Below are 224411 nucleotides of genomic sequence, written 5' to 3' on the forward strand. Positions count from 1 at the left end.
AGCTCGCCCTCCTCCAGCTTCGGCTCGGGCAATGGGCGAACCGAAGTGACGATCTCCACGCCTTGCTCGTAGAGCCGCCGGTAAACACCCTGCCGCACGATCAGGGATTCATCGCTTGCGATGCGCTCACGCGGGGTGAGAATGGTCAGCTTTTCGAACCGGGTGAGCAGGAACTCAGCCGCGTCATACGTGAATGCCGAGTGATCTTCATCCCAGATCACCGCCCTGCCTTCGGTAACGCTGGCATATGGCTGCAACAGGGCCACAGCCTGGCGAATATCGGGCACCAGACCATCCTCGCGCCATTCCTCAGGCAGGAAATCCGGCCAGGTGCCATATGCCCCGGTGGCAAGCACAACCACATCGGGGGCGAGGGCGAGAATCTCATCCACACCGGCCTGCATGCCCATATGCATGGTCACGCCGTATCGCCGGGCAGCGAGCTGCTGATAATCGTAGATGCTGCTCAGCCCTTCGCCTCCGGGCAAGTCAGCATGCAGGCGGGTTTTCCCGCCCGGCTCATCCGATCTGCCCAACACATGGACTTCGTGGCCGCGAGCGGCGGCGACCCAGGCCGCTTCCATTCCGGCTATTCCGCTACCGACTATAACCACGCGCCTGGGCTCCGCAGCCGGTTCTGGCCGCCAATCCGCTTCGTCAAGCGCACCGACGCGGGGGTTATTGTCGCACCGGAGCCCACGCCCGGAGGTAATCATGTGCCAGCAGGTGTTGCACGACACGCAATATCGAATTTCCGCCTCGCGGCCGTCCCGCGCCTTCACCGGCCATGCCGGGTCCGTCACCAGCGGGCGAGCGAGCATCACAAGATCCGCCATTCCGTCGCGAACCAGCCGCTCCCCTTCGTTGGGATCGGTAATCAGGCCCAGGGCACCGAGAGGGACATCGGGCGCAGCACCGCGCCCCAGCCGATGGATCGTGTCGACATACGGCATACGCGGCCCGTGGTTGTCGGGCAGATGGGTATAAAGGGTATCGGAGTGGCTACCCCAGCAATACGTCAGATAATCCATCATACCGGTGGCATGGAGGATCGTGGTGATCGCTTCCGCTTCGGCAAAGTCAATTCCATCCGGCATCCCGTCCCAGGCCGGGAGCTTGAGGCCGATCAGGAAGCCCGCCCCGCACTCCGACCGGATGCCGGACATCAGTTCTCGCAACAGCAAGGTCCGTCCGCCAAGATCGCCACCGAATTCATCCTCGCGGCGGTTGGAACGCCGCGCGAGAAACTGGTGAAACAGATGCCCATGTCCGGCCGAAATCTCCACACCGGCAAAACCCGCATCAGACAGCATGCGGCAGGATGTAACGAATTCATCGATCATCCGGCGAACCGCATTGGTTTCCATCGCATGAGGCACGGTCCAGCTCAGGTCATCCGGCAGTGCCGAAGCCCCCTGCGCCTCCAGGTTGCGATGTCCTGCCCTGAAACCCCGGCCATTGTCCTGAACTTGCCCCAGCATCAGCCCGCCTGCGCGCTGCACAGCCTCTGCCCAATGCGCCAGCGCATCGGCATTGATTCCGGACAGGACATGAGGACGAGTGGGAAGGACCTGGCTGCGGAGCATGGCCATCGGTTCACTGACCAGGAGCGACGCCCCGCCCTTAGCCCGATTGACGTAATAGCTGATAAGGCGTTCAGTCACTCGCCCGCGATCGGCAAAATGCGTCGAAGTCGATGCATGGACGATCCGGTTCTGCAACTGATGCGGCCCGACTTGGACCGGCGAAAACAGATTGGGATAGGAAGTCACACGTCCCGCGTTTCGTGCAGCCGCATGACGCGGCGAATAAAGCTGGCGTTCCAGGCCGATCGTTCGGCCTCGACTTCGGGCGTGGGCTGGAAATTTTCGATGTCGTCGCGGCTCACGCTGCCCTTTTGATCCAGCACGCGCTCGATCGTGTCCATACGTTCACGCAACGCGGCCGTTTCCGCCATCACTTCAAGCAGGCACGTCATCAACTGGTCGACAGCAGGATCCTGATAGAATTGCGATCGCTTGCCCTTGCTGATCCGGGGCAGCTTCACACCGTCATTTTCACCTGCCGCCATGCTTCACCTCAATTCAAATAATAGGCGGGCCAATAATAAGCGGGGGGCCGAAGCCCCCCGCTCGCCATGCTACGGCCCAATCAGAAATCGTAGCGTGCGCGTACCATCCACGTACCGGGAGCATTGAGGTACGGGTAGATCAGATACGACGTCCGATAGGTCTTGTCGAAGCAGTTGCTGCATTCGGCCCCGATGGACCACCCGCTATCCGACTTCAGAGTGATACCGCCGTTAAACAGGCTGTAGCCCTTCTGATAGCCACGCACGTCATTGGACGTCGAAACCCACGTCTCACTGGTATAGCGCCAGTTGACCGACGGGGTCAGCGTGAAGCCGCCGCCCAGTTCCGCTTCGTAGCTTGCGCCAAGAGTGGACGTGAAATCGGGCGCACGGGTCGGTGTGGCGATCTGGCCGTCCGGTGTCACGATACCGGCATTGCAGTTGTTCACCGTCACACCGTTCAGGCAGTTGTCGATCTGATCGAGGGTCGCCTGGTTGGGGTTCTTGTACTGGGCATGCTGCAGGCCGAAGCTCCAGTAGATGTTCAAACCCCGGGTCGGACGAACCGTGATTTCGGCTTCAAGACCATAGTTCTCGAGATCGGCCACATTGCGGGTGAGATAAGTGATCGTGTTCGTCAAAGGATTCAGACCACCGCCCGGAAGCTGCTGATCGTAATCCATGAAATAAAACCCGGTCAGGTTTACCCGGAGCTTGCGATCGAACCATTCGGAACGGATACCGCCTTCGTAGGACCAGATCGTTTCCGGATAGAACGCCACTGCGCCCTCGGCATAGTAAGCACGCGCATTCCAGCCGCCCGACTTGAAGCCGCGCGTCGCCGACGCGAAGATGTTCAGGTCCGGCGTGAATTCATACTGCAACGCGAAACGCGGCGTCCATTTCTTGGCATTCAGTTCCACCGGGATGCCGGCGTCGATCAGGTCCTGCGTATCAAACGGCTGGTTGATTGCCGAAGAACGCGGGAGCGGGTTGTCGTTCGGCTTGAAGCCGATCGTCTTGTGTTCGTCGGTATAGCGAATACCCGCCGTAAACGTCAGCTTGTCGGTGATGTGGAAATCGCCCTGCACATAACCTGCATAGGCTTCGGTATCGTTCGACATCACGCGATCGCCGCTGACGCTGGCCGGACCGCTTACCGGCAGCGAGATATTCGCGAAGTTCGATTTATTGGTCTCATTGATGTAGTAGAAACCACCGACATAATCGAGAAAACCATTGAACGCGGAACCGGTGATCTTGATTTCCTGGCTGAACTGCTTGTGCCAGCTATCGTTGACCAGCGGAGTGGAAGTGCCGCGCGACGACGAAACATATTCAAGCCCGTCGAGCACCAGCGAAGAACTGCTCACACCGGCGAAGCTGTCCGTCATGTATTCCTGATAGAGGTGACGATAGCCGGTGATGAAATTGATCGTCGCATTGTCGAGACGCACCTCGAAATTGGAACTGATCGAATAGCTGTCAGCCGTATTGCCCAGTTCGTTATCGGCAAGCTGTTCGGACACCAGGTCGCTGCCGATCGGTGTATCGGTACGCAGCGGGGTGAAGCTGATGCGCTTGTCCCCATCCTTGAAGTTGGGGAAGTTCGCGACCGAGGAACTCACGTAGTCGGCCGAAACATCCCAGGTCACATCCGGGCTGATCAGCGCACGAACCGCACCGCGCAGCCCCCAGCTTTTCTCGCCATTGAGCTTCTGGCCGGTCGTCAGGTTGTCAACATAACCGTCCGCATTGACATAGTAGCCGGAAATCTTGGTCAGAATTGACGAATTGATGGGAAGGTCGACCGACCCGCGCAGTTGCACGCGATTGTACCGGCCATAACCGGCGTCGAGATAGCCGGTGACTTCATCCGACGGCTTTTTCAGAATGACGTTGACTGCGCCACCGGTCGTGTTCCGACCGAACAGAGTGCCCTGCGGCCCGCGCAATACTTCGACGCGTTCGACATCGAAGAACGAGAAGTTGTTCGCACCCTGACGCGAAATGTAGATGTCATCGACGTAAGTCCCGACAGGCGGGTCGAAGGTCGAGATGGATTCCGTGTTCGCCAGACCACGCAGAGCGTAGGCGTTGGCCGTACCGACGGATGTATTGTTATGCCCGATCAGGTTCGGAACATAGTTCACCAGATCCAGCATGCTGTTGACCTGGCGGGTGGCCAGATCGTCCGCGCTCATCGCGCTGACCGCGATGGGAACATCCTGAAGACGTTCAGCACGACGCTGCGCAGTCACAATGATTTCACCCACCTGACCGGCATTCGTGGAAGCGCCATTCTGCGCCTGGGCAGATGCAGCAGTCTGCGCATGTGCCGCTGTCGACGACAGCAGGACCGCCCCGACAAAATAGGAAAACTTACGTGTGTAGCTCATCATAATGCGCCCCTTTTCCCTCACCTGGAAGACCTCGGAAATGTTCGTGTGATCGCGACGGATCGCGGCCACCTCCTGCACCGTTCGGTATGTCTCGCCCGACTCTTAATTGTCATATAGTTATATCATAATGAGCCGCTGTCCATAGATTTCTGCAACTTTTGCATTGCTGCTCGAAATCTTTTTTCTTTTATTTATCAATTATATATGGGTTGATAGCGTGATTTTTCGCATAGTGTGTGATTTAGGTTACGCTGACCAATGGACCTCGTACCGCCGCCCACCATTCGTCGATTCGATCCAGCACCATGCCCGGCCCGCCGGGCAACTCCGCGTAGGCCCAATCCTGACGGTGCTCGGCCAGCTTCCTGACAAACGGGAATACGGGATCCGTCCTGCTGGCAATGACCATGCCGGGGCATGAAATCCGGGGTACGTCACGTTCGAAATCGTAAAGCGGGATCACGCCGTGGCCGTGTTCCTTCCACGGTCCGTGCAGGAAATATGTGATCACCGAGATATGGACCGTCTCGTCACTCCAGTCCGGATCGCCTTTTTCACGGACCCATGCCCAGCGATCGGTGATATGGCTGCCATCGGGCGCAATATCCTGACGATCGGGAAACTTGCCGATCCGCGCCTGCCTGTCTGCCACCGTATAGAGCGGGGCATTGTCCAGGATAAGGAACTTCACCAGTTCAGGCTCCTCCGCCGCCAGTCTTCCGGCAACCAGACCGCCACCGCGATGGCCGATCACGATAGCCGGCGTGGCATTCAGTTCGCGCAGCAGGGCGGCCAGACAATCAGCATAACATTCAATGCTGGGCTGCCGTGGCGGATCGGACATACCGTGCCCCGGCAGGTCGACCGCAATCGCCCTGAAGCCGGCGTCGGCAATGCGGGGCAATGCGTGACGAAACTGAAGCGATGACCAGGGGGCCTGATGGATCAGCAGGACCGGTACACCCTCCCCAAAACTGCGGTAATGCAGCTGGCCTTCCGGTCCGTCGACATAGCCGCGCCTTTCACCCGGCAGCGCCGTCATGATCGGTAAAATCATGCAGGTTCTCCGACTGGAACAAGCGACTGGCCGAGCAACCGGCCAAATGTCATGGCAGGCGTCACCATCATCCCTCCGCATGCAGCCTTGCCCATCGTCTGACTCGATCCGAGCACTTCGCCCGCTGCATAGAGGTTGGTGATGGGCGATCCGTCTTCGCGGACAACTCTCAGCCGATCATCGACCGCCAGCCCGATGGAGCTGGAAATCGCGCTGGCCTGCATGCGGATCGCGTAGAATGGTCCTTGGGCAATCGCCCGCGGCAGGTGCTGCCGACCGAAAAAATCGTTCCCGGTCTGAACCCCGTAGTTGTATCCGGATACCGCCGAAATGAGCCCGTTTTCGTCGATTCCCGCCTTTTGGGCGAGACCCTCCAGAGTATCGGCAGTAAGGAAGGCCGGGCCCGCGCGTTCGAACGCCTCGATCATCTGTTCGCGCGTCCAGCCGACCACGATTGGCGGTGCATTTTGCAGGATCGCTTCGTCGAAGACGATCCAGTAGCGGTAGTCCGGCTGGTGCAGCAGGGCCATTTCCCGCGCATCGACGCTTTCTATATCCTCGCGGACGAAGCGCTTGCCGTGCACATTGACGTAGATTTCCCAAGGTTTGCGCCGTTCGGGAAAATGTTCGATCCGGCCCGTGATCATTGCCGGAAAAGTGTCGGTATCGAACAGCGAACCGAAATTGACGAAGACATTTTCCTGCCCCCGCGCATACCCTCCTACCGACAGGCCGAGCTTCAGCCCGTCACCGCGTGACCAGGGATAGGGGGCAGCATTGTATTGCGGGTAACCGTTGAGGCGTTCGAACATCTCGGGATTGCCGGCATAGCCACCGCAAGCCAGGATTACCGCGCCAGCATGATAGGTATGCTCGATCCCGTCAGGCCCGTTTGCGGCCAGCCCGATGATCCCACCTTCATCGTCGGTCAGCAGCCGGGTTACATCGTGCCCGAGAGCAATCGTGATCAGGCCTTCGTCAGCCAGCTTCTCGACAATCGGGACCAGCACGTTCTTGACAGAAAGGCCCCCTTCAGCCCCCCAGTAGTAACGCTTTTCCCGATAGGGTTCATGGCCAAACCCCTTTACCGGGTGATCCGGCAACGGTTCAAAACCTGCGTCCATCAGCCAGTCGAAGGTGTCGGCAGCATTGTCCACCGCCAGACGCACCAGACCGGGATTGGCCGTTCCCCGGCTGATCCGCATCACGTCCTTGAAATGCAGATCGGGCGTATCGACGACGCCATGCTCGCGCTGCAAACGGGTGCCCGCGGCGCTCATCTGTCCTGTTGCGACCCACAACGACCCGCCAAGCTGTTGCGCATGGTCAAGAAGCAGTACCCTGGCCCCACGTCGGGCTGCGAAAATGGCCGCAGGCAGGCCTGCCGACCCCGCCCCCACCACAGCGATATCCCAGACCGTGGCCGTGCCCGATGCGGCCTGCGGCCGGTCGGTCCCATCCTGTGCTGCAGTCTTGTCCAGCATCGCACCGCCACTCGCAACGTCCATTCAACCTCTGCTTCTCTATATGTACTATATTTATATCAAATCAGCAGTACTCGTGGAAATCAAGAGGCATTCGCGATTGCCTGGCCAAAACAGCAGAAACTGCGACACATTGCCCGCAAAGGCAGGCGCCGGATTATCCGCCAGGCCGCTTTTCCTGCGCGGCAGCTCTTCCCCATGCACAGTGTGGGGGCGGAGAGACTCGCCAAGCTCTCCGCCCCCACGTGCGACCCTTCAGGGCTGATTGGACGAGGAATGAATCAGGCCGTTGCCGGGGTGGTCTGCATGGCCACATCACCCTGTTCGGCACGGGCCCGCGTGATTGCCGCCATGTCTTCCACCAGCGCGCGATAGTGGCGGAAGCCCAGCGCCATGAAGATCGCGGTCGGCAGACCGATCAGCAGAACGAAACCGCACAGGACGTATCCGATCGACGCCGGGTTACCCGACCAGTCGGTCGCCGCACCGATCAGCGGCGGCCCAAGCAAAGGCCCCACCAGAGTTATCACAGTGTTGAATATGGCCACCGACCGGCTCCGCATTTCGCCCGGAGTGATCATCTGCAGCGCAGCCGGACCACCGGCAGTCGCCGCCGACTTGCCGATGAAGGCAATGAACATCGCCACGATGGCAATTTCTGCCGTGGGCATCACAGGATACAACGCACTGGCCGGCACGGTAATGCAAAGGCCGAGGATCAGCGTGTACATGCCACCCAGTTCATTGCCGTGTCCGAACCGCTTGCTGGCCCAGAAAGCCAGGGCAGTGCCGAGCGGCCCCGCCGTGAAATAGAAAATGCCGGTGACCGCGCCGATGGTCAGTACGTCCCAGCCCCACACTCTCTGGAAGAGAGGCACATTCCAGAACGTCAAAGTGCTCATCGCGAAATTGCAGGTCGAACCGAGGAAGAGAACACCGAAGCCTTTCCAACGCTTCAGCATGTAGGCAACCGCGCTCATTTTCGCTTCATCGGCCGCATTGGCGCTGATCTTGTCAGTCTGCGGGGGTTCTTTGACTGTCAGCATCAGCAATGCGAGCAATGCGCCCGGCAAACCCACCAGCAGGAACGTCGTCTGCCACGGCGCGAAGGAGCGGCCGAGAATGTCGACATGGCCGACATCGTGCAGTGCCGAAACAAGCAGACCGCCGCCTAGGAACGCCAGCCCGGCGCCGAGATAGGGGCCCGCCATGTAGATGCTGATCGCCCGAGCCCGCCCCTCGCGCTTGAAATAGTCGCTGATGATCGAAACCGAACAGGGGCTCACCACCGCTTCACCGAGGCCGAGACCCAGCCTGAAAATCAGGAGAGGCAGGAACGACATGGCGAAGCCGCTCATCACGGTCATCGTGCACCAGATGAAAATACCCGCGATCAGCAGCCATTTTCGGTTGGTCTTGTCGGCCAATAATCCCAGCGGGATACTGACGGCCACATGGAACAGCGAGAACGCCGGGCCAAGCAACAATCCGATCTGGAAATCGCTGAGGCCCATCGACTGCTTTATCGGATCGACGATCAGCGACAGGATATATCTGTCGAAGTATGACAGGATGAAAACCAGCAGCAGCAGGACGACGACATACCAACGATAGGCCGCACTGTCGGTGTCAATCTTCACATATTTTCCCCGTCAAGCCGGCCACGGCCGGAAATGTCCAATTCTGCACACTGGCTTCACTCTGCCAGACTGCTCCCGAATACGTACCAGCCACCCTTGCCGTGGCGCGGGCGCCCCGGCTCATCCCATGCGAAGGCGTCCCTGCGATCGGGATATGCGCCAAGATCCGGCAGGATATGGGCAAAGCTGCGATCCGCGGTGAAACCGGCTTCCGCCATCAATTCAATCGGATCCTGTGCCCGAAACGCCGTATAAAACGGTTCGTTGTTGTGCTCCGTATCCCAGTTCCAGAAGAAATCTTCCCAGGCATCGACCAAATGGGTTGCCGGCAATTCCAGATGCACCATCAAGCCGCCAGGACGCAGCAACCGGCGGCATTCGCGCAAGGCGTTGCGCGTCGCCTTCACGGGAATTTCATGGAAGAAGAAACTGGAAACGATCATATCGAAATGCCCATCGGGGAAATCCATCGCCTCGGCATTCTGCTGACTGAAGTGAATCGGGGCCCCCTGATGTTCGGCAAGGGCATGACCATAGCGTAACAGCGGCGCGCCAATGTCGACCCCATGCGCTTCCACATCCGGAAACACCTCCAGATAGGGAAGCAGATTCTTGCCGGAGGACGTGCCGAGATCCAGCATCCGCTGCGGCTGAAAATCTGGATAGGCATGCCTGATCCAGCGGCTCATCACGCGTGCCGCGCCACCCCAGCTGCGGTGGCTCATGCTGGCGGTGAAGACTCTTGCCCCAAGACTGACAACTGCGCCTTGCGCCACGTCGTCAGCCACCCATTCGTTATGGAAACAGCCGGGGGTGAGATGCACGTCCAGCGCATCGAGGTAACGGGGGATCTCCAGCTCCGGGTCGAGCCGTAGCGAACCGCCCGCCGGATTCCGTTCGGCCGCATCACGCGCGACATCGATCATGTCAGGCAAGACCCGCTCAACCTCGTCCTGCACGGACAGGAAGCACATTTCCTGCGCGTTGTAGCGTAGACTGCTGTAGAGCTGGTAGATCGGCTCATCTTCCAAGGCGTGTTCGATTGCCCGCGCCGTGTCGAATTGCGTGCCGCGTGCCTCGCCGGCAGGTTTGACCCGTTGCTCGAAATCGCGGCGAACGGCTTCCGGCATATCCTGGATCGCAAAACGCCTGAGCGCACTGCAGAAGCGTTGCCGCCCCCGCTCGTCCAGCGTCGGGTGAGCGAGCGCTTCGATATCGGGGATCGCCGAATTCTTCCTGTCGTCGGTCGCATTCGCAGCCATGGATAACCTCCTTGGGCAAATTGCCCCAGCAGCCGTTCCGGCAAAATTTTTCCCTTGACCTGATGGGCCGTGAAAGGATTTACGCCAGACGAATAGTCTTATATCTAATACAAATCGCAACACAAGGGGTCACGTGTGCCAAATAGCCTGAAACCAGTCGTTATCGCAGGCGCAGGGCCGGTTGGCCTGACTGCCGCCCGCCTGCTGCAAGAGCGTGGGATCCCGTTTCTCGTCCTCGAATCGGAAGCCGAACTGCCGGACGACCTGCGCGCTTCCACTTTCCATCCGCCGACGCTGGACATGCTGGAAACACTCGGGGCAGCGGCTCCGCTCATTGCCAAAGGGCTAATCAGCCCCACCTGGCAGATTCGCATGCATCCCTCGGGGGACCGCGCGGTATTCGACCTTGCGGCGATCGCGAACGACACGGCCCACCCCTACCGACTCCAATGCACGCAATCGACATTGTGCCGCATTCTGCTGGCCCAGGTCGTCGAGCGCGGCGGCACAGTGCACATGGGCACCAAAGTCGAAGCGGTCGAACAGAGCGATGACGGAGTCCGGGTCACTGCCACAACCGCGGATGGCGAAACCGAAGTGTTCGAGGGCAGCTTTCTGATCGGGGCGGACGGATCGCGCAGCGTGATCCGCGATACCGTGGCATCCTCTTTCGACGGCAAGACATACCCCGAAACGACGATTCTGGCGACGACCCGCTTCCCGTTCGAGGAACACCTGCCTGGCCTGTCCAATGTGAATTATGTCTGGAAGGAAGGCGGCACGTTCAGCCTGCTGCGTCTGCCGGACCTGTGGCGGTGCAGTCTCTACCCCGACGGCGACGAAACCATCGAAGACGCCACGCAGCCCGCCAGCATTGCCCGCAAGCTGCAGGAAATCGCCCCCAGCAACGAACCGCATGTGGTCGAGGAAATCCGCCCCTACCGCATTCACATGCGGATCGTGGATAATTACCGCAAAGGCCGCATCGTGCTGGCAGGCGATGCCGCGCATCTCAATTCGCCGTCCGGCGGCATGGGTATGAACGGCGGCATCCACGATGCCTTCGAACTCGTTGCCACTCTGGCGGAAATCCTCGACGGTGCGCCTATAGAACTTCTGGACCGATATACCCGCCGCCGCCGCCGTATCGCGGAACAGGAAATTCTGACGCAGGCGGATCGCAATCGCGCACGGATGCAGGAACGCGCCCCGGAACGCCGCCGCGAAATGCTCACGGAATTGCAGAGGATCGCAGACGACCCCGCAAAAATGCGTGAACACCTGCTGCGCACGTCGATGATCACGGGTCTGCGCCAGGCAGGAGAAATCGCATGAACACGTCAGGTTACGATTATGGACGCAGAGGCATCCTGGGCATTGGCACTCCGCAGGCCAATCCCACAGTGGAAGCCGAAATGCACATCCTCTTTCCACCGACAGTCGCACTCGCCGCTGTCCGGCACACCAGCGTCGCGAAGGAACCACTCGACCGCCTGCGCGATTACCTGTGGGGTCTCCCTCAGGCCCTCACACAGTTCGACAGCCTGCAACCTGCCGTTTTCGGGTTCGCATGCACTGGCCCGTCCTATCTCGTCTCGACCGAGACGCAGGCCACGCTTGTCGCCAGCCTTGAGCAACGCTTCGGCTATCCCATCGTAACGGCAACTGACGCGATCACATGGCAGCTGAACCGGATCGGCGCCAAACGCATTGCGCTTGCCTCGCCCTATCCCGCGGCGCTGTCCGAGGCCGCGCATGCCTTCTGGCAGGCTGCCGGATTCGAAGTCGCGGAAGTCCGGCGCATCGACACCGGGATAGCCGACACGCGCGGGATTTATACGCTGGGCAGCGCCGATGCCCGCGCCACGGCCGAGGAAATGCGGGCCCTGCCTGTCGATGCCGTACTGCTCAGCGGTACGGGCATGCCCTCATTGACACTGATTGCCGAAGCGGACCGCACAGCCGGGCCGCCGCTCATCTCCTCCAATCTCTGCATCGCAATGCGCATGTGCGACGTGGCGGGCATTGCCATGCCCCCCGTGTCAGAATGGAGCGAACGCCTTGCCCAAGCCACCGCCAAGCCAACCGGGAACATCTCATGACCACGACACCCACCGCAATTATCGACTCCGAATCCCTCACCGGAACGGGCCGCCCCGTTCCCGTCGTCGATCCGGCGAATGAGGAACTTGTCACTGAGATACCCGAGGCAGACGACGCCCTGGTCGATCAGGCCGTCGCATCCGCCCGTGCCACTTTCGAGCGCGGCGACTGGCGCCTGATGAGTGTTGCTGACCGGCAAAAGGTGCTGCGCGCCTGTGCCGACGCGATCGACGCTGCGGCTGACGAAATCGCGGATATCGAATGCTCGAACACCGGCATCCCCTATGCCCAGATCCGCAATGGCCAGGCGCTTCGGTCTGCCGACAACTTCCGGTTCTTCGCCGATTATATCGGCCAGATGACCTCCGAACTCTACGAGCAGGAAAAAGACTATCTCACTTTCGTGCGGCGGGAACCGGTTGGCGTCGCAGGACTGATTTCTCCCTGGAATTCTCCACTGGCGCTCGGGTCGATGAAAGTCGCCTCCGCCATCGCGTTCGGCAACAGCTGCGTCCTGAAGCCCGCCGAGCAGGCCCCGCTGGGCCTTACGCGCCTGGTAGAGGTCATTCAGGGTGCCGGGTTGCCCCCCGGCGTCGTAAACCTCGTCAACGGCTTCGGCGCCAGCACCGGCGATCGCCTGGTGCGCCATCCCGACATTGCGTGCGTGTCCTTCACCGGCGGCACGCGCACCGGCAGGATCATCATGACCGCTGCGGGCGAAAACCTGAAACCTTCGATCATGGAACTGGGCGGCAAGTCCGCGAACATCATCTTCGACGATGCCGATTTCGAACAGGCTCTGGACGGAGCCCTGATCGGGATCTTCAGCAACAATGGCCAACAGTGCCTCGCCGGATCGCGCATTCTGGTCCAACGGGGTATTGCCAAGGATTTTATCGAGGCTTTGGTCGAGCGCACGCGCAAGGTTCGCGTCGGCGATCCGCGCGATCCGGCAACCGAAATCGGCCCACTCGCCAACCGCAACCACTACGATCACGTCATGAGCTTCGTTCCCGGTGCGAACGACAGCGGCGCCCGTATCCTCGCCGGTGGGGGTCGCGCCGACGGTTTCGACAAGGGTTTCTACTTCAAGCCAACGGTCGCGGCAGTCGATTCCAACAGCCACCGGCTATGCCAGGACGAGATTTTCGGTCCATTCGCCTCCCTGATGGTCTTCGATACCGATGAGGAGGCCTATCGCATCGCCAACGAATCGCGTTTCGGCCTGGTGGGTTATGCCTGGTCCCAGAGCATCGACCGCATCATGACCGCGCAGGATCGCATTTCTGCCGGCACGATCTGGTGCAACACGCCCATGATGCGCGACCTGCATGCTCCCTTCGGAGGCTTCCGCGAATCCGGTGTCGGGGCCGAGGGCGGACGTGCGGCGGAAATGTTCTTCACCCATCAGAAGACGGTGAGCATTCCGCGCAACCGCCTGAACCTCCGCAAACTGGGAGCCTGACCGATGACAAGCCAACTCCATCAGGAATTGTCGGAATTTCTCGATGCCTATTTCGCGGCATGGAACCGCTATGACGTAGCTGCCATGCGCGCCTTGTGGGACGAGGATGAAGAGCAGGCGATCTACCTCGCCGAAGAATGCGAACCGCATCATGGCTGGGAACAGATCCTCGGCTACTGGAACGTGGACCGTTCGAAATCGGAACGCCTGCTGACCTGGCGCGATCTTACTGCCGTACAGGCGGGACCAGACGTCGCCATCGCTTTCTACCACGCGAACTGGAGCACATATATTCCCGGGAACCGCCTGTATCCCAAGCCGTTCGGCGGGCCGGTGCGTATTTCCATGGTGCTGCGCCGCAAGCCGGACGGCTGGCGGGCAATCCACTACATCGAAGCTCCCCTCGCCTCCATCGTCCAGCTGCGTGAAGCGCACGAAGCGGCCGTCGAGCCGGCACTACATGAACGCCTCGCCGCCAAGGGCATCACTTACTAGGCCATCAACGCATCGCTCGCATGCAAATCAAGGAAAGCAACATTGGTACCGATATCCAGTCCATTCCGCTCACCACCATCGACGGCAAGGAGGCCAGCCTGAGCGACTACGCAGGCAAGGTCGTACTTGTCGTCAATGTCGCCTCCAAATGCGGCCTGACACCGCAATACGAAGGGCTCGAAAAGCTCTATCGCGAAAAGAAGGACGAGGGCTTTGTCATTCTCGGCTTCCCGGCGAACAATTTCCTCGCCCAGGAGCCGGGCACTGACGAGGAGATCGCCAGCTTCTGTTCGTTGACCTACGACGTGACCTTCCCGATGTTTTCCAAGATCAGCGTCGCGGGCGAAGATCGCCACCCTCTCTACGCCGCACTCACCGCCGCGCAGCCGGAAGCGGCGAGCCCCAATGGAGAGGCGATGCGCGAACGGTTGGCGAGCAAGGATATTCCGATCTGGCCGAAACCCGAAGTGCTGTGGAATTTCGAAAAGTTCCTGATCGGCAAGGATGGCACCGTAGTCACCCGCTTCGCACCCGACACGCCGCCTGATGATGCCGCGCTGAATACCGCCATCGACGAAGCGCTGGCCTGACGACAAACCCTGAACCGCTGAAAACCGCCGCCGGCCTTGGACAAGGCAATGCCGACGGCGGTTTCATCACAAGTGCCCTGTGCTTGCCCCGATATTCCGCCGATAGTAAACCGGCGATATAAACAGGCCTTCGAAGGCCGTGGGAGAGAGCCGATGCACACCGACATGATCGAGGCGATACTCGATGCGCCCCTGGCGGATCGCCCATGGTCCCCCCTGTTCCCCGCACTGAACCGCCTGGCCGGCGGCATGCGTTGCATGATCCGGTTCGCACCATCGCGCATGCCCCAGCACGATTTGATCCTGACCAACGAAGACGATTCCCCCAGCGGCCTGGTGCAGATGTACCGCGAGGAATACTGCCACAAGGATCCCGTTTCGTACGAGGGACTGGTTCCGGGGAACCTTTATGGCTTCGATGACCTGATCGACCGGAGCACGCTGTCGCGCTCGGAATTCTATCAGGATTTCTGCAAGCCATTCGGAATGCACCATGCGTTCTTTTCCTATCTCGGCCGCTTCGATGGTGTCGATGCCTGGCTCAACGGAGTGCGGGACCGACCATTTCAGCCCCGCGAATGGGGCGATCTGAAAGCAGCCCAGCCTTTCGTATCCACCGCCGCACGCTATTTTGTGCGCATGCAGGGTCTTGGCCGCGTGGCGAATGCGCTCGGGCAGGCGTGCGACCATCTTGGCGCCGGTGTCGTCCTTGTCGACTCGCGCGGCAGGATCGTCGATTGCAATGTCGAAGCCCGCGACATTCTGATCGACGCCGGGATTGGCGTGGCGCATGGTGGGCCGCTCAGGCTCCCATCGGAAGGGGCAGGTTTCCTGAGCGACGTGCTCGATAACGGAAATGCTCATGCCGCGAAGCGGATCACCGCCTTCGAGTGTCTCGGCCATCCTGTCCATGTCGTGGCGCGCCGGGTTGAACAATCCGCGTTGCGACTGGCGACGGAACCAGCCGCAGTGATCCACTTGCGCCGCGAACAACACGATATTCCCGCTGACGCCATTGAACGGATTGCCGCCCATTTCAGCCTCAGTCAGTCGGAGGCGCGCCTCTGTCTGCTATTGGCCAATGGCCTGTCGCTCGTCGAAAGCGCTGACCAGATGGGTCTGACGGTCGAAACGGCACGAACATACTGCAAACGCGCATTTGCCAAGACCGATACGACACGGCAGTCGGAACTCATCCGGCTGATCCTGAACAATATGCCGCTGCTCACGAAAACCCAGCACTGACGGGCGGACGGCTACCGCGCGAACCAATGCGCGGCGATCAGGCCCCGGCCACCGGCTTTCGCGCGTTCACCACATCCGCGAACGCCTGGTCGAGATCCCCCCGCCGATAACCCAGCAGAGCCGCTTCCCCAGCATCCGGCATATAGAAAGCCGCATTTCCACGCCCTGCGTAAAGCGACCAGTCCGGCAACAGGGGATGCTCCTCGTCCCGTAAAGGAATGTCCTGCGGCAGCCCGGCTGCCTTGCGATATCTGTTCAGATATTCCTGAAACGTCAGGTTCTCGTCGCCAACGAGGTAGGCCTTGCCATTCTCACCATGGCGAAGGGCCCCGGCGATCGCATCAATCAACGCCTCGACCGACATGAAGTTCACGCCGCCCGGCGGCGCGGAAAGCGGCACCTCGGGCATCCCACCAGTCGCATATCGGGCGTGAGCGCCCAGCCATCCGGTATCGAGATGCTCGATATCGCCGATGATATAAGGCGGGTTCACACTGCATATTGAGAAATCGTCTGCTGCAAGCGCGCGGGCACCCTGGTCAGCCAGCAGGCGCGAGCGGACATAGGGGCTGCGTTCGATCGCATCTGGGACGACCTGGGGATAGAAGCTGCCGACATAGACGGCCCGCTTCACCCCGGCATCGCGCGCGGCGCGGAAGAAGCGCGGAACGCCTTCGATATTGGCACGCAGCAGGTGTTCCGCCTCGCTTTCATCCGGTTTGCGCTGGCGCGCATCGTTAGCCGCCGCGTGTATCACCGCGTCGAAACCGGCCAATTCCTCCACACCGAAATCACCAGCAACGTAATCACCTCGTATGAAGGGAAGCCCGGACAACGCCGTATGCCGGGCCGGGGGCCGGCGGGACGCAATCGTCACATCTTCCCCCTCCTGCCTCAGGCGCAGCGCCGTACCGCCGCCGATGAAACCCGAACCACCGATAATCAGTACCTTCATGCCGCGGCTCCCGCGTTGAATAGCGCAATGTCGAACACGGATTATTTCCCGCGTAGCGGTCTCAGGAAATCGCGGAGATCGCCAACCACGTCCGCAGGTCGTTCAACCGGTGCGAAATGGCCGCCGCCGTCGTGAATGCGCCATTGCCGCAAATCGGCCTGCCGCTCAATCAGCGCGCGCGGCACCAGATTGATTTCCTTCGGGAATATCCCGAAGGCTGTTGGCGCGGCGATAATCGGCTGCTTGTCATGCGCGAGCGGAATCGACAGCGCCGATACGAACTGTTCCGCGTAAATCCGAAACGATGTTCCGATGGTGCCGGTCAACCAGTACACTGATGCCAGCGTGCATAGTGCGTCGCGATCAAAGACGGACAGGACATCCCCGCCACAATCGCTCCACGCCCGGCGCCGTTCCCATAGCCATGCAGCCGTTCCGACCGGGGAATCGGCCATTGCATAGGCGAGAGTTTGCGGGTCGCGTTTCTGGACAGTGATATGGCTGTCGACAAGCGGCCAGGACTCGATGTTGCGTTCGAGCATCCATGCCTCGTCTGCGGCGTAGTCGCCGGGCCTGATCTCGGCCGGCCCCAGACCGGGCAGCATCGGCAACGTGCAATAGATGCCTGTCAGCGCCTCGGGATAGGCATGGCCCAGATATGCCGTAACCGCAGCGCCCCAGTCACCACCGGCAGCGGCAAACCGGTCATGCCCAAGCACATCCTGCATGAGCTTGCACCACAGGTCCGCAACCTCCGGCACAGCAATGCCGGTTCGCGCCAGCGGGGAAAACCCGAACCCTGGCAGCGAGGGAATTACCAGCTCGAACGCATCCGCCGGATCGCCACCATAGGCGGCAGGATCGGTCAACCGGCCGATGACATCGCGATAGTCCCAGAATGTCCACGGCCAGCCATGTGTCAGAATCAGCGGCATGCCCTTCCCGGTCTTTGCCGGAATATGCAGGAAGTGAATCGGATTACCGTCAATTTCCACCCGATAGTGCGGGTACCGGTTCATCTCGGCTTCCTGCGCACGCCAATCGAACCCGTCCCGCCAATATTCGACCATGCCTTTCATCCAGTCGCCATCGACACCGAATCGCCAGTTCTCGTTGCCGGGATCGGCCGGCCAACGCACGTTCTCCAGCCGTCGTTGCAGATCATCGAGATCGGACTGCGGAATTGCGATTTGAAAGGCTTCAGGCTTCACTTCATTTCTCTCCATAGGGCCACACCCAGAGGTCGCGCGGTCCCCGCAACACTCCGCTGACGAATTCGACCGGGCGCCCCGGCACCAGCGCCATTTGCGGAAACCGTTCGAGCACCACCTGCAAAGCGATTTCCAGTTCCCGCTTGGCAAGATGCAGGCCAAGGCAGAAATGCGGCCCCCGGCCAAAGGTAATCGTATCGCGATTGTTCCGCGACGGATCGAACCGCCGGGGATCTGGGAATTTCTTCGGATCGGAATTGGCGGCGGTTATGCCGAACAGCATCCAGTCGCCGCGACGGATCGGCTTGCCCGCAAAATCGACGTCGGCAGACGCCATACGCGGCAACAAGGCTGTGGGCGGCTGCCAGCGCAGCGCCTCCGCCACCACGGCCTCCCGCCCTGCCTTGCCGGACAGCGCAACGTCCCGCACCGCGGGGTCCGAAAGAACGGCGGCGAACATGCTGCCTGCGACTTTGAATGTCGTATCCGAGCCAGCGGGAAACAGCAGCCGCAGGAATGTGAGCACCTGTTCATTGTCCAGCCGTCTGCCTTCCGATTCAGCCTGCGTCAGCGCCGAAAGCATATCCTCGCCCGGTGCGGCGCGGCGTTCTTCGATGATCGGCACCATATAGCTGTCGAACTGGGCCTTGGCGCGCATGGCCCCTTGCGGATCCCAGGGAAAATCGAACAGCTTGACCGCCCATTCGAGGAACCGTTCTTCATCGCGAACGGGAATGCCCAGCATTCGGGTAATGATCGAAAACGGGTAGGGCCGCGTGAATGCAGCGACGAGATCGACTTCGCGTTCAGCGGCAATCCTGTCGGAAATTTCCATGGCCACCGGCTCGATCAGCGGTTCGATGTGCGACCGGATCACGCCGGGCTGAAATGGTGCCGTGACAATGTTGCGATGGAGGCGATGTTCGGCACCGGACATTGTCATGATATTGCGGCCCAGCGGCTCCTCGACCATCTGGCGATAGCCTTCGCCCATGTCGAAATGGTCCTGATCGAGAAACGCCTGCTGCAATTCCTCATAGCCCAGAATCAGCCAGACCGGGGCACCGTGGTAGTTGACCGAAACCACCGGCCCTTCACGGCGCAGATCCTCCAGCACGTCATGAAGATCAGGCAAGTCGTCACGAGCGAAATCGATCTCTGGAAGCAATGGGTTGGTTGCAGACATGATCCTCACCAGGGACTGTTGACGCGGCAAATCTAACGCGCTGCCTGCGCACGCCTATTCCCATATGGAGACTGACTTGTCGTAAAACCCACCGTATTCTCGACTCCCATAATTCGCCGGACGATCCGGTGCCGTGTCAGGCGCCGGATCGAACAAGGACGGAAAGAGAGGATGCCGATGCCCGATGCAGACCTGCTGATGCCTGATGTGGATTTCGCCTACGACGACGTTCCCGACCTTCACGAGCGCATTGTCCAGCTGCGGCAGAACGGCCCGGTGGTTCCCGTCCGCTATCATGGCGACAGGACCTGGCTTATCCTCGATCACGAGCTGGTGAAGCAGGCATTCGAGGATTACGATCATTTCGACCCTGCCCCCGGCTATCAGCAGATCGCCGCCCCCTCGATGGGCCAGACCATCCAGACGATGAGCGGAGACGAACATCGCATCAGCAGGGGATTGGTGACCGCCCCCTTTCTGCCGTCGAAAATTCGCAGTCTGGTCGAAGACCTGATCGAGCCGATCGCCAACGAATTGCTGGATCGCGTCGCAGGCAAAGAGGTCGTTGATCTGGTCAGCACTTTCACCAGACCGTATCCCTTCATGGTCATAACACGCCTGCTGGGCATTCCGGTCGAGGATGAGGAGCGGATGCTGGAATGGGCGATCAAGATGATCGACTTCCCATGGGACCCGGACGGCGCAGTCCGGGCGAAAGAGCAGTTCCAGGCCTATATGCAGACGATCATCGACGACCGCCGGGCCAATCCCACCGGGGACTTCATGTCGATGCTGGTGCAGGCGGAATACGAAGGGGAGCGCCTGAGCGACGAGCGTATTCTCGGGTTCGTCGGGCTGCTGTTTCCCGCCGGTTCCGACACGACCTACAAAAATGCAGGCAGCCTGTTCGCCTGCGTTCTGGCCGACCCTGCCCTGCGCGAACGGGCGCTGCGATCGCCCCGGGATCGCGAACTGATCGTGACGGAATCTCTGCGCTGGCAGCCGCCAACCGCATTCCTGCCCCGCATGGCGAGCAACGATGTTGAACTCGGCAACGTGCAGATTCGCAAGGGCGAATGGACGCTGTTCGGCATTACCGCCGCCAATGCGGATCCCAAGGTTTATCCTGATCCGCACAGGTTCGATCCGGACCGGGACAATCGAGACATCCTGACATTCGGCCGGAGCAAGCATTTCTGTCTGGGGATGCATCTCGCCCGGCGCGAACTGGAAACGGCCCTTCGCCTGGTATTCGAGCGTTTCCCCCATATGGTGTTGGAAAAGGGCGAACCGGTCGAATTTGTCGGTGCGGTATTGCGGGGACCGCGCGCCCTCCACGTCCGTCCCTATGGGCAAAGAGAGGATCAGAACTGATGCGCGTGACGTTTTTCGACATCAACGGCGCCGCACAGCATGTCGAAGGCAGGGCCGGCGAGAATGCGATGGAATGCGCCAAGCGCAATGCCATCGATGGAATCATAGGCGAATGCGGCGGCGCCATGGCTTGCGCGACTTGCCACGCCTATGTCGACCCCAGGTGGATCGCTCGGCTCGACCCCCCGGAGCATCAGGAACGGGACATGATCGACGGCTGTATCGACGTGCGACCGGAAAGCAGACTGACCTGTCAGGTGATACTGGAGGATGCTCTCGACGGAATCGTTTTCACCGTGCCGGATTCCCAAGTCTGAATAGCATGGCAAGCTCGCCTTGCGGCAATTGCCGTGCTGCCAGACCCGTTCAGCGCGCCCGTCTGCGTTGGCTGGCACTCTGCACAAGGCCAACGGCATGCAATGCACTTGCTTTGCCCCCGATATGCGGCATGAACGGCGCCATGCGGACGCTTGGGATATTGCTCGTTGCCTGCACCTGCCTTGTGACGGGATGTGCGGCACATCCGACCGTGCATGCTTTCGCAGTCCCTCCGGGCATCGCTGAAGGAGCGGCGAAAACATTCGCGACAATTCCACCGGAAGATGAGGGAAGCCAGGCAGCTATGCCCTTCGTTGAGCAGCGCCTGCTCGAACTGGGGTATAGCCGGGACACTTCACCGGAATTCCTGGTCCAGGTGACCGCGACCCGGCGACCGCAGCGGACCGGTGCTTTCATTCCAGGGCCGGACGCCCCTGTAACCTGGGCAGAGAAACCCAGGAAAACATGGCTCGCCCCGGGACGAAATGTGATGGCCCTGCGGATCCATCTTCTTGACGCCCACACCGGCGCGCCGGTTTATGTTACGACTGCAGAGCTATCCTCTGCCAAAGCGTCTTTCGCGGAAGTGGCCAGTCCGTTGGCCAGGGCAGCTTTGGATGAGGAACCTCAGGCGGCCAGTTTCGCAGTGCAAACCACCCCCTGAACCTTCGGCCGCTTTCCCTATCTCGGCAGAACGATTTCGAAACAGGTCCCCTCACCCACCGTGCTCTTGCAGGTAATCGTGCCGTAGTGCCGCCTGAGCACGGAACGAACAAAGGCAAGGCCCAGCCCCGCCCCTTGCACCGCATTCTCCTCCACCCGCCGAAAGGGATCGAACAGATTGGCAATCTGATCTTCCGCAATACCCGGTCCCGTGTCGCAGATGGAGAGCACAACCTTCGACGGACTGGCGACGAGCTCGCACGCGATGGTGGATTCCGGCGGACTGTACTTTATCGCATTATCGATCAGGTTGATAACCGCGCGCGTAATCAGTTGCCGGTCGCAGCGCACGACCTGTTCCTGCTCGCAGCCGCGCACATCTACATCGATGTGCTTTGCGGTCGCCTGTGGCCACAAGTTATCGACCGCATCCAGCACGATATCCGGGAAGTTGACCTCCTCCAGATTCAACGCGCTCGCTTCGGCACGGGCAAGCTGGACAAACCCATCGGCCAGCGAGAGGGTCCTGTGGGCGTAGCCCCTTATCCTGCGCGCGGCCTCTTCGCCCACCTCCCCGGCAGACTGTTCCAGCGTCGTCAGAATGGATATCTGCGGTGCACGCATGTCATGGGTGAGCAACTGCAGAGCTTCTTCACGCTGGCGCGTGGTGAGCCGGATCTCCGTCACGTCCGCCAACCGCAATACCCATGCCACGAGTTGCCCTGCTCCATCGTGGATCCGGGACCAGCGGACATCGAACACCCTGCCGTCAGTTCCGGTGATGTCGGCGGGTAAGGCCTGCTCCCCCGGTATTGCGGTTTCGTCGGCGACCGCCTGCCCACCCGTCAACAGCAGCAGAATGACAGAGAAATGCCTGCGCTCCACGTCACCCAGCAGTGCCCGCGCCTGGGTATTCAGCATCCGGATAAAACCGTCCGGTTCAATGACCAGAGATGAATCGGGCAATCCATTCAGCGTATCGTTGAGAAAGCCGCTAAAATTGCGCGACTGCGCAATCGCCCAGCGCAATTGATCCATATCGCTGTCCGCGAAATCCAGACCGACGAACCCTGCGTGCTCGCGCGTCGCCGCATCCCGGCGAAAACGCTCGAGTTCCTCCCGCATGAACGATGTCGCCACCTGGAAGCGGCGGCCGACCCACAAGGGGTAGGTAATACCGATCCCCGCCAGCGCGGCGACCGGTGAAAGCCAGATGCCACTTCCCCACAGCAAGACACTCGTCCCACCAATCACACAGCACAGAACAACTGCTGAACAGAGTATCAGGAAGGGGCGGGCGATCAGGAAACTGCCGAGCAGGAGCCAGACAGGTATGAGCGCAAATGCATATTGCAGCCAATTCGGGGCGGGGACGATCCTGTTTCCCGAGAGCAAGGCCTGGATGGCATTGGCGTTGATTTCCACCCCCGGCGTCAGTTGATGTACCGATGCAAGCGGCGTGGCAAAGGTATCGCCCGAACTCGGGGATGTCATGCCAACCAGAACAATCCGGTCGCGAAAGAAAGAAGCCGGGACGCTGCCTTCCAGAACGGCTGAAAACGGTACTCTCCTGAAACGAGCCTTCCCATCCGTAAACGGGATCAGGAAGGGCGCTGCTCTTGTCAGCCCGTCCCGTTGGGTACGTCTCGCCTGAATGCAGGCCACGCCTTGCGCACGGCAAGCCACGAGAGCCGCGACATGGGGCCAGAGCAAGCCGTCCGCGCCTTCCAGTAGATGGATGCTGCGAACGATCCCGTCCTTGTCCGTATACAAGTTGGCCTGGCCGACCTCCACCCCCTGTGGCCTGAAGATGGACAAGGGTTCGATTACCGAAACTTCCTTGCCGTTTCGGCCAGGCACTTCGATATAGAGTGGGATGATGGGATGCGTCGCGCTCATGGCCTTGGCCAGCGCCGCATCGTCCTGTCCAGCATCGACGAACAGGAAGTCGTAGAGGATGACTTTCGCCCCCGCCTTGTGCAGTTCATCCAGTAACTGCGCATGCACGCGACGAGGCCAGGGGAAGGTTCCCAGCTGTGAAAAGCTTTCATCATCGACGGCAACAATTACGATATCGTCGCTGGGAGCCTCCGGTCGCCAAGTGATCAATTCGTCATAGAGATCATTGTCCAGCCTCCACAGGCCACCGGACATCACCAAAATCACGACAAGCGCAGTCGCCAGAAGCGAGGCAAAGCACCAATCTCGCAAAAGCAGGCGCCTGCTAGCGGACACTGGAGCCTGTTTTCATCGTGCGGGCGTCACATGCAATTTCTGGTATTCGGTCCAACGCGCAAAGGTATCTTTCCCCTCTCCGCCAATGCTCTGCACGCGCCAGTAATATACTCCGGCGGGCAGATCGGTAATCACGATCTCCTCGACGGACATGTTCATTTCGTCAATGACGGGAACCCCACCCGGAGCCGAAGTGATCTGGAAACGGAAATGGCGATCACCCTGCCCTTCCGGCCGCCAACGGAAACGCAGACAACGCCGTCCGGGGCAATCGTCAAGGTTATCGACTGTCGCCGTCACGTCATTGCGGCGGCGTTCGACGGCATAGGTTGAGGGCAGCCCCTCAAGCCCACCGGCAGACAGCGCAGTGAAGCGCACGAAGAAATTGCCGTCGGGAATATCCGGAAGGCTGAAAGCAGGTTCATCCGATGTGCTTTCGGTGAAAATGTCGATAAAACCGGCATCTGTAGCAAGTTGGGTGCGGTAGCCCCCTGCGCCTTCGATTGGTTCGAGGCGGAACTCGACCATTTCTCCGTCCTGAAAGATCTCGGGATTGAGCAAGGATGGCGCGGCAAGCAAACGTACCGGCTGCTTCATCCCGCTCTTGGCCACGACAACCCCTTCTCCGGCGTCGAGCAGACGGCTGCTCTGCTTTCCTTCCACCGCGACACGGCCTTCCAGAACGCCCGTGCCTGCGGAACCGGAAGCCTCGGAAAACGCAACTCTGAAACTGGTTCCACGAACGCCTGCCACCGAAATCGGCGTTTTTACTTCGAAGCGATCGCCCGCATCGTGCAGCGATTTCACATTCGCTTCGACGCGCCCGTCATCAAGCTCAAACCGCTTGATCACCGAATTCGTGAGCAGAATCTTATGCAGATCGACTATCTTGAGCCGGGAATCCGACGGGATGGTCAATCGCGAACTGTCGGGAAGTTCCAGCGTCAGGAACGCACCGCTACGCGTACGGACCTCTCCGCCCGCACCAATTTCCATTCCCTGGCTGGCGCCATCGCCATTCACTGTCACCGTACCACGGAAAGCCACGACCCGTGCAGCAAGAGGCTGCAAGCGCAGTAGCCGCCGCGGGACTCGCAAGACGGAACCCGCCAGCAGCTTGCGTGGGTCCTCTATCCGATTGCGCGCCTGAACGATCCGGTAATCCTGCAGGTTGGTGAGCCCTTTGCCAGCCAGGTCGAACAACGTATCGCCACGTTTGACCTGATACCTCAGATCCCCGCCCTCACCCGCATGGGCAGTGAATATTTCACCAGACGCCAGAACAAGAAATATCGCGACAACGTAACGGATCATTTCGCTTCCTTCGAATTCGCGAAGGGCACCATTTCGAGGCGATAGCCGAAACTGTGTACCGGCAGCAGGCGATAGCCGAGGTAAGGTCTCAAGCCCAGGCGAGCGCGAATTTTCGAAACATGCACATCGAGCGTACGCGTGGGAAGATCGGGATTTCTTCCCCAAACCGTCTCAAGCAGATGAACCCGGCTCAGAGGGCGACCCATATTGCGGAACAAGGTCAATGCGAGGCCGAATTCCTTGGCGGTAAGCGCAACCTCCCGGCCTCTGATGTCCACCACATTCCTGCCGTGATCGAATGTCATCCCCCACAGGTCTTCCCGGGCATCGACGATCGTCGGGGCTGGATACGTGCGCCGGAGCACTGCCCCGATGCGTGCGACCAGCACGTCGCGTTCCAACGGCTTGACCATATAGTCATCTGCCCCGGCCTCCAGAGCCTTCACGATGTCTTCGGAGTCCATGCGGCTGGTAATCATGATCGCCGGCGGACACGGGTCGAGCATCTCCTGCGCCCAATGCAGAATATCAAGCCCCGAAGCATCGGGGACATTCCAATCAAGCAGTAGCAAATCGAAGGATTCTTGCCGCAATGCCACTTTGAAGGCCTTCGCCGTCGCATATCCATGACAAGTATGCCCGGCCTCGCTCGTCACAGCTTCAATTTCCTGCCGCGTGGCCAGATCATCCTCAAGCAATCCCAGACGCAAAGGTCATTTCCCTTTCTGTTTCCATTGTTGCGCGAGTGAATCTGCTTTCATCTCCTCAACCTGCCTGGCCATCTCTTTCCCGGTCTCGCGCCCGCCATTTCCTCCTGAAATCAGCGATAGGGCGGCATGGCTGAGTATGCAGATTACGTTCTCCAATCTTGTGCCTCAACGAAAATTCCCCCCTCGCCATAATGGGTGAAAGAAAATTTCAGTGCTGTGCACTTTTTGGAGAGCCACTGTTTTAAGAAGGCAACCCTCGCCGTTTACGGACGAGAGCTGCCTTCCCATCTGGGAGCAGAAGAAAGTTCGGGGCCACAAACTCTGCTCCCTTCCTCGCACAGGCTGTAAGCCAACCTTATATTTCCGATCCTGATCCATATGTGATTTTGCCATGGCGGCTTTGCGCTTCACGAACGCCGCCCTTGCCATGAACGTGATTGGCACTCCGGCTGGCGATCCAGTCAGCGGGGAGGCCAGGCCCCGTTTGACAGGGCCGCTTCGTGCCGCGGCAACCTGCCCCGATTCCCTCCAGCCGAGGATCCGCCATTGCTGCACACGCTCTACCCGCGCTGGCCGAAGCCACATCAAAAGGCACGGCCAGCGTTGCGCATTTCCGTCGAAATCTCGAACGATCGCAGGCTAGGACGCGCGCTTGGCGAAAGGAATTACAAGGCAATTGAGCAACAACGTACATCATTTCGTCCTCCGGCCCACAACAACAGAAGAGCCGCAAGCGAAGGCGGAACAGTGCCGGGGAACCACGCCCCGCTCGGTTGAAACGCGAACACCCAGCCGCAACCATGCTCATTGCGAACAACAGCCGGCAGCTCACCGTTTCAGCGCAAGCCTATACGTCATTTGCTTTTATATAATAACATAATAATATTGAATTTACACTTCTTTACAAGTGATTATGTTTAGTTAAGATTGCAAAATATTTGGTGCAATTTCAATATCAACTTTGTATATTTTTTATTAATATTTATTGAGTGTCGTATTTTTAATTTACTTATTAGTCTATCGGCAATAATTATCTCAACGCTGTCAAGCCGTATTCCGTGCACCAAACCGGCAGGCCACCCATCGCCTATCACAGGCGACACTGTGCAACCCCTGTTACGAATGCCTGATTGTCCCATCAAGGCATGCCGCTGACAGGAAAATTCTATTTCTGAGCCGGCTTTCGGTAGCTTCTGCTCAATTGAGCCCGGCAAGATCGGGAGAATTGAGGTCCAGTTGAATCTGGTATTTATCCGGTCGGACCTGAACGAGAATGTGCTGTGGCAGGGCGTGCACGGTGATGGACATTGCCGCCGACGCGGGAGTCTGGGGCACGCGTTCGGATACCCCGGACAGCCAGCAGAACATCAAGATACCCAGCCGCCGGTCCAAAAGGTCATCGATTACGTCAACAGCGGCAACTGACGATCAAGGACGCCGTCGTCATATTTTCCGCGCAGGAAACGGAAGCCACGCATACATCTCGCCATGCCAGAGATTGCCTATGACGCATGCAGCATGGCGAGCCCGTCGCACTGCGGCCAGCGACCAGCATACCCGTTCGCGGTTACCGCGCTTCCGCAATCCATTGCGCTGCCCTTTCGGCCACCATCATGACAGGAACATTCGTATTCCCGCTTGGCACGGTCGGCATGATCGAGGCGTCGATCACTCTTAGCCCTTCCACGCCATGCACGGCCAAGCGTTCGTCGACCACCGCGAGGCGGTCCTGGCCCATCCTGCAACTTCCAACCCCATGGAAATCGGGCTCCGCTGTCCACCGGAGGAAGCGGTCGAGTGCGGAATTGCTGGTTGCTTCGCCTCCCGGGGCCAGTTCTTCGCCGCGCACGTCATCAAACGCCCTTTGGGCAATGATCTCCCTGGCGATCCGAATACCCGCTCGTGTGCGTAAAACGTCAACCTCCTCTGCCAGGTAACGCGCGTCGATCGAAGGGTGGTCGTCAGGCCGGGAAGAACGCAGGCGGATGGATCCGCGACTGACCGGCCTGGTCATGCAAATCCGAGTCATGAAACCATGCCCCCGCACGACCCCTTCCGCGGGCCGAACCATGATTGGAATGAACGAGAATTTGAGATCGGGCCCAATCCCGGGCGCTTCTCCGGATTCGAATACGCCCACAGCCTCCACCGGAGGTTGCGCGAGCATGCCCCGCCGCCCGAACACATATTGCAATCCGGTACGGAAAGCGTTGAACGGAGAGAAATGGCGATAGGCTGAGTCCCGTCCCCGGACAGTCGTCAAGACCGACACCCCGACATGGTCGTGATAATTCTGCCCCACGCCCGGCAAATCGACCAGAGGGTCGATGCCCAGAGAGCGCAAATGATCCGCCGGCCCAATTCCCGACAGCATGAGGAGCTGAGGCGACTGTATGGCGCCTGCTGAAAGCAGGACCTCGCCATCGCACAACGCATGATGCATTTGCCCGCGCCAGCGATAACGCACCCCGCGCGCCTGGCCACGGTGCATGGTTATGTCCGTCGCCATGGCGCCTGTCCTGATAGTCAGGTTCGGTCGGCGGCGCGCTGCGGCAAGGAAAGCAACAGCCGCACTCATTCGCCTGCCGTGGGCGCAAGTCCAGTCTGTCGGCCCCACTCCCAGCCGTTGCGCCCCGCTGATATCGGGATTGAAGGGAAAGCCGGCCTGCTGTGCAGCGTCCAGCCAACGCCTGGCCAGTGGATTGCGCACCTCTGCCCGGCTTACTTGCAAGGGCCCGTTCCGGCCATGGAACGGGCCTTCATCGGAAAGGTGCGCTTCCGATAATAGGAAGTACGGCAGGACTTCGGCATAGGACCATCCCGGCGCACCGCCCGCAGCCCACCCGTCATAATCCGCCGCCTCTCCCCGACAATAGAGCATGCCGTTGATGGCACTGGTCCCGCCCAACGTGCGTCCGCGGACCTCGGTGAGCACCCGTCCATCCAAACCGTCCTGGGCTTCGGTCTGATAGGTCCAATTCGCCCGCGCCCCACCGAACAGGAGATAGGCCGCCGCCGGGATATGAATCAACGGGCTGCGATCCGGTCCGCCAGCCTCCAGCAGGAGCACGCGGGTATCCTGCCGCTCGCTCAGCCTTGCGGCCAGCACACAGCCCGCCGACCCGCCACCGACGATCACGTAGTCGTAATCGTCCCGTTGATCGTCCATCTGCCCACCCCGTGCCGCAGGTCAATCAGCATCGTCCATGCCCATGGCCTGTCGCCACTGCTTGCGAATTTCCAGATAGGCGGCGGGGCTGTAGATATCCTCTTCAAAGCAGAATTTGCCGTTCCCCGCGTAAATGCACATCGTGATGCAGGGAAACTGGAAGCGATAGTCCGCGATCGGGCCGGGATTGCGCCATTCGTCATAGGGAACCGCACTGCCTTCGGGGTTGGGCCAGCGATTCCAGTTATAGTTGATGACCATGTTCCCGTGGATCACATGCCAGCCTGGAATGAAGCGCATTTCCGGCTGCGTCTGCATCAGGGGGACCATCCATTCGGAAAGTTCTTTCGGGCTGCGAACCGTTCCGAAATGGTGGTCTATGTAAATGCAGGGGTCGGTAAACAGATCGGAATAATATTCCCAATCGTCGATGTTGGCCCGGTGGACGTAATCTTCGAACGCCGCCTCGACTTCCTCACGCGGGAAGATCGGGCTGGACCGCAGGTTCTCCTCCCAGGCTTTCGCCGCGGCAGTCGCTCCGGCATAGGCAATCTTGCCCAGAATGTTGTCTTCGCTCACGAGATGCTCCTTTCCCGGCAGTCGGTATCCGATCCGCCCGACTGCGATTGAGCAACTCTATTGCGCGCCCCGTTTTCGATGGAGGGCGGGAATGGAGAAAGATCACGTCAAATCCGGAGCAGCGAAAGCGCCTCCACATTGCCTGCCGCCAGCTCGCGCCGAAACGCGCTGGGGGATCGCCCCGCCCATTGCTGAAAGGCACGGCGAAACGCATTGGCATCACTGAAATTCGAAATCTCGGCAATGCGATCGATGGTCAGTTCAGGGCGCCGCAACAGATCGGTGGCGAGGTTGAACTGGCAGCGTCTGCGAATCTCCGAAAAACCGGTTCCTTCCTCTGCCAGCCGGCGGCGGAGGGTCCAGCCCGACACGCCGAAAATCCGCGCCACTTCCTCCGCCGAGGGCAGCTGGCGTTCACACGCGTGAACATTGACCATGATCGCATAGATCTGCTCCGCCAGGGCTTTCTCGCGATTGCGACCCAGCATGAGATCATAAGGAAATGTTTCAAGCAGGCCGCGCATGTCCAGTGCCGAACGCACCACCGGAGCCTCCAGATAGGCAGCATCGAAGGCCATGATATTGTAGGGGCGATCGAAGAGGACAGGGCAACTGAACAACCCCACACCGAAACCCGTTCGCACATTTGCGGGATAGGCGAATTCCACCCGCTCAAGCACCAGCGATCGCCCGATCAGCCACCCGAACAGAAGCTGCAGAACCGCAGTGCCAAACGCATCGATCATGAACGACGCATCGGTTGGCCCATCACGCCTCGGCTCGATGAACAGCGTTACTCCCTCCGGTCCGAACATCGGGCGGAATGTCCCCAGCGCCCCACCGAACATGTCGAAGAAACTGGAAGTCGTAACGATGACTTCGCGCAAGTCCGCACAACCGATAAGGCAACGGCACAGCAGCACAAACTGCTCCTCCGTCATCTGCGGCCCCTGCGAGTGGAGGAGGAATTCCCGCAACCGCGCATTGCATGCGCGATTGGCCGCAATGAAGGAATCCAACCCGATATCCTGCACCCGCCCTTCCTTGAGCGCAGTGAAGCTGTAGCCGACACCCGCATCGCGGAGGAGCTTGTCCGGTTCACCGGAGATCTCTGACACGCAATCCAGCATGGCCACGATCATGCTTGTCGGGCCGTTCCCGCTGCAAACATTGACGACGTGCTTGTGTCGCGACATCCCCTTCTCCCGGACGGAATGCTCCGTTCTTCCTCACCGATCATAAGTCGGTATCGGGTGGCGAAGCAATATTATGCATTCGTCCCACCCGATCCCGCTCAGAAGCGAATACCCATCGTCGCGCCGAACGTGCGCGGATCGGGGAAGAAGGCCAGAGTCATTCCCCCGAAGCTGGGCCCAAAGTCGATGAAGTTGGACGGATCATCCTGTTTGAAGAGATTGCGGACCCACAGCGAGAGTTCGCCCTTCACCCCGCCCAGAGGAAGCTCGGATACGACACCGCGCAGGTTCACAACCGTCCGAGAAGGCGCGCGGGTATTGCCAGCGATCTGCGCCGTGGAAGGCGCCGCCGACAAGGCGTAGGGATAGGTATAGTACCGATCCACATAGCTGACATCGCCGATCACATTGAACTTGCCCCAATCACCTGCGGCCACACACCAGTCAACCGACGCAGACGCCGAATAGCGGGGAGCATGCGGGAACGCCCGATTGCCGGAGACATCCACTCCTGCGTCGAGGAAGCGCTTGTATTTGGCGTCGAGCCACGCGGCCGATCCGCTGATCGTGAGAGTAGAGATCGGTTGCGCGACGAATTCCACTTCCACGCCACGTATTCTTGACGATGCGGCGTTCAGTACGGAGAGCGAGAGCGCGCCGCTGCCGCGAAACACGGATAGCTGGATATCCTTGTGCTCGTCCCAGAATGCAGCGACATTGAGTTGCAGACGTCTGTCCAGCAGTGTGCTCTTGAAACCGACTTCGTAGCTGTCGACCTTTTCCGGACGATAGGGCTGGCACAGTTCGATAGCTCCCGACGGGCAGGCAGCCGTCGGAGCGACCAGTTCGGTGGTCTCCCCATTGAAGCCACCGGATTTGAAACCTCTGGCATAACGTGCGTAGACGTTGACTGAGCGGGTCAGATCGTAACGGATGGCAAAGGACGGGCTCAGGCTGTTGTAAACGGCGTCCGGCACATCGCCATAGCCGATATCCATCAATGTAAGCGCCCCTGGGGTGGCCGGGCCGGAAACGAGCAGGCGACTGACATCCTTGCGTTCGTGGTTGTAACGGAGGCCGCCGCTAAACAGCAGGCCTTCGCTCACTGCGAAATCGAGCTGGGCGTAGAGCGCCTCCGCCCGGGTATGCTGCCCATAGTCCGCCTGAAAACTGGTCGCGCCGGCGAAGAACGACTGCGGCCCCAGCGTTTCGCCCTTGTCGCGGAAGTAGAAGCCGCCCACGACATATTTCAGGCGATCGCCGAACAGGGCTCCCGTCAGCTGGAGTTCCTGACTGAAAGAGCGGTAGTGGGTATCGCGCTGTGTCGCCCCGACCGGGAGCGGCGAGCCGTCGAGATCCAGCGCATCCTCGAAACGCATCTTGCGAAATGCCGTGATCGACTTCAGCGTAGCTCCGCCCAGATCGAGTTCTGCCGTCAGGGAATGGCCGCGCGTGCGCAGTTTCTCATACAACAGATCGGCATCGAGGCTGGCCGTGCTCTGGCGCATGGTCCGGGCATAGAGATCGAGCGGGAAGAACGCACCGGCCGTGGGATAGCTCGGTGAATTGGGATCAAAGATATCCTGCGGCAACCCGTTGCGATTGAAACCATAGAGCTGGGCGAAGTCGGGCCGTTGTTTGTAACGGCTATAATCGAAGGCATAGTCGATCGTCAGCGTGTCGCTGGGACGGATGCGAACCTGCGCCAGCAAGCTGTGGGAATTCAGGTCACTCGTATCGTCGACTGATGACGGGCGCGCCAGAAATGCCTGAGGATACGGATTGTCGACTATGTCGATGAAGCCGTCGCGCTTCTGCACCTGCCCTGAAATCTTGACGGACACGATGCCGAACGCCGGCAGGTCTATAGTGCCCTTGATCCGCCGGAAATCGTAATTGCCGTAGGTCGCTTCGACAGAGCCGCCCAGTTCGCCGGATGGCTTCTTCGTCACGAGATTGATCGCGCCCGCCAGCGTATTGCGCCCGTACAATGTGCCCTGCGGACCACGCAGAACTTCCACACGTTCGAGATCGGCAATATCGAAGATCGAACCCTGCGCCTTGGCAATATAGACGCCATCGACATAGAGGCCCACCGCCGGTTCGAACAGAACCGAAGGGTTGACCGTAACGGAACCGCGCATGGCTATCTGGGATACGGTCTTGTTGGTAGGCGCCCGCTCAATCTTCACATTGGGCGCGATAGTACCCAGCGCATCGATAGAACTGATATCGCGCGCCTTGAGATAATCCGATCCGATAGCGGAAATTGCAATCGGCACATCCTGCAAACGTTCTTCGCGTTTCTGGGCCGTGACAACGATTTCGGAGAGGCCTGGCTCCGTCGCACTCTTGCCGTTCTCCTCCTGGGCGGCAGCCAGCGACGGAGCCCCCCAAACCATACTCAGTGCAGCGCCTGCCACGTAAACAAGATGCTTTCGTTTCGCCATGTGCCCTCTCCAGCGAAGCCATCCGGCCGAACTGACGCCGACGATACAGATGCCTCAAATTTGAAGGCTGAACTTATCGGTACATCCAAAGATGGGGCACGACGCGAATGGTCCAAAAACCGGGCGAAAATTGGCACTCACAATTGCGATGCCGGATTTGCGCTGAAGCCGGGTGGCGCGGCTTGCCGGCAGAAGTCGATCACGTGGTCTTGTCCTGCTTTCCGGAAATATGGAACGCCATCGTCAGACGTCCTCTCCACTGCACGGACCCCCTAAGGTCAAATGGAGACGATCCGCCAACGCATGACAGAGGATAGAACGGAGTGGGCACGGTCAAAATCTCCCGGCACGAAATCGTGGCCAACATGCTTGCAAGTGCCCAGCGCGATGAAACCGGGCACGAGGCCGGGAACGTCCTGTGGCATAGTTGGGGTGAAGGCCCTCCTCTTGTCCTGCTCCACGGGTCGCATGGCGGGTGGATGCACTGGATCCGCAACATTGGCGAACTGTCACAAACCCGCCGCGTGATCGTTCCCGATCTGCCCGGTTTTGGCGAATCCGATCCGCCTGCCGATCTCGACAGCCCGATCGACCATGCCGCTCCTATCGCCGATGGCCTTATCCAGTTGCAATATGGAAACGAGCCAATCGACTTCGCCTGCTTCTCGCTAGGGGCCCTCCTGGGGTGCTTCGTTTCGATACTGCAGCCCGAACTGGTCCGAAGACTGATACTGGTCGATGCGGGCGGCCTCGGAACTCCAGTGCAATCAGCAGACTTTCGCCCTATGCGGGGAACGTCACCCGACGAGCGGCGGGAAGTAAACCGCCATAACCTGGGTGCCATGATGCTGCACGATCCGGCAAGGATCGACGACCTGGCCCTCGACATTTCCATGCTTTACGGACCGCGAGTTCGCACGAAAGTGCAGTATCACGTGATCCCCGATAATCTCCTGTCCGCAGTCCGTCGCGTAACCGCTCCGATCGACCTCATCTGGGGGGAGCACGATTTTCCGCATCCCGGCCCGGAAATGAACGCCGATGCCTTGCGCGCGATCCAGCCCGGATGCCAGCTACACATAGTGGAAGATGCCGGGCACTGGTCAATGTACGAGCAACCGGAACGGTTCAACGCCGCGCTGCTCGACCTGTTGCGCCAGCCGCCCCGGCAGGGCTGAACCCACCTCGCAGTCGCGCGCCGTCTGCGCAGCCGGGTTACGCATTTCCGGAAAACTCCGATCATCAGACGTGCGGGATAACGCACCCGTGCAACACTTTGCCTGGGTGAGAAGGAAGCTGCGGGAGGCATTGCCATGAGCAAGGCACTAAGCTGGACTATCGGAAACGTCGAAGTAATCCGGATCGCGGAAAGCTGCGATCCGTTCCCTCCCGAAATGCTGCTCCATCAGGCGTCGGCCGAAGCGCTCGCGCCGCATCTTCCCTGGTTGCAGCCACACTTCGTGGACAGCGCCGGAAAGATGCTGATTTCAGTTCATGGTCTGGTTGTGAAGAGCCGGAACAGGACGATCATGGTAGACACCTGCATAGGACCCCACGTGGTCGAGGAAAGCGGGCAACTGCCCACCAACGCCTTTTTCGAAAATCTTCTGGCCGCAGGCCTGACTCCCGAAGGAATCGACACCGTACTGTGCACGCACATGCATTTCGATCACGTCGGCTGGAACACCATGATGAAAGATGGGGCGTGGGTCCCGTCCTTCCCCAACGCCCGGTATCTCTTTTCCCGCAAGGAGTGGGAGCATTGGCATGCCGCAAAGGAGAAGGGGTATGCCATGACTCTGAACGAATGCGTCCAGCCGATCGTCGACGGAGGTCTCGCCGACCTGGTGGACATGGACCACATCATCACGGACGAGGTCCGGCTGGTGCCCACCCCCGGCCATACGCCCGGCCATGTCTCTGTAGCCATCGAATCGTGTGGTGAAAGGGCATTCATAACCGGTGACCTCTTCTTCCATCCGATCCAGTGGGCGGAAATCGAATGGGGCTCCGATGCCGATGACGATGCCGAGGCAGCAGAGGCCATGCGGCGCCATGTCAGGGATGTCTATGGAACGCAGGACAATCTCATCATCGGCACCCACTTCGCACCACCAACCGCAGGGCACGTCATGCGCGACGCGGACAACTGGTGGTTCCGCGCGCTTGCCGACGAAGGCTCCAAAGCAAATTGAACCAAGTCACAACGGGTAGAACGACGTGTACGATCTCGTAATTCTGAATGGCTTCGTCATCGACGGAACGGGCGTTTCGCGCAGGCAAGCCGATGTCGCGATCAGGGATGGACGCATTGTCGGCATTGGCCGTTTCGCCCGATCCGAAGCACGGCGGTCCATCGATGCCGAAGGACACGTAGTGGCGCCCGGCATCATTGATGCGCACACGCATTATGATCCGCAACTCACATTCGAGCCCTACGGCACTTCGTCATGCTTTCATGGCGTAACCAGCGTCGTCACCGGCAATTGCGGTTTTGCCATGTCCCCGACCCGGGCCGCCGACCGCAAGTACATGAGTTCCATCTTCACCAGAGTGGAGGAGATTGGCGCGAATGCCATGGCGGCCATTGCCTGGGATTTTGAGACCTTTCCGGAATACCTTGCCGCTCGCACGGGAAAGATCGGCATCAATGCCGCATTCTATATCGGGCATTCGAATATCAGACGCTGGGTGCTGGGCGATGAGAGCAATCAGCGCGCCGCGACCGATGATGAAGTGGCGGAAATGCGCATGATCGTGCGCGATGCGATGGCAGCCGGGGCCGCAGGCCTTTCTTCCTCGCACTCGCCCACCGACCTCGACATGGAGGATCGCCCCGTACCAAGCCGCCTTTCATCACGTCAGGAATTACTGGCTCTTGCAGACGAAGTGGGGCGGGCGAACAAAGGGACGATAGGCTACCTTCCCTTGAGCGCCATGGGCGGTCTTTCGGCCGAGGACGGGGAACTGCTGGTGGAAATGGCACTCGCCAGCCGACGGCCGATTATCATCCAGGGACTGGGTGCGCGCAGCAAGGTCGAAGCTCCAACCGCAACCTGGCCTGAATCGGAAAAATACCTAGAGAGTTGCCGCCAGCGGGGGGCTGCGGTCTATTCGCTGCTGATCTCTCGCCCGTTCAATCGCCCCGTCTGCCTGGCCAGAAATACCAGCATGTACGAAGGTGTCCCCGCATTTCACCGCCTGTTCAAGACAGACAGTCTTGCAGAACGGATGGCAATGCTGCGCGATCCTGCCTACCGCGATGAAATCCGGTACGCCGTCGAAAACCCGAATTCCGATCCGGCCAAGGGTTCCAACACTCCGCCCCCGGCATTCAACCTCATGCTGGTGGGCAAGACCAGGCGTCCGGACAACGCCGTACTTGAGGGTCGGCGCTTGACGGAAATTGCGGAAGAACGCGGTTGCGCTCCGATGGACGTCATGGCGGACCTTGCCCTGTCCGAAGATCTCGAGACAGAATTCATCTGGAACACCGAAACCGACGAGTGGCGGGAGGGCACTTTCCTCGCGTCCCGCCATCCGCAAATGATTATCGGAACATCGGACGGCGGCGCGCACCTTGGCCGCGACGACAATGCCGAATTCACATCCTATTTCTTCAAGTACTGGGTGCGCGAATGGGGCAAATGGAGCTTGGAAGAGGCCATTCGCGAGTTCACGATGTTGCCCGCCAAGATACTCGGTTTCAATGATCGCGGGATCATTGCCGAAGGCTATGCCGCCGATATCATGATTTTCGATCCCGAGACCATCGGCCCCGACATCAAGGTTATCGCCCATGATCTGCCGGGCGGCGATTCACGATGGACGAGCCGCCCCAAAGGCGTGAAGGCAACGATCGTCAACGGTGTACCCATCGTGCTGGACGGCCGGTTGCTGGACGATTGCGGATTACCGGGACACGTGCTGCGGCCCGGGGTGTCGCTATAATCGGCGGAGGCGCCAACGCGCCCAGGCAGGGCGAATGCGGGCTGACAGCAAAATCAGCAGGCCTCGCCGCACTCTCTCAACAAACGCACCGCCTCCTCCTCCACTGCAAGCGCGGCAGGCGAAGGCCTGCGATTGCGGCGGCGGACGATACCGACTTCGATATCGCGGACAGGAAAATCCGCAATTGCGAGTTCCGCCAACCGTCCTTCCCGCAGTTCCTGCGCGACAAAAGCCCTCGACGTGCAGGTATAGGAGTCACTCGACAGAACGACATCTCGCAGCACATGGTGATTTTCACAGGCGAAAACGCCCGAATCCCCTCCCAGGCCTGGCAAGTGAATCACTTGCGCCGCAGCCGGCCAGGGCGCCAGGTCGGCAATGGTGAGGCCATCTCGACCGGCCAGGGGATGACCGCCCCGAACGACTACCGACATCGGTAAGTTGGCTATGCCGCGGACATCGAAATCGATGAGAATGTCCGGCTCTCCCGAGTTTGCCAGCAAGAGTTCGAGTTTGTCTTCGGCCAGGTCCGTCAGCAGCGCGCTGCGCGTCTTGATCGTGGTGCGCAATTTCAATGTCGGGCGCGTGGCGAGCATTCGCTGCCCCAGCAGCGGCAGGATGAGACTGGCCAGGAGCGGTCCCACCCCGATCACGACTTCACCTGCGTCGCCGACCGCGTGGGAAACGAGACTTTCTTCAAGCTCGCGGGTCGAAGCGATAATGGCCTGCGCCCGTTCGACCACCATCCGGCCCGCCGGCGTCGGCACAACGCCGCGCCGGCGTCTTTCGAACAGCCGCACGCCATGCCGGGCTTCGAATGCCGCAATGCTGCGGCTGAGCGCAGGTTGCGTCAGGAAAACCTCTTCAGCAGCACGGGAAAAGCTGCCTGTGCGTGCGACTGCGACGATGTGGTGGAGGCGTGAAAACTCCATAGACATTACCTGCTGTAATAGTTTCGAACAACAATATGCATTAGACGTCAGCAATGCACCAGGTAATGTTCGTTGTCACTAGGTGAGTGAATACAGGGGCCGGAAAAGATTCGGGTGCGAATTTCTCGTGTCTGAAAAAATTCTATCTGAATAAATTTACTCAATAGAATCAATTCACAAGATTAAATTATAACAATCGAATAAGTTTGGGAGAAATTTTCATGAGAACGAGAGTTTATCCGCTCTTCGGCATTGCCATGCTTACTTTGGCCAGCGGCGCTCATGCTCAAACGGATAATGGGCCGGAACAGAATTCCGCCACATCCACCAAGGGGCTTGAGGACATCATCGTCACTGCCCGCCGTACATCTGAATCCATGCAGAACGTGCCTGTCGCCGTTACCGCTCTCTCCGGCGACTTCCTTGATCGCCAGAACATTGTCGACAGCACGTCCCTCACCCAACTTGCCCCCTCGCTGACCGTTCTGCCGACGCCGAACAGTCAGTCCGCCGGGACAGTCTATATCCGCGGGATGGGCAACCACGAGCCTTCGTCGGTATCGGAACAGGGCGTGGGGATCTATCTCGACGGGGTTTATCTTGCCCGCTCGTCTGGTGCGCTATTCGACCTCGTCAGCCTCGAACGCGTCGAGGTGCTGCGCGGACCGCAGGGCACTCTGTTTGGCCGCAACACCATTGGCGGCGCGCTTGTCCTGACATCGAAGAAGCCGGCAGACGAAATGGGCGGCGAAGTCAAACTCGGCTATGGCCGTTACAACGACTGGTTCGTGCGCGGCAAAATCGACACCGGATACATCGGCAATTCCAATATCAAGGCTTCGATCAGCGCCCAGCACAGGCAGAACGACGGGTGGGTCAACAATACCCTGACTGGCGGATCCAAGGATTTCGGCTCGCTCAAGGCCAATTCCGTCTTCGCCTCGGTGGAAGGAGACTTCGGTCCGCTGACGGCGACTTACAATTTCGACTTCGATTACCGCAGCGGCACACCGACTTATTTCCAGATCACGACCGCGACCGATGACGTCATCAATTACTATAGCCAATCGCCCGACTTTGGCGGCGCACCATTCCTGTATGGTCCCGATCGGCTTCAGGATGTCCAGGGCACCGGGTTCGTCGATCAGAACGGCAAGACACGCTTCAATTCCTACTCGCGAATTTCAGGCCACTCGCTGACGCTCAATTATGAAGCAAGCGATGCGCTGACGATCAAGTCGATCACCAGCTACCGCCGTTTCCTCCAGAATACGATTGCCGACCTCAGCGGCAATGGCGAACTGCTGGGCGTAACGCTCGACCCTGTCACATACGATGTGGACGGCATCAATGTCGTAGTGCCGTACAAAGGGAACCTCGCCCCGCAACGCCAGCATCAGTTCAGTCAGGAACTGCAGTTCCTCGGATCGTCCGGCGATCTCAAATACCTGGGCGGCCTCTATTATTTCCACGAGAAGTCGTTTGAATCCAACCGCCAGGCGCTCACTTTCGTACTCGAAGGCGGCGATGCGGGGCTGAACCTCTATCCTCTCCAGGCGTTTGGCGGCACATCGGAATCGAAGGCAGTCTTCGGCCAGGTCAGCTGGACTCCATCCTCTCTCGATCAGAAGCTCGAACTCACATTGGGCGGACGCTACACGGAGGACAAGAAGACCATCCGGCTGACTGGCGATGTCAGTCCCGAACTGCGCGGCAAAGTGAAATTCGACAACTTCTCCTGGCTCGCATCGCTTTCATACAAATTCACGCCGGGGGTCATGGCCTACATGCGGTTCTCTACCGGCTACCGTTCCGGCGGGTTCAATCCTCGCACATCCACGCTCAACCCGTTCGAACCGGAAAAGGCCAAGGTCTATGAAGCAGGCCTCAAGTCCGAATTCCTCGACCGGCGCCTGCGCTTCAACCTGGCCGCCTATATTACCGACTATGACAATCTGCAGGTTCAGCAATTCGCTGCAGGCTCGGGCGGCGCGACATCCCTGACTGTCAATGCAGGCAAAGTGCAGCTGAAGGGGTTCGAAGCGGAAATGACCGTGACTCCGATCCCCGGCCTGATATTCGACGGGTCGGTCGGTTACACCGATACGAAGTACAAACAGTTCCTGTTCCGCGATCCCGCGACGGATACCGTAAGCGATGTCGCAGATCAGGCAAAGCCGGTCTATACTCCCAAATGGACCCTGCATCTGGGCGGCGAATATTCCCAGCCCATCGGCGATGCGACCATGCGAATGCGGGTCGATTATTCACACCGGACGCAAGTCTATTTCAACGCTCTCAATATCACCGCGCCGTTCAATGAAGAGATCAGGTCGCCGGCCGATGATAACGTGAAAGCACGCCTGTCAGTCGAAGGAATCGACCTGGGCGGGTCGAAGCTCGATGTCGGCATCTGGGGAGACAACCTGACCAATCAGAAGAACATCCTTTACGGTATCGACTTCGGATCGCTCGGCTTTGCCGGGGCAACTTTCAAGAAGCCCCGTACCTACGGTATCGACGCCAAGGTGAGCTTCTGACGGCGCATCGCAGGGGTCTTTCCACGTCCTGAGGGGAACCCCTGCCACAAGGGCCGGATCGGGAATTGTCCGGCCCGTTCTAGATGACCGGAAGCCTGACCGATGTCGTTGCAACACGACAGGCGGCCAAACACGTTGGACATTGCTGCCCGACCGCAGCCAAATGAATACCGATTGGGAGATGTCATGCATCCGCGCATTTCGATCAACACGATCAGCACGCTGACGTGGCCGTTGGCCGACGATCTCGCGATGCTGCGCCGCCTTGGAGCAAAGCGGATCGGCTTCCCGCTGATGAAGATCGAAAACGATATTGCCGGCGGCATTGCCGCGATCCGGCAGGCAGGCCTCGAAGTCACTTGCGTGGCCGCCTTGGATGCAACGGCGAGCCTGCTCGGTGAAGGGGAAGCCATGACGGTACTCGCCCCCTCGATCGACGCTACCGCACAGGCGGGCTGTTCGCTGTGTTATTTCACATCGGGGCGGACTCCGCCGCGCATGTCGACCGACGCCGCATGCACAGCACTCACCTCCGTACTTCCGGAAGTCGCGGCCTACGCTGAACGGCAAGGGGTGCGTCTGGCCGTCGAAAACAATTCGATCACCAACCGCAATATCGGCTTCGTTCATACGCTGCCCGATGCGTTCAGGCTATGCGGGGAGGCCGGCATCAGCCTCTGCCTCGAGTTGCAGAACTGCTGGTACGAGCGCGATCTGCCGCGGCTGTTTCGCGAAAACATGCATCACATCGCGCAAGTTCAGGTGAGTGATTTCATGGTCGGTGAGGAACTGAGGCTCAATCGCCGCGCACTGGGCGACGGTACGATGCCGTTGGCCTGGCTGATCACGGAACTGCTCGAGGCGGGATATGCGGGTGTGTTCGATATCGAGATCATCGGGCCCAGCGTCGACGCGGAAGGTCCGGAAATAGCACTTCAGCGCAGCATCGACTGGCTGAACAACCTGCTGATGGAGCGAGGCGCATGACTGTCGAATATCCTTCCGCCAAAGAACTCATGGACCGGGCCAGCGAACAGACCGGTCTGGATGATTTCGGTGAACCGACTTTCCTCGAAGGGCTGGACGTCATGCGCGAAAGCCTTGCGGCCGACGTGCCATATGGCCCTGCCGACCGGGAAAAGGCGATCAACCTGATTGTCCGCCGCCTTGCCAATCGCTTGCAGATCGAAGCCTGGTTTGCCGCACATCCCGGGGCGGAAAACGCGCCGATCGAAAATCCGATTTCCATCGTCGGATTGCCACGCACCGGTACGACGGCACTGGGCAACATGCTTTCGCTCGAACCCCAATTCCGATCCTTGCGCGCGTGGGAGCAGGAACAGCCTTGTCCGCCGCCACGACTGGAGGATGAAGAGCGTGATCCGCGGCGGGTAGCCTATGTGACAATGGTGGAGAACCTCCTGCGCGACGATCCGGAACAGGCGGCAATGCATTTGTGGGACGCAGATGCTTCGGTCGAGGATACCGAAGTGCTCGGCCTCGAATTCCGGTCACAGCAGATGACAATGCCGATCTGGCGCTATCACGACTGGTGGCGGAAAGGGGACATGCGGCCCACCTTCGCCTACCATGCGCGCGTTGCCCGGCTGCTGCAATCCAGCCGCCCGCCCAATCGCTGGCTGTTCAAGGCACCGCACCACAAGTTCCATCTGGACCATATGGTCGACGCCTATCCCGATATCCGGTTCGTCTTCACCCACCGCGACCCGGTGAAGTCGGTGCCGTCCTACGCCAGCTTCGTGGCGTCGCTCTATCCCCCTGAAGTGGTGGCCAAGATAGGCAAGGAGAAAATCGGCCGGGAGATTCATAGCCATCTCCTTACGGGAATGCACCAGGCCATGGCCGCCCGTGAAAAGCTCGGGCCCGATCGCTTCCTCGACGTGCATCATGCCGACTTCGTTGCCCGCCCGATGGAAGAGCTGGAGCGTATCTACGACTGGCTCGGCATGGAGCTGACCAATGCCATGCGGCAGCGGTTTGAAACCTGGCGCGAGGAAAACCACTCGGGCGCACACGGCGCCCATCGTTACACCGCCGAGGAATACGGCATGTCGCCCGAGCAACTGCGCGAAGATTTCGATTTCTATATCCGCGCCCTCGACATTCCTTCCCGCCGATTAGGAGCACATGCATGATTGAAGGACGCAAGATCCTGATTACCGGGCCTGCCGGGCAGATTGCCTTCCCAATGGCTCGCGAACTGGCAAAGCACAACGAGGTATGGGGTATTGCCCGCTTCAGCGATCCCGCCAGCCGGCAGGAAGTGGAAGCCGCGGGAATCCGGACACTGGCGATCGACATCGCTGATCCCGATTTCTCCGAATTGCCCAAGGATTTCACGCATCTCCTGCATCTTGCCGCCGTCGTCCAGGGCGACGATTATGAAGCAGCGATGCGGATCAACGCGGAAGGCACGGGGCTGCTGCTGTCGCACTGCCGCAATGTCGAGGCAGCGCTCGTGATGTCGACGGTTTCGGTTTATAAACCGCACCCCGATCCCTGGCATCTGTTTCACGAAGACGATCCACTGGGCGATATCATGCTGCCCATGGCGCCAGCCTATTCGATCGGGAAAATCGGCGAAGAAGCCGTAGCCCGCTTCTGCGCCCGTGAGTTCAATATTCCCATCACCATTGCGCGCATGGGGGCATCCTATGGCCCCCGTGGCGGCCTTCCGGTGTTCGTTATGCAGGCCTTGGCCACAGGGAAGCCCGTGACGACACGCTGGGATCCGTGCCCCTACAGCCCGATCCACGACGATGACATGCTGGCGCACGTCGGCCCTCTGCTGGAAGCAGCAAGCGTTCCGGCCACGATCGTCAACTGGGCGGGCGACGAAGCCGTCAGCATACAGCAGATCGTGGAATACGGCGCAGAACTGCTAGGGCTCGAACCTCGTATAGAAGTGGTCGAAGTACCCGGTGCTTCGATCGGTTCTGCCGTTGACGCGACCAGACGATTGGCGATCACCGGCCCATGCAAGGTCCAGTGGAAAGAGGGAATATATCGCACCCTCAAGGAGCTCTACCCCGATCGCATAAAGCCTGAACATGGCAGGCAGGAAGAGGAAACCCAACATGACTGACAGCAAACTGCGCATGCCCGAATGGGATGCGATGCTAAAGAATATCGCGCCTGTCGGCGACCAGCTTGTGAACCGCTGGGGCCGCGAGAATCCTGACGCCGACGACCGGCGGGAATTGTTCCTTCTCGCCCTTTCGGCGGTTGCCAACGGCTATCTCGATCACGTTTCGTTCGATCCGCGCAAGCCGACCTGGACGCCATGCTGGAATATCGCGATGAACATGGGCGGGCCGTGCCCCGACTACACTTACAACTCGACCGAAGTCGACCCGAAGGGCACATATCGCCTTTCCGGATTCCGCGGGACCAATCGCTTCGTCGAAGTCGGACAGCAAAGCTATGAACTGCTCGGTCACGAAGGCCCGACTTCGCATCCCCCCGTTCAGAATGCGCTCGACGAACTGACACTGGGAAAAGACGGCTGGTTCAGCGTGATCTTGAGTGCGGAGCGCCCTGCCGGTTACGATGGCGACTGGTGGAAGCTGGAGCCATGGACTGCCCGCCTTTTGATGCGCCAATGTTCAGTCGACTGGATCAACGAAGTCGATGCCCGGATGGCGATCGAACGGCTTGACGACGGCCCCGAAACATCGGCTGCCGAAAAGGACCGCCGGATCGGCAATCTCGGCCCATGGGCCGAGGGGATGGTACGCTTCGACATCGACCTCGCCCGCTGGTATCGGGAAAACCACGGCGTCAACGTGCTTACACGTTCGAAAAAGATCGAAAGCATCGGGGGCATGCCCAACCAGGTCTATTATGACGGGGCCTACGAAATCGAAGATGACGAAGCTCTGGTGATCGAAACGGCCCTGCCGCAGTCGTGCCTTTATTGGTCCCTGCTGGTGGCCGACGACCGGTTCAGCACGATCGACTGGGCCAATCGGCAAACCAGCCTTAACGAATCCCAGGCCCGCATCGATTCCGACGGCAAGCTACGCGTCGTGATCTCGAAGCAGGATCCGGGCGTGCAAAACTGGATGGACAAGGCGGACAATCCCTGGGGCATCATACAGATGCGGTGGAAAGTCCCCAGCGATGCACCCGACGCGACGGTGACACGGTGCAAGGTCGCCGACGTGCGGCAGCATCTGCCCGCGGACACGCCCATCTACACCGCTGAAGAACGGGCCGAAGCGATCCACAAACGCCGTGTCGGTTATCAATTGCGCAAACACTGGTAAGCCACCGTCAGTGGCGGATAGCGCACTGGCTGGCACATGATGGCAGGGCCACTCTCCAGAGAGTGGCCCTGTGTCTTTCAGTAGACAAATACCCCGCGAGCGAGCTTTCCTGACTGCAGATCGTCGAAGGCTTGCGCGAAATCGTCGAGCGCATAACGCTGACTGACCAGCTCATCGAGCTTGAGAATGCCGTTCTCGTACATCGAGAGGTACGTGTTGATATCACGGTTCGGCTGCGAAGTGCCGTAACGGACCCCCATGATTCCGCGATCAATGATCAACAGGGGCTGGATCGGTATTTGCAGCTCCGCGCCCGGCTTCGCATTGCCGATGACGACGCAGGTCCCGCCCCAGGCCAGTGCCTCGACCGCACCGCGCAGGGATTGACTGTTCCCCGTGCATTCGAACACCCAGTCGACACCACTGGCGGCGGCGTTCTTCGGGTCGGCGAACATTTCCTTCAACCGGCTGGTGGTATCCTCTCTGGAAGCATCGATAAAATCCGTTGCGCCGAAATCGCGCGCCATTTCCTCCCGGCTTGCCAGGAGATCGACAGCCACGATGCGGGATGCACCGGCTACGCGAAGCCCCTGGACCACATTCAGACCGATCCCGCCAACGCCGATTACCGCTGCCGCCTCACCCGGCTCCACCTGAGCGCGGTGGAGAACGGCCCCCATACCGGTCATGACACCACAACCGATGACACAGGCAAGATCGAGAGGAATCGATGGATCAATCTTCACTACCTGCTGGCGTTTGACCACAGTCAGTTCGGCGAATGTCGAAGTGGCCGCGAAGTTCGAAACCGCCATGTCACCGAGACGGAACGGTTCGCTGCGATTGCCCAGTGTCGAGCGGCAACGGGTCGGCTTGCCGGCAACGCATTGCGAACAGTAGCCGCAATGGGTCAGAGTGTGCAGCGCGACATGGTCGCCCGGCTTGACGTGCGTAACCTCGGACCCGACACATTCGACGATGCCGGCGCCTTCGTGGCCGAGCACTGCCGGTGCCGGCCATTCGATCGTACCATCCAGCACTGCAATATCGCTGCGACAGATTCCACTGGCGGCGATACGCACCAGCACTTCGTCGGGCGCAGGGTCACGCACTGTCAGTTCTTCGGTATAGCTGACCTTATTCGGCCCTTCGTAAATCAATGCTCGCACCGTATTTTCTCCCAGGTCGCAGAGCATCCTCCCGCCCCGTCAGGACGAGGGAAGCTCTGTCGTTGATAATGCTGGCTCGCGCACCGTTCAGGTCAGCTGGAGGTCATCCCATTCGACTTCCGTGCACATGCGATGGAAATCGTGGCTCAACCACGGAGCGTTGACCTGGATGCGTCCATGTTCGGCATTGACGAAGTAATTCTTGTCCATGCCGCCTTCCTTGGTCATCTGGACCAGCTTGGCGCTCTCCGCATCCAGCCTGGCGTTATATCGTTCGAAGGCCTCGGGCTTCACATCGACGCGCGATTTGCCCTGCCGCAACATCTCCATCACGCATCGCGCGGCATAAGACGCCCAAACGACATACCACGAGGGCATCGGAGTTCCCCCGGTCACAAGCTGTGCATTGGGTCCATGGAGCATGAACATGTTGGGAAAACCCGGCATCATCATGCCCAGATACGCCCGGGGCCCATCGCGCGATTCCCAAGTCTCGTGCAGGTCCTGACCTTCATGGCCGACATATTTCGTGGGCCACAGGTATTTGACGACTTCGAAACCAGTGGCTGCAACGATAACGTCGACCTCAAGCTCCTCGCCATTTTCCGCGACGAACCCGTTCTCGGTTAACCGGGTGATACCACAGGCGACCAGTTCGACATTGTCGCGGGTCAGAGCCTGGTACCAGCCGTTGTCGACCACCGGCCTGCGCGAGAACGGCGCGTAATCGGGCGTAACCTTTTCGATCAGATCCTTGCGCCCACCGGTCTGTTCATGAATGTAGCCGGTCAGAAACTTGCGCAGTTCGTCATTGCGGGGATTCACGTGCCCGCCCTGAGCCTGCCATTCCGGATCTGTAATCTGGAGTTCGTGAATGTCGAACAGCGCCGCTGTCGCCATGTATCGCCACCAGTTTCGATAACCGGGAAAATGCGCAATCACCCATGCTAGTTCGGGAGTGATCGGCTGGCCGTATCCTTCCCTCGGGCTGATCCATTGCGGAGTGCGCTGGACCACGTAAACCTGTTCGGCCACCTCGGCGATATTCTTCAGGATTTGCACCCCGGTCGAACCGTTTCCAACGATCGCAACGCGTTTACCGCGCAGCTCGACATCCTCGTCCGGCCATCGCGCAGTGTGCACGATACGCCCCCTGAACGCCTCCATCCCTTCGAATGAAGGCAGCTTGGCGTTTGCGAACAACCCGACCGCAGTGATCACCACATTGGCTTCCACTATTCCTGGGCCGTCCGAAGTATCCATTTCCAGTACCCAGACATCGCGTGCCTCGTCGAAAGTGGCGTTATTCACTTCACAGCCGAAGCGGGTGTTGCTCTCGATGCCGTACCGTTCCGTAATATGCTGCAAGTAAGAACGAACGCTGGCCCCCTTGCAGAAATGTTCGTCCCAATCGTAGCTGTCTTCGAAACTGTATTCGTAACTGATCGAAGGTGTATCGACCCGCACACCTGGATAGCGGTTGATCTGCCATGTGCCGCCGGGACGCTGCTGCCGTTCAAGGACGACATAGGGAATGCCCAGCAGACGGCACTGCATCGCTGCGGCAATCCCTGCGACCCCACTGCCGATGATGGCGACGGAAAACCCCTCGGGAATTGTCACCTTTTCCCCTTCCCAATCGACGGCGAACGGGAACGGGCGAAAACCGGGAACGTCCCGGCGCGCAGTAAATTCGAGATCGCTCATGGGCTGCCCGGTAGCCATTTCCATCAGGCGGCGGAGTTCCGGCAACTCGGGTTCGGGCATAGCCGTGCGTGTCCCGTTCTCCTGCAGCCAGGCCACGACCCTGGCGATCAGGAGGTCGCGTTGCTGCGGCGCAAGCTGCGCAGCGACCGGCAGCGCCGCAATCTCATTGTCGTGGGTCTGTTGGTAGAGCGCCACCCGCACAGCATCCAGGTTCGCTTGCTCCAGCCCACGGCGGATAAATCCGGCATCCACTTGTGCGTCGAGTTCGGCCACGCTCATCCAATCCCACTCCTCAATTCTGTTGTTCCAGAGCCGGGGTCGCCGGCTTCTCATCAATCCCGGAAATGTGGCGCACAGCCTCGGTCCGAACACCGCGTTGAGCGTCGGCCATGGCAATCGACGCCACTTTTCACCGTTGTCCGTTCCCGATTATCGCAACCCTGCGACAGCTCGTATCGACGAAGCCCGCAATGAGGCGGCCTCCCGTCGCCCTCCGGGAACCAAGCCAATATGATCCGGCGTTGACCTGCCGTCCAATGCATATTGTGACTGAACAAGATGCAGGTGAGTAATAATAAAACGCATCCATCGCCACATATGGCAAGCGGCAGGAATCAACGGCTACTCCGACCGGAAAGCGCGAAAGCAACTATGTAATCGCCCGGTGGTGTATCCAGCATGGGATGCCCCCCAGCCGCCACAACGACGATCTGTCGCCCACTTTTGGGGGCGCTGTAAGTCATAGGTGTCGCATTGGCGGAAGCCGGCAGACGAGCGGACCAGAGCATCTTGCCTGTCGCCCCGTCGAACGCGCGAAAGCGATTGTCGCCCGATGCTCCCATGAAAACCAGGCCACTGCCGGTTGCAAGGCTGCCACCCAGCACCGGCACACCCATCTCGAGCGGGAACGGAACCCGCACACCGGCCACGCGACTCTCCGATGCCAGCCCGACACGGCGGGTCCAGAGAAGTTTGCGATTGGTGAGATCAATCGCTGAGAGCCGCCCATATGGCGGTGCATTACAGGGAATGCCCAATATCGGCGAAACGAAGGGGGCAACCGTGGATGCAAATGGCGTTCCTGACTGCGCAACCACGCCACCGATAAAGCCCCCGGGCTTTATCGGTGCGATCCCATCCGCATCGGCTTCGCTACGCGGCACCAGCCGATTGCGGAGAAGCAATCGATTCCAGGGAACATAAGCAATGCCGCGCTGCGGATCGATAGTTGCCCCGCCCCAATTCACACCGCCCAGCGCGCTGGGCATCTGTAGATAGAAGCGGTCGGATGGCGGGGTCATCGGCCCATCCCAAATCGCCTGACGAAAGCGTATCCGACACCACAACGCGTCGTAAGGTGTCAGGCCCCACATATCGCTTTCCGATACCGGAAGGCCATCGAGAGCGGGCATACCGACCGAAAAGGGTTGCGTGGGTGACAAGCGTTCACCCGGCACGCCGCCCTGCGGCACGGGTTTTTCAACCACTTTCGCCAGCGGCTTGCCCGTCTGCCGATCGAGGAGGAACATCTGTCCCCGCTTGGTCGGCTGGAAAAGTGCCCGCACACGCTTTCCATCCACTTTCAGATCCACCAGCCCCGGCTGGGACGCCACATCGAAATCCCACAAGTCGTGATGCACCGTCTGAAACACCCAGCGGACCTTGCCGGTGGCAGCGTCGAGCGCGACAACGGCACTTCCGTATCGATCGTCGAGAGCGGTGCGATGTCCTCCCCAGTAATCCGGTGTCGCGACCCCGGTCGGCACAAAGACAAGCCCGAGTTCTTCATCCGCACTCATCGGTGCCCAGCTGTTCGGAGTTCCGCGCACGAAGTGCCTGCCATTGGCGGGAAAGCTGTGGTCGTCCGGATTGCCGGGATCGAATGCCCAGGATGCGGCACCGCTGACGGCATCGTAGGCCCTGATGGCGCCCCCAGGCTCACCGACGAATTGTCCGTCCGCGACCCGGCTGTTGACCACCACTTTGCCGCCAATCACGACGGGAGGGGAACTGGTCGATACGTAGGACGGGATAACATCGCCCAGACCTTTGGTCAGATCGACCTCTCCTCCGTCCCCGAATGCAGGACATAAGGTCCCGGTCCGGGCATCCACTGCCACGAGACGCGAGTCGACCGTTGCCTCGAAAATACGTTCAGCGCATTGCGCCCCCGGCTTTGCATCGGGTTGCCTGAAATAGGTAACCCCACGGCATGCGGAAGAAGGCTCGACCACGGCAAGATCCACCTTGGGATCGAACACCCAGCGTTCAGCCCCGCTTTCCGCATCGAGCGCGATAATCTTGCTGCGACCGGAACAAAGGTACAGACTGTCACCGATCTTTATCGGCGTCACTTCCAGCCTGCGCAACGGACCTTGCCCGGGCGGATAATCACCGGTGCGATAGGTCCAGGCAACTTTCAGCCCCGATACGTTGTCACGATCGATCCGCGACAGCGGCGAATAACGCGTGCCCCCCGGATCATTGCCATAATTTATCCAGTCGCCCCCGTTGTCGTATCCGCTGTTCACCAGTATCGGGCTCGCCCGGGTGCCAGCCGCCGTGGCAAAGGGATCCCCGGCAAACCATCCGGCCACTGCAGTCGCACCGATCAGCACGAGCGTGCAGGCCATGGCCCAACGCACACCTTGCGGAGCTTGCGGGCCGTGGACCAACCCCTTGCGAACGGGCTTCAGAAGATACCCTGCCCCAAGCAAAAGCGGAAAACCCAACCGCGACAGCAAGATCCAGAAATCGAAAGCCCCGTCGGCCAGCGCCCAGACCCACGTGCAGAACAGCAAGGTCGCGTAACCGACCGCGCTCCACCCCGATCCCCGCCATGCCAGTATTCCCGAGACCAAGACGGCAAGGCCGCACAGGAAGTAATATGCGCTACCGCCTAGCGAGAGCAGCCAGAGGCCCCCTGCCATGATCGGCAGCCCTGCCAGAAGCAGGATCGCGGCGTAAATCCTGTGCCACCGGCCTAGGCGAACCACGCCCTCCTGGTCCCTTGCCATCACAGGCTTGCCTCAGTCGCGCATGCACATGAGCTCGATACGGGCGCCATCGGGATCGAGGCAGTGGAGGAAAGTGCCCTGTTCGCTTTCCAGCAGCGTTTCCCTGATGAGTTGTCCGCCATATGCTTCTATCTTCTTCGCCACCGGTTCGATCGCATCGACCAGCAAACCGATATTGACGATCCCGACACGATAGACCGGCCGCTGCCCCGCAGGAACTTCGGGTTCGGGATACTGCAGCAAGGCAATGTGAAGATCGTCCAGTGTCACAAACTGGCAGACGAGAGGCAGGGGTGGAAAATCGTCATTGTCCGCCTTGAAATCCGCCCCCAGCTCGTGGCGCGCACCCACCTGGAAATCCAGCGCACTGGTATAGAACTCAAGCGAACGATCCGCGTCGGTAACGCTCAAACCCACATGCGAAAAACCGGTGACACCCATTTCGAAACTCCCACTTCGTCAGTTGTTGTTTTTCAGCCGGACTGGCCCACTCCGCCTAGACCGTCGCAATGGGCGTGAGCGGCGATCCGACACTGCCCGGCAGGCGCAGAGGGGGGGCCGTCAAAAGAAACACGTGCCGCCGCCTTTCGAGCAGCCATGCAGCCAATTGCTCCAGATACCAGAGCTCCCCCAGGAAAATGCCCTGGCGAAACAGGCACAGATCGTGGATCGGCAGCCGGATCGGCGGGGGCTCCGGCGACAGGATCAGATCAAGCGCTTCGATGGCCACATTGTCCGAACAGATCGCGACAATCCCACTATCGATAATCCACTGATGCAGGGCTTCATCCTTGCCATCGAGCGCACAGCACATGGTGTGGATTGGCGCGCTGTCTCCTCGCGCCTCTCTTTCCAGCAGCAGCTTGTCGAAACCGGTGTATAGAACCAGAAAGTCGCCGGGCAGCACTTCCACGCCCTGTTCATCCATCACTCGCAGCAAATCGTCCCGCGTGACCGCCCGGCCTTCGTTGCCGAAAGCCGCCTCGAGATTCACCATGACCCCGCGGCCCTGCACCCCGGCCATGGCAAGCGTTTCGATACCGAGGGCATGTGCATGCGTTTCATGCGTAGCGCCTAGCGGGCCCGCCACATCCTCGTTCGCGCGAAAACCGTTATAATAAACCAGTTCTGCAACACCGTCGCCGTCTGCATCGAACGCCCGGCCACGGTGAGCGAGCGAATCCCACTGGGTCGAATGCTGCGTATGCAACGTCACCCGATCATCGCAGGTCAGTTCCTCGCCTCCCTCATCGACGCGGTTGAAAACGCTGCCCTGTTCGTCTTGCGCGGCATAGAGCGAAGGCGGTTGCCGGGATGGCGAGAGGGGAATAGTCGGCAAATTGAGCGGCAGGCTCAGCGTAAAGGTGATGCCCTCTCGCGCTTCAGCCAGCGCAACGCGCCGCCTTTCAGGCGTCAACAGATTCATTCGGCCGAGCTGGTCGTCCTCACCGAAATCACCCCAGTTCGATCCTTCGGGTCTGTTCACCCAGCGTGGCATGATGACTTTCCTACTCTTTCCGGTGCTGAACGGTTGTCGGCATGTGTTTGTCGTAACGCCTTCGCGGCGGCTGGATCGGGCATGCGTTGTGCGACCGTTAGGCCAGCCTGGCATTCAGGGTGCGCCGCCTGCCCATCCCGATCGCCAGCAAAAACAGCGCGCCCACTGCCGCATAGATCAGGCCGAAAACTGTTGTCGCAAAGGCTACCCCATCAGCAGCCACCAGCGGATAAACGACGATTGGATTCAGGAACTGCCCCAGGAACAGGGTGGAAATCGCAGTGCCCGCCGCACGATCGTGCAGACGCTCGGGAATCTCATGCAAGGCGCGCGAGATGATCGTCGGCTCAAGCGAACCGGCGCCGAAGCCGAGAACCACGGTTCCAATAAAAAAGGGCAGAAGACCGTTGGATTTCGCACAAATGAGCAGGCCTGCCGCGAATGCCATGGATATGAGAACGAACATTCCCTTCACATCCAGAAATCTCCGTATGGTTCCGTAAAGCAGCGCAACGCACATGGCCGAAACGGATGTCGTGGCAACGAGCAGGCCAATCATCGACGCGTTGGATATGCCCTTGGCTGCCGCAATGAAGGGAACCTGGATGACTGACATATAGACGCCGATCGCAAAGCCGATCTGGAGCAGCCACAGAGGCCAGAGACGGAGAATTGGCATCCACCCGAGAGGGGCATCGTCCGTCTTGGGAACAGTGCCCTTGTACATGGAGAAAAATGCAAAGGGGATGATCACAATGCCGAGCAGATAGAGGGCGAAGACGCTTCGCCATCCCAGCGCATCGACCATTACCCCTGAAATATTGAGCAGAACGAGCGCTGCGAACGCCCCGGCCCCGCCGCAAAAGCCGAGAATCCTGTTGCGTGCGTCCCCGATGAAATGCTCACCGACGACGGCATAGCTGGTGGCCAGCATTGCCCCCGATGCGACCCCGGTCAAAGCTCGGCTTGCAATCAGCAGATTCAGATCTGTCAGGACCAGTCCGGCACAACCGGCGACCAGAAAAATGACTGCTCCGGCCAGTATGACCAGACGACGGCCAAGCCACTCGCTCACATATCCGGCAAATGCAGCACCCACGATCATGCCAATCGCGGAAATCGTCTGGATCATTTGCGCGACAAAGGATCCATCGGCCCCTCCGCCCAACTCATTCGCAATTGCGGGCAAAGCCGGTGATAACGGAGCAGTTGCGGTTGCATTCAATACGCCTGCCCAAAGGCATACGAATGCGATACCGGGGCGACCTGCAATAGTCGTATTCGGCATGGTCCGTTGCGCAGACTGGGGACCGCTTCCAATATTCACGCAACACTCTCCCCGGTTCAGGATCTATAGTCCTGGCAGCGGGAGATATAGTAACGGGCACACACCCGTCGTCTAATGCATATCTATGCCTGTAAATATGACGTGTAGTAATGGAGAGGCGATACGACTCTAAAGCGGATATGCCGCGATAGCGGCAAGCTGCTGACGACCAGCGCGTAGAGGAAGCCAGGAAAACCCCACCCCAATCTGAATATTTGAACAAGGGCCAGGTTCTGGCGGTGCTGTCAGTCGGATGACAACTTGTCTCCGTTTGACAAATGTTGGTCTTTGAGAGCGCGTACTCAAGCCATCAGCTTTTGCCACTCAGCGAAGGCAGCTGAGCGGCGGGCATTGTATGTCTGTCGACGAGATGACCTTCTACAACCACCAGCGCCCTCACTCGGCCCTCGGGGCAAGCCACCGGCGCTGGTCTACTGGCAGAGAAATGATATCAACCAACCCGATCAGCAGGTGCAACGAGTAGCTTAAATTACGCCAGATCCTGCCCAAAAGACGGGGAGTAGCTCAATGGCCACACCCTAACGAGGTCACATCTCCCATCAGGCTCTTTTGCTCTGACAATGCCTCATCAGGTAATCGACCAGCACCGATGATATCGACAAAGTGATGTGCCCCCGTGGTCATGCTCATTGGGAGCCACATCTTTTCCTGAAATCGAAAGGGATTTTCCACCCATACGATCGGGTTTGAATACCGTGTGCATGGCAATTCAAGAGGATCGATGGGGAGCAAAAAAATGAGAGTGAGCCGAAGCAAGGTTTCCGTCCGCTGCCTTTGCGGCACTGCAGCATTGGCTGTTACGTCTCCAGTGTTCGCTCAGGAAGGCCGGAGCGAACCAAGTATTTCAGCGGGCGAAATCATCGTCAACGCGCAACGCCGTGAAGAACGGGCACAGGATGTGCCAGTGGTGATCACCGCGATTTCCAGCCAAAAACTGGAGCAGCTCGATATCAATGAGCCCCAGGACCTCTATGGCATGGCCCCATCGCTGGTTGTGGGTAATCAGGGGCAGGCCACGCGTGATGTGCAATCGTTCTCGATCCGCGGTCAGTCCACCGGCTTCCTGTCTTCGCCCGCCGTGGCGCAATATCTATCCGAGGTGCCGCTGGTCGCATCGGTCTCGCTCAATCTGCAGGGCGCGCCGGGACTATTCTCTGATGTTGAGAACGTCCAGATCCTGGCCGGCGCGCAAGGCACTCTGTTCGGGCGGAACACCACTGGCGGGGCAGTCCTGTTCATGCCCCGCAAGCCGGTCAACCAGGTTGAAGGCTATATTCAGGGCTCTGTCGGTAATCTCAACCTGCGCGGCGTGGAAGGCGCGATCAATATTCCGATCATCGACGACAAATTGATGATCCGGGCCGCAGGCGCCTTCATGGATCGTGACGGCTTCACCCGCGACCTCAGCTTCAACAAGAATCGCGACGACGTTCATTGGTATTCCGGCAAGTTGGGCATTCTTGTTCGGCCGACTGAGAGTATCGAGAACTATACGCTCATCTTCGGCTCCAAATCATCAAACAACGGTTCGGGCTTCATCCACAAGGGCTTCAACATGGCCGCCCTGCGCGCTTATGGCTTCTGTTCCGACACTCCGAATTTCCAAGACCCGGCCAACCTTGCGACGTACTGTTCCGCCTACACCGATATCAGTGCGCGTGCCGCAGCCGAGGGACCCCGCAAAACACGCTTGAGTGTCGACGCTTACAGCAAAATCGAACTGTGGGGCGTCATCAACTCCACCGATATCGAGCTGGGCGATAACCTGAAACTGCGCAATATCATCAGCTATCAGCGATTGAAGGACGATTATGCCGCCGATCAGGATGGCACGCCACTGCAACAGTACGAACTGAACCAGAACGCCGGATTTCCCACTGTAACCGACCCGCTTCTCGCCGGATATGGAATTCCCCTGGCCGGATACAATCCCATCGCACCGACATGGAATTACCCGCGTGATGAGATCGGCCAGTTTACCGAAGAGTTCCAGATTCAGGGCAACGCGCTGGACAGCAAGCTGCAATTCACTGCCGGCTATTTTCACTTCAACGCGAAGCCGGAAAGCGAATGGGGCACTGTGCAGCTCACATATTGCCCCGCACTCTACACCGGGCTTTGCTCCGCTACCCTTTCGAACGAAGGGGTGAGCAACAAGTCCGACGCCTTTTATGGGCAGACGACCCTTGATCTCGGCGCATTCTCTCCAGCACTCGACAGTCTGCGCCTGACTGCAGGCTACCGCTATACCTGGGATACCATCAAGGGCTTCGTGTCCCGCTGGACCCCAGATCCGCTAACGGAAACCTCATCCTGCCTGATTGGAGGCAATACACTGGGAGACGTCCCAACCGCCAACGCGCGTGAACTCTGTGAATTCAGCGATACCCTGAAGAGCAAGGCACCGACATGGACTTTCGGGGTCGACTACAAGCCCATCAAGGACATCCTGATTTATGCCAAAGTCAGCCGCGGTTACAAAGCGGGAGGCTTCAACACCTACGCTGTCCGCGAAGAAACCCGCACTTTCGCACCTGAAAAGCTGACGACATACGAAGCTGGTTTCAAGTCGGACTTCCAACTTGGTCGCATGCCGGTGCGGCTCAACGTCACGTATTACCATTCGAATTACCTCAACATTCAACGCCCGCAAGGCGATTATAATCCCGAAACCGGGGCGAGCGGCGCGCAAGTCCTTGCCGCGACAGCACGTATCCGAGGCGTGGAAATCGAAGGGTCGATCCGTCCTCTGCCGGGCCTCGAACTGGGTGGCACCTTCAGTCGCACCAACGCCGATTACCGGGACTTCAAGGCTGTGGTGTTCAGCCCCACGCAGGCCTGCAATGGGTTGAAGCAATACGGTGAGGTCGCGGACTTCAGCTGCTATCCATTCCAGTTCGTGACGCCAACGATGTACAGCGTCTACGGTTCTTACGACATGACACTGGGACAAGACCTGGGCGATCTGTCACTCTATGTCAGCTATTTCCACGTCGCGTCGCAAAACGTGATGCCATCCGGGGACAGTTCGACGGAGCCAGGCGCCGAGCTTGAGCCATATGGCCTGCTCAATGCCTCGGCATCGCTGCGCAATATCGGTGGCACTGGGCTGGATCTGACGGTGTTTGCCAACAACCTGACCAACAAGCTGTACCGGACAATGAATTCCAACAGCTTCAACAACCTGCTCGCAAGCACAACCCTTTTTGGGGAGCCGAGAACGTATGGCTTGAAGGTCAAGTACAGCTTCTGACTCACGCACTCGACCAATGGAAAGCATACTCTGGTTAAGGGGCGTCCTTTCCATCTTGGCTGCGCCTCCCGCTGGCTAAAGCGAATGCCGCAATTCCCTGCGGTATTCGCGGGGCGACATGCCAGCGCGCAGGCGGAAGGCAGTTGAAAACACAGACTGGTTCGCAAACCCCAGATCGTAAGCAATTGCCTTGAGCGGCATGTCGGTTTCAGCAAGGAGCTTGCGCGCCAGATCCATGCGCCGACTGCCCATCCAGTCTTTCACTGTCTGGCCCGTGGCCGCCTTGAACAAGGTTGTGAAGCGCCTGGGACCAATTCCACATTCGCGCGCCAGATCGGTGATCGTGGGCGCTCGGCCCCTTACTCCCTCCACAAAGTGTTCGAGCCGCCGCAATTGTGCGGGACTGAGTTGCCCACGTACGGGGCCTGCATCACGTTCATCACCATTCAAGTGCCGCGAAAGGTGCGCCAGTGCCGACAATCCCAGACCTTCGATCAGCGTTTCGGAGGCAAACCCCGGCGCTTCCACTTCACGGACCATTTGCCTCAGAAGGAAATCGATCCGTGCCCCCTCGTGACCGGCGATATCAAACGTCTTCATCAGCAGGCCTTCCGACCACACATCGGGCGTTCGGGTAACTTTTTTGAAGATCGCCGGATCGAAATAGCAGCGAAATGCAAAGCTGCGGCTATTGCTTCCAGAGAACCGGCAGTCGGCACCGGGCGGGGTAAGGACGATGTTGCCGATATCGAAAAAAGCAGCCCCAAGTTCGGTATAGCAGGCTTTCCTTCGGTGGGGGTATGGCGGCAGCGAGAGGCCCAGGATTGCCCGTCTTCCATTCGTATAATCGGTCACTGATTGTGTTGGTGTAAAGCTGCACAACTCGACCTCGACGACACCGGCAGTCCAGTTGCGGATTGTCGTGCTCTCCAGTTGGGCCATGCTTTGGCTCCTCTCAAAACCGGACGTTCCGACCGCAGTTTCCTGTGGTGGTCTGATCGTCTCTCCCGCGGCAACAACAATCAAATTATACGGTCCAGCCCGTCCCGGCAACGCATACCCGGACCGGATCAGCAATGCGGGCAAAGCAATTGCCGGAATGGGAAAGTCATAACCCTTCCGAAGAAGTCTTCATCACCCATAGAACCCTTCTGAACCACACAGATTATCAAAATTCCATTCGGAGTTGCGGAGACAATGGCTGGCCTTGCTGACCCACTGCGTTCCATCACACAGGACGAAATCGATATGTTCTGGCGCGATGGCTTTGTCTGCCTGCGCGGAATCATTCCGCGGGATTGGATCGAGCGAATGCAGCTCGCCGTCGATCGCTGGCTACAATCGCCAGAGTGTTTCGATTACACCGAATACGGAACCGATGTCGCCCAGGCAGCCGGGGCCGAAGTTCTGCTGGATTCCGGTGAACAGCGCGGTCGGTTTTACAGCAGCCAGGATCACTGGCAGCACCTGCCCGATTTTCGGGAGTTTGCGTTGCATTCTCCCCTTGCCAAGATCTGTGCCGCTCTTCTCAAGGCCACGCGGCTTAACTTGTACGAAGACAGCGTTCTCGTGAAGGAACCCGGTGCCCTGGAGAAAACCGCCTTTCATCAGGACATTTCCTATTTCCACGTCGAAGGACATCAGATCTGCACGACGTGGGTGCCGCTCGATCCGGTCCGGGCTGACACCGGATCACTGAAATTCGTGCCTGGCAGTCACTTGTGGAAGAAAAAATATCGGCCCAACTTCTTTATTACCGACTTGTTGATGCCAGGGACCGAGGGCGAAGCGGTTCCGAACTTCCACAAGGATAACCGTAGCAAAGAAATCATCAGCTTCGACATGGAACCGGGCGATATGACCGTTCATCATGCACGGACCATCCACGGTGCGGACGGTAACACATCGAAGGATACCCGTCGGCGAGCGATTTCGGTGCGTTACTGCGGTGATGATGCCCGATACCACTTCCGCAAGGGCGTTCCGCTCAAGTCCCATCACCAGTCAGTCAAAGAAGAAGATATCCTCGATCATCCTGATTGCCCTGTAGTATGGCCCACACAGGCTACTGGCGCCCGGAATGAGTGAGAAGAACGCAGGCCGCCAGGAGGAGCTGTTAATCGGTATTTCTGACTTTGGGATCATGCATACGGTTCCGGGTGAATTTCCGATCGACCAGCGTTTTCGTATGGTTCAAGATGCCAACGTATTCGATTATATCGACAAAACTCCTGAACCGCATGAGATTACGGACTATCGCGATGCCGTGCAACGGCATGGCATTCCTCTGACGGCAGGCGGGTACTATTACGTCCTTGGAAAGGACGAGCAGCTTCTCAGACAGCATTTGGAGCTTGGGCGGGAGTTTGGCGCGCGTGTTCATAATGTTCAGGTACTTTCCCGGGACAGCCAAGGGGAACTCGTCACGGACGAACAGATCGCCGAAATCTATCTGGATGCGATGGAATGGGGTAGTACATCAGCAACCATCCCTTGCTTCGAAGTCCACGTTGGCATGTGGTCCGAGCAATTTTCCCGTGTTCAACGCGTGGCAGAATTGGTTGAGCGGCGAGGTCTGAAATTCAACATTACTCTCGACCACAGCCATATCGTTTTTGCGATCCGCAACAGGGACGCGCAGGAGACCATGGGAATCCGCTCTGAGGTGGAGGCCGGCGCGATCACGCTCGACCCGTTTTCGAACGGTAACATATGCCGGAACTGGATCGAAGCTGGCCTTGTCCGCCACGCACATGCTCGCTCCGCGGTCCCGAACGGTCCGCGCAATCAGTGGATGGCCGGTCTGGATGGAAGGCCCGGCCTCGCCCTCCAGTATCCCTTCATCCGGCCGAATGCGGGGCAATGGCATTCGGAATGGGACGAGAGCTTGCTGGAAACGTGGAAATTCGCGATCAGCAAATTATTGCAGCATCACGCAAACACGCCGGGAAGCAGGCTTGGAACCATCTCTACCGAGTTCATTCCCTTCGCGGACTACGGAGGTGGAGCGAAGTATTCTCTTTTCGAAAACAACATCGCATGCGCGACATGGATCAGGGCAGAATGGGAACGCCTGAGCCGCAATGAACTAACACCCCCAGCGACAAACGGGAGCAGTTCGCAAAAAACTTCGATGCCAAAAAAGGTGCGGGCGGCAGATAGCCTGCCTTAGCGATCAAAGCCAGACAAATGGCCCAGATTAGCCATTTATATCGTTCATGGTGAGTCGAATGAATAGGCTAAAGATCAGATATCTGGCGATGGATGGAAGTAGCGGTAAGGATTTTTGGCTGCGCTCATCCACCTCGACTAGCAACCTCGCCGCAGGTCGCGCCATCCCTCTGACAAGGCAGTCCAGCATCATGCAAATTTGCTGCGTCCGCCTGCTATGCAAATGGATTTCGTAAAACACAATAAGGCACCCACTCCTGGCGGAAGATGAAAGCCTGCCATGATCTATCCACGGCCATGGAAACGTCATCGTCCCGCCCCATCCGTGAATGCCGTTCCACGGCGTGCGAAAATGGTGGCGGATTTCCCCGGCAGTCTACGTTGATCCCTGCATGCGGTGTTTTGCGCCGGTCATCACAAGGGAGACGCCAGCATGGCTTTTCGGTTATTCGTCCGTCACAAACATATTATCGCAGCAGGTGCGGTACTGGCCGCCATTGGCATCGTGCCCAGCCAGGCGTCGGCGCAGGGGCTGTTCGGCCAGATCACGAAGACAGTGAAGCGGGCCGCCGAATCGGAAGTTGCCAGGAAGGCGGAAAAAGAAACGCGCAAAGCCACTCGCTGCGTTTTGGGGGAGGCCGAGTGTGCCGCCCAACAGGGCGATAATGGATCAGCGAGTGGCGGCAAGGCTTCGGCAGACCTCACCTCAGGCCCAAGCGCCCTCATTTCACCCTATCCCGGCTCCGTAGAGCAGAGCCGCAACTATCAGGACTATACAGACTATCCGCGCGTGATTGGCATGGACAGGACGCGTCACGCCGAAATCCAGATGCTCGAAGGGGCGTTGACCCGGCTGGTTTACAATAATCCCCGGGGGCGCTCGACGCTGGAATTGATCCGCAATTATCGCAATGCGCTTGATGCGCGAGGGTTTAAGGTCGATTACGAAGTGCCCAATGCCAAGAGCTGGATCCTAAACATCCGCGACGCGAATGGTATGATCGCCTATGGTACGGACGTGCGCTATTTTACCGGCAAGCTGCGTTATAATGACGGCACCGCCTATGTCTCGATCCTGGTTTACCGCGAAGGCAGTGGCTTTGGCCGGACAAATATCCACATCCTGCAGACCAACGAAATGGATGCCGACATGGTGAGCGTCGATCCCTCGGCCATGGCCGCCGAACTGGAACGCAGCGGGGAGGTCAATCTCAAGGGCGTGTTCTTCGACACCGGACGTTACACGCTGCGCCCTGAATCGGGCCCGCAACTGGACGTCGTGGCATCGCTGATGGCCTCGGAGCCCCAACTGACGATGGATATCGTAGGCCATACCGACAGCACGGGCAGCGTGGCGAACAACCAGGCTCTCTCCCTTCGGCGCGCCGGAGCGGTGCGTGATGCACTCATTGCGCGTGGCGTGAATGGACAGCGACTGCGCGCCATCGGCAAGGGCAGCAGTGATCCGATCGCCAGTAATTCGACCGATGAAGGAAGAGCGAAAAACCGCCGGGTCATGCTCGTCCGACGGTGACGATTATCAGGATCTCGTCCAGCAGTCGGGAATCATCGCACTTAGCTAATAAATTTCAATTCCATTAATTACAGAATATCTTCTAATTATTTTATAGAAAGCGCGGTAGTATTTTAATTATTTGATTAACATAGTATATTGCCTAATTAATATAAAATTGCCTTGTTTATTATTGTAAATATGCTGGATGTGAGGGATTTTTGGGCTATCGTGCTTGGGCAAAAAAGTTAGCGCTGACATATATTTCTTGAAACAAAAGCAAATCAAGCAATAGAGAATAGGGCGATGACCAGCCGCCCAAACTCTTTTCAGGAAACGGATAGCGAGCTCAGCCTCTCGGAGGAACTGCTCGCCGAGACCTATGATGCGTTGCGGAGGATCGCATCGCGCCAGTTGTCTCGGCAATCCTCGACACCCTCGCTCAACACGACTTTGATCGTTCACGAAGCATGGCTGAAACTGGCGGGGGATAAAGAGCGGCGGTTCAACGACCGCAATCATTACCTTGCCACGGCCGCTCGGGCGATGCGGCAGATCCTGGTGGATCACGCACGGCGCAAGGCAGCTGACAAGCGCGGGGCCGGAGCGGTGCACCTCAATATTGACGAGTGCCTGGTGTCCGAGACGACATCGATGAATGCGCTGCTCACCATGGATGAGGCTCTGGAGGTGCTGTCAGTGCATGCACCCGAACTGGAGCCGGTAGTCGAATGCCGCTTTTTCGGGGGATTGACCACTCAGGAAACCGCCGACGCGCTTGGGCGCTCGGTGCGCACGGTCGAGCGACAATGGGCGCGCGCGCGCGCCTATCTCAGCGAAGAATTCCAGCCTTAAGGAATAGCGATTTCCGAAATATCGTCCGACATCAGAAATCGACGGTGGCACTCAGTTTGAAAGAGCGGCCAATAATCCCGTCGAAATAGGTTACCACTCCACCGGCGGCCGGTACCGGATATGGGGCCTTAGCGTTGAATAGATTGTTGACGACCAAGCGCAGGCTCAGGTTGTCGGCGATCCGCGCGCCAAGCGATGTCCTGAAGATTACCGTGTCATCGATTCTGAAATGGTCATAGGTCGCCTCATCCGCGTCGGGATCGACCACCGCTGCGCCGATATATCGACCTTGCAGATATAAGTCGATCGGGCCGTTCTGATACAGAATCGAAGCAAGCGCCTGATTCTTGGAATAACCGATTCCACCTCGCAGCGTGGTGAGATCACCTTTGCCAATGCGCTGTTCAAGCTGATCGATATACTGGTAGCTGGCTTGCAGCGTTATTCGGCTATCTTGACCAAGAAATGGCGTGTTGATCCGATAAAACAAATCCGCAATCAGCCCCCGATAATCATAAGAGGCGGCGTTTAGATACCCCGTCCTGATGAACTCGATCTGTCCGGAAGCATCGCGATCGATCTTATCGCAAGCCATATTGCGGAAAGTGGACGCATCATAGCATGCTTCAAGCGTCTGTTCCGGGTCGACCGAGAGAATCGCGCCTTTGAGCGAGATATCGACCCAATCGACCGACAGACTGAAACCCGACGCGAAGCGCGGCCGGAGAACCACACCGATCGTCCAGCTATCGGCTTTTTCGTTGGCAAGGTCAGTGTTGCCGGAAAGCGATCCCCTGGTCGCCACATCTACGATGTTTGAAGTAAAGTTGGCAGGCAGGCCGTCAGCCGTGCAGTTCTTCTTGCGGACCGCAGGAGCGGGGCCGCCATTGATGAAGCGGGCATCGCACGGATCGGGCGCGCGCGCGAAAATCGAACTGGTCGGATTGAACAATTCGGTGATCGCGGGCGACCGAATAGAGCGAGTGAAATTGCCGCGGATCGACACGTCTTCGATCGGTTGCCAATGTCCACCGGCGGTCCAACTCAGGTCGTCGCCTGTCAGCGAATGATCGATATAGCGAACCGCGCCGCTGAATCCGAGCGCGTGAACCAGTGGAATGTCCATCCCCGGTGAGACGAGCGGGATCAGGGCCTCACCCGAAAATTCGTAAGTGTTGAATTTTCCTGAAACCGGATCAATCGGGACCGATCTGCCATATCGCAGTCTGCTCCCGGTTGGGTCGGCGGGGTCGACCGAACCATAGAAAAAGGTGGCTGGGTCAAAGCTGGCCGATTCAGCGCGATGCTCATAACCGACGGATATCTGGACATCACCGCTCCATATGGCGAATGGACTACCCGTGACATTGGCGCTGATCACCAGTTGATCGTTGACCTCCTTGGGACGGGCAATCGTCGTGACGTAATCTTTCACGGCCTGACCGTTCTGGTTGCCGAACGGATTAAATGGCACGCAAACGCTGCTGATCGTGGCGATAGGCGAATTCGCGGCGTTCTCCGGGCATCCTGCCAACGCGTTCAGAAAATTCTGCTGCACGAGTTCACGGCTCGCCCCGACAGTTTTTGAACGACCGTAATTGGCGGAAACATTCCAGTGGAACGCCCGATCCTTGGTTCCCAACTCACCCTCGAAACCGCCCACAACCCGATAAAGCTCGACCGTCGCCGTACCGCGGCCTGAAAGCAGATCGGGACTGGCGCGCGCCATATAAAAGAAATCCTGATCAACCACCCCGTCCTCATCGAAATCCAGATTTTCGGAGATCGTCGCGCGCGCAGTGTCGGTGAGGAAACGGTTGCTCAGCGGAATGATCAGATTACCGTCCAGATCGCCCGCTGAACCGAACAGCCAGCTGTTATAGGCGGGCTGTTCACGAAGCTGCGTACCCTTCGAGCGGGCATAATTGAAATCGATGAACGCGGTGAGCTCATTGCTGAGCTCGTAATTGGCACGAACCGTCCCAACATAGCGTTCAACCGAACTCAACAGGTTGGTGACGGGCACCAGGCTGAAACCATTGCCGCCTGATGAGTTGACGAGGCCGTGTCTGTCCCCGAAATCGATTGGTACAAGCTCGCCCTCGGCGTTGAATGCGAGAGCGTTACCAGCCGCATCCTTGATACTCCGATTGGTGCCCGGACGGCCGATCAGTCCAAGATCGCCGGGGACAATATCGTTAGTAAGTGGCATTCCGAACGGGCTGATCAGTGAAATCCGGCGATCTTCAATCAGCTGATTATCGTAGGGATAATCAGGATCGTTCGGCGAAACGAAATACAGACCGCGCGCCGTGCGCTTGCGATCCGCATCAGTGAGGCCATTGGAATGGTTATATTCGAATGAAGCCAGAATGTTTCCGCGATCATTGCTAAAGGTCGTGCCGACGAGGCCCGCGAGCCGATATTCCGCTGCGTCGCCCTTTTCGGTGATGCCATATCGTGTATCGAGCTTGATGCCCTCGAAGTGATCCTTGAGAATAATGTTCACGGTGCCGGCGATCGCGTCTGAACCGTAAACAGGAGCGCCGCCTACGGCGATTGTCTCGATTCGATCGATCATCAGCATAGGAATCGTATTGAGATCGACCTGCGAGCCTGCTTCGGCGGGTCCGAAAATGGTGGCCGTGTTCGAGCTCACGAAACGATGTCCATCGACAAGGGTAAGCGTGCGCTGAGAACCAAGCCCAAGGAAGTCGACAAAGCTGTGACCGGAACCGAAGCTGCCCTTCTGTTCGCCGGCCGCGCTGCTCGACGGGGGGCCGAACCCAGGGATCATGTTGAGTGCATCGCCGACATTGGTGATGCCAAGTGCATCCACGTCTTCCGAACGGACCACGATCGCAGGAACAGGTGTATCGATACCGTCCCGGCGAATGCGGGAACCGGTGACGATAATGGTTGGGTCCAACAAATCCGCCGAATGATTGGGCATGATCTTCGTTTCATCGTCGCCGACCTGAGCGCAAGCGGGAAATGCGAACAAGACAGCAGACAGAAATACTGGCCCGGCAGCACCAAACATATGTATTTTAGTGCAGATTTTCAGCCTCCTGGCTAATGGAGCAACTGCTATGCCCTTGAACTCACCCAAGCAGGCAAAATATCGCTCGTAACGATATTCTTGCCTTCAACTAAAGGCCTAGGATCGTCAATATGGCCAAGGGCGTGTTCTGTATTTTAAGTCGGAGATGGGCGAACGAGCCTGAGACCCGGGCATCGCCGCCACCCGCTAATCATGACAATTGAAATCAAAGGTCGTGGCTTCGGACCACATGGAAAGCACACAGATACGCTCTCCAACAAACCGCAGCCTGTCTTCGGATCGCCTCTTGCGAGGGACCGAGCACGTAAAGGTCCATATGTTTGCCCTGCGGCAGGAGGGGGTTTGGAGCCCTACTTGTGACGCGGTGCCCTTCGCCTCCTGGTTCCAGCGAATAATTCTGCATGGCCCGATTGGCGGGAACCGCCACGGAGCTGCGTTCTCCTTTGCATGACACCACTCCTCAGGGGCCGGCCAGCGGCGCATGTCGGCGCTGTCGGCCGTCAAGTTCCATCACCCCATCAGCAATAGAAGGACTTCAATAATGGCGAAATGCGACCTTTTTCTTCGCTCGCAGGCCATGCTTGCGATAACCCTCTCAGGCAGCGTGCTCTCATTGCTTCTCGCCAGCCCGGCCCATGCCGATAACACTCCCGAATGCAATGTCGGTGCCGGAGTGAACTCAACCGAATGCGGCGCCGACAGCGTTGCCAGCGGTGGCGGTTCAACCGCCATCGGCGGATTCGCCAGGGCCGAAGCCGACAAGTCAACTGCGGTCGGCGTGGCAGCTGTCGCCGGCTTCGGCGGCTCGACCGCCGTCGGGCAGACCGCCACGGCCGGTGCCATCGAGACCACCGCAGTCGGCAGATCAGCGACGGTCACGTCCAGCCACGGCAGCGCTCTTGGTGCCGCTTCTGCTGTTCTGGCCACCAATTCGGTGGCGCTCGGCTATGGTTCGCAGGCGCTCGAGAGCAATACTGTTTCTATCGGCACCGTTGGCGGAGAACGCCGGCTGGTCAATGTCGCCGACGGTATCAATGGCACCGATGGCGTCAATGTAAGCCAGCTCGCTAGCGAGGCGGACCAGCGCGCAGCAACAGATGTCCTGTTGCAGAGCAATATCAGCAGCAACAGGTCCGGTATTGCCGCTAATACAGCGGCGATCGCAAGAAACTCGGCGGATATTATCGCCGATACGATGGCCACCGCCGTCAACACGGCAGGTATTGCCGCCAATACGGCGGCGATCGCAAACAACACAGCGGGGATCGCGGCCAATACGGCAGGAATCAACGATCTCTATGCTGTCACGGACCGCGACCGGCGTCAGGCCCAACGCGGGACCGCCGTCGCGGTGGCGCTGACGGCAGCACCGATGCCCTCCCAGGCTGGCAGGACAAGCTATACCTTCAATCTGGCGACCTATCGTGGGGCCCAGGCCGGTGGATTGTCCCTTGCTCACCGTCTGGCCAGCGAGACCCCGTTCGCGATAACCGTCGGGGCATCGGTTGCCGGGAAGAGTGATATCGCAGGGCGGATAGGTGTCGCCGGGGAATTCTGAACTATCGCCGGAGGGACCTTCGGCTTGCCAAGCGCGTCGCCCTGTTGCCCCTGCCCGGTCTCCGGGGAAAGGTGAACAGACACGACGAGGGGCAATGGACAACATCGCACGGTTGTCCAAGCGAGGACATGCTTTCGCGCAGGAGTGCGGAGCGCTCACGCTTGCCACGCGTTCGACCGCAAGCACGACGAGGAAGGTGCGGTCCTGAGCCGCCGACCGGCGAGCCAGCGCTGAGCAGTCGGCGAACAACCGCGGTCTGATCCTGCGGCGGATATTGGCCCTGGCCGAGGAATAAATTACCCGCGGAAAAGTCACGCCGTGAAGCTCTGTCAAACCGCCCCTGCTGCGAAAGGGCCGGGACACGCGCCAGTCCGCCATGCGATGATCTACGATGCTTGGGGCATGGGCGAAGCTAACGCGACATCTCGGCGGAGCGAAGAACACCCTCTCATTTGCTATGCCGCCAAATGTGGCGGGAACACGCGCGGTCCGACGTTGAAAAGGGAGGACTCGCTTGGCCGACGTCCGAATTTCGGCCACGATTGCGTGCCGGGGCGCGTGCCTCGTCGAAAGCGGGAGAATGACTTCGGTAATGCCGGACAATTTGGGGCCTCAGTCGGGTGTGGAAGCCCGTCAACGCGTCGATAGCGCGTTCGAGGTCGTGCTCGAAATGCCCGATGGCGCACGCGCCGAATGGATCGACCGGCATTTCGCCGATGCACCCCAACTGGCTCTCCGCACCCACAGACTGATCGCGGCCGAAAGGCGCAGTCGCAAGCTGTTCGACGCGTTGCAAAGCCAACGGGACCGCGTGCTTGGAGCCGCGGTCCCCGAAATTTCGCGCGCGCGCGATGAGGATCCGCGGATCGGTCGCCATTATGGCCCCTGGCGCGTGATGCGGCATCTGGGCTCGGGCGGCCTTTCCGAAGTCTATGCTGTGGTGCGCGACGATGGCCGGTACGAGCAGGATGCCGCGCTGAAGATCTTGCGCAGCGGACATCTCGGGGCCGAGGCCAAGGCGCTGTTCCTGCGCGAGCGTCGCATGCTCGCGAGCCTCAGCCATCCGGCGCTGGTACGGATCATCGATGGCGGGGAAACCGCCACCGGCTCCCCCTGGCTGGTGATGGAACAGATCGAAGGCGGGCCGATCACAACCTATGCCACGGATCATTCACTCTCGCAGGAGTCCCGGCTCGACCTTGTGGCGCAATGCGCCGATGCACTGCAGGCGGCCCATGAACGCGGTATCCTGCACGGCGACATCAAGCCCGATCACCTGCTCGTGCAGGCCGATGGCAAGGTGCGCCTGCTCGACTTCGGCATTGCGCAATTGCTGGACGAGGACGGCGCCGCCGGGGAAGCTGCCGCGCTAACCCCGGCCAGTGCCTCGCCTGAGCAATATGACGGGCAGCGGCTCACCACCGCGAGCGATATCTTTCAGCTCGGCAAGGTGCTTGAGGAATTGACCGCACAGGAAGCGCCCGGGCCCGATCTGGCCGCGATCATCGCGCACTCGACCGCGCCCGATCCCGCCGCGCGCTATCGCTCCGCCGCGGCGCTGGCGACCGATTTGCGCCGCCTGCGGCAAGGTCTGGCCACCGAGGCCCGGCCCGACAGCGCGCCGCGCGCCGTGCTGCGGCTCATGCGGCAAAACCGGCTTGCCGCCGCGCTTGCGGTGTTGGTGCTGGTCTCGCTCGCCGGATGGGGCGTAACGGCGACCATCGGCGCATGGCGCATCGATCGTGCACGGCAGGCAGCCCTGCTCGCCGCCGACCGGGCCGAGCGCGGGCGGCAGGCGCTGCTCGACCTGTTCCGCCGGGCCGATCCACTGGAGCTGGACGCCACTGGTCCGGTCTCCCCGCAAAGCCTTGCCATCATTGATGAAGCGCTTGCCGACGCGAAGCAGCGTCTGGCCGACGATCCGGCGCTGTTGAGCGAACTCAGCGGCTGGGCGGCCCGGCTGCACCGACGCGCGGAACAGAGCGACCGGGCAGCACAACTAGCCGACGACGCCGAAGCATATGCCAAAGCGGCCTATGGCGCGGACAGCAGCGACTATGCCGCCGCGCTCGCCTTTCGGGCTCGTCTGGCGATGGAAAGAGGCGATGCCGACCGGGGAAGCGCGGACATGGCGCGAGCCCTGGCCATCATCGATAACGCGGGTGCGGAGGACAAGCCGGCGCTGGAAACGCTATTGCTCGCCGCCTGGTCGCAGGAGGGGGACTGGCAGGCCCAGCTTGCGCTGTTCCGCCGCATCGCCGAACTAGCGGAAGCGCTGGATATCGACAATGCGCGGATCGAGGCCGGATCGGGCATCGGCCGGGCGCTGGACGGGCTTGGCCGGCGGGGCGAGGCCGAAAAGCAGGTGAAATCGGTGCTGGCACTGGCGGAGAAGCGCTATGGTCCCGATCATCCGCGCCTCACTTTGCCGCTATCCGATCTGGGGCGCATCGCCGAACATGCCGGGAAAGCGGGCGAAGCGGCACGCTGGCATCGCCGCGCGCGCGACATCGCGATCGCCGCGTATGGGCCAAATTCCCCCGAAGTGCTTTCGCACCGCAACAACCTGGCATTGGCGCTGCAATCGGCGGGGGATCTTCCCGGCGCGGCGCGCGAAATGCGGGCCGTCTATCATATAGTCGCAAGCGGTGATGGTCCCGACGCTATCACCACCGGCGAGGTCGCGCAGAATCTGGGTGCCATATTGGTTCGCATGGGACAGTTCAACGAAGCAGAAGAGATGCTCGACATTGCCGAGCACAGCTTCGCCCGCAATCTTCCAACTGGCCATCCGCGGCGGGCGTTCCCTGCTTTGACGCATTCGCAAATGCGTCTGGCCCAGCAGCGCTGGCCGGAAGCAGAGGCCGAAGCGGGCAAGGCGCTAGAGATCCTGCATACCGCGCTGCCCGCGGGCCATTATGCGATTGCCACCGCGCAATGCCGCATCGCTATGGCGCGGCTGGAACAGGGGGACCGGGCAGCGGGGGCGCTACTGCGGGAAGCAGTGGCAGCGATGGATACCGCCGGATCGTCGGTGCCGGAGATCTACGCCGCGCCCTGCCGCGCCGCTCTCCTCCGCCTTTCCCGCTAGCATTTGTGCATATCGGGGCGGTGGGCTGGCGGACTTTGCCGACCCTTCTCGTGTTGGATGATATGGGGCGCAAGGGAGGGCATGATTGCCATCCATCGGCCCCGCCATATGCCATCGGGCAAGCCCGTTGGCGTCAGACAGTTGCGAGGGGCCTGCCAAAATGACCAATGGGATTTCGATACGGCAACGATCAGCCATGCGCCGCACCCTCAGCGCTGCCGCGCTGCTGCCGCTGTTCGCGTCCGCCTGCAGCACCGTGCCCGCTGCCCCCTCGCCAGACCTGTCATCCGGCACGCCCTATTGCGCCAACATGGCCGTGTGGGAACTGCCCGGCTATCCGGCTTCTTTGCCGGCTCCGTCGGGTACGATTGAGATGGAACGCGGTTTGGGTGCGGAAGGCTCCATCGACGTGACACTCAAGACGCTGGGCGCCCCGCAAGAAATTGCCGCCTTCTACGCCTGCGCCCTGCCCTACGTTGGCTATGACGAAGTGGCTGCCTTACCGGGCGATGCGCTCGGCTTCAGCTATTCCGGCCCTGAGGGGGTAAGAGGCAAGGTCGTGCTGACTGTGTACGACCTGCCCTTTCCCGACGATGGCTGGGACACGATCATCAGGATCGTCCAGACACCCTAAAGCACGATCACAGCTGTCCGGCGTAGGCGATCACGATCTGCGTATAGCCATCCTTGGCGAGCACTTGCAGCGTGGCCGGGGAACCGTCCGCACCATCGAAGCCGACCACCAAGTCATACCTGCTGTCTCGCTCGGGCTTGAGACCTTTTGCCTCGGCCCAATCGTAGAAGGCGCGGGCATAGGACACCGGTTCAACGAACGAATTTGCTTGCAGCATGAACATGTCCGGCTCGTCGTCGCGGCGGATGTGCGTCGCCAGATAGATATGCGCGTCGTTGGGAAACGGCATGCCTGCGGGAAACCAGTCTGGCCGGGGAAGGTTGACGCGTCCCAGAAGCCCCTCATCGCCGCGACTACCGTCAATCTGGTTGCCAGCGGGAGCCTCGCCGGACGCTTGCGAATCGCTTGCTCCGTCGCCGCATCCGGCGATTGACAGTGCGAGGATGAACGCCAGGGCGCCTCTCACCGTAGCGTAGACCGACATCATTGCCTCTCTTTCGTATAGGTGAGCATGAAATGTCGCTCCCCGCCATCGTCGCGGACCCGAATATTGCCGCCTTCAACACTTTTGCCTTCAAAGTAGAGTTCAAGCGGATCGATGGTCTGGCTGCGGTCCGCCAGCACATAGCCGGCGTCGGCCAGGCGGCTTGCAAAGCCTTCGATGATAGTCTCAGCGCTTTGCTCACTGCGCCCTTCGATAAAGACATCCCCCGGAACGGGTGTGCTTGCGAGAACCAGCCGGGCATCTTCCGGCAACACGATATCGGCGGGAAAATCAGCCGGCAACGCGATGGTCCTCTCCTGCCCTTGCGTCTCCGAGTTGGCTGGCGAGCTGTCCGAGGGCGAGCCGCAGGCTGACAACGTGCAGACGCCCACGAGGCCGACAAGAATCGTATATCTTCGCATTTGCAATCCCCGGTGCTGATCGTCTCAAAATGGAAAACGGGAAATGCGCGGGGTTTCCGCCAGTCCGGCGTATTGGCCTGAGCAGGAGCAGTGTGCATCTGCACGCGATGATATTTTGAGTCTCGGCTACGCTCAGGGCCATGTCCCCGAGCCCCGCTTAGCAACCTCGCCGCAGGTCGCGCCATCCCTTTGACAATGCCGACTGGCCAAGCCGCTTGACGTGTTTGATTGTGGGCATTGGCATGGACCGAGGCAAAAAAGTCTGTAGCGACTTCATCTGTCGAAATCGCAGCATCGCGCGTTCTCGTCGCCGGAACGGCAAATGTTTGTTCGCAATCCTGTTATTGGCATACAGGCCGACCTCCTGCTTCTATTCGCAGCCAAGGTCCTTCATCGCAGCTTTGTACTGGGTCTTCGTGACGCAATTCTCCAGGATCTCACCTGCTCAAGCCGATACGCGGTCGCTTCACCAGTCGTGATTTGCTCGGAACCCGGATTGTCGAAGTTCTGGTCACTGCGAGACCAATAGAAAGTTCGCAAGAGATTGGTAATCGACGCCATGCTGCGCAACGGATCAACGCGTGGTGATCATTCTCACAAGCCATGGTTCGCATCGCGCGCAAAGCTTACTCAGAATAGCTTGAGCACATTGAATTCCATACCATCTCCTTCCAAGGTATATGGGGCGGCATTCGTGACAGGAGCCAAAGAGTTGCTCACTTTACCCGCGCTTCCGCAATTGCTTGCTCAGTCTATATGGTCGGCGGAGCCAAGCGAGGCTATGATCGCCGCTTCATTACTGCTCGTTTGATTATTCTATCGCAGCTCTTTCCAGGTGGGAAAATATTATGAATTCACCGGATGACAGTTTGGATGTTGCTGCTTTCTGCGATGTGATGGAAGAGGCCATTGATTTTAATGGCCGTTGGGATGGTTTGACTAAGTACCTTGGTCGTTATGGCGCGGATCAGGTCAACTATGGGGTTCTTGATAATATTTCATTCAATATGAATGAGGCCCCCGTTACTTTTATCTCAACGATGAACCCGGAATGGATCACATACTATGGCGAACAGCGGCTTGATCTTCATGATCCGCATGTAGGCTTCGTGCGTGAAGGACGGCTTGCACCATATAGATGGAGCGAAGAGGTCTTGCCCCATGTCGATGGATTTCTTGAGCGAGATGTTGTTGCGCAAACCGTTGACGCAGGCCTGCGTGCGCAGATCAACGTCATCGCCCCAGATCCATTGGGAATCACAGGCCCTATTGCGGGAGTGACAATCGGATCTTCATTGCAGTCACGCGAATTCTTCGGATGTGTAGGCAAAAAGGATCTGATCCTCGCGACAGCAGCCACGATATTCCATCATCACGTTATTGGCGAGGTGCGACGAAGCCAGGTTGGAGCAAAACCACTGACGGGCCGTGAACGCGATTGTATGGCCTATATCGCGACAGGGCTACGAACCACCAGAATTGCTGAAAAGTTAAGGCTGAGCGAAGTCACTGTAGAAATGCACTTGCGGAATGCACGGATGAAACTGCGAGCCAGCACGACACCGCAAGCCGTCGCGCGTGCCATGATTTTCGGCGATATTGCTCTCTGATAAAACCGCGCCAACCCAACTCTACTTATATGGATTAATCGCTCTAAGTTGCAGAGCGATTGCCACCGCTTCCGGAAGCGTCGAAGCGCCCAATTTGATGCGGGCGTTTTTCAGATGCAGTTCCACAGTGACTGGCGCAAGCGCGAGCGCTTCAGAAATAGCTTGAACCCGCTTTCCGCGCGCAATTTCTTCAAGGCATTGCTGCTCTCTGGAGGAAAGACTTGGTTTGTCCAACATGTTGGCTTCGCGCGAGTTCCAAGAAATAGGGAGTGTTATATTTGCAGCAGAGAAGTTTGCCAAAATAGCCTATGCAGTGATTGATCAGTCTCTGCTACCTATGGATTTCCATAGATTGCTCTCTGCACTCCGCCTCCACTAGTTCCGCTAAGTTCAAATTATCAGTGCATGCGCTGAAAAACGCGATTTAGGGGGAATCATGAAGCGGATTCGTAATAAAGCACGCCAGGCGATTTTGGCCGGGATTAGTATTTATGCCATATCTGTTTCCCAATTCGCGCTGGCCCAGTCAGCTTGTGGAGATGGAAGTTCAGGGCCCATCTGCACTATCGATAATACCGGAAATACCGGGGCGATCGTTGGAACGTCCGGAAATGTAACTATCGTTACAAATAGCGGCACAATCACCGGAGCTCCAGCTATCAGCCAGGGCGGCTCTTTGGCGCTTTATGTCACCAATCAAGCTGGCGGCACGGTTGAAAGTAACATCGAAGGAAACTCCACGCTTTTGTTCGGTGTGCGCAACGCTGGCGAAATCGACGGCTACGTATTCGTAAACGATACAGTGCCTCGGCTGTTCACAGGGTCCAGCATCTATTATGTCGATGAAGGTGGCACGGCAGGCAGCGTGCAACTCGGTACCACTGGCTATTCAACTGCGAACTATATCTTGCGCGCGTCTGAACCTGGTACGGATACCATCACCGCAGGTAATGGGCTCGACATTTACACGAAGAGCTATGGCGCCACGCAGTCAGTTGCCCTTGGTCAATATGACCTACCCGAAACGTTCGAACTCGAAGGTTACGAAGTTATCGGCGAAAATACGACACTCACACTTACTGGCACGGGCGAAACCATCATTCTCATGGGTGACGGGAATGTCGTGAATGAGGCGGAGATCAATCTGATCGACACGACTACTGCCTATCCGGTGGAAGTGATCCCGACAGCGGTCTCGACCTACAACATGCAGTTTGCCACCTATCAGCGGCAGAACCCACAACTCGGTCAGCCATCAATTTATACTATACCAATTGGCAACGAATTGGCGAGTTTCGTCAATAACGGCGCAATCAATGGTGATGTTCGCATTGCGACGGCAACATTCGTAAATAATGGCGAGATAAACATTGCCAGTCACGCCTCTGGAACCGTCATTCGCGGCGCAGCGGACAAAGACTTCCTGTTCCGCAACACCGGCACCATTGTGATGACAGCAAACGGGCCTCGTCCTGCGAGCTTCGAACCGGAGTTTGAGGATGGAACCACTGCTGCGGTTCGCCTTACAACCGCAGTGGATGCGACCGGCTTGAACGCGGTCACAATTGAAAATGGCGAAGATGGTCTGATATCGGGGGGGCTATCCCTGACCGGCGTGGCTTCCAATTTCACGTTCACAAATGATGGTGAAATCGAGCGCGGCGATAATCCGTTCGATATTGATCGTGCGGTCGAGATCAATCTTGGCAATTTCGAAATCGCGCAGACCGCTGCTCTACGCGAGGATGCGGTTAGCGACAATGTGACGATCATCAACAACGGTACATTGGATGGTGGGATCGAAGCGGAAGTTACTAGCCGTATCTTGAGCTTCACCAACAGCAGTTCGGGATACATCAACGCCGATACGAGCGACGACTACGCCGCGGCAGTCGAACTTTCAAATGACGATTGGGCCGACACGCCAGAAGGCGAAGATATCAACGACGGGGAAACTTTCACCTTTCTCAATCAAGGAACCATTGTCGGAACAGTGGACCTCGATGCCAATTCCAGCCTGACCTCGTTTACGAACAGCGGTTCGATAACCCAGGCTCTGCGCGGTGATCATGGCGCAGTCGTAAATCCGGAGGCAAGCGAGACGGTTCGCATCCGCCAGGAAACAACGTTGGATGCCGCTCTTGTATTCAATAACACTGGCACGATCAGCAATGCGGACTATGCCAGCGGCGCGGTCTTCATCGAACTCGAAGCAGGAGAACTGAGCTCGGGCCTGCCGGCTGCAGCGGACGCAGAAGCCTTGGTTACAATCGGGAACAGCGGTTCCATCGTCGCATCGGGCGGCAACTACCTCTCGTTCCCTCCGACAGCAGGCTTGTCCCAGGGTCAGATTGGCCTGGACTATTCCGTGGCGCTGGCCGTCATCGCCGATGGGGAAGGCAACGGCAGTGTTTCGATCACCAATGAGGCGGGCGGATTGATCGACGCACGCGGCACGGCACATATGTGGACTGGCAGCATTGAGGTTGTACCGAACCAGCCCAGCGATACCGGAGGCATGGCTATCGCTGTTTCGGCCGACAGTGCCGTCACGATCTTGAACCATGGCACAATTCGTGGCGGTCCTGGTGGATCGTTGACGACGCCAAATGGGGTTCTCGTGCCCATAAATTCCGGCAATGTTGATTTTGAGGGCATCTGGGGCGGGGCAATTGATACGTTCGGCGATAGCGCTGATTCTGTCATCAATAGCTCAACCGGATTGATCGAAGGGGGCATCGCTCTTCGTGGCGGCAATGATCGGTTTGAGAATTACGGCATAGTCGATGGCGACCTCTATCTGGGCGATGGAGACGATACCTTCATCCAGGCGTGGGACGCAACATTCACCGGAATTGCCGATGGCGGAGCGGGGACAGACACGTTCGTGCTTGATCTCAACGGCAGCACGGCAAACGATACGGTGGATCTCGCCATCTACGACCAGCTTCTCAATTTCGAGGTATTGGAAACCCAGGGCACCGGCGGTGGAGTTTCAGGTGGCTCGGGTAACGACAACGTCAATAACACCGGCACACTTAATGGCCCTGTCGACCTGGGAGAGGGAGACAACACATTCACCAACTCCTCCGGTGGCACGATCAACAATGATGTGACGGCCGGCTCCGGCAGTGATGTCGTCCAGAACCAGGGGGCAATCAACGGATCCGTAAATCTGGGAGGTGGAGACAATACATTCACCAACGCGCCTGGGGGAACGGTCGCCGGGAACGTGCAGACAGGGGTTGGAAATGACAACATTCAGAACCAGGGCACTATAGACGGGGATGTCGTGCTCGATGGTGAAACTGCTCCGTCACTTGCTCCAGCCTTTGTACAGACCGCAGTATCGCCAATGGCCACCATCGTACCCACTGGTGGCGACGATGTGCTTTCGAATGATGGGACGGTTACCGGCAGCATCTTTGCGGGTGCTGGTAATGATAAACTCACTAACAGTGGTATCATTGGGGGCGATATCGACCTTGGCGACGGTAACGATGAACTGGTACTGGAAAGTGGCTGGAGCATTGGCGGAGCGGTCGATGGCGGCGTTGGCACTGACGGTCTGCAGGTCACTTTCGGTTCGACCTCAGACGAAAATCCGCAAATTCTCGACTTCAGCCGGTTCACCAATTTCGAGAAGCTGGCTGTCAATGGTGGGGTCGGAAAGGTTGAGGGCAGCGCAAATTTCGATCAGATCGACATCGACAATGGCCGCCTAATTGGCGCGATGGGTTCCACGATTACTGGAGACGTCAATGTCGGAAGCGCTGGCACCTTCGGCAGTGCCGGGACAGTAATAGGCAATGTTGCCGTCGCGTCGGGCGGCACCTTGTCGCCGGGCGCTTCCCCCGCCGTGATGACGGTGATCGGCGACGTCTCGCTGGCCGGCGGTTCCATAACGACATTCGAATTCGTGCCCGCTCCCGGTCAGAGCGACCAATTGCTGATCGACGGTAATCTCTCGATTGCCCCGGGCGCCGTGTTGAACCTGACCGGAGACCGCCCACTGACCCCCGGCACGCCATACGACATGATCGTTGCGGACAGCATCGACGGAGAATTCACGGTTGGGGACTGGAACAAGTCAGCCGTTCAGGGCTTCCTGCGGTATGTCGATGGTACGACCAGCGACCAGCTACAGTTGGTCGGCACCTTCGTTGCTCCTTCGGGAACAGGACCGCAAGCGATCGCAGCGGTAAACTATGTCAATGGACTGCTCATCTCCGGCGATGTCAGCTCCGCTTTGCTCGATGCCATTCCGGTTCTGCTGGATGCTGATGGCTATGCCAGCAGCTCAGCATTCGGCCTGTTGAGCCCCGAACCCTATGCAACTGCCTCCCAGCTTGGAGTCGAACATGGGCTAAGCCTATCAAAAGCAATGCGGTCTGGCGTCGCTTTGCCGTCCCATGACGAAGCCCGGCTCTTCGCCTTCGTCAGCGGCTTCGGAAACTGGCGTTCGCTCAAATCCAATACGACGCTCGGCACCTCCCGTGCGAAAAGCGACGGATACGGCCTGTTGGGCGGACTCGGTTTCGGTAACCGGAACGGCTCGGTGGCGGCATTTGTTGGCTACGTCGATAGCCAGCAACGCATCAAGGCATTGGACTCGAGAACCGACGCCGACGGGATGGTTGCAGGCCTGTACGGGCAATTGACAGCGGGTGGCTTCAACATGGCTGCGACCATTGCCTATGACTGGAGCGATGCACAGACTGATCGCTCCGTTCCCGGTGGCGGCATGGTTTCTTCGTCCGACTATGAACTGAACAGCCTCGTTCTGGACGCGACGATTAGCTATTCCCTGCCCGTTGGCGCCAATTGGATATTGCAGCCGCAGGCAGGGCTGACCCACGTTTCAACGAAGCGCGGCGCGACGAGTGAGATCGGTAGTGCGGCATTCGCTCTCGATGTCGAAAGGAAGCGGACAAATGCTACCTTCGCAGATGCCACTGTCGTTCTGCGTGGCGGCCAGAATGCGGAGGCGACATTCGAGCCGTGGATTCAGGCAGGTGTGCGTCAGCAATTGGATGGAAAGCATGTTACGGCAACGGCAGGTTTTACCGGCATGACCGAGACTTTCACTGTCTTTGGTGCCCCACGCAAGGCCACCGTGATGACTGCAGGCGCCGGTTTCAGCGCCAGACTTGCCGATGGCATCAAGATCTTCGCTTCTTATCAGGGCGAGTTCGGGAGTGGTACCGGCACACAATTTGATGGCGGAATACAGATCAAGTTCTGAAGATATCGAGGAGGTGCTGTTAATATTAACGATGCCTCCTCGCCCCCCACGCTGTCACACATTTAGCACGAACGGGAGGGCTGTCGTCGGCTATCACGATTTTCGCGCTGGTTTTTGCACGTCTCCTAAGAGAGCGGACATCGGGTGAACGTTCGACAGCTTTCGAGGCTCATGGTGGCAACCCGATGGCCGTATTCTTTCGGGAATGTTGTCGTGGTAATAGTTGGCGGCAGCCTACCTCAGTGACCTCGATGCAGTGGCAAGGCCAGATGCCATCGAATGGCAATTCCGCGCAGTGCAAACCCAAAGACAAAGCCGATCGCGGAAGGCCATGGTGCGCCAAGCCCCGCGGTCGTCAAAGTCACAAAGATGATTGCTGCCAGCAGTGATGCCGTCACGTAGATCTCGTTACGCATCAGTGTCGATAGAACACCGCTGATGATATCACGAATGACGCCGCCGATGCACGCCGTAGTCACGCCTGCGGCAATTGCGGGGATCGGACCAATGCCATAGTCAGGCGGCCGGTTCGTCTGCCTGGCTCAGGCTGGCGATATCTGGGCCTACGCCACTCCCATCTTGCACGCCTCTGAAGCTGCTGGTGTCTCTGGACACCGTCGCGTTTTGCGGGTGGACTACTCCGCAGATCTGCTCTCCGGCGGCTTGGAGTGGCTCGGCGTCTGACGCCGCCGACAAAGTGGCCGTTGGGGGCCTCGAATACGGTTCCTGAAACCGGACATTCGAGATTTCAATCTGATGCAAGCCTTGCTTTGAGCCGAGGGGTCGCAAAGTCGGCGAAAGCCCTGAGCTTCAGTGGCATGATCGCCTGCCCGGTATGGACGAGATGCACCGGCAGCGGTTCGGGTTCAAAATCCCGCAGCAGCACGATCAGGCGTTTGTCGGCAATGGCGTCGTCGGCCTGATAGGAGAGGATGCGTGCGATACCCGCACCCGCAAGTGCGGCATCGATCGCACCGTTGGCGGTGTTGACGGCGAAGCGTGGACGAAAGGGAACGGCGACGGTTTCGCTGCCTTTGCGAAAAGTCCAGACATCGGTGGTGTACAGCCGCTCGAACGCGATGCAGTCATGCGCGGCGAGATCATCTAGCGTTCGGGGCACACCACGTTCTGCAAGATAGGCTGGGTTGGCACAGGTTATCCAGCGGACTGCACCCAGCCTTGTTGCCACTAGGCTGCTGTCGAGCAATGGCCCGATCCGTAGTGCCAGATCGACATGGTTTTCGATCATGTCGACGACATGATCGGCGAGGACCAACCGTATATTGATGTCCGGATAGGCGTTGAGGAAGTCGAGCACGACGGGTTCGACGTGCATCCGTCCAAACATGATGGGGGCTGTGATTAGCATATCTCCACGCGGGGTTAGATATTCCCCTGTGGCAGCCCGCTCTGCTTCGTCCAGTTCATCGAGGATGCGCCGACAGGTGGCAACATAGGCTCGCCCGGCATCGGTCAGTTGCAGCTTGCGGCTGGTGCGGATCACCAATTGCGCGCGCAGATGTGCTTCAAGGTCCGAAACACGGCGGCTGACGGTAGGCAGTGGGACGCCGAGAGTGCGCGACGCGGCGGACAGGCTGCCGCCGTCGATGGCGGCAACCAGTGTGCGCATGGCTTCAAATCGATCCATCACATGTTCCGTAAAGTGGAAGGAAGAGTTTCCATATTGATGGATACTGCAACATTTCACAACCTTGTAGGAACTGGCGACCGGCCAATCCCGGCCGTCACAAACGAAGGATTTGCACCATGTCCCGCATCCCACAACCCGCCGCCATCGCCGACGCGCCGGAAAAATCCTGGCCGCTGCTCGAAGCCGTCGCAAAGCAGCTTGGCTCCGTGCCCAACCTGTTCCGCCTGGTCGCCACCAGCCCGCAGGCGCTGGAGGGCTATCTCGGCCTGTCCGGCGCGCTCGGTAAAGGCGCCTTGCCCGCCGCCACGCGCGAGCGGATCGCCCTTGCGGTGGCCGAAGTGAATGGTTGCGATTATTGCCTTTCCGCGCACAGCTATCTCGGCAAGAACCTCGCCAAGCTTGATGATGCAGAGATCACTGCCAATCGTAGCGGCGCATCGAACGACCCGAAAGCGGATGCCGCCGTACGCTTCGCTGCCAAGGTGGCGCAGACCCGCGGCCATATTGCCGACGGCGATTTCGCAGCGGTCAGGCTTGCGGGCTATAGCGATGCGCAGATCATCGAGATCGTGCAGCATGTCGCGCTCAATGTCTGGACCAATTACTTCAACACCGTGTTCCAGACCGAAATTGACTTCCCGGTCGTCACCGCTCGCAAAGCTGCGTGACCTGAGGACGGGGGCGGGCGTTGTCATCCCCCAACAGCGCCCGCCTATCCTGATAACATCAAGAGGAGAGACCATGGCACCCTCCAGCGACATTGCCTTCACGCCCACGGTCAAGACGTTGCAGACGCAACGCGGTTCGCGTGCAAACTACGCGCGGATGGAGGAGCGCGGCGGCTTCCGCACCCGGATTACCAAGGATCTGATCGCCTTCCTCGCCACGGTCGACACCGCCTATCTCGCTACCGCCAATACCGATGGGCAGCCCTATGCCCAGCATCGCGGCGGGCCGAAAGGCTTCATCCGTGTCATTGGCGAGACCACACTCGCCTTCGCCGATTATACCGGTAACAGGCAGTATATCTCGACCGGGAATCTGACAGAGAACAGCAAGGCCTTCCTGTTCCTGATGGATTACGGCCATCGTCGCCGGATCAAGATCTGGGGCCGTGCACATGTGGTCACCAATGATCCAGCACTGATCAGCGAGTTGATGCCGGAAACCTATCGTGCCAGCCCCGAACAGGCGATCCTGTTCGAGGTGGAGGCGTGGGACATCAACTGCCCGCAGCATATTCCGCAGAAGATCGACGCGGCCGATGTGAAGGCGGCGATGAACCAACTGGAAACGCGCATTGCAACGCTTGAAGCAGACAATGCCGCGCTCAAGGAAGAACTCGAAAGGAAACACCCATGAGCCGTCCTCCACTCCCACCATTCACCGATGACACCGCAGCGCAAAAGGCCCGTTTGGCCGAGGACGCATGGAACAGTCGCGATCCCGCGCATGTCGCGCTCGCCTATACCCCGGACAGCCGGTGGCGGAACCGCGCCGAGTTCATAACCGGGCGCGATGCAATCGAAGCCTTCCTCGCCCGCAAATGGGCGCGAGAGTTGGATTACCGCCTGATCAAGGAAGTCTGGACCCATGCCGGAAACCGCATAGCGGTGCGCTTCGCTTATGAATATCGTGACGACAGCGGCAACTGGTTCCGCGCCTATGGAAATGAGAACTGGCAATTCGATGCTGACGGCCTGATGGAGCGCCGCATCGCCAGCATCAACGAGCATCCCATTACCGAAACGGAACGTAAGTTCCGCTGGCCGCTTGGTCGCCGACCGGAAGATCATCCGGGACTGTCCGAACTCGACCTCTGATCTCGAAACTAATCTTAAGCCTGACCAACCCCGCCGCCATAACGGACGCTCGCGCCCTCGTCAGTACACTTCAAAACCGACGTTCATTCAGGCCGGGTTCGCTGTGTGAGGGGCAGCTGCTGGGCGCTGCCCGGACGGTCTGGTTGAGTTTCTTCATCACTGCAGGCCAGATTAGCGATTACACGGGCGCTGCTGCTCTGCTCGATGATCTGCCAAAGGCGCAGCGAATGCAGGCCGATCGGGGCTACGATGCGAAATAGTTCCGGGACGCGCTTGAGAAAAAGTGCATCAAACCTTGCATTCCGGGCCGAAACTCCCGCTCTTTGCCGGTCAAATACGATAAGCGCCGATACAAACGCCGCAACCGCATCGAGATCATGTTCGGCCGGCTGAAGGATTGGCGGCGCTTCGCAACCCTCTACGACCGCTGCCCAACCGTCTCCTTCTCTGCCCTCGCTCTCGCAGCCTTCTGGATCAGCATCGGCATCGTCGCGGCCTTCATCGTCTGCTTCAGCGGCACCGCCCCCTGCGCAGTCATATCTGGTCGACTTGAGCAGTTCGGTCCACGACGCCCCCCACTGCTTCATTCATGCTCATGCTCATGCTCGCCTCGATCGCCCGCGCCCACATGCCCAGCTTGCCCGACTTCACGATCCGATCCATCAGATTGGAACGCACCATCCGCTGCGGGATCCCATCTGTCCGCACCTGTCTTCTCGACACCGCAGCAGCCTTGTTCGCTGCCACCATCTGTGCCCGAACGGGCATGTTCCGAGGCCTAGGCGGCCCGCCTGTCGCCCCGCGGATCGCCCTTGAACACCGTTGCACGCATGTCATTCGGGTCGAGCCGGGCGATCAACTCAAGCTGTTGCGCGGTCGGTGCAGGTGTCTGCGGAATCGCATTGGCTATCCTGGCCAACGGAAATCCGGTGTTGTCCTGCACCTCTTCGAAGGTCACGCCTGGGTGCAGCGACACCACGCGGATCCGGCGATCCGGGCCGCCGAAATCCATCACGCACAGATTCGTGACAATGATCCGCAGGTCGAGCCCTTCAGGCGGCTTGCCGTTGACGTAGCGATCCGGGTTGTAACCCGCCATGCAGACAAAATCGACCTCGCCATCCACAAACGCCCGGGTGTTGTGGTTCGCAAAGAAGAAGCTGTTGGGATGGCTGACCGAATTTCCCGGGAAGCCGCGCGCGCCCAGCATCGCCACCTTGGGGCGATCATGATCGCCGATCACGCTGATGTTGGCCTGTCCGAAGCGATCCATTTGCACCGGTCCGACCAGCGCGTGCCGCTTGCCGCTCCACAGCGCAGAAAAGACACGGTCGTAGTTGGCAAGCCCTTCCAGTTCCGGCTCGGTGGCGCGCTTGCCGGGGGGAACCGGCTCCGAAGTGTACCAGCATTCCCCGTCAGTCGTCTGGAGCACCGGGTTGAATGTCATCTTGGCGAGCCCAGCCCCCAGGCGGGGGAGCGGGCCGATGCCCGTGGCCAGGACTTCTCCGTCATTGCGCCATGCCTCGGCACAGGCGACGATCACGAGTTCGGCAAGCGAATAGATTTGATCGGTCATATTCGCTCTCCTCAATAGACCGGTTTCGGCAGTGCAGCGATCGTGACAGCGCCACCCACCGACGCCAGGTAGGCTTCCTCATCCCCATCGAGATAGCCGGTGCGATAGGCGTTCCACGCATCGTCGGAAGCAGCACTGTCGACGTATGCCTTGACGTGCTTCAGATCGATTTCGTAGTCCGGCGCCGCGCTGGTCGGGTGAGCCCCGTAAGGAGCTTCGACCACCCCGGTGATCAACGGACGCTCGACAAGATTGAAGCGCGCGTTCCTGGCCATGTCGAGTTGGGCGGTCGGAACGATCTTCTCCACCGATACGAAGGTTTTCTCGGCGGCGCGCACGTAGAGTTCGTCGAACAGGGGATCGTTGCTGAGCGTCAGAATATTGCCGCGTTCGTCCGAACGATGCGCATGGATCAACGCCACATCCAACCGGATGGCTGGCATGGCGACCAGTTCCTCGCCATCCTCGAAAGGGCTCCTGACCATCTTGAAACCCGGTTGCGTGATGATGTCGGTACCGATCCCTGCCCGTGTCGGCAGGAACGGAAGCTTCATGGCCGCGGCGCGCAGCCCCCAATGGAACATGCCCTCGTCCAGTTCCCACACTTCGATGCTACCGGCCTGGCGAGCATTACGGAAATGCGGCTCCAACGGAAAATGATCGAGCGTCGCGAAGGCGAAGATAAGCTTCTTCACCTTGCCCGCGGCGCACAGCATGCCGATTTCCGGACCGCCGTAACCCGCTACGAGCGTAAGGTCCTTGAGGTCTGAACGGACGATCTCGCGCACAAGGGCCATAGGCTTGCGCCGCGTAGCCCAGCCGCCGATCCCGATGCGCATGCCATCCTGCAATTGCGCGACGACGTCCGCCGCGCTCATCCGCTTGTCCAACATTTCGTCTCCAGCTTGAAACAGGTCTTGTCTCTTCCGAACCGTGCCGGGAGGTGCCTATCGCGGCCGAGGCTAGACGCAAGATGTGTGACTATCTATTTCGAAATATGAACGTTACATTTCAGAAAAACTGACACTATGCCCAGTGGGGTCTTTTCCCGGAACGTGAACGATGCGCATTACCCTGAGACAACTGGCCGCCCTCGAAGCTGTCACCCGCGAAGGCGGAATCGTCAAAGCGGCGGCCAATCTGGGCCTCAGCCACTCCGCAATCAGCATGTCGCTGAAGGACCTCGAAGGGCATCTGGGCGTCGATCTCTTCCTGAAATCGGGAAGAAATCTGAAGCTCACCGACATGGGGAAACGCGTGCTGGAGAAAGCGCGTACCATCCTGGCGCAAGCCGCCGACCTGGAGACTCTCACCATCCCGGAGCAGATCCATGGACGGCTGAGGATCGGAGCCGCCGCGCCGATCGGAAACTATCTCCTGCCGTCGATCTGCGCCGCGTTCATCGAGCGTTACCCCGATGTGAGAATAGAGCTTCGGGTCATGCCGTCGCAGTTCGCGATCGAAGGTATCTACAAATCTGCGCTGGACATCGCATTTGTCGGAGCGCCGGTTAACAGCAAGCACATCGAGGCGACGCCGTGGCTGCGGGACCCCCTCGTGGTCTGTTCCGGCCCGCCCCACCCTCTGTCGCAGAAGCGCGCGTCCGATTTCTCGCTTGAGGATCTCGCGCACGAGAAATGGATCATGGAGAAAACGCATTCGAGCGAGCGGACTTCGTTCACTCTCGAGGCATTGAAGTACGTGAATTCGCTCAACATCATCCTGGAGTCGGACAGCGTCGAAGCCATAAAACGGGCGGTGCAGAGTGGAACGGGCCTTGCCTGCCTGTCCCGATTGATCGTCAATCAAGAGATCGAGCGGGGGGAACTCGTTCCCCTAAAGGTGAAGGAACTGAACTTCACCCGCATATTCAGCCTGATCGTCCGCCGAAAGAATTACGAGACGCAAGCCCTGCACGCCTTTCGCCGCTTTGCATTGGATGCCCGCCCTCGATAGGACAGGATCAAGGGTTTCTCTTGGCAATCGAGCCGTTTTCTCGGATCGAGACGATCATTTTCCAATGACCTGAAGCTTGCTCACAATTCCTGAGAAGGCTCCATCACCCTTGTATTCATCCGTTACCGTCGTGCTGGAATCGAACCCAACATCGAACGTGTCGGTCAGTTCCGTCGTCATGACGATAGGTTGCTCAATCCGGCCTTCCCCGATCTGGCGCCCATTTACGCTGATGTGCATTGCGCCGCCGGTTCCCGGCTTCGGTCCATCCGCGCGGAAATCGAAAACGATCTGGGCCTTGCCGGGCGGCACGCGTTCCACAGCGGCTACGCGGAAGGTGCGCCTGGCCTGCGTCGACCCGGCCATCGTCACTATCGGATAGCCATCCTTCAAATAGAAGCTCCAGCCGCCGAAATGCCCGCCGAGAGCAGCCAGCACCCCATCTGCCGTCCCGGGCGCAGTCTGGATGTCGGCGGTCAGGCTGAAGCTGCCTGTCAGCCGGGGGCCATGGCCAGCAGGCACGCTGACGCCTGCACCCCAGTAGGTATAGCTGTCCCGGGGCTTGGCCGCCTGCATCACCGCCGCCGAACGCTTGTCCACCTGATCGTCGATCGGGAACACCTGATTGCGCGCAGCTTCCTGGGCGAACAGCGCCTTCATCTCCGCCAGCTTTTCGGGATACTTGGCCGCCAGATTGGTTGCCTGCGAGAAGTCCTTCTCGAGATCGTAGAGTTCCCAAGGCCATTGCATAAGGTCGGTGCCCTTGCGCTCGTAGCCGATGTTCTGCGGGGTGGTGCCGGCCCACCATCCGTCATGGTAGATGCCGCGGTTGCCGATCAGCTCGAAATACTGGGTATGCCGTCGTCCCACCGCCTTGGGATCAACGAAACTGTAAGTCATGCTCACGCCATCTATCCGCTGCTGACGTGCGCCATTGACCACTGCCGGTTGCGGCAACCCTGCCGCCTCCAGAATGGTCGGCGCTATGTCAATCACGTGATGGAACTGGGTACGCAGGCCGCTGGTCCTGATCCGCTCCGGCCATGAGATCACGAGGCCGTTACGGACACCGCCGAGATGCGAGGCATAGGTCTTGGTCCACTGAAACGGCGCGCCAATGGCCCAGGCCCAACCCGCAGGATAGTTCTGGTTCGAACGCGGGCCGCCCAACTCGTCCAGGCGCGCCATGAGTTCGTCCGCCGTCTCGTTCGCGCCGTTGAAGAACGAGCCCAGCGTGTTCACGTTGCCATCGACGCCGGATTCCGCCGAACCGCCGTTGTCCCCTTCGATGAAGATAACGAGCGTATTCTCCAGCTTCCCCATGCGCTGCAATTCGTCGACCAGGCGTCCGAATTGTGCATCCTGATAGGCGAGCATCCCCGCATAGACTTCCATCATCCGTGCACTGATCTGCTTGCGTTCGGGCGTGAGCGAGGACCACGCGGGGATATAGTTCGGACGTGGCGTCAGTGCCGTGGCGGCTGGAACCACACCCAGATTCTTCTCCCGCGCCAGGCTTTCCTCACGCACCTTGTCCCAGCCCTGGTCGAACTTGCCCCGGAACCGGGCGATCCATTCGGCAGGTGCCTGTTGCGGCGCATGTGCCGTTCCCGGCGCGAAATAAACGAAGAACGGCTTGTCTGGATCGGCCGCCTGCTGATTGTGGAGCCACAAGATCGCATCGTCGGCCAATGCCTGATCCAGCATCTTGCCATCCGGCCCAGCCACCGGAGTCACCCCCCGGTAGAGGGCAGGTGTGTACTGGTTGGTCTCCGCCCCGACGAAGCCGTAGAAATATTCGAAGCCAAGCCCAGTGGGCCACTGATCGAACGGCCCGGCGGCAGAGGTCGCACCCGGCTGCACGTTGTGATGCTTGCCGAACATCGCAGTGTTGTAGCCGTTCAGCCGCAGAACTTCCGCCACGGTTGCCGCGCTTTTCGGGATGATCCCGTCGTAGCCTGGGAAACCCATGGCGAAATCGGTAATCGCGCCGTTACCCATCATGTGATGATTGCGGCCGGTCAACAGCGCCGCACGCGTAGGCGAGCACATGGCAGTGGTGTGGAAGCGGTTATATTTCAGCCCATGCGCCGCCAGCCGGTCGAGATTGGGCGTGGGGATCGCCCCACCGAAAGTCGACGCCGCAGCGAAGCCGACATCGTCGGTCATCACCAACAGCACGTTGGGCGCACCCGCCGGTGCGCGGACGGGTTGCGGAAAATCTGGCACGGACTGGGCATAAGTCGAGCCGACCTTGCCCGTGAAAACCGGTGCCTTCGGCAGGATGACTTCACCGCTCGGTGACGCCTCCTCCGCCTGGGCATCGGCAGGCATCGCCATGGCCACCGCGGCGACACCGAATGCGCTGGCCAGCAGGCGCAGTGCACCACCCTGCCTCTTCAATCGGTTCGCTTTCATTTACCCGCTCCCTTGAGGCTGTAGGCGATCACGTAATCACCCATGGTCGTATTCATGAACCCGTGCCCGCCTGAGGCGATGACGACGTATTGCTTGCCGGTGCGGGGGGAAACGTAAGTCATCGGCAGGGCCTGGCCGCCAGCTGGAAGACGGCCCTTCCACACTTCCTTCCCGGTCCTGAGATCGAAAGCGCGGAGATAGTCGTCGAGCGTCGCCCCGATGAAGACAAGGCCGCCTTGCGTCGCAATTGCCCCGCCTTGGTTGAACACGCCCGGGACCGGGATACCCAGCGGCGCATGGTCCGCCGTCGTCCCCAGCGGCCGCTGCCAGAGGATCTGGCGGGTAGCCAGGTCGATGGCGGTCAGTTGGCCCCACGGCGGGGCGTTGCAGGGCACCCCCAGCGGCGAGACGAACGGGCGTTCGGTCCGCACGGCATAAGGTGTGCCTTTCATCGGCGAAATCGCTGCCCGCCCGTCCAGCACAATCCGGTCCGTCGCCGGCGCCTGTTCCCTGGGGATGAGCTGCAAAGTCAGCGGCATGTAGGATGTCGGCACGATCAGGATGCCGCGTGCCTGGTCCACCGCCACACTGCCCCAGTTCATGATGCCGTTGTTGCCGGGGAAGATCAGGCTGTTGTCCAGCGACGGCGGTGTGAAGCGGCCGAGATAGCGCAGCTTGCGGAACGCGATGCGGCACCAGAGCTGATCCAGCGGCGTTGCCCCCCACATATCCGCCTCCCTCAACACCGGAGGCACCAAGCTTGGCAACGCGTGGGAAACCGGCTGCGTGGGCGCATAGCGCTCACCCGGAATGCTGCCGCGCGGAACGGAGCGTTCCTCCACCGGCCCCAGCGGACGGCCATCCCTCCGGTCGAGCAGGAATATCTCCCCTTGCTTGGTCGCCTGGATCAGCGCTGGGACGAGCTTTCCATCCATCGGCAGGTCCGCCAGCACCGGCTGCGATGCGACGTCGTAGTCCCACAAGTCGTGATGCACCGTCTGGAACGACCAGCGGACCTTGCCCGTCGCAACGTCGAGCGCCACCACCGAACTGCCGTAGCGGTCCATGTCCGGGCTGCGCTTTCCGCCGAAATGATCCGGTGAGGGATTGCCCGTGGGGATATAGACCAACCCGAGCTTTTCGTCGGCGCTGAACAGGCTCCAGGCGTTGGGCGATCCGCGTGTGTAGGTCTCGCCCGGCTGCAAGGCCGCGCCGGTATCGTGCCGCCCGGCATCCCAGCTCCAGAGCTGCCTGCCGCTCACCACATCGAACGCGCGGACCACACCGGACGGCTCGTCGGTGGCCATGTTGTCGAGCACGAAGCTCCCCACCACGGCAGTGTTCCCCGCAACGATCGCGGGCGAGGTCACGAACTGGAAACCGCCTTCGACCGGGCCCAGCCCGGTGCGCAGCGAAATCTCTCCCTTGTTGCCGAAGCCCTGGCACGGCCGGCCATCGGCCGCGTCCAGCGCGATCATCCGGCCATCGATAGTCGAGATCAGGATGCGTTCCGCGCAACTGCCTACCGCCGACGGATCGCTCGATCGGTGATACGAGACACCCCGGCAAGCGATGGTGAAGACGCCTGTCGCGTCCACCTTCGGATCGTAGCGCCACCGTTCCTTGCCGCTATCGGCATCGAGCGCGATCACGATGTCGTGCGGGGTGCAGAGGTAGAGCGCGTCACCGATTTGCAGCGGCGTCGCCTCGAACATCTGCGGCGCAGCGCCCGGAAGGTCGCCCGTCCGATATATCCAGGCGACTTGCAGCCCGGCTACGTTCGCCGGGGTGATCTGCGATGCGGAGGAAAACCGCGTGCCGGCCTTGTTTCCTGCGTAGTCGGACCAGTTGGTCGCGGCCTGCATTTGCCCCGAAGCGACCGACTGCGCAGGTTCTTCTCCCTTCCACAGCCAAAAACCCAGCACCACGGCCAGGGCAGCCACTGCCGCGATCAGGACAGGCCGCCGTCCAAGACGCAGCTTCGGTGCCTCGCCGGTGTCATCAGGCACACTGCGCAGCAGGCCCAGATGCTGGCGTACCCATGGCGTAAACATATAGAGCAGCACGACCAATGGCCCACCGACACGCGGGAGCAGGAGCCAGAAATGCGGGCCGACCTCGATCAGGGCCCAGACCAGCGTCACCGCGAAAACCACGCAATAGAGCCAGACGCCGAGCGCCTTGCCCCGACAGATGAGGATACCCGCGACCAGGCAGGCAAGACCAGTGGGAAGGTAATAGAGCGATCCGCCCAAGCTTGCCAACCAAGCGCCGCCTATGGCCAGCAAGGCACCAACGATGGCCAGAAAGCCGCCTAGCGACCACAATACGGCTCTCTTGAACATCATTATCGATCCTTCCCCCAACGATCCCGCCATCCCAATCGAGCAAGGACTGCGCGGCTTCATCCGTTCTTCATTCAATCGCCGCTTCCGGGCGTATCTCATTCATTCTATCGTCGCGTCGATGCATGCAACCCGCGATGATAGGCCGCCGTCCACCGGCAGTACGGTCCCGTTGACATAGGCGCTGTCGTCCGAAGCCAGGAACAGCACCGCCGCCGCGATCTCTTCGGGAGAACCGCAGCGCGAATAGGCCTCGATAGCGGCGCGTGTCTTGCGCCCGCTTTCCGTGGCGTCGAACCATGCTGTAAGCGATTTGGTCGCAGCATTGGGCAGCACGCAGTTGACCCGCACGCCGCTCTTGAAGTTCTCTACGGCCGCCGTCTGGGTGAGGCTAACGACCCCGGCCTTCGCCGCACCGTAAGCGCCGAGGCCGGGCGCCCCGCCGATGCCCGCGGCCGAGCTGATATTGATGATCGAACCGCTTTTCTGCTCCCGCATCGGCTTGAGCGCAGCGCGAATTCCGTAGAATGTCGAGGACAAGCACCCGTTCAAAACATGGTGCCAAGCCTCATCCCCCAGGTCCCGAAGGAACCCCGGCACCGTGAAACCGACGTTGTTCACAAGGATGTCTAGACGGCCGAACATGGGGACGACACCCGCCACCATGGCTTCTACCTGATCCGAACGGCTGACATCGCACGCCCAGGGAGTGGCATTCGGACCAAGGGCACCGGCGACGGCCTGGGCCTTCTCCTCGTCGATATCGCAGACGACGACCTTGGCCCCTTCCGACACGAAGCGGCGGGCAATGGCCTCCCCGATACCGCCTGCACCACCGGACCCGGTGACGATTGCAATCTGGTTTTCCAAACGCACAGTATTCCCCTCTCCCTCAGGGCATGTAGACGCCGCCGCTGACCGAAATGAGCTGGCCGGTGATGTAGCTGGACGCATCCGAGGCCAGGAACATGGCAAGGTCGGCCATGTCTTCCGGACGCCCCAGCCGCTTGAGCGGAAGATTGCTCATGTTGAAGAGCGAACCGTCGTCCATCGCCTGCTGCATGCCTTCGGGTGTGCCCATGTCCAGCCGGTTCCAGAAACTGCCAGCGGCGACATCCTCGTTCCGGTGCGGCACGATCCACCCCGGCGCGATCGTGTTGACCCGCACTCCCTTTGGCCCCCATTCGTAGGCGAGCAGCTTGGTGAAGCTGTTCACGAAGCCTTTGACAGCACCATAGTGCACGATGTTCTGCGCCGCCTCGCCGAGCAGCGAAGAATTGGACGATATGTTGATGACGCTACCGGTCCCGCGCGACAGCATGTCCTGCGCGACGGCCTGCGTGCAGTTGACTACCCCATCGATGTTGAGCGCGATTTCCCAACGCCGGGTTTCATGATCGAGGTCCTCGAACGCACAAGTCCGGCCGACCCCGCCCGCATTGTTGATGAGCACGTCGACCGGCCCGAACCTTTCGTGCGCCGCCGCAACCATGGCCACCACGCTATCCGGATCGGTGACATCCGTGCCGACAGGATGAATCGTCCCCAGGCAGCCTTGCTTCCTTGCTCGAGCGGCCAGCTTCTCCCCGGTCGCGACATCGCGCGACGCGGAGATGACGTTGGCCCCTTCGCGGGCGAATTCGACGACCAGCCCGTGGCCGATACCGCCGCTGCCGCCCGTGACGATGACGGTCTTGCCTGTCAGTCCCAGATCCATCCTGTCCGCCTTTCTTCAGAATTCCATGCTCAGATCGACGCCCCAGCTACGCGGTTCGCCAAGCTGGGCGACGGGAACGTCCCCGACCGCGAAGTGGGTCAGATAGTACTTCGCATTGGTGATGTTGCGCCCCCACAGGGCAACGCGCAGTCCTTCCACACCAGCCAGATCGGACAGACCAAACCGCCCATTCAGCAAGCCGTTTGCGCGGGTTACTACTTCAGGGTTATTCGCCAGTGCGAAATATTTATCCTGCCAAGCGTAATTTACATTCATCTCCACAACACCAAGAGGAGTTACAGGAGACTTGTAGTCCGCCGACAGGGTAAAGCTGTTTTTTGGAGCAAAAGTGAACTTGAATAGATCGGTCACGTCGTTTCCGCCGAGATCGACGACCTTCTTGAACTTCGGATCGACGTAGCCGTAGCTGCCGCTGATCGTCATCCCGTCGAACAGCAGCGCGGTCAGGTCGGCCTCGAACCCCTGGGTGACCGCCTTGCCCGCATTGATGACATCGAACAGGCGCGGATTGAACGGATCAAAGACATTGGTCTGGATGTCCTTGTATTTGCTGTAATAGGCAGACACATTGAAGCGGATACGCCGGTCGAACAGTTCCGACTTCAGGCCGGCTTCATAGGACACGAGCGTTTCCGGCCCGAATCCGGCCACGAAACGGGCCGGCGTGGTCGCTGTGGGATTGAACCCGCCGGTCTTGTAGCCTTTGGAAATCTTCGCATAGATGTTGACGTCGTCGCTGATATCGAACTGGATCGTCCCGGTGGGACTAAAATCGCTGAAGCTCCGGCTGCCTTCGGCATCGAGCAGGACGACCGTGGCCCCGCCCGGCGGCGTGCGGGTGGAAAAGACGTCCGCCTTGCGCTTATCCTTCGACCAGCGCGCGCCCACGGTGATGTGGAGCCGTTCGTCGAGGAACTGCGGGGTCCAAGTCGCCTGCCCGAACACGGCATAGGCCTTGTTGTTCCACTCGGTCTCCCGCGGACTGAGCCCGGAAGGCATGTTCGACAGATCGAGCCCATCCCCGGACTCGCTGAAGTAGTAAAGGCCGCCGATGTATTTCAGCCCGCCATCCAGAGCATCGCCGATAAGCTGGAATTCCTGGCTGAACTGCTTCTGGTTGGTGGTGTTCACATTGTTGAACGGCAGGAAAGCCCGCACCGGGCCGGGATTGTAGACCTGGTTGGTTTCGTCGCGCAGCTTCCGGTATCCGGTGATCGACTTCAGCGTCAGATTGTCGTTCAGGTCATAGGTCAACGTCAGGTTGTGCCCCTGGACCCGGGAATCGCCCGGCCGCAACACCGCGCTGCCCGAACTGCCCGAGCGCGCCCTGACTTCGTCGGGATAAAGTGGCACGGCCTGATTGAACGGCGAAGTGTCCTCGATCCATGAGGAATCGTACGTGTAGCGAGCTTCGAAATTATCACTCGGCCGCCACAGCAAGGCGCCTCTCACCGCCTGACGATCCGTATCGCCGAAGCGCTTGGAACCCGCCCCCAGATTGCGGACAAAACCATGCTTCTTCACCCGAACATAGGTCAGTTCGGCCGCGAGCGTCTCGCCGATCGGAACGTTCACGGACGTGCGCGAGCGGAATTCGCTGCGGCTGCCAAAAGTGAGGCTCTGCTTCCCCTTCCATTCGCCCAGTTCCGGCGGGCGGGTGATGAAGTTGATCGCCCCGGCGGTGGCGTTGCGACCGTAAAGCGTACCTTGCGGGCCGCGCAGCACTTCCACCCGCTCCAGCTCCGCCAGTTCGTTGGCCAGGCCCTGACCCTTGGCGACGTAGACGCCATCAACATAGACCGCCACCGGCGCATCGCGCGTCTGGGTCGCGGACGGTTCGCCGATGCCCCGGATCGTGACGCGCAGGGTTGTACCAGTATTCGGGTGGGGTGAAACCTGCATGTTCGGCACGGCAGATGACAGATCGGCCAGCGAAACGACGCGCTTGGCTTCAAGCGCGTCGGAATCGAGCGCCGAGATGGAGATCGGCGTATCCTGCAGCGATTCCGACCGCTTCTGCGCAGTCACGACGATTTCCGACAAGCCACCGCCTGTCGATTCCGTGTCCTGCGCAAACGCGGGGGCTGCCAGCCCGAGCAGTCCCAAAGCGATGGCATAGCGCGATATGAGATTATCCATTTTCGTCCTCCCCTTCCTCTGTACGATATTGTATCGTACTATTTTGATGTCATGCCTGTATGCGTGCTGTTGAGTATGGAGTTGGGTGTGGGATTCCGGTGCCGCTTGCCCACCTGCACCAGGTGTTCAGGCGCTCATGCACGCCGGGTCCGCGCACGTCATCGCGGCAGGGTTCACCCCCGAGACCACAACGCGAACCGCAGGCCCGGCGGTCAGCCTGACCTACGCGAATGCTCTAGGGGTTTTCGCCAGCCGGAAACCGATATGTTCATCATATCCCTCGCCCACTCTTTTGTGTGCGCCTCGTGCCGTTGGGTGAAACGACTGAGGCGTGCCTGTGTTCGGCATGAGAGCAGGCTAGGATTGGGGGGCGTGTCCTAGCATCCCTCATTCGGAGTATGCGTGCGAGCGCCGGATAGATTAGAAATGCACAAGAAAATCGGCCAATTCCCTTAGCTTGACGAATACTCGCAAAATTTGAAGCGCCACCCTTGCGCAGCGAGTTATAAATATCAGGCAGGGAGAAAAAACAGAGGCCGGACACAAAGAGGAAGCGTGATGGAGCGAATCATCAGCATCGGCGAAAGCGACCGCAGCCTGCTCAAGGAACTGGCCCTCTCGGCCCGCACGCATAGCTATGCGCAACGGTGCAACATCATTCTCGCCTCGGCGGTTCCGGGCACATCCGCTGCGGATATTTCACGGCAACTCGGTATTTCGCAGGCAACCGTCCGCCGTTGGCAAAAGCAGTTCGCCGAACATGGCGTCGCCGGCCTCGCCGATGCGCAGCGCACCGGGGCACCGCGCCAAATCGGTGAGCAGACGTACGCCGCCATCTTCGATCTCCATGCACAAGGCCTGGACACCCGGCGTATCGCGACCCGGACGGGGGTCAGCCAGAGTTCGGTATCGAGGATTATCCGCAAAGCTCAACCCATCCAACCGCCCGATACGGCTTCATGCCCACAAGTGGACAAGGTCGTCGAACAACTGACGGTAGAATTGTTCGAAAGCCTTGCAGACGATATACCGCTGAGCCGCTTCCTCACAAAAGTGCAGGAAGCAACCGGATCCGATTATGGGATCGTCCTGGCATTGTCTCAGGGCAAGAAGAAGCCCACCCTCGTACTGTCGGACGGGCGTTCGCTCGAAGGAACACTTCCATACCTGGAAAAACACTATCACAGGGAACTGCTTGCAGACCTTTCCGAAGGGGTCGTCACCCTCGTCAGCGATCTTTTTTCACCAGAAGAGCTGAGACAAACGGATTACTACAAGGAATATCTGTCGCATTACGGGATCGGCCACATCCTCGGTGTGGATATTGGCACCGTGCGCGGCATTTCCGGCAAGTTCCGACTGGCGCGCCTGGAAACGAGGATGGACTTCGGAGCACGGGAACGGGCGATCTGCCGGGGTCTAGTCCCCTATCTTCGCGCAGCGCTCAATCTTTTTGTACAGAGGATCGATACCGAAGCAGAAAAGGATGCCCTGTCCCTCACCGTGTCCGGCATGTCCGTTGGCAGCATCATGGTCGATCCCGACGCCCACGTCCTCGAAGCCAATCCCCCCGCGCTGGCGATATTAGGCGAGGCCGATGGCATCATCACGACAGCGGGCAGGATCGCATTGCAGAACCCCAGCCAGTCCCGGCAGTTGCACGAACTGATCCGCCGAAACGCCGAAGCATCGATCGATCAATCGGTATCGGGGCTGACCCGCGCCATGCTGGTGGACCGGCCGTCGGGGAAGGAAAGCATCAGCCTGCTTGTCCGCCCGGCGACCCGCTATAACCGCCGCCAACTGACCATACGGCCCACGGCGCTGATCCACGTTGTCGATCCTGCCCAGCCGCGCGTGACCGTAATCAACGCCTTGACCGAACTGTTCGGCCTGACCCAGGCGGAAGCGAAAGTCGCCCTGTCACTATCCAACGGGTTTACGATCAACGACACCGCCCGCCTGGGCGCCACCACCAAGAACACCGTGCGTTCGCAAGTCCGCTCGATCTTCTCCAAGATGGGCATAAACCGCCAGTCCCAACTTATCCGAACCACATTGATCAGCGTCGCATTATTTTCCCTCAAGCATGAGTAATGCGTTCGCCCGCCCCAAGCCGGTGCGGATCACTTTCCGTTTGCCGCGCGGACAGGCAAGATGGCGGCGGCCGCGAACGCCAAGACCAACAGGAACTGTTCGAAGGCGGGCGTATAGCTTCCGGTGGCATCAAAAGCGGAACCGACGATGTGCAGCCCCAGCAAGTTGAGCGGAAGCATTACGGCGGACATGAGCCCCATCGCCCCACCCAGCGCCAGCACCCCGAACCGCCTGCCGACGATCATCGCCCAAAGCGGCATGACACCGCCGACCGCAGGGCCCGAGAAGATCACGGCCGCCAGCAAGAACGGATAGGCAGGCATGGCGATCAGCGCCGCGAACAAGCAAATATTGAGCGCGACCACCGCCAGAAACAACCATCGCGGATCGATCCGGTCGGCCAGAGCGCCCAGTCCGAGTTTGCCCGCCACAGCCGTCCCGGAGATGGCCGACACCAAAGCCGTGCCTTGCGCCAGGCTGAAACCGCGATCCGTTGCATAGGCAATCAGGCAGGACAGCAAGGCACCGTTCGTCGCCATGACTGCGCCGATCGCGAAAGCGATCAGCCAGAAATCCTTTTGCACCAGCACACTGCTGAACCGTCTGGAGGCAGGCACCGCATCTGCTTCACTCGTCGGCGTGCGGACATCGGCGGGCAACAAGATCCAAACGAGGCCGAAGATCACAGCGGAGGTCGTTACGGCAAAACTCGTCATCGCATACCGCCAGCCCGCTGCGTCGATCAGGATCGCCAGGATAGGCACCACGACCACCCCTCCGGTCGACATTGCGACGGATGCGATGCCGATCGCCAGCCCGCGCTTGCGGGTGAACCAGCGGGACACGAGTGTCGAAGCCGTAATCGGGCCAAGCGCGGCCGCACCAGGGGCGAGGAGAAAGAACGCGGCGAGCAGCGCCGTCATCACCTGATTGCTGGCGGCAATCGTCACCCAGCCTGCAGCGAACAGCAGCGCGCCACAGCTCACCACGAGCCGGCCTGACACGCGGTCGAGAGTCCGTCCGACAAGCGGCCCGAAGACCGCCATACCGATCAGCAAGGTCATGAGGCCGAGATTGACCGTCGCACGTGGCAGGCCGAAATCGAGTGACAGCGGCTTCAGAAGCACCGCAAAACCATAGGAAATACTGCCGATCGCAACCATCTGCGCGAAGAAGAGCAATCCCAACGCCTGCCAGCGTTGCGCCTCGCGAACCGACTCGGTAACGGCCATCGGCTCCACGCTGCTTTCCGCGGGGAGCATCTTCACATGCCGCCAGTCGGGCCGACCGGGCAGTCGCCGACAACCGTGACCCGTTCGAGATGGCGAGAACCGACGTAGTCGGCAACACCGTAGTGCTGGGTGGAGCGGTTATCCCAGAAAGCGATGGAGCCGACCTCCCAGCGGAAACGCACTTGATATTCCGGCCGCTTCACCTCGTCGAACAAGCGCGTCAGCAGCGCGTCGCTTTCCTCCTCGGAGACATCCAGAATTCGGGTGGTGAAGCCACTGTTGACGTAGAGCAACCGCTCGCCCGTTTCGGGATGGATGCGCACGACGGGATGGCTCTGCGGGGGATGACGTTCCAAAAACGCAGCGCGCTTTTCCTCGGTATCGAGGTGATGGCCAAAGGCGGCAAGGCCGGTATGAACGGCGTTGAGCGTCTCGATGCGCGCCTTCAGTTCATCGTCGAGACCGGCATAAACCGCCGCCGCGTTGCACCAAAGGGTATCGCCCCCCAAGGGCGGGATCTTGTAGGCCAGCAGGACGGAGGAAGCCGAAGGCGTATCCCGAAAGGTCGTATCGCTATGCCAGAAATCGGCAGCGGGCGCGTGCCGCCCTTCCTTCAATCCCCCTATGGAATCGAGCACGAGCATTTCCGGATGATCGGCATGTGCCGAGAGCGGATGCACCTCGAGTTCGCCGAAGCGCCGACCGAAGGCGACATGTTGCGTTCGAGTCAGGGATTGGTTGCGGAAGAAAACGACCTTGTAGCGCAGCAGCGCCTTGTGGATCAGGTCGATCTCGGCATCGCCCGCATCCGCGATATCGATGCCCCCGATCTCTGCACCGATCAAGGGCTGAACCTGTCTCACCGTTACGCCGGGTATTTTCGGCACGATCCCACCATCCAGCATATGGTCAACTCCCATTCTCATTCTCAAGAATTCTATCGTATCGTTCAGGATACGGTGTACCTGCGAAATCTCCTGAAGCCACCATCATAGCTGGAGAGGGATCATTCCGGTTATGTCGATTTCAATCAGGTTCGGACCCGCCGCCGCCATAGCCTCGGCGAAAGCTTCCTCGAACGCTGCCACCGTGGACACCCGTCGGGACGGCAGCCCCATGGCTTTCCCGAGCATTTCAAAATCGGGCGTGTGCAAGTCGACAGCGACATGAGGAGTGCCTGCCAGCGATTGCAGGTATTTCAGGCTGCCATAGCCCTTGTTGTTGAAGACCAGCACCGTCACATTCGTGCCGGCCTCCACGGCGGTTGCCAGTTCGCCGAGGTTGAGCATGACCCCTCCATCCCCGTGGAGCACAATCGTACGTCGACCCGAACCGATCGCCGCCCCGATCCCGATGGGCAGCGCAGGCCCGATGGCTAGGCTGGCGATATATGTGAATTGACGCGGCTGACGCACGGGCAGCCGCAGGCTTCCCCATGTGGTGCCTGTCATGGTGGCATCGCAGACCACATTCCTGTCGACCGGGGCCAGCCGGTCGATCACATCGCAGATACGTGCATGATGCGAGCCGATGCGTTTTTCCGTTTCCAGCGCCAAAGATTTCCTGACGCGTGCCGCCAGAGCAAGGTAGCCGTCATCGATTGCGATAGCCCCGAGGCGACTGGCGAGCGCTCCGGCGCAAAGCCCAGAATCTCCCACGATCCCGATCTCCGGGTGGTAATTGCGCCCCAGAACCGTCGCATCGATATCGATATGGATCAGACGAGGCGGCAGCCGCAAAGACCAGAACCAGGTCGCCACCGTCTGAAAGCGCGTACCGATAGCCAGCACGGTATCAGCCTGCTCAAGCAATTCGCGAAAGGCCGGATAATGGGTCTGGCTGCCCACGAACAGCGGATCGTGTGTCGGGATAACCCCCCGGCCATTCAAGGAACTGACGATCGGTGCACCCAGCCGCACGGCGAGGTCACGTAGGTCCTGCGTCGCGCGCGCGCTGACGCACCCCCCGCCGAGCCATAGCAGCGGACGCTTTGCCTCACCCAGCAGGTCCGCCGCTTTGTCCAGCAAGGCTTCGTCGGGTACCGGGGCGGGCGGTTGTATGAAGCACGCATCCGCTTCACCGACATGAGCAGACAGCAGGTCGGTCGGTATTTCCACCGCGCCGGGCTGGGGTCGGCCCGAACAGATATCCGCCACGACCGAAAGGATGGTGTCGGTAATCCGCTCCGCATACATTACGCATTCGCTTCGCCGCGTAACGCTGCGCAGCATCGGAAGCTGCCCTTCCGCGTCATGGATGAAGCCTTTGCCCCTGCCCAGATGTACGCGATCGACCTGAGTGGTGATGAGCAGCACGGGGGATGATGCGAAACCTGCCTCGTACAGGCCGTTCACCGCGTTGGCGGTTCCCGGACCGGTGCTGACGATCGCCACCCCAAGTTCGCCCGTGGCCCGCGCATATCCATCGGCCGCGTGCACTGCCCCCGCTTCGTGGCGTGCCCCGATCAGGCGAATATGCTCTCTTCGCGCCAAGGCATCGTAGAGTGCAAGGTTATGTTGGCCCGGAACGCCGAATACCGTGCGAACCCCCAAGGCCTCCAGCGCATCGCAAACCGCATCACCCCCTGTCCGGGCGGCGGCGACAGAAGTGACGGAGTTCATGCCTTTCCTCCCGCAATCGCGGGGCTCGCACCGCGAACGGGCCGTCGGGGGGACTGACCGGTGGGCGTGCCTTCCCGCTGGATCGAAACGCCGCTCACGATTGTCGCGGCATAGCCGTCCGCGCCTTGCGTCAGGCGTCGCCCGCCAGCGGGCAGATCGTGCCGCACACCGTGCTTGTGGAGCTTGAGCCGATCCAGATCGATCACGTTGAGATCGGCCTTGAGGCCTTCGGCCAATACCCTCCGATCATGAAAGCCCGCCGCACGTACGGGCTTCCGACTCAGCGCATTGATGACCCATTGCAGCGGAAGTCGGCCGTTCGCCCCGTCGCGCACCCAATGGGCGAGCATGAATGTCGGGAAGCTGGCATCGCAGACCAACCCTCCCCGAATAACGAGATCCAAGTCAGACATTACCTCTCCTCACTTTATGGGCTGAATTTGAGGCAATGTGGGAAAATCATCATCCCACTATTGGATGAGAGACAGAAAAGCGAATTCGGCCCTGTTTTCCGAAATTTCCTTGCCGTTCCATGACTGATAGAAGACCCTGAACCATTAATTTATTCCATGGAAGCTCACCTAGGCGGCGAAAAGGATCGGACGGGTGAATGCGAACTGCTCTTCCCGTCTTGGAGCGTCCCTGGTCAGACCATAAGATCTGCCGCCCGGCTATTTTCCCGGATCGTTCCCTTGGACCCGCGGCGCGCAACCTGGGCCGACGCTTTGAAATCGGCGTGTATCTTGCTGCTGATGGCTTGAAATAGCGCTTTAGTGTCTATTGTGGTTTCCGCAAAGATAGAGCCAGCATTGCTCGCCAGCCTATCTTATTCGGGCTCAAACGGGAACGTCACGTTTGCGAACTAGGGTTGCTTCTCGTCCCGTTGCGGCGGCTCGCAGCCGCTGCCACGGGCGAGCGCGGTCTTGCTCCTTCCTTCACAGCAGGGAGTCCGGCACCGGAAGCGGTACGGACCCTGCCATATCCGCATCCTCGCCGGGGTCGGCATCCTCCTCTTCCGATCCATCGCGGCCATCTACCAGAGCCAAGGGGTCTGCATCGTCGTCCTGATCGGCCGCGATAGCATTAATCGCCGCAACGATCTCTTCCCCTCCGGCGTGCTGCCGTGCCTGTGCCTGCTCGATCGCATCGCGCTTGGCCTGCCGCCGCCTCCGATCCATCTGGTTGATGATCCTCCCTCATCTCGTCGGCCAGCATCTGTTCGAGCAAGCGCAGGTGTCCTACATCCTGGCGGTTCATCCCACTCAGCATTCCGGCAAACACCCCATGGTCGAGAAAGCTCTTCTGCCACGGAGCGATAAAGCCATCGTCCGCAAATACCTTGCCCCAACTGCGGGCTGTCTCCTTATCCTCCTCCTGGTCCAGCTCGTCATCCAGGACCCAGGCATCGGGCTCCACCAGATCTCCATAGGCCTTTTTAATCACGAGCATCCTGAACCCCGCGATCCGGGCCCGGATCACTTCAATGGCCACCATGCAATAGGCGATATCGGCGATCCAGATCATCTCAACCGGGCCATCAGGGATGAAGTAGTCGCTGAGCTCTGCGCGCAGGTTGGCTTCGCGACTGTGGCTCTGTCCCGGCAGCGGCGGCCGGGGCCCGGCCAGCAGGTTTGCTTTTCTGGTCTGTATCCCTTTGAGGTTCATGAGTGATCTTGTCCGGATCCAAATTTGCAGGTCACGTATCAGGCTGGTGTCACGACCTTGGGAACGCAAAATTCGGAAGGGATGAAATCCATTATATTACACAATATCAATTGCTTAATATTATAGCTGTCCTCCTTCGTGCCACGTGTCACGACCTCTCCCTGTCAAGTCCGGCGGATCGCAAGAAGAGAACATATCCACCACAACAGGCATAGTGGAGGGACGGGCGCGGCCTTCAGGCGCACGGCAAAAAGTGCAAGACGAACCTGGGGTGATCGGGCAGAGCGAGCGATCTCCGTTCCTCGTTCGACGGCGGCAGGGTTGTGACGGCACATTGAGGCAGGTGATTCGCAGGCATGGTAGTGCCTGCGCATTGGGAGGCTCACGAGGATGAGAACCGCTCGAGCAGCGCTTTCCCCCGCAACAGCGCATGCTGCGCTGCAACCAATCGGAGCACAGGACGGGCCTCGGTTATCACCTTTTTTGGGCGTGATGGGGCTAGGTGATCGGGGGCGGACAACCCGCCCCGAAACCGACCATTAGGGGGGACCGGATTCTCCGTTTTTGATCGACCCTCCCGCGCAAGGCATTCTTGCGCGACTCCGTACTACGGATTGAACCACAAAAACCCCAGAATACTGGGGTTTTTGGGACACATCGAAACGAAGTTTTTGCTGTCTGACTGGCGGAGCGGGAGGGATTCGAACCCTCGATACGGGGTTACCGTATACACACTTTCCAGGCGTGCGCCTTCGACCACTCGGCCACCGCTCCGCTTGCCTGACAATTCACGCGCCCTAGCCGCGACTTGCGGCTTTCGCAAGGCACCCAATGCTGGCAAATTTCATTCCATGGATTCATTCTCATCCCGCGCGCCCGTCAGCAATGCCGAACGTGTCGCGTGCCGGACCCGCTTGTGGCGCTGGACGGCTGGCAATTCCGGCGCCTGGTTCTTCCTCACCATTTCAGGAGAAGCCGCAGAGCAGATTGCCGGCCATGCGCTGATGCGCCGTCTCGAATTGGGTAAAACACGCGGTTTCGGCGCAGTGAAAGTCAGCGTGCGGATAGGTTCGAGTTGCTGGGATACATCGGTTTTTCCCAGTGCGGACAACACCTGGATCTTGCCGGTGAAAGCTGCAATCCGCCGCGCGGAAAATCTGACGGAAGGCAGCTACGCCGATGTCGAGCTTGTATTGCTCTAGATCCGCTCTGCCTCGGCCACGGCATCGCTCGCACGCAAGGCACTGACGATTCGCGTCAGATGCGCGAGATCCTGCACCTCAAGATCGACCTCATAGGTTCCAAAGGGACCATCGCGCTGAATCATCTGCAAATTGGTGACATTGGCGTGATTCTTGGCGAAAATAGCGGTCACTTCGGCGAGCGTGCCCGTGCGGTTATACAGCACTGTGCGAAGACGCCCCACGGCACCCCGCGAACGCTCGCCCCAGGACAAATCAATCCAGTCGGCATCGATGCCATTCGCCAGTTCGAGGCAATCGATAGCATGCACTTCGACACCCTGGCCCGGCTTCTTCAACCCGACGATGCGATCGCCCGGAACCGGGTGGCAGCATTCTGCCAGACTGAAGCCCGCCCCCGGTGTCAGCCCCTTGATGGAAACCGCACGTTCCTGTTTGGGCCAGGCATTCAATTCCGAGAGTTCCCGCGCACTGCCCGGAACCAACGCCTCCATGACTTCGCGGTCGTCGAGCTTCGCCGTGCCGATCGCGACCATCATGTCGTCCTCACGCTCGAACCCCAGGCGTTTCACCGCTTCGCGGATAGCCTTCTTGCCGATCTTGGTCGGGAGTCGGTCGCAGATTTCCTCGAACAGCTTCGTGCCGATGGCAGCGATCTCCGCCCGTTCCTTCTGCCGTACCGCACGACGAATGGCCGCGCGGGCCTTGCCTGTCACGACAAAGCTGAGCCAGGACAATTCCGGGCCCGAATTCTCACTCTTGATGATTTCGACAACGTCGCCGTTATTAAGCTGCGTTCGCAACGGCACATGCCGGCCATTGATCTTGGCCCCTACGGCCTGGGCCCCGAGATCGGTGTGCACGGCAAAGGCGAAATCGACAGGCGTGGCCCCCTTGGGCAACTGGAACAGGGTTCCCTTCGGAGTAAAGGCGAAGATCCGGTCATGGTAGATCGCCAGCCTCGTATGTTCGAGCAGTTCCTCGGCATCGTGGCTGGCATCGACGATTTCGATCAAATCGCGCAGCCACCCGACCTGCCCGTCCGGCCGATCCCCCTGCTTGTACGCCCAGTGCGCCGCCAGACCGAATTCGTTGGTGCGATGCATGTCCCGCGTGCGAACCTGCACCTCCATGCGCATCGAATTTTCATAGATCAGCGAGGTATGGAGCGAACGGTAGCCATTCGACTTCGGCGTGGAAATGAAATCCTTGAACCGGCCGGGAATCATTTGCCACGTTGTGTGCAGCACGCCCAATGCGCGGTAGCAATCCTCCACAGTGTCGGCGATAACCCGGAAGGCCATGATGTCGGTAATCTGTTCGAAGCTGACATGACGTTCGGCCATCTTCTTCCAGATCGAATAGGGATGCTTTTCGCGCCCTGAAACTTCCACGCGCACACCGGCCTCGGCCAGCGCCTGCTTGATCGCCAGAGCAATGGCATCGACATGCCCGCCTTCCTGACTGCGAATCTGGTCGAGGCGCCCGGTAATAGTGGCATAGGCTTCCGGTTCCAGTTGCTCGAAAGACAGCAACTGCATCTCGCGCATGTACTCGTACATGCCCACGCGCTCTGCCAGGGGGGCATAGATATCCATCGTCTCTTTCGCGATGCGGCGGCGCTTCTCCTCGCTGCGAATGAAGTGCAGCGTTCGCATGTTGTGGAGACGATCGGCCAGCTTGACGAGCAGAACCCGCAGGTCCTCGCTCATGGCGAGGAAGAACTTGCGCAGATTCTCCGCCGCCCGTTCATTCTCCGTCATTGCCTCGATCTTGGAGAGCTTCGTCACCCCGTCGACCAAGCGGGCAACGTCCTTGCCGAAAAGCCTTTCGATCTCGTCAGGCGTGGCGAGAGTGTCTTCGACCGTATCGTGCAACAGCGCAGTAACGATAGTTTCCTGATCGAGCTTCAACTCGGTCATCAGGCCGGCGACTTCTATCGGATGGCTGAAATAGGGATCGCCGCTGGCACGTTTTTGCGCCCCATGTTTCTGCACCGTGTAGACATAGGCGCGATTGAGCAACGCCTCATCCGCTTCGGGGGCGTATTCCTTTACACGTTCGACAAGTTCGTACTGGCGCAGCATTGCAGTCATGATGTGAGGATTTCCTGTTGCAATGCAATGGCAAAGCGCATGCAGTGAAGCATTGCGGTATCAAAGAAAAACCGCCCTTCGCACCACTGCATCGTCAATGAAATTCTTTGTATTCCAGACAACTGGGGCAGACGCGCCCGCAGATCAGGCCAAGGTGCACCGGACATTCACACTCGAAATCCGCGTTCTGTCAGCGAATGTCAGGTCCATACGGCTTCCGGCGGCAGACTCATCAGGATTGCGTCGATGTTCCCACCGGTCTTCAAACCGAACAGCGTCCCCCGGTCATAGACGAGGTTGAATTCCGCATACCGGCCCCGCCATTCCAGTTGCCGGAGTTTGTCTTCGCTGCTGAATCCCATATTCATCCGGCGGCGCACCAATGCCGGAAAAACGGACAGAAAGGCGGAACCGACATCGCGAGTGAAGGCAAAGTTGCGTTCCCATTCCGCTTCGTCCGCGCATTCCACATGATCGTAGAAAATGCCTCCGACGCCGCGATGGACCCGGCGATGGGGAATGAAGAAATAATCGTCCGCCCATTGCTTGAAGCGCGGATAGTGCTCCGGATCGTGTGCGTCACACGCTTGCCGCATGGCGGCATGGAATTCCCGCGTATCGTCTTCGTACGGGATCGGCGGATTGAGATCAGCGCCACCACCGAACCAAGCCTTGCTGGTGGTAAGGAAACGCGTGTTCATGTGCACAGCGGGAACATGCGGGTTTGCCATGTGGGCGACCAGACTGATCCCGGTAGCAGTAAAACCCGGATTGTCCGCACCGGCCCCGTGCATGGTCTTGGCAAATTCCGGCGCAAACTCGCCTTCCACGGTCGAAACATTGACTCCGACCTTTTCAAACACCTTGCCTTTCATCACACCGCGCACACCCCCGCCGCCATCGGAGCTGTCGGGAGTTTCGCGATCCCAGCGAACATACTCGAATTGCGCATCGCTGCCCATCTCGCGCTCGATCGCCTCGAATGCGGCGCAGATATTGTCGCGCAGGCTTTCGAACCAGTCCTTCGCGCGGGCGGTGTAAGGTGTCCAGTCAGTCATGGAGAGGCCTTGCCAAGTTGCGCCGCATACGGCAAGCACCAGTGATGGTTCCCCTTTCGTTCGCAGGCGAGGATTGGTTGCTGATGCGGTCCGGCGCCCTGTTCCGGCCGCGTCAGAAATGTCTGCTTGTCTCTGACCTTCATCTCGAAAAGGCAAGCTATTTCGCCAGTCACGGACAAATGCTGCCGCCCTATGACAGCCGGGAGACCCTGGCGCGTGTCGCCGATGCCATTCGCGAAACTGGCGCAAGACGCGTCTATTGCCTGGGGGACAGTTTCCACGACGACCAGGCGCTGTCGCGGATGGAGCCCTATGCGGCCGGGATGCTGGCAAGCCTGACCCGCTCGACCGACTGGGTGTGGATCGCCGGCAATCATGACGCGGATTGCAACTCTTCGGATCTCGGCACAGTCGTAGAAGAGGTTGAAGATGCCGGTGTCGTCCTGCGCCATCGCGCCCTGCCCGGAGAAACGCGGCCCGAGCTATCCGGGCACTTCCACCCCCGTCTGCGCGTAACCGTCCGCGATCGCCGCATCAGGCGTGCCTGCGCGGTCATTGCTGCGGGAGGCAATGGCCCGATGCGCATGATTCTGCCCTCTTTCGGTGCGCTGACCGGGGGCATGGATGCGGGCGATCCGGCGATTGTCGAGGCCATGCAGCCGGCCCGGACGATAGATGCCGCCCTGGCGGCCGGCGGGCGGCTGGCAACCTTCCCACTCTGGCGTGCGACAGCCTGAACGAGGAAAAGCTTGATCCGCTTACTTGCCGACCCCCTTTTACAAGTGCGCGAATCGCTTTAAGAGGCGCAATCTAAGTAAATCCAAGGAGAACCTGCTATACCTCGTCCACCCCGGCGCATGATGGCGCCGCCCGTCAAAAGCGGGCCCCGCTACGACAATTTCATTCTCGTCGATAAAGTTCGCGTCATTGACGAAAACGGCGAGAATATCGGCGTGATGTACACGCGCGAAGCGATTGAGCAGGCCGCAGAAGTGGGCCTCAATCTCGTAGAAGTTTCGCCCAATGCGGACCCGCCGGTCTGCAAGTTCCTCGATGTCGGCAAGTATCGCTACGAAGCGCAGAAGAAAGCCAATGCTGCGCGCAAGACGCAAAAGACCCAGGATATCAAGGAGGTCAAAATGCGTCCCAATATCGATACACACGATTACGACGTGAAGATGCGGAACGTCCATCGCTTCATCGAGGATGGTGACAAGGTCAAGGTTACTCTCCGCTTCCGCGGACGGGAAATGAGCCACCAGCAACTCGGCATGGACCTGCTGCGTCGCGTTCAGGATGACGTGGCCGAAATCGCCAAAGTCGAAGCCTATCCGCGACTCGAAGGCCGTCAGATGTTGATGGTGCTGGCTCCGAAATAGGCGGCACCTGACGGGCCGACTCCGGAATAGCCGGAGGGGCCCTCCAAAGGGAGGGGAAACCGCGCATGACCGCACGCCGTATCGGCTTCTGGCTCGGTTTGACCGGTTTTTTCACCACAATCCTGTTCCCCGCACCCGGTGCCATGCCCGATCAGGCATGGCCTGTGGCGGGGCTGGTGATCTGGATGGCAGCGTGGTGGATGACGGAGGCGATACCGCTGACGGCAACCGCGCTCCTCCCCTTTCTGGTTCTGCCCATGGCCGGGATTTCCTCGGCCCGGGAAACGGCGTCGAGTTACTATTCCCCCATCCTGTTCCTGATTCTGGGCGGCGCGTTCATCGCGCTCGCCATCGAGCGGACGGGACTGCACCGGCGCCTGGCCCTCCTGTTGCTCAAACAGCTCGGCACAGGCGGTGGCGCGACACGGCTGTTGCTGGCCTTCATGCTGTCGGCCGCCATCCTGTCGATGATCATTTCCAACACTTCGACCGCCCTCATCATGATGCCGATGGCCCTGGCCGTGCTGGCGGGCGGCGGCGTGCGGGAAGGAGAACAGAGTGGGCTGGCCGGGGCCTTGCCGATGGGCATCGCCTTCGCCGCCTCCATCGGCGGGCTGGGAACAATCGTCGGTTCACCCACCAATGCGATTGCCGTGGGTCTGTTCGACAAGTTGCTGGGCCTCAAGATATCGTTCGCCGTATGGAGCCTGTATGGCCTGCCGATCGTCCTGGCTGGCGTGCCCCTGGCCGCGTGGATCATCGCGAAAGTCCAACGGGTCTCCAGCCACCCTTTCGACATTGCCGCAGCGCGCAGGGCAGTCGGCAGCCATGAACCCCTTGGCCTGCCGGAACGACGGCTGATCCCGCTGGTCGCTCTTGCCGTTACCCTCTGGATGGCCCGCCCGATCCTCGAACCGTTCTTTCCTCAAGGCGCGCTTACCGATGGGACGGTCGCAATCGCCGTTGGCTTGCTGCTGTTCATTCTGCCTGATGGAACGGGCCGTCCCCTGCTTGTCTGGGCGGAGGCAGATCGCGCGCCGTGGGGCGTCATCATGATGTTCGGTGGCGGATTGGCCCTGGCCAGCGGAATGACCGCGTCCGGGCTGGCCGACTGGCTGGGTCAGGCATTGCTGCCGCTGTCCGCCGTCCCGCTGCTGTTGGTCGCATTGGCAACAGTGGCACTGGTCATCGTGATCACCGAGTTCGCCAGCAACGTCGCCACGGCCAGCGGCATCGTGCCAGTGGTGGCGAGTCTGGCCGCCGCACTAGGGGTGGATCCCATGTTCCTCGCTATGCCCGCAGCCCTCGCCGCGAGTTGGGGTTTCATGCTTCCCGCCGGCACCGGGCCCAATGCCATCGCCTGGGCGACCGGGCATATTCGCCTGCCGCGCATGGTGGCGGCCGGACTGGTCCTCGATATTGCGGGGGCGTTTCTGATTGTCGGAATAGTCTGGGCCGTGGCCCGCATCACCGGGATTTAAGCCGCTCGGCGCTATTCTTCGGTGGGACCGTACCAGACGCGACGTTCTTCCGCCTGCCGCAGAATTTCGTAGGCAAGCTGGAGCTTGTGAAACTCCTTCGCCGCATCCTCGTCGCCAGGCTTGACGTCGGGGTGAACTTCCTTCGCCTTCGTCCGCCACGCCTTCTTTATGGCATCGAAATCGGCGTCAGCCTCCAGCCCAAGCACATCCAGCGCCCGCATTTCATCCGCGCTGCGGCTGCCATCGCCCGAACCTGTCCAGCCGTAATAGGCGGATTCCGCAAAACCTGAAGTGTCGCGCCGCTCCGCCTTGGCCCGTTCTGCGGCTTCGGCTTCGTCCAGGCCCGCAAAATAGTCCCACTTGGAATTGTATTCCGCAGCATGGCGTTGGCAGAAATACCATCGTTCCGGGCTGTTGGGTGCTTTCGGCGCAGGGCAGTCCCCCGGTTCCTCGCAGCCGTGGCGATCGCACAGGCGCACCTGTGCGGCCTCGCGCGCGGACCCGTAACCACGCCAACGGGGGAAGCCCCAATCGTCGCTGCGGCGGGGACGTGCCATCAGAATTGTCTCGAATGCATCCTGTTAGAATAAGGAAAGCCGGCCCGCGTTTCCAGCGGCAACCGGCCCCTTATCGAAAATTAGCGCAGATCAGTCGATCGTGATCGTCACCGCACGGCGATTCTTGGCCCAGGCGGCTTCGTTGGAGCCGAGCGCAACCGGCCGTTCCTTGCCATATGACACCGTCGAGAGGCGCACGGCATCGATTCCCAGGCTGACCAGATAGTTCTTGGCCGCGTTGGCGCGTCGTTCACCCAGGGCAAGATTGTAGTCGCGTGTGCCGCGTTCGTCACAATGGCCTTCGATCGTGGCCCGCTTGTTGGGATATTGCAGGAGCCATTGTGCCTGTGTCTGCAATGCCGCCGCATCGACGGAGTCGATATTGTAGCGGTCCGTGTCGAAATAGATAACCTGCCGTCCGCCCATCTGCGCCATGAAATCGGCCTGACTGCCCGGTACAGGGCCGGTCTCAGGCGGCGGCGTGGAGGAGGCAGGCTGTGGCGGCAAGGCGTCCGGAGCTTTGCTCTGACATGCGGCCAGTGTAATAGCACTCGCAAGGGCGACGGTGATGGCAAGCTGGCGTCTCATGCTTCTTCTCCTCTTCAATCGGCCGCATCATAGCGAAATTCGGCCGGCAAATCGCTTCTTACAACGCACTTACGGTAATACGGGTCCCCAGGCGGGGTCCGAAGCATCCACCGGCGTGCGCAAACGCCTCAAATTGCGTCCCGTCAGATCCACTTGCCAGAGCGAGGTCCGGCCGGAATTCTTCTCGGTCCGGAAGAACTGCACAATGCGTCCGTTCGGCGCCCAGGTCGGCGCTTCATCCTGCCAGCTGTTGGTCAGATGACGCAAGTTGCCGCCCGTGGGGCTCATCAACGCAATGCGGAAATTTCCGGCTATATGCGTGAAGGCGATCTGATCCCCGCGCGGGCTCCATTCGGGCGTTGCCGCGCGACCGCCGAAGAAGCTGATCCGGCGCTGATTGCTGCCATCGGCATCCATGACGTAAATCTGCTGACTGCCGGAACGATCGCTTTCGAACACGATCCTGCTGCCATCGGGCGAATAGCTGCCGCCGACATCGATTCCCGGCGCATCAGTCAATCGCGTGCTGGGGCCGCCGTTGACGGAGACACGGTAAATGTCGGTATTCCCGTTCACTGCCATGGAATAGAGAATGTAGCGGCCATCCGGCGACCAGCGCGGAGCGAACGTCGGGTTCGTACTTTGCGTAACCAGCCTCTGCGAACCGGCGGCGATGTCATAGATGTAGATCCGCGGATTGCCGTTCAGATAACTGAGATAGACGATCGACCGGTAATCCGGCGAATAGCGCGGCGTCAGAGCCGTTGCCTTGCCAGTCGTGATGAAGCGGTGGTTCGCCCCATCCGAATCCATGATGGCCAGTTGCTTGGTTCGGTTATCCTTCGGCCCCGTTTCCGCGATATAGGCGATCTTGCTATCGAAGAACGGGCTCTCGCCAGAGAGGCGTGAATAGACCAGATCGGCGCACTTATGAGCGCCCCGCCGCCAGTCGGCGGGGGCAAGTTGCCAGCCCTTGCGCACCAGTTCCTGTTGCAGGGCCACGTCATAGAGATAGCAACCGACAGTCAGGTTTCCGTCCGCCCCGGCCGAAACATAGCCCTGCACGAGCATATCGGCATTTCGCCCGGTCCACACACCCCATGACGGTGCAGGAATCTCGGGGTAGCCAGGCCGCGGCAGAACGTCCGGTCCGACCGGCAGGAACAGGCCGTTATTCCGAAGATCCGCGGTTATGACACGGGCGACCTCCACGCCGAGTGCAGCGGTCCCCTGCGCGTTGGCGGGTGTCGGTACATTGTTGTCAGTAGCGAATGCGGGAATGGCGATCCCCAGATCCTGCCAGGCCTTGTCGTCCGAGACACTGCCCGTCAGCCCGCCATCGTCCGCAGTGGCGACGGCCTCCTCCGCTCCCGGACCAGACGGTGCCGGAGCGTCCTGAGCCATGAGCGGCGTGGCGAAAAGCAGGCTGAAGAGAACAAGGGCTTTTTTCACTGCGACAACTTCCTGTCGAAACGGAACGCGGACACGCGTTTCCAAGCGTTGTAGTATTTAACCGGCAAATCGAACGGCGCGGCAAGCTGTACTGCACGGATTGCCAATTCTGCATGCCTCCCTGCCTGTGCCCGATTGGCATCTGTAATGCCATTCTGACTCACAACGCGCGGAACGCCCGAAAGGCTCCCGTCTCGATTGAGATCGAATGCCAGCACTGTAACCAGCAATTCTGCATCGGCCCCCTGGGGGCTCGACCAATGCGGCTTTAACTGCCGCGCGATAGCCTGCCCGAGCGAAGCCTTTACCTGAGATCCGATTTGCGATGCGGGAACCGCGGCATCCGCATCTGCTTCACCCACATCGGCACCTTTCAGGAAATCGCTGCCCAGCTTGCTGCCTCCACCCGTTTTCGGGGCTGGCTTGGACGGCGTCGGCTTGGACGGGGCCGCAGCCTTGGGCTGGGCGGTCGGCTTCGGTTTCGGACTGGGCGAAGGCGCGGCCTTGGGCGTTGCAGCCGGCTTTGGTTCGGGCTGCGGCGCGGGTTGTTCCTGCGGCTGATCGGGTGGGGCGATTTCATCCGCAATCGTGGGCGCGACCGCAGCCTGCATATCCTGCGACAATACCGGTCCGGTATCTTCCAGCCCGACATCATCGACCAGATTCACCGCCATCCGTTCGGGCATTTCGAAATTGCTGGCATGTCCCGGCTGCAGCAACAAGGCAGCCACAAGCGCCACGTGCAACAGCACCGCTACGGCAAGGCCGGTGCGTTCTTCAGGACGGAGCGCTGCGAAACTCATGAAGCGTGGCTATGGTGCGCTAACTGAACTGTTGGTGACCAGCGAGATGGCATTGAACCCCGCATGGTTCAGCTCGCCCATCACCGCCATGACCAGTCCGTAATCCAGGGCCTTGTCCGCACGCAGAGTGACGAGCGGGGGCTTGCCGGAGGCATCGATCGGCATGGCTGCCAGGCGATCGGCCAAAGTGCCCAACGCTACGGGATCGTTATCTATGTAGATACTTCCGTCCGCGCGGATCGACAGTGTTATCTGGTCCGGCTCCTGATCCATGGCGCTCGCCCGGCTGTCAGGCAGGTCGACCGGCACCGCGGAAGTCAGCAGCGGTGCTGTGACCATGAAAATGATCAACAGCACCAGCATAACGTCGACCAGCGGCGTGACATTGATTTCCGCCATCGGCGCACGGCGCGAACCGCGCCTGCCCCGCCTTCCACCAGTGCTGATTCCCATCGCCATCAGCGGGCATCCATTTCGCGGCCGAGCATCGCGTGAACCTTGTCGGCCAAGCGTTGCAAGCGGGCTTCCAGCGCATTCACCTGCTGGGAGAAGCGGTTATAGGCGATAACGGCTGGAATGGCTGCGAACAGCCCGATGGCCGTGGCGAACAACGCCTCTGAAATGCCCGGCGCGACAACTGCCAGCGAACTGTTCTGCTGGCTGCCGATCTGGAAAAAGCTGTTCATAATGCCCCACACGGTCCCGAACAGGCCGACAAAGGGCGCGACCGACCCGACAGTGGCAAGAAAATTGAGCCGCTCGGCAAGACTGTCGGCCTCGAATGCGACCTGGCTTTCCATAGCACCGGCGATGCGCTGCCGCGCCCCGGCCGGGTCGCGACCGCCTGCCTCACCCGACAGACGCCACTCTTCCAGCCCGGCGGCGACGACGCGCGCGGCGGCACTTTCGGACTTGGGCTTCAGTTCTCCGGCGGAGCGGTTGTCGACCTTTGCCCACAAGTCTTTCTCATAGGCGGCGCAACGGCGGCGAACACCGCCCATCCGCAATGAGAACGACACGATGATCATCCAGACCCAGATACTCGCCAGCAGCAGTCCGGCCATTACGAGCTGGACCACGATGTCCGCATCCATGAACAGTTTTGCCGGATTGAGCCGCGTGGGCGCTGCGCCGGCGACAGTGGCGGAAAGGGTGGCGAGGTCGGTCATGCTGCTCCTTTGGGGGCAAGAACTGTCTGCAATTTATCGTACCAGCCGGCAGGATGCCGGGCGGGGCGGCCATCCGGCGCGACGAAACCGATACGGATCGCCGCGTCCGCCAGCAGAATATCGCCCCGCAACGCTTTTTGTTCCACGCGCCAGCTCGCAGCGCGCAAATCCATTATTCGGCTTTCTATCGTCACGGCATCACCGAGCCGGGCCGGCCGCAGATAGCGGATCGCGATTTCCGTCACCGCATAGGCCCCCAGTCCCCCGGTGATCGCAGCGGGCTGATCAATGCCCACACTGCGAATCAGGTCGGAACGGCTGCGTTCGAACCAGCGAAGATAGTTGGCGTGATAAACCACACCGCCCGCGTCGGTATCGTCGAAATAGACGCGCAGCATGGCGCGATAGGTCGAGCCATCGAACAGGCCTGCTGACATGTTTGGCAATTCCGGCATCCAGAGCAGGCTTGTAGCCTTACTGCGACTCGCCCCGCAAGCGGGCGTGATCGGCATGACGCGAAAACCCCTCAGGCGGGCGCTATCGCGCGTATCCGTACCCTATTCGGGAATCATTCGGCCCAACGGTCGCCCACCGCAGATGTGGACATGCAAATGCGGGACGATCTGCCCTGAATCCGGGCCGATATTGGCAATCGCGCGATAACCGGGTTCGACCAGCCCCTTGTCCCGCGCAATAGTGCCGATCGCCCGGACGAAACCGGCGATTTCCTCCGCACTTGCCCGCATGCTGAAATCGTCCCAGCTCACATAGGCTCCCCTGGGCAGCACGAGAATATGTTCCGGCGCCTGCGGATTGATATCGAGAAAGGCAAAGGCCCAGTCATCTTCGTAAACCTTCGTACAGGGCAATTCCCCCCGCAGGATTTTCGCGAAGATGTTCTGATCGTCATAGGGTTGGGTCGGATCGACAGGAGTCATGCGTTCCTCGAAGCTTTTTCCACAATGCCCGACACGCCTTCGCGCCGGTCCAGTTCCACCAGCACGTCGGCCAGCGCAATGTCCTTCGCCCCAAGCAGAACCATGAGATGGAAAATCACGTCTGCCGCCTCTCCCACCAGTTCTTCCCGGCTGCCTGCAAGCGCCGCGATCGCCGCCTCGACCGCCTCTTCACCCAGCTTGCGCGCCATGACCGGGACCCCACGGGCGTTGAGCTGTGCGACGTAGCTTTCCTCGGGCGCGGCAGTCCGGCGGCTGGCAATGGTCTGTTCAAGACGTGCCAGGGTATCTGGTGAGCTGTTCATGCACATCCAATGGAATGCGCAGGCGCGACGGTCAAGGACACATGGCCGGCAAGACCGCTTCGCGCAGCCTTACTTGCCGTCGCCATCCTTGCGGCTACGGCGAAAACCATGCCGGCCAATGATCACGCCCAGAAGACCAAGCGAAAACAGCGCAAGATCGGATGGCTCGGGCACCTGGTTGTTCCACGAAGCGGCAGCTGGCGCCGCCTGCAGGAGCAAAAGCGGGACGAGCGCAAGAAGGAGAAAGCGGGCCATCGAAAATAGTTAAAGCAAAGCTTGTGCCATGGGTCACAATCCCCCGTATTCCGCGAGTAATTAGGTTAACGATGGGGTGAAGGCGTTTGTGTTTGTCAAGAAATCCGACAGTTTCAGCCCCTCGCGGGCAAACCTGCCGCGCGTAATGCCGCATGCGCTTCGGCGATAGTGTAAGTGCCGAAATGGAAAATCGAGGCGGCCAGAACCGCGCTCGCATGCCCTTTGGTCACACCGTCCACAAGATGTTCCAGAGTGCCCACACCGCCGCTGGCGATTACCGGTATGCCGACCATATCGGCAATCGTGCGGGTCAGATCCAGATCATAGCCTGCCTGCGTGCCGTCGCCATCCATTGACGTCACCAGCAGTTCGCCGGCCCCGAGTTCGGCCAGCCGTACCGCATGTTCGACCGCATCAATGCCGGTCGGCTTGCGCCCGCCATGAGTGAAGATTTCCCAGTGCCCGTCCTGCCGCCGCGCATCGACCGAAGCGACGATACACTGGCTGCCGAACTTGTCGGCTATCTCGGCCACGACTTCGGGTCGCGAAACAGCGGCTGAATTGACGGCAACCTTGTCCGCGCCGGCAAGCAGCAAGGCACGAGCATCGTCCGTGCTGCGAACACCCCCGCCGACCGTCAACGGCATGAAGCAGACTTCCGCCGTGCGACGGACAATATCGAGCAACGTGCCGCGGCCTTCGTGACTGGCGGAAATATCGAGGAAACACAGTTCATCCGCCCCGGCCTCATCATAGGCGCGGGCCTGTTCCACAGGATCGCCAGCGTCCTTGAGATCGACGAAATTGACCCCTTTGACCACCCGGCCATCTGCCACATCGAGACACGGAATGACACGAACGCGGACAGTCATGGGATCAAGCCTTCTCCGCCATGGCAATGGCTGCGGCGAGATCGAGACGGCCGTCATAAAGAGCACGACCGGTAATCACGCCTTCGATCCCTTCGCTGGCGTGGATCGACAGCATGCGAATATCGTCGAGGCCCTTGACCCCGCCGCTGGCGATGACGGGCAGGTCAGTGCGACGGGCAAGATCCACTGTCGCTTCCACATTGCACCCTTTGAGCAAGCCATCCCGGCCGATGTCCGTGAACAACAGACTGGCAACCCCGGCATCCTCGAACCGATAGGCCATGTCCGCTACCGGCACGTCGGACACTTCCGCCCATCCTTCGGTCGCGACCATGCCATCACGCGCATCGACGGCGACCACAATGCCGTTTTCCCATTCGCGCGCCATGTCCTTGACGAATTGCGGGTCCTTGAGCGCGGCGGAACCGATCACGATCCGGCTGACACCGAGATTGAACCAGCCTTCGACAGCCTGCGGGTTGCGAATCCCGCCGCCCAACTGGACATGGCCGGGAAACGCCTGGAGGATTGCTTCCACCGCCTCGCGATTCCGGCTTTCGCCGGCAAAGGCGCCGTCGAGATCCACCACATGGAGGAAACCGGCCCCTGCCTCGGAAAAGGCAAGCGCCTGAGCCGCCGGATCATCGCCATAGATGGTGGCACGGTCCATGTCGCCTTCGGCAAGACGCACAACCTGCCCCTGTTTGAGGTCGATGGCGGGAAATACGATCATATCAGGGTTTCCAGTCGAGGAAGCGTGCCAGCAGCTCCAGCCCATAGGCCTGGCTCTTTTCAGGATGAAACTGGACGCCCAGCAGATTGTCATGCGCAACGGCCGCCACCAGCCCGCCGCCATGGTCGGTCATGGCCGCGACATGGTGCCCGTCATCGGGCTGAAAGTGGTAGGAATGGAGGAAATAGGCTTCGCCCGGTGCGATCAGCTCCGCCCCGTCATGATGATGGGTCGGAATGACATCGTTCCAACCCATGTGCGGCACCTTGATCGCGGGATCCGTCCGCTCGATCAGGCGCACTTCACCAGGAACCCATCCGAGCCCCTGCGTCACGCCGTGTTCCAGCCCGCGATCCGCCAGCAGCTGCATGCCGACGCAAATGCCAAGAAATGGCGCGCCGCCGATCTGTACGCGCTCTTCCATCGCCTCAACCAGGCCGGAGATCGCCCGCAGTCCCGCTGCGCAGGCGCCGAATGCCCCCACTCCCGGCAGAACGATACGATCCGCCGCGCGAACCACATCCGGATCGGCAGTGACTGTCACACCTTGGGCACCGGCCGCCTTCAGCGCATTATGCACCGAATGGAGGTTGCCCGCGCCGTAGTCGACGAGAGCGACGACCTCAGCCACCCAATTGTCCTTTCGTCGAAGGCACTGCCCCGCCCTTGCGCGGATCCAGTTCGACTGCCTGGCGCATGGCCCGGGCAAAGCCCTTGTAAATGCCTTCAATGATGTGGTGGTTATTCTGCCCGTAAAGCAGTTCGATATGCAGCGTGATCCCCACGGCCTGCGCGATCGAATGGAACCAGTGTTCAAACAGCTCGGTATCCATTTCGCCCAGGCGAGGCTGGCTGAAGCCCGCCTTCCACACGAGATAGGGACGACCGGAAATGTCGAGCGCGATGCGCGCCAGCGCTTCGTCCATAGGGGAATAGGCTGCGCCGTAACGGCCGATACCCGCCTTGTCGCCCAGTGCCTGCGAAATCGCCTGGCCCAGCGCAATGGCCGAATCCTCGGTCGTGTGATGCTGATCCACGTGCAGGTCGCCCGACACCTTGAGCTTTACGTCAATCAGCGAATGGCGGGAAAACTGTTCCACCATATGATCGAGGAAACCGATTCCGGTCGAAACGTCATAAGCGCCCGTCCCGTCGAGGTTCACCTCGACGGCGATTTCGGTCTCGCTAGTCTTGCGGGTTATCGTGCCTGTGCGCATAGGCTCCGCCTATAGGCCGATGGCGGATAAGCGCAATATCCGCGTACGGGCGCGGACGCTTCGCATCCTATCTGGGCCCCCATATCTCGGTGCCGATGCGCTTTGCGCTTGACCGGCCCATCGGGCAAGGCCACTTTCAGGGGCATGACTGACGAAACGCCTGACAGCCTGATACCTTACGACGAAATCGTGCAAGAGGCGCTGCGCGCGGTTGTCGGCCGCGTTCTCGGACAGATCGAAGGATCGGGAGGCACGCTGCCCGGCAACCATCATTTCTATATCACGTTCAAGACCGGCGCACCCGGCGTTTCGATTCCCGCACACTTGCGCGAACGTTTCCCGGACGAGATGACTATCGTGCTGCAGAACAAGTTCTGGGACCTTTCGGTCGGGGAAGACGTGTTCTCGATAGGGCTCAGCTTCAACCAGGTTCCGGCCAAGCTGACGATTCCGTTCGCGGCAATCACCGCCTTCGTCGATCCGGCAGTCGATTTCGGCCTGCAGTTCCAGGCTTCCGTGCCGGACATGGCGCCTGAACCGCATGACGACGCCCAGAACGATTCGCCCAACGGCACTCCCACACCGGAAGCTGATGACGGCTCCAACGTGGTGACAGTGGATTTCGGACGCAAGAAGTAACGGCCCCACACGCCACGGATGGCCGGGCCAAAGGACGGCAATGGCAAGGATAACCAAACGCAAAGGCAAAGCGGCGATACCTCGCGTGCCCGATGCGACCAGAGGCCCCAGCCCCGATCCGACCACCAACCTGCTGATTGGCGACATTCTCATGCGCGGCGGAACCACGCTCGCGCGGCTGGCGATTGAAAAGGCGCTGGTCCGTTCCCGCTACAATCCGCAGGCAGCCAAGCAGATTTTGGCCAGTCAAACTCTGGGGAGGCGGATTTTCTCCGCCAACGCCAGCAGGCTGGCCACCCGCTCGCTGCCAGGTGCGCTTCTGATCGGGACCGGATTAATGGCCAAGGCCCTGCTCGACCGGGCAAGGGCCAGACGCCGCGCGAAGGAAGCGCCTGCAAGTCCGTCACCAGCGCAAGGCAAGAAGCCCGACGTATCCTGAACGAAACCCGCGCGATCATTGCCGAGCTGACAGATGGGCTTGATTCCCGCACGGCCTCGCGCCAATTGCGGGCATGGCCAATACGGAAAGCCTCAATCGCCGCGGACTGATGTTCGTCCTTTCCTCACCCTCCGGTGCGGGCAAGACCACCATTTCACGCATGCTCCTCGCCGCCGAGGAGAATCTTCATATGTCGGTTTCCGTCACGACCCGGCCGCAGCGCCCCGGCGAAACCGACGGTACGGATTACATCTTCGCCCGGCGCCCGGAATTCGACCGGATGGTTGCCGAAGACGCCTTCCTCGAATGGGCGGAGGTATTCGGCAATTGCTATGGCACGCCAAAGGCGGAAATCGACGCGGGCCTGCGCAATGGCAAGGACTACCTGTTCGATATCGACTGGCAGGGAACCCAGCAGCTTTACCAAAGGGCAGGACCGGACGTCGTGCGCGTCTTCCTGCTGCCGCCCAGCATTGCTGAACTGGAACATCGCCTGTCCTCCCGCGGGACCGACAGTGCCGCAGTCATCGCGGGGCGCATGGAACGCGCGCGATCGGAAATCAGCCACTGGGACGGCTACGACTATGTCGTGGTCAATGATGACGTCGACACCTGTTTCGCCAAAGTCCGGACCATTCTGGCGGCCGAGCGGTTGCGCCGCACGCGGCAAACCGGCCTGGTCGATTTCGTGCGCGAACTGATGCGCTGAATCTCACCCGGCTGTCAGAAATTCGTACTCCAGCGCAAGGCCACGCCCTTGTCATCGGGAAGCGCGGCGTAATGACCGGGGTCCTTGCGATAGAACAGGCTGGCCGCGAGGTGGCCTGACAGCAATGGCCCGCTCCAGCCGAGTTCCGCCATCAGCTCCCTGCCCTTCGGTGTCAGGTTGAGCTTGCGCAGGGCAAAGCCGGGCGTCTCCGTCGCATAATCGTAGCTGACGGGCAGATCGAGATTGAGGCCGCCCTTCTCAACCCGGAGCGGCTGCGCCAACCGGAAGGCGATCCGGTCAGACCTGCCGAAGATGGCGTCCCGGCTGACGTCCAGCGACCATGCCCGGCTGCGGAGCAGCGAGCCACCCGCGACAACACCTGCGTTGCGCGCCATTGTCCAGCCTTCGCGCCACGCGGCCCCGACATGCAAGGAGCGCCCGACACTCCAGCTTGCGCGCCCATCGAGAAACACGCTGTCAGCGCCTTTGGCGCCAAATCCATCATGCAGACGGGCGCCCAGTATCGTGCGATCCTCTGCCAGCCAGTTCACGCCAAACGCCACGGCAAGACCGCCCCAGTGCCGGTCAACCGCCACGCCGAAGCGTGTCATGCCATCGTCTGCACGCGACGGACGCAACGCATCATCGAACAGCACGGGCGCACCGGAAAGGATATGGGCGCTTTCTCCGCTGGCAGTCAGCCCCCATCGACCGAATTGCCGCCGCATGGCCAGCGACACCTTGTCCCCGGCCATGAACCCGTCCTCGCTGCCCGCATCGCGCGCAATGAAGAAAGCCGGTTGCCGCGCGCCCTGCAATTGCGCGACCAGTTCATCGGCACTATCCGCAAAGGCAAAGCCAAGCTGGGTATCCGGTGAAAGCCGCAAGGCAATTCTGGCCGCCAGAATCTTCGCTTCGTGCGCATCGGCCTGTGAAAGGCGCAAGGCGGCAGGCCAGGCTTCCATTGCCGAGCCTGCCCGGGCGTCGATCGTGAAAGCAAAACTCGCCTTTTCGTTCGCTCCCCCGAGGAAACGCTGTTCGCCGGCCAGCGCATTGGTCAACCGAGGCACGAGCGAGGCGCTGCGCATTGCAACGGCAAGATCACGCACATAGGCCCGGTCATAGCCATCGAGGACTACCGCCCCGAGCGAAGCGCCTGTCAACGCATCGCCCATTGCCGTCGATGTCGCCCCGGTGCTGTCTCCGAGAGAGAGCGGTGTTTGCGATCCGGCAAGACTGGTGGTCCCGATCGGCTGAAATGCAGCGGCGATATCCAGAATGCCCCGGCCATAGATCGAATCTACCCCGGCGCTGCCCGCATCGAAGGCTGAAGAAAGCAGGATGTCGACGATTTCCGAGCCGGTAAGCGAGGGAAATGCCTGGGCCAGCAAAGCGGCAGCCCCGGCGATCTGCGGGGCCGAGAAACTGGTCCCGGAAATGAGCACCGGACCGCCCGCCTCGATATAGATTCTCTCGCCCAGAGCCGCGAGATAATAATTCTGGCTGTTTCCCGTCCCGGCCCTGTTGCTGAAGCTGGAAAGATTGCCTGAGGAATCGATCGAGCCGGCAATGATGAGATGGCCATCGGCCGCACTCAACATACCGGTCGCGAATGAATCCGGCCGGGATGCCTGATCGTTTCCGGCGGAGACGATCACCACGACACCTGCCGCTGCGGCATTGGCAATCGCAGTGGTCACATCCCTGCTCGGCAACCCGCCTCCCAGCGACAGGTTGATGACCCTCGCGCCATTGTTCACCGCATGATCGATTGCGGCCGCGATTGCGGGATCTTCGAAGGAGCAATCGTCCGGGCATGAGCCGGGAGTGTCGGCCCGCAAGGCCATGATCGTTGCATTGTAAGCGATCCCCACAGTGCCGCTGTCATTGCGCGCGGCGGCCGCCACCAAGGCAACCCAGGTGCCATGCATCCCGACGGCTTCGATTGTTCCGTTGCCTGCAAAATCGGCCGATGCGGAAGAAATGCGCCCGGTGAATTCGCTGTTGGCCGTTTCAATCCCGCTATCGACGATGCCGATGGCCACACCTGCTCCCGTCGCGCCATCCTGCCACGCGGCAACGGCATTGTGCAGGCCGGGCCCATCGCTGCGGCGAAATTCCGCCGTATCGAATGCCGCCGGAACCGGTGTGAGAGTCGGCAGGGTCTGGGTGGGAGTGGGAGTGGGAGTGGGAGTGGGCGTCGGTGTGGGGGTCGGACTAGGTGTAGGTCTAGGTGTAGGTGTCGGAGCCGGCGCAGGACTTGGAGCAGGGGCTGGAGCTGGTGCGGGGGCTGGCGCAGGAGCCGGTGTGCTCGAGACTCCGCCACCGCCGCCACAGGCAGTCACCAGTACCAATCCGGACAATACCATTCCGTAACGCAGCATCTGCCTGCAAGCTTTCGCTGATCGCACCGGCCTCTCCTCCCCTGACTGAAAGGCCATTTTCGCAGACTTGGTTAAAAATTTTGCATACGATCGGCGCACACCATGCCGTCCCGGTCTTGAGCGCCCTTGCCCCCCATGCCGCAAAGCGTTAGGCGCCACGCCCGGTCCCGAATACCCTGTGGAGGAGAATGCCACCCATGTCCGCTCAACTCGCCGCCGCCATCGAAGCCGCCTGGGAGGCACGCGATACCGTCACGCCAGCAAGCGCGGACGTGCGCGAACATGTCGAAGCCGCACTGGCCCTGCTCGACAGTGGGGAAGGCCGCGTCGCCGAACCGGACGGTCAGGGTGGCTGGAAAGTCAACCAATGGCTGAAGAAGGCCGTGCTGTTGTCGTTCCGCCTCAATGACAATGTGCCGATCGAGGCCGGTTCGGGCGGAGCCCCCGCATTCGACAAGGTGCCCAGCAAATTCACCGGTTGGGACGATGCCCGTTTCCGCGCGGCAGGTTTCCGCGTGGTGCCCGGCGCGGTCGCACGCCAGGGCAGCCATATCGGCAAGGGCGTGGTGCTGATGCCCAGCTTCGTCAATATCGGCGCTTATGTCGGCGATGGCACCATGGTCGATACCTGGGCGACCGTCGGCAGCTGTGCGCAGATCGGCAAGAACGTCCACATTTCCGGCGGCGCCGGAATCGGCGGCGTGCTCGAACCATTGCAGGCCGGCCCCGTCATCATCGAAGACAACTGCTTCATCGGCGCCCGTTCGGAAGTGGCCGAAGGCGTCATCGTAGGCGAAGGCGCCGTCCTCTCGATGGGCGTTTTCCTCGGCGCTTCGACCAAGATCGTCGACCGCAGCACAGGCGAAGTGCACATCGGCAAAGTGCCGCCCTATTCGGTGGTTGTCCCCGGCTCGATGCCCGGCAAGCCCTTGCCTGACGGCACGCCCGGCCCCTCCCTCTATTGCGCCGTGATCGTGAAGACGGTGGATGCGCAGACCCGTTCCAAGACCGGGATCAACGAACTGCTGCGCGACTGATCCGGCTGCCGCCTGCCGGAACATCAGCCATTGCAAACCGTTGTTGTGTGGGGACCGCGATTGTCCCCGGCAACAACGGGAGTGCAAGCCATGGAAAGCCAAGGCGAAGAAGTCCACGTCGACACCGACAAGGCACGCGGAGGATCAACCCCGCATATCGTTCGCTGGGTACTGGCCATCAGCCTGTTCCTCGCGATCGCCCTGCTGTCCGCCACCTGGATCACGGGAGCTCTGGCATCCGGATAAGTCTGTTTGCCAAATGCCTGCCCGGTGAGCGATAACGATCTCGGTCGCTTTGTTTCCGCGCAGGACCGTCACGGCATTTACGCCCGTGCGCTGGAGGAATTGAAGGCAGGCCGCAAACAGAGCCACTGGATGTGGTTCGTGTTCCCTCAGATCGCCGGACTGGGCCAGAGCGAAACCGCGCGGTTTTACGCCATTGAAAATCTGGCCGAAGCCCCCGCTTTCCTCGCCCATCCGACGTTGGGCGGGCGATTACAGGAATGTACAGGCGTCGTGTCCGCCTGGGCGGGACAGCGCAGCGCGACAGACATTTTCGGCCCGCTCGATGCGCAAAAATTCCACAGTTGCATGACGTTATTCGATGTTGCGGGCAGCTTGCCCTGCTTCGCCGAGGCAATGGAGCTGTTTTATTGCGGCAAACGGGACGAACGGACACTGGCGCTGCTCGCCGGATAATTGCAAATAGGGGGCATGCAACCGCACCTCTTCACCCAGTTTGTGGTTTCTTCGATCATGCTGGTCATCTGCGTGGCGATCCACGGGCTCGGTCTGTTCAGCCTCAATCGCGCGCTGCATAGCGAAGCCTCGATAGAACGGCTCGAACATACCGACCCACTTTCACGGCGCGGAGCGATCTTCACCCTCTCCATAGTCGTCGCGTTGATCGCGCTGCACGGGATCGAGATCTGGCTGTTTGCCGTATTCTATCTGGTGGTGGGCGCGGTCGCCAATCTTGAACAGGCGCTCTATTTCTCGACGATCAGTTATTCGACTGTCGGATACAGCGACATGCATATCGCCATCGAATGGCGCCTGACCGGCGCATTCGAAAGCATCATGGGCGTCATCCTGCTGGGCTGGTCGACCGCGTTCTTCTTCCGGATGCTGTCACGGATCGATTCGCACTGATCCCTACCTCAGTCCGGTACCGGCGTCTCGATCGGAGGATCAGCGCGATGCGCCGCCGCATAGGCTTCCGCTGCTCGCATGACACGCAGGATATTGCGGCTGGCGATTTTCTCCAGGTCAGCTTGCGAATAGCCGCGCCGGGCCAGTTCCTCGAACAGTGCCGGATAGCCTGACACGTCCTCCATTCCGACCGGCCCCGTGGCCATGCCGTCATAGTCGCCACCGATGCCGATGTGGTCGATCCCGGCCACCTGCCTCAGATGATCGATATGGTCGGCCATGTCGGACACGGTCGTGGCCGGTTCAGGGTGCGCCTTGTCCCATGCCGCCAACCCGGCGATGACCTGATCCGGCTGTCCCTGCCAGAGCGACTGCAACCGGGCTTCCTCGCCCTTGCGGTCCGCCAGCCATTGCCGCGCGGCTTCGCTGACATATCCCGGCAAGGCCACTGCCATCACGATACCGCCGTTGTCCCGCACTTTCGCCAGGACATTGTCCGGCACATTGCGGGCATGACCATTGACCGCACGTGCGCCCGAATGGCTGAAGATCACTGGCGCCCGCGCCACTTCCAGCGCATCGAGCATGGTTTCCTCACTGACATGGCTGAGATCGACCAGCATGCCCAGCCGGTTCATCTCGCGCACAACCTCCCGGCCAAAATCGGTCAGCCCGTCATGTTCAGGCACATCCGTCGCGCTGTCCGCCCATGGGGTGTTCTTCGAATGAGTAAGCGTCATGTACCGCACGCCCAGTGCGTACATCTGGCGCAACACGCCCAGGCTGGAACCGATCGAATGCCCGCCTTCCATTCCGAGCAGGGACGCGACCCTGCCCCGCTTCATGTCCCGCTCGACATCAGCGGCGGTCAGGGCCAACTGCATTTCCGCAGGGTAGCGGGCAACCAGCCGCTTGGTCACGTCGATCTGTTCCAGAGTCGCCTGCACGGCTGCCGCTTCATCGAGTTCGGCCGATACGTAAACCGACCAGAATTGCGCCCCCACGTGTCCCTTGCGCAGACGCGCAAGGTCGGTGTGCATGGTCCGGCCTTTCCATGTGCCGACAGCATCGGGGCTTCCGGTGGTGGACGTATCGGCAAAGTCGAAATCGCCGATCACGTCATGGTAACGGCCGCGCAACTGGATCGGGGTATCGTTGTGCCCATCGAACACCGGCGCGACGCGAAGCGCGGCTTCCGCCACCTGCTCGGGCGTTCGGGCAGACAAGGGCCCTGCCCCCAGCAGCAGTATCCCCCCGGCCACGGCCCCCATCCAACGCATCGCACATCTCCTCCGGCAAATATCCGCAAACCAGCTAGCCAGCCCCGGCGCATCAGGGCAAGCTGCAATCATGGACGGCCTGAATGCAAGAGCGCTGATTGAGCGGCTGGAACTCGCGCCTCACCCCGAAGGGGGATGGTATCGGGAAACGTGGCGAGCGCCGTCTGTCGCGGGGGAACGGGTTGCCAGCACTGCCATCCTGTTCCTGCTCGAAGCGCACCAGCGGTCCCACTGGCACAGGGTCGACGCGGACGAGATCTGGTTATGGCATGCAGGCGATCCATTGCGCCTTGCCATCGCCCCGCATGAAACCGGCCCCATCGCTACCACGATCCTCGGCCCCGGCCTGCTGTCGGACCATCGGCTCCAGCAGGTCGTGCCTGCCGGCCATTGGCAGGCGGCGGACCCGGCCCCCGGCGGCGGGGCCGGCTATGTCCTCGTTTCCTGTGTGGTTGCGCCGGGTTTCGAATTTTCCGGCTTCACTCTGGCAGAACCCGGCTGGGTTCCGGGCAAGCAGGACGAGGCTTAAGCTTCGTCCTCGCCATCGTCCCAGCTTTCGTCATCCTCGTCCGTGCGGGCATACATCGCCGTCAGGATCGCTGCGCCGACGACGTGCCCTTCCATCGCAGCGAACAGTTCGTCGCGCGACGCGCCGGGCATCAGTGTCAACGGCAGGTCGAGCGCGAACAGCTGAAAGACATAAGCATGCGCATCATCGTCATGCGGCGGTTCGGGCAGCAACCATTCGCTGTTGCGATGGGCATTCTTGCCTACGCGCGGCGGCACTTCGCCTTCGAGCAATTGCCCCTTCTGCCCGGCGAGACCCCAGACCAGCCAATGGCAGGCAGGTTCGTCACCCGGCGCATCGGGGTCTTCCACCACCAGCGCCAGTTCCATCGCGCCTGGAGGCGGAGCGGTCCATTCCAGGGGCGGTGCGACGGCATCCTCTTCGTCGGCAGTGAAGCACGGATCCAATTCCTCCCCATCCTCGAACGCTGCCGAACGCAGGGAAAAACCCGCCTTTCCCAGCAATTCCGGGCTGGCGAGCCGGGCCACGGCCAGCTTTGCATGTCCTGCGCCCTTGGTCATCTGCATTCCTTTCAGATCTGGGAATTGGTTTGCGAGGGCCTCCTTAGGCGCGCCCTTACCGGCAGGACAAGGGGGGCATTCGCAAATTTGCCGTCGCCCCCATGCAATGTTCGATCCTGCCAGCCGCAACCCCGTGTTCGGGCGCCGGAACGCTTCAGGCGAACCGGTATCCAGACAAGGCACTGCCCAGCATGTTTTCGGAATAGTCCACTGTTCCCGGCGCGTCGGACGCACCGGCAGCCACCATCAACGGCAGCAGGTGTTCTTCCCGCGGATGGCTGTGGCGCGCATTGGGGGCCGCTGCCCATTGCGCCAGCAAGGCCCCGCGCTCGTCTGCGTCCATTTGCGCCGCATGGCCCAGCCAATGATCGAAATCGGTCGAATAGGCGGCCAGCCCCGGATTGCGCATCACCTGCATGTTGTGGAAGCTCATGCCCGATCCGATCACCAGCACGCCTTCATCCCGCAAGGGTGCCAGCGCCCGACCGGCGGCAAGGTGCAACGCGGGGTCAAGGCTCGCGTCGAGCGACATTTCCACCACCGGAATATCGGCATCGGGAAAGGCGACTTTCAACGGAATGAACATGCCGTGGTCGAAACCGTGATCCGGATCGACCGCAGCTTCCAGCCCGTTGCCGCGCAGCAGGCCCGCCGCCCGTTCCGCCAGCCACGGAGCGCCGGGCGCGGGATAGGTCAGTTCGTACGTGTGCGGCGGAAAACCATAGTAATCGTAGATCAATCCCGGATGCTCCGCCCCGGTAAAGGCAAAGCCGCGCGTCTCCCAATGAGCGGACACCAGCAGGATGGCCCGCGGGCGTTCCGGCAGGCTGGCGGGAATGGAACGCAAATAGCCTTCCATCCTGCTCCACATCCCGGTGGGGTCGGGCATGAAGAAGCACGGCCCCCCGCCGTGGGGGATGAACAGGGCCGGCTGGCGGGCATGAGGCGTCGCTTGTGTCATGCCGTTCATATGGGGATGCCCTCAGGGATTTTCAGGTCCCGTGAACGGCCGCGATGCCGTCCATGCGCAGCCGGTGCGCAATTCGCCCGTCCCCTGCGGACCGATCCGCAAAGTCACGGTGAACGGATAAGTCCGGTCGGACATGCCGTCGCTGCATTCTCCCGGTGTCACGGCCATGCCGAACGGCTTGTCGCCCAGCTTGCCGGTGAACGAGATGCCATTGCGCCCGGCGAAGCGCGCGATGCGGATAACCTCCCCATCCGGGTTTTCAGGCGTAGTGTAGGTCAGCATACCCCCCTCGGCCTGGCCGCCCCAGAAGGGTTCCGTCCCGGTAAAGTGAACCGCCTCGCCCGGGGCGATCCCTTCGTAGGGATGGCGGTCTTCGGGATCGCCGGGTGCATTGGTTTCGCCCGGACTGCTGGGATTGCAGGCGGCAAGGGCAGGAGCGATAAGGATGAGAGAAGCTGTGCGGTACATCGTGCCGCCGACATTGCAGCGGATCGGCGGCGCCCGCAAGATCCCCGTGCACCCTTGCGATGCGGCGCGCTTGTGGCAGGGCCTCCGGCCTGACATAGGGCCCCATCCACCAACAGGGACAACCATGATGAGCGGCGACGACGAAGAGTACGTATACGACGAGGAAAGCGGCGAATGGATGCCTGCATCCGAATTGGCCGCCAAGCAGGCAGCCGCCGACACGGTGGAAGTCCGCGACGCGGTGGGCAACCTGCTGGCCGATGGCGACCAGGTCACACTGATCAAGGATCTGGAAGTCAAGGGCGCGGGCCAGACGTTGAAGCAGGGCACGCTGATCAAGTCGATCCGGCTGACCGGCGACGCACAGGAAATCGACTGCAAGTATCCCGGCATCAAGGGCCTCGTCCTGCGGGCGGAGTTCGTGAAGAAGCGCTGATCCGGATACCGGCCGGTGCGTGCGTGACACGAAACGCGCTGAATGTGCGCCCGGTCCAGCGGGCCAGCAGCGTTCATCCGTAGCGCCCCCGCAATGCCCGGTCATATGTGGAAAGCAGGCGCAAAAGCGCGGAATTGCTGGGTTTCCGCAAGGTTCCGGTAAACCGGCCGCGCCGCATTCGCACAGTGAACGGCCCCTCCAGTGCGCAGGCCCACAGTTCGCCGGGTGTGACCTTCCGCCGGGGCACCCCGTTACCGGCACGCAGCGCCAGCACCGCGTCCCATGCCGCGACGAAACTTTCCGCGCCCGGCCTGCGCCGCAACCGATAGGCAGTCTCTCGCGAGCATCCCACCCGCGCTGCCGCTTTGGAAACGGAACCGGTCTGCGCGAGCCAGCCGATGAACCGGGCCTGCCGCAAGGGCGTCCAGCCGTCGCGCCGGGCGCGCAGCGGCACGGGAACGAAGGGCGGGACCCGCCGGTATGCGGGCCATGATCGGGAAGGCTTGCGGGTGGAGCGTCGTGTCATCCCGCAGCATAAGGCAGGTTTCGCGCGTGTAGGAAAGGCCGCACGGCCACCCGCCCGCCATCACAGCATCCGCAGCGAATCCAGCAAGGTTTCCAGATGCGCGCGGCCCAGCTTGCTCCACACGTTGTACAGGCATTGCTGCCCGCCGATCCGCAGATAGGCGAGCGACTGGCTGCCCACGCCGTCAGGCGCATCGGCGGGATAGGCACGCGCACCCTCCAGCCCGTATCCGGCAAAGGCCGGTTGCGGCAGGTCAGGCAAGCGGCGGAAATGCGGCCACTGCGCCTTCAGCCGCCGCTCCTGCGCTGCCGGATCGTCACGATCGTCAGGCAATAGCCCGGTGCCCGCGATGCCGAAGGCGCTGCGTGTTCCGGGCAAATCGAATGCAACCGCCCAGCCGCCGGAAAATTCCGCCCGCCGCGCATTGAACGCGATCCCGCCGGCATCCGTGAATGTCACCGGCGCACAGGCGGCGCGATTTTCCGCGTTGCTCCATTCCAGCCGGACCAGTTCCGCTGCCAGCGGATAGGCCTGCAACACGGGCTTGTCCGGGTCCGCATGGGGCGGCGGCACGGATGCATCCGGTTGCGGGGCGGAGTGTACGGGGCCATCGGGCTGGCACGCGCTCAGCGCCAGCGCCCCGACCATAAGCGAGCCGAGAGCGAGCGGGGCGAAGCGGTTCATTCGGCCTCTCCATCGGCCCGATCCAGCAGATCGTCCGTCACTTCCATCAACAACAGCGGCTCGTCCGCAGTATCCGCAATCGCATCGGTAAACGCGCGGCGCGTGCCGGGATCGTCATAGACCATCTTCGCATCGAATGCCGTCTGCCATGTCGCCCGGTCCGGCCATTCCGCCACCCCGACGAAGCGCCCGTCGCCCTGGCCCAGATCCTCGTAATGCAGACGCGAACCGAGCGAGCCGTATTTTTCCCGGATCAGCCGGGTTCCCCGCCGCCACGCGGCGCGAAACTGGTCTTCCTTGCCCGGATGCACTTTCCACCAATAGGCTGCGACGAACATGCACTGCTCCTTTCATCCGACCAACGCCGGAACACCGCGTTGGGTCCGGAATCCACGGCCGCACCGGTGCCGAATTACCGCGCCATGGCCCGAATAAGGGCGTAAGGCCATCCGGGGCATTCCGCCCCGATTGGAACCGGCATGGCCAAAGGCCAGAAGAAATCGAACAGGGAAATCCGCAAACCCAAGGCGGAAAAACCGAAGAAGCAGAATGCATCCAACCCCTCGCTCAAACCCGGCGCGATCCGAGGGCTGGAGAATATGAAGAACACATAATCCGGAACGGCGCGGCAGGCTGGCATGGGGCGGCCCATTGCCTCTCACGGCCGACCTGTCCGCGCGTGCCTGCCCTCTCAGCGAGAGGGCGCACGGGGGTGACGCAAAGGGGCGATCAGGCCCCCTTCTTCGCCTTGTGCGCAGCGATCAGCTCGTCCAGTTCGGCAATACGCCTGCGTTCGGTCGTGTCCCTCGGCAGCCCTTTCAGGCGGCAGGTGGCCCATAGGGCTTTGCGCTCCGATTCCAGCGCCTTGAGATAAAGATCGGCCATTGGGGGCTCCTGTAAGTGAGCCGGGCCTATAGGGGCGGATGGCGCGGGAAGACAGCAAATTGCCGTATCCCCGCGCCGCTCTTCATTCCGGGATCAGTCAGGCGCGCCTTCGCCGCCGATACCTTCCGGTGCCTCACCGGGGGTCAGCAGCACTTTCCAGATCAGCCCGCCGATCACCGCGCCAACCAGCGGAGCGAGCCAGAACAGCCAGAGCTGATCCAGCGCATGGGTTTCCGCGAACAGCGCCACGCCCGTGGAACGGGCCGGATTGACCGACGTGTTCGTGACCGGGATCGAGATCAGGTGGATCAACGTCAACGCCAGACCGATCGCCAGCGGCGCAAAGCCCGAAGGTGCGGCTTTCGAAGTGGAGCCGAGAATGACGATCAGGAAGCCGGCCGTCAGGATGATCTCGATCATCAGCGCGGCCTGCATCGAATAGCCGCCGGGCGACAGATCGCCATATCCGTTGGACGCAAACCCGCCCGGTGCGAAACCGGCCTTGCCCGATGCGATGGCATAAAGCGCCGCCGCGGCAACGATCGCCCCCAGGATCTGCGCAATCCAGTACGGCACCAGTTCCTTCCAGGAAAAGCGGTTGGCCACGGCGAGGCCCAGCGATACCGCAGGGTTGAAATGCCCGCCGGAAATCCCGCCCACGGCGTAGGCCATCGTGACCACGGTCAGGCCGAACGCCAGCGCGACACCGGCGAAACCGATCCCCAGTTCGGGAAAGGCCGCGGCGAGCACTGCCGACCCGCAACCGCCGAACACCAGCCAGAACGTACCGAAAAACTCCGCCATCAAATGCCGTATCATCTGTCCCTCCTCTCCGAATGGCTCGGAACGGCGGACGATACGCCAATCGCACCCCCCGGCAATGTAAAAGCTTGTAACCTGCCGCCGCCTCCCGAACCTTGCCCTGAGCCCCCGATCCGCTAGGCCTGCGCGGTATGACCAGCCCGCACATCATGATCGACGCCGATGCCTGCCCGGTGAAAGAGGAAATCTACAAGGTGGCCCTGCGCCACCGGGTGCCGGTCAGCGTGGTCAGCAACGCGATCTTCCGTATTCCGGACAGCGCATTGGTCAGCCGCGTGGTGGTGGACGACGGCTTCGATGCGGCGGATGACTGGATCGCCGAACGGGCGACGCCCGCCAGCGTGGTGATTACCGGCGATATCCTGCTGGCCGACCGCTGCCTGAAAGCCGGGGCGACCGTGCTGGCGCACAATGGCAAGCCGTTCACCACCAGCTCCATCGGCTCGGCCATCGCCACGCGCGCGATCATGGCCGACCTGCGCGCCGGGGCCGACGGTATAACCGGCGGCCCGCCCCCGTTCAGCAAGGCGGACCGCTCACGCTTTCTGCAAGCACTGGATCAGGTGCTGGTGAAACTGGCGCGGGGCTAGAGAGAGGCGGGCAAGCCCGCCCTCACCCTTCTCCGGTCTTCAAATAGACTTCCCCGCCTTCCTCGCGGAATTTCTCGGCCATCTCCTCCATGCCCTTTTCCGCCGCCTTTTCATCAGAAGCGGCGATAAAGCCGGTGCTGTCCTGGTTTTGCTTTGCCGCGAAGTCGCGCACTTCCTGCGTGATCTTCATCGAGCAGAATTTCGGGCCGCACATGGAGCAGAAGTGCGCGGTTTTCGCGCCTTCGGCCGGGAGAGTCTGGTCGTGGTATTGCTCTGCCGTATCGGGATCGAGGCTGAGATTGAACTGGTCGCGCCAACGAAATTCGAAGCGCGCCTTCGACAGCGCATCGTCACGAACCTGAGCCGCCGGGTGGCCCTTGGCGAGGTCCGCGGCATGGGCGGCGAGCTTGTACGTCACCACGCCGACTTTCACATCGTCGCGGTCAGGCAGACCAAGGTGTTCCTTGGGCGTGACGTAGCAAAGCATCGCCGTGCCGTACCAGCCGATCTGCGCCGCGCCGATGCCGCTGGTGATGTGATCGTATCCCGGCGCAATGTCGGTAACGAGCGGCCCGAGGGTATAGAACGGGGCTTCGCCGCACGCCTCCAGCTGCTTGGTCATGTTTTCCTTGATCTTGTGCATGGGCACATGGCCCGGCCCTTCGATCATCACCTGCACGTCCTGTTCCCAGGCGCGCTTGGTCAGTTCGCCCAGCGTATAGAGTTCCGCGAACTGCGCCTCGTCATTGGCGTCCGCGATACTGCCGGGGCGCAGGCCATCGCCCAGCGAATAGGCGATGTCATAAGCCTTCATGATCTCCGTGATCTCGTCGAAGTGCTCGTACAGGAAACTCTCCTTGTGATGCGCGAGACACCACTTGGCCATGATCGAGCCCCCGCGGCTGACGATCCCGGTGACGCGCTTGGCCGTCAGCGGGATGTAGGGCAGGCGCACGCCGGCGTGGATCGTGAAGTAATCGACGCCCTGTTCGGCCTGTTCGATCAGAGTGTCACGGAAGATGTCCCAGGTCAGGTCTTCGGCAATGCCGCCGACCTTTTCCAGCGCCTGATAGATCGGCACCGTGCCGATCGGTACCGGGCTGTTGCGGACGATCCATTCGCGCGTGTCGTGAATGTTGCGGCCGGTGGACAGGTCCATCACCGTGTCCGCGCCCCAGCGGATCGACCAGACCATCTTGTCCACTTCGCTCGCCACGTCCGACGCGACGGCGGAATTGCCGATATTGGCATTGATCTTGACCAGGAAGTTGCGGCCGATCGCCATCGGTTCGCATTCGGGATGGTTGACGTTGCTGGGAATGATCGCCCGGCCGCGCGCCACTTCGTCGCGCACGAATTCGGGCGTCACGTAATCGGGAATTTCCGCGCCCCAGCTTTCGCCGTCGCGGAGCTGGTCCTTGAGCATCTCACGCCCGAGATTCTCGCGAATCGCCACATATTCCATTTCCGGCGTGACGATCCCCTGCCGGGCATAGTGCATTTGCGAGATGTTCCCGCCCGCCTTTGCCCGCAGCGGGCGGCGCAGCGCCGTCGGGAACGGGGGAACCCCGCCCGAACGGTCTGGCCCGAGCTGGCCATTGTCTTCCGGCCTCACTTCGCGCGGGGTGTATTCCTCCACATCGCCCCGGCCCAGTTGCCATTCGCGCCGCAGGGCGGGCAGGCCCGCCGCGATGTCGATAGTGGCATCGGGGTCGGTATAGGGGCCGGACGTGTCATAGACCCGCACCGGCGGCTCCCCGCTCGACGGTTCGAGCGCAATCTCGCGCATCGCCACGCGCACTGCCGGATTCCCCGGCGCGGGCACGTGGATCTTGCGGCTGCCCCGGATCGGCCCGGTGGTGACGCCTATTTCGATGTGCGAGTTGATATCGGCCATGAAGGAGGTCTTTCGTCTTGGATTGAATCAGGTGAAGCGGAACAGCCCGGCCACGGTCAGGCCGAATCCGCACAGGAACGTCACGATTGCCCAGCCGCGATGCATGAAGCTGAGATTGCGGAGCCAGAACTGGAAATAGATGTCGGAAAAGCCGAGCACAGCCAGCGCTTCCAGCATCATCAGCCCTGCCAGCGCCTTCATCACGCAGGCCAGCAGATCAGAAGGCACCCACGGATTGGCGAGATAGATCACCGCGCCGACCAGCATTTCCAGCCCGCCGCTGATCAGTTGCAGGGCCGGCGATTTCTCGATCTCGTCGACCAGCGTCTGCCATATGCCGGGCTTGCGCAAGGCGCCGACCGCCGCGAACAGCGTAAACAGACCGAGCAATGTGGCCGACCATGTGGTCGGGTCGAACGTCTCGTGCATTGAACATCCTCCTCCGTCGTATTGGTTGGAAAGAGGATGGCGCAGCAAACGGATTTGTCCAGTCTGCAAATACCCTCCCTCCGCCCGTGCTAACGGGTTCAGGTTCGACGGGTCGTGGGACGCGACTCCCACCTCTCAGCCACAGACCTTCGGCAGAAGGGCTTCGCATGGCTCCCCGGGGAAGGCCCATGATAGGGCCTATGTCCCGGCATGGGAAGGGTGCGGCGTGGAAAAACCGGCAAGGCCCGCCGCCGGGCCGTTGCCGCGCCATGCCGCGCCGTTATGGTAATGGCGAGAGGAACCAGCCGAAAGATTGCTATGTCCCGTCCGCTTGCCCTGATCCCCACCGCTGCCCTGGCCCTGATTGCACTGTCCGGCACGGCCATGGCCCGGCCGATGACGACGGAGGACGTCGCCCGGCTGGAGCGTGTGGGGCGGATCGCGGTGGCGCCCGACGGATCGCGCATCGCCTATACCCGCGCGCGGCTGCCCGATGTCACGCGCGGGGAAGCGAATGCGCGGACGCAGGACCAGCTCGAACTGGCATGGGGACCGGAACAAGAGCGCGAATATCTGCCCGCCGACATGGATGTGGCCGCGGTGCGGTTCTCTCCCGACGGGCGGACAATCGGCTTCATCTGGGCCGCGAAGGGAGAGAAAGACGCGGTCTGGGGCATTCCGGTCGACGGCGGCGGCCACCGCAAGCTGGCCGAAGTGGAAGGTGCCGCAGTGATCGACTACGCCTGGGCACCCGATGGCGAAACGATCTACCTGCTGGCCGCCCCCGCCAGGGACACCCGGCGCGATAGCGAGGACAAGGCCGGGTTCAACGCCACCGTCTACGAGGAAGAGTGGGGCTACAACCGCCTGTTCGCCGCGAAGGCAGGCAAGAGTGCGGACAAGGCCCCGCGCCAGATTCCCGTGTCGGGTCAGGTCACTGCCCTGCAAGTGACGCCGGATGGGCGGCAGGCCGTGGTGCTGACCGCCCCGACACCCAGCGTCGACGACAGCTATACCCGCCAGCGGGCGGCGCTGATCGACCTCGCGACCGGGCAGGCCGTTCGCACGATCGAGACGCCCGGCAAGATCGCCGATCCGGAGCTGTCGCCCGATGGAAAGCGTCTGGCCCTGCTCGCCGCCGTGGACGAACACGACCCGTCACCGACCACGCTGCATATCGTCGATCTGGCGACCGGGGCGCAGCGCGCGCTCAACGCGGGGGCATCCGAAGCCGCAATCGACGCGGAATGGCTGCCTGACGGGAGGCTGGCCGCCGTGATCCACATCGGCGCGCAAAGCCGCCTGCGGATCTATGCCGCCGATGGAGAGACTTTCACCGAAGTCGACCCCGGTTCGTTGATCCTGACCGGACTGGATGCGGCTGGCGGAATGGTCGCGGCCAGAGCCAACAGCCCCACCCATCCCGACGAACTCTTCGTGCTGGCCGACGGTACGTTCCGCCGCTGGACCTCCCACAATCCATGGCTGGGCGAAATCGACTTCGGTGCCCAGCGCACCGTGACCTTTACCGCGCGTGACGGGCAGGCCATCGAAGGCGTACTGATCGAACCGGCCAGCGGCGTCCCGTCAGGCGGCGCGCCCACCATTCTCGATGTCCATGGCGGCCCGGAATCGCACGAATCCAATGGCTGGGTCACCGGCTATGGCGCGCCGGGGCAAGTCGCCGCAGGCAGAGGCTATGCCGTGTTCCTGCCCAATTACCGGGGCTCCACCGCCTATGGCACAGCCTTTTCCAAGCAGCATCAGGGCGATTATGCAGGGAAGGAATTCGACGATCTCGTCGATGCCAAGCGCGCCCTGGTAACGCTGGGCGTGGCCGATACCGACCGGGTCGGCATGACGGGCGGCTCTTACGGCGGGTTCGCCACTGCCTGGGCTTCCACGGCACAGAGCGAGGAATTTGCCGCAGGCGTGATGTTCGTCGGCATTTCCGACCTCATCAGCAAGTTCGGCACTACCGACATCCCGCAGGAAATGCGGCTCGTCCACGAACTCAAGTATCCATGGGAGGAATGGCAGCACCTGCTGGAACGCAGCCCGATCTATCATGTCGACAAGGCCCGCACCCCGTTGCTGATCCTGCACGGCGGTTCCGACCCCCGCGTCAGCCCGACGCAGAGCATGGAACTGTACCGCAACATCAAGGTGCGCCAGCCGGACACTCCTGTGCGGCTGGTGTTCTATCCCGGCGAAGGACATGGCAACCGCATGGCCGCGGCGCGCTATGACTATAACCTGCGGATGATCGAGTGGTTCGACACCTATCTCAAGCCCGGCAAACGCACCGCCCCCAAACCGCCCCAGCGCCCCACACTGCCGAAGGAAGCGCTGGCCAAGTGAGGCCGGCACGGTGGATGGATGTCGAGAGTGCGGTGGGGGGTGCTACGACATTACCGCCACCGGGCTGTCAAATCGTGAATCCCGAAAGCTGTCGAACGTTCACCTGACGTCCGCTTTCTGACATTGTCGCTGAATCAGTGCCTTTCCCGACACGACAACGATCTGGTCTGCAACTATGCGCCACACCGCACTGCGCCGGACATGCAGGCGCAGTGCGGAAGGGGCGCTTATACCGTGGGCTTTTGTCAGTCTGGCATCGAAACGGTGTCGGTAACGTGGATTACACCATTCGACTGAATGAGATCGGCTTGGGTGACAGTTGCCATTCCGCCCTTGCTATCCACCAGCACGACGTTGCCTCCGTCGAGCCGAGCGGTCAGGTCGCTGCCTTCCACTGTCGTGAGCGTGGCGGCTCCACCGTTGTCGTTGATCAAGCCAATGAGCTCGCTTGCCGTAACCATACCAGGAACGACATGATAGGTGAGTATTTTTGTAAGCGTGTCGCGGTTTTCCGCTTTGAGGAGTGTTTCCACGGTCCCCTCAGGTAGCTTGGCGAAAGCGCTGTTTGTCGGCGCAAAGACGGTGAAGGGTCCTTGCCCCGCGAGCGTATCCGCAAGCCCGGCTGCCTTGACCGCAGCAACGAGTGTCGAGTGGTCTGCCGAGGCAGCAGCAGCGTCAAGGATTGTGCCGGAATGATGATGTGTGTCGGCATGACTCTGCATATGGCCGCCAGCCACAGCGGGAACGGCAGTGAACATCGTCGTGGAAAAGGCTCCCGCGGCGACAATTGCGACAAGCTTGGACAGTCTATGCATCGGGTCATTCTCCTTGGTGCAATTATTCTTGGTTGCACTGGTAGGTACGTGTCCGATGCAAGATTGGATCATCCTGCCTGCAGCATTTTTTCCGAATCACTTTAATTGCTTTGGCGACACGAGAGCCGCAGGCAGGCAGAATGAACCAATGGCGGCCCACTTTGGGCCCCACGAAGATATTCCAACCACTCAGGAGACTCTGGCGGAATCTCGATAGCGGTCAGCGGCCCGGGTCGGGTTCTCCTCGCGGCCTAGAACGTGTAGCCTAGGCCGATCGCGCCAAACAGCTGGTCGGCATCGCCCCGCACCGATGTGAAAGGCGTATCCTTCGCATCGCCCAGCATTCGGGAATATCCGGCCCCGAACACCAGCGCCAGGCCACCGTCCAGCAGATTGCCGTTCAGGTCGATCCCGCCGATCAATGTCACGCCTGCCTTCGTGAATCCCTTCCCGGCATCGAAGGCCGGCAATCCGCTGGCCACGCTCTGCGCCGGTGTGACGGAATAATAATAGTCCGCGAATTTCCCGTCGGCATATTCGGTGTTGAAACTGAGCGCGACCGCCACACCGCGATTGAGCGGCGTGAAATAGGTCAGCGACGGCGCGATCACCATGCCCTTGTGCGCCCCGGCCACGTCCCAGCGCACGTCCGCGCCGAACGACAGGCTGTCGTATTCGTGGAAGACCTTTGAAACGCTGATCCCGACATGCGGCCCCACTTCGACCGCATGGTCGAGCTTGCCCAGCGAACGGACCACAGGGTCCTCGATCTGGCGGGCGCGGTTGGAACGCATGCGGACGGAAGGGCCCAGATCGAAACCGATCCCCGAGTCCGGATCGGGCAGGAAATCGAGCGAGAAACCGCCGGGCTGCGGGGCAATCCCGATCCCGCCCAGATTCCCCTGCACCACCGGCATCACATAGGCGACGTAATCGTCCGACCCGTCATAGGACGGGCCGTAGCCGACCCCGGCGCCAATGCTCAGCCAGTCACCATCATAGACTGAAGATTCACTGTCAGCCTCCTGACCCATGGCAGGTGCGGCAAGAGCCACGAATGCGGTCGCGGCAGCGGCAGTGAATCCTTTCCTCATATCCCGTTGCCGCCTCAATGTGCCAGCAACAGCGGAAGCGGCGTGCCGATCAGCATGTCGCGTGACACACCGCCCAGCAGGCTTTCCTGCCAGCGCGACTGGCCATAGGCACCCATGGCGAGAAACGCCGCCTTGCGGTCGGTCGCCGCCGTGCGCAGCACTTCCGCCACGGAACGGCCATCGGCAGGGACTTCCACGATCTCGCTCGACACGCCGTGGCGAGAAAGGAACGTCGATGCCTGCAGCGGGGGCAGGTCATAACGGTCCGCCTCCTGCACAGCGACCAGCGTGACCGATTTCGCGCGCTGGAGCAGCGGCAGTGCGGCACGCACCGCCTGGCACGCTTCGGGCGAACCGTTCCACGCGATGATCGCCGGGCCTTCGCAATCGAAACCGCTCGCACCTTCCGGCACCACCAGCACCGGCGCCCGCGCATGGACCGCGACTTGCGCGGCAACCGGCGGCGTGCCCAGCCGGGCGGCCCAGTCGGCGGGCGGCGCGCTGACGACGACAAGATCGGCCAGCCAGCTATGGCTCGTCAGCAGGCGGGCGGTCGATCCGGCATGGGAATGCCAGTCCCAGCTCAGCCCTTCGACTTTCAACCGTTCTTCCATCCGGGTGCGGTCATCCTGTTCCGCCTTGCGCATCCGTTCGAAGGAATCGCCGATAAAGGCCCCGCCGCCGAATGGATCGACCGGCAGGTAGGCATCGACCGGAGTCGACGTCTGCACGCAGGTGAGATGGCCTTCGAAAGCGCGAACGACATCGACCGCGACCTGATAACGAGCTTCCTGTTCACCATCGAGACCGATATGTACGACAACAGATTTCATGCTCTATCCTCCATCTCCGGGATCATCCCATAGCCTGCCACTGTCTGACCGATTCCAGCGGCCATAGTAACATCAACACGTTAAGTGTTAAGTTGTCCCTGATCAGAATCAAAGTCAGCCCTTCCAGAACCAGTGCCAGCAGCACGCTGGCCCGGACGGGCAAACGGCCCGCCAGCAGGAAGCCCACGATCATCCAGCCGATGTCCGACATCGAATTGACAATGCTGTCCCCGGCATAGCCCCAGCTTACCGTGACTTCGCGATAGCGGTCGATGATGAATGGCGTGTTTTCAAAGATTTCCCACGCCCCTTCGACAGCCACCGCCACCGGCAAGGCATAACGGGCAAGCGGACGCCGCAGCAATTTCAGGCGAATCCACAGGAACCAGGCCACAAAATAGAACAGCAACCCGTGGATCAGGTGGCTCGGGCTGTACCAGTCGGTGATGTGCTGGCTGTTTTCCGCCGACTGCACCACGCCATGCCACAATTTGACCGTGCCGCAGGCGCAGATCGGCGGCCTCCCCATGGCGAACAGGATCGCCAGCACCAGCAGAAGCAGGGCGATTGTCGCCACCAGGGCACGGGCATGAGGGCGCAAGGGAGCACGCAAGGTTCGCATATCGGACCTTGTTGCCGTTCCGTTAAGGACAGGCAAGCGTTGCGCATGCGGGTGCATCCGCTAAACCCTTGGCCCGATGACGGGTCGCAACTTCGATATCGCCATTGCTGGTGGCGGGCTTTCCGGCGGGCTGATCGCAGCCGCGCTGGCCCGGTATCGGCCCGAATTGCGCATCGTGCTGGTCGAGGCGGGTGAAACGCTGGGCGGCAACGGCTGCTGGACGTGGTTCGCCAGCGACCTTTCCCCTGTGGGAGCAGACCTGCTCCATCCTTTCCGCAAGACGGAATGGGCCAGCGGCTACGACGTCCGCTTCCCCGGATTCACCCGCACGCTGACCACGCCTTGCAGTTCGCTGTCGTCCGATGAATTCGACGCGGCCCTGCGTCGTCAGTTGCCCGACGAATCGATCCGTACACAGCGCACTGTCGCCGCACTGGATGCCTCGGGCCTGACACTGGCCGACGGGGAACGGATCGGGGCCCGGGCCGTGATCGATTGCCGGGGCTTTACCCCCTCACCCCATCTGAAAGGCGGCTGGAAAGTCTCCCTGGGCCGCCACTTGCGGACGAAGCAGCCGCACGGCATCGCCCGGCCGATCGTCATGGATGCGACTGTCGAACAGCACGGCGGATGCCGCTTCGCCCATGTCCAGCCGCTCGGCGCGCATGACCTGCTGGTGACCGATACTTGTTATGGCGACAGTCCCGAGCTTGACCGCAGCGCACTGTCACGCCGGATCGACGCCTATTGCACGGCACATGGCTGGCATGGCGAGATTCTCGGCAGGCAGACGGACGTCACGCCGATCATCACGGGCGGGAATTTCACCGCCCATCAATCTGCCCAGAGGATAGAGGATGTCGCCATTGCCGGTGTCCGCGGCGGGTTCGCCCATCCGTTGACCGGCAACAGCCTGCCGCAAGCGGTCGAAACCGCATTGCTGATCGCATCGGACGCGGACCTGCCCGGATCGCAGCTTGCCGCACTGCTGGAGGCACGGGCCCGGCTGCATTGGGGCAGGACCCGCTTTTACCGCAGGCTCGGCCGCCTGCTGTTCGGGCATACCCCGCCTGACCAGAGATGGCGCGTATTCGCTCGGTTCTACAACCTTCCGCAAGGGCTGGTGGAACGTTTCCATGCCGCCCGCTCGACACGTATGGACCGTATCCGTATCCTGTGCGGCAAGCCGCCGGCGCAAACGATGCGGGCCATGGCGGCATTGACCGGCGGCGGCGGGCCGCTGGCAGAAAGGGTAGCGGCATGAACCCCGGTCAGGGGAAGTATCACGGCAAGCACGCCTGCGTGATCGGTGCCGGCTTTGGCGGCCTTGCACTGGCCATCCGATTGCAGGCGGCAGGCGTTGCCACCACGATTGTCGAAGCGCGCGACAAGCCGGGGGGCTGTGCCTATTTCTGGCAGAAAGACGGGTTTACGTTCGATGCCGGTCCAACCGTCCTGACGGCACCCGCATGCCTGGAAGAATTGTGGGAACTGACCGATCACGACATGGCCGACGATGTCGAGCTGATGCGTGTGTCCCCTTTCTACCGGCTCAACTGGCCGGACGGCACCAATTTCGACTATTCCGACGATCAGGCCGCCTTGCATCGGCAAATCGCGCGACTCGCCCCGGCGGACCTCCCCGGCTTCGAGGAATTCCAGCACTATTCGACGCAGCTCTATCGCGAAGGATACCAGCGGCTGGGCAGTGCCGCATTCCCGAGTTTCGCCAGCATGGTGAAGGCCGCCCCCGGCCTTGCGCGTTATCAGGTCTGGCGCTCCGTCTATTCCATGGCCGGCAAGTTCGTGCAGTCGGAGAAGCTGCGCGAGGCGTTGAGCTTCCAGAGCCTGCTCACGGGCGGCAACCCGATGACGGCCAGCGCGGTTTACGCTCTGGTTCACAAGCTGGAACAGGAAACCGGGATCTGGTGGCCGCGCGGGGGCACCAACCGGCTGGTGGCCGCGATGGCCCGCCAGTTCGAACGCCTCGGCGGCACGATCCGCCTGCACGACCCGGTGGTAAAGGTCGAAACACTCGGCAACCGCGCCACTGGCGTCAGAACGCAGAGCGGCTGGCACGAACGGTTCGATGCCGTCGCCAGCAACGCCGACATCATCCATTCCTATCGCGACCTGCTGGGCGACGCACCACGCGGCAAGGCCCATGCCCGGTCGCTGGCCCGCAAACGCTTTTCACCCGGTCTGTTCGCCGTTCATTTCGGAATCGAGGGGACCTGGCCCGGCATTCCCCACCATACGGTCCTGTTCGGGCCACGGTACAAGGGGCTGCTGGACGACATCTACGATTATGGCGTGCTGCCCCGCGATTTCGCGATCTATCTGCATCATCCGACCGTCACCGATCCGTCCGTCGCGCCACCGGGCAAGAGCACGTTCTGCGCACTGGTGCCCGTTGCCCATATGGGCAAACTGACAGTCGATTGGGAACAGATTGCTCCGGTGCTGGAAAAACGCGTGCTCGACGAAGTCGGCCGTCGGCTGATTCCCGATATCCATGACCGGGTCGTGACCAGTTTCCATTACAGTCCGCGTGACTTCGCACTCGACCTTAACGCCCATCTGGGCAGCGCATTCAGTCTCGAACCCATTCTGACGCAAAGCGCCTGGTTCCGCGCTCACAATCGCGACGACACGATCGGCAACTTCTATCTGGTGGGCGCGGGCACGCATCCCGGCGCGGGGATTCCTGCCGTCGCCGGCAGTGCGAAAGCGACCGCTGCGTTGATGCTGGAGGATTTCACCCAATGATCTGCCCGATCGGGAAGCTTGCGGTCTTCTGCGGTTCTGCAACGCCGGAAGACCCACGGTACATGACACTCGCCCGCGATGTCGGGGGCGAACTGGCCCGGCGCGGAATCGGTGTCGTCTATGGCGGTGGCAAGCTGGGCCTGATGGGGGCCCTGGCGGAAGGGGCACTGGCAGAAGGCGGCGAAGTGATCGGCGTCATTCCCGAAGCGATGGTCAATCGCGAAGTGGCCAATCAGAACTGCACGGAGCTGCGCGTGGTTTCCACCATGCATCAGCGCAAGGCGCAGTTCACCGAACTGGCCGACGGGTTCCTCACTCTGCCCGGTGGGGTCGGTACGATGGACGAACTGTGGGAAGCGATCAGCTGGGCGCAGCTCGGCTATCATTCCAAGCCGGTCGGATTGCTCAACGCCTTCGATTTCTACAACGGACTGCTCGCTTTCACCCGCCATATGGTCGACACCGGTTTCATCCGCCCCGTGCATGAGCGGATACTGATCGCCGAACATGAACTCGACCTGCTGCTGGAACGGATGGAAGCCTACGAGCCGCACCAGCCGATTTTCCGGATGAAGCCCGGAGAACTCTAGGCGCGGCTCATGCCCGCATGAAGGCCGCAAGCGCCGCCTGTTCAGCAGCGGTCATATGCAGGCCCAGCTTGCTGCGCCGCCAGAGCACATCGTCCGCCGTCCGCGCCCATTCCTGCTGTCGCAGATAATCGACTTCCGCCTCGCTCAGCCCTGCGCCGAAATTCCGCCCGAGGTCGTCATACCCGCGCGCCTGGCCAAGCCAGCACGCGGCCCGCGTGCCATATGCCCGCGCGATACGCGTAGCCTGTGCATCGTCGAGGAAGGCATAGTCGGCCTGAAGCGTCTCGATCAGGTCATCCTGGGCATCGGCGGGAAAATCGCCGCCCGGCAGTGATGCATGGGCTGTCCACGGCTTCCCGGACAATTGCGGCAACCTGCCTGCCAGCCGGTCCACCGCCGCTTCCGACAAGTGGCGATAGGACGTTATCTTGCCGCCATAGACGCCCAGCAATGGCGCACCTTCCTCCGGATCGGACAGCGGAACACGGTAACCGCGCGTGGCCGCTTCCGGGCGACCCGAACCATCATCGACCAGCGCCCGTACCCCGGCATAAGTCCACACCACATCGGCATCGGTAACGGGCCTGCGGAAATAACGGCTCACCGCCGCGCACAGATAAGCGACTTCATCCTGCGCCGCGGCCACATCCACCAGCGAGCCGGTGTGATCCCGGTCTGTCGTCCCGATCAGAGTGAAATCCCGTTCATAGGGAATGGCGAAACAGATCCGCGTATCGGGCAACTGGAAGATATAGGCGAAAGGGTGATCGAACAGCTTGCGGGTCACGATGTGCGATCCGCGTACCCGGCGAATGCCGTAGCGCGGCGGCCGCCCCGTCAGCCGTGCGACATCGTCCGCCCCCGGCCCACCGGCATTGACCAGCGCCCGGCCACGGAAAGTGCCAGCCGCCGTCTCCACTGCCCATATGTCGCCTTCCCGCCGTGCGGCAGTGACAGGTGTCCGCGTACGAACATCGGCCCCGCGTTCGGCTGCGTCCATCGCATTCAGAACCACCAGCCGCGCATCGTCCACCCAGCCGTCCGAATATTCGAACCCACGGCTCAGTGCGGGATCGAGCGCGGCACCCGCCGGATGCCGGGCCAGACGGATCGCCCTGGCCCCTTCCCATTGCCGCCGCCCGCCGAGATGATCGTAAAGCCAAAGCCCCGCGCGCAGCATCCAGCGCGGGCGGAGCCCCGGCGTATGGGGCAGGACGAAACGCATCGGCCGCACCAGATGCGGTGCGATCCGCCACAAGGTTTCCCGTTCCTGCAACGCTTCGCGCACCAGCGCGAATTCCCGGTATTCAAGATAACGCAAGCCGCCATGGACCAGCTTGGTCGAAGCACTGGACGTACCGCTGGCAAGATCGCGCGCTTCCAGCAGCAGGACCTTGCCGCCACGTCCGGCAGCATCACGAGCGATCCCCGCGCCGTTGACCCCGCCGCCAATTACGATGAGGTCATACAACGTATCCATCAGCAGACCCGCTGCGTCCCCGGCGGAATAAGGCGGCGGAACAGCTTGCCCCGTTCGCTGTAAAGGACCAGCAGCAGAGCCGAAACGCTGCATGCCAGCAGAGCGAAGGCGAACGGTTTGGCCGTCCCGTCATAGGATTGCCCGATCGCCATGCCGACCAGCGAAGCCCCGAACATGCGAACGAAGGCATGCATCGAAGCCGCAGCCCCGGCGATTTCCCCGAACGGCTGCAACGCGATCGAACTGAAGTTCGCACCCAGAAAACCGAGCAGGCCCAGATTGAGCGCAAGCAGGGGCATGAACCACGCCAGGCTGTCGCTGCGGTAAAACGCCGCCCAGACCTGCGCCAGGCTGACCACGATGAATACCAGGGCACCGCTGTGCGATACCCGCCGCGCGCCGAACCGTTCGACGATGCGCGAATTGACGATATTGGTCACGGCCATGGTCGACGCCACCGCCCCGAAAATCACCGGGAACATCGCCCCGACGGCGAAGTGTTCGCCCAGCAATTGTTGCGCGGAATTGATGTAGCCGAACACCGCCCCCATCAGCAGCGGCGCGCCGAGCACATAACCGATCGATTCCCGTCGCGAGAGAGACTTCAGCATGTTGCGCACGATGACCGGAACATTGACCTTCTGCCTGTGCGCCGGATCGAGGGATTCGGGCAGACGGGTCCAGACCCAGACCATCACCAACGCGGCGAGCACTGCCGACAGATCGAAGATTGTCCGCCATCCCGCGAACAGCAGAACGACCTGCCCGATGCTGGGCGCAATCACCGGCACGATGATGAACACTGCGGCAATCATGGAAAGCAACCGCGCCATCCTGTCGCCGTCATAGCGGTCACGCACGATCGCGCTGGGCACGACGGTCAGGCCGGCACAGGCCAGCCCCTGCAATCCGCGCAACACGACCATCACGGCGAAATTGTCGATCAGGGCCAGAATCAGTGACAGCACCGTGTAAGCAGCCAGCGCGAAAATCAGCATTGGCCGCCTGCCGAAACGATCGGCGAAAGCACCCGGAACAAGACATCCGATTCCGCTGCCGATCAGGTAGAGGCTGACTATAAGTTGTCGCTCATTCCCCTCAGCCGCGCCGAGATCGCGCGCCATATCGTCCAGCGCGGGCAGCATGGCATCGATCGCGAACGCGTGGAGCGACATGGCCAGCGCCACCATCGGCACCAGTTCCCGTTCGCTGATCGTCGTCCTTTTTGTGGGGCCGAAATGGAATCTCATCGGCTTGCCATGCCCGTTCGCGCCAGCGAGGGGAAGCGAAAATACCGGACCGTTTCCGACACTTCCCCCGGCGCGCGACTACGCCTAGGTTGCGTGTCATGGCGACTTCCGCATCCTTGCCGCAGGACGTCGAGCCCGCAAGCCAGGGGCTGCGCAAGATCATCCATATCGACATGGACGCCTTCTACGCCAGCGTGGAACAGCGTGACGATCCCGCACTGAGAGGCCGCCCGGTGGCCGTCGGCGGCATGGGCCCACGCGGTGTCGTGGCCACCGCCAGTTACGAGGCGCGAAAGTTCGGCGTGCGTTCCGCGATGCCCTCCGCCCGAGCCAGACGGCAGTGCCCGGACCTGGTCTTTGTCAGGCCCCGCTTCGACATCTACCGGGCAGTATCGCAGCGCATACGCGCGATCTTCCTCGACTATAGCCCGCTGGTGGAACCGCTCAGCCTCGACGAGGCCTATCTCGACGTCACGTCGGATCTCAGAGGCATCGGTTCAGCCACCCGTATCGCACAACTGATCCGCCGCCGCATACGCGAAGAGCTCCACCTCACGGCCAGCGCCGGTGTGTCCTACAACAAGTTTCTCGCCAAGATTGCCAGCGACCAGAACAAGCCGGACGGGCTCTGCGTGATCCGCCCGGGTGAAGGGATGGCGTTTGTAGCGGATCTGCCCGTGCGCCGATTCCACGGCGTCGGCCCTCGCGGGGCGGAAAAGATGGCGAAGCTGGGCATCGAAACCGGGGCCGATCTGGCGGCGAAGGACATTGCCTTCCTGAAACAGCATTTCGGCAGCTTTGCAGATTACCTCTATCGCGCGGCGCGCGGGATCGACCTGCGCCCGGTACAACCCGATCGACCGCGCAAATCCGTGGGCGGAGAACGCACTTTCGCTCACGACATTTCCACCGGGTCCGCATTGCGTGAAACGCTGGACACCATTGCCGACATCGTATGGGAACGGATCGAACGGACCGAAGCCCGTGGACGAACAGTGACTCTGAAACTGCGTTACACCGATTTTTCCCTCGTCACCCGTGCCCGCTCGGTCACCCATGCCGTCGCGGACAAGGAGGAATTCCGTGCGCTTGGCCAGGCCCTGCTGGAAGAAATGCTGCCATTGCCGCAGCCGATCCGATTGATGGGGCTGACGCTTTCATCGCTGGAAGGGGGGCAGCAGGAACGGGAAAAGGATACCGTGCAGCTTTCGCTGCTCTAGGCCGCAAACTCGTCAGCGGCCTGGAAAATCAGGTCCAGCCTCTCATCCACAATGCGGCTGCGCCTGACCGGCAAGGCATCGCGCGCGAAAAAGCCGATCTCGGCAATTTCCCGCCCATCGGCCACCGGATCGCCCACGACCACTCCGGTATAGAGATGGACCGTGTTGCGGGCGCCGTGCAGGTCATGATCCACCACGGCCACGGCGCGCAGGCTGGCCAGCAAGCAGCCGATCTCTTCCGTCCATTCCCGCTGCGCCGCCAGTGCGGGGTCCTCGCCTCGATGCAGCGCCCCGCCAGGAAGCGACCATATCCCCGAGCCATAACTGTGTCTGACCAGCAGCACGCGCCCCGCCTCGTCCGTGCCGACGACACAGCATCCCGTAAGATCGGGCCGGGCCAGACGCCACCAGCGCTTGCGCAATTCGTGCGCCAGCCGGAGCGCTGCCCGGTGAAGCGGGGCCGGGATCAGGTGAAGCATGTAACCGGTTGCCTTGCGGCATGCAGCAACCGCGCCACCGGCAGATCGTTTTCCCCGGCCGCGGCGGCATCGAAGATGGCGCGCTTGTCCTCACCACGGATCACGAACAATATTTCGTCACTGTCCAGCAAGGCCGGAATGGTCAGGCTGATCCGGTCGAACGGCGCTTCGGGTGGCAAGGGGTCTGGCGTCAGCCGCCGGACAGGCAAGGGATCGTCCACCTTCGGAGCGGTGTTGGGGAAAAGCGAGGCGATATGCCCGTCTGCCCCCATCCCCAACCAGGCCAGCGCGAAGTGAGGCGGACGGGATTCGGCACTCAAGGGCATGACATGCGCGCCCGCAGGTTCCAGCAGATCACGAATCTTGCCCGTGTTGCTCGCCGGATGGGCTTCCGGCACGATGCGATCGTCGCCCGGCCAGACTGACAAGCGCTGCCAATCGAGCGGCATTTCCACCAGTCGTCGCAGGATCGGGAAAGGAGTCGATCCGCCCGGAACGCTGATCGCCACGCAACCGCTCGCCCGATCCAGCGCCACGGTCAGCCGGTCATGCAACCAGGCCGCAATCGCTTCGTCGTCAGCGCCTTCGACAAATGCCGGATTGCTCATCCATGCCCCTCTGGCAGACCGGCCGCCGCGGCAAAGTGCCACAGCGGCCGGCTGTTATTGAAATTCGCGAGGAATTTACTTCAGCGTCTGGCTAAGAAACCACACCCGCTGTTCGGCCTGATCGGTCCAGTCATCAACGGAACCTTCCGTCACCGTGTCACCCGCATCGCCGGCAAGGGTCTTGAGGTTCTTGAGCCGCGCGACCAGCGCCACGTTATCGTCGCGCAATTCGGCAACCATCGCATCGGCCGAAAGGGTCGTATCGTTCTGATCCTTTACCGCGGTGCGCGCCGCGATCGAACCGATCGAGGTCAACGTGTCCGCATCGTTCTTGCGCACACGCTCCGCAATGAGATCAACGACACTGAAGAGTTCGGTCGCATGCTCGTCAAACAGCAAGTGTAGGTCGTGAAACCGTGGACCAGCCACGTGCCAGTGAAAATTCTTGGTCTTCAGATAGAGGGCGAGATAATCGGCCAGAGTACCGTTCATCTCATCTACCAGAGCCTTTTTTGCATTGTCGCCCGCCTGGGCCATAATCAATCTCCTTTCACGATTTGATTATACACCTGAATCTCACAGAGTTTTAGCGGAATACCTCGCTATCGTGATCGAATGAATCGATCAACCGATGATGCCTCGCGCTGACAAGCCGATCACGACACCTGCCACGAGGAGTAACCCGGCAACCGCATAACGCAATGGCCTGAGCGGCAAGGCCCTGTCCAGTTCCGGCCCCATCGCCCAGCCCATCGTAAGCATCGCGCCGCTGCCAATCGCTCCGCCCACTCCCGCAAAAATAGGGTCGCCGGTCACGACGGCAATGGCAAGGATAAGCAAGCGTGCCCCGTCTCCAATCTGCAGGGAACAGAGGACGATCAGAATCGCCGGAGCCGAACGCGTCGGCTCTTCCGCCTTGCGCAGGCGCCAGGGCCACGCGAGTTCGATCCCACCGAGCAACAGGGCAAACGCCACCAGCATATGCTTGGCCGCAGGCGGGAGGATCAGCGCAACACCGGCACCCGCCGCCGCGGCAAGCCCCCCCGTCACGATGGCTGACAGCCACGCAACCGTCAGCAACGAACGCCCGGCCGACAACCGACCGGACAGATGGGACACAAGCCTCTGGTCCCGCCCCCCGAAGGACGCGAGCGCTGCAGTCAGCAAGGCAAGGAAAAAGGCAGGCACGGCCGATCAGTCCCCATTCCGGCGACATGGCCAGATACGGGGCGATCATAGGCCCTGCGGAGAGGGCGTCCAGTGGGTGAAGGGATATGGAGCGGGTGAAGGGCGAGCGGGCGGCGATGCGCTCGAAGCAGTCCGCCGTATTCGAGAAGAGCGCCCGATGGAGCTGACCGAGAATACGGTCCTGGGCCACTAGAACCGCTTCATTGCCCGAAGCATCGCCAGCTTGCAGTCGCAACGACAGTTCTTTCTCTCCATTATGTCGTTTCCTCCAGATATGCCGATCAAGCGCTGGCGTTCACCAGCCAGGCCTTGGCACCCATGCGAACACCGTTGTCGTCACGGTTGCGCTCGAACAGCTCGACAAGATCCCGCTGAATGGCATTGCGCACCTCGGCGCCGCTCGGCCGAACGAGATCGCCAATGTGCATCCCGTCGAGCACGAAGCGCGCGGCGCTCTCGGGATCGTTGCCGGGTCCGCCGATGCGCTGGTCGCCGGTCCAGGCATCGAACTTGATGTCGGAAAAACCTGCGCTTTGGAGAAGGTCGACCATATAGTCCTGTTCGCCCCCAGCGCGAATGGCCCCGACGCGCGCGGTTGCGACGTCAGCAGGTTAATATGCTCGTCGATAATGTCCATGATGCTGCGCTGCCAAGGATTGGCGGCGATTGGTGCCTATACCGCGATGCCGAGCCGCCCACCTTCGCGCAGCATCCGGCGCAGATTGGGGAAGGCAGGATAGGGCTGGGGAGAAAAAACAAGCCGAAGCGAGAGAACAGCCGATCGAACGGCGCTTTCTCCGGCATGACCGCCGCGGTGTCGCCTTGTACCAAGCGGATATTGGCGAAGCCCGTGCGCATCGCCCGGTCGCTCGCCGCCGCCACGAGGTCGGCTGATATATCGAGGCCAAGCCCGAATCTTGTTGCCCCGACCGCCGTAGCGATCTGCCGAGTCATCCAGCCTCCGCCGCAGCCGACATCGACCAACGTCTCGCTGGCGTTGTAGGCGGCCTAGGCGAGCAGCGCCTTGCCGATCGGCTCGATCATATTCTCGAAACGGTAGAGATGGGCAAGCCAGCGCATACCTGTCTGACATGCCCAATCGTTCATCGCAAATTCTTCCAGATACTCGCCGACGTCGTCCATTCATGGCCCTCCCCTTGTATTTGGTCACCGACAGCCGGAAGATAAAGCCTGCCGCTTTCAAGCCGGTGGTGTTTACGGAAAGAACCGTTCCCGGCTTTCCAATGTCGCCGGTGCGACAAACCTTTTACGAGGTCGAAATTCCCCGTGTGCCGAGGTGACCGTAGCGCTCAGGCGGAGGTTCCAGCGATTAGGTTTTTCGCGCGCATTAAACATCTGCCCACGAATCTAGAGAAGTTCATCCGCATCCATACCGTCCCGCTCGATCAGAGTGGAACGAGCGGTCCATGTCCTGCCAATTCGGCCCCATCGATAAGAATATCCGTGCCGGAGATAAAAGGAGATTCATCGCTGGCAAGAAACACAACGAGCTTCGCGACTTCTCGAGGATCGGCTTTGCGGTTCATGGGATTAAAGCCGCTCACATCGAGGCCTTCGTTCATTGGCGTGGCGATCGTACCAGGACATATGGTATTTGCCCGCACGCCTCGGCCGGCAAGCTCGATCGCGATGCAACGGGTGAGACCGCGCACGGCAAATTTCGATGCGGTATAGCCATGAAGCCCGGCGATGCCTTCGATACCTTGGGTCGAGGACACGTTGATGATCGACGCGGGGGCCGACTGCACCAACGCGGGTGTGGCCGCCCGAATTCCGAGAAACTGGCCAGTCAAATTGATGTTGATGATACGGTTCCAGTCATCGAGCGTAAAATTCTCGATGGACCCCATCGTGCATATCCCGGCGTTATTCACGAGCACATTGAGGCAACCGAACTCAGCGACGGCGAGAGCGACCGCGTCCGCCCAGTCGCGCTCGCTTGTAACGTCGAGATGGATGAACCGCGCCCGATCCCCAATCTCTTGCGCCAGTGCCTTGCCTTCATCGTCCAGCACGTCGCCGATGACAACGCTACCGCCTTCGTTGACGATCTCCCTGGCGTGAGCGGCACCCATGCCGCGGGCGCCTCCGCTGATGAGAGCAACCTTTCCTGCAAGTCTTCCCATATCATCCTCCATAAAAACAATGTTGATCAAGGAACGCGATCGACCGCGATCATGTTGGGCAGCTCCCGATCATGACGGCCCATCACTGCCGGATCGATAACTGCTCGAGTGGTGGAGCAGGCGAAAGCGCTGCGGCGCTCCTGAGCTGCCGGGCTATGGACAGCGGCAGGGCCGGAAGAGCGTGCTCACCCTCGCCAACCTGGCGGTCCAGCAGGCCTCGCGCTTTCACCTGCGGATCAATCAGGACTTCATCCAACCGTGCGACGATCGAGCAACACACGTCCTGGTCGCGCATCTTATGTTTTATTTCTGCTGCCGAAATTTCTCGACGCATTTCGCGACCTCAACCTTCACCACCTCGCTCTGGACATTTTCAGCTCGAAAACCTACGTCGAGACCAATCATGGCGCAAAAGTTTCGCCAGAATTTCTCTTCGACGGCAGCCACCGTCAAATGGCGACTATCGGCGGTTCTGTACAATTGATATCGTGGGGCCTCGCCAGTGACCAGATTCTGTCCCTGTTCAGGCAAGATGCCCGTTTTCAATGCGGGAATAAGCGTATTGTAGTGAAATGGCATCATCCCGTCGAAGATTGCCATGTCCGGATAGCAGCCTTCGTCGGTGATGCTCCTTCGAATATAGGCTAGGAGGATGTTGATCACCGCTGGGTAAACACCTCCGGCAACATCAGCGGCGGGCAAAGCCGGCTTGCCTTTACCGTCGACAATTTTGTCGAGGTGCCCACTTTCGGCCATAAAGTTGAGATCGTTGGCGGAACGCTGCGCCTTCGGGCCGTTATGTCCCCAGCCGCTGATCGAGCAGTAGATTATGCTCGGATTGATCGACCTGACACGAGCGTAATCCAACCCGTGACGTTTCATCACACCTGGCCTGAATTGCTCGATCAGGGTATTTGCCCGCATGAGAAGTGGCTCGAGGATCTCGGTGCTTGCTTCATCCGTCAGGTCGATGAAGATGCTTTTCTTGCCGCGGTTCAGCGTATGATACTGAACGCTCGTTCCATGAATTTGAGGCTCGTAGCCTCTCATCAACTTGTCATCCGTTCCCGGCCAGGGCGAGGTGGCGACCATTACCAGAACTGCTCAGTCTTCGGGGGCGATCTCAACCACCATCCCGTCATGGGCATCGGCCAAGGTTATCTGGCACGAAAGCCGAGAAGTATTCGACCGGTACTCCGAGGAAACGAGCAAATCGTTTTCGTCACCTTCTGATGCGGGTGTCAGATTTTCCGGGCCTTGCCTGATGAAGACGTGACAGGTCGCGCAAGAGCAGCAACCGCCACAGAGCGCCAGCAATTGATCGAAACCATTGTCGCGAATGGCTTCCATAAGAGAAAGCCCGGTGGGCGTGGAAACTGCCTTCTCGTTGCCATCCCGATCAACGACATTAATCACGATCATTTGAGCACCCTTATAATCATGTTCTGCCAGCGCTCGCGGCGGCTGGATAAATCCATCCGATGTCTTGAATTCCATGGCTCTTGACCGCGAACATGGAACAACGGGTGGGCGGGATACTCCGCCCACCATCCATCGAACTTAGAACCTGAAGGTGACTTCCGCGCCGAACGTCTGCGGTTCGCCCCAGATCGCGGTGTTGAAGCCGCCGCTCGCGCCTTCGACATAACCCGAATTGTAGTAGAGCTTGTCGAACAGGTTCTTGGCATAGACGGCAGCCGAGAAGCCACTGCCGCTGATGTTGTCCCAGCTCAGCCGCATGTCGACCGTCACATAGCCCGGCAATTGGGTACGAGGCGTGATCGAGCCCTCGTTGTTGGAGAAATAGGTCTTGGTCTGTCCGAAGACGTCGGTGCGCAGCTTGACCTCACCCAGACTCTCGGGGATCGGCAATCCGATTACCGTATAGACCGAACCGGCCCATTTCGGGGCGTCGGTGTAGGTATCGAACGGGATCGTAAAACCCGGAACGCCCGTAGCCGCCGAGAGATCCACCACATTCTTGGTGAACTTGGCGTCGGTATACGCACCCGAGAACCCGAATTCGAACCATGTGGCAGGTTTGAAGTTGCCGTCAAACTCGACACCCTGGATCCGCTTCTCCGGCACGTTGACGGTGAAGGCGGCAGGATTGCCGGCCACCAGCGCGTAGATCGAATGCTGGGCGTTCTTCACGATCTGACGATAAGCGGCAATATTAAACCGCGTCGGCACGTCTCCGAGACGGCCGGCGAACTTGTAGCCCAACTCGAAGTCGTAGGTCGTCTCGTTGTCGAAGAAGTTGGTATTGTTGAACGGCACGACCGCGCCGTTGAAACCGCCCGCACGGAAGCTGCCCCGCTGCGAGAAATAGACCATGTTCGACGAATCGATCTGATACTGAAGATTGAAGGTCCAGCTCGGATCGTGGAGCTTGGCCTTCTGCTTCAGCGGCGTCGCGCCGTCGAGGTTGAACAGGCTTCCAGCGATCTGATCGAGGCCCGCGGTCTCCCAGGTATAGCGACCGCCGGCGGTGGCCTTGAGCTTGTCGGTCAACTCGTAGCTGAGCTGCGCGAACACGGCCTTCGATTCCGACCGTTGGTGATAATAATAGGCGATGTCGGCCAGAGGTGTCGGCAGTTCGTCACCGACGATGACGGGGATGTACTCCTTCTTCTTGGTGTTCGAATAGAAGGCGCCGACAATATATTCGAGCGCGCCCGACTTGCCCTGCAACTGCAGTTCGTTCGAGACCGCCCTGGTCGAGAACTCCTCGCCGCCGGGGCGACCGTTACCCAGGCCGGCGCGGTTGTACAGGTTGAGTGACCCAAAAGGCGAACCCGATAGGATGCCCGGCGTACGGGCGAAGGCATCGGCCCAATTGAAGATGTTCTTCAGCGTGAGGTCGTCGCCAAGCTCAATCTCGGTGGTGTTAGTGACGAAGGCGGCATGCGCCTTGTGCGGCAAGTCGTAGCTCAGCCAGACCTCGTAGGGGTGCTGCTTTTGCCAGGCGAGATAGCCGGGGACGGCGCCGGGCCAGGTGCCTTCGCCCATCGGACCGTCACCGAGCGTCGGCGCGAAGGGGCTGTTCATCCCGTATACGCAGTCGAGCGTCGCGGTCAGCGTGTAGCCGTTATTGGTCTCGCCGCAGGTGTGATATGAATAAAGGCCGCCCGCTCCTTCGGTACCGCCGAAATCGCTATACTGCGCGACGATCGTGTTCTTAAACGAAGAAGATGGCTCGAACACAACGGTGATGCGCCCCGACAGGGCGTCGGTGTCGCCCAGCGTACTGCCGGTATTGGCGTTGCGGATATAGCCGTCCTGCTTGCTATAGTCGCCCGCGAGGCGGATCTTCAGCGAATCCGAAACGGGAATGTCGATTGCGCCTTGGGCCTGGATATAATTGCGTTCACCTCCCTTGATCGTCAGATATCCGCCATAGACATCGCCGGGCTTGGTGGTTTCGTAGAGGATCGCACCGCCGGTCGCATTGCGTCCGAACAGGGTGCCTTGGGGGCCCTTCAGAACCTGGACGGAGCTGAAATCGAAGAAGGCCGTCGATGTGTTGCCCGCGCTCTGGGGTGCTTCGTTGATATAGGTCAGCACGGCGGGGCTGGAGCCGGAGAAGGGATCGAGCGTCTGGCCGCGAAGTGTGAAGCTAATCTGGTTCGAGTTCTGCCCGCTCTTCACGATCAGGCCGGGCACCAGGGCCGCCAGATCCTGTTCGCTGGACACGTTGCGATCCTGCAACATCTCGGCGTTGAATGCGGAAACCGAGATCGGGACTTTCGACAACGCTTCCGAGCGGCGCTGGGCCGTGACGATGATCTCGCCTGCATCGGGCGTATTGGCCGATGCGTTGTCATTCCCTTGTTCGGCGGCGCTTTGCGCAAACGCCGGCATACCGGCCACGAGCCCACTCAGCGCGATCCCGCAAGCCAGATACTTTTTGATTCTGAGCGCCATTTTCACTCCTCCCCTTCAGCTTCAGCCCCTTGCTGGAGCCATATCGTAGAGCGATAGACTAATATTAATTAGGTGAATGTCAATGCCATTTAGACAAGCGCGACGAGGAAAGGTTTGTTGGCGATCTCAACGCGGTTCGCAGGGACAGATTCTTATTTATTCGTTATATTTCAATAGATAAATGGCTGATGATACGCAGATGGGCAGGGCCATCCCAAGCTGGTGAGTCCATGGTGGCGTTAGGCGCGCTCCCTCTATTCCTGCCTCATTAGACAAATATAAATTAGGGCTTTTTGCACGAGGCTTGGGACATCGTCGACATATCTGCGCCTGACGGCCGTCAGGCCGCCCATCGCCTGCGCTGTGCGACGCCCGCCCGGCTCATTCGGGATTGAGGTGGAGGGGGGACACGGGATTTTCCTCGCGTAGCTCGAGGCGACCTGTCACCGTCAGGCCGAAGCCCTCCAGTGCCGCCAGTTTGGCCTTGCTGGACGTCAGCAGAGTCATCTGTCCGACACCGAGATCGAGAAGGATTTGAGCGCCGATCCCATAATCACGGCTTGCATTTGTTTCATGATAAAGGCGTCGACCACCCCCGATCCGTCGCGATATAGAGGTTGGGCTTGGATCGCGCACAAACACCGCGGCTGCCGACCCCTGGTGCTGCGAGATCTCCTTGAGCGCACGTGGCACGTAATTGTGATGCGCGGCCGTCCAGCCCAGAAGATCGGCGGTCAAATCGACCTGGTGAACGCGAACCAGCGTGTCCGAGTGGGGCTGGATATGGCCTTTGACGATAGCCACATGCTCGCCGCCATCGACCAGATCCCGATAGACGTGGATGGTGAGTGGAGCTGCGGAATAATGGCTCTCGAAGGGTGCGCTTACCACGCATTCGATAAGGCGCTCGGACCGGCGCCTGTAGGCGATGAGGTCGGCAATCGTCCCGACTTTCAGACCGTGAATATCGGCAAAGCGCAGCAGATCGGGCAAGCGGGCCATCGTCCCGTCTTCATTCATGACTTCGCAGATCACGCCGGCGGGCGCGAGCCCTGCGAGGCGCGAGATGTCAACTGCGGCTTCGGTGTGACCGGCCCGAACGAGAACGCCGCCGTCACGGGCGGTCAAAGGAAAAACATGCCCAGGCGTCGCCAGATCCTCGGGGCCTTTCGAAGGATCAATGGCGACGGCAATGGTATGAGCCCGGTCGGAGGCCGATATACCCGTCGTCACGCCCTCGCGCGCCTCGATCGATACGGTGAAAGCAGTGCCATGGCCGGATTCATTATGGTCGGTCATCGGCCGCAACTTCAGCTCGTCCGCGCGGGAGCGCGTTATGGCCAGGCAGATCAGCCCGCGGGCGTAACGGGCCATGAAATTGATCTGGGCCGGCGTCGCGAACTGCGCGGGAATGATGACATCGCCCTCATTTTCCCGATCGTCTGCATCCACGAGAATATACGGCCGCCCCTCGATCGCGTCCTGAATGATGTCTTCGATGGGCGATACGCGATTTTCCGGCATGAGCGGGCTCTTTTCAGGAGTCTGTTGAAACGGATTTGCCGGCTTCCACCAGGGCCAGCGCTTGCTCGCGCAGGCGAGCCTTCTGGACCTTGCCGGTGCCCGTCTTGGGAAGCGCGTCATCGGTAGTGAACCAGATATCGCGCGGCATTTTGTAGGCGGCGACGCGGCTGCGAAGATACGTCTTGATCTCGCTTTCTGTCATGACGCTGCCTTCCGCGCGAACGACCCATGCGCATCCGCACTCGCCATAGCGATCGTCCGGCATGCCGATGAAGAATGCCTGGGCTATGCCTTCATGCGCGGTCAGGATCTGTTCGAGTTCCTTGGGCGACACCAGTTCGCCCCGGCTCTTGTACAGTTCCTTGGAACGGCCGGTGAGGAACAGGTTGCTGTCCTCGCGGAACTGTCCCAGATCTCCCATCCTGATCCAGCCGCCGGGCAGGAAAAGCTCCGCGGTTGCCTGGGGATTGCGGAAATAGCCCTTGCTGTTCATTGGGCTGCGGCAGCACAGTTCGCCTGGATTACCCCATGGCAGGTCCGCGCCGGTTTCGGGATCGATCGTCTTGAATTGGGCGATCCTGCCATCCTGATCGGGAAGGCCGGCGATACCCGCTTCAACGATGCGTCCCTGGGTTTGCGAAACGACCTCGATTGAGTCGCCCGGGACCGTGCAGATGACGGTGGCGGTGACTTCCGTCTGTCCATAGCTGGTGATGATATCTTCGCAGCCGAACGTCTTCTGGACATCCGCCCAGACCCAGCTCGGCGTCGGCGCCGCTGCACTGTGGATCGCAGTCAGCGAGGAAAGGTCGTACTGACCGCCCTTGGCCTGTTCCAGCAGCGCGATGGTCATGGTCGGGACGCCCATGAGATAGTTCGCCCGATGACGGCCGATCGCGGTCAGGATCGCGTCCGGATCAAAGCGAAGGAGTGGTATGATCGCGCCGCCGACTATCATGCCGGAAAGCAGTCCCACGACCAGACCGAAGCCATGATAGAGCGGCAGCGAAAAGACCGCGCGCCGGCCATCTTCGAAAGCCTGATGGTATGCGCCCGCGTAAGAGGCGCGCAGAAGATTGTCGTGCGTGATATCCACGCCCTTGGGCGAGCCCGTGGTGCCGGACGTGAACATGATGACAGCGGAATCTCCGCCATGCACAACGCCTTCGGCCAGGACGGGTCCCGACCTCGCTAGATCATCCACAAATTGCTGAGGATCTGTGCGATCGAAAATCAAACCGCCGCGCAGTTCGGGCAGGCCCGGACACTGGCCGTCCCGCCAGCCCGGCAACGCCTCATCAAGCTCGACGGATATATCCCGCGAGCCGAAGCTGCTCATCGCGATCAGCAGTGCGCATCCGGCTTCGCGAACGGCGAACTCGATTTCATCAGGGCGATAGAGTGTGTTGAGGGGCACCGCGATGGCGCCGGCGCGCCAGATCGCGAAAAGCAAGGGCACGATTGCGGGATCATTGGCCATGACGAGGCCCACGCGGTCACCTTTGACTACCCCTCGTTCCGCCAGACCAGCCGCCAAACGACGCGAGACGGCCGCGACCTCCTTATATGTGAGCACCACGTCATCGGTGATCACAAGGGGGCGATCGCCAAAATCATTGAGACTCCAGTCGAGATATTCGTGAAGACTGGACCATTGCCACCGCGGATGCCGCCCTGCGATGACGTTTCTGCGATGCGTTATGGCCTTTTCCTTCATGTCCTCTCCTCTCGACCAATTGTGTGTCGATTGCCTGTGTCAGCGCCCCTTGCGGGCTGTTTTAGGACAGATGCCGGCGTTGTAGGCATCAAACCAGGTTCTGCCACTAGATCACGGCCGGCCTGCGCAATGCGCGGCAAAATTGTCGATTGGCTGACATCCTGGACAAGTGCACAAAGCGCTCCGGTGCCCTGTCATGGCGCACCGGAGCAAAGGCAGGGTCCCGCTAAAGCTGATCAGGCGACTTCCGTTGTCGTGCCGGCGGGAAGCTTGACGCGAGGGGCCACTTCCTTGGCAATGAGTTCAAGCGAATGGAACCAGGGCGCCGGATCATCATAATAGTCGTGTGCCTCAACCTGCAGCGTACCCCAGCCACCCGTCTTTTCGAACAGGGCGTTGAGCTTCTCAACCACGGTGTCGGGCGAGCCCACGACGAACACCTTGTCGACCAGGAATTCGAGATCGGCCTTGTCGGGATCGATGCCGGCATCCTTGGCGAAACCATCCATCATGCCGAAGCGGCGCCAGATCGGGATCAGGTAACGGTTGAAGCAGTAGCCGATCGGCCCTTCCATAACCTCGCGCTTAGCTTCGGCATCGGTATCCCCGACGAAGACGGTCTGCGAAACGGCATGGCGCTGACGATCCGGCGTAAATCCTGCCTTGATGTTCGCCTCGGAATAGGTCTCCCAGTGCTTCTTGAGGGCATCGATCCCCGAGAAGATCGATACCGGCTTGAAATTGCGTTCGCCCGCCAGTTTCATCGAGGGCGAGTTGTAGCTGAAGCCAGTGACTGCAAATTCAGGGAAATCTCCACCGAAGGGGGAATAGTTGGCGAGCTTGTGCTGCTCATCCTCTTCCGTGACAGCCACTTCCTCTTCGGGAAAACCGGCCGACCAGAATTTCCCTTCATAGAAGAAGGGCTCACGCCTCCAGATCTTTTCCATAATGAAAAGCGACTCACGCACCATCTCATTGAGAAAAGCGGTGTCCTGACCGTTCTTGATGCCATGCATGTAGGAGGCGAGCGGGTAGGCGCCCGCGCCGATACCCATGAAGTAGCGCCCTTCCAGAATCTGCGAGAGCCAGCCGACGGTCATCGCCAGCTTGGCTGGATGCTGATGCGGCAGAATATGGGCCATCGGTGCGAAGCTGATGTTCTTGGTCTGCAGGGCCGCGGCTGCCATGATCAGTTCGGGGTTGGGAATATTCTCCCAGATCTGCGAGGCATGCTCGGAGATCATCATCGTCGTGAAGCCGATCTTGTCGCAGTGCACCGCGCTCTGCACGCCCCATTCGAATGTTTGTCGCGCGGTCCGCCCGGGGCGCATGTACGGGTGGAAAATCAGGCCGGTCTGCATAGACATCATCGCTCTCCATAGCTGTGTTGCGGGAAATGGATTCGGCTCCACTCTCCCTAACGAATCTTAGGCTGGGGCAATTTAAGCCACTTGTAAATAGAAATTTGACCAAGAGACCCTCCTGGAACGGGCCAGAACTCGGTGCGGGTGAGACATGGTTGCATCTTGGACGGACTGCACGGGCGATCCAGCCAAGTTGCAACAGTGCCATAAATCAATGTTATTTAATAATATTTTATCCTACTGGCTCTTGAATGGAGTTAGAATGATGGACAAGTCGGCCAACCAAGCCTACACCTTGATCGAACGAGGCGTGAAACAATTGACTTAGAACGATCGGCTTTGCGATGAACCGGATCAAAAGGGCGAACGGGAATGCGGGGGGCGGCGGCCTTGGCAGGCGAGTGCGACAATCTTGATGCAAAGACCAAGTTGATCCTGACTGCGGAACGTCTTTTCGCGCAGTCCGGCATCAACGGCGTGTCACTGCGCAACATCGCGCAGAAGGCCAAGCTGGGCAATCATTTCGCCGTGCAATATCATTTCGGCTCGCGCGAAGGGCTGGTGCAGGCAATATTCGACCATCGCATGGCGCAGATGGAAGAGGCGCGCGGCGCCATGCTGGAGGATCTGCACCGGCGCGGACTTACCAAGGATGCACGCTCGATCCTCGAGGTGGTGTTTCTTCCGCAGCTTCAGCTCAACGGAGACGAACACGCTTCATACGGCAATTTTCTGGCGCAATATCTGCTCAGGAACGACTGGAGAGACTTCGGCGTCTTTGGCCATGAAGCGCCACCCAATCTGCAGAAGACTTTCGATCTCCTGCGGGAGAGGGTTGATTATCTCCCCTCCGCAGTGGCTCAGCGCCGCTTAGTGAATGTCAGCCTCATGTTCCTTTACCTCCTTGTGCGGCACAGCGGACAGGGGGCTGGACAGCAGGAAGCTTTCGACAGCGCACTTGCAGATACGATGGAGCAGATTGTTACGGCGATGTGTCTTCCGTTCCGGGTTTGACGCGCCCGGCGCGGCCGGCAGGAGAGTAGAAAGGCGAGGATAATGATTCAGGCAATAGACGGAATCCGGCTTGAGCCGGGCGAGGCGATCGACTGGATCGTGCTGGACCGTCCGGAGGCGGCAAACGCTTTCTCCGGCAAGATGCTCGAGCGTTTTTCCACGGTGCTCGCGGAGCGGAGCGGCGCCGGTGCGCCGGTGCTGGGTATTCGCGGCGCTGGCAAGGGCTTTGGCGCCGGGATGGATCTTGGCGAATATAATGCGAACGGGTCCGCCATGGACGATGTGATGCGGCTTTCCTCCTGCGTCGAGCGATGGACGGCAATATGGCGGCATCCCAAGCCGGTTGTCATCGCAGTGCATGGATATTGCATAGGCGTTGCCGCTCAACTCGCCACTTTTGCCGACATCCTGATCGTTTCAGAAACCGCGACGATCAGCGAGCCGACCATCCCCTTAGGAGGCGGCTTCATCGCACCGATATGGGCGGCGCAGGTGGGAGGGCGCAGGGCCAAGGAGTTCGCCTTCCTGCCCGGCAACCGGATCGATGGCAGGACCGCGGTGGAATGGGGCTGGGCCAATGCGGCCGTGCCCGAGGACCAGCTGGTGGCCTGCGCCGAAGCTCTCGCCCGCCGCATGGCCCAAGTTCCCGCATCGGTGCTTACGATGAAGAAGCGCTCGGTCAACCGGGCGATGGAAGCGGCCGGTTTTGCCACCAGCCTGGGTGCGGTCGCCGAGAGCGACGCGATACTGCATCTGGAGCCGGAAGTACGGGCGATCAGGGACCGGTTGCGCACAGACGGCCTCAAGCCGGTGGTCGAGTCCTTCTCGGGGCCTAGCTCGCAAGACATATTCCGGCACTATGGCAGCGCGGCGGCGATCGCGCCGTGAGAGCCCGCGCCCGCGATCCATTTTCGGCCAATCCCTAAGAAATATTTGTTCGTATGGTGCCGAATTATACCGGCGGAAACAGGGCTCCGGCGTAAAACCGCCAAGCCAGCCGGTGGTGTCCCGATAACGCCAACATCTCCATGAAGTCCAGTATATCAGTATGTTGAGCGACTATCGCGCGCGTAGGCAGAGGTGAGGAGCCTTTCCGTCAGGCTGGGAAGCCGCGAATTCGATTGCAAAGATTACCTAATTACGATTAGTCTGCTGGGAGAGAATCTCAGGAGACACGCAATGGAAGTAGGCTTGGGTCTGACGTTTCAGAACCTGAACGAGAAGGTCACCGACAAGGAAGTCTTCGGGCACGAACTCTCGCTTGCGGCACGGGCAGAGGATCAGGGATTCGATTCGCTCTGGACGCCGGAGCATCATTTCACCGGCTACATGATGACGCCGAATGTGCCGCAGTTCCTGTCCTGGGTCGCGGGGCAGACCAAGCGCATCAAGCTGGGCACGACCGTAACGGTCCTCCCGTGGCAGAATCCGGTACGCATCGCCGAAAGCTTCATCCTTCTCGATCATTACTCGGAAGGGCGCGCGATCCTCGGTATCGGCCGGGGTCTGGGCAAAGAGGAGTTTGACGGTTTCGGCGTGCCGATGGGCGAAGCGCGCAAGCGCTTTCGCGAATATGCCGAGGCCTTGCTGGCGGCGCTGGAAACGGGCGTCATGGAATATGACGGAACCTACCTCAAGCAGCCGCGCGTGGAACTGCGCCCGCGTCCCTATGCCAGCTATCGCGGCCGCGTGTTCGCCTCGGCCGTTTCGCCGGAATCGGTCAAGCTGATGGCCAATCTCGATGTGGGGCTGATGATCATCGCTCAGAAACCGTGGGATCGGGTCGAGGAAGATATCACAAGCTACCGCGAACGCTTCTTCGCGATGCAGGGGCGGCCCGCGCCCAAGCCGGTCGTGGTGGCCTTTGTGGCTGTCAACGAAGATGCCGCGAAAGCGCAGGAGATGCGCGATAAATATCTGGTGGAATATGCCAGGTCCACATCGTCCTTCTACCAGTTCTCCAACAAGGACTTCGCTTCCATCGAGGGCTACGAATATTATGGCGCCCTTGCCAAAAGTGTCGAGAAACACGGAATCGAGAAGTTCAATAATTTCCTCGCGGATCTCCAGATATGGGGACGTCCGGAGGAGGTCGTCGAAAAATTAAAGTCGATGGTGGACCGCTTCGACGTGGGCAGCTTCATCATCTACACACAGTTTGGCGACATGCCGTTCGAGGTCGGGCGGGATAATTTTGAAGTTTTCGCACGCAAGGTTCTGCCGCACCTCAAGGATATCGATATTTCAGCTCCCGCTATCGCGCCTGCGGTGGCTTCTTTGGCATAAGTCAGGCACCCGCTTTCCGAATGGCGGATCAGTTGCGGGCCTAAGGCCGAAACGGCAAATTCAAGGATAGGGTGAGGATGATGGAAGGTGAGGGTTGGCGGTGCCTCTGGGATGCCAGGGCCATTCTGGGCGAAAGCACGATCTGGGACGATCGCGACGGCCGCATCTACTGGGTCGATATCGAAGCGCCGAGCATCAATTGGTATCGCCTTTGCGATGGTGAGCGCGGGACGTGGTCTACGCCTGCCTGGGTGAGCGCGCTCGCCCCACGCGCCAGCGGCGGCTTCATCGGGTCGGCGGCAGACGGCTTCGTTCATCTCGATCCCACGCACCAGATTTATCAGCCTATCGTCCATCCCATTCCCAATCCGGGGGTTGCGCGACTGAATGACGGGGTGACCGATCGCAAGGGCCGCTATTGGTCCGGCTCGTGCGATTCCAGCCAATGGGATGAAAGCACCACGGCCGAAGACAAGGAAAGCACCCTCGGCAATCTCGATGTGCGCAACACCGGCGAACTCTACCGACTCGATGGCGACGGCACCGTCTCCACTCAGGAGCGCAACATCGTCACGGCGAACGGCCCGGCTTTCAGCCCGGATGGCAAATTGGCCTATGTGAACGATTCGATGCCTCTGGTGAGCTGGGTCTATGATGTCGCGGACGACGGCACGCTCGGCAACCGGCGGGATTTCCTACGGTTCAAGCCCGAGGATGGCTACCCCGACGGCATGGCTGTCGATACAGAGGGCTGCATCTGGATGGCCTTCTATGAGAGCTGGTATCTGCGGCGTTTCGCTCCAGACGGCCGCCTGCTGGAAGAGCGGCGTCTGCCGGTGATGCGCGGCTTGCGGCCCGCTTTTGGCGGCGCGGATTATTCCCGTCTTTTCCTGATCACCGGATCGCAGGGGTATACGGCCGAGAGATTCGCAAGCGAGCCGTTGGCGGGCAGTCTGTTCGAGATACTCGATCCGCCCGCGCCCGGCGTGCCGAACACGCCTTTTGCCGGGTGAGGAGGCCGGCCAAGGGGAAAGCTGACATCTCAAACATTTCCGGTTAAAGGGCGGACATGGTACAAATAGAAAACGGTCGAACACGCATTCTGGATTCGGCCGCCGCGGTCCTTTGCAAAAGAGGGTTGGCTGGCGCGAAGCTCAGCGACATTGCCCGCATGGCCGGGATGCTCGCGCCCAGCATATATCATCACTTTCCATCAAAGGATCATTTGGTGGAGGAAGTGATGATGGAGGGAATCTATCGCAATAGCCGCCATATCGTTACAAAGGTCGAGGTATTAGGCGCAGAGGCGCCACCTCTGGTCCGGCTTCGCGCCGCCATCCAAGCGCATATCAACTTCCTGTTGACGGGGGACAACTACTCCTCTGCGGTGGCGCGCGTATTCGACGATCTCCCGTCGGAAATGAAGGGGCGGGTTCTGGCGGCTTACTCTAGCTTCGACAATTACTGGCGGGACCTTATCGTCGCTGCCCAGGCTGCTGGGGGGGTTAACCGATCGCTCGATGCGACGGTGGTCCGTAAATTCCTGATCGCGATGCTGGACTCGTCGCCCTCCTGGTATCGGCCCGGCAAACTGGGGCCAGCGCAGATCGCCGAGCAGGCGGCGGATTTCGTCCTGTACGGCTTCGTGGGAAGGGAAGCCTGAGCGAATAGGAGCCCGTAGGGCGAGATAGCTCCCGCCCTCGGTTCATGGCCGGGACAATGGCGTGACGGTTCCATAGGCCCCTTTGTGAAACAGCAAAGGGGTTCCCGGATGATGGATGTCGAGCCCGTGAACCTCTCCCAGAGCGATATAGTGATCGCCTGCTTCATGGATCGCATGGAATGAGCAATCGATCCATGCAAGGGCGCCTTCGATCACCGGGGCTCCGCGCGGGGACAGGCCGTGCGGCACGCCATCGAACTTGTCGGGGTTCTTTGACGCAAGCACGCGGCAAAGCTCCTCCTGATCATCGGCGAGCACATTGACGCAGAACCCGTCGCAAGCCCGGATCTTTGGCCAACTTGATGAGGCCTTGTCCGGAAAGAAAGCCACGAGTGGCGGGGCCAGCGAAACTGACGTGAACGAGCCGACGATCATCGCAACCGGCTTCCCGTCTGAGTGCATGCCGGTAATGGCGCAAACACCCGTCGGATAATGACCCATAATCCGACGGAAGGCGACGGCGTCTGTTACGAAAGTCATGCCGGTTTTTTGCTTTCCCACACCAGAGGGACATTTTCGACGGCCGCGACGATGCCGGAATGGTAGATTTGTTTCGACCCTTCCTTCAAGGAAAAGTGCGGAATCCGTGCCAGCCATTCCTGCAGCATGACGATCACTTCCATGCGCGCCAGGTGCATTCCCGCGCAGCGATGCGGTCCCTGTGCGAACGTCGAATGCGCGAGGTTGCGGCGCGAGAAGTCGACCTTCATCGGGCACTCGTGGATCGTGTCGTCGAGACCATGCAATGCCGTCGGCAGGAAGATCAGGTCTCCCTCCTTGAGCTGCGTTCCGAAGAACTCCATGTCGTGCGTCACATAGCGGGCATCGGACACGACCGCGAAACGGCGGAACAGTTCCTCGGCGCCGCGCTGGAGCTTTATCGGATCGGACCGCAGTTCGTCCACGGTTTCGGGATGCCGCGCCAGGTAGATCATCATGAAACTGAGAAAATTGACTACGGTGTCCAGCCCGCCGAGCAACAGCAGCGATACCAAGCCAAGCTCCCTGTCATGGGGCATGGGCTCACCGTTGATCTCGCTGTTGATCATCCGGGTGATGAGGTCTGTGCCCGATCCGCCACGGCGCTGCTCGATGATGGGGGCGACATAGGCGAAGAAACCCTTGTTGGCGGCGTCAAGCGAGCGGCCTTGTTCTTGCGGGGTGTTGCCGGATGGCCGCGTCATTTCATTCGCCAGCGGGGCCAGTTTCACTGCGTCCTCGATCGGCAGGTCCGCCAGCGCGAGGAAAACCTTGACCGGGAAGATTCCGGCGAAGTCCTTCGCGAAATCGCACTGCCCGCGAGGCGCGAGATCCTCGATCAACTCGATCGCGATGGCACGGATATCGTTCTCGATCTTTCTGATCTCGCCGAGGTTGAGCGCCTTGTCGAGCGCCTTGCGGTACGGCGTATGCTCCGGCGGATCAAGTTTGGTGGGGACCATATCGTAGGCTTCGCCCGCCTCGCGCGGCACCCAGATGACCCGGCTGGAGAAACGGTCCGGGTTGCGATAGACCTCATCGATCACGGCGCCGCGGGTCGCAATCCAGTGCCCACCCGTGAAAGGAGTCCAGATCAGCGGAGGCGTATCGGGTTGCTGCACGCGCTTCCAAGCCTCCTGCACCCCTTCTTCGATACCATCGAGAGCATAGGCATCGACCTCGCGCACCAGCGCTGCCGGGACATAATCCGGGACCGGCACACGGGGCTTGCTGACGGGGGGCGGCAAGGTGTCACTGTTCATTTCGGCATCCTCTCTTAGTTCATGGATGGAACGATGGCCGCCTTTGTGGCCATATCGGTTTGAGAAATTGGAATGGCCTCGGTATTATTCGGTGATACCGCGCCGATGGCTTGCGAGCTTTTCGGCTGAATATCGCCACTGACCCATACAGCGGACGGGTCGGCGGCATATCCGCCAACCGGATTTCCGGACCATTCACCTCAACGAGCATCGCCGGCTCGCCGTAGCCCTCCTCATGCGCGATTCAGACTAATATAAATTAGCCTGACGATCGAGAAATGACAAGGTCGAATTGGGCATCACCTTCCAGTTGGCCGCGAACGCCTTACGGGTAATGTCGCATCATTTCAAACTACTGAATCTCTTATAGATATTTCAATGACGATCGTTCTAGCGCTGCAGTTTTGCATCGCCTTGATAAATGACTGGCATCTCGATAAAGTCCACCCAGCATAATCATAATTAGGCAATATCCGATGAGTCTGAAGAGAGGAAGCTGACATGGGCCGTCTCAATGGAAAAGTAGCCATCATCACCGGGGCCGCGCGCGGCATGGGAGCCTCGCACGCCCGCGTTTTCGCGCGAGAAGGCGCAAGGCTGGTCCTGACCGACGTCAACGAGGAAGCGGGTTCGGCCTTGGCGCGGGAACTGGGGGATTGCGCGATCTTCCTGCCCCATGATGTCACGAAGCCGGAGGCATGGAACGCGATCGTCGCCAAGGCGGTGGAGCACTTCGGCACGATCGACATTCTCGTCAACAATGCCGGCATTCTAGGGCCGATGGCTACCACCGCGGACCTGACCGATGAAGGCTATGATCTCGTCTGCGCGATCAACCAGGATTCCGTGTTCTATGGCATGCGCGCCGTGCTACCGGTGATGGTTCAGGCCGGGCGTGGGTCGATCGTGAATATTTCGTCGATCGCGGGCATGGCCGCGAATTATGGCTTCCCGAGCCTTGCCTATGTAGCCAGCAAATTCGCCGTGCGAGGCATGACGAAGGCGGCTGCGATGGAATATGGCAAGCACAATATCAGGGTCAATTCGGTCCATCCAGGCTTCATCCAGACGCCGATGATGGTGGAAGCTACCGATGAGGTTGGCGGGGAAGCGCTGGCCCAAATTCCCCTGGGCAGGATTGCCGATCCCTCGGAAGTCTCGAACCTCGTCCTTTTCCTGGCGTCGGACGAATCCTCCTACATTACCGGCTCCGAGCATCTCGTCGATGCGGGCATGCTGGCGCACTGATCTGCGTTCGGCGGGGCTATCCCATGGCATCCATCAAACTGAGCGTGCGGGGGCATGTCGCGGAAGTCCTGCTCAACCGCCCCGGTGCGCTCAACGCCATCGACGACGAGATGGACCGGGCGCTGGCCGCCGCGTGGGAGCGGATCGACGGCGATCCGGACATCTGGGTCGCCGTCCTCCGCGGGGCGGGCGAGCGGGCTTTCTGCGCTGGCGGAGACATTGCCGTTCCGCCCACAGGGCACGATGGCCTTTCCTTTGGCGGAGGGCTGACCGGCATTGGCGGGCGCCTGCGACGCCTCCGAAAGCCGCTGGTTTGCGCGGTTCACGGCCATGTGCTGGGACTCGGCTTCGAACTGGCCATGTGCGCCGACATCATCGTAGCGGCCGACAATACGCGTTTCGGCCTTCCGGAAGCGCGGGCGGGAATCATCGACCACTGCGGAGTTGTCCATCGCGCCGTCCGGCAATTGCCGCATCATGTCGCGATGGCGATGATTGTGGCCAGCGAAACGCTCGATGCGACGCGAGCTGGCCAATATGGGCTGGTCAACGAGGTCGTGCCGTTCGAAAGCCTGGATACCGCCGTTCAGGCTTGGATCGACAAGATCCTCCGCTGCGCGCCATTGGTGTCCCAGGCCGCGAAACAGGCGACGCTTGACGGGCTGAACACCAGTTTGGAGGGTGCTTTGGCTGCGCGATACCAGCTTATCGATCTCTATTCCCGAACCCAAGATTGTCAGGAAGCGATGCGCGCCTGGAAAGAGCGCCGGACTCCGGAATGGAAGGGACGATAGACGTCATTATTCCTAATTTAACTTAGGTTAAATCAAGGTTCCCGATCCTCTGTCGGGGCACGGAATCGTCAAGAAGGCTCCGGTAAACTGCGCGGCGCCACGCACGCATTCACGAAAAATTGTCGGAATAACAAGCATTTTTCCGCTGGTTCGCGGACGCCAGCGCAGAAGACTTGTCCAACCACGCCGCACTATCCATCGCGCGCAATCGCTATTGCATATTGGCCTAATTATAATTAGGTTTATGCTCAAAGCAGACATAGACTCGCTACTCGCTGTGGGGGGCTGCAAATCGTTCAGACACGCCACGGGTCTGGTCGGGATTGGGATGGAGACGGATTTATGACCCTGAGCCAGAAGAAAATCATCGTGACCGGTTGCGCGCAGGGCATCGGCGCGGCCGCGCTACGCGCCTTCGTTGCGGAAGGCGCCGAAGTTTTCGCTATGGACATTGATCCCCGAGGTGGCGATGCCGCGGTGGACAGGGCCAATGCCGCTGGCCCCGGCAAGGCCCATTTCATCGCCTGCGACGTTGGCGATCGCACCGCCGTCGATGCCGCCTTCGATGCGGCCGTGGCGCAAATGGGCCGGCTCGATGTCCTCGCGCATATCGCGGGCGTTCACCGTCACGCACCCACCCATGACGTGCCCGACGACACGCTGGAATGGATTTTCAATATCAATGTCAATGGCACCATCTACACAAATGGCGCAGCCTACCGGCATATGCCCAATGGCGGGGCGATCATAAATTTCGGCTCCGAATCCGGCCTCACCGCCGAAATCAACAACGCCGTCTATGGTGCGTCCAAAGCCGCAGTCCATACGTGGACGCGCAGCATTGCCCGTGAGTGGGGAAAGCGCGGTATCCGCGTCAATGCGGTGCTGCCTTATATCGTGACGCCCATGTACGAGCGGTTTCGCGAAGCCCTGTCGCCCGCGGATCTGGCCGTTCATGACAAGGCGACCGGCGAACAGATCCCGCTCGGCGGCAAATTTGGCAATGCCGACACCGATCTGGCGCCGGTTTTAGTGTTTCTCGCGGGCGAAGGATCACGCTTCATCACCGGCCAGCTCATTCCCGTCGATGGCGGGCTGATATCGGTGCGGTGAGCGGGCTCGGCGCAACGCGCCCGACGATTACGGGGATCGTCCCGTTCTCAACCTGTCCATCCGCACCAGACCGTCGGCACGCAACATGCCGGGATCAACATTAAATTCGCTTGGGGGCCATTTCCCCCACGTATTTCGAGAGGCTGACCGAAATGAACCAAAAACAAACGCCTGATTGTGACGCAGTAGTGATCGGTGGCGGGGTAACCGGCATATATCAGGCCTATCTCCTCGATCAGGCCGGCATGCGTGTCCTTGGCATCGAGACAGCCCCCGATGTCGGGGGCACTTGGTACTGGAACCGCTATCCGGGATGCCGGCTGGATACGGAAAGCTATGCCTATGGCTATTTCGCATTGAGGGGTATTCTCCCTGACTGGGAGTGGAGCGAGCGTTTCGCCTCTCAACCAGAGATGCTGCGTTACATGAACGCGGCTGCTGACAAAATGGACGTCAGAAGACTCTACAAATTCAACACGAACGTCGTTTCCGCACGATATGATGCAGGCAATAATATCTGGAGGCTGCGGCTCGATGATGGCGAGGACATTTCCTGCCGTTACCTGATTTCGGCAACAGGTCCGCTGTCGGCGACGAAGATGCCGGACTACAAGGGGATCGACAGTTTCCGCGGAGAGGCATTCCATTCTTCACGCTGGCCGACGGATGCCGAGGGCAAACCCGTGAATGTGGATTTCACCGGGAAAAAGGTCGGCGTGATCGGTACGGGCGCCACGGGTGTTCAGATCATCCCGATCGTGGCCGAGACAGCCAAGGACCTTTTCGTGTTCCAGCGTACGCCCAACTGGTGCACGCCGCTCGGTAATTCTCCGCTGAGCAAGGAGGATATGGATCTCATCCGCAAGCGGTATCCCACGATCCTGGAATATGTGAAGACTACCCCGACAGCCTTTCCCTATCATCGCGACACGCGCAAGGCATCAGAAGTCACGGCAGAGGAGCGGGCAGAATTCTTCGAAGAGCTTTACGATCAACCCGGTTATGGCATCTGGCTGAGCGGCTTTCGCGACCTGCTGCTGAGCAAGGAATCCAACAAGTTCCTCGCGGATTTCGTGGCCAGCAAGATCCGGCAGCGCGTGAGAAACCAGGACGTCGCTGAAAAGCTCATCCCAACGGATCATCCCTTCGGCGCGAAGCGTGTCCCGATGGAAACCAATTACTACGAAACCTACAACAAGGATCATGTCCATCTGGTCGACATAAAGACCGATCCGATATCGGAATTCGTTCCCGAAGGGATCAAGACCGTAGACAAGCTCTACGAACTGGACGTCGTGATCTTTGCGACCGGCTTCGACGGCGTGACGGGGTCGCTCGACCGCATCGACATCCGCGGGAAGGACGACCGGAAGCTGATCGACGCATGGGCGGACGGTCCTTCGACCTATCTCGGGCTTCAGGCGCGCGGCTTCCCGAATTTCTTCACCCTGGTTGGTCCGCACAACGGCTCGGCATTTTGCAACGTCGGTGTTTGCGGGGCTCTCCAGGCCGAGTGGGTGACACGAATGCTCACCTATATGGGAGATCGCGGCCTGACCTGTTCCGAGCCTGCGCAGACCGCCGAGGATCGGTGGACGCAAGCGGTTTACGCCGATTTTGCCCGGACGCTCATGGCGGACACCAACGCATGGTGGATCAAGGTCACCCACAAGCCTGACGGCAGCGTCGTTCGGCGCACCCTCGTCTATGTCGGCGGGGGACCGGACTATCGGCGGCGCTGCGAGGAAGTCGCCTATAATGACTATGAGGGCTTTGAACTCTCCTAGCGCGGACATGCACCTGTCTATTTACGTGCACAATTACGTGGCCGATTTTTGGGCCGCGTCCAGAGAGTAGGGACGGTGCAATACAAATGATCTTCTTATGCGGCGGCATTTGGATACGCCGTCGATCAACATCTGGAGAAAGTACGAGGCGGTATGCAACTCTCAAATATTCCCGCTGTAGTGACCGGTGGTGCATCTGGACTGGGGGAGGCGACCGCTCGCGCCCTCGCGGCGGCGGGAGCGAAGGTCGCGATCTTCGACCTCAATGCCGAGCACGGGGAAGCGGTGGCGGCGGAAATCGGCGGAACCTTGTGTGTGGTCGACGTCACCGACGAGGCGTCGCTCGACGCGGGCTTCGCAAAGGCGCGCGCGGCCCATGGGCAGGAGCGCGTGCTGGTCAACTGCGCGGGCATCGCGAGCGGCGAAAAGACCGCCAGCCGCGACAAGGCGACGGGCGCAACGGTCGCGCACCGCATCGCCGCCTTCGCACGCACGGTGAACATCAACCTCATCGGCACCTTCGCCTGCACCGCCAAATCGGCAGCAGGCATGCTGACGCTCGATCCGCTGGAAGATGGCGAGCGCGGCGTCATCATCAACACCGCGTCGGTCGCGGCGGAGGAAGGGCAGATCGGCCAGGTCGCCTACGCCGCCTCGAAGGCTGGGGTGAAGGGCATGACGCTGCCTATCGCCCGCGACCTGATGGGCGAAGGCGTGCGCTGCAACGTCATCCTGCCCGGCATATTGGGCACGCCAATGCTGATGGACCTGCCGCAGAACGTGCAGGAATCGCTTGGCGCGACGGTGCCCTTCCCCAAGCGCTTGGGCAAGCCGCAGGAATATGCCGACACGGCGCTCTTCCTGATTACCAACGGCTACATGAACGGCGCATCGGTGCGGCTTGACGGCGCGCTCCGCATGGCGCCGCGCTGAGGAGTTCGAGATGAATCCGATCTACATTATATCAGGCGTTCGCACCGCGATTGGAGACTTCGGTGGGAGCCTCAAGGACATTCCGCCCGCGAAGCTCGGGACGCTTGTGATTGCCGAGGCTGTCAAGCGCGCGGGGCTCGCGCCCGACGCGGTGCAGCATGTCGTCTTGGGCAATGTCATCCTGAGCGAGCCAATGGACGCCTATCTCGCGCGTGTGGCGGCGATCGAGGCAGGGGTTCCGATCGAAGCGCCGGCACTCACCCTCAACCGCCTGTGCGGCTCGGCGGTGCAGGCGATCGTTTCCGCCGCGCAGATGATCGCGCTGGGAGAATGTGGCATCGCGGTCGCGGGGGGCGCGGAGTCGATGACGCGTGCGCCCCATCATGTGACGGCGGCGCGGTTGGGCCAGAAGATGGGCGACGTCCAGATGATCGACGCGCTGCTCGCCGTACTGTCCGATCCCTTCGAGGGTATGCACATGGGCGTGACGGCCGAGAATGTGGCTGCCGACCATGGGATCACGCGGGCAATGCAGGACGAACTGGCGGTAGAGAGCCATCGCCGCGCCGCCCGCGCGCAGGCGGAGGGGCGTTTCCGCGAGCAGATCCTGCCGATCGAGGTGAAAGACCGCAAGGGCACGCGCCTATTCGACACGGACGAGCATGTCCGCGCTGACGCCAGCCTCGAGGATATGGCGAAGCTGAAGGCGGTGTTCAAAAAGGACGGCACGGTGACGGCGGGCAATGCGTCGGGCATCAATGACGGCGCGGCGGCTGTGGTGCTGGCCTCGGCCGAGGCGGTCGAACAGCGGGGCCTAAAGCCGATGGCTCGCATCCTGGGCTGGGGGCACGCCGGCGTTCAACCCGACCGGATGGGCATCGGTCCCATCAAGGCGGTGCCGATCGCGCTGGAGCGATCGAGCCTCATGCTGGAACACATCGATGTGATCGAAGCGAACGAGGCATTTGCCGCCCAGGCTTGTGCGGTCGCTCAGACGCTGGGTTTCGATCCTGACAAGGTCAATCCGAATGGTTCAGGCATCTCGCTGGGACATCCCGTGGGTGCGACCGGCGCCATCCTGACCGTCAAGGCGCTCTACGAACTCGAGCGGATCGGTGGTCGCTATGGCCTCATCACCATGTGCATCGGTGGCGGGCAGGGCATCGCCATGGTCATCGAGCGACTGGGAGTGTCGGCGTGAACAAGCTATTTCCCGCTGCGTCAGTAGCGCTTGAGGGTTTGCTGTTTGATGGGATGACGATAGCCGCGGGGGGCTTCGGGCTGTGCGGCATTCCCGAACGGCTTATCGATGCGATTCTGGCGTCGGGCGCAAAGGGTCTGACGGTGGCGTCGAACAATGCCGGGATCGACGGCGAGGGACTCGGCAAGCTGCTCCGCTCGCGCCAGATCGCGAAGATGATCAGCTCCTATGTCGGGGAGAACAAGGAGTTCGAGCGGCAGTATCTGGCGGGCGAGCTTGAGGTGGAGTTCTGCCCGCAGGGCACGCTGGCCGAGCGGATGCGCGCGGGAGGCGCGGGCATTCCCGGCTTCTATACGAAGACCGGGGTTGGCACGCTGGTCGCCGAGGGCAAGGAGGTTAAGGTCTTCGACGGCGAGACCTACGTCCTTGAACGCGGCATCCGCGCCGACCTGTCGATCGTCAAGGGCTGGAAGGCGGACGAGGCGGGAAATCTGATGTTCCGCAAGACCGCGCGCAACTTCAATCAGCCGGCCGCCACCTGCGGCAAGCTGTGCGTCGCCGAGGTGGAGGAGGTCGTGCCCGTGGGCAGCCTTGATCCCGATGCCATCCATCTTCCAGGCATCTATGTCCAGCGCCTGATCCTGGGCGCGCCCTATGACAAGAAGATCGAGTTCCGCACCGTGCGGCAGAGAGAGGATGCCTGATGCCCTGGAGCAGAGACGAGATGGCCGCGCGCGCGGCGAAGGAGCTGCAGGACGGCTTCTATGTGAACTTGGGCATCGGTATTCCGACGCTCGTCGCCAACCATATCCCTCCGGGCGTGGAGGTGACGCTTCAGTCCGAAAACGGCATGCTCGGCATCGGTCCCTTTCCCTATGAGGGGGACGAGGACGCGGACCTGATCAACGCCGGCAAGCAGACGATCAGCGAACTGCCGAGCTCCAGCTACTTCTCCAGCGCCGACAGCTTCGCGATGATCCGGGGCGGACATATCGACCTCACCGTGCTCGGCGCGATGGAGGTGGCGGAGAATGGCGACATCGCCAACTGGATGATCCCGGGCAAAATGATCAAGGGCATGGGCGGCGCGATGGATCTGGTCGCCGGCGTCAAGAAGATCATCGTGGTGATGGAGCATAATTCGAAGGCCGGCGACCCTAAGTTCATCCCAGCATGCACTCTGCCGCTGACTGGGCAGAACGTGGTGGACATGATCATCACTGACCTCGCCGTCTTCCAGCGCCCGGACCATGGAAGCCCGTTCCGCCTGATCGAACTCGCCCCGGGCGTCACGACCCAGGATGTCGCAGCCAAAACCGCCGCACATTACGTGGACTGAAATCGAATCTCCGTTGCGGTCTTCAGACAGCTCCCCCGGCTGTACTTTGATGATTTTGGGGAACGAGATCGTCGTTGACCTCGCGCACGAGATGGTGGGCTGAGAAGTCGATCGTCGGTTCGTGCTCGGCAAAGGCAAGCAGCACATTGGGCCGCAGGAAGACGGGATCGGGGAGCACCATCTGGCTTACAAGGAAGTCGATCATCCCGCGCGGGCTTTGAGCGCGGCGGAGGGACTGAAGATCTTCTTCTGCTCGAGACCGGCGTGACCGTGAGCAAGGCCCTCCTCGACCACTCCGGCACTGACCCGGTGATAATCGAGCTGGCGAAGGGCGAGCGGGCGGCCGGGATGGCGGCGATGCGCTCGAAGCAGTCCACCGTATTCGAGAAGAGCGCACAATGGACCTGACCGAGGAGACGGTCCTGGACCACTATATGACCCGCTTCGACGAGCGGACCCGGAGGGCGCACACCGTAGCGTTCTCCGCCGCCATCGCCACGGTGAAGGACCGCTGGCCCACCCTCGAGCTCGTCCGGGGCGTCTCGAACATCTACGGCGTGGCAGTCGAGGAGCTCTCTGCGTTCTTTGGGCTTATCCGCTAGCGGAGAGAGTGGGAGGTCTGGGTGGACGTGTTCCGCTCGCCCGATAACCAGCATCTCGTCCGCGACACGATGAACGCGGGCCAGCGCCGGGCCTACGGGACGATGCTGGCGATGCTCGAGGTCTCGTGAGCAACGCGGGCCTGACCCATCTGGGGCGCAAGCGCCGGGACGTGCATGGCGAGCCCTTGCCGATCGAAACCCGGCCTTGCCTCCGATGCCGCAAGCCCTTCGAGAGCGAGGGTGCCCACCATCGGCTGCGCCTACCCTGCGCCAACAAGGCGGGGGAGACGAGCCCCTTTGCGGTGTGAAATGGATGCTCTTACTCTGGGTACTCTAGCGAGCCAGCCATAGAGGCTTGTTCAAATATTTTCGCCAGCACTGAGGGAGTGACGCGCTTTCGCGCCTTCTTGCTTGGGTCGTAGAACTCGACATTGGCGTTCCAGAGATCGGCGAAAAAGTCGTGCTGTGTGATGAAGTCGGCGCTCTGCGCCTTTGGCCACCAACCTTTCCGGGTCGCTTCATAGGCGATCAGCCACATTTCTGACTTCAACCCCGCTTCTGACGCGAAGCCCTGCCAGAAGGAGAAATCCAGAGCGCCATTGATTAGGCTCTTGTGCCAAAGGTCGAGCGTTATCAAACCAACGGTTGAGCTCCGCAATTTCATCACGTTATCCATCGCCGAAGCGGGAATGATGAGGCCTATCTCCCTTGCCCAAAATAGCAGCCAAGCGAGTTCATTCGTGTGCCCCGAAGCGGCTTTGATAGGTATCTGTTGTAGAATGTATGCGTGTATCTCGTCGTCGGGGAGAGGTGTCGATCCGTTGATCGCTGCAAGATGTTCGGCCACGAAGGCGAGGCAGGTTGCGGAACGACGCGCGCAATAGAGGAGCCATCGGACAAGATGCTCGACATTGTTGCCTTTGATGTTGAAACTAGCAGCTCGCTTGACCGCAAAGAGCAGCGCATTGTCTCTCTTGTTCTGGTCTGCCAGATAAATCGCGTGTTCAAAGAATGAGTCGAGATCATCACGCTGTTGCCCGGCCTTAGTCGTGAGAACGAAGGTTCGGACAAAATGAATCCATTCAGGGGTGTGCTCGCAGCCCAACCCGAAGGTTCCCGTCTTTTCGGCATTCAACTCAAGTTGGTACTCGTAGAGCGCAAGCGATAGCCCTGACAGGACTGCCGAGGAAGTTTCGCTTTCGGGAAGGCCGATAAGCATGTCATCCACATAACGCACACCACGCGCCTCAAAATCGGGGATATGCGTCTTGGCAATTTCCTCAACCTCTACGGCAATCAGTTCAGCCAAAATTCGGGAGGTGTCAGGACCTATCGGGATGCCAATTGTCTGGCCTTCTTGCCCGGAGCCGACAGCCTTATCCAAGTAATTGGCGAAGTGCCTCTTGAACGCAAGAGTATGGTGATTCGCCTTTACATGGGCCTTGCCGAGGATCGCCCATGCAATGGAGTGGGTGTATATTGATGGGTAGAAGCGGGTGATGTCGGTTTTTACATACCGACCATAGGCGGAAAGCAAGCGGGCGCGGCGTCTCGCAACACCGTCAAAATCCACGCCGGTAATCGCACGGCCGTTAAGGCTGCTCGAAAACTCAGGCTTAAATTCGGTGATCTTCGACCTAGACAACCGGGCTTTGATATCAGCCCAGTTCGCAGCAATCAGATGGGCTATGTGCAGCTGGTTGATTGGATTGACGAGCGCGAGCTTGCGGCGGGCATCCCCGTATCGAGGGATGCTATATGATTCCGGCGTCGTCCAAAATTTGCGTATCTTCCCCGCGTCCCATTTTGCCGCGAATGCCACAGCAGAAGCCGCAAATGTTTCAGACGTAAACGGGGGCGGCAATTCGGCAGGCAGATAGCCCCGACGCAGCAGTTTCCTTAGCCACATCTCAGCGGCACGCTTCTGAATAGCAGCCTGATTCATCCCGGCTTTGTATCGGCGTTGTGAGTTCGGCGCCATCGCAAGTAGCGACATCGCACGCCTATCGCGCTCGGTAACCTAAAGGGTCGCTGACTGCGACCCTAAACCACGAGAATGTTGGAAAAACTGGAGCGGGCGAAGGGATTCGAACCCTCGACCCCAACCTTGGCAAAGTTGGATAAGCACTATTCCAAGATACGCTACGCCTCGCCATTCCACGATTAAAGGCATGATTTTACGTTTCTTTTTTATCTATCTACGCTATACACAACCGAGAGGAAGCCCACGATTTCCTTCTGGCGTTGTAGCCCAGTTGTAGCCTGAGAAATGGCGAAAGCCCACAGAAAGACCAAGAAAAATGGCAAAGCAGTCTGAAATCAAGATCACAAAAAAGGTGGTGGACGCCGCTGAGCCAGGCGCAAAGCGTTATGTGCTGTGGGATAGCGATACCAAGGGCTTTGGCGTTCGCATCGGAGTGAGCGGGGTCAAAACCTTCGTGGTCAAGTATCTCGCCGAAGGCGGCGGTCGGAGTGCGCCGCAACGCTTCTTCACGATCGGACAATTCGGCCCGCTCACAGTCGAGCTGGCGCGTAAGCGCGCGAGGGAGATCGTGGCTTCCGTACTGATGGGCAAAGATCCCCATTCGGAGCGTAATGCCAAGCGCAAGGAAATACGGGTGAGCGCGCTGATTGACCTGTATGAAGCCGAGGGTTGCTTCATCCAGCGGGGCAAGCGCCAGGGCCAGCCGATGAAGCCGTTGACCAAGAAATACACCATCGCCCGGCTGCGCCATCATGTCGTTCCGCTGCTTGGCCGGAAGCGCGTGACGGAGATTGGCGCCGCCGACATCGAGCGATTCTTCCGCGATGTTGAATCTGGTAAGACGGCGAAAAATGAGAAGACGAAACCGCGCACGCGGATCATCGTCAAGGGTGGCGCTGGTGCGGCGCGCAAAGTGTTCCGCGATTTGTCGGCCGTGTTCAGCTTCGCCAAGCGGCATGAGATCGTCGCAGCCAATCCCTGCGAAAAGGCCGTGGTGAACAAGTCCGACAATAGTCGCACACGCTTCTTGACGCTTGAGGAGGTTGCGCGCCTCGGTGCGGCCTGTGACGCATTGGAAGCCGAGGGCGTCAACAGCAAGGCGCTCAACATCACCCGGCTATGGGTGCTTACCGGCTGCCGCCGCAATGAAATCGCGGAGGTGAAATGGGATGAGGTCGATCTGGAAAACGGCCTGCTTGTTCTCGACGACAGCAAGACCGGCAAGTCGATCCGTCCGCTCTGCCTTGCGGCGGCGACCCTGCTCAAAGGCGTCGAGAAGGTGGACGGCACGGACTATGTGTTCCCCGCCGACGAAGGTGACAGCTATTTCCAAGGCACCAAGAACATCTGGCCGAAGATCGTGAAGAAGGCCGATCTGCCCGGCGTCACCCCGCATACGCTGCGTCATACGGTCGGTGCTACAGCCACCTCGCACGGGGAGGCGCTGGCGTTGACCGGCGCGATTCTCGGCCATGCCAATCTGCGCTCGACGATGATCTATGCCCATGTGCAGCATGATCCATCGGTGAAGGCTGCCAATCGCGTAGGACGCCGGATCGCCTCGGCGCTGGCTGGCGAAGTCAAGCCTGCTCCCCGCAAGCGCCGCAAGGCGGCCGAACCCATACCAATCAAGGAAGTGGCCCCCACCCGCAACGGCTTGCTGCCTAGCGCCGAATGGGAAACATTGACCGAACTTGCTGCGTTGCCCGCCGGAGACAAGGGCTTTCTGGCTTCGGCCAGCGATCCGGCACTCGTCATGCTTGCCAAGCGGGGCTTCGCGGTTACTGAGGCCGGTCCGAGCGATTTGCTCGCATGGTGGCAAATCAGCGCGGTCGGCAAGGCATTGATCGATGGACAGGTCGAACTGCCCACAGCCGCATAAAGGCTTCTTGACCACCAGGCGCGCACATTAACGGACAGCGACTGGAATGAATTGCTACCAAGTTGCGCACCCGTCGCCCCGCCCAATCGCATCAATCGCACGCTAGAGCATTTTGCAGCGGGCGGCGACGCCGAGCCAGTCCTGCTCGGCGGCTCGCAGGGCTTTTATGGAATGGCCCGCCCCACCTCTCCGAAATCTGATACGATGGAGGCGCTAGACAGAGAGGGACGAGCCATGACCATTGTGATGATCGGCATCGACTTAGGCAAGAACAGGTGCAGCGTGGCGGCGCTCGGTGAGCGCAGCGCGGTTGTGCTGCGTCGGCGGACGCGGGCGGGAAGCATCGTTGAGTTTGCAGCGCAGCATGCGCCTTGCATGGTTGCGATGGAGGCGTGCTGCGGGGCCCACCACCTCGGGCGTCGGCTGATCGAGCAGGGGCACACGGTCAAGCTGATGCCGCCAGAATATGTCCGTCTGTCCTTACGTCAAGGCGTAGAAGAATGACGACCGGGATGCCGAAGCGATCGCCGAGGCGGCGATGCCATCCCAATACGGTGGTCGTGGCGCTTGCCAACAAGCTGGCGAGAATCGCCTGGGCTCTGATGCTGCGCGAGACCCTGTTCTCAACCAAGCGAGCAGTAAGCGCTTGAGCTCGCGACGTGCGGTTCAGGTTGGCGATTTGGCGACTGAGCAACTCTATCATGGCATCAAGTGAAACGGCCCCAGATCATGTTGGCCAGACCCATCTGGATTTGCTTGGCCCGGCTGATGAAACCCATAAGGATGATGCATAGTGCCGCTGGCGCTTGCGCAAATGGCGCACACGTCTATGCGAGTAACATCACTCGAACGCAGCGTTGGCCAGTGAAGGTCGCGCGTCCGTGTCCAGTGAGAATGTTGTCGAGCAACTGAACATCTCCGCGCTGCCATTTGGGTGCGGTCGTGACGCTGTCGACGATCGGATACAGAGCCTCGATTTCCTCACGTAAAAATTCGGTGCCATCGCCGAACGTCACTGCCTGCGGCCAAGGGTGGGCCGCACCATAATATTGCTCATGCAGGTCTTGGAACCGCTTTCCCTGGCTGACGGCGTTAAGGTCGAACGCCGGGATGACATTGAACCAAATTTCTTCGCCAGTAACTGGATGCGTGACATAGCCTGGCGTGGTGAAGCTTGCCTCCATTCCATGTTCGGTCCAGGTGCAGTCCGATCCGGTGGCGCGGCACGCCGCCTCAGCATCTTCGCGGCTCTCGCTGCCGAATGCATCCACCCAGCTGCGATGCAGTACGTCAAGGTCGAGATGGCCGGGTTTCCAGTCGGGATTGCGGAAGCGCCGGACATATCGAACGCCGAGCTTCTTGACCTTGTCGAAAAATGCCTTCGGAACCTCAGCGGTGAATTTTCGCATGTCGCCAATCAGTGTTTCACCACCGCTTCGCGGAGGAATTTCGCAGAAGAAGGCCAAGCGTCCGGGAAAATCACGGGTATAAGCCATCTCCTGATGCAGGAGGATCTCACGATCGGGCGGAGCTTGGGTGGACTGCATGACCCGCCCGGCCACTTTGCTGCGCGGTGACGTGCCCCCGGCATAGCCCGCGCGATGCCCATCGAAGCAAGACAGGAAGTTGTCGAACTGGGAGGCATTCGACAGGGCGAAATCCCGGAACGTGACGACGCCGCTTTTGACCAGCAGGTGCTCAATCTCCGGCTTGGCCTGCGCCAACCATTTTGCGGTCTCCAAAGGATCGGATTTGAGCGAAACGGCCTTCGCTAGGACGACCGGAGGATAGCTGCCTAGATCAATGTCCACGCCGGGAATCCCAAGCATTCTTCTCTCCTAACCATACTATATCGACAAATATGGATTATATCGATATTTGGTTTGCGAGACAAGTCAGGAGAGACCAGAATGCCTTCCCCGATTGCGCTAGGTGATGAAATGCAAACCCGTGCCGAACTCGCTGCGGCTTATAGGCTGGCGGCCATTTATGGCTGGGATGATGGCATAGGCACCCATTTTTCGGCGCGGGTTCCAGGTCCCGACAATCATTTCTTCATTCTGCCGCTCGGCGCGATGTATGAGGAAGTCACAGCCAGTTCACTGCTCAAGGTCGATCTGGACGGGAATATCATCGACGGTCCAAATGGTGCGCGGATCAATCAGGCCGGTTTCACGATCCACGGCCATATTCATCGCAATGTGCCGGACGCCCATTGCGTGTTTCATTGCCACACAGTCGCAGGGATTGCCGTGGGAACCCAGAAGCAGGGGCTTTTGCCGCTGAGCTTCCACGCCATGTTCCTGCACGATCGGCTTGGTTATCATAATCTGGAAGGTGTGACGGTTGACGAAGATGAAATGCCGCGCATGATTGCCGCTCTCCGCGGGGCTAAAGGCCTAATCCTGCGTAATCACGGAACAATGACTGTCGGCCGAACCATCGCGGAGGCCTTTTTTTATCTCTTCCATTTGGAGAAGGCGTGCCAAATCCAAGTTGCCGCGCTGGCTGGAGACACGGATATCAACATTCCCAGTGATGCAATGGCGTGTCATTTCCGCAGCCAGGTAAACGCCGGCTTTTCCGATATTGCTGATCTCATGTGGGTGGCCATGATGCGCAAGGCCGATCGTGCCGATTTAGGCTACCGGGATTGATTGAGGCAACCAATCACGTGACGTCCAGATTGCTGGATTTGGCGCAACATTCGCAACGGAACTTGCTGTGACTTCCTCATACATCGTGCCGGGCGGGGAGACGATTTCCCGGGCCCGACAGGGCGACGCCCAACTACTCAACATTTTCATCCATCACGGTCGAGCGACCTGCGAAGTATCACGTGTTATCCGGATCACGCCGCTGTTATGAGCAAGCAGTCATCCGGACGTAGCCAGCCTCGCTACATTCTTGGTCTCCTCGTGCTCGCTTACATGTCGAGCTACATCGACCGCGTTGCCCTCGGCATCTTTGGCGAGGCGATAAAGCGCGATCTTGATATTACTGATACCGAGCTCGGCATCCTGACCGGCTTCGTCTTCGTCATTTTCTACAGCATTCTCGGTGTGCCGATAGGGCGTCTTGCCGACAAGCTGCCAAGAGGCAAGCTGCTCGCCGCATGCCTGATGGTCTGGTCGGGCATGACCGCGCTGGCGGGATTGGCTAACGGTTTCACCACACTGCTTCTGACGCGCATCGGCGTAGGCGTAGGCGAGGCCGGCCTGACACCAGCGGCGCATTCGCTGCTTTCCGACCTCTATCCACGCAACAAGCGATCCTTCGCGTTCGCCGTGTTCGGCGCCGGTCCTCCGCTCGGCATCATCATCGGATCGCTTGGTGGCGGCTGGATCGCCCAGCAGTTGGGCTGGCGTATAGGCATGCTGGCGCTCGGTGTTCCCGGCATCATTCTCGGTCTGTTATTTCTCTTCACCGTACGCGAGCCGAAGCGAGGAGTATTTGATGGCAACGTGGATGCTGCAGCCGTTCCTGAATTTCGGGAAGCCCTTCGCACGTGCCTGCGCGATCCGTTGTACATACTCGTGACTGCGGGCATGTCATGCGCCGCCATCGCGCTCTACAGCCTGTCGACGTTCACCGTTCCCTATCTCATCCGCCGCTTCGAGATAGACTTGTTCACGGCCGCAAGCCTCTTCGGGCTATCCTACGGCATAGCCGGGGCAATCGGCGCAGCGGTTGGCGGCGTCCTCACCGATTGCGCGGGCGCTCGTGACCACCGGTGGTATGCGGGCGTTCCCGCGATCAACTACTTCATCGGGGGGCTCTGCCTGATGGCCGCCCTGTTTCAGCACGACCACCGTCTCTTCACGGCCTGCTTCGTCGTGGGGGCCGTCTGCGTGAACTTGGCTCTTGCCCCGGCGCAGGCGGTTGTTCTCAATCGGTTCGGACCGCGCATGCGTGCTTCGGCATCAGCGATGCAACTGCTCGCAACAGGAGTAATCGGCCTTGGCATCGGCCCTACGATGACCGGCTTCATCAGTGATAAAATAGCTGCGGCGAGGTTCGGCGTTGACTACCGTTCGGTCTGCGCACACCCAGCCGCCGGCGTGGAAGATGTCTGCGCCCGTGCCGCAGCCGATGGGCTCCAGCAGGCGCTGACATTGGCGGTCGGGGTCTATTTGCTTGCCTCGTTGATCTACCTCATTGCGGTGCGCTTCACCACGCCTCGCTCATCGGCAGGCTGAGCGGCAAACAGGAAGCACAACGATGACGGCCTATCAAAGCTGTTGGCGATCTACGAGATCAAGAAGCTGAAATCCAACAATCCCGCCTCGCCGATACCAAGGAAGCAGCAACCGTTCCGATTTGTGACGGTAGAACGCCGCGCTTCAGACCCTGCACACGGCAAGGCCATGAAGGTCTACTGGCTTTGCGCCGCGCCTACGAACGTGTGGACGGCGACTGCGAGGTTCAGCACGCTGTGATCGACCCGCCAGCGTTTGACTTCCACCAAGTAGTAGTGGTGGTGAACTTAGCCGCCTATTCGATGCCGTAAGGCCTGTAGGGTCCGTTAAAATAGTGCTCGACGTGAGCCGCACCGGTGCTGACCGAACCGTCAGGCGCGGTCGTATGGACCGAGCATAGATAGACGTTGCCTTGCACCGGCTTGCCTTTGATCTCGCCGCGGCCGAAACCGTCGAAGTGTCCCTCGTCGGTCTTGTAGCCATTGTGAATCAGCGGCTGGTTCGAGAAATCAAACTCGTCCCATTCGATGACCAGTTCCTCCGACCCGTGATAGGTGTGGACGTTGCCTCCGTCCGACCAGCCGCCTGGATAATAGCCGGATGTCTGGCCCATCCACGGCGGTCCGGCCGTCTCGAACTCCTGTGTCCATATTCCCCCTGCCGCGTCGGTGAGCCTCATGGTGACGCGCTTCAGCACCTTCGTGCCCGGGTGATATTCGGCCTTGTGCGTGGCATCGACGATCTCATGACTTTCACCTGCCCATCCGCGGGTGATCGCACCGCCCAGCGGCGTGCCGAAAACGTCGTCGAACTGACGCCTCGCGCCGTCCGAATCCTCGTGCAAATGATAGAAGCCGCTAAAGGGCTCCGACCGGAAGATGATCCAGAACCGCAAAGCCCGCTGCGGCCCCTTCGGTGATTTGGGGGGCAGCCATTTCGGATCGGGCGACAGCGGCCGGCGCTCGGCGTAGAGGCCCCACGAATGGTCGCGTGCGGCATGCCAGGCTCCAGGTTCGACCGCCCAGCGCCGTTCCCCCAGCTCTATGAAGCCCGAAGGTGCGCCCGGCTGGCAGTAGCGCGACTGGTCGGTCGTCTTACGCATGCGGTTCTGCGCGTCGTGGTGATCCTCGAGAACGGCCGGAGAGACGCCCACCCAGTCGATGTCGAAGGCGATGCCGCTGGCATTGTCGGCAAGCGCCAGACGCAGACGGCGCAGCGGTTCGACGAGTTCGACCTGGAAGGGCCCGATCCGCGTAGTCATGTCGCGTCGCCAACAGCGGCTGAACCGGACCGTCCGCTGGGTACCGCCGACGTTCAGGATCGCGAAGCCGCCGATCATGTCGGTATTGGCATTGACCCGATAGCCGCAGGCGAGGAACAGTTTCTCCTGCGGATTGAACACGCCGAAATAGCAGCCGTCGTCCCATGAAAAGTCCGTCGATGGCAGCTGCGCGAAGGTTCGGGACGTCTGGTGAATTGGAAGTTCGTCGTAGGGACTCAGCATCGGCAGACTCTCAGGCAGGATGAAGGGCACCGCCGGGCAGGAGCGCCATCAGCTTCTCCTGCACCCGGCGGAATTCGATGAAGCTGACCGTGCCCAGGAACAGGTCGTCGTGAATGCCGACGTGATATCCGCTGAAGGCGACGATGTTGCAGACCGCGTGGAAGGTCCACCGCCAGACGTGGAAGTAGTGAACCAACTCCATCGCGATATCCGCTCCCCCAGCGGCACGGTAGGCGGTGAGGAACTCGGCATAGTCCAGGGCTTCCAGCACGTCGGGCGCGACGTAGCCCAGATCCTCCGCGGGATGCCCGATATGGGCCAGCTCGAAATCGAGGACTGCGGTCAGCCTGCCCTTGTCGAAAAGGACGTTGCGCATGTCGTAATCGCCATGGACCAGCGTCCTGCGATCGTCGATCAGCGACGCATGGTTGTACAGCCATACGAAAGCGGCCTCCACCAGCGGATGGGGTTCGCGCTGACAGCGTTGGAGACGATCATGATAGTCGTCGAGGACGGCGAGGAAAGCCTCGCGGTTGCTCTCGGGATTCTTCGCGAGCGGTAGCCGGTGGACATCAACGGCGTGCAGCCCCGCCAGCGCCGGGGCCAGCTGCAGCACCATGTCCGCCCAGGCGCGCTTGTCGTCCGGCGTGGCTCGCGCCATCCCGGGAGGGCTGCCCGCGACCCGCTTCATGATAAGGCAAGGCCCGTCGAGCGGGGGCTCGCTGCCGGTCTGCGCGGCGATGCACCGGGCGACCGGCTGCCCCTGCGCGCGCAGCGCGTTGAGCAATTCGAACTCACCCGAGGCGCTGGTGGGAATGATCTCGAAACCGCGGTCGCGGCGCAGGATCGCGGGGATCGGATCGGCGTCGAGGCCGACGAGATCGAAGCTGTAGTTCTCTTTCGAATAGACCCCGGCCGGCCGCACGAAATTTGTAGCGGCAATATCGGGATTGGCGGGAAAGCGCGCCTTCAGGAACGCCGTCACCGCCTCGGCCGTCAGCGGCGGTGTTTCCTGCCGCTGCGCGCCGAACAGTTCTTCGCGGCTGCGCGCCGCGCCGGACAGAGCTTCGGCCATGCGGGCAGCGCGGCGCTCGGCTTCGTCGCGCAGCGCCCTGACGAAATCATCGTGGTCGACGCTACGATCCCCCGCATTGCGCGCGCGGCGGGCCCTGGCGCGGGCCGCCCCGGCTAAGGCCGCAGCGCCATCGGGGTCTTCGGTCAGTACCGCGCCGCCATGCGCACGCAGCAGATCTCGCGCCGATCGCGAGGCTTCGTCATCGATCGCTCGCCCCTCTTCCGCACGCATGATCAGGAAATCGATCGCCGCGGCCAGGCGCTGCGCGCGGACGGAGCGAAATGCGTCGTCGGGCAAGCCCGGCTCCACCAGCTCGTGACGGATTGCACGGAGAAAGATCGCCATCTGGGCTTCGAAGGGTGCTGACATTAGTGGTTTTCCAACACAAGGTCGATCGACCTAGACAAGGGGTTGCAGCGCGCGGGGGGCATTGTCGCCCCACGTCTCCACGTACTGTGCGATCATCGTGCCCAGCCTTCTCAACGAAGGCGCGCGCAGTTCTATTTCGGCGTTGAGCAGGCGCAGCTGACTTGCTCCGCCGACGAATAGATGCGCGGGTCCCACATTAAGCGTCGTGGCGAGCCGCGCCAGCATCAGGATACGGAAGAACGTTAGCGTCTGTTCGGACGGCACGGTGCCGCCGGCCCGCGCATAGGCGTGCATGACGCGCCCCCAGTCGAGCGTCCCGTGCGCCGCGTTGAATACGTAGCCGAGGTCCATACCGGCATGGCCGATCTGGGCGTTCTCCCAATCCAGCAGGCACGCGAGCTCGCCGTCGTCCATCAACATGTTATGAAAGCCCACGTCGCCGTGGATGAGGCAGTTCGGGCCGAGGTCTTCGGGCAGATGTGCGGCCAGCCACTTCCATGCGCCCAGCGTCGCCGCCGAAGGCGCATGCGAATTGCGCGTCAGGAGGCCCATCATGTCGTCCACGTAGCGCCTGACCGCTTCGGCTCCCGACTGTTGCCAAAGATCGGTGCGGATCGATTCGGTGAGGTCGCCCAGTTCGACCATCGCCGGCAGCGAATGGAGACGCCCCAAGGTCTCGCCCAAGCGATCGTTCAGGCGCGGATCGAAGTGATCGGTGGCCCCTGCGAGGGTACCGATGGCCTTGCCTCGACTTCTTCGCATGACGATGAAATCGGGGCCCGGCAGCATCGCCGACCGGCTCTCCAGCCATAGCGCCTCGGGGGCTGGAAAGCCGTGGCGCTGCACGGCCCGGATCACGGCGTATTCATGGCGGACGCGATGGCAGGCCCCCGGCACCAGTTCCACCGAAGGATCGCGCCGGATGACAAATTCGCCCTCCAGCGCCCCGCCCTTGGCGCGAAAGAAATGGGTCTCCTTCCCGAAACCGCCCATCAGTGGATTGAAGGCTTCCAGCTCCAGCCGTGGATCCGCGAAACGCGTCCGCAGATATGCTTCGAAACCTTGCGCCGTTATCGCCTGCTCTTTCCCCCGAGCGGCGCCGATCTCCGCACCCAGCGCCCTATCCATCGCATCGGCCTCCATTCGGCAGAGCTGCGCGACCGCTGTGCCCCCCGGCGATCGCGAAGCCGAAACGTGTCGCTCCGCGGCACCAAGCAGCGACCTGGCGACGTCCCAGCCATTCGCGGCCGGAACGCCAGCGGAGCGGCGGTCCGCGGTTTCGTCATGCCGTTGGGCAGTGCCAGCCTCCAGCCCCGCCAGCGCCTCGATGGCGCACGCGCTCCCATGGCGCTCCCGCTCGAGCAAGAGTCGCAGTGCCGTTCGAAAGGCGAGTTTGCTCGACGTCAGGCCCGCTTCACCTTCGTCTGGAAACGCCATGCGCTCGCACGCCTGCAGCATCGCTTTGAGCAAGTGGCCTGCGGCATCTGAACCGTGGCCGATCATTCGGGGAACGGACTCGGATTGAAGCTGCGTTCGCTCCAGCCGGGCCCTTCCGCGCCGTCGAGCCGCCAGATCACCGCTTCCTCGTTCGACGAGGCAGCATGGAAGCCGGGCATCACCCCCGGCGACTTGTCGTAAGGAGAGCAGAAGGCGGCGGGCATGCTTGCGACGAAGCGGACGATCTCGAAGGTCATCGCGCCCAGCTCGCTCTCCAAGGTGATGGCATAGGGCCTGGCGTGATCGCCCGGCCTATCCATGAAATCGATCGACTCCACCCGGGCCGGGTAGCGCTTTGCGCCATGCGTCAGGCTGGCCTTAGCCATCGGCTCGGCACCGCCGTGCACCGCCATGGAATAGACGTTGAAGGTCAGGTCCCTGTCAGGAAACCACCCTTGCGCCCAGCAGTGACGATGGAGCTGGGTGATCACGCGAATGCCGCGACTGTGGTCACGCTGTCCGAAAGCGGCGTTGATCGCATAAGTCTCGTTGCGATAGGCGATGGTTCCCGAAACTGATCCGACCTGCTCTACGTGCAGCTTGCCCGCGAGGTCTTCGGCGGCTCCCGCCTGGCCGCTCATATCCCACGGCGGCGCGACGCCGTCGAAGAGAAGCTCGATCCGCAGGGGCCAGAGCGGCCGCGCCGTCGCGCCCCGCGCAAGAAGATCGGCCCGCGAGTCCAGGCTCGCAGGTCCGTCGAAGGCCAGCCGATAACGCTGCCCTTCCTCAATCACCGCGATCTCGAATAGCGATGCACGCATCCGGCGATCGTCGTCGCTACGGCCGAACGCCTTGTGATAGATGATCCGATCGCCCGGCAGAGCAAGCATGAAGAACTCGCGCCAGACCGTCGGTTCGAGCGGCCATCGTCCCAGCTGGCTGGCCAGCGCAACGCCGCTGGCGGGGTCGCTGATCATGAACGCGTAGTTTTCGCTCCACATCGGGACTGCGGGAAACGATGCCAATGGATAGTCATCAAGCATCGCCGATTTGGTCACGCTTTTCATCATTCTTGCAACCTGCTCCCTCCAACTTCTTTACGAGCCCCGCTCGTCTCCCAGTGACTCGTTGCATGTGACGATAATCGGCACGCAACGGCGGTAAACACATTTTGAAATAAAATCGACATTTTTATCTTTAGTCGATAATTGTATTGACACAACGCCATGTCGCATCAATATGGCAAAGCTGAGGGTAGGGCTCCATCGCACGCACGAGGGCACCTTCAGGGTTTATCAGAATTGCGAGGGGGAGGTACTGAGAGATGAGGAGCTTGATCATAGCCGCCATGGTCGGGTCGGCGCTCACGCCGGTTGGTGCGATGGCCCAGGGCGTCGAGGCGGCGGAAGCCCCCGAAACCGCCGGGGACATCATCGTCACCGCGCAGCGGCGCGAACAGCGCCTGACCGACGTGCCGATCTCGATCAGCGCGATTTCGCAGGAAACGATGCAGAACCAGCAGATCAAGACGACGCTGGACCTGCCCAAGCTCGTTCCTGGCGTCGAGGTATCGCATAATGGCGTGTGGGTGACGCCGACGATCCGCGGCGTCGGCAGCCGCGTGGGCGAGAACAGCGTTGCGCAGTATATCGACGGCGTTTACATCCCGAACCCGGTGAGCGCGCTAAGCGAGTTCGCGGCGGTCGAGCGGGTCGAAGTGCTGAAGGGTCCGCAGGGCACCCTGTTCGGCCGCAATGCCACCGGCGGCGCGATAACCATCATCACGCCCGATCCCAAGATCGGCGAGGTCGAAGCGCAGGGCAGCGCCTTCCTCGAGGAGCGCAACGGGTGGGGCGGGACGGGCTACGTCAGCCTGCCGATCGGTGACAAGTTCGCTCTCAGCATCTCGGGCAACTATCGGGAATCCGATGGTTGGATCAAGATGGGCGTCAACAACATCGTCGGCGGGTCGCAGCCCGTGCCGGCCGGAACCCCGCTGAATGCCGTGAAGCATTCGGGCCAGCGCGTGAAGCTGCGTTTCAACCCCGATGCGGATTTCGATGCGATTCTGACCTTCTGGCACGGAAAGCTCAACGATTCCGGGGCAACAGTCTATCCGGCGATATCCAACCAGTTGCTGGGCGGCGATGTCGACCTGCCGCCCTACCGGGCCTTCGTCGGCTTCGTCCCGACCAATGACGTGGAGTTCACGCAATACTCGCTGAAATGGACCAAGCACTTCGGCGACACCAGCCTCCAGTCGACTACCGCCTATCGCAAGGACGACAACTTCATCAACGTCGATGTTTCGCAATCGACGATCGCACCGGTGCAGGCGACCTGGGCTTCTACGCAGAAGACCTTCTCGCAGGAATTCGTCCTCAACAGCAAGATCGGCCCACTGGACGCAGTCGCCGGCCTGTTTATCTACGACGACAGATTCGTGAAGGAATACATCGGCGCCTTCCATCACCAGGACACGTTCTCGGTAGCGCCATTCATCGATCTGACCTACAATATCACCGACAACCTCCGCGTCATCGGTGGCCTGCGCTATACCTACGAAAAGCGTTCGTTCACCTATGACGCCTTCGACGGCAGCGTGTTCTTCAAATCCGACAAGAGCTACAACAACATCTCACCACGTGCCGTCGTCCAGTACGATCTCGACGATCGATCCAACGTCTATGCGTCGTTCAGCCAGGGCTACAAAAGCGGGCTTTTCAATACCGATGCGACGGGTCTCGTTTCGCCTGACGACCTTGCTGCGCAGCCGCTCAATGCCGAGAAGCTGACCGCTTACGAGATCGGCTACAAGCGCGGCAGCCGCTTCCTGAACCTCAGCCTCGCCGGGTTTTTCTATAAGTGGGAGAACATCCAGACCAACCGCTACGTCAATGGCAACACGGTCGCACAGAATGCCGCCGAGGGCGAGATCTACGGCGGCGAGTTCCAGCTGACGGTCAATCCCACCAACTACCTCAGCATCTTCGTCAACGGGGCGGTGATGCACGGCCGCTTCACCAAATTCCCGGACGGGAACGCGAGCGTCCAAGGAACCGCGGGCGATCTCTATGACCTTAACAACCCGGTCGATCCGCTCGTCGTGAACGTGTCGCAAGACTGGAAGGGACTCCGCCTGCTCAATGCGCCCGATCTCAGCATCAATGGCGGCTTCAATCTCGATATTCCGGTCGGCAACGGCACGCTGACGTTGACGCCAAACGTCAAGTATTCGAGCCGCTTCGCCTCCAACGGCATCCTCCTCGACACCTCGGGTAAGAACCTCCTGGAACGCGGTTCCGAAGTGCTGGTGGACATGTCGGTCGGCTACAAGATCGGTCAGTTCAAGGTTTCGGCCTACGCCCGCAATCTGCTGGACAACAACTTCTATTCCGAACCCAACTACAATGCCCTCGGCTACTACGGCCTGTGGAACGAACCGCGCACGATCGGCGCACGGATCGAATTCAAATACTGAGCCGGGAACACGGGACCCGGACACGTTAAAGCCCCGCCGAACGGCGGGGCTTTTTGCATGACCTTATGTGCATGGCTGTTCCGGTTCGGGAGTCCGGCTCGCGCCCTCTTCCCTATTCGAACCCGTAGGGACGATAGCGACCGTTGATCCAGTGCTCGACATGTGCGGCGCCCCTGCCGACCGTGCCGTCCGGGCCTGTCACCCTGACCGCGCAGAGATAGACCATTCCTTGGACCTTCGAGCTGCCGGCTCCGAACATGTCGGTTGAATCTTCGGCTGCCTGGTAGGGTTTGTAGTCGATCGGCTGCACGGAGAAGTCGAAGCTGTCGCTCTCCAACGCCAGTTCCTCGGACCCGTGATAGGTGTGAACGTTTCCGCCGTCCTTCCAGCCACCGGGAAAGTAGCCACTGGTCTGGGCGATCCAAGGCGGCGACACGACGTCGAATTCAATGGTCCACGCTCCGCCTGCGGTGTCAGTGATCGCCATCGTGACCGAGTCCAGCAGCCGTGTGCCGTTCCGATAGGTTGCCGTGTGGGCGGCGGTCGCGATTTCGAACTGCCGGTCCCATCCGGCGAACAGCGAGCCGCCCAGCGCGGTTCCGAACACGTCCGAAAAATCGCGCTGAACACCGTCGGCATCCTCGTGCAGATGGAAGAAGCCGCTGAAGGGATCGGCCCGCAGGATGATCCAGAAGCGCAATGCCCGTTGCAGTCCCGGCGCCAGCTTGGGGGGCAGCCATTTGGGATCGGGCGATAGCGGCAGGCGCTCGGCGTAGAGGCCCCACGAATGGTCGCGCGCGCAGCTCCAGCCGGAGGGGTCGACCATCCACTCGCGTTCGCCTAGCTTGATCCGCCCCTCCGGTCTGCCGGCTTGGCAGTAGCGGCTTTGATCGGTGGTGCGGCGCATCCTGTTTTCCGCTAGGTGGTGCTCTTCCAGCACGGCCGGGGAAACGCCGGTCCAGACCAGATCGAAGCTCAGCCCCGTCTCGTTTTCAGCCAGCGACACCCGAAGTTTCTTCAAGGGCTCGACGACCTCGACCGCGAAGGGGCCAACGACGGTGCGCATGTCCTGACGCCAGCAACGGCTGAACCGCGTCGTATGCTGCTTGCCGGCGACATTGAGGATTGCAAATCCGCCGATGATGTCGGAATTGGGGTTTACCCGGTAGCCCACCGCGAGAAAGACTTTCTCCTCCGGACTGAAGAAGCCGAAATAGCAGCCGTCATCCCACGAAAAATCCGTCGAGGGGATGTTCGCGAAGGTGTGCGAGGTCTGATGGACCGGGAACTCGTCGTAAGGGCTCAACATCGCAGTTTTCCTGGTTCTGGCTAGTAGTAGGTCGCCACGGCTTCGGCCGTGTAGGCTCGCAGTTCGTCGATGCGGTTGTCGCGGATCTTGCGCGCCCACTCCCAGTCCTGAAGCAGCGCCCGGCCGACTGCGACGAGATCGAAGTCGCCGCGATCAAGCATTCGCAGAAGCTGGGTGAGCGGCGAAGGCGCCGCGGGCGTTCCGGCTTCGAGATAGTTCGTCGATATCGAATCGGTGCTGAGCCCCACCGAGCCGACGGTGATGGTCGGCTTGCCGCCGATCGCCTTGACCCAACCCGCCAGGTTCCGGTCGCTGTCGGCAAACTCCGGTTCCCAGAAACGCCGCTGCGAGCAATGGAATATCGAGACGCCGGCATCGACCAGCGGCTCCACCAGACCGGTGAGCTCGGCCGGGCTTTCCGCATGTTTGTAGTCGTAGGCTTCGTACTTGAACTGCGAGATGCGCAGAATCAGCGGAAAGTCCGGGCCGACGCGCCGCCGGCACTCGGCGATGATCTCGGCGGCAAAGCGCGTCCTCGCGCGCAGGTCGCCGCCATATGCGTCGCGGCGCAAGTTCGTGCGGGCCCACAGGAACTGATCGATAAGATAGCCGTGGGCGCCATGGAACTCGACCGCATCGAAGCCCGCCGCCTTCGCATTGACCACGCCCGAGGCATAGGCATCGATGACGGCATCGATCTCGGCCTGGGTCATCGGCTCTCCCACCGTCACCCCTTCCCGATAAAAGCCCGAAGGGCTGAGTATGCGTTCGGGACGGCTGTCGCTGGTCGAATCCGAGGCGAGCGAACCGACATGCCAGAGCTGCGCTGCGATCTTCGCGCCCGTCGCGTGGACTTGGTCGACCACGCGTGCCCAGGCCGCCAACGCCGCTTCACCATATATGTGCGGAACATCGCGCGCGTTCGACGCGGACGGATGATCGATCCAGATTCCTTCGGTCACGATCAAGCCGACGGCGGCAGAGGCGCGCCGCACGTAGTAGTCGGCCACGTTCTGGCCGACGATCCCGTCGGGCGCCATGCGACGGGTCATCGGCGCCATGACTATGCGATTCGGCAGCGCGATACCGGCGGCTTCGGTCGGCGTGAAGAGCGCGGCGACTTCCGTCACTCTCCGAACTCCTGCTGATAGGCCGATATCATTCCGCCAAGCGACTTGAGGATGTGCGGGCGGAAGTAGAAGTCGCCCGATAGCAGGCGCAGGTCCGAAACTTCTCCCGCGAAGAGTTTCGCGCTTGCCAAGTTGGTGCTGACGGCGTTGCGCGCCTGCATGAAGATGCGGAAGAACTCGAAGTGCCGCCGAGGGATCGCGGGTCCGCCCGCCGCCTCGTAAGCCCGGATGACGCGGGACCAGTCGAGGTCGTTACCGCCTGCGTTGAAGGCATATGCGAGGTCTTCGCCGGGATGGCCGATGTGGGCGAATTCCCAATCGAGCACGGCAACGAGCTCGCCTTCGTCGAGAAGCATGTTGTGGAACCCGATATCGCCGTGCACGAGCGTAGCAACGATATCGCTTTCGGGCACGTTCGCGAGCAGCCAGCGGAATATCGCAACCGTCGCCGGAGAATGCGTATGGGGCGCGTTGCGAAACATGGCGAGATAGTTTTCAAGATAGGCCCGGGTGGCGACATGCGCGGGGACACCCCACAGATCAGCCCTGATCGACTCGGTCAGATCACCCAGCGATGTCAGCGGCGGCAGGCCGTGCAGCGTAGCCATGACCCGGCCGAGCTGATCGTTCAGGGTCGAGTCCGGCGCTTTGTCCGCACCGAACAGGTTGCCCCCAGCTTGCCCCCGGCTGCGCCGCATGATGATAAAATCGCCACCGGCTATCTCCGGATGCTCGCAGTCCAACCACAAGACTTCGGGCGTCTCGAAACCCGCGTCACCCGCAGCCTTGATGACGGCAAACTCCGCAGCAACCTTATGGCAGGCATTGGGGATAAGTTGGACCACCATGTCGCGTCGCATGACGAAGTCGCCCGTGAGGGCGGTGCCGGCCACCGAAAAGAGATGCGTCTCCTTGCCGAACCCCCCGTTGAGCGGGCTGCAAACAACGACGCTGAGAGTGTCGTCGTTCAAATAGCGCCGCAAGTATGCCGTCAGCCGCTCGGCGTTCACCTCGTCGGCCATCGTACCGCCTTCACCGCATTCGGCCATGGCAGACAGGAGATCGTCCGCTTCCCAGGTGCACAGCGCCTGAAGCTGGTGAGGGTCCAGCGGCGCTTCGGATTTCGCAAGCTGCGCCTCCGAGCGCGCCAGGATGCCGGTCGCCGCGGCTTCCGCGGCATCCAGCGAGTTGCCGATCTGCGGCGCACCTGTCGCATCGGGCCCCTCCAGTCCGATGGCAGCAAGACCGGCCAGGCGCGCCCGCACCCCTTCCGCCCCGTTTCGTTCGCGCGCGGCCAGAGCGCGCAATGCTGCCGCGAAGAGCCCTCGGCTGGACAGCGGTCCTTCGCTAGCATCGCCATCGATGCGGACACGCGGAGTCGCTTCCACTAGCGCGGACAGCAATGCGGACGTACGGCTAGTCTCGGTCATGCCAAATCTCCTAGCGGCCAAAGGGACGATCGTTGAAGCTGCGCTCGCTCCATCCGTCGCCGCGAAGACCGTCCCATTCCCAGACGACAGCCTCTTCCAGGCCGGTGACATGGTGCTCATCGGGGAAAGTACCGGCGCAGATATCCCACGGCGAAATGAACGAAGTGGGAAAGCTTGCCACGAAGTCGATCACGCGGAACGTCATCTCGCCGAGCTCGGAGGCGAGCGTAACTGAATAAGGCTTCTTTACATCGTTGCGCGCCTCCATGTAAGCGAGGTCGCGGATCGTGGCGACGAAGCGCTTGCCGCCTTGGCTCACGCTCGCGTTCATCATCGGCTCACCCTCGTGGCCGAAGACGAACATTGAATAGAGGTTAAACGTGAGATCCCGCTCGCGAAAGCGTCCCTGCGCCCAACAATGCCGATAGAAGCCGCTGACGTCCCGCGCGCCGCGGCTGTGGTCGCGCTGCATGAAGGCGTCACGGACTTCCCAGCGATCTTTTCCAAAAGTCACCGTACCGGAAGCCGCGCCGACCTGCTCGACATGCATCTTGCCGGCGATATGCTCGGCACTGCTGGCATGTCCGCTCATGTCCCAGACGGGCGCGTCGCTCCCGATTTGCAGATCGAGCTGCAGTCGGTCGAGTGACTGGTTCCCCGTTCCGCGTTCGCGCAACCGCTCCGGCGAAGTCTGCGCGATCGGCCCGTCGAATGTGATGCGGAACCGGTTCGGCTCTGGAAAGATTTCGATCGTGGCCAGCGAAGCGCTGACGGTATTGATGGCGGTGGCCCGTCCCCAACTCTTGTGGTGAAGCATCCGCCCGTCGGGGAGCTGGAGCATGAGGAATTCGCGCCAGACCGTGGGATCGGGGATCCAGCGCCCCATCAACAGAAAGCAGGCGAAGCCCTGTTTCGAATCCGTGATCATGTATGCGTAGTTTTCGCTCCAAAGCGAAATGTCGGGAATTTCTGCCAGCGGATTGTCTTCCATATTCAGATCCTTCCGGTTTCGGTCCGGGAGCATTCACTCCTCTGGCAATCCCGATTGCACCCTTTGCCGTCACTCATCCGTTTTTCGATCACCAGTGCGGTCAAGCTCAGGTTCGCGTCAGCTTCAGCGACGCAAGATAGTCCTGCAGGAAATCGATGCGGTCGTTCCCCCAGAAAACCTCCGTTCCGATGACGAAGCTGGGCACACCGATCACGCCATCGGTTCGCGCCCGCTCCCAGTTATGCGCAAGTGTGTCGAGATAGGCGGTGTTGCACAGCGCGCCTTCCACGACGGCGACCGGCATGCCAATCTGCGCGGCAATATCGTGCAGCACTTCAGGCTGACCGATGTCGCGACCTTCGCCCCATTCAGCATGCATGGCCATGACGACGAATTCCCGCAAGAGGCCGAGTTCCAGTGCTGCCAGCGAAATGAGCGCAGGATTGGTGGGATCGGTATCCGCAGGTGGCGGGACGAACGGAATGGCCAAGCGTGCACACCAGCGCGACACGTCTTGACGGGCCAGGGGTACCTTCTCCGCCGCGCGCTCGGGCGGTGAGCGACCGTTCCAGCCGCTGAGCGGCATCCAGGCAAGGGTCACGTCGAAGGGTTCGAGCGCTTGGAACAGTGATTTCGACGCGAGGTAGCAGTAGGGACTGCGAAAGTTAAAGTAGACGCGCACTTCACGGTCGAAATTCCGTTCGCCAGTCATTTTTCACCTTTCGCAGCAGCAGCGACCGAGAAGCCGACCATGCCCAACTCCTGCATTTGGAGGCGGACATGGTCACCCGGCATTAGCGCCTGAGCCGCCGTTGCCCCGCCAGCCATCAATATCCAGCCGGCTTCCAGCTCCAAATTCTGTTCCGCCAGCAGCCGCGATGCCGCGGCCAGCGCGCGTGCCGGATGATTCAAGATGGCAGCACTCGACCCGACCTGGACGGGGCGTCCGTTTATTTCGAGTGACATGCCCAGGTTTGAAATGTCGGTGGCCGGACTGAACCAGCTTCCGGTGACATAGCTCGACGACGACGTATTGTCCGCGACGACGTCGGGCAGGTTGAACTTGAAACCCTCATAGCGGCTGTCGATGATCTCGATGGCAGGCGCGATCGCCTCCACGCAATTCATCGCCTCTACGAGCGTTACCTTCCCCGAGAGCGGCTTCTTCAGGAGAAAAGCGATTTCCGGCTCGGCACGCGGATGGACATAATCCGCCAGCTCGATTTCGCCGCCATCTTCGACCCTCATGGCATCGGTGAGACGGCCCCAAATCATGTCGGACAGGCCCATCTGGATTTGCTTGGCCCGGCTCGTGAAGCCCATCTTGACTCCGCTTGGCGTTTCACCCCGCTGATATCTGCGAGCGAGGGAGGCGGCCTGAACGCGATAGGCCTCGTCGAGGTCGAGATCATGCCCGCTCAGCGAAAGTTGCGGAATGGCTTTCGCGAAGCGTGCAGCGTCATCCACGATTGTCGCGATTGCTTGGAAATCACGCATCACGATACCTTCTCTCGTTCAGCGATCAGATCCAGAGCCACGTCGACGATCATGTCTTCCTGCCCGCCCACCATCTTGCGACGGCCGAGTTCGACGAGGATGGTGCGCGTGTCGAGGCCGTAGGTCTCGGCGGCCTTCTCGGCGTGGCGCAGGAAGCTCGAATAGACCCCCGCATAGCCGAGCGCGAGCGTCTCGCGGTCGACGCGCACTGGGCGGTCCTGCAGCGGGCGCACCAGGTCCTCGGCCGCGTCCATCAGCATCATCACGTCGCAGCCGTGGTTCCAGCCCTTGCGGTCGGCGGCAGCGATAAACACCTCCAGCGGAGCGTTGCCCGCGCCCGCGCCCATGCCCGCGAGGCTCGCGTCGATCCGCACTGCGCCTTCCTGCGCCGCGACGATCGAGTTGGCGACGCCAAGCGACAGATTGTGGTGCGCGTGGATGCCGCGCTGCGTCTCGGGCTTCAGCACCTTGTCATAGGCGCAGAGGCGCTGGCGCACCCCGTCCATGTCGAGCGCGCCGCCCGAGTCGGTGACATAGACGCACTCGGCGCCATAGCTTTCCATGAGCAGAGCCTGCTGCGCCAGTGCCTCGGCGTCGATCATATGGCTCATCATCAGGAAGCCCGACACGTCCATGCCGAGGTCGCGGGCGATGCCGATATGCTGTTTCGACACGTCCGCCTCGGTGCAGTGCGTCGCGACGCGCACCGACCGCACGCCAAGATCATAGGCGCGCTTCAGCTCCTCGACCGTGCCGACGCCCGGCAAGATCAGCGTCGTCAGCACCGACTTCGTCAGCACCGAGGCGACCGCCTCCAGCCATTCCCAGTCGGTGTGCGCACCGAACCCATAGTTGAAACTCGCGCCATTGAGCCCGTCGCCGTGCGCGACTTCGATCGCGTCGACGCCCGCTGCGTCGAGCGCGCTCGCGATCGCCCTAACATGGTCAATGCCGTACATGTGGCGGATCGCGTGCATCCCGTCGCGTAGCGTGACGTCCTGGATATAGAGCTTATCGCCCGCCTCGACGTCGAACGTCCTGGTCATGCCGTCACCTTCTTTCCGTTGCGGATGCGCTCGGCGAGCAGTTCGCCCGTCGCCTTCGCCGCCGCGGTCATGATGTCGAGATTGCCCGAATAGGAGGGCAGATAATCGCCCGCACCCTCGACCTCGAGCAGGATCATCGTCTTGATGCCGGTGAACTCGCCGCAGCCGGGGATCTTCAGCTTGTTGTTGTCGCCGAAACGCTCGAACTGCACCTCCTGCTTCAGGCGGTAGCCGGGGACATAGGCCTGCACCTTCTTCACCATCGCCTCGACCGACGCGCGGATCGTCTCTTCGTCAGCGCCTTCGGAGAGGGTGAACACCGTGTCGCGCATGATCATCGGCGGTTCGGCAGGATTGAGAATGATGATCGCCTTGCCCTGCGCCGCGCCGCCGACCTTCTCGATCGCGCCCGCGGTGGTTCGCGTGAACTCGTCGATGTTGGCGCGTGTGCCCGGCCCCGCCGAGCGCGACGCGACCGACGCGACGATCTCCGCATAATGGACTGTCGCCACCTGGCTAACGGCGGCGACCATTGGGATCGTCGCCTGCCCGCCGCACGTCACCATGTTGACGTTTCCGGCGTCGAGATGGTCCTCGCCGTTGACGGTCGGGATCGTATACGGGCCGATCGCCGCCGGGGTCAGATCGACCACCTGCTTGCCGTCGGCGCGCAGCGCGGCGTCGTGGACCTTGTGCGCATAGGCGCTGGTCGCGTCGAAGACGATGCCGATCTCGGGATAGACGTCCATCGCCTTCAGCCCGTCGATCCCCTCATGCGTCGTCGCGACGCCGCGTTCGCGCGCCATCGCAAGGCCTTCGGACGCCTCGTCAATGCCGACGACCGCCACCAGCTCCAAATTCTGCGGATATTTGATCATCTTTATCATCAGATCAGTGCCGATATTGCCCGACCCGATAATCGCTGCCTTGACCTTGTTCATTTCCTGGGACCTTCCTTAGGCGTCCATGATCGCACGGACGCTCCCGAGACCGTTGATGCGGGCTTCATAAATTTCGCCCGGGCGGGCGGGGACCATCGGCCCGAGGGCACCGGAAAGCACCGTGTCGCCTTCACGGAGCGGCCGTCCGACCTTGGCCATCTTGCGCGCCAGCCAAAGCGTGGCGTTGAGCGGATTGCCGAGGCAGGCAATGCCGGCGCCGGTCGACACAGGTTCGCCCCGGTTCTCGATGACCATGCCGCAAAGGGTCGGATCGAAATCGGATAGACGAGCGGGACGGGTGCCCAGCACATAGAGGCCCGACGATGCATTGTCGGCGATCGTGTCGAAAATGCCGATCTTCCAGTCCGCAATGCGGCTATCAACGATTTCAATCGCCGGCAGAGCATAGTCGATCGCACCGATCACGTCCGTCAGCGTCAGGCTTTCCCGATCCAGCGGCTTGCCGAGCACGAACGCGATCTCGCCTTCGATGCGCGGTTGCATGAGACGGTCAGCCGGTATGGCTTCGCCATCGCAAAAGGCCATGTCGGCGAAGAGCATTCCGAAGTCGGGTTGGTGAACGCCCATCTGATGCTGGACCGACCTGCTGGTCAGGCCGATCTTGCGTCCGGCGAGCCGGCGTCCGGAAGCCAGGCTCGCGAGAGTGTTGACCTCCTGCACGGCATAGGCGTCTTCCAGCGTGGCGCCGGGCAGATCGGGCTGGAACGGCGCACAGGCGACGCCGCTTCCCCCGGCGCGGCGCAGCGTCCCGGCGACCTGCTCGATCTGTTCCACAGACAGATTTGTCACCTTGGCTCTCCCTTACAATTGGACGCACACATTGCGTAGCTCGGTATAGAATTCGAGACTGTGGACACCGCCTTCGCGGCCGATGCCCGACATCTTCGAACCGCCGAACGGCGTCCGCAAGTCGCGCAGGAACCAGCAATTGACCCAGGTCAGGCCGCAGTCGATACGGGCGGCCACACGATGGCCACGCGAGAGATTTTCGGTCCATATCGAGCATGCCAGGCCGTATTCCGTATCATTCGCGAGCGCGATCACCTCTTCTTCGCTGTCGAAGGGCATGATCGCGCAGCACGGTCCAAACACTTCCTCGCGCATGATCCGATGAGAATGGTCGACGCCGGTCCAGATAGTAGGTTCGACCCAGGAGCCTTCCCGATAGGCTTCGCCGATCTGCGGAATGCCGCCGCCGCAAACCACGTTCGCGCCTTCCTGCACAGCGAGTTCATAGTAGCCGAGCACTTTGGCCTGATGCTCCTTGGAAATGAGCGGCCCCATGGCGGTGGCATCATCCGACGGGATGCCGATCCGCAGCGCCTTGGCACGCTCCGCGAGCCGCGCGACGAACTCCTCGAAGATCGGCCGCTCGACATAGACGCGTTCGGTTGCCAGGCATACCTGGCCGCAATTCGAGAAGACCGAGCGCACTGTCCCGTCGATCGCCTTGTCGATGTCGCAGTCGGCAAAGACGATGGCGGGGTTCTTCCCCCCCAACTCGAATGATACGTCGCGGATGCCGTCGGCACAGGCTTTCATGATGGCGGCGCCCGTGCGGGTTTCGCCGGTGAAAGTGATCGCGTCGACGCCGGGATGGGTCGTCAGGAACTCGCCCGCGCTATCGGGACCGAAGCCATGGACGACGTTGAAAACCCCTTTGGGCACACCGGCTTCGTTCATGACCTCGCCGAGCATTGTCGTGGTTGTCGGCGTCTCTTCCGAAGGCTTGACGATCACGGCATTGCCACAGGCAAGCGCAGGCCCAACCTTCCAGGTCATCAGCAGGAACGGCAAATTCCAGGGCGAGATCACCCCGACCACGCCTTTGGGCACTCTCACCGCATAGTTCAGGGCGCCATCGCGGCCGGGAGTCGAGGTCATGAACGACTCCGTCGGGACGTTGCCTACAAGATCGGCAAAAATCCGGAAGTTTGCCGCGCCACGCGGGATGTCGAGATGGCTGGCGAGCGAATGGGGCTTACCTGTGTCGCGGCATTCGGCCGCAACAAAATCCTCTGCTCGGCGGTCGATCCCATCTGCTACTCTATGGAGTACGGCGGCGCGTTGGGCGGGGGCCATCGCGGCCCACTCGGCTTGGCCACGCCTGGCCGCGGCGACCGCCGCGTCGATATCGTCGCGCGACGATTCGTGAACCTTGCAAACAAGGCTACCGTCGATCGGACTGAACTTATCGAAGAGATTCCCTCGCGATCCCTCGACATATTCGCCGGCGATAAAATTATTGATGATACTGAGCATGCCGTCCCCTTCGCTACGCCGCCGGTGCTACGATAAAATCGACAAAAGCTCAATACGCCGATTTTTCTAAAAATGGTGGCAGTTCTGAATCTGTCGCGTATGATCACAGAAAATAGATTAAAAGGTAGTGGTACCTCAGATGACCGAGAAAGTTTCCCCTACGCTCGTTGAGAGTGTGTATCTCCGGATAAGGGAGGACATTATTCGCGGTGCCTTGCCTGCGGATACCAAACTGCGGATCGGAGATTTGCGGCTCCGATATGGCGTGGGGAATAGCCCTTTGCGCGAGGCTTTAAACCGTCTCGTGTCAGAGGAATTGGTGGTATCCGTCGGGCAACGCGGCTTCCATGTCCCGTCGGTTTCGCTCGATGAGCTGCGCGATCTCACCGAAACGCGGGTTTTGATCGAGACGGAAGCATTGCGCCGGTCGATTTTGGCCGGTGACGATGCTTGGGAGGCCGGTGTCGTGGCTGCCTTCTACTCCCTCAGCAAGGTGGAAAAGAACCGGGATCTCGAAAGCGAAGAACGCGAGCGTCGCAATCGCCTCTTTCACGAATCCCTGATGGCCGCCTGCCCACTCAAGAAACTGCTGCAAGTTCACGGCATCCTCTACGATCTCCATGGGCGCTATCGCGCTATTGCCATCGGCCTCGACAAGAGGCGCCGGAATCTTCTTCAGGAGCATGAAGCCATCTACAAGGCCGCACTCGCGCGAGACGTGGAAACGGCTTGCGAGGCGGCCCGTCAGCATATCGTATTGACTGCGCAAGTGGTCGAGGAGCGATTGGAGAGCATGGCGCGCAAGGCACTCAGGCCAATGGCCGTGACCAAATAGAAGATGGCGAGGACGCGGTGATGAACATTCGTCAACTCGCCCAGATCATCACTGTCGCCGAGGCGGGTAATATCTGCAACGCTGCGGAAATCCTCAACATCTCGCAGCCGCCGCTCACGCGCATGATCCGCAAGGTCGAGGCGGAACTCGGCCACGACATCTTTCTGCGCACGTCCAAGGGGATCGAACTGACCGAGGCGGGACGGTCCTTCGTGCAGGATGCCGCTCACGTCATTGAGATGCACCATCGGATGATCGAAAACGCGCGTCGGATAGGCCAAGGCTTGGCCGGGGCGTTCAACATCGGCATCTATGGCTCGACCGCTTACCATTTCGTGCCAGGAGTGTTTCGACGCTTCATGTCCGCCTATCCGGGCGTCAAGATCAATCTGCTCGCCATGGACAGCTCGGAACTTCTTGTCGCGCTGCGTAACCACAAGGTCGCGATCGGTTTCAACCCCCTTTTGGAATCGGCCCCCGATGTCATCATACGCCGTCTTGCGGGCGAACGGCTTCTGATCGCTCTGCCCGAGCAGCACCCCCTCGCGGGAAGACATGCGATCGCTCCTGCCGAGATCGTCGACACACCTCTGATTCTCATGACAGGTCCCGAGCGGGTGAACTATCTCCACATCGCCACCGAGGCGTTTCGTTCCGCCGGCCGTTTTCCCCGCGTAAGCCATGAGGTGTCGGAGCCGGTAGCCTGTCTCTCGCTTGTTTCGAGCGGGTTCGGCTTTGCGCTGGTCGCGGAATCGAGCCGGGAGCTTCCCTTCAAGGGCGTTGTCTATCGCGATTTCGACACCATCGATCCGCCTCGGATCGATCTGGCTTGCACCTACCTCGAAGGCAACCGGGATCCAATGCTGAAAGCTTTTCTCCAAGCCGTCGAGCAGAGCGTTGCCGCTAGCGCGGCCGCACTCGCAGGAAATCGTTGAAATTACATTTTGTCGATATTATAGTCCCGCTACACAAGGCGATCTTGATGATGCGAGAACGATTCGGCGCGTAAGTGATTTCCAGAGCCGATCAGTCTTTCCGGATGCCCTGCGCAAGGAGACGAATTTGGCACGCGGCAACTTCGGCACCGCCGATGACACACTTCGACGCCGCGAATCTTGCAGTAAATTGCAGGGCGTCGCACGGCTCGTGCGCGGACGCCTCTCTGTACCGGACGACATCAGATTCAGCGCTGGAAAAGCAGGATGATGCAAGGGAGCCATAAGGGGGTAAGCCTTCAGGCTCGGTTGCTTGTTCGCGCCTTATCCGTCCTGCCGCTCAAACGCATGTTCAGGGATACCGACCGTCTCCGCGCGGCCATGGAGCGGCAAGGGCGTCGCCGAGCGCCGTTTCCGGCGTGTTCACTGAGGCGCGTGGCTGAAGTGTCCCTTCATGGCGATCCGGCTCATCCCTTGGTCCGGTTGGTTCCGCGTGCTTCCGGGCCTGCCCGAGAGTTGTTCTATCTCCATGGCGGCGCGCATGCGTTCGAGATCAACGGCCTGCATTGGCGCTTCATCACGAAGCTGATCCGGCATGGCGGTTTCACGGTATCCGTTCCGCTTTTCCCGCTCATACCACGGGCTTCAGGCGCGGAGATCAGTGCGCATGTGCGGGACAGCTACCTGCGCCTGCGCAAGTTGGCCCCCGGTATGCCAATCAGCATCGTTGGAGATTCGGCGGGTGCGGGGCTCGCCCTCGGTTTGGCGCTCGATCCGCGAAACTCCGAAGATGAAATGCCTTCCGCCTTGGTGTTGGTGTCGCCTTGGCTGGACCTCGAACTGGCGGATGCGGATCATGTCGCGATCGCTCCGAGCGACCCGCTCCTCGATTTGCCGGGTTTGCGGTGGACCGCCCAATATTTCGCGGGCGACCGCCCCCTCCATGACCCGGCGGTCAGTCCGATCAACGGTGAGCTGAGCCGGGTGCCCCCTGCATTGATCATCACCGGGAGCAGGGACCTGCTTTCGCCGGACGCCCGGCGCCTTGCGGCGCTGGCAGGAGAAAGCGGCCGGAAAGCAGAGCTGCTCGATCGCGCCGGGATGGTTCATAACTGGCCATTTCTGCCGATCCCCGAAGCGCAGGCTGCGGTCGAAGAGATCGTGCGGTTCCTGACTGAAAACAAGGGCGAAGGCGCAGTGCAATCGACACGACAAAAGCCGGCGTTCACCTGAAGGCGCGTTACTGGAGTGGAATTTGACCGAGAGCATCGTAACCACGGCGGCTTTGCAAGAGGCGCGCGAGATCATCCGGGAGAACCTGGTCATACAGGGTTCCGAGCTGTGTCTTTCGCCCATCGGTGGGGGCGACCGGTTCTTGCTCGATGGTTTCGAGCTGTCCGGAAAAGTCATTGACCAATGGGAGGAGGCGGGTCTCGACGTGGTCGGCGTGCCCGTCTTCTGCATAGGCGACGACCCTTTCGCCGGTGCTGTCGAGCATCTATCGCACTGGAACAGCGCGCTGCTCGACCATTCCGATCGCCTTCTGCGAGTTGGCTCGGTAGCCGATATAGCAAGGGCGCGACAAGAACGTCGGATAGGTGTCCTGCTCTGCATGCATTTCGGCGGCATGTTTCGCAGGCTTGACGACGTGGATTATTTTTATCGGCTCGGCCAGCGCAGTTGCGTGATCGTCACCCATGGACAGAACGCCATAGGGAGTCCGCCGGGAGAACGATACGATGCCGGCCTGACCCATTTTGGTGCCGGCATCGTCGAGCGGATGAACGACGTCGGGATGGCGGTTGATATTTCGCACGCCAATGAGCGCACCGCATTCGATGCCCTGGAAGTGTCCACACGCCCGATCTGGGCCAATCATACTGCGGCCAAAACGCTCGGCCCCGCCGCCAAGAACAAGTCTGACGCTCTGATGCGGGCGATAGGGGAAAAGGGCGGGATCATCGGGATTCAGCCCAGCGCCTATCTGATTTCTTCCAAGCCCCAGGTTGGAATCGCTGAACTTGTCGCTTTGGCGGAGCATGTCCGCAAGATAGCTGGCGAAGAGGCTGTAGCGCTTGGTTTCGAGGAGCCGTGGCAGGGATTCGCGCACCTGACAGGTGACCATGCGCCGGTCGGGCCGACAAAGTGGCGCCGCAAGTCCGATCCGCCCCCGGCGCCGGCGGGCGGCGCGGTTCCGGAATTGCACATCGCGGCCATGTTGCGGATCGATCGCTACGCGCTGCTCGTGGCTGCGTTGATCGAGAGCGGCTGGACCAGGGAGAGCCTGGTCCGCTTCCTCGGAACGAATATTCAGCGGTTCCTTACCGCGCAGGAAGCCGGGCGTGAGCACCGCCCTTATGAGTCGCCCGTGCGCTCCGCGGAGATCAACAACGGCACCGTCGTTTAGGCCATGGCCGGTTACAGGATCAGCATCGGTGATGAAGCCGAACCTGTAAGGTGCCGGGAGGGAGAAAGCCTCCTCGATGCGGTGCGGGCAAGTCAGTCGAACGCGGCCATAATCTCGGGCTGCCGGGGTGGAGGATGCGGGATCTGTCGGGTTCGTATCCTCCGTGGCAGCTATCGATGCGATTTGATGAGCCGTGCTCATCTCAGCGTCGAGGAAGAGGCCCAGGGGTTCGCTCTCGCCTGCCGCGTCAGACCATCGAGCGACCTCGTCGTTGACGTCATTGGCCGACTGACGCGCTGCGAGAGGAACATCGCTTACCGTTGATCGGTGTACCATAAGTAAGGGAGAGTATAGGAAATGGCAGTTTCTGGAGTTCTGCGTCCCGGTTTCGTGCAACTGCGGGTGCTCGACATGGAAAAGGCGCTTTGGCACTATCAGACCATCATCGGACTGAAGATCGTGTCCACCGGTGACGACGGCCGCGTGTATCTCCGTGCCTTCGACGAATTCGATCGTCACAGCGTGGTGCTTCGGCCGTCTGACAGCGCGGGGATCGATTGCACGGGCTTCAAATGCGATGGCGAGGCTTTCCTGCTTGGTGCCGAGAAGGCGCTGGAACAGCGCGGCGTAAAGACCGAGTGGGTCGCCGCAGGCGAGCAACCCGGCATGGGAACGCGGCTTCGGGTTCACATGCCGACCGGCCATCTGCTGGACTTCTACGCGGATGCCGAGCTTTCGGAATTCGCCCCGATGACGCGCAATCCGCATGTCTTTCGCGAACCACCCGCGGGCGCCGGGGCAATCCGTTTCGATCATTGCCTGCTTTATGGCACCAACGTCGCCGGTGCATTTGAAATCCTGCATGATGTCTTCGGATTTGAACTCTCCGAGCATCTGGAGGATCCGACGGGCCAGCCGCTTGCGATTTTCCTGACCGCTTCGAACAAGGCCCACGACATCGCGTTTGTCGAGCATCCCGAACCTGGGAAATTCCATCACGCATCCTTCCTCGTCGAGGATTGGGCGGCGATCGGCCACGCGGCGGACCTGATGGCGGTATATGACGTTCCCGTCGACATCGGTCCGACGCGACACGGCATAACCCGCGGCAAGACAATCTACTTCTGGGATCCTTCCGGCAACCGCAACGAGGTTTTCGCAGGCGGATACACATTCTATCCTGACCAGCCGAAGCGGTCCTGGGAGTTTGAACAGGCGGGACCGGCGGTGTTTTACTATGAGAAGAAGCTCAATGAGACGTTTCTTCCGGTCGTGACCTAAGCCATACCTAAACGGGTATTAAGAGGCGCCATCTAGTATTGGACCGGGTAAAGGTCGGGGCGTAGTCCAAATTGTAATTCGCAGGGATCGGCACTCTCGCGGGCGCCGAATCCCACGGATCGCGAAGAAAACAATTTGGAGAGCTATTCATGTATATGAGCAAAATCGGACCTGCGCAGGGCTTGTCCAAAGAAGGGCAGGAATTCATCGAACGGGTGCGCGCGATTGTCCCGAACCTGCGATCTCGTGCACATGGCGAAGAGAAAGCTAGAAAACTCTCGGCTGAAACAGTGAAGGAACTCCGCGATGCGGGTGTCATTCACATGCACCTGCCCAAGGAATTCGGTGGCGGTGAGCTGGGCTTCTGGGAACATTTCGAGATGTCCTATCTCGTCTCCCAAGGATCGGCCTCGGCCGGCTGGGTCGCCTCCTTCCTCGCGCAGTGTGCGATCTGGATACGTAAATACTCACCCAAGGTTCAAGCCGAAGTATTCGGCGATCCCGACTATAATGGTTGCTGCGGCACCAATCAGGCCCGCGAGGGCTCGAACATCCGCAAGGTGGATGGCGGTTGGATCCTCAATGGCCGTTGGGGCTTCAGCTCGGGCTGCATGCATTCGACTTGGGCTGTCGTTAGCGTTGGTCACGAATTCGAGGGCCGCAAGACCCGCATGTTCTGCCTCGTGCCGATGCGTGAGGTGGAAATCGACGATATGTGGTATACCAGCGGCCTATGCGCGACTGGCTCGAATGACATCCTCGCCAAGGACCTCTTCGTCCCCGACGAACGCGTCCAGGACATGGAAACCTACATTTCCGAAGAGGCGCCGGGCGTAAAAGCGGACCCGGATAATGAACTGTCGCGCTGCCCGATCTTCCGCATTGCTGCGCTTGGGCATCCAGCCTATCCGCTTGGTGCGGCGCATCGTGCGCTCGAGATTTTCCGCGAAGACATCCTCCCCCGCCGCGCGCGCTATTGGGGTGGCGGCCCGCTGCTTCAGTCGTCCACCATTCACCGGATTTTCGGCGCTGGCTATGCGAAGCTGCGGGCGGCCGAGATGATGCAGCGCGAAGTTGTGGAGGGCACCATCCAGGGTATTCGCAACGGTTTTTCGCTCGAAGATCGCGCCGACCTCACTCTCCTGTCAGCCACGGCGGTTGATTGGGCGGCGGAAGTGGTTGGAGATATCACGCGTCAGGCTGGCGGCTCGATCCATTTCGACGGACAGGAACTGGATCGGATCAATCGCGACATGCTGATGTTGGGCAATCACAGTACCGGCGATGTCAACTATGCTGAAGAGACCTGCGGCCGCGTTCTGTTGGGGCTCGGGCTTGAAGGGCGCATTCCCGCATTCTTCTGAGGCTATTCGATCAGATCGTGCGGGAGCGGTGTCCGCACGATCTGATTGCCATCACGAATAGCCAAGCAAACGAACCGGTTAACGGTCATGATGAGGAGAGATAAATACGATGTCTGGCACCATGACAGGCGCTGTCCCGACGAATCTGGACGCAATGATAACCGGCGTTCGGGGGCAATCATTGTCAGGGCTGCTGCGGCGAACGGTATGCCGTCACAGGGATCGTGTTGCGTTGGTCTGCGGAGACACGACGTGGACCTACTCCGAATTTGAAGCACTCGTAGACAATCTTGCCGTCGGGCTTGCAGGTGCTGGTATTGGCACAGGTGATCGCGTTGCTTTGCTGGCGCGTAATAGCCATGCCTTTGTCGCGCTGCGTTTTGCTGTCGCGCGTGCGAATGCGGTGCTGGTTCCCATCAACTTCATGCTCAACGCGACGGATGTGGCCTATATTCTCGGCCACTCCCAGTCCCGGCTACTTTTCGTTGATGCCTCGACGGTCGAGGTCGCGCTGAACGCGCGACAACCCTGTGTGGAGCAGATTATCGGGATTCCGGGTGAGTTGAGCTCTCCGCCCGTGGAGGTGCCGGGCTGGGACTCGTTTTTTGGCACGGACGGAGCCCCTGAGCCCACGCGGTTTGGTGATGATCTGCTGCAGATCATCTACACCAGCGGCACAGAGTCGCGTCCGAAGGGCGCGATGCTTTCACACAATGCGGTGCTCTGGGAATATCAGAGCTGCATCATCGACTGCGAATGGACCAGTGACACCATAGCCGTCCATGCCATGCCGCTTTTCCATTGCGCCCAGCTGGACTGCATGCTCGGTCCCGCGATCCAGGTCGGCGCCCGCAACATCGTGACCGGAAATCCATCGGCCGAAAACATCATCCGCTTGCTTGCTGAAAGCCGAGCGAATTCCTTCTTCGCGCCACCGACAGTCTGGATATCCATGCTCCGTTCGCCGGCGCTTGCCGAACATGACCTTAGCAGCCTTGAAAAGGGGTATTATGGCGCTTCGATCATGCCTGTCGAAGTGTTGCGTGAACTGCGTCAGCAATTTCCGGCGCTGAGGCTGTGGAACCTCTATGGGCAGACCGAAATCGCGCCTGTCGCCACGATCTTGCGGCCCGAGGAGCATGACGCGCGCCTCGGGTCCGCCGGACGGCCGACACAGCATGTCGAGACCCGTATCGTCGACGAAGAAATGCACGATGTCGCCCCCCGCGAAATCGGCGAGATCGTTCATCGTTCGCCGCAGCTTCTGAGCGGATACTGGAACGACCCGGAGCGTACCGCGGAGGCCTTCGCCGGTGGCTGGTTTCACAGCGGTGATCTCGGATGGATGGACGACCAGGGCTACATCACGGTGGTCGACCGGAAGAAGGACATGATCAAGTCCGGCGGAGAGAATGTGTCCTCGCGGGAAGTTGAAGAAGTGATCTATCTTCATCCGGCCGTTTCCGAGGTTGCGGTGGTGGGCCTGCCGGACGACCGATGGATCGAGGCTGTGACCGCGGTTGTCGTCCTGCGGCAGGGCCATGACTGCTCCGGAGCCGACCTGATGACATTTTGCGAGGAACGTCTTTCCGGATTCAAGCGACCCAAGGCAATCCATTTTGCGGATAGCTTGCCGCGTAATGCGAGCGGCAAGATTCTCAAGCGCGAACTCCGCCTTTCCGTCGCCAGTCAAGCCGAGGACATCGCAACGGAGCATGGCCCCGTGAAGACAGCCTGAATGGTGTCGTGGACGTGGCGTCACCCCCCTGCGGTCGCCTTTGAAACAATGTTTGAGGAATGCCCGAATGCCTGGTTCTTCTCCACTTATCGTAGGCTTGGGCGGGACCACCCGCAGCGGTTCGTCGTCAGAGAAGATGTTGCGCTACGCGCTACGCGCTGCGGAAGGACACGGTGCCCGGGTTCGTATCTTCGACGGTCCAAGTCTCAACCTTCCACTTTATGCGCCTGAAGATTCTTTTCGCTCCGATGGTGCAGTCAAGCTCGTGGAGGCGTTGCGCGAGTCGGATGGGGTCATCATCGCGTCACCAGGCTATCATGGGTCGGTCTCGGGGCTGATCAAGAATGCCCTCGATTATGTCGAGGACATGGCGAAGGACGAGAAAGTCTATCTGGACGGCAAGAGCGCCGGCCTTATCGCCTGTGCTTATGGCTACCAGGCCACCGGATCGACGCTGACGGCATTGCGGTCGATTGCGCATGCACTGCGTGCATGGCCGACCCCCCTGGGCGTCGCAGTGAACACCATTGGATGCTGCTTCGATGAGAATGGCAAGCCATTGGACGACGCTGTCCGTGAACAACTAGACCTTCTCTCCCAGCAGGTTGTCCAATTTGCCCGTTGGCGCGCGGCCGGACTGGAAGCATGCAAGGTCGCCTGATGCATCGCCGGGCAGCCGCTGTTGGCGACCCAGCAGCCATGAATGCCTTATGCTCGCTTCCGACGCAGACTTGACAGGCGCCAATCGGCGCCGCGCAAGGCTTCACCGCTCCACGTGGTAAAATATATGTCTTGGAAAAAATCGATATTATGGTTATTCGCCGATATTAAGAAAATGGGGAGGACTTTTGATGCGTAACATCTATCGCGGCTGTTTCACGGCCATCGCGCTCGTCGCGACACCGGCGTGGGCGCAGGAAAGCACTGGCGAGTCGTCGCCTTTCGGCGAAATCATCGTGACGGCCCAAAAGCGGGCGGAGAACGTGCAAGCCGTGCCAATCGCGGTCACGTCTATAGGATCTGGAGATCTCGAAACCGCTCGCGTGGCGAACACGCAGAACCTGCAATTAGCGGTTCCCTCGCTGAACTATGCAACCAATGCCGGTTTTGCGCAGCCATTTCTTCGCGGCGTCGGCAGCGACATTGGCTCCCCAGGTGCGGAAGCCAGCGTGGCGACCTTTGTGGACGGCGTGTATATCGTCAACAACCAGGGCGTGATCACAGGACTTCTCGGCGTCGATCGAGTGGAGGTTCTCGCTGGTCCTCAGGGGACGCTATACGGTCGAAATGCGTCGGGTGGCGCGATCAACGTGTATACTTTGACGCCTCGACATGAGGTGGAAGCCGCCGTTACCCTTACAGGCGGCAATTATGATCGGCTCGAGGGATCCGCCCGTGTTTCCGGAGGCATAACCGACACGCTTGCGGTGGGTGTCTATGTCGCAGGTACGCGTCGGGACACCTATCTCAGCTATGAGCCGACATTGCCGCCGGGTCAGCGGACCACGAATAAGTCCTGGGCTGCGCGCTTCAAGGCCGTTTGGCAACCGATCGACGCCATAAAGCTGACCGGCAGCATCGAGCATAGTTATGACTATAGCGTCGAGTCCGTGTATCGGGGCATTCAGCCGAACGCCATCGGCAACACTCTCGGCGGCGATCCGACCATCGAAGACTATGTGATCGTTTCCGATATCGCCCAGTATAGAAAGGCGACGGCCACGACTGCTATCTTGCGTGAGGAAATCGACCTCGGCTTCGCGGATCTCGTGGGTATTACCGGCTATCGGAAAAGCAAGAGCACTGTCCAGGCCAATCTCGATGGCACGAATAGTCCGGTTGCATATGTTTACTCTCCGATCGAGAGTCGGCAGTTCTCACAGGAAGTGCAGCTCCTGTCGAAGCCCGACAGTCCGGTGAAGTGGATTGTAGGTGCCTACTATCTTCATGAGAAGAGCGGTTATACACCCTTGGCAGTCAGGTCCGATCTTCTGCTGCCTCCGCCGTTGATCGGATATGACTTCTTCTCGCCCATTCGCACGCGTTCCTTCGCGGTGTTCGCGCAGGGCACCGTCCCGCTGACCGATCGCCTTGGCCTGACCGTTGGCGGTCGCTATACTTGGGACCGCAAGGCGAAAGATGCCGGGCGGCAAGATCTGCTCGCGCCGGACGGTTCGGTCGCAATGTCGATCCCATATCCTGCGGTCTCGAAGAATTGGCGGAAATTCACCCCGAAGATCGGACTTGAATACCAGCTCGACGACGCGCTCATCTACGCGACATATTCGCAGGGCTATAAATCCGGTCTGTTCACGACCTCATCGGCCGACAACACGCCTGTCAATCCTGAAACACTGGATTCCTGGGAAGTGGGTTTGAAGTCGGACCTCTTCGACCGCCGCTTGCGGCTTAATGTCTCGGCTTACTACTACAAGTTCAAGGACCTCCAGGTTGCCATCTTTGAAGGCGGGGCAGCCCAGACCTATCGGAACGCGGCGCGGGCGCGCGCTTACGGCGTCGATGTCAGTATGATGGCGGCACTGACCGACACCACCACCTTGAAAGTCGGCGCGGCCCTTGAGCATTCAGAATACAAAGACTTTCCCACGGCTGGCTTCTTCATCCTGACGCCCACGGGTAATATCAATGGGAGCCGTCCGGCTGACGGAAACCCGCTGATGCGAGCGCCCAAATTCGTCGGAACGGTCGATTTGACCCAGAAGATCCCTCTCGCCAGCGGCGCCAGCATCGATTTGAATGCGAACCTCTACCATAATAGCGGATTTAACTGGGATCCCGCCGGGGCGCTCACCCAGCCTGCCTATGACAATGTCAATCTCACCGCGAGTTATATAACAGCGGATAAGCGCTGGAAAATTTCTGCGTGGGTGACGAATTTGTTCGACAAGCAGCGCTTCGTTACCAAATCCGTCACCAATTTCGGGACATTTGCGGCGGATGATGCACCTCGCATGTATGGCATCACTGCCTCCTGGCAAATGTAACCAACCGAGGAACCCAGCTTCCCAGCATCGCCTAAGTCAGGATAGTGGATGTCGAAGACTTCAGTTCTCGCAAGCGGCTTACATATCCCCGAGTCGCCGCGGTGGCACGATGATGCGTTTTACTTCGTCGATGGACCCGCGGTGCGTCGGATGTTTGTGGGCGGCCAGCTGGAAACGGTTGCCGAACCAGGATGCCCGGTTCTGCTGGGCATGGCTTTCGCAAGCGATGGATCGATCCTGACAAATGATGCGATCGGGAGGAGGGTCATGCGGATCGCGGCCGATGGCACGATCAGCGTCGTCGCTGACCTTTCCGGCTTGGCAACGACGATGCTCAACGAGATCACATTACTGCCCGATGGCACGATGTTCGTCGGAGAGATCGGCTTCGATGTCATCGGCGGAGCGGAACCGGCGACCGTTCAACTGATCCGCATTGCGCCGGACGGAATGGCGGCGCGGGTCGGGCCGGAAATCGCGTTCGCCAACGGGATGGCGGACGCGCCAGATGGTGATGGATTCTATGTCGCGGAATTTGTGAAGGGTGCGATCTGGCATGTGGCGACATCATCGTCCGAGCCTGTATTCCGTCGTGTCGCGGCGGGGCTTGGCATGGGCGTCGATGGCATAGCCATCAGCCCGACCGGGCGCTTGTGGTACGCCGACATGCTAAGCGGGCGTTTGATTGAGCTTGACGAAACCGGCGTCATGATCCGCGAAATCCCGACCGGTTATCCCCACGCGACGTCGTTGGCTTTCAAACCGGACAATCGTACGGTTTTTGCGACGGTCATCGAACAGATGCCGTCTTCCGAAACAATGGGTAATCGCGGCGGCGCGGTCGTCGCGATCGACCTTGATTGAGGAGAGTAGAGGACATGGCTAGGCTCGAGGGCAAGGTTGTATTGATCTCCGGCGCGGCTTCGGGAATGGGAGCGGCGCATGCCCGGGCCATGGTCCGGGAGGGTGCGAAGGTGGTCCTGGGCGATATCGCGGACGCGGCGGGGGAAGCGCTGGCGACCGAACTTGGCGACGCATCCTGCTTCGTTCACCTTGACGTGACCCGAGCGCAGCACTGGAAGGCGGCGGTGGAGACAGCCGTCTCGCGCTTCGGCCGGCTGAACGTCGTGGTCAACAATGCCGGCATGGTGAATGGTGGCCCGCTGGGCCAATTTTCCGAGGATGAATGGCAACAAGTGTTGGCCGTCAATCTTACGGGCCCGTTTCTAGGAATGAGCGCGGCGATCGACGAGTTGAAGAGATCAGCACCATCGTCGATCATCAATATCTCTTCCATTGCCGGTCTCCAGGGAATGGCGGGCCTGCATGGCTATACCTCGTCAAAATTCGGGCTGCGCGGCTTGACCAAGAGCGCTGCTCTGGAATTGGCGCGCACGGGCGTTCGTGTAAATTCCGTGCATCCTGGCGGCGTTCGCACTGCAATGACTGCCGCTTTTCCTGATGAAGCAGCAACCGCACCCATGGGGCGTTGGGGACAGGTAGATGAAGTGACGGGCATCGTCCTCCATTTGGCCAGCGACGAGTCAACCTTTACAACGGGCGCCGAATATTCCGTTGATGGCGGCGAGTGCGCGGGTGTCGTCCACGATCTAGGCGAACATCTGGACTGAGTGCGTTTCGCTGCGGTCAGTGCCCGGTCAATCACGCTCCAGGAATGCCAAGAGATTCTCTGCTAGAGCGGTGATCAACGACTGCTTGTCGCACAGCGGGACGGCGGTGATCGCCAAGCGAGGCAAGCTTTCCACCTGCGCTAGAAGCGAGACTGCCCGCCCCCTCATGCCGGCGTCCTCTCCGGAAGCCGCTATTGAGAACGGTTTATGCCGTTGCCCGAGCAGAGTGAGAATTCGCTGATAACGATCCGCCCGGTCCTGGGCGAGATCAACCTCGACGGGCACTGTTCCCAGCAGTAGCAGCACCGTCTTTTGATCCGCTTCGCAGAAGGCCAGAAATCGCGTGGTCCATTGAGACAGTAAGGCCAGATCCGGCCTTACAATCGCGGCCAGCTCTTCATAAAGTATCATCACCCCCTGCTCAAATGTTTCGATCAGTTGATCGAGAACCTCGATCTTTGACGAGAAATGCAGGTAAAAGGTCTGGCGACTGATGCCGGTAACATTTGCAATCTGATTGATGCCGGTGGTTGCGTAGCCTTGAGCAGCAAATAGTTTCTGAGCCGCCGTGAGGATCGCCTCGCGAGTCTGCCTAGCCGCTTCTTCGCGGTTTCGAGAATATGTTCCATAGGCCGCCCTCGCCGCTTTTCCGCTTTTACTCATGCATGTCTTTTTGCGCGTCACTTTCCGATTGTCCAGATTGACTTCTCGCGTGATTCGATTTACACTGTGTCGTCCGAATATGACAACTGAGAACGCTGCCGGCGGTAGAGGGTGAGATACCGACCCAGCTCATTTAACGCATGCATACCCGTTGATGCGCAGCTTCGCGGTTAGGTTTCTTGCAAATTGAACTAATACTCTAAAATCAAAGGAAAAAAGGATGTCTCTTCTCAAGTCCAAGATCGCGCTCGTGTCCGGTGGCGCAATGGGTATGGGCGCGTCTCATGCGAGAGCGATCGTTGCCGAAGGCGGCAAGGTCGTCATCGGCGATGTCTCGGATGAAGCTGGTCGGGCGCTGGCGGCTGAACTTGGTGACGACGCGGTCTATGTCCATCTCGATGTCACCAACCCTGCTGATTGGGCCGCCGCCGTCGAAACCGCCGTCACGACTTTCGGCGGGCTCAATGTCCTGGTGAACAACGCCGGCATAATCAATGTCGGTGCGCTCGGCAGCTATACCGTTGAAGATTGGAACAAGATTATCGCGGTCAATCTGACAGGCGTTTTCCTCGGGATGTCCGCAGCGGTGGACGCCCTTAAGAAGTCGGCGCCTTCCTCGATCGTGAACATCTCCTCCATCGCCGGCACACAGGCCGTGGCTGGTTTTCACGGCTATGTCGCATCGAAATTCGGTGTGCGCGGCATCACGAAGAGCGCCGCCCTGGAACTTGCGCCACATAATGTCCGCGTGAACTCCGTCCATCCGGGCGCGATTCGCACGCCAATGACGGCCGGCCTTCCGGATTCGGTTGCCCACAACGCCATGAACCGTTTCGGCAAGCCCGAGGAGATTTCCAACCTGGTGGTCTATCTGGCAAGCGACCTTTCGAGCCTCTCCACGGGCAGCGAATTCGCAGCAGATGGCGGCGAGGGTGCCGGCGCGGTGAGGCCATTGGCGGAACAACTCGAAGCGGTAACCTGATGGTCTTCATCGCTTGCCTGTAAGAGCAAGCGATGACCTATCGCTCGGACCGATCGCTGCCATTGAGGCAAATCGGCCTGCGCTCACGAAGTGCGACGCCGTTCCGGCTCGCCCACCTCGTGTTTCCATGATGTGAGTCGAACGAACTTGGCCTTGGGCCACAAGAGCAAGTGGAGAGTCGAGTGCTTGAACGAGAAGAATCTGAATTCTATGACGCGGTGATCGTCGGCGCCGGCCACTCGGGCCTCTACATGCTCCACAAGCTGAGAGGGCTGGGTTTTTCGGCGATCGTTCTAGAGGCTGAGGACGATATTGGCGGCACTTGGTATCGCAATCGGTATCCGGGGCTACGTTGCGATGTCGAGAGTGTGCTCTACAGCTACAGCTTTGACGAGGATCTCGATCAGGAGTGGGAATGGAGCGAGCGGTTCCCGGCGCAGCCCGAGATTCTCGACTATCTCAACCACGTTGCGGACCGCTTCGATCTGCGCCGGGACATTGTCCTGAATAGTGAGATCACCGGCGCGACTTGGGATGATGATGCCCGGGCCTGGACGCTCCGCGCGGTCAACGGCAAAAGCTACCGTGGTCGCTTTTGCTTGATGGCTACAGGTATCTTGTCTGTTCCGTCGATGCCGTCCGACGAACTGACCGGTGCCTTCGAAGGCGAGTGGTATCACACCGCAAACTGGCCAAAGGATCCGGTGGACTTTACGGGCAAGCGCGTGGGTGTGATCGGCACCGGATCATCGGCGGTCCAGGTCATACCGCGTCTGGCGGAGCAGGCGAGCCATCTCTACGTGTTCCAGCGCACACCGGCTTTCGCGATTCCGGCGAACAATTATCGCCTTGATGACGACTACCGTGCGTGGTGGCGCGAGAACTTCCGAGGCGTTCGCGAAAAGAACCGCTGGGGGACGATCGTCGGCTTTGGCGATACCCGCATGGACGACCGCTATCGCGTAGCTCCCGTGCCGAGCGCGCTCGACGCCACGCCTGAGGAACGGCGTGCGCGCTATCAGATGTTCTGGGACATGGGGGGTGGGCAGATCACCATCGGGTATCCCGATCTCATCGTAAACGAAGATGCCAATCGTACCCTGGCGGACTTTACGGAGCAGAAGATCGACGAAATTGTTAGTGATCCAGAAACCGCCGATGCGTTGAAGCCGCGTGGCTTTCCGGTGGGCACTAAACGGCCGTGCCTCGAGATCGGCTACTATGAAGCATTCAACCGTGATAATGTGACGCTGGTCGATCTCCGGCGCGATCCGCTAGCTCGGACCGCGGAGCACGGCATCGAAACTCGGTCCGGCGCATGCTACGCTCTTGACGCGCTGGTGTTTGCGACTGGCTATGACGCCGTTACGGGCGCGCTTGTGCGGATGAATATTCAAGGCCGCCGAGGCACTGAGCTGGCTGCCAAATGGGCTGCCGGCCCGGTCGCCTATCTGGGATTGATGACCGCCGATTTCCCGAACCTTTTCATGCTTCTTGGTCCAACCAGCCCATCAGCATTTACCAACTGTATAAGTTCAATTGAACAGCACGTCGATTGGATCGCGGATTTGCTCGTAACCATGCGCGGCGACAAGCAAGAGGTGGTCGAAGTCACTAGTGATGCGGAAGAAGCATGGTCGCGACACGCGGCCGAACTCGTAGGCCAAACACTCTTTCCCAAAGCAAATTCCTGGTACATGGGCGACAATATACCGGGGAAACCACGCCGCATGTTGATCTATGTCGGCGGGATGGCTTCGTATCGCGAGAAGTGCAACGCCGTCGCGGCTGCGGGATATGAGGGCTTCGTTTTCTCTGGCCCGACAGCCGTTGTTAGTTCCTAAAATCAAATCACTTTATAGATTGCATAGAATATCTGCGATCACATTTTTATATCTTTGATCCATATTCATTCAGTAATATTATTATATAAATAAATATTATTATCCCATTATTTAAGTATTTTAGAAAGGATATTTAGTTTAAGGGTAGCGATGATTGAATTGCGCCAACTCCGCTACCTGATCGCGGCGGCCGAGGCGGGCAGCTTCAGCCGGGCGGCGCGCAACCTCAACATCAAGCAGCCCACGCTGAGCCGCTACATCCTCGAAACCGAGAAGCGGCTGGGCATGGCGCTGTTCGACCGCAAGACGCGCGGCGCCACGCTGACGGTGGACGGTGCGACCTATCTGCGCGTCGCAAAGCGGATCATGAAGGAGTGGGACGAGCTTGACACATGGGTCAGCGCCACGACCAACGGCCATGCCGGCAAGCTGGCGGTGGGCTTCTACACCTCCTTCTCGGCCGGTAACCTGCGCGCGACGCTGAGCGAGTTTGGCGAGCGGCATCCCGAGGTGAAGCTGCGCGGGTTCGAGCGCGACCGTGACATGCTTCTGGCGGGGATCGAGAACGGACTACTCGACATCGCCATCATGATCGGCGAGGCGCCGCATCAAGGGCTGATGAGCCGCTCCTTCTGGAGCGAGCGCATCCTGGTGGCGATGCCGGAAGCGCACGCGCTCGCGACACGCGAACGCATCCACTGGACCGACCTGGCCGGGGAACGCTTCCTGCTGACCGAGCGCGATCCCGGCCCGGAGACACGCAACATGCTCCTGGGCAAGCTCGGGATGCCGGGCTACTCGCCCGAAATCGACATGGACGACATCAGGCGGGATACCGTGCTGAGCGTCATTGCGCTCGGCGGGCACATCTCGATCGTCGCGGAATCGGCGCTCGGTATCTACGTCCCCGGCGTGGTCTTCCGCGAGGTCCACGAGACCAATGGGCACACGCGGATCGGCTTCTCGGGCTATTGGCGCGAGGACAATGAAAATCCGGTGTTGCGCTGTTTTCTTGAGTTCGTCACCACCCGCTATTCGTTGCCGTCGGTGCCTGGGCCGCAGCCATCTTATCAGCAACCGGGAAAGGAGCCGTCATGACGCAAGGAAAGACACTCATCATCGTGCTGGTCACGCTCATCATCGGGTTCGGGGCGGGTTTCGTGCTCCGTCCGGTGATCGTGCCCGTCGATCGGACGGCGATCGTCGCCGGCCCGCCTGCCGCCGCCCCGGCGTCGGCCGGGTCGCGCGGGACGCAGTATTTCGCGGCGCATCTCGATGAAGCGCGGCAGGTCGTGGCGCAATGCGCCGAAGGAACAGCGCGCGGCGACGAGTGCGCCAATGCCGAGCAGGCCGTGATCGAGGCGGAAGGCCGAGAACGCTTCAAGAAGTTCATGGGCAACTGACGGCAGGCGGCGCGCGCTCAGTTCCGCTGCGCGCGGTGCCGGCGAAAGGCCCGGTCGGTTTCCATGAACCGGGTGAGCATCGGCGCGACCAGCTTGTCGGGCGGGACCGGCGATCCCCCGGTCTCGGCCGCGAGCGCAGCGGCATAGGCTTGCAAGTCGCGATGCACGGCGGCGGGCAGCTCCACGGAGAGCTTGACCGGCCGATCGTCGGCCAGCGGCCCCAGCTTCAATTTGCTCATCGTGCGCCTCCAACGGGCTCCAATACGAGGTCGCGGGTCAGGACCACGCGCAACGGATGCCCCGGCCGGATGGTGAACGTCGGCTGCACGTTCAATTGCCGCCGCACGATCTGCTGGCCGGTCTGGTTGATGGTGTCCTGCGAACCGCGGCGCAGCGCGCGGGTCAGGTCGTCCTCGCTGTCCGCGCCGAGCTCGGCGCCGACGCCGAGCAGCGTCGAGACAGCCGCCGCCTTGAGCAGGTTGCCCCAATGCTGGTTCACGCGGTCCTGCAAGCCGGTATATCCGGCCGCGTCGGCGCCGGGCTGGCGTTCGAGGATGATAGAGCGGCCGTCCGGCATGATGAGCCGATCCCAGGCAAGCAGCACGCGGGTCTGTCCCGCGGCGATCTCGCTGTCATACTCGCCGACCAGCCGCGCTCCTTGCGGGATGAGCAGGATGCGCCCCGTAGGGCTGTCGTAGACATTGGCCGTCACCTGGGCGGTGATCTGCCCCGGAAGGTCGGAGCGGATACCAGTGATGAGCGCTGCGGGAATGATGCTGCCGGCCTGCACGATGTTGGGCGAGGCCGGCGCGGTCAGGCGCTCGACGCTTACCGTGCGCCGGCTGGACGCCTGGGCCATGAAGGCGCGTTTGGCGGCCTGGTCGCTCTGTGCGACATCGGCCGTCTGCGGAGCGGCAGCGTCGGGCGTTGCGACTGCGAGGTTCGGCAGCGGAGGCATCGCAGCGGCCCCGACGCTGCTGCCGCCGAGGAATACGCCGCTCATGCGCGCCGCGTCACGCTCCTGCTGAGCACGCTGGCGGGCGGCTTCCTCGACCTGGGCGCGCGGATCGGGCTGTCCGCCCACCGGCGGGACCGGGACATTCTCGCCGCGCTGCTGGGCCGAGACGATCGGGCCGCCGAGGTCGCCGGGAAGTGGCGGGCCGAGTTTCGGCGCCTGGCTGTAGTCGCGCGGTCCCGATGTGATGGTCTCGGACGTGGTGCGGCTCTCGGTGCTGTAGAGTTCCTTCGCCTCCTTCTCGCCTGCCGGCTTGAGCGCGTAGATCAGCGAGCCGCCGATTCCGAGGCCGCCGACGACGCCCATGAGGGCGAGCGCCTTGCGTGAGAGACGCATGACGCGCGGTGGATCGCCGCGAAGCTGGAAAGCCCCCGAATCGGGGCGCGGCGCTTGCGGTGCGGCCGCCTCGGGCGGGGAATTGTCGGCCGGATCGGTCACGGCCGCCCCCTGCGCCCGTCGTCACGCACGATGCGGACGCGCTGCTCGCTGCGCCGGTCGCCCAGGCGCAGCTCGGCGGCGGCGAACAGCCGGTCCACCACCATGTAGCGGCCCTGCACGCGGTAATTGACCAGCTCGGCGTCGCCGGCCGCGCCGGTCACGAACAGCGGCGGCATCTCGCCCTGCGAGATCCCGGCCGGAAACTCGATGAACACCTGGGCGGAATCGTCGAAGGCGCGAACCGGCTTCCACGGCACGCGGTCGCCCTCGATCCGGTAGCGGAAATTGAGCGCCGCGAGGTCGATGCCGGTAGCGACGGGGGCCGAGGCGGCAGCGGCGGCGTTGGCGCTGCGCAGGGCGATGAGCTGGTCGTGCGGGTAGGTCCAGGAGACCGACGCCATATAGGTCGAAGCCGTCGCGCGCAGCTCGATGTGATAGGTGCGCCGGTCGGTGTTGATGACCAGATTCGTGCCGATGTCGGGCCGGGTCGGCTTCACGAGGATATGCACGCGCGCGGCGGGGCCGCTGCCGCTCACAGTGTCGCCGATGATCCAGCGCACGGTATCGCCCGCCGCCACCGGCCCTGGCCCCACAAGCTGCTCGCCTTCCTGCAAGGCGATGTCCGTCACCTGACCGGGCGCGGTATAGACCTGATAGAGCGCGCCATCGGTCCAGGGATATTGCTGGATGGCGTTCAGGAACCCATCGCGCACCGGCTGCACGCGAGCGGCGGCATTGGCGGCGACGACCCGGCGACGCGGATCAGCAGGCTCGGGCGAGGATGCCGTCTCCCCGATCGGCTTCAACTGGCCGGAGAGCGGCAACGGCTCGGGGATCGTCACTACCGCGACGGCACGCGGCGGTTCCGCAGCCGGCGTCGCCGCGATCTCGGCTGGCGGATCGTCGTATGTGATGTCAGGCGGCTTCGCCGATGTGGTGGCGCAGCCGGCGAGCGCGGTTGCCGAAACAAGCAGGACCGCCGAAGCGGAGCGACGGAAAGAGGTCATTGCGACAGCTCCTTTGACCAGTTGAGGGCGTTGACGAATACGCCGAGCGGGTTCTTGCGCAGCGCGTCTGGCGTGCGCGGCGGCTGCACGACGATGGTGAGGATTGCCGACCAGCGTTCGGTGGCGGCCAGATTACCGTCCTGATAGCGCCGCTCGGTCCAGGCGACGCGGAAGCTGTCGGGAGAGGCGCGGATCACGCTCGACACGTCCACGGCAACCTGCACCCGGCCGACATTGGCGAACGGGTCATTGGCGCGCGCATAGTCGTTGAGTGCCATCGCCCCCCGATCGGTCGTGAAATCATAGGCTCTGAGCCAGTTCTGCCGGACAATGACGGGATCGGCCGGAACACTCCTGACCTGCTCGACGAAGCGGGCGAGATGGAACGCGATCTGCGGGTCGGTCGGGCGATAGCCGGTCTCGGCCGGCGCGACTGCCTGAGCCTCGCCGAGTCGATCGACCTGAACGACCCAGGGGACGATATGGCCGCGCGCGGATTGCCAGACCAGACCGGCGGCAAGCCCGCCCGACAGCGCCAGCGCGCCGAAGAAGGCGAGACGCCAGTTCTTCGCCTGCACACGGGCGGAGCCGATGCGGTCGTCCCAGACCTGCGCGGCGCGTTGATAGGGTGTCGTGGGCTCGGGAGTCTGGCCGTAGCGGATACTGGGGCGTCGGAACATGAAAGGTCAGTCCTTCTCTTTGATGTCGGGACCGGCACCGCCGCCGTGGCTGTCACCGGCCTTCATGGTGTGGGCGAGGACGGTCGCGCCGTGGCTGACGGATTGGCGGCGTTTCATCGCGTCCGCCCATGCGGGCTGGGCGGACGTGCCGGCTGGCGCGGAACCGCCAGCGGTTGCGGCCGCCGGGGCGGCGGATGCGGGTCCGCCGGTGATCGTGCCGCCGGTGGCGGTGAACCCGGCGCGAGCGCCGGAGCGGAAATTGGCCTTTATTGCCGCGCCACCCTTGGTGGCCTCCTTGCGCAAAGGTGAGAGGACGGCGCTCGCCGCGCTTCCCGCCGCTGCCTGAGCTACAGCGGCCATGCCACCCGCGACAGCCCCGGCGCCGCTCTTGCCCAGCGAGCCGAGACTGTAGGCGCTGGCCGCGCCGCCCGCCATTTGAGCACCGCCACGCGCGGCGGCGCCGGTCATCCGGCCGGCCGCGCCGAGGGCGGAACCGGCGGCGCCGACGCC

At 60.7% G+C, this 224411-nt stretch carries 206 protein-coding genes, 2 tRNA genes, 4 pseudogenes and 1 riboswitch (1 of these 213 cut by a window edge); of the genes and pseudogenes, 90 read left to right on the forward strand and 122 right to left on the reverse strand.

The genetic code is table 11. The features are described 5' to 3' along the window. The 7 genes from MB02_RS10385 to MB02_RS10415 all read right to left on the reverse strand — a co-directional run. On the reverse strand, positions 1-1772 hold the 5' portion of the coding sequence (locus tag MB02_RS10385) for an oxidoreductase (protein ID WP_082826108.1). Its footprint begins 208 nt before the window's first position; 1772 of the gene's 1980 nt are visible here — the first part of the coding sequence; it begins with the start codon at positions 1770-1772; its stop codon lies beyond the left edge, outside the window. After that, a complete protein-coding gene (locus tag MB02_RS10390) occupies positions 1769-2071 on the reverse strand; it encodes a hypothetical protein (protein ID WP_067536729.1) in 303 nt (100 codons plus the stop codon). The genes MB02_RS10385 and MB02_RS10390 overlap by 4 nt, the downstream gene beginning before the upstream one ends. An 80-nt stretch (positions 2072-2151) precedes the next feature. Beyond that, on the reverse strand, positions 2152-4473 hold the full coding sequence (locus MB02_RS10395; RefSeq protein WP_156495481.1) for a TonB-dependent receptor: 2322 nt from the start codon (positions 4471-4473) through the stop codon (positions 2152-2154). Between the two features lie 241 nt (positions 4474-4714). Beyond that, positions 4715-5530, reverse strand: coding sequence for an alpha/beta fold hydrolase (locus tag MB02_RS10400; RefSeq protein WP_170304697.1), 816 nt, complete (start codon positions 5528-5530; stop codon positions 4715-4717). Continuing rightward, entirely contained in the window at positions 5527-7038 is a 1512-nt protein-coding gene (locus tag MB02_RS10405; RefSeq protein ID WP_067536735.1) for an FAD-dependent oxidoreductase, read from the reverse strand. Before MB02_RS10405 ends, MB02_RS10400 begins: the two co-directional genes overlap by 4 nt. 257 nt (positions 7039-7295) lie before the next feature. Continuing rightward, positions 7296-8654: an MFS transporter gene (locus tag MB02_RS10410; RefSeq protein ID WP_067536739.1), complete on the reverse strand. Its 1359-nt coding sequence runs from the start codon at positions 8652-8654 to the stop codon at positions 7296-7298. 56 nt (positions 8655-8710) lie between these two features. Beyond that, positions 8711-9916 (reverse strand): class I SAM-dependent methyltransferase, encoded by a 1206-nt coding sequence (locus MB02_RS10415; protein WP_067536742.1) that lies wholly within the window; start codon positions 9914-9916, stop codon positions 8711-8713. Positions 9917-10051: 135 nt separating this feature from the next. Between MB02_RS10415 and MB02_RS10420 the strand changes: the two genes are divergently transcribed. From MB02_RS10420 to MB02_RS10445, 6 genes are all read left to right on the forward strand, one after another. Next, a complete protein-coding gene (locus MB02_RS10420) occupies positions 10052-11251 on the forward strand; it encodes an FAD-dependent oxidoreductase (RefSeq protein ID WP_206598589.1) in 1200 nt (399 codons plus the stop codon). Next, positions 11248-12018: a maleate cis-trans isomerase family protein gene (locus MB02_RS17810; protein ID WP_067536745.1), complete on the forward strand. Its 771-nt coding sequence runs from the start codon at positions 11248-11250 to the stop codon at positions 12016-12018. Before MB02_RS10420 ends, MB02_RS17810 begins: the two co-directional genes overlap by 4 nt. Beyond that, the gene (locus tag MB02_RS10430) at positions 12015-13484 is read left to right on the forward strand and encodes an aldehyde dehydrogenase (RefSeq protein ID WP_067536749.1); all 1470 of its coding nucleotides are present in this window, start codon (positions 12015-12017) and stop codon (positions 13482-13484) included. The genes MB02_RS17810 and MB02_RS10430 overlap by 4 nt, the downstream gene beginning before the upstream one ends. A 3-nt stretch (positions 13485-13487) precedes the next feature. After that, positions 13488-13979, forward strand: coding sequence for a YybH family protein (locus MB02_RS10435; RefSeq protein WP_067536752.1), 492 nt, complete (start codon positions 13488-13490; stop codon positions 13977-13979). 20 nt (positions 13980-13999) lie between these two features. Beyond that, the gene (locus tag MB02_RS10440) at positions 14000-14569 is read left to right on the forward strand and encodes a glutathione peroxidase (protein WP_067536756.1); all 570 of its coding nucleotides are present in this window, start codon (positions 14000-14002) and stop codon (positions 14567-14569) included. 153 nt (positions 14570-14722) lie between these two features. Then, the gene (locus tag MB02_RS10445) at positions 14723-15814 is read left to right on the forward strand and encodes a helix-turn-helix transcriptional regulator (protein ID WP_067536759.1); all 1092 of its coding nucleotides are present in this window, start codon (positions 14723-14725) and stop codon (positions 15812-15814) included. Between the two features lie 37 nt (positions 15815-15851). Here MB02_RS10445 and MB02_RS10450 read toward each other — a convergent pair whose 3' ends face one another. Genes MB02_RS10450 through MB02_RS10460 form a run of 3 tightly spaced genes read right to left on the reverse strand, consistent with a single transcriptional unit; the run spans position 15852 to position 19166 of the window. Continuing rightward, positions 15852-16769: an NAD-dependent epimerase/dehydratase family protein gene (locus MB02_RS10450; RefSeq protein WP_067536762.1), complete on the reverse strand. Its 918-nt coding sequence runs from the start codon at positions 16767-16769 to the stop codon at positions 15852-15854. Between the two features lie 41 nt (positions 16770-16810). Beyond that, positions 16811-17980 carry an epoxide hydrolase family protein gene (locus MB02_RS10455; RefSeq protein WP_170304698.1) on the reverse strand — a complete coding sequence of 390 codons (1170 nt, stop codon included), beginning with the start codon at positions 17978-17980 and terminating at the stop codon, positions 16811-16813. 1 nt (position 17981) lies between these two features. Beyond that, positions 17982-19166 carry a cytochrome P450 gene (locus MB02_RS10460; RefSeq protein ID WP_067536768.1) on the reverse strand — a complete coding sequence of 395 codons (1185 nt, stop codon included), beginning with the start codon at positions 19164-19166 and terminating at the stop codon, positions 17982-17984. A 177-nt stretch (positions 19167-19343) separates the two neighbouring features. On the opposite strand from MB02_RS10460, the gene MB02_RS10465 reads away from it, so the two are divergent. From MB02_RS10465 to MB02_RS10475, 3 genes are all read left to right on the forward strand, one after another. Further along, on the forward strand, positions 19344-20540 hold the full coding sequence (locus MB02_RS10465; protein ID WP_067536771.1) for a cytochrome P450: 1197 nt from the start codon (positions 19344-19346) through the stop codon (positions 20538-20540). After that, positions 20540-20857, forward strand: coding sequence for a 2Fe-2S iron-sulfur cluster-binding protein (locus MB02_RS10470; protein WP_206598590.1), 318 nt, complete (start codon positions 20540-20542; stop codon positions 20855-20857). Before MB02_RS10465 ends, MB02_RS10470 begins: the two co-directional genes overlap by 1 nt. A 131-nt stretch (positions 20858-20988) precedes the next feature. Continuing rightward, a complete protein-coding gene (locus MB02_RS10475) occupies positions 20989-21522 on the forward strand; it encodes a DUF4136 domain-containing protein (protein ID WP_067536777.1) in 534 nt (177 codons plus the stop codon). Positions 21523-21539: 17 nt separating this feature from the next. Here MB02_RS10475 and MB02_RS10480 read toward each other — a convergent pair whose 3' ends face one another. The 8 genes from MB02_RS10480 to MB02_RS10515 all read right to left on the reverse strand — a co-directional run bounded on the left by MB02_RS10480 (position 21540) and on the right by MB02_RS10515 (position 33174). Then, positions 21540-23732 carry a CHASE2 domain-containing protein gene (locus tag MB02_RS10480; protein ID WP_170304699.1) on the reverse strand — a complete coding sequence of 731 codons (2193 nt, stop codon included), beginning with the start codon at positions 23730-23732 and terminating at the stop codon, positions 21540-21542. A gap of 36 nt (positions 23733-23768) precedes the next feature. After that, a complete protein-coding gene (locus MB02_RS10485) occupies positions 23769-25070 on the reverse strand; it encodes a FecR domain-containing protein (protein WP_067536783.1) in 1302 nt (433 codons plus the stop codon). After that, the gene (locus tag MB02_RS10490; protein WP_067536787.1) at positions 25067-25780 is read right to left on the reverse strand and encodes a response regulator transcription factor; all 714 of its coding nucleotides are present in this window, start codon (positions 25778-25780) and stop codon (positions 25067-25069) included. Before MB02_RS10490 ends, MB02_RS10485 begins: the two co-directional genes overlap by 4 nt. Before the next feature lie 1197 nt (positions 25781-26977). After that, positions 26978-27148, reverse strand: a complete 171-nt coding sequence (locus MB02_RS17815; protein ID WP_170304700.1) for a hypothetical protein — start codon at positions 27146-27148, stop codon at positions 26978-26980. A gap of 199 nt (positions 27149-27347) precedes the next feature. Beyond that, the gene (locus MB02_RS10500; protein ID WP_067536794.1) at positions 27348-28949 is read right to left on the reverse strand and encodes a GMC family oxidoreductase; all 1602 of its coding nucleotides are present in this window, start codon (positions 28947-28949) and stop codon (positions 27348-27350) included. Between the two features lie 21 nt (positions 28950-28970). Beyond that, a complete protein-coding gene (locus MB02_RS10505; RefSeq protein ID WP_067536797.1) occupies positions 28971-29528 on the reverse strand; it encodes a hypothetical protein in 558 nt (185 codons plus the stop codon). Positions 29529-29635: 107 nt separating this feature from the next. Then, positions 29636-30724: a helix-turn-helix transcriptional regulator gene (locus tag MB02_RS10510; protein WP_067536800.1), complete on the reverse strand. Its 1089-nt coding sequence runs from the start codon at positions 30722-30724 to the stop codon at positions 29636-29638. A gap of 98 nt (positions 30725-30822) precedes the next feature. Further along, positions 30823-33174, reverse strand: a complete 2352-nt coding sequence (locus MB02_RS10515; protein ID WP_082826112.1) for a TonB-dependent receptor — start codon at positions 33172-33174, stop codon at positions 30823-30825. Positions 33175-33497: 323 nt separating this feature from the next. Here MB02_RS10515 and MB02_RS10520 point away from each other — a divergent pair, with 323 nt between their 5' ends. The 3 genes from MB02_RS10520 (at position 33498) to MB02_RS10530 (ending at position 37125) form a co-directional block, all read left to right on the forward strand. Continuing rightward, positions 33498-34352 carry an alpha/beta fold hydrolase gene (locus MB02_RS10520; protein ID WP_067536804.1) on the forward strand — a complete coding sequence of 285 codons (855 nt, stop codon included), beginning with the start codon at positions 33498-33500 and terminating at the stop codon, positions 34350-34352. 135 nt (positions 34353-34487) lie between these two features. Next, a complete protein-coding gene (locus MB02_RS10525; protein WP_067536807.1) occupies positions 34488-35369 on the forward strand; it encodes an MBL fold metallo-hydrolase in 882 nt (293 codons plus the stop codon). 25 nt (positions 35370-35394) lie between these two features. Further along, positions 35395-37125, forward strand: coding sequence for an N-acyl-D-amino-acid deacylase family protein (locus tag MB02_RS10530; RefSeq protein WP_067536811.1), 1731 nt, complete (start codon positions 35395-35397; stop codon positions 37123-37125). A gap of 53 nt (positions 37126-37178) precedes the next feature. Here the strand turns inward: MB02_RS10530 and MB02_RS10535 are convergent, their stop codons facing one another. Further along, complete coding sequence (locus tag MB02_RS10535) at positions 37179-38057, reverse strand: LysR family transcriptional regulator (RefSeq protein ID WP_067536814.1); 879 nt, start codon at positions 38055-38057, stop codon at positions 37179-37181. A 221-nt stretch (positions 38058-38278) separates the two neighbouring features. Here MB02_RS10535 and MB02_RS10540 point away from each other — a divergent pair, with 221 nt between their 5' ends. From MB02_RS10540 to MB02_RS10560, 5 genes are all read left to right on the forward strand, one after another. Further along, positions 38279-40597: a TonB-dependent receptor gene (locus MB02_RS10540; protein WP_067536816.1), complete on the forward strand. Its 2319-nt coding sequence runs from the start codon at positions 38279-38281 to the stop codon at positions 40595-40597. Between the two features lie 186 nt (positions 40598-40783). Then, a complete protein-coding gene (locus MB02_RS10545; protein ID WP_067536819.1) occupies positions 40784-41584 on the forward strand; it encodes a sugar phosphate isomerase/epimerase family protein in 801 nt (266 codons plus the stop codon). Beyond that, entirely contained in the window at positions 41581-42753 is a 1173-nt protein-coding gene (locus MB02_RS10550) for a sulfotransferase family protein (RefSeq protein WP_067536822.1), read from the forward strand. Before MB02_RS10545 ends, MB02_RS10550 begins: the two co-directional genes overlap by 4 nt. After that, positions 42750-43703 (forward strand): NAD-dependent epimerase/dehydratase family protein, encoded by a 954-nt coding sequence (locus MB02_RS10555; RefSeq protein WP_082826115.1) that lies wholly within the window; start codon positions 42750-42752, stop codon positions 43701-43703. The genes MB02_RS10550 and MB02_RS10555 overlap by 4 nt, the downstream gene beginning before the upstream one ends. Further along, a complete protein-coding gene (locus MB02_RS10560; RefSeq protein WP_082826116.1) occupies positions 43696-44886 on the forward strand; it encodes a DUF1214 domain-containing protein in 1191 nt (396 codons plus the stop codon). Before MB02_RS10555 ends, MB02_RS10560 begins: the two co-directional genes overlap by 8 nt. A gap of 77 nt (positions 44887-44963) precedes the next feature. Here the strand turns inward: MB02_RS10560 and MB02_RS10565 are convergent, their stop codons facing one another. The 6 genes from MB02_RS10565 to MB02_RS10590 all read right to left on the reverse strand — a co-directional run bounded on the left by MB02_RS10565 (position 44964) and on the right by MB02_RS10590 (position 53604). Continuing rightward, a complete protein-coding gene (locus MB02_RS10565) occupies positions 44964-46055 on the reverse strand; it encodes a Zn-dependent alcohol dehydrogenase (RefSeq protein WP_067537337.1) in 1092 nt (363 codons plus the stop codon). A gap of 87 nt (positions 46056-46142) precedes the next feature. Further along, complete coding sequence (locus tag MB02_RS10570; protein ID WP_067536826.1) at positions 46143-48041, reverse strand: flavin-containing monooxygenase; 1899 nt, start codon at positions 48039-48041, stop codon at positions 46143-46145. A gap of 335 nt (positions 48042-48376) precedes the next feature. Further along, a complete protein-coding gene (locus tag MB02_RS10575; protein WP_067536828.1) occupies positions 48377-50779 on the reverse strand; it encodes a membrane-bound PQQ-dependent dehydrogenase, glucose/quinate/shikimate family in 2403 nt (800 codons plus the stop codon). Between the two features lie 12 nt (positions 50780-50791). Further along, positions 50792-51220 (reverse strand): VOC family protein, encoded by a 429-nt coding sequence (locus MB02_RS10580; protein WP_067536831.1) that lies wholly within the window; start codon positions 51218-51220, stop codon positions 50792-50794. Positions 51221-51275: 55 nt separating this feature from the next. After that, on the reverse strand, positions 51276-52277 hold the full coding sequence (locus tag MB02_RS10585) for a cyclase family protein (RefSeq protein WP_067536834.1): 1002 nt from the start codon (positions 52275-52277) through the stop codon (positions 51276-51278). A gap of 97 nt (positions 52278-52374) precedes the next feature. Next, entirely contained in the window at positions 52375-53604 is a 1230-nt protein-coding gene (locus MB02_RS10590) for an MFS transporter (protein ID WP_170304701.1), read from the reverse strand. A gap of 757 nt (positions 53605-54361) precedes the next feature. Here MB02_RS10590 and MB02_RS10595 point away from each other — a divergent pair. Continuing rightward, the gene (locus tag MB02_RS10595; protein WP_067536839.1) at positions 54362-56878 is read left to right on the forward strand and encodes a TonB-dependent receptor; all 2517 of its coding nucleotides are present in this window, start codon (positions 54362-54364) and stop codon (positions 56876-56878) included. A 75-nt stretch (positions 56879-56953) separates the two neighbouring features. Here MB02_RS10595 and MB02_RS10600 read toward each other — a convergent pair whose 3' ends face one another. Continuing rightward, the gene (locus MB02_RS10600) at positions 56954-57820 is read right to left on the reverse strand and encodes a helix-turn-helix transcriptional regulator (protein WP_067536843.1); all 867 of its coding nucleotides are present in this window, start codon (positions 57818-57820) and stop codon (positions 56954-56956) included. Positions 57821-58075: 255 nt separating this feature from the next. On the opposite strand from MB02_RS10600, the gene MB02_RS10605 reads away from it, so the two are divergent. From MB02_RS10605 to MB02_RS10620, 4 genes are all read left to right on the forward strand, one after another. Further along, on the forward strand, positions 58076-58966 hold the full coding sequence (locus tag MB02_RS10605; protein ID WP_067536846.1) for a phytanoyl-CoA dioxygenase family protein: 891 nt from the start codon (positions 58076-58078) through the stop codon (positions 58964-58966). Further along, positions 58959-60050, forward strand: coding sequence for an apurinic/apyrimidinic endonuclease family protein (locus tag MB02_RS10610; protein ID WP_067536849.1), 1092 nt, complete (start codon positions 58959-58961; stop codon positions 60048-60050). Before MB02_RS10605 ends, MB02_RS10610 begins: the two co-directional genes overlap by 8 nt. 432 nt (positions 60051-60482) lie before the next feature. Continuing rightward, entirely contained in the window at positions 60483-61583 is a 1101-nt protein-coding gene (locus MB02_RS17980; RefSeq protein WP_156495484.1) for an OmpA family protein, read from the forward strand. 285 nt (positions 61584-61868) lie between these two features. Further along, positions 61869-62417, forward strand: coding sequence for an ECF-type sigma factor (locus MB02_RS10620; protein WP_067536856.1), 549 nt, complete (start codon positions 61869-61871; stop codon positions 62415-62417). Between the two features lie 31 nt (positions 62418-62448). Here MB02_RS10620 and MB02_RS10625 read toward each other — a convergent pair whose 3' ends face one another. Further along, positions 62449-65370: a TonB-dependent receptor domain-containing protein gene (locus MB02_RS10625; RefSeq protein ID WP_170304702.1), complete on the reverse strand. Its 2922-nt coding sequence runs from the start codon at positions 65368-65370 to the stop codon at positions 62449-62451. A 652-nt stretch (positions 65371-66022) separates the two neighbouring features. Here MB02_RS10625 and MB02_RS10630 point away from each other — a divergent pair. The 3 genes from MB02_RS10630 (at position 66023) to MB02_RS10640 (ending at position 70764) form a co-directional block, all read left to right on the forward strand. Then, positions 66023-67039, forward strand: coding sequence for a hypothetical protein (locus MB02_RS10630; protein WP_170304703.1), 1017 nt, complete (start codon positions 66023-66025; stop codon positions 67037-67039). 514 nt (positions 67040-67553) lie between these two features. Beyond that, positions 67554-70130, forward strand: coding sequence for a serine/threonine-protein kinase (locus tag MB02_RS10635; protein WP_156495485.1), 2577 nt, complete (start codon positions 67554-67556; stop codon positions 70128-70130). A gap of 160 nt (positions 70131-70290) precedes the next feature. After that, positions 70291-70764, forward strand: a complete 474-nt coding sequence (locus MB02_RS10640) for a hypothetical protein (RefSeq protein WP_170304704.1) — start codon at positions 70291-70293, stop codon at positions 70762-70764. Positions 70765-70771: 7 nt separating this feature from the next. On the opposite strand, the gene MB02_RS10645 is transcribed toward MB02_RS10640, so the two are convergent. The 3 genes and pseudogenes from MB02_RS10645 to MB02_RS18205 form a co-directional block, all read right to left on the reverse strand. Beyond that, positions 70772-71251: a hypothetical protein gene (locus MB02_RS10645; protein WP_067536872.1), complete on the reverse strand. Its 480-nt coding sequence runs from the start codon at positions 71249-71251 to the stop codon at positions 70772-70774. Then, complete coding sequence (locus MB02_RS10650) at positions 71248-71670, reverse strand: hypothetical protein (protein ID WP_067536875.1); 423 nt, start codon at positions 71668-71670, stop codon at positions 71248-71250. The genes MB02_RS10645 and MB02_RS10650 overlap by 4 nt, the downstream gene beginning before the upstream one ends. Positions 71671-71885: 215 nt before the next feature. Continuing rightward, positions 71886-72112, reverse strand: a pseudogene (locus MB02_RS18205) (DDE-type integrase/transposase/recombinase); the annotation flags it as partial. A gap of 406 nt (positions 72113-72518) precedes the next feature. Here MB02_RS18205 and MB02_RS10655 point away from each other — a divergent pair. Beyond that, the gene (locus MB02_RS10655) at positions 72519-73280 is read left to right on the forward strand and encodes a helix-turn-helix transcriptional regulator (protein WP_067536878.1); all 762 of its coding nucleotides are present in this window, start codon (positions 72519-72521) and stop codon (positions 73278-73280) included. Between the two features lie 21 nt (positions 73281-73301). On the opposite strand, the gene MB02_RS10660 is transcribed toward MB02_RS10655, so the two are convergent. After that, a complete protein-coding gene (locus MB02_RS10660; RefSeq protein ID WP_067536882.1) occupies positions 73302-73517 on the reverse strand; it encodes a helix-turn-helix domain-containing protein in 216 nt (71 codons plus the stop codon). Between the two features lie 439 nt (positions 73518-73956). On the opposite strand from MB02_RS10660, the gene MB02_RS10665 reads away from it, so the two are divergent. Beyond that, complete coding sequence (locus MB02_RS10665) at positions 73957-78525, forward strand: autotransporter domain-containing protein (RefSeq protein ID WP_067536885.1); 4569 nt, start codon at positions 73957-73959, stop codon at positions 78523-78525. A gap of 239 nt (positions 78526-78764) precedes the next feature. Here MB02_RS10665 and MB02_RS10670 read toward each other — a convergent pair whose 3' ends face one another. Then, the gene (locus tag MB02_RS10670; RefSeq protein WP_082826120.1) at positions 78765-79034 is read right to left on the reverse strand and encodes a trimeric intracellular cation channel family protein; all 270 of its coding nucleotides are present in this window, start codon (positions 79032-79034) and stop codon (positions 78765-78767) included. Positions 79035-79273: 239 nt separating this feature from the next. After that, a complete protein-coding gene (locus MB02_RS10675; protein ID WP_067536893.1) occupies positions 79274-80173 on the reverse strand; it encodes a LysR family transcriptional regulator in 900 nt (299 codons plus the stop codon). 119 nt (positions 80174-80292) lie between these two features. Between MB02_RS10675 and MB02_RS10680 the strand changes: the two genes are divergently transcribed. The 4 genes and pseudogenes from MB02_RS10680 to MB02_RS17440 form a co-directional block, all read left to right on the forward strand. Then, a complete protein-coding gene (locus MB02_RS10680) occupies positions 80293-80844 on the forward strand; it encodes a carboxymuconolactone decarboxylase family protein (RefSeq protein ID WP_067536896.1) in 552 nt (183 codons plus the stop codon). 73 nt (positions 80845-80917) lie between these two features. After that, on the forward strand, positions 80918-81538 hold the full coding sequence (locus MB02_RS10685) for a pyridoxamine 5'-phosphate oxidase family protein (protein WP_067536899.1): 621 nt from the start codon (positions 80918-80920) through the stop codon (positions 81536-81538). Continuing rightward, positions 81535-81999, forward strand: coding sequence for a nuclear transport factor 2 family protein (locus tag MB02_RS10690; protein WP_067536903.1), 465 nt, complete (start codon positions 81535-81537; stop codon positions 81997-81999). The genes MB02_RS10685 and MB02_RS10690 overlap by 4 nt, the downstream gene beginning before the upstream one ends. A gap of 143 nt (positions 82000-82142) precedes the next feature. Then, a pseudogene (locus MB02_RS17440) lies at positions 82143-82475 on the forward strand (transposase); the annotation flags it as partial. A 58-nt stretch (positions 82476-82533) separates the two neighbouring features. On the opposite strand, the gene MB02_RS17820 reads toward MB02_RS17440, so the two are convergent. From MB02_RS17820 to MB02_RS10705, 3 genes are read right to left on the reverse strand one after another with little or no spacing between them, the layout of a single operon-like run. Continuing rightward, complete coding sequence (locus MB02_RS17820) at positions 82534-82767, reverse strand: hypothetical protein (RefSeq protein WP_170304690.1); 234 nt, start codon at positions 82765-82767, stop codon at positions 82534-82536. A gap of 10 nt (positions 82768-82777) precedes the next feature. Continuing rightward, the gene (locus MB02_RS10700; protein ID WP_067536910.1) at positions 82778-83575 is read right to left on the reverse strand and encodes a CoA-transferase subunit beta; all 798 of its coding nucleotides are present in this window, start codon (positions 83573-83575) and stop codon (positions 82778-82780) included. A gap of 11 nt (positions 83576-83586) precedes the next feature. Further along, positions 83587-84468, reverse strand: coding sequence for a CoA transferase subunit A (locus MB02_RS10705; RefSeq protein WP_067536914.1), 882 nt, complete (start codon positions 84466-84468; stop codon positions 83587-83589). A gap of 169 nt (positions 84469-84637) precedes the next feature. Between MB02_RS10705 and MB02_RS10710 the strand changes: the two genes are divergently transcribed. Further along, a complete protein-coding gene (locus MB02_RS10710) occupies positions 84638-85531 on the forward strand; it encodes a LysR substrate-binding domain-containing protein (RefSeq protein ID WP_067536917.1) in 894 nt (297 codons plus the stop codon). 54 nt (positions 85532-85585) lie between these two features. Here MB02_RS10710 and MB02_RS10715 read toward each other — a convergent pair whose 3' ends face one another. From MB02_RS10715 to MB02_RS10735, 5 genes are all read right to left on the reverse strand, one after another. Further along, complete coding sequence (locus MB02_RS10715; protein WP_235829487.1) at positions 85586-87949, reverse strand: arylsulfatase; 2364 nt, start codon at positions 87947-87949, stop codon at positions 85586-85588. Continuing rightward, positions 87946-90297 (reverse strand): membrane-bound PQQ-dependent dehydrogenase, glucose/quinate/shikimate family, encoded by a 2352-nt coding sequence (locus MB02_RS10720; protein ID WP_170304705.1) that lies wholly within the window; start codon positions 90295-90297, stop codon positions 87946-87948. The genes MB02_RS10715 and MB02_RS10720 overlap by 4 nt, the downstream gene beginning before the upstream one ends. A 99-nt stretch (positions 90298-90396) precedes the next feature. Then, positions 90397-91170, reverse strand: a complete 774-nt coding sequence (locus MB02_RS10725) for an SDR family NAD(P)-dependent oxidoreductase (RefSeq protein ID WP_067536919.1) — start codon at positions 91168-91170, stop codon at positions 90397-90399. A gap of 16 nt (positions 91171-91186) precedes the next feature. After that, entirely contained in the window at positions 91187-92011 is an 825-nt protein-coding gene (locus MB02_RS10730) for an SDR family NAD(P)-dependent oxidoreductase (protein ID WP_067536922.1), read from the reverse strand. Positions 92012-92026: 15 nt separating this feature from the next. Beyond that, complete coding sequence (locus tag MB02_RS10735; RefSeq protein WP_067536925.1) at positions 92027-94171, reverse strand: TonB-dependent receptor; 2145 nt, start codon at positions 94169-94171, stop codon at positions 92027-92029. A gap of 558 nt (positions 94172-94729) precedes the next feature. Between MB02_RS10735 and MB02_RS10740 the strand changes: the two genes are divergently transcribed. Then, the gene (locus MB02_RS10740; RefSeq protein ID WP_067536927.1) at positions 94730-96268 is read left to right on the forward strand and encodes a helix-turn-helix domain-containing protein; all 1539 of its coding nucleotides are present in this window, start codon (positions 94730-94732) and stop codon (positions 96266-96268) included. Positions 96269-96297: 29 nt separating this feature from the next. Here MB02_RS10740 and MB02_RS10745 read toward each other — a convergent pair whose 3' ends face one another. The 5 genes from MB02_RS10745 to MB02_RS17700 all read right to left on the reverse strand — a co-directional run bounded on the left by MB02_RS10745 (position 96298) and on the right by MB02_RS17700 (position 101299). Further along, positions 96298-97530, reverse strand: a complete 1233-nt coding sequence (locus tag MB02_RS10745; RefSeq protein WP_067536930.1) for an MFS transporter — start codon at positions 97528-97530, stop codon at positions 96298-96300. Between the two features lie 2 nt (positions 97531-97532). Beyond that, positions 97533-98420 carry a TauD/TfdA dioxygenase family protein gene (locus tag MB02_RS10750; RefSeq protein ID WP_235829488.1) on the reverse strand — a complete coding sequence of 296 codons (888 nt, stop codon included), beginning with the start codon at positions 98418-98420 and terminating at the stop codon, positions 97533-97535. A 69-nt stretch (positions 98421-98489) separates the two neighbouring features. Beyond that, positions 98490-100121: a thiamine pyrophosphate-binding protein gene (locus tag MB02_RS10755; RefSeq protein WP_067536932.1), complete on the reverse strand. Its 1632-nt coding sequence runs from the start codon at positions 100119-100121 to the stop codon at positions 98490-98492. Next, positions 100118-100534 (reverse strand): amidohydrolase family protein, encoded by a 417-nt coding sequence (locus tag MB02_RS10760; protein ID WP_067536935.1) that lies wholly within the window; start codon positions 100532-100534, stop codon positions 100118-100120. The genes MB02_RS10755 and MB02_RS10760 overlap by 4 nt, the downstream gene beginning before the upstream one ends. Positions 100535-101056: 522 nt before the next feature. After that, positions 101057-101299 carry a hypothetical protein gene (locus MB02_RS17700; protein WP_156495487.1) on the reverse strand — a complete coding sequence of 81 codons (243 nt, stop codon included), beginning with the start codon at positions 101297-101299 and terminating at the stop codon, positions 101057-101059. A 4-nt stretch (positions 101300-101303) separates the two neighbouring features. Here MB02_RS17700 and MB02_RS17825 point away from each other — a divergent pair, with 4 nt between their 5' ends. Further along, positions 101304-101792, forward strand: coding sequence for a hypothetical protein (locus MB02_RS17825; protein ID WP_170304706.1), 489 nt, complete (start codon positions 101304-101306; stop codon positions 101790-101792). A gap of 677 nt (positions 101793-102469) precedes the next feature. On the opposite strand, the gene MB02_RS10770 is transcribed toward MB02_RS17825, so the two are convergent. Then, positions 102470-102560: transfer RNA gene (locus MB02_RS10770), tRNA-Ser, on the reverse strand. 77 nt (positions 102561-102637) lie between these two features. Here MB02_RS10770 and MB02_RS10775 point away from each other — a divergent pair. Continuing rightward, on the forward strand, positions 102638-102988 hold the full coding sequence (locus MB02_RS10775; RefSeq protein WP_067536941.1) for a DUF1905 domain-containing protein: 351 nt from the start codon (positions 102638-102640) through the stop codon (positions 102986-102988). On the opposite strand, the gene MB02_RS10780 is transcribed toward MB02_RS10775, so the two are convergent. Together MB02_RS10780 and hemF are read right to left on the reverse strand one after the other, a co-directional pair. Beyond that, positions 102985-105075 carry a RelA/SpoT family protein gene (locus MB02_RS10780; RefSeq protein WP_067537348.1) on the reverse strand — a complete coding sequence of 697 codons (2091 nt, stop codon included), beginning with the start codon at positions 105073-105075 and terminating at the stop codon, positions 102985-102987. The genes MB02_RS10775 and MB02_RS10780 overlap by 4 nt on opposite strands. Positions 105076-105284: 209 nt before the next feature. Next, positions 105285-106142: an oxygen-dependent coproporphyrinogen oxidase gene (hemF, locus tag MB02_RS10785; protein ID WP_067536943.1), complete on the reverse strand. Its 858-nt coding sequence runs from the start codon at positions 106140-106142 to the stop codon at positions 105285-105287. A 44-nt stretch (positions 106143-106186) separates the two neighbouring features. Here hemF and pdeM point away from each other — a divergent pair, with 44 nt between their 5' ends. The 3 genes from pdeM to MB02_RS10800 all read left to right on the forward strand — a co-directional run bounded on the left by pdeM (position 106187) and on the right by MB02_RS10800 (position 109002). Beyond that, the gene (gene pdeM / locus MB02_RS10790; RefSeq protein ID WP_067536946.1) at positions 106187-106879 is read left to right on the forward strand and encodes a ligase-associated DNA damage response endonuclease PdeM; all 693 of its coding nucleotides are present in this window, start codon (positions 106187-106189) and stop codon (positions 106877-106879) included. Between the two features lie 120 nt (positions 106880-106999). After that, positions 107000-107521, forward strand: a complete 522-nt coding sequence (gene infC, locus MB02_RS10795; protein ID WP_067536948.1) for a translation initiation factor IF-3 — start codon at positions 107000-107002, stop codon at positions 107519-107521. A 65-nt stretch (positions 107522-107586) separates the two neighbouring features. Beyond that, the gene (locus MB02_RS10800; protein WP_067536951.1) at positions 107587-109002 is read left to right on the forward strand and encodes an SLC13 family permease; all 1416 of its coding nucleotides are present in this window, start codon (positions 107587-107589) and stop codon (positions 109000-109002) included. A gap of 11 nt (positions 109003-109013) precedes the next feature. Here MB02_RS10800 and MB02_RS10805 read toward each other — a convergent pair whose 3' ends face one another. The 14 genes from MB02_RS10805 to hisB all read right to left on the reverse strand — a co-directional run bounded on the left by MB02_RS10805 (position 109014) and on the right by hisB (position 117909). Further along, a complete protein-coding gene (locus MB02_RS10805; protein ID WP_067536954.1) occupies positions 109014-109559 on the reverse strand; it encodes a J domain-containing protein in 546 nt (181 codons plus the stop codon). A gap of 90 nt (positions 109560-109649) precedes the next feature. Beyond that, positions 109650-110147 (reverse strand): peptidoglycan-associated lipoprotein Pal, encoded by a 498-nt coding sequence (gene pal / locus MB02_RS10810; protein WP_067536957.1) that lies wholly within the window; start codon positions 110145-110147, stop codon positions 109650-109652. 69 nt (positions 110148-110216) lie between these two features. Beyond that, on the reverse strand, positions 110217-111551 hold the full coding sequence (gene tolB / locus MB02_RS10815) for a Tol-Pal system beta propeller repeat protein TolB (RefSeq protein ID WP_067537351.1): 1335 nt from the start codon (positions 111549-111551) through the stop codon (positions 110217-110219). A gap of 44 nt (positions 111552-111595) precedes the next feature. Further along, positions 111596-112402: a hypothetical protein gene (locus MB02_RS10820; protein ID WP_067536959.1), complete on the reverse strand. Its 807-nt coding sequence runs from the start codon at positions 112400-112402 to the stop codon at positions 111596-111598. Positions 112403-112411: 9 nt separating this feature from the next. Further along, positions 112412-112861: an ExbD/TolR family protein gene (locus tag MB02_RS10825; RefSeq protein WP_067536963.1), complete on the reverse strand. Its 450-nt coding sequence runs from the start codon at positions 112859-112861 to the stop codon at positions 112412-112414. Beyond that, entirely contained in the window at positions 112861-113571 is a 711-nt protein-coding gene (tolQ, locus tag MB02_RS10830) for a protein TolQ (RefSeq protein WP_067536967.1), read from the reverse strand. The genes MB02_RS10825 and tolQ overlap by 1 nt, the downstream gene beginning before the upstream one ends. Further along, on the reverse strand, positions 113568-114008 hold the full coding sequence (locus MB02_RS10835) for a YbgC/FadM family acyl-CoA thioesterase (protein WP_156495488.1): 441 nt from the start codon (positions 114006-114008) through the stop codon (positions 113568-113570). Before MB02_RS10835 ends, tolQ begins: the two co-directional genes overlap by 4 nt. A gap of 120 nt (positions 114009-114128) precedes the next feature. Next, entirely contained in the window at positions 114129-114509 is a 381-nt protein-coding gene (locus MB02_RS10840; protein WP_067536973.1) for a histidine triad nucleotide-binding protein, read from the reverse strand. Beyond that, complete coding sequence (locus tag MB02_RS10845) at positions 114506-114832, reverse strand: phosphoribosyl-ATP diphosphatase (RefSeq protein ID WP_067536977.1); 327 nt, start codon at positions 114830-114832, stop codon at positions 114506-114508. The genes MB02_RS10840 and MB02_RS10845 overlap by 4 nt, the downstream gene beginning before the upstream one ends. 69 nt (positions 114833-114901) lie before the next feature. Continuing rightward, positions 114902-115006 (reverse strand): PEP-CTERM sorting domain-containing protein, encoded by a 105-nt coding sequence (locus tag MB02_RS17830; protein WP_170304707.1) that lies wholly within the window; start codon positions 115004-115006, stop codon positions 114902-114904. Positions 115007-115200: 194 nt separating this feature from the next. After that, a complete protein-coding gene (hisF, locus tag MB02_RS10855; protein ID WP_067536983.1) occupies positions 115201-115959 on the reverse strand; it encodes an imidazole glycerol phosphate synthase subunit HisF in 759 nt (252 codons plus the stop codon). 4 nt (positions 115960-115963) lie between these two features. Continuing rightward, positions 115964-116692, reverse strand: coding sequence for a 1-(5-phosphoribosyl)-5-[(5-phosphoribosylamino)methylideneamino]imidazole-4-carboxamide isomerase (gene hisA / locus MB02_RS10860; protein ID WP_067536984.1), 729 nt, complete (start codon positions 116690-116692; stop codon positions 115964-115966). A 1-nt stretch (position 116693) separates the two neighbouring features. Continuing rightward, positions 116694-117323 (reverse strand): imidazole glycerol phosphate synthase subunit HisH, encoded by a 630-nt coding sequence (gene hisH, locus MB02_RS10865; protein WP_067536986.1) that lies wholly within the window; start codon positions 117321-117323, stop codon positions 116694-116696. Next, positions 117316-117909 (reverse strand): imidazoleglycerol-phosphate dehydratase HisB, encoded by a 594-nt coding sequence (hisB, locus tag MB02_RS10870; RefSeq protein WP_067536988.1) that lies wholly within the window; start codon positions 117907-117909, stop codon positions 117316-117318. The genes hisH and hisB overlap by 8 nt, the downstream gene beginning before the upstream one ends. 144 nt (positions 117910-118053) lie before the next feature. On the opposite strand from hisB, the gene MB02_RS10875 reads away from it, so the two are divergent. From MB02_RS10875 to gmk, 3 genes are all read left to right on the forward strand, one after another. Continuing rightward, positions 118054-118548, forward strand: a complete 495-nt coding sequence (locus tag MB02_RS10875; protein ID WP_067536991.1) for an SspB family protein — start codon at positions 118054-118056, stop codon at positions 118546-118548. Positions 118549-118588: 40 nt separating this feature from the next. Continuing rightward, positions 118589-118987 (forward strand): hypothetical protein, encoded by a 399-nt coding sequence (locus tag MB02_RS10880; RefSeq protein WP_067536994.1) that lies wholly within the window; start codon positions 118589-118591, stop codon positions 118985-118987. Between the two features lie 73 nt (positions 118988-119060). Next, positions 119061-119696, forward strand: coding sequence for a guanylate kinase (gene gmk, locus MB02_RS10885; RefSeq protein WP_067536998.1), 636 nt, complete (start codon positions 119061-119063; stop codon positions 119694-119696). Positions 119697-119710: 14 nt separating this feature from the next. On the opposite strand, the gene MB02_RS10890 is transcribed toward gmk, so the two are convergent. Continuing rightward, the gene (locus MB02_RS10890; RefSeq protein WP_235829489.1) at positions 119711-122107 is read right to left on the reverse strand and encodes a S8 family peptidase; all 2397 of its coding nucleotides are present in this window, start codon (positions 122105-122107) and stop codon (positions 119711-119713) included. Between the two features lie 170 nt (positions 122108-122277). Here MB02_RS10890 and dapD point away from each other — a divergent pair, with 170 nt between their 5' ends. The 4 genes from dapD (at position 122278) to MB02_RS10905 (ending at position 124269) form a co-directional block, all read left to right on the forward strand. Beyond that, complete coding sequence (gene dapD / locus MB02_RS10895) at positions 122278-123117, forward strand: 2,3,4,5-tetrahydropyridine-2,6-dicarboxylate N-succinyltransferase (RefSeq protein ID WP_067537006.1); 840 nt, start codon at positions 122278-122280, stop codon at positions 123115-123117. Positions 123118-123207: 90 nt separating this feature from the next. Next, the gene (locus MB02_RS17835) at positions 123208-123363 is read left to right on the forward strand and encodes a hypothetical protein (RefSeq protein WP_170304708.1); all 156 of its coding nucleotides are present in this window, start codon (positions 123208-123210) and stop codon (positions 123361-123363) included. Between the two features lie 24 nt (positions 123364-123387). Then, the gene (locus MB02_RS10900; RefSeq protein WP_067537010.1) at positions 123388-123816 is read left to right on the forward strand and encodes a DUF1810 domain-containing protein; all 429 of its coding nucleotides are present in this window, start codon (positions 123388-123390) and stop codon (positions 123814-123816) included. 15 nt (positions 123817-123831) lie between these two features. Next, positions 123832-124269 carry an ion channel gene (locus MB02_RS10905; RefSeq protein ID WP_067537013.1) on the forward strand — a complete coding sequence of 146 codons (438 nt, stop codon included), beginning with the start codon at positions 123832-123834 and terminating at the stop codon, positions 124267-124269. An 8-nt stretch (positions 124270-124277) separates the two neighbouring features. On the opposite strand, the gene MB02_RS10910 is transcribed toward MB02_RS10905, so the two are convergent. Continuing rightward, the gene (locus MB02_RS10910; RefSeq protein ID WP_067537016.1) at positions 124278-125549 is read right to left on the reverse strand and encodes a dipeptidase; all 1272 of its coding nucleotides are present in this window, start codon (positions 125547-125549) and stop codon (positions 124278-124280) included. Between the two features lie 70 nt (positions 125550-125619). On the opposite strand from MB02_RS10910, the gene MB02_RS10915 reads away from it, so the two are divergent. Then, positions 125620-126078 carry a cupin domain-containing protein gene (locus MB02_RS10915; RefSeq protein ID WP_067537019.1) on the forward strand — a complete coding sequence of 153 codons (459 nt, stop codon included), beginning with the start codon at positions 125620-125622 and terminating at the stop codon, positions 126076-126078. On the opposite strand, the gene MB02_RS10920 is transcribed toward MB02_RS10915, so the two are convergent. From MB02_RS10920 to MB02_RS10930, 3 genes are all read right to left on the reverse strand, one after another. Continuing rightward, positions 126075-126638: a YbhB/YbcL family Raf kinase inhibitor-like protein gene (locus MB02_RS10920; protein ID WP_067537353.1), complete on the reverse strand. Its 564-nt coding sequence runs from the start codon at positions 126636-126638 to the stop codon at positions 126075-126077. The two genes, MB02_RS10915 and MB02_RS10920, sit on opposite strands and share 4 nt — an antisense overlap. Before the next feature lie 154 nt (positions 126639-126792). Next, entirely contained in the window at positions 126793-127608 is an 816-nt protein-coding gene (locus MB02_RS10925; RefSeq protein WP_407919337.1) for a DODA-type extradiol aromatic ring-opening family dioxygenase, read from the reverse strand. A gap of 12 nt (positions 127609-127620) precedes the next feature. Further along, a complete protein-coding gene (locus tag MB02_RS10930; protein WP_067537022.1) occupies positions 127621-128076 on the reverse strand; it encodes a COG3650 family protein in 456 nt (151 codons plus the stop codon). 127 nt (positions 128077-128203) lie between these two features. On the opposite strand from MB02_RS10930, the gene MB02_RS10935 reads away from it, so the two are divergent. After that, positions 128204-128512, forward strand: a complete 309-nt coding sequence (locus tag MB02_RS10935; protein ID WP_067537359.1) for an alkylphosphonate utilization protein — start codon at positions 128204-128206, stop codon at positions 128510-128512. Between the two features lie 73 nt (positions 128513-128585). Here the strand turns inward: MB02_RS10935 and MB02_RS10940 are convergent, their stop codons facing one another. The 3 genes from MB02_RS10940 to MB02_RS10950 are packed head-to-tail and all read right to left on the reverse strand — an operon-like array spanning position 128586 to position 130060. After that, complete coding sequence (locus MB02_RS10940) at positions 128586-129038, reverse strand: hypothetical protein (RefSeq protein WP_067537025.1); 453 nt, start codon at positions 129036-129038, stop codon at positions 128586-128588. A 60-nt stretch (positions 129039-129098) separates the two neighbouring features. After that, positions 129099-129722 (reverse strand): hypothetical protein, encoded by a 624-nt coding sequence (locus MB02_RS10945; RefSeq protein WP_067537028.1) that lies wholly within the window; start codon positions 129720-129722, stop codon positions 129099-129101. Then, complete coding sequence (locus MB02_RS10950; protein ID WP_067537031.1) at positions 129719-130060, reverse strand: antibiotic biosynthesis monooxygenase family protein; 342 nt, start codon at positions 130058-130060, stop codon at positions 129719-129721. The genes MB02_RS10945 and MB02_RS10950 overlap by 4 nt, the downstream gene beginning before the upstream one ends. Positions 130061-130201: 141 nt before the next feature. Here MB02_RS10950 and MB02_RS18065 point away from each other — a divergent pair, with 141 nt between their 5' ends. Then, entirely contained in the window at positions 130202-130336 is a 135-nt protein-coding gene (locus MB02_RS18065; protein WP_268872965.1) for a hypothetical protein, read from the forward strand. 115 nt (positions 130337-130451) lie between these two features. Here MB02_RS18065 and MB02_RS17840 read toward each other — a convergent pair whose 3' ends face one another. Both MB02_RS17840 and aqpZ read right to left on the reverse strand, forming a co-directional pair. After that, positions 130452-130607 carry a hypothetical protein gene (locus MB02_RS17840; protein WP_170304709.1) on the reverse strand — a complete coding sequence of 52 codons (156 nt, stop codon included), beginning with the start codon at positions 130605-130607 and terminating at the stop codon, positions 130452-130454. Between the two features lie 93 nt (positions 130608-130700). Beyond that, positions 130701-131426 carry an aquaporin Z gene (gene aqpZ, locus MB02_RS10960; protein WP_067537037.1) on the reverse strand — a complete coding sequence of 242 codons (726 nt, stop codon included), beginning with the start codon at positions 131424-131426 and terminating at the stop codon, positions 130701-130703. A 134-nt stretch (positions 131427-131560) separates the two neighbouring features. On the opposite strand from aqpZ, the gene MB02_RS10965 reads away from it, so the two are divergent. Beyond that, the gene (locus tag MB02_RS10965; RefSeq protein ID WP_067537040.1) at positions 131561-132019 is read left to right on the forward strand and encodes a YaiI/YqxD family protein; all 459 of its coding nucleotides are present in this window, start codon (positions 131561-131563) and stop codon (positions 132017-132019) included. A gap of 22 nt (positions 132020-132041) precedes the next feature. On the opposite strand, the gene thiC is transcribed toward MB02_RS10965, so the two are convergent. Then, entirely contained in the window at positions 132042-133916 is a 1875-nt protein-coding gene (gene thiC / locus MB02_RS10970) for a phosphomethylpyrimidine synthase ThiC (protein ID WP_067537043.1), read from the reverse strand. A gap of 27 nt (positions 133917-133943) precedes the next feature. Continuing rightward, positions 133944-134345, reverse strand: a complete 402-nt coding sequence (locus MB02_RS10975; protein WP_067537046.1) for a hypothetical protein — start codon at positions 134343-134345, stop codon at positions 133944-133946. A 58-nt stretch (positions 134346-134403) separates the two neighbouring features. Continuing rightward, positions 134404-134533: riboswitch (TPP riboswitch) on the reverse strand. A gap of 130 nt (positions 134534-134663) precedes the next feature. On the opposite strand from MB02_RS10975, the gene MB02_RS10980 reads away from it, so the two are divergent. Next, the gene (locus tag MB02_RS10980) at positions 134664-136706 is read left to right on the forward strand and encodes a S9 family peptidase (protein WP_067537050.1); all 2043 of its coding nucleotides are present in this window, start codon (positions 134664-134666) and stop codon (positions 136704-136706) included. 245 nt (positions 136707-136951) lie between these two features. On the opposite strand, the gene MB02_RS10985 is transcribed toward MB02_RS10980, so the two are convergent. From MB02_RS10985 to MB02_RS11000, 4 genes are all read right to left on the reverse strand, one after another. After that, entirely contained in the window at positions 136952-137521 is a 570-nt protein-coding gene (locus MB02_RS10985; protein ID WP_067537053.1) for a fasciclin domain-containing protein, read from the reverse strand. A 251-nt stretch (positions 137522-137772) separates the two neighbouring features. Then, complete coding sequence (locus MB02_RS10990) at positions 137773-138615, reverse strand: MipA/OmpV family protein (RefSeq protein ID WP_067537057.1); 843 nt, start codon at positions 138613-138615, stop codon at positions 137773-137775. 14 nt (positions 138616-138629) lie between these two features. Continuing rightward, positions 138630-139448, reverse strand: coding sequence for a universal stress protein (locus tag MB02_RS10995; RefSeq protein ID WP_067537060.1), 819 nt, complete (start codon positions 139446-139448; stop codon positions 138630-138632). Positions 139449-139470: 22 nt separating this feature from the next. Continuing rightward, positions 139471-140070 carry a DUF2585 domain-containing protein gene (locus MB02_RS11000; protein ID WP_067537063.1) on the reverse strand — a complete coding sequence of 200 codons (600 nt, stop codon included), beginning with the start codon at positions 140068-140070 and terminating at the stop codon, positions 139471-139473. A gap of 76 nt (positions 140071-140146) precedes the next feature. On the opposite strand from MB02_RS11000, the gene crtY reads away from it, so the two are divergent. From crtY to MB02_RS11015, 3 genes are read left to right on the forward strand one after another with little or no spacing between them, the layout of a single operon-like run. Next, a complete protein-coding gene (crtY, locus tag MB02_RS11005) occupies positions 140147-141334 on the forward strand; it encodes a lycopene beta-cyclase CrtY (protein WP_067537066.1) in 1188 nt (395 codons plus the stop codon). Then, positions 141331-142839, forward strand: a complete 1509-nt coding sequence (locus MB02_RS11010) for a phytoene desaturase (RefSeq protein ID WP_067537071.1) — start codon at positions 141331-141333, stop codon at positions 142837-142839. The genes crtY and MB02_RS11010 overlap by 4 nt, the downstream gene beginning before the upstream one ends. Positions 142840-142847: 8 nt before the next feature. Beyond that, positions 142848-143429, forward strand: coding sequence for an LOG family protein (locus MB02_RS11015; protein WP_067537362.1), 582 nt, complete (start codon positions 142848-142850; stop codon positions 143427-143429). A 7-nt stretch (positions 143430-143436) separates the two neighbouring features. On the opposite strand, the gene MB02_RS11020 is transcribed toward MB02_RS11015, so the two are convergent. After that, a complete protein-coding gene (locus MB02_RS11020; protein ID WP_067537074.1) occupies positions 143437-144909 on the reverse strand; it encodes a glycerol-3-phosphate dehydrogenase in 1473 nt (490 codons plus the stop codon). Beyond that, positions 144909-146159 (reverse strand): multidrug effflux MFS transporter, encoded by a 1251-nt coding sequence (locus MB02_RS11025; RefSeq protein ID WP_067537080.1) that lies wholly within the window; start codon positions 146157-146159, stop codon positions 144909-144911. Before MB02_RS11025 ends, MB02_RS11020 begins: the two co-directional genes overlap by 1 nt. Before the next feature lie 98 nt (positions 146160-146257). On the opposite strand from MB02_RS11025, the gene dinB reads away from it, so the two are divergent. Continuing rightward, positions 146258-147379, forward strand: a complete 1122-nt coding sequence (gene dinB, locus MB02_RS11030; protein WP_067537083.1) for a DNA polymerase IV — start codon at positions 146258-146260, stop codon at positions 147377-147379. On the opposite strand, the gene MB02_RS11035 is transcribed toward dinB, so the two are convergent. The 15 genes from MB02_RS11035 to MB02_RS11095 form a co-directional block, all read right to left on the reverse strand. Further along, entirely contained in the window at positions 147376-147858 is a 483-nt protein-coding gene (locus MB02_RS11035) for an NUDIX domain-containing protein (protein WP_067537086.1), read from the reverse strand. The two genes, dinB and MB02_RS11035, sit on opposite strands and share 4 nt — an antisense overlap. Beyond that, positions 147846-148466, reverse strand: a complete 621-nt coding sequence (locus MB02_RS11040) for a 6-phosphogluconolactonase (protein ID WP_067537087.1) — start codon at positions 148464-148466, stop codon at positions 147846-147848. The genes MB02_RS11035 and MB02_RS11040 overlap by 13 nt, the downstream gene beginning before the upstream one ends. A gap of 75 nt (positions 148467-148541) precedes the next feature. Beyond that, a complete protein-coding gene (locus tag MB02_RS11045) occupies positions 148542-149003 on the reverse strand; it encodes a Dps family protein (RefSeq protein ID WP_067537090.1) in 462 nt (153 codons plus the stop codon). A gap of 87 nt (positions 149004-149090) precedes the next feature. Next, positions 149091-149654: a hypothetical protein gene (locus tag MB02_RS11050; protein ID WP_067537092.1), complete on the reverse strand. Its 564-nt coding sequence runs from the start codon at positions 149652-149654 to the stop codon at positions 149091-149093. 281 nt (positions 149655-149935) lie between these two features. Further along, positions 149936-150205, reverse strand: a complete 270-nt coding sequence (locus MB02_RS17990) for a hypothetical protein (protein WP_235829490.1) — start codon at positions 150203-150205, stop codon at positions 149936-149938. A gap of 52 nt (positions 150206-150257) precedes the next feature. Then, positions 150258-150608, reverse strand: coding sequence for a class I SAM-dependent methyltransferase (locus MB02_RS17995; protein ID WP_235829494.1), 351 nt, complete (start codon positions 150606-150608; stop codon positions 150258-150260). Between the two features lie 54 nt (positions 150609-150662). After that, complete coding sequence (locus tag MB02_RS18070; protein ID WP_268872966.1) at positions 150663-150797, reverse strand: hypothetical protein; 135 nt, start codon at positions 150795-150797, stop codon at positions 150663-150665. A 263-nt stretch (positions 150798-151060) separates the two neighbouring features. Next, the gene (locus tag MB02_RS11060; protein WP_067537365.1) at positions 151061-151801 is read right to left on the reverse strand and encodes an SDR family oxidoreductase; all 741 of its coding nucleotides are present in this window, start codon (positions 151799-151801) and stop codon (positions 151061-151063) included. A gap of 82 nt (positions 151802-151883) precedes the next feature. Beyond that, complete coding sequence (locus MB02_RS11065; protein ID WP_156495489.1) at positions 151884-152135, reverse strand: hypothetical protein; 252 nt, start codon at positions 152133-152135, stop codon at positions 151884-151886. Continuing rightward, positions 152105-152893 (reverse strand): CoA transferase, encoded by a 789-nt coding sequence (locus MB02_RS11070; protein ID WP_067537098.1) that lies wholly within the window; start codon positions 152891-152893, stop codon positions 152105-152107. The genes MB02_RS11065 and MB02_RS11070 overlap by 31 nt, the downstream gene beginning before the upstream one ends. A gap of 12 nt (positions 152894-152905) precedes the next feature. Next, on the reverse strand, positions 152906-153223 hold the full coding sequence (locus MB02_RS11075; RefSeq protein ID WP_067537368.1) for a 2Fe-2S iron-sulfur cluster-binding protein: 318 nt from the start codon (positions 153221-153223) through the stop codon (positions 152906-152908). A gap of 138 nt (positions 153224-153361) precedes the next feature. After that, the gene (locus tag MB02_RS11080; RefSeq protein ID WP_067537101.1) at positions 153362-155728 is read right to left on the reverse strand and encodes a TonB-dependent receptor; all 2367 of its coding nucleotides are present in this window, start codon (positions 155726-155728) and stop codon (positions 153362-153364) included. Between the two features lie 381 nt (positions 155729-156109). Further along, positions 156110-157252 (reverse strand): 3,4-dihydroxy-2-butanone-4-phosphate synthase, encoded by a 1143-nt coding sequence (gene ribB / locus MB02_RS11085; RefSeq protein ID WP_067537104.1) that lies wholly within the window; start codon positions 157250-157252, stop codon positions 156110-156112. A gap of 13 nt (positions 157253-157265) precedes the next feature. Further along, positions 157266-158969 carry a class I adenylate-forming enzyme family protein gene (locus tag MB02_RS11090; RefSeq protein WP_067537106.1) on the reverse strand — a complete coding sequence of 568 codons (1704 nt, stop codon included), beginning with the start codon at positions 158967-158969 and terminating at the stop codon, positions 157266-157268. Positions 158970-159205: 236 nt separating this feature from the next. After that, positions 159206-160339, reverse strand: coding sequence for an LLM class flavin-dependent oxidoreductase (locus tag MB02_RS11095; protein ID WP_235829491.1), 1134 nt, complete (start codon positions 160337-160339; stop codon positions 159206-159208). Positions 160340-160705: 366 nt separating this feature from the next. Between MB02_RS11095 and MB02_RS11100 the strand changes: the two genes are divergently transcribed. The 5 genes from MB02_RS11100 to MB02_RS11120 all read left to right on the forward strand — a co-directional run bounded on the left by MB02_RS11100 (position 160706) and on the right by MB02_RS11120 (position 165296). After that, positions 160706-161347, forward strand: coding sequence for a TetR/AcrR family transcriptional regulator (locus MB02_RS11100; protein ID WP_067537109.1), 642 nt, complete (start codon positions 160706-160708; stop codon positions 161345-161347). A gap of 42 nt (positions 161348-161389) precedes the next feature. Further along, complete coding sequence (locus MB02_RS11105) at positions 161390-162235, forward strand: enoyl-CoA hydratase-related protein (RefSeq protein ID WP_067537112.1); 846 nt, start codon at positions 161390-161392, stop codon at positions 162233-162235. A gap of 291 nt (positions 162236-162526) precedes the next feature. Continuing rightward, positions 162527-163633 carry an LLM class flavin-dependent oxidoreductase gene (locus tag MB02_RS11110; protein WP_067537115.1) on the forward strand — a complete coding sequence of 369 codons (1107 nt, stop codon included), beginning with the start codon at positions 162527-162529 and terminating at the stop codon, positions 163631-163633. Between the two features lie 77 nt (positions 163634-163710). Then, on the forward strand, positions 163711-164646 hold the full coding sequence (locus MB02_RS11115; RefSeq protein ID WP_067537118.1) for an SMP-30/gluconolactonase/LRE family protein: 936 nt from the start codon (positions 163711-163713) through the stop codon (positions 164644-164646). 56 nt (positions 164647-164702) lie between these two features. Beyond that, entirely contained in the window at positions 164703-165296 is a 594-nt protein-coding gene (locus MB02_RS11120; protein WP_067537121.1) for a TetR/AcrR family transcriptional regulator, read from the forward strand. A gap of 42 nt (positions 165297-165338) precedes the next feature. On the opposite strand, the gene MB02_RS11125 is transcribed toward MB02_RS11120, so the two are convergent. Both MB02_RS11125 and MB02_RS11130 read right to left on the reverse strand, forming a co-directional pair. After that, a complete protein-coding gene (locus MB02_RS11125) occupies positions 165339-165836 on the reverse strand; it encodes a flavin reductase family protein (RefSeq protein ID WP_067537123.1) in 498 nt (165 codons plus the stop codon). Continuing rightward, positions 165833-167098 carry a cytochrome P450 gene (locus MB02_RS11130; protein WP_067537126.1) on the reverse strand — a complete coding sequence of 422 codons (1266 nt, stop codon included), beginning with the start codon at positions 167096-167098 and terminating at the stop codon, positions 165833-165835. Before MB02_RS11130 ends, MB02_RS11125 begins: the two co-directional genes overlap by 4 nt. 501 nt (positions 167099-167599) lie before the next feature. Here MB02_RS11130 and MB02_RS11135 point away from each other — a divergent pair. The 8 genes from MB02_RS11135 (at position 167600) to MB02_RS11170 (ending at position 175513) form a co-directional block, all read left to right on the forward strand. After that, a complete protein-coding gene (locus MB02_RS11135; RefSeq protein WP_067537129.1) occupies positions 167600-168346 on the forward strand; it encodes an SDR family NAD(P)-dependent oxidoreductase in 747 nt (248 codons plus the stop codon). Between the two features lie 23 nt (positions 168347-168369). Beyond that, positions 168370-169140: an enoyl-CoA hydratase-related protein gene (locus tag MB02_RS11140; protein WP_067537131.1), complete on the forward strand. Its 771-nt coding sequence runs from the start codon at positions 168370-168372 to the stop codon at positions 169138-169140. 342 nt (positions 169141-169482) lie between these two features. After that, positions 169483-170253 carry an SDR family NAD(P)-dependent oxidoreductase gene (locus tag MB02_RS11145; protein ID WP_067537134.1) on the forward strand — a complete coding sequence of 257 codons (771 nt, stop codon included), beginning with the start codon at positions 169483-169485 and terminating at the stop codon, positions 170251-170253. Between the two features lie 152 nt (positions 170254-170405). After that, positions 170406-172040: a flavin-containing monooxygenase gene (locus MB02_RS11150; RefSeq protein WP_067537136.1), complete on the forward strand. Its 1635-nt coding sequence runs from the start codon at positions 170406-170408 to the stop codon at positions 172038-172040. 153 nt (positions 172041-172193) lie between these two features. Next, entirely contained in the window at positions 172194-172973 is a 780-nt protein-coding gene (locus MB02_RS11155; RefSeq protein ID WP_067537139.1) for an SDR family NAD(P)-dependent oxidoreductase, read from the forward strand. Positions 172974-172983: 10 nt separating this feature from the next. Next, a complete protein-coding gene (gene bktB / locus MB02_RS11160) occupies positions 172984-174174 on the forward strand; it encodes a beta-ketothiolase BktB (protein ID WP_067537142.1) in 1191 nt (396 codons plus the stop codon). Next, a complete protein-coding gene (locus MB02_RS11165; protein WP_067537144.1) occupies positions 174171-174878 on the forward strand; it encodes a CoA transferase subunit A in 708 nt (235 codons plus the stop codon). Before bktB ends, MB02_RS11165 begins: the two co-directional genes overlap by 4 nt. Beyond that, complete coding sequence (locus tag MB02_RS11170) at positions 174878-175513, forward strand: 3-oxoacid CoA-transferase subunit B (protein ID WP_082826124.1); 636 nt, start codon at positions 174878-174880, stop codon at positions 175511-175513. Before MB02_RS11165 ends, MB02_RS11170 begins: the two co-directional genes overlap by 1 nt. Positions 175514-175535: 22 nt before the next feature. Here the strand turns inward: MB02_RS11170 and MB02_RS11175 are convergent, their stop codons facing one another. Then, entirely contained in the window at positions 175536-175718 is a 183-nt protein-coding gene (locus MB02_RS11175; protein ID WP_067537150.1) for a hypothetical protein, read from the reverse strand. Positions 175719-175777: 59 nt separating this feature from the next. Between MB02_RS11175 and MB02_RS17705 the strand changes: the two genes are divergently transcribed. Continuing rightward, on the forward strand, positions 175778-175921 hold the full coding sequence (locus MB02_RS17705) for a hypothetical protein (RefSeq protein ID WP_170304710.1): 144 nt from the start codon (positions 175778-175780) through the stop codon (positions 175919-175921). Beyond that, positions 175912-176115 carry a hypothetical protein gene (locus MB02_RS11180; protein WP_067537153.1) on the forward strand — a complete coding sequence of 68 codons (204 nt, stop codon included), beginning with the start codon at positions 175912-175914 and terminating at the stop codon, positions 176113-176115. The genes MB02_RS17705 and MB02_RS11180 overlap by 10 nt, the downstream gene beginning before the upstream one ends. A gap of 319 nt (positions 176116-176434) precedes the next feature. On the opposite strand, the gene MB02_RS11185 is transcribed toward MB02_RS11180, so the two are convergent. Together MB02_RS11185 and MB02_RS11190 are read right to left on the reverse strand one after the other, a co-directional pair. Further along, complete coding sequence (locus MB02_RS11185) at positions 176435-178111, reverse strand: RNA-directed DNA polymerase (RefSeq protein WP_156495492.1); 1677 nt, start codon at positions 178109-178111, stop codon at positions 176435-176437. A 73-nt stretch (positions 178112-178184) separates the two neighbouring features. Next, a tRNA-Gly gene (locus tag MB02_RS11190) sits at positions 178185-178268 on the reverse strand. A 147-nt stretch (positions 178269-178415) separates the two neighbouring features. Here MB02_RS11190 and MB02_RS11195 point away from each other — a divergent pair. Together MB02_RS11195 and MB02_RS11200 are read left to right on the forward strand one after the other, a co-directional pair. Then, complete coding sequence (locus tag MB02_RS11195; RefSeq protein WP_067537158.1) at positions 178416-179981, forward strand: tyrosine-type recombinase/integrase; 1566 nt, start codon at positions 178416-178418, stop codon at positions 179979-179981. 234 nt (positions 179982-180215) lie between these two features. Next, positions 180216-180474 (forward strand): annotated as a pseudogene (locus tag MB02_RS11200) (IS110-like element ISMmg1 family transposase); the annotation flags it as partial. A 334-nt stretch (positions 180475-180808) separates the two neighbouring features. Here MB02_RS11200 and MB02_RS11205 read toward each other — a convergent pair. Next, the gene (locus MB02_RS11205; protein ID WP_067537164.1) at positions 180809-181810 is read right to left on the reverse strand and encodes a TauD/TfdA family dioxygenase; all 1002 of its coding nucleotides are present in this window, start codon (positions 181808-181810) and stop codon (positions 180809-180811) included. A gap of 81 nt (positions 181811-181891) precedes the next feature. Between MB02_RS11205 and MB02_RS11210 the strand changes: the two genes are divergently transcribed. Beyond that, entirely contained in the window at positions 181892-182638 is a 747-nt protein-coding gene (locus MB02_RS11210; protein WP_067537166.1) for a class II aldolase/adducin family protein, read from the forward strand. 207 nt (positions 182639-182845) lie between these two features. Further along, positions 182846-184180 (forward strand): spinster family MFS transporter, encoded by a 1335-nt coding sequence (locus tag MB02_RS11215; protein ID WP_067537169.1) that lies wholly within the window; start codon positions 182846-182848, stop codon positions 184178-184180. A gap of 295 nt (positions 184181-184475) precedes the next feature. Here MB02_RS11215 and MB02_RS11220 read toward each other — a convergent pair whose 3' ends face one another. From MB02_RS11220 to MB02_RS11235, 4 genes are read right to left on the reverse strand one after another with little or no spacing between them, the layout of a single operon-like run. Next, positions 184476-185684 carry a hypothetical protein gene (locus MB02_RS11220; protein ID WP_067537373.1) on the reverse strand — a complete coding sequence of 403 codons (1209 nt, stop codon included), beginning with the start codon at positions 185682-185684 and terminating at the stop codon, positions 184476-184478. Positions 185685-185694: 10 nt separating this feature from the next. Beyond that, positions 185695-187128: a phosphotransferase family protein gene (locus MB02_RS11225; protein ID WP_067537171.1), complete on the reverse strand. Its 1434-nt coding sequence runs from the start codon at positions 187126-187128 to the stop codon at positions 185695-185697. Positions 187129-187158: 30 nt separating this feature from the next. Beyond that, on the reverse strand, positions 187159-188631 hold the full coding sequence (locus MB02_RS11230) for a phosphotransferase family protein (protein WP_067537174.1): 1473 nt from the start codon (positions 188629-188631) through the stop codon (positions 187159-187161). Beyond that, a complete protein-coding gene (locus tag MB02_RS11235; RefSeq protein WP_067537176.1) occupies positions 188628-189635 on the reverse strand; it encodes a hypothetical protein in 1008 nt (335 codons plus the stop codon). Before MB02_RS11235 ends, MB02_RS11230 begins: the two co-directional genes overlap by 4 nt. A gap of 263 nt (positions 189636-189898) precedes the next feature. Here MB02_RS11235 and MB02_RS11240 point away from each other — a divergent pair, with 263 nt between their 5' ends. Then, a complete protein-coding gene (locus tag MB02_RS11240) occupies positions 189899-192046 on the forward strand; it encodes a TonB-dependent receptor (protein WP_170304711.1) in 2148 nt (715 codons plus the stop codon). 112 nt (positions 192047-192158) lie between these two features. On the opposite strand, the gene MB02_RS11245 is transcribed toward MB02_RS11240, so the two are convergent. The 10 genes from MB02_RS11245 to MB02_RS11290 all read right to left on the reverse strand — a co-directional run bounded on the left by MB02_RS11245 (position 192159) and on the right by MB02_RS11290 (position 202673). Further along, complete coding sequence (locus tag MB02_RS11245) at positions 192159-193355, reverse strand: hypothetical protein (RefSeq protein ID WP_067537182.1); 1197 nt, start codon at positions 193353-193355, stop codon at positions 192159-192161. A 20-nt stretch (positions 193356-193375) separates the two neighbouring features. Next, positions 193376-194485 carry an NADH:flavin oxidoreductase gene (locus tag MB02_RS11250; RefSeq protein ID WP_067537184.1) on the reverse strand — a complete coding sequence of 370 codons (1110 nt, stop codon included), beginning with the start codon at positions 194483-194485 and terminating at the stop codon, positions 193376-193378. Then, positions 194482-195915: a phosphotransferase family protein gene (locus MB02_RS11255; RefSeq protein WP_067537187.1), complete on the reverse strand. Its 1434-nt coding sequence runs from the start codon at positions 195913-195915 to the stop codon at positions 194482-194484. Before MB02_RS11255 ends, MB02_RS11250 begins: the two co-directional genes overlap by 4 nt. A 10-nt stretch (positions 195916-195925) precedes the next feature. After that, positions 195926-196906 carry a hypothetical protein gene (locus tag MB02_RS11260; RefSeq protein WP_156495495.1) on the reverse strand — a complete coding sequence of 327 codons (981 nt, stop codon included), beginning with the start codon at positions 196904-196906 and terminating at the stop codon, positions 195926-195928. A gap of 106 nt (positions 196907-197012) precedes the next feature. Further along, positions 197013-197618 carry a 2-hydroxychromene-2-carboxylate isomerase gene (locus tag MB02_RS11265; protein ID WP_067537194.1) on the reverse strand — a complete coding sequence of 202 codons (606 nt, stop codon included), beginning with the start codon at positions 197616-197618 and terminating at the stop codon, positions 197013-197015. Continuing rightward, positions 197615-198403: a 2-keto-4-pentenoate hydratase gene (locus MB02_RS11270; protein ID WP_067537197.1), complete on the reverse strand. Its 789-nt coding sequence runs from the start codon at positions 198401-198403 to the stop codon at positions 197615-197617. The genes MB02_RS11265 and MB02_RS11270 overlap by 4 nt, the downstream gene beginning before the upstream one ends. After that, complete coding sequence (dmpG, locus tag MB02_RS11275) at positions 198403-199449, reverse strand: 4-hydroxy-2-oxovalerate aldolase (protein ID WP_067537199.1); 1047 nt, start codon at positions 199447-199449, stop codon at positions 198403-198405. Before dmpG ends, MB02_RS11270 begins: the two co-directional genes overlap by 1 nt. Further along, positions 199446-200390 carry an acetaldehyde dehydrogenase (acetylating) gene (locus tag MB02_RS11280; RefSeq protein WP_067537202.1) on the reverse strand — a complete coding sequence of 315 codons (945 nt, stop codon included), beginning with the start codon at positions 200388-200390 and terminating at the stop codon, positions 199446-199448. Before MB02_RS11280 ends, dmpG begins: the two co-directional genes overlap by 4 nt. A 15-nt stretch (positions 200391-200405) precedes the next feature. Continuing rightward, the gene (locus tag MB02_RS11285; protein ID WP_328585421.1) at positions 200406-201200 is read right to left on the reverse strand and encodes a 2-keto-4-pentenoate hydratase; all 795 of its coding nucleotides are present in this window, start codon (positions 201198-201200) and stop codon (positions 200406-200408) included. A gap of 12 nt (positions 201201-201212) precedes the next feature. Further along, positions 201213-202673, reverse strand: coding sequence for a 2-hydroxymuconic semialdehyde dehydrogenase (locus MB02_RS11290; protein WP_067537205.1), 1461 nt, complete (start codon positions 202671-202673; stop codon positions 201213-201215). A gap of 139 nt (positions 202674-202812) precedes the next feature. Here MB02_RS11290 and MB02_RS11295 point away from each other — a divergent pair, with 139 nt between their 5' ends. The 12 genes from MB02_RS11295 to MB02_RS11355 all read left to right on the forward strand — a co-directional run bounded on the left by MB02_RS11295 (position 202813) and on the right by MB02_RS11355 (position 215869). Then, positions 202813-203508, forward strand: coding sequence for a GntR family transcriptional regulator (locus MB02_RS11295; RefSeq protein WP_067537207.1), 696 nt, complete (start codon positions 202813-202815; stop codon positions 203506-203508). Between the two features lie 20 nt (positions 203509-203528). Then, positions 203529-204443, forward strand: a complete 915-nt coding sequence (locus MB02_RS11300; RefSeq protein WP_067537210.1) for a LysR family transcriptional regulator — start codon at positions 203529-203531, stop codon at positions 204441-204443. 435 nt (positions 204444-204878) lie between these two features. Further along, positions 204879-205676, forward strand: a complete 798-nt coding sequence (locus MB02_RS11305) for an alpha/beta hydrolase (protein ID WP_067537213.1) — start codon at positions 204879-204881, stop codon at positions 205674-205676. Between the two features lie 22 nt (positions 205677-205698). Further along, positions 205699-206850: a dipeptidase gene (locus MB02_RS17445; RefSeq protein WP_170304712.1), complete on the forward strand. Its 1152-nt coding sequence runs from the start codon at positions 205699-205701 to the stop codon at positions 206848-206850. Between the two features lie 3 nt (positions 206851-206853). Further along, positions 206854-207174, forward strand: coding sequence for a 2Fe-2S iron-sulfur cluster-binding protein (locus MB02_RS17450; protein ID WP_082826128.1), 321 nt, complete (start codon positions 206854-206856; stop codon positions 207172-207174). 33 nt (positions 207175-207207) lie between these two features. Continuing rightward, positions 207208-208131, forward strand: coding sequence for a catechol 2,3-dioxygenase (locus MB02_RS11325; protein ID WP_067537224.1), 924 nt, complete (start codon positions 207208-207210; stop codon positions 208129-208131). A 149-nt stretch (positions 208132-208280) separates the two neighbouring features. Continuing rightward, positions 208281-209495 (forward strand): acyl-CoA dehydrogenase family protein, encoded by a 1215-nt coding sequence (locus MB02_RS11330; RefSeq protein WP_067537227.1) that lies wholly within the window; start codon positions 208281-208283, stop codon positions 209493-209495. A gap of 109 nt (positions 209496-209604) precedes the next feature. Further along, on the forward strand, positions 209605-211233 hold the full coding sequence (locus MB02_RS11335) for an acyl-CoA synthetase (protein ID WP_235829492.1): 1629 nt from the start codon (positions 209605-209607) through the stop codon (positions 211231-211233). A gap of 67 nt (positions 211234-211300) precedes the next feature. Continuing rightward, a complete protein-coding gene (locus MB02_RS11340) occupies positions 211301-211894 on the forward strand; it encodes an NADPH-dependent FMN reductase (RefSeq protein ID WP_067537230.1) in 594 nt (197 codons plus the stop codon). Positions 211895-212084: 190 nt separating this feature from the next. Continuing rightward, positions 212085-214238, forward strand: coding sequence for a TonB-dependent receptor (locus MB02_RS11345; RefSeq protein WP_067537233.1), 2154 nt, complete (start codon positions 212085-212087; stop codon positions 214236-214238). 48 nt (positions 214239-214286) lie between these two features. Further along, positions 214287-215102 carry an SMP-30/gluconolactonase/LRE family protein gene (locus MB02_RS11350; RefSeq protein WP_067537236.1) on the forward strand — a complete coding sequence of 272 codons (816 nt, stop codon included), beginning with the start codon at positions 214287-214289 and terminating at the stop codon, positions 215100-215102. 14 nt (positions 215103-215116) lie between these two features. After that, positions 215117-215869, forward strand: a complete 753-nt coding sequence (locus tag MB02_RS11355; protein ID WP_067537239.1) for a glucose 1-dehydrogenase — start codon at positions 215117-215119, stop codon at positions 215867-215869. A gap of 27 nt (positions 215870-215896) precedes the next feature. On the opposite strand, the gene MB02_RS11360 is transcribed toward MB02_RS11355, so the two are convergent. Continuing rightward, the gene (locus MB02_RS11360; protein ID WP_170304713.1) at positions 215897-216553 is read right to left on the reverse strand and encodes a TetR/AcrR family transcriptional regulator; all 657 of its coding nucleotides are present in this window, start codon (positions 216551-216553) and stop codon (positions 215897-215899) included. 199 nt (positions 216554-216752) lie between these two features. Here MB02_RS11360 and MB02_RS11365 point away from each other — a divergent pair, with 199 nt between their 5' ends. From MB02_RS11365 to MB02_RS11380, 4 genes are all read left to right on the forward strand, one after another. Next, complete coding sequence (locus MB02_RS11365) at positions 216753-217514, forward strand: SDR family oxidoreductase (protein WP_067537244.1); 762 nt, start codon at positions 216753-216755, stop codon at positions 217512-217514. A 182-nt stretch (positions 217515-217696) separates the two neighbouring features. Further along, positions 217697-219358, forward strand: a complete 1662-nt coding sequence (locus MB02_RS11370; RefSeq protein WP_206598591.1) for a flavin-containing monooxygenase — start codon at positions 217697-217699, stop codon at positions 219356-219358. A gap of 150 nt (positions 219359-219508) precedes the next feature. After that, entirely contained in the window at positions 219509-220456 is a 948-nt protein-coding gene (locus tag MB02_RS11375; RefSeq protein ID WP_067537248.1) for a LysR family transcriptional regulator, read from the forward strand. Then, complete coding sequence (locus tag MB02_RS11380) at positions 220453-220761, forward strand: hypothetical protein (RefSeq protein WP_067537251.1); 309 nt, start codon at positions 220453-220455, stop codon at positions 220759-220761. The genes MB02_RS11375 and MB02_RS11380 overlap by 4 nt, the downstream gene beginning before the upstream one ends. 17 nt (positions 220762-220778) lie before the next feature. Here the strand turns inward: MB02_RS11380 and MB02_RS11385 are convergent, their stop codons facing one another. The 5 genes and pseudogenes from MB02_RS11385 to MB02_RS11405 form a co-directional block, all read right to left on the reverse strand. Then, the gene (locus MB02_RS11385) at positions 220779-221000 is read right to left on the reverse strand and encodes a DUF2274 domain-containing protein (RefSeq protein ID WP_067537253.1); all 222 of its coding nucleotides are present in this window, start codon (positions 220998-221000) and stop codon (positions 220779-220781) included. Further along, complete coding sequence (locus tag MB02_RS11390) at positions 220997-222214, reverse strand: TrbI/VirB10 family protein (protein WP_067537256.1); 1218 nt, start codon at positions 222212-222214, stop codon at positions 220997-220999. Before MB02_RS11390 ends, MB02_RS11385 begins: the two co-directional genes overlap by 4 nt. Then, positions 222211-223221 carry a P-type conjugative transfer protein TrbG gene (gene trbG, locus MB02_RS11395; protein ID WP_067537259.1) on the reverse strand — a complete coding sequence of 337 codons (1011 nt, stop codon included), beginning with the start codon at positions 223219-223221 and terminating at the stop codon, positions 222211-222213. The genes MB02_RS11390 and trbG overlap by 4 nt, the downstream gene beginning before the upstream one ends. Beyond that, the gene (gene trbF, locus MB02_RS11400) at positions 223218-223901 is read right to left on the reverse strand and encodes a conjugal transfer protein TrbF (RefSeq protein ID WP_067537262.1); all 684 of its coding nucleotides are present in this window, start codon (positions 223899-223901) and stop codon (positions 223218-223220) included. The genes trbG and trbF overlap by 4 nt, the downstream gene beginning before the upstream one ends. Before the next feature lie 6 nt (positions 223902-223907). Further along, a pseudogene (locus tag MB02_RS11405) lies at positions 223908-224411 on the reverse strand (P-type conjugative transfer protein TrbL); the annotation flags it as partial.

Origin of the sequence: Croceicoccus estronivorus, from assembly GCF_001625325.1 — a bacterium.
Classification (GTDB): Bacteria; Pseudomonadota; Alphaproteobacteria; order Sphingomonadales; family Sphingomonadaceae; genus Caenibius; species Caenibius estronivorus.

What these genes read in the sequence shown, in the direction of transcription:
- dapD (WP_067537006.1), top strand. Translation starts at nt 122,278, where the DNA reads ATGTCCGCTCAACTCGCCGCCGCCATCGAAGCCGCCTGGGAGGCACGC.
- MB02_RS11220 (WP_067537373.1), bottom strand. Translation starts at nt 185,684, where the DNA reads ATGCTGAGTCCCTACGACGAACTTCCAATTCACCAGACGTCCCGAACC.
- MB02_RS11135 (WP_067537129.1), top strand. Translation starts at nt 167,600, where the DNA reads ATGGGCCGTCTCAATGGAAAAGTAGCCATCATCACCGGGGCCGCGCGC.
- MB02_RS11035 (WP_067537086.1), bottom strand. Translation starts at nt 147,858, where the DNA reads ATGCTTCACCTGATCCCGGCCCCGCTTCACCGGGCAGCGCTCCGGCTG.
- MB02_RS11105 (WP_067537112.1), top strand. Translation starts at nt 161,390, where the DNA reads ATGATTCAGGCAATAGACGGAATCCGGCTTGAGCCGGGCGAGGCGATC.
- MB02_RS11330 (WP_067537227.1), top strand. Translation starts at nt 208,281, where the DNA reads ATGTATATGAGCAAAATCGGACCTGCGCAGGGCTTGTCCAAAGAAGGG.
- trbF (WP_067537262.1), bottom strand. Translation starts at nt 223,901, where the DNA reads ATGTTCCGACGCCCCAGTATCCGCTACGGCCAGACTCCCGAGCCCACG.
- MB02_RS10930 (WP_067537022.1), bottom strand. Translation starts at nt 128,076, where the DNA reads ATGTACCGCACAGCTTCTCTCATCCTTATCGCTCCTGCCCTTGCCGCC.
- MB02_RS10430 (WP_067536749.1), top strand. Translation starts at nt 12,015, where the DNA reads ATGACCACGACACCCACCGCAATTATCGACTCCGAATCCCTCACCGGA.
- thiC (WP_067537043.1), bottom strand. Translation starts at nt 133,916, where the DNA reads ATGGCCGATATCAACTCGCACATCGAAATAGGCGTCACCACCGGGCCG.
- MB02_RS10415 (WP_067536742.1), bottom strand. Translation starts at nt 9,916, where the DNA reads ATGGCTGCGAATGCGACCGACGACAGGAAGAATTCGGCGATCCCCGAT.
- MB02_RS11045 (WP_067537090.1), bottom strand. Translation starts at nt 149,003, where the DNA reads ATGGCCCAGGCGGGCGACAATGCAAAAAAGGCTCTGGTAGATGAGATG.
- hisB (WP_067536988.1), bottom strand. Translation starts at nt 117,909, where the DNA reads ATGCGCACAGGCACGATAACCCGCAAGACTAGCGAGACCGAAATCGCC.
- dmpG (WP_067537199.1), bottom strand. Translation starts at nt 199,449, where the DNA reads ATGACCAGGACGTTCGACGTCGAGGCGGGCGATAAGCTCTATATCCAG.
- MB02_RS11175 (WP_067537150.1), bottom strand. Translation starts at nt 175,718, where the DNA reads ATGATCGACTTCCTTGTAAGCCAGATGGTGCTCCCCGATCCCGTCTTC.
- tolB (WP_067537351.1), bottom strand. Translation starts at nt 111,551, where the DNA reads ATGGCTCAGGACGCTCCGGCACCGTCTGGTCCGGGAGCGGAGGAGGCC.
- MB02_RS11070 (WP_067537098.1), bottom strand. Translation starts at nt 152,893, where the DNA reads ATGGTCGCCACCTCGCCCTGGCCGGGAACGGATGACAAGTTGATGAGA.
- MB02_RS11000 (WP_067537063.1), bottom strand. Translation starts at nt 140,070, where the DNA reads ATGCGAACCTTGCGTGCTCCCTTGCGCCCTCATGCCCGTGCCCTGGTG.
- MB02_RS18070 (WP_268872966.1), bottom strand. Translation starts at nt 150,797, where the DNA reads ATGGACGACGTCGGCGAGTATCTGGAAGAATTTGCGATGAACGATTGG.
- MB02_RS10525 (WP_067536807.1), top strand. Translation starts at nt 34,488, where the DNA reads ATGAGCAAGGCACTAAGCTGGACTATCGGAAACGTCGAAGTAATCCGG.
- MB02_RS10985 (WP_067537053.1), bottom strand. Translation starts at nt 137,521, where the DNA reads ATGCATAGACTGTCCAAGCTTGTCGCAATTGTCGCCGCGGGAGCCTTT.
- MB02_RS10780 (WP_067537348.1), bottom strand. Translation starts at nt 105,075, where the DNA reads ATGCTGCGCCAGTACGAACTTGTCGAACGTGTAAAGGAATACGCCCCC.
- MB02_RS11280 (WP_067537202.1), bottom strand. Translation starts at nt 200,390, where the DNA reads ATGAACAAGGTCAAGGCAGCGATTATCGGGTCGGGCAATATCGGCACT.
- MB02_RS10845 (WP_067536977.1), bottom strand. Translation starts at nt 114,832, where the DNA reads ATGAACAGCTCACCAGATACCCTGGCACGTCTTGAACAGACCATTGCC.
- MB02_RS11365 (WP_067537244.1), top strand. Translation starts at nt 216,753, where the DNA reads ATGTCTCTTCTCAAGTCCAAGATCGCGCTCGTGTCCGGTGGCGCAATG.
- MB02_RS11340 (WP_067537230.1), top strand. Translation starts at nt 211,301, where the DNA reads ATGCCTGGTTCTTCTCCACTTATCGTAGGCTTGGGCGGGACCACCCGC.
- MB02_RS10500 (WP_067536794.1), bottom strand. Translation starts at nt 28,949, where the DNA reads ATGGACGATCAACGGGACGATTACGACTACGTGATCGTCGGTGGCGGG.
- MB02_RS11075 (WP_067537368.1), bottom strand. Translation starts at nt 153,223, where the DNA reads ATGATCGTGATTAATGTCGTTGATCGGGATGGCAACGAGAAGGCAGTT.
- MB02_RS10445 (WP_067536759.1), top strand. Translation starts at nt 14,723, where the DNA reads ATGCACACCGACATGATCGAGGCGATACTCGATGCGCCCCTGGCGGAT.
- MB02_RS10475 (WP_067536777.1), top strand. Translation starts at nt 20,989, where the DNA reads ATGAACGGCGCCATGCGGACGCTTGGGATATTGCTCGTTGCCTGCACC.
- MB02_RS11225 (WP_067537171.1), bottom strand. Translation starts at nt 187,128, where the DNA reads ATGTCAGCACCCTTCGAAGCCCAGATGGCGATCTTTCTCCGTGCAATC.
- MB02_RS11290 (WP_067537205.1), bottom strand. Translation starts at nt 202,673, where the DNA reads ATGCTCAGTATCATCAATAATTTTATCGCCGGCGAATATGTCGAGGGA.
- MB02_RS10685 (WP_067536899.1), top strand. Translation starts at nt 80,918, where the DNA reads ATGGCACCCTCCAGCGACATTGCCTTCACGCCCACGGTCAAGACGTTG.
- MB02_RS11020 (WP_067537074.1), bottom strand. Translation starts at nt 144,909, where the DNA reads ATGGATACGTTGTATGACCTCATCGTAATTGGCGGCGGGGTCAACGGC.
- MB02_RS11110 (WP_067537115.1), top strand. Translation starts at nt 162,527, where the DNA reads ATGGAAGTAGGCTTGGGTCTGACGTTTCAGAACCTGAACGAGAAGGTC.
- MB02_RS10640 (WP_170304704.1), top strand. Translation starts at nt 70,291, where the DNA reads ATGACCAATGGGATTTCGATACGGCAACGATCAGCCATGCGCCGCACC.
- MB02_RS17450 (WP_082826128.1), top strand. Translation starts at nt 206,854, where the DNA reads ATGGCCGGTTACAGGATCAGCATCGGTGATGAAGCCGAACCTGTAAGG.
- MB02_RS11040 (WP_067537087.1), bottom strand. Translation starts at nt 148,466, where the DNA reads ATGAGCAATCCGGCATTTGTCGAAGGCGCTGACGACGAAGCGATTGCG.
- MB02_RS17810 (WP_067536745.1), top strand. Translation starts at nt 11,248, where the DNA reads ATGAACACGTCAGGTTACGATTATGGACGCAGAGGCATCCTGGGCATT.
- MB02_RS10405 (WP_067536735.1), bottom strand. Translation starts at nt 7,038, where the DNA reads ATGGACGTTGCGAGTGGCGGTGCGATGCTGGACAAGACTGCAGCACAG.
- MB02_RS11115 (WP_067537118.1), top strand. Translation starts at nt 163,711, where the DNA reads ATGATGGAAGGTGAGGGTTGGCGGTGCCTCTGGGATGCCAGGGCCATT.
- hisF (WP_067536983.1), bottom strand. Translation starts at nt 115,959, where the DNA reads ATGACTGTCCGCGTTCGTGTCATTCCGTGTCTCGATGTGGCAGATGGC.
- MB02_RS10740 (WP_067536927.1), top strand. Translation starts at nt 94,730, where the DNA reads ATGGAGCGAATCATCAGCATCGGCGAAAGCGACCGCAGCCTGCTCAAG.
- MB02_RS10920 (WP_067537353.1), bottom strand. Translation starts at nt 126,638, where the DNA reads ATGACCAAGGGCGCAGGACATGCAAAGCTGGCCGTGGCCCGGCTCGCC.
- MB02_RS11150 (WP_067537136.1), top strand. Translation starts at nt 170,406, where the DNA reads ATGAACCAAAAACAAACGCCTGATTGTGACGCAGTAGTGATCGGTGGC.
- MB02_RS11270 (WP_067537197.1), bottom strand. Translation starts at nt 198,403, where the DNA reads ATGCGTGATTTCCAAGCAATCGCGACAATCGTGGATGACGCTGCACGC.
- MB02_RS10975 (WP_067537046.1), bottom strand. Translation starts at nt 134,345, where the DNA reads ATGCACGAGACGTTCGACCCGACCACATGGTCGGCCACATTGCTCGGT.
- MB02_RS10620 (WP_067536856.1), top strand. Translation starts at nt 61,869, where the DNA reads ATGACCAGCCGCCCAAACTCTTTTCAGGAAACGGATAGCGAGCTCAGC.
- MB02_RS10470 (WP_206598590.1), top strand. Translation starts at nt 20,540, where the DNA reads ATGCGCGTGACGTTTTTCGACATCAACGGCGCCGCACAGCATGTCGAA.
- MB02_RS10875 (WP_067536991.1), top strand. Translation starts at nt 118,054, where the DNA reads ATGACTGACGAAACGCCTGACAGCCTGATACCTTACGACGAAATCGTG.
- MB02_RS11095 (WP_235829491.1), bottom strand. Translation starts at nt 160,339, where the DNA reads ATGATGTCTATGCAGACCGGCCTGATTTTCCACCCGTACATGCGCCCC.
- crtY (WP_067537066.1), top strand. Translation starts at nt 140,147, where the DNA reads ATGACGGGTCGCAACTTCGATATCGCCATTGCTGGTGGCGGGCTTTCC.
- MB02_RS10575 (WP_067536828.1), bottom strand. Translation starts at nt 50,779, where the DNA reads ATGGCAAGGGACCAGGAGGGCGTGGTTCGCCTAGGCCGGTGGCACAGG.
- MB02_RS11010 (WP_067537071.1), top strand. Translation starts at nt 141,331, where the DNA reads ATGAACCCCGGTCAGGGGAAGTATCACGGCAAGCACGCCTGCGTGATC.
- MB02_RS11350 (WP_067537236.1), top strand. Translation starts at nt 214,287, where the DNA reads ATGTCGAAGACTTCAGTTCTCGCAAGCGGCTTACATATCCCCGAGTCG.
- MB02_RS11090 (WP_067537106.1), bottom strand. Translation starts at nt 158,969, where the DNA reads ATGAAGGAAAAGGCCATAACGCATCGCAGAAACGTCATCGCAGGGCGG.
- MB02_RS11155 (WP_067537139.1), top strand. Translation starts at nt 172,194, where the DNA reads ATGCAACTCTCAAATATTCCCGCTGTAGTGACCGGTGGTGCATCTGGA.
- MB02_RS17700 (WP_156495487.1), bottom strand. Translation starts at nt 101,299, where the DNA reads ATGGATCGGAGGCGGCGGCAGGCCAAGCGCGATGCGATCGAGCAGGCA.
- MB02_RS10750 (WP_235829488.1), bottom strand. Translation starts at nt 98,420, where the DNA reads ATGGGAGTTGACCATATGCTGGATGGTGGGATCGTGCCGAAAATACCC.
- MB02_RS11205 (WP_067537164.1), bottom strand. Translation starts at nt 181,810, where the DNA reads ATGCTTGGGATTCCCGGCGTGGACATTGATCTAGGCAGCTATCCTCCG.
- MB02_RS11195 (WP_067537158.1), top strand. Translation starts at nt 178,416, where the DNA reads ATGGCAAAGCAGTCTGAAATCAAGATCACAAAAAAGGTGGTGGACGCC.
- MB02_RS11170 (WP_082826124.1), top strand. Translation starts at nt 174,878, where the DNA reads ATGCCCTGGAGCAGAGACGAGATGGCCGCGCGCGCGGCGAAGGAGCTG.
- MB02_RS10645 (WP_067536872.1), bottom strand. Translation starts at nt 71,251, where the DNA reads ATGATGTCGGTCTACGCTACGGTGAGAGGCGCCCTGGCGTTCATCCTC.
- MB02_RS10980 (WP_067537050.1), top strand. Translation starts at nt 134,664, where the DNA reads ATGTCCCGTCCGCTTGCCCTGATCCCCACCGCTGCCCTGGCCCTGATT.
- trbG (WP_067537259.1), bottom strand. Translation starts at nt 223,221, where the DNA reads ATGACCTCTTTCCGTCGCTCCGCTTCGGCGGTCCTGCTTGTTTCGGCA.
- MB02_RS11185 (WP_156495492.1), bottom strand. Translation starts at nt 178,111, where the DNA reads ATGTCGCTACTTGCGATGGCGCCGAACTCACAACGCCGATACAAAGCC.
- tolQ (WP_067536967.1), bottom strand. Translation starts at nt 113,571, where the DNA reads ATGACCGACCTCGCCACCCTTTCCGCCACTGTCGCCGGCGCAGCGCCC.
- MB02_RS11100 (WP_067537109.1), top strand. Translation starts at nt 160,706, where the DNA reads ATGCGGGGGGCGGCGGCCTTGGCAGGCGAGTGCGACAATCTTGATGCA.
- MB02_RS10485 (WP_067536783.1), bottom strand. Translation starts at nt 25,070, where the DNA reads ATGATCCGTTACGTTGTCGCGATATTTCTTGTTCTGGCGTCTGGTGAA.
- MB02_RS10755 (WP_067536932.1), bottom strand. Translation starts at nt 100,121, where the DNA reads ATGAACTCCGTCACTTCTGTCGCCGCCGCCCGGACAGGGGGTGATGCG.
- MB02_RS11300 (WP_067537210.1), top strand. Translation starts at nt 203,529, where the DNA reads ATGAACATTCGTCAACTCGCCCAGATCATCACTGTCGCCGAGGCGGGT.
- MB02_RS10835 (WP_156495488.1), bottom strand. Translation starts at nt 114,008, where the DNA reads ATGTCAGCAGGCCTGTTCGATGGCTCGACCTATCGCGCCATGCTGCGC.
- MB02_RS10715 (WP_235829487.1), bottom strand. Translation starts at nt 87,949, where the DNA reads ATGAAAGCGAACCGATTGAAGAGGCAGGGTGGTGCACTGCGCCTGCTG.
- MB02_RS10595 (WP_067536839.1), top strand. Translation starts at nt 54,362, where the DNA reads ATGAGAGTGAGCCGAAGCAAGGTTTCCGTCCGCTGCCTTTGCGGCACT.
- MB02_RS10605 (WP_067536846.1), top strand. Translation starts at nt 58,076, where the DNA reads ATGGCTGGCCTTGCTGACCCACTGCGTTCCATCACACAGGACGAAATC.
- MB02_RS10610 (WP_067536849.1), top strand. Translation starts at nt 58,959, where the DNA reads ATGAGTGAGAAGAACGCAGGCCGCCAGGAGGAGCTGTTAATCGGTATT.
- MB02_RS10805 (WP_067536954.1), bottom strand. Translation starts at nt 109,559, where the DNA reads ATGGCACGTCCCCGCCGCAGCGACGATTGGGGCTTCCCCCGTTGGCGT.
- MB02_RS10600 (WP_067536843.1), bottom strand. Translation starts at nt 57,820, where the DNA reads ATGGCCCAACTGGAGAGCACGACAATCCGCAACTGGACTGCCGGTGTC.
- MB02_RS11380 (WP_067537251.1), top strand. Translation starts at nt 220,453, where the DNA reads ATGACGCAAGGAAAGACACTCATCATCGTGCTGGTCACGCTCATCATC.
- MB02_RS10760 (WP_067536935.1), bottom strand. Translation starts at nt 100,534, where the DNA reads ATGTCTGACTTGGATCTCGTTATTCGGGGAGGGTTGGTCTGCGATGCC.
- MB02_RS10630 (WP_170304703.1), top strand. Translation starts at nt 66,023, where the DNA reads ATGGCGAAATGCGACCTTTTTCTTCGCTCGCAGGCCATGCTTGCGATA.
- MB02_RS10745 (WP_067536930.1), bottom strand. Translation starts at nt 97,530, where the DNA reads ATGCTCCCCGCGGAAAGCAGCGTGGAGCCGATGGCCGTTACCGAGTCG.
- MB02_RS10925 (WP_407919337.1), bottom strand. Translation starts at nt 127,608, where the DNA reads ATGAACGGCATGACACAAGCGACGCCTCATGCCCGCCAGCCGGCCCTG.
- MB02_RS11125 (WP_067537123.1), bottom strand. Translation starts at nt 165,836, where the DNA reads ATGACTTTCGTAACAGACGCCGTCGCCTTCCGTCGGATTATGGGTCAT.
- MB02_RS10440 (WP_067536756.1), top strand. Translation starts at nt 14,000, where the DNA reads ATGCAAATCAAGGAAAGCAACATTGGTACCGATATCCAGTCCATTCCG.
- MB02_RS10940 (WP_067537025.1), bottom strand. Translation starts at nt 129,038, where the DNA reads ATGACACGACGCTCCACCCGCAAGCCTTCCCGATCATGGCCCGCATAC.
- MB02_RS11375 (WP_067537248.1), top strand. Translation starts at nt 219,509, where the DNA reads ATGATTGAATTGCGCCAACTCCGCTACCTGATCGCGGCGGCCGAGGCG.
- MB02_RS11265 (WP_067537194.1), bottom strand. Translation starts at nt 197,618, where the DNA reads ATGACTGGCGAACGGAATTTCGACCGTGAAGTGCGCGTCTACTTTAAC.
- MB02_RS11255 (WP_067537187.1), bottom strand. Translation starts at nt 195,915, where the DNA reads ATGACCGAGACTAGCCGTACGTCCGCATTGCTGTCCGCGCTAGTGGAA.
- MB02_RS10950 (WP_067537031.1), bottom strand. Translation starts at nt 130,060, where the DNA reads ATGTTCGTCGCAGCCTATTGGTGGAAAGTGCATCCGGGCAAGGAAGAC.
- MB02_RS11325 (WP_067537224.1), top strand. Translation starts at nt 207,208, where the DNA reads ATGGCAGTTTCTGGAGTTCTGCGTCCCGGTTTCGTGCAACTGCGGGTG.
- MB02_RS11025 (WP_067537080.1), bottom strand. Translation starts at nt 146,159, where the DNA reads ATGAGATTCCATTTCGGCCCCACAAAAAGGACGACGATCAGCGAACGG.
- MB02_RS10580 (WP_067536831.1), bottom strand. Translation starts at nt 51,220, where the DNA reads ATGGGTGTCACCGGTTTTTCGCATGTGGGTTTGAGCGTTACCGACGCG.
- MB02_RS10905 (WP_067537013.1), top strand. Translation starts at nt 123,832, where the DNA reads ATGCAACCGCACCTCTTCACCCAGTTTGTGGTTTCTTCGATCATGCTG.
- MB02_RS10650 (WP_067536875.1), bottom strand. Translation starts at nt 71,670, where the DNA reads ATGCGAAGATATACGATTCTTGTCGGCCTCGTGGGCGTCTGCACGTTG.
- MB02_RS11210 (WP_067537166.1), top strand. Translation starts at nt 181,892, where the DNA reads ATGCCTTCCCCGATTGCGCTAGGTGATGAAATGCAAACCCGTGCCGAA.
- MB02_RS10720 (WP_170304705.1), bottom strand. Translation starts at nt 90,297, where the DNA reads ATGATGTTCAAGAGAGCCGTATTGTGGTCGCTAGGCGGCTTTCTGGCC.
- MB02_RS10400 (WP_170304697.1), bottom strand. Translation starts at nt 5,530, where the DNA reads ATGATTTTACCGATCATGACGGCGCTGCCGGGTGAAAGGCGCGGCTAT.
- MB02_RS10990 (WP_067537057.1), bottom strand. Translation starts at nt 138,615, where the DNA reads ATGAGGAAAGGATTCACTGCCGCTGCCGCGACCGCATTCGTGGCTCTT.
- hemF (WP_067536943.1), bottom strand. Translation starts at nt 106,142, where the DNA reads ATGACTGACTGGACACCTTACACCGCCCGCGCGAAGGACTGGTTCGAA.
- MB02_RS11230 (WP_067537174.1), bottom strand. Translation starts at nt 188,631, where the DNA reads ATGATCGGCCACGGTTCAGATGCCGCAGGCCACTTGCTCAAAGCGATG.
- MB02_RS10700 (WP_067536910.1), bottom strand. Translation starts at nt 83,575, where the DNA reads ATGACCGATCAAATCTATTCGCTTGCCGAACTCGTGATCGTCGCCTGT.
- MB02_RS10675 (WP_067536893.1), bottom strand. Translation starts at nt 80,173, where the DNA reads ATGGATCGATTTGAAGCCATGCGCACACTGGTTGCCGCCATCGACGGC.
- MB02_RS10735 (WP_067536925.1), bottom strand. Translation starts at nt 94,171, where the DNA reads ATGGATAATCTCATATCGCGCTATGCCATCGCTTTGGGACTGCTCGGG.
- MB02_RS10435 (WP_067536752.1), top strand. Translation starts at nt 13,488, where the DNA reads ATGACAAGCCAACTCCATCAGGAATTGTCGGAATTTCTCGATGCCTAT.
- MB02_RS11120 (WP_067537121.1), top strand. Translation starts at nt 164,703, where the DNA reads ATGGTACAAATAGAAAACGGTCGAACACGCATTCTGGATTCGGCCGCC.
- MB02_RS10825 (WP_067536963.1), bottom strand. Translation starts at nt 112,861, where the DNA reads ATGGCGATGGGAATCAGCACTGGTGGAAGGCGGGGCAGGCGCGGTTCG.
- MB02_RS17840 (WP_170304709.1), bottom strand. Translation starts at nt 130,607, where the DNA reads ATGGCCGATCTTTATCTCAAGGCGCTGGAATCGGAGCGCAAAGCCCTA.
- MB02_RS10680 (WP_067536896.1), top strand. Translation starts at nt 80,293, where the DNA reads ATGTCCCGCATCCCACAACCCGCCGCCATCGCCGACGCGCCGGAAAAA.
- MB02_RS11335 (WP_235829492.1), top strand. Translation starts at nt 209,605, where the DNA reads ATGTCTGGCACCATGACAGGCGCTGTCCCGACGAATCTGGACGCAATG.
- MB02_RS10510 (WP_067536800.1), bottom strand. Translation starts at nt 30,724, where the DNA reads ATGTCGCGACACAAGCACGTCGTCAATGTTTGCAGCGGGAACGGCCCG.
- dinB (WP_067537083.1), top strand. Translation starts at nt 146,258, where the DNA reads ATGGCGACTTCCGCATCCTTGCCGCAGGACGTCGAGCCCGCAAGCCAG.
- MB02_RS10555 (WP_082826115.1), top strand. Translation starts at nt 42,750, where the DNA reads ATGATTGAAGGACGCAAGATCCTGATTACCGGGCCTGCCGGGCAGATT.
- MB02_RS10705 (WP_067536914.1), bottom strand. Translation starts at nt 84,468, where the DNA reads ATGTTGGACAAGCGGATGAGCGCGGCGGACGTCGTCGCGCAATTGCAG.
- MB02_RS10840 (WP_067536973.1), bottom strand. Translation starts at nt 114,509, where the DNA reads ATGACTCCTGTCGATCCGACCCAACCCTATGACGATCAGAACATCTTC.
- MB02_RS10965 (WP_067537040.1), top strand. Translation starts at nt 131,561, where the DNA reads ATGACCAGCCCGCACATCATGATCGACGCCGATGCCTGCCCGGTGAAA.
- MB02_RS10935 (WP_067537359.1), top strand. Translation starts at nt 128,204, where the DNA reads ATGAGCGGCGACGACGAAGAGTACGTATACGACGAGGAAAGCGGCGAA.
- MB02_RS10625 (WP_170304702.1), bottom strand. Translation starts at nt 65,370, where the DNA reads ATGCCCAATCATTCGGCGGATTTGTTGGACCCAACCATTATCGTCACC.
- pdeM (WP_067536946.1), top strand. Translation starts at nt 106,187, where the DNA reads ATGGTTCCCCTTTCGTTCGCAGGCGAGGATTGGTTGCTGATGCGGTCC.
- MB02_RS10660 (WP_067536882.1), bottom strand. Translation starts at nt 73,517, where the DNA reads ATGTTGGACAAACCAAGTCTTTCCTCCAGAGAGCAGCAATGCCTTGAA.
- MB02_RS10395 (WP_156495481.1), bottom strand. Translation starts at nt 4,473, where the DNA reads ATGATGAGCTACACACGTAAGTTTTCCTATTTTGTCGGGGCGGTCCTG.
- MB02_RS10450 (WP_067536762.1), bottom strand. Translation starts at nt 16,769, where the DNA reads ATGAAGGTACTGATTATCGGTGGTTCGGGTTTCATCGGCGGCGGTACG.
- MB02_RS10465 (WP_067536771.1), top strand. Translation starts at nt 19,344, where the DNA reads ATGCCCGATGCAGACCTGCTGATGCCTGATGTGGATTTCGCCTACGAC.
- MB02_RS10570 (WP_067536826.1), bottom strand. Translation starts at nt 48,041, where the DNA reads ATGAGCGTGGCCGAACTCGACGCACAAGTGGATGCCGGATTTATCCGC.
- MB02_RS17980 (WP_156495484.1), top strand. Translation starts at nt 60,483, where the DNA reads ATGGCTTTTCGGTTATTCGTCCGTCACAAACATATTATCGCAGCAGGT.
- MB02_RS10535 (WP_067536814.1), bottom strand. Translation starts at nt 38,057, where the DNA reads ATGGAGTTTTCACGCCTCCACCACATCGTCGCAGTCGCACGCACAGGC.
- pal (WP_067536957.1), bottom strand. Translation starts at nt 110,147, where the DNA reads ATGAGACGCCAGCTTGCCATCACCGTCGCCCTTGCGAGTGCTATTACA.
- MB02_RS11355 (WP_067537239.1), top strand. Translation starts at nt 215,117, where the DNA reads ATGGCTAGGCTCGAGGGCAAGGTTGTATTGATCTCCGGCGCGGCTTCG.
- MB02_RS10820 (WP_067536959.1), bottom strand. Translation starts at nt 112,402, where the DNA reads ATGAGTTTCGCAGCGCTCCGTCCTGAAGAACGCACCGGCCTTGCCGTA.
- bktB (WP_067537142.1), top strand. Translation starts at nt 172,984, where the DNA reads ATGAATCCGATCTACATTATATCAGGCGTTCGCACCGCGATTGGAGAC.
- MB02_RS11345 (WP_067537233.1), top strand. Translation starts at nt 212,085, where the DNA reads ATGCGTAACATCTATCGCGGCTGTTTCACGGCCATCGCGCTCGTCGCG.
- MB02_RS10690 (WP_067536903.1), top strand. Translation starts at nt 81,535, where the DNA reads ATGAGCCGTCCTCCACTCCCACCATTCACCGATGACACCGCAGCGCAA.
- MB02_RS11235 (WP_067537176.1), bottom strand. Translation starts at nt 189,635, where the DNA reads ATGATGAAAAGCGTGACCAAATCGGCGATGCTTGATGACTATCCATTG.
- MB02_RS11065 (WP_156495489.1), bottom strand. Translation starts at nt 152,135, where the DNA reads ATGCGTCGAGAAATTTCGGCAGCAGAAATAAAACATAAGATGCGCGAC.
- MB02_RS10945 (WP_067537028.1), bottom strand. Translation starts at nt 129,722, where the DNA reads ATGAACCGCTTCGCCCCGCTCGCTCTCGGCTCGCTTATGGTCGGGGCG.
- MB02_RS11180 (WP_067537153.1), top strand. Translation starts at nt 175,912, where the DNA reads ATGGACCTGACCGAGGAGACGGTCCTGGACCACTATATGACCCGCTTC.
- MB02_RS11145 (WP_067537134.1), top strand. Translation starts at nt 169,483, where the DNA reads ATGACCCTGAGCCAGAAGAAAATCATCGTGACCGGTTGCGCGCAGGGC.
- ribB (WP_067537104.1), bottom strand. Translation starts at nt 157,252, where the DNA reads ATGCCGGAAAATCGCGTATCGCCCATCGAAGACATCATTCAGGACGCG.
- MB02_RS10730 (WP_067536922.1), bottom strand. Translation starts at nt 92,011, where the DNA reads ATGGATCTGGGACTGACAGGCAAGACCGTCATCGTCACGGGCGGCAGC.
- MB02_RS18065 (WP_268872965.1), top strand. Translation starts at nt 130,202, where the DNA reads ATGGCCAAAGGCCAGAAGAAATCGAACAGGGAAATCCGCAAACCCAAG.
- MB02_RS10655 (WP_067536878.1), top strand. Translation starts at nt 72,519, where the DNA reads ATGAATTCACCGGATGACAGTTTGGATGTTGCTGCTTTCTGCGATGTG.
- MB02_RS11060 (WP_067537365.1), bottom strand. Translation starts at nt 151,801, where the DNA reads ATGGGAAGACTTGCAGGAAAGGTTGCTCTCATCAGCGGAGGCGCCCGC.
- MB02_RS11140 (WP_067537131.1), top strand. Translation starts at nt 168,370, where the DNA reads ATGGCATCCATCAAACTGAGCGTGCGGGGGCATGTCGCGGAAGTCCTG.
- MB02_RS17995 (WP_235829494.1), bottom strand. Translation starts at nt 150,608, where the DNA reads ATGACTCGGCAGATCGCTACGGCGGTCGGGGCAACAAGATTCGGGCTT.
- MB02_RS10710 (WP_067536917.1), top strand. Translation starts at nt 84,638, where the DNA reads ATGCGCATTACCCTGAGACAACTGGCCGCCCTCGAAGCTGTCACCCGC.
- MB02_RS10460 (WP_067536768.1), bottom strand. Translation starts at nt 19,166, where the DNA reads ATGTCTGCAACCAACCCATTGCTTCCAGAGATCGATTTCGCTCGTGAC.
- MB02_RS10910 (WP_067537016.1), bottom strand. Translation starts at nt 125,549, where the DNA reads ATGCGTTGGATGGGGGCCGTGGCCGGGGGGATACTGCTGCTGGGGGCA.
- MB02_RS10775 (WP_067536941.1), top strand. Translation starts at nt 102,638, where the DNA reads ATGGATTCATTCTCATCCCGCGCGCCCGTCAGCAATGCCGAACGTGTC.
- MB02_RS17820 (WP_170304690.1), bottom strand. Translation starts at nt 82,767, where the DNA reads ATGCCCGTTCGGGCACAGATGGTGGCAGCGAACAAGGCTGCTGCGGTG.
- MB02_RS11245 (WP_067537182.1), bottom strand. Translation starts at nt 193,355, where the DNA reads ATGTTGAGCCCTTACGACGAGTTCCCGGTCCATCAGACCTCGCACACC.
- MB02_RS11385 (WP_067537253.1), bottom strand. Translation starts at nt 221,000, where the DNA reads ATGAGCAAATTGAAGCTGGGGCCGCTGGCCGACGATCGGCCGGTCAAG.
- MB02_RS11295 (WP_067537207.1), top strand. Translation starts at nt 202,813, where the DNA reads ATGACCGAGAAAGTTTCCCCTACGCTCGTTGAGAGTGTGTATCTCCGG.
- MB02_RS17815 (WP_170304700.1), bottom strand. Translation starts at nt 27,148, where the DNA reads ATGTTCTGCTGGCTGTCCGGGGTATCCGAACGCGTGCCCCAGACTCCC.
- MB02_RS10390 (WP_067536729.1), bottom strand. Translation starts at nt 2,071, where the DNA reads ATGGCGGCAGGTGAAAATGACGGTGTGAAGCTGCCCCGGATCAGCAAG.
- MB02_RS11215 (WP_067537169.1), top strand. Translation starts at nt 182,846, where the DNA reads ATGAGCAAGCAGTCATCCGGACGTAGCCAGCCTCGCTACATTCTTGGT.
- MB02_RS11260 (WP_156495495.1), bottom strand. Translation starts at nt 196,906, where the DNA reads ATGGAAGACAATCCGCTGGCAGAAATTCCCGACATTTCGCTTTGGAGC.
- MB02_RS10585 (WP_067536834.1), bottom strand. Translation starts at nt 52,277, where the DNA reads ATGCCACGCTGGGTGAACAGACCCGAAGGATCGAACTGGGGTGATTTC.
- infC (WP_067536948.1), top strand. Translation starts at nt 107,000, where the DNA reads ATGATGGCGCCGCCCGTCAAAAGCGGGCCCCGCTACGACAATTTCATT.
- MB02_RS10560 (WP_082826116.1), top strand. Translation starts at nt 43,696, where the DNA reads ATGACTGACAGCAAACTGCGCATGCCCGAATGGGATGCGATGCTAAAG.
- MB02_RS11080 (WP_067537101.1), bottom strand. Translation starts at nt 155,728, where the DNA reads ATGGCGCTCAGAATCAAAAAGTATCTGGCTTGCGGGATCGCGCTGAGT.
- MB02_RS10540 (WP_067536816.1), top strand. Translation starts at nt 38,279, where the DNA reads ATGAGAACGAGAGTTTATCCGCTCTTCGGCATTGCCATGCTTACTTTG.
- aqpZ (WP_067537037.1), bottom strand. Translation starts at nt 131,426, where the DNA reads ATGATACGGCATTTGATGGCGGAGTTTTTCGGTACGTTCTGGCTGGTG.
- MB02_RS17835 (WP_170304708.1), top strand. Translation starts at nt 123,208, where the DNA reads ATGGAAAGCCAAGGCGAAGAAGTCCACGTCGACACCGACAAGGCACGC.
- MB02_RS10995 (WP_067537060.1), bottom strand. Translation starts at nt 139,448, where the DNA reads ATGAAATCTGTTGTCGTACATATCGGTCTCGATGGTGAACAGGAAGCT.
- hisA (WP_067536984.1), bottom strand. Translation starts at nt 116,692, where the DNA reads ATGATCGTATTTCCCGCCATCGACCTCAAACAGGGGCAGGTTGTGCGT.
- MB02_RS10550 (WP_067536822.1), top strand. Translation starts at nt 41,581, where the DNA reads ATGACTGTCGAATATCCTTCCGCCAAAGAACTCATGGACCGGGCCAGC.
- MB02_RS10880 (WP_067536994.1), top strand. Translation starts at nt 118,589, where the DNA reads ATGGCAAGGATAACCAAACGCAAAGGCAAAGCGGCGATACCTCGCGTG.
- MB02_RS11130 (WP_067537126.1), bottom strand. Translation starts at nt 167,098, where the DNA reads ATGAACAGTGACACCTTGCCGCCCCCCGTCAGCAAGCCCCGTGTGCCG.
- gmk (WP_067536998.1), top strand. Translation starts at nt 119,061, where the DNA reads ATGGCCAATACGGAAAGCCTCAATCGCCGCGGACTGATGTTCGTCCTT.
- MB02_RS17990 (WP_235829490.1), bottom strand. Translation starts at nt 150,205, where the DNA reads ATGGTCGACCTTCTCCAAAGCGCAGGTTTTTCCGACATCAAGTTCGAT.
- MB02_RS10515 (WP_082826112.1), bottom strand. Translation starts at nt 33,174, where the DNA reads ATGGCGAAACGAAAGCATCTTGTTTACGTGGCAGGCGCTGCACTGAGT.
- MB02_RS10915 (WP_067537019.1), top strand. Translation starts at nt 125,620, where the DNA reads ATGGACGGCCTGAATGCAAGAGCGCTGATTGAGCGGCTGGAACTCGCG.
- MB02_RS10545 (WP_067536819.1), top strand. Translation starts at nt 40,784, where the DNA reads ATGCATCCGCGCATTTCGATCAACACGATCAGCACGCTGACGTGGCCG.
- MB02_RS10800 (WP_067536951.1), top strand. Translation starts at nt 107,587, where the DNA reads ATGACCGCACGCCGTATCGGCTTCTGGCTCGGTTTGACCGGTTTTTTC.